The 225337-nt window shown below is 67.7% G+C and carries 206 protein-coding genes and 1 tRNA gene (1 of these 207 cut by a window edge); 101 read left to right on the top strand and 106 right to left on the bottom strand.

Annotated features, from left to right (window positions below; all coding sequences use genetic code 11):
* Both GRI75_RS01900 and GRI75_RS01905 read right to left on the bottom strand, forming a co-directional pair.
* A protein-coding gene (locus tag GRI75_RS01900; protein WP_160745236.1) for a copper resistance protein NlpE crosses the window boundary here: on the bottom strand, positions 1–512 show its 5' portion. It extends 16 nt beyond the left edge of the window; only the first 512 of its 528 coding nucleotides appear in the window; it begins with the start codon at positions 510–512; the stop codon falls past the left edge of the window.
* Between the two features lie 73 nt (positions 513–585).
* Entirely contained in the window at positions 586–2187 is a 1602-nt protein-coding gene (locus GRI75_RS01905; RefSeq protein WP_160745237.1) for a carboxyl transferase domain-containing protein, read from the bottom strand.
* A 129-nt stretch (positions 2188–2316) separates the two neighbouring features.
* Here GRI75_RS01905 and GRI75_RS01910 point away from each other — a divergent pair, with 129 nt between their 5' ends.
* Positions 2317–2958, top strand: a complete 642-nt coding sequence (locus GRI75_RS01910) for a DUF1326 domain-containing protein (protein WP_202389528.1) — start codon at positions 2317–2319, stop codon at positions 2956–2958.
* A complete protein-coding gene (locus GRI75_RS01915; protein WP_160745238.1) occupies positions 2955–3752 on the top strand; it encodes a DUF2182 domain-containing protein in 798 nt (265 codons plus the stop codon). Before GRI75_RS01910 ends, GRI75_RS01915 begins: the two co-directional genes overlap by 4 nt.
* Positions 3753–3878: 126 nt before the next feature.
* On the opposite strand, the gene GRI75_RS01920 is transcribed toward GRI75_RS01915, so the two are convergent.
* From GRI75_RS01920 to GRI75_RS01930, 3 genes are all read right to left on the bottom strand, one after another.
* Complete coding sequence (locus GRI75_RS01920) at positions 3879–4925, bottom strand: alpha/beta hydrolase (RefSeq protein WP_160745239.1); 1047 nt, start codon at positions 4923–4925, stop codon at positions 3879–3881.
* Positions 4926–5008: 83 nt separating this feature from the next.
* Positions 5009–6016 carry an alpha/beta hydrolase gene (locus GRI75_RS01925; protein WP_160745240.1) on the bottom strand — a complete coding sequence of 336 codons (1008 nt, stop codon included), beginning with the start codon at positions 6014–6016 and terminating at the stop codon, positions 5009–5011.
* A 10-nt stretch (positions 6017–6026) separates the two neighbouring features.
* Positions 6027–7187: an isovaleryl-CoA dehydrogenase gene (locus GRI75_RS01930; RefSeq protein ID WP_160745241.1), complete on the bottom strand. Its 1161-nt coding sequence runs from the start codon at positions 7185–7187 to the stop codon at positions 6027–6029.
* A gap of 222 nt (positions 7188–7409) precedes the next feature.
* Here GRI75_RS01930 and GRI75_RS01935 point away from each other — a divergent pair, with 222 nt between their 5' ends.
* Positions 7410–8846, top strand: a complete 1437-nt coding sequence (locus GRI75_RS01935) for a PAS domain-containing protein (RefSeq protein ID WP_160745242.1) — start codon at positions 7410–7412, stop codon at positions 8844–8846.
* A gap of 9 nt (positions 8847–8855) precedes the next feature.
* Here the strand turns inward: GRI75_RS01935 and GRI75_RS01940 are convergent, their stop codons facing one another.
* Together GRI75_RS01940 and lgt are read right to left on the bottom strand one after the other, a co-directional pair.
* Positions 8856–9926: a class I SAM-dependent methyltransferase gene (locus tag GRI75_RS01940; protein ID WP_160745243.1), complete on the bottom strand. Its 1071-nt coding sequence runs from the start codon at positions 9924–9926 to the stop codon at positions 8856–8858.
* Complete coding sequence (gene lgt, locus GRI75_RS01945) at positions 9923–10810, bottom strand: prolipoprotein diacylglyceryl transferase (RefSeq protein ID WP_160745244.1); 888 nt, start codon at positions 10808–10810, stop codon at positions 9923–9925. The genes GRI75_RS01940 and lgt overlap by 4 nt, the downstream gene beginning before the upstream one ends.
* A gap of 107 nt (positions 10811–10917) precedes the next feature.
* Here lgt and GRI75_RS01950 point away from each other — a divergent pair, with 107 nt between their 5' ends.
* A complete protein-coding gene (locus tag GRI75_RS01950) occupies positions 10918–13668 on the top strand; it encodes a [protein-PII] uridylyltransferase (RefSeq protein WP_160745245.1) in 2751 nt (916 codons plus the stop codon).
* Positions 13669–13904: 236 nt separating this feature from the next.
* Complete coding sequence (locus GRI75_RS01955; protein ID WP_160745246.1) at positions 13905–14951, top strand: rod shape-determining protein; 1047 nt, start codon at positions 13905–13907, stop codon at positions 14949–14951.
* Between the two features lie 111 nt (positions 14952–15062).
* Here GRI75_RS01955 and GRI75_RS01960 read toward each other — a convergent pair whose 3' ends face one another.
* Positions 15063–15722 (bottom strand): YggS family pyridoxal phosphate-dependent enzyme, encoded by a 660-nt coding sequence (locus GRI75_RS01960; RefSeq protein ID WP_160745247.1) that lies wholly within the window; start codon positions 15720–15722, stop codon positions 15063–15065.
* On the opposite strand from GRI75_RS01960, the gene GRI75_RS01965 reads away from it, so the two are divergent.
* The 5 genes from GRI75_RS01965 (at position 15706) to GRI75_RS01985 (ending at position 22130) form a co-directional block, all read left to right on the top strand.
* Complete coding sequence (locus GRI75_RS01965; protein ID WP_328597904.1) at positions 15706–16314, top strand: thiamine phosphate synthase; 609 nt, start codon at positions 15706–15708, stop codon at positions 16312–16314. The two genes, GRI75_RS01960 and GRI75_RS01965, sit on opposite strands and share 17 nt — an antisense overlap.
* Positions 16315–16449: 135 nt before the next feature.
* Entirely contained in the window at positions 16450–18780 is a 2331-nt protein-coding gene (locus GRI75_RS01970; protein ID WP_160745248.1) for a DNA translocase FtsK, read from the top strand.
* A 64-nt stretch (positions 18781–18844) separates the two neighbouring features.
* Positions 18845–20449, top strand: a complete 1605-nt coding sequence (locus tag GRI75_RS01975; RefSeq protein WP_160745249.1) for an alpha-amylase family glycosyl hydrolase — start codon at positions 18845–18847, stop codon at positions 20447–20449.
* Positions 20440–21453: a glycosyltransferase family 4 protein gene (locus tag GRI75_RS01980; RefSeq protein WP_160745250.1), complete on the top strand. Its 1014-nt coding sequence runs from the start codon at positions 20440–20442 to the stop codon at positions 21451–21453. Before GRI75_RS01975 ends, GRI75_RS01980 begins: the two co-directional genes overlap by 10 nt.
* Positions 21454–21515: 62 nt before the next feature.
* A complete protein-coding gene (locus GRI75_RS01985) occupies positions 21516–22130 on the top strand; it encodes a hypothetical protein (RefSeq protein ID WP_160745251.1) in 615 nt (204 codons plus the stop codon).
* Between the two features lie 124 nt (positions 22131–22254).
* Here GRI75_RS01985 and GRI75_RS01990 read toward each other — a convergent pair whose 3' ends face one another.
* A complete protein-coding gene (locus GRI75_RS01990; protein ID WP_160745252.1) occupies positions 22255–23301 on the bottom strand; it encodes a substrate-binding domain-containing protein in 1047 nt (348 codons plus the stop codon).
* 75 nt (positions 23302–23376) lie between these two features.
* Positions 23377–24753, bottom strand: coding sequence for an OprO/OprP family phosphate-selective porin (locus tag GRI75_RS01995; protein ID WP_160745253.1), 1377 nt, complete (start codon positions 24751–24753; stop codon positions 23377–23379).
* A 185-nt stretch (positions 24754–24938) separates the two neighbouring features.
* Between GRI75_RS01995 and ald the strand changes: the two genes are divergently transcribed.
* Positions 24939–26054 carry an alanine dehydrogenase gene (gene ald, locus GRI75_RS02000; protein ID WP_160745254.1) on the top strand — a complete coding sequence of 372 codons (1116 nt, stop codon included), beginning with the start codon at positions 24939–24941 and terminating at the stop codon, positions 26052–26054.
* Positions 26055–26138: 84 nt separating this feature from the next.
* Positions 26139–27833: a GGDEF domain-containing protein gene (locus GRI75_RS02005; protein WP_160745255.1), complete on the top strand. Its 1695-nt coding sequence runs from the start codon at positions 26139–26141 to the stop codon at positions 27831–27833.
* Between the two features lie 261 nt (positions 27834–28094).
* Here the strand turns inward: GRI75_RS02005 and GRI75_RS02010 are convergent, their stop codons facing one another.
* Positions 28095–28499 (bottom strand): acyl-CoA thioesterase, encoded by a 405-nt coding sequence (locus GRI75_RS02010; RefSeq protein ID WP_160745256.1) that lies wholly within the window; start codon positions 28497–28499, stop codon positions 28095–28097.
* Between the two features lie 10 nt (positions 28500–28509).
* Positions 28510–30615, bottom strand: a complete 2106-nt coding sequence (locus GRI75_RS02015) for a S9 family peptidase (RefSeq protein WP_160745257.1) — start codon at positions 30613–30615, stop codon at positions 28510–28512.
* Between the two features lie 39 nt (positions 30616–30654).
* Between GRI75_RS02015 and GRI75_RS02020 the strand changes: the two genes are divergently transcribed.
* The 15 genes from GRI75_RS02020 (at position 30655) to GRI75_RS02090 (ending at position 44183) form a co-directional block, all read left to right on the top strand.
* Positions 30655–32466: an aminopeptidase P family protein gene (locus GRI75_RS02020; protein WP_160745258.1), complete on the top strand. Its 1812-nt coding sequence runs from the start codon at positions 30655–30657 to the stop codon at positions 32464–32466.
* 54 nt (positions 32467–32520) lie between these two features.
* The gene (locus tag GRI75_RS02025; RefSeq protein ID WP_160745259.1) at positions 32521–32904 is read left to right on the top strand and encodes a VOC family protein; all 384 of its coding nucleotides are present in this window, start codon (positions 32521–32523) and stop codon (positions 32902–32904) included.
* Entirely contained in the window at positions 32897–33322 is a 426-nt protein-coding gene (locus GRI75_RS02030) for a cupin domain-containing protein (RefSeq protein WP_328597905.1), read from the top strand. Before GRI75_RS02025 ends, GRI75_RS02030 begins: the two co-directional genes overlap by 8 nt.
* 187 nt (positions 33323–33509) lie before the next feature.
* Positions 33510–34040 (top strand): EF-hand domain-containing protein, encoded by a 531-nt coding sequence (locus GRI75_RS02035; RefSeq protein ID WP_328597906.1) that lies wholly within the window; start codon positions 33510–33512, stop codon positions 34038–34040.
* 24 nt (positions 34041–34064) lie between these two features.
* The gene (locus GRI75_RS02040) at positions 34065–34799 is read left to right on the top strand and encodes a response regulator (protein WP_160745262.1); all 735 of its coding nucleotides are present in this window, start codon (positions 34065–34067) and stop codon (positions 34797–34799) included.
* Positions 34799–36175 carry an ATP-binding protein gene (locus GRI75_RS02045; protein ID WP_160745263.1) on the top strand — a complete coding sequence of 459 codons (1377 nt, stop codon included), beginning with the start codon at positions 34799–34801 and terminating at the stop codon, positions 36173–36175. The genes GRI75_RS02040 and GRI75_RS02045 overlap by 1 nt, the downstream gene beginning before the upstream one ends.
* Before the next feature lie 67 nt (positions 36176–36242).
* On the top strand, positions 36243–38042 hold the full coding sequence (gene pabB, locus GRI75_RS02050) for an aminodeoxychorismate synthase component I (protein WP_160745264.1): 1800 nt from the start codon (positions 36243–36245) through the stop codon (positions 38040–38042).
* Positions 38039–39217: a pyridoxal phosphate-dependent aminotransferase gene (locus GRI75_RS02055; RefSeq protein WP_235911110.1), complete on the top strand. Its 1179-nt coding sequence runs from the start codon at positions 38039–38041 to the stop codon at positions 39215–39217. The genes pabB and GRI75_RS02055 overlap by 4 nt, the downstream gene beginning before the upstream one ends.
* Before the next feature lie 119 nt (positions 39218–39336).
* On the top strand, positions 39337–40002 hold the full coding sequence (locus GRI75_RS02060) for an RluA family pseudouridine synthase (RefSeq protein WP_160745265.1): 666 nt from the start codon (positions 39337–39339) through the stop codon (positions 40000–40002).
* Positions 39995–40399: an alternative ribosome rescue aminoacyl-tRNA hydrolase ArfB gene (arfB, locus tag GRI75_RS02065; RefSeq protein ID WP_160745266.1), complete on the top strand. Its 405-nt coding sequence runs from the start codon at positions 39995–39997 to the stop codon at positions 40397–40399. The genes GRI75_RS02060 and arfB overlap by 8 nt, the downstream gene beginning before the upstream one ends.
* Before the next feature lie 219 nt (positions 40400–40618).
* Positions 40619–40786: a 50S ribosomal protein L33 gene (gene rpmG, locus GRI75_RS02070; RefSeq protein ID WP_160745267.1), complete on the top strand. Its 168-nt coding sequence runs from the start codon at positions 40619–40621 to the stop codon at positions 40784–40786.
* Between the two features lie 84 nt (positions 40787–40870).
* A complete protein-coding gene (locus tag GRI75_RS02075; protein WP_160745268.1) occupies positions 40871–41539 on the top strand; it encodes a LolA family protein in 669 nt (222 codons plus the stop codon).
* 274 nt (positions 41540–41813) lie between these two features.
* Positions 41814–42605 (top strand): exodeoxyribonuclease III, encoded by a 792-nt coding sequence (locus tag GRI75_RS02080; RefSeq protein WP_160745269.1) that lies wholly within the window; start codon positions 41814–41816, stop codon positions 42603–42605.
* Positions 42602–43669 (top strand): GTP cyclohydrolase II, encoded by a 1068-nt coding sequence (ribA, locus tag GRI75_RS02085; protein ID WP_235911190.1) that lies wholly within the window; start codon positions 42602–42604, stop codon positions 43667–43669. The genes GRI75_RS02080 and ribA overlap by 4 nt, the downstream gene beginning before the upstream one ends.
* Entirely contained in the window at positions 43662–44183 is a 522-nt protein-coding gene (locus GRI75_RS02090) for a GNAT family N-acetyltransferase (protein WP_160745270.1), read from the top strand. Before ribA ends, GRI75_RS02090 begins: the two co-directional genes overlap by 8 nt.
* Position 44184: 1 nt before the next feature.
* Here GRI75_RS02090 and GRI75_RS02095 read toward each other — a convergent pair whose 3' ends face one another.
* Both GRI75_RS02095 and recQ read right to left on the bottom strand, forming a co-directional pair.
* Positions 44185–45150, bottom strand: coding sequence for a right-handed parallel beta-helix repeat-containing protein (locus tag GRI75_RS02095; RefSeq protein ID WP_160745271.1), 966 nt, complete (start codon positions 45148–45150; stop codon positions 44185–44187).
* Positions 45151–45202: 52 nt separating this feature from the next.
* Positions 45203–46990: a DNA helicase RecQ gene (gene recQ / locus GRI75_RS02100; RefSeq protein WP_160745272.1), complete on the bottom strand. Its 1788-nt coding sequence runs from the start codon at positions 46988–46990 to the stop codon at positions 45203–45205.
* 152 nt (positions 46991–47142) lie between these two features.
* Here recQ and GRI75_RS02105 point away from each other — a divergent pair, with 152 nt between their 5' ends.
* Together GRI75_RS02105 and GRI75_RS02110 are read left to right on the top strand one after the other, a co-directional pair.
* Entirely contained in the window at positions 47143–47448 is a 306-nt protein-coding gene (locus GRI75_RS02105) for a hypothetical protein (protein WP_160745273.1), read from the top strand.
* Between the two features lie 76 nt (positions 47449–47524).
* Positions 47525–47755: a hypothetical protein gene (locus GRI75_RS02110; protein WP_160745274.1), complete on the top strand. Its 231-nt coding sequence runs from the start codon at positions 47525–47527 to the stop codon at positions 47753–47755.
* A gap of 70 nt (positions 47756–47825) precedes the next feature.
* On the opposite strand, the gene GRI75_RS02115 is transcribed toward GRI75_RS02110, so the two are convergent.
* From GRI75_RS02115 to GRI75_RS02135, 5 genes are all read right to left on the bottom strand, one after another.
* The gene (locus tag GRI75_RS02115; RefSeq protein ID WP_202389529.1) at positions 47826–48095 is read right to left on the bottom strand and encodes a hypothetical protein; all 270 of its coding nucleotides are present in this window, start codon (positions 48093–48095) and stop codon (positions 47826–47828) included.
* Between the two features lie 78 nt (positions 48096–48173).
* Positions 48174–48443 (bottom strand): hypothetical protein, encoded by a 270-nt coding sequence (locus GRI75_RS02120; protein ID WP_160745275.1) that lies wholly within the window; start codon positions 48441–48443, stop codon positions 48174–48176.
* Between the two features lie 99 nt (positions 48444–48542).
* On the bottom strand, positions 48543–49352 hold the full coding sequence (locus tag GRI75_RS02125; RefSeq protein ID WP_160745276.1) for an undecaprenyl-diphosphate phosphatase: 810 nt from the start codon (positions 49350–49352) through the stop codon (positions 48543–48545).
* Positions 49353–49415: 63 nt separating this feature from the next.
* On the bottom strand, positions 49416–51533 hold the full coding sequence (locus tag GRI75_RS02130; protein WP_160745277.1) for a M13 family metallopeptidase: 2118 nt from the start codon (positions 51531–51533) through the stop codon (positions 49416–49418).
* Between the two features lie 158 nt (positions 51534–51691).
* A complete protein-coding gene (locus GRI75_RS02135; protein ID WP_160745278.1) occupies positions 51692–53482 on the bottom strand; it encodes an ABC transporter transmembrane domain-containing protein in 1791 nt (596 codons plus the stop codon).
* A 157-nt stretch (positions 53483–53639) separates the two neighbouring features.
* On the opposite strand from GRI75_RS02135, the gene GRI75_RS02140 reads away from it, so the two are divergent.
* Complete coding sequence (locus GRI75_RS02140) at positions 53640–54875, top strand: polyhydroxyalkanoate depolymerase (RefSeq protein WP_160745279.1); 1236 nt, start codon at positions 53640–53642, stop codon at positions 54873–54875.
* Positions 54876–54946: 71 nt separating this feature from the next.
* Here the strand turns inward: GRI75_RS02140 and polA are convergent, their stop codons facing one another.
* Positions 54947–57802, bottom strand: a complete 2856-nt coding sequence (gene polA, locus GRI75_RS02145) for a DNA polymerase I (RefSeq protein WP_160745280.1) — start codon at positions 57800–57802, stop codon at positions 54947–54949.
* Positions 57803–58018: 216 nt separating this feature from the next.
* Between polA and GRI75_RS02150 the strand changes: the two genes are divergently transcribed.
* Positions 58019–58288 (top strand): hypothetical protein, encoded by a 270-nt coding sequence (locus GRI75_RS02150; RefSeq protein ID WP_160745281.1) that lies wholly within the window; start codon positions 58019–58021, stop codon positions 58286–58288.
* Between the two features lie 92 nt (positions 58289–58380).
* On the opposite strand, the gene bla is transcribed toward GRI75_RS02150, so the two are convergent.
* The 6 genes from bla to GRI75_RS02180 form a co-directional block, all read right to left on the bottom strand.
* Positions 58381–59391: a class A beta-lactamase gene (gene bla, locus GRI75_RS02155; RefSeq protein WP_160745282.1), complete on the bottom strand. Its 1011-nt coding sequence runs from the start codon at positions 59389–59391 to the stop codon at positions 58381–58383.
* Positions 59392–59585: 194 nt separating this feature from the next.
* Positions 59586–61562, bottom strand: a complete 1977-nt coding sequence (locus GRI75_RS02160) for a protein-L-isoaspartate(D-aspartate) O-methyltransferase (protein ID WP_160745283.1) — start codon at positions 61560–61562, stop codon at positions 59586–59588.
* 47 nt (positions 61563–61609) lie between these two features.
* The gene (locus tag GRI75_RS02165) at positions 61610–62017 is read right to left on the bottom strand and encodes a baeRF12 domain-containing protein (protein ID WP_160745284.1); all 408 of its coding nucleotides are present in this window, start codon (positions 62015–62017) and stop codon (positions 61610–61612) included.
* A 204-nt stretch (positions 62018–62221) separates the two neighbouring features.
* Positions 62222–63862, bottom strand: a complete 1641-nt coding sequence (groL, locus tag GRI75_RS02170; RefSeq protein ID WP_160745285.1) for a chaperonin GroEL — start codon at positions 63860–63862, stop codon at positions 62222–62224.
* Positions 63863–63917: 55 nt separating this feature from the next.
* On the bottom strand, positions 63918–64205 hold the full coding sequence (gene groES, locus GRI75_RS02175; protein ID WP_160745286.1) for a co-chaperone GroES: 288 nt from the start codon (positions 64203–64205) through the stop codon (positions 63918–63920).
* Between the two features lie 127 nt (positions 64206–64332).
* Positions 64333–65730 carry an MATE family efflux transporter gene (locus tag GRI75_RS02180; protein WP_160745287.1) on the bottom strand — a complete coding sequence of 466 codons (1398 nt, stop codon included), beginning with the start codon at positions 65728–65730 and terminating at the stop codon, positions 64333–64335.
* Positions 65731–65858: 128 nt separating this feature from the next.
* Between GRI75_RS02180 and GRI75_RS02185 the strand changes: the two genes are divergently transcribed.
* Complete coding sequence (locus GRI75_RS02185; protein ID WP_160745288.1) at positions 65859–66401, top strand: acyloxyacyl hydrolase; 543 nt, start codon at positions 65859–65861, stop codon at positions 66399–66401.
* A gap of 66 nt (positions 66402–66467) precedes the next feature.
* Positions 66468–67025, top strand: a complete 558-nt coding sequence (locus GRI75_RS02190; protein ID WP_160745289.1) for a c-type cytochrome — start codon at positions 66468–66470, stop codon at positions 67023–67025.
* 423 nt (positions 67026–67448) lie between these two features.
* Here GRI75_RS02190 and rplL read toward each other — a convergent pair whose 3' ends face one another.
* Together rplL and rplJ are read right to left on the bottom strand one after the other, a co-directional pair.
* Positions 67449–67823 (bottom strand): 50S ribosomal protein L7/L12, encoded by a 375-nt coding sequence (gene rplL, locus GRI75_RS02195; protein ID WP_160745290.1) that lies wholly within the window; start codon positions 67821–67823, stop codon positions 67449–67451.
* Positions 67824–67906: 83 nt separating this feature from the next.
* Complete coding sequence (gene rplJ, locus GRI75_RS02200) at positions 67907–68422, bottom strand: 50S ribosomal protein L10 (protein ID WP_160745517.1); 516 nt, start codon at positions 68420–68422, stop codon at positions 67907–67909.
* A 796-nt stretch (positions 68423–69218) separates the two neighbouring features.
* On the opposite strand from rplJ, the gene rpoB reads away from it, so the two are divergent.
* The 4 genes from rpoB to gltX all read left to right on the top strand — a co-directional run bounded on the left by rpoB (position 69219) and on the right by gltX (position 79918).
* Positions 69219–73427, top strand: coding sequence for a DNA-directed RNA polymerase subunit beta (gene rpoB, locus GRI75_RS02205; protein WP_160745291.1), 4209 nt, complete (start codon positions 69219–69221; stop codon positions 73425–73427).
* 86 nt (positions 73428–73513) lie between these two features.
* On the top strand, positions 73514–77938 hold the full coding sequence (gene rpoC / locus GRI75_RS02210) for a DNA-directed RNA polymerase subunit beta' (protein ID WP_160745292.1): 4425 nt from the start codon (positions 73514–73516) through the stop codon (positions 77936–77938).
* Between the two features lie 219 nt (positions 77939–78157).
* The gene (locus tag GRI75_RS14405) at positions 78158–78520 is read left to right on the top strand and encodes a hypothetical protein (RefSeq protein WP_202389530.1); all 363 of its coding nucleotides are present in this window, start codon (positions 78158–78160) and stop codon (positions 78518–78520) included.
* Between the two features lie 72 nt (positions 78521–78592).
* Entirely contained in the window at positions 78593–79918 is a 1326-nt protein-coding gene (gene gltX / locus GRI75_RS02215; protein ID WP_160745518.1) for a glutamate--tRNA ligase, read from the top strand.
* A gap of 159 nt (positions 79919–80077) precedes the next feature.
* Here the strand turns inward: gltX and GRI75_RS02220 are convergent, their stop codons facing one another.
* A complete protein-coding gene (locus GRI75_RS02220; RefSeq protein ID WP_160745293.1) occupies positions 80078–80878 on the bottom strand; it encodes a zinc-ribbon domain-containing protein in 801 nt (266 codons plus the stop codon).
* A gap of 159 nt (positions 80879–81037) precedes the next feature.
* On the opposite strand from GRI75_RS02220, the gene ftsE reads away from it, so the two are divergent.
* From ftsE to GRI75_RS02240, 4 genes are read left to right on the top strand one after another with little or no spacing between them, the layout of a single operon-like run.
* Positions 81038–81775: a cell division ATP-binding protein FtsE gene (ftsE, locus tag GRI75_RS02225; RefSeq protein ID WP_160745294.1), complete on the top strand. Its 738-nt coding sequence runs from the start codon at positions 81038–81040 to the stop codon at positions 81773–81775.
* On the top strand, positions 81775–82698 hold the full coding sequence (locus GRI75_RS02230) for a cell division protein FtsX (RefSeq protein ID WP_160745295.1): 924 nt from the start codon (positions 81775–81777) through the stop codon (positions 82696–82698). Before ftsE ends, GRI75_RS02230 begins: the two co-directional genes overlap by 1 nt.
* Positions 82695–83219, top strand: coding sequence for a YdcF family protein (locus GRI75_RS02235; RefSeq protein WP_160745296.1), 525 nt, complete (start codon positions 82695–82697; stop codon positions 83217–83219). The genes GRI75_RS02230 and GRI75_RS02235 overlap by 4 nt, the downstream gene beginning before the upstream one ends.
* Entirely contained in the window at positions 83216–83899 is a 684-nt protein-coding gene (locus GRI75_RS02240) for a lysophospholipid acyltransferase family protein (RefSeq protein ID WP_328597907.1), read from the top strand. The genes GRI75_RS02235 and GRI75_RS02240 overlap by 4 nt, the downstream gene beginning before the upstream one ends.
* A 119-nt stretch (positions 83900–84018) precedes the next feature.
* Here GRI75_RS02240 and GRI75_RS02245 read toward each other — a convergent pair whose 3' ends face one another.
* Both GRI75_RS02245 and hisC read right to left on the bottom strand, forming a co-directional pair.
* Positions 84019–84927 carry a prephenate/arogenate dehydrogenase family protein gene (locus GRI75_RS02245; RefSeq protein ID WP_160745297.1) on the bottom strand — a complete coding sequence of 303 codons (909 nt, stop codon included), beginning with the start codon at positions 84925–84927 and terminating at the stop codon, positions 84019–84021.
* Complete coding sequence (hisC, locus tag GRI75_RS02250; RefSeq protein ID WP_235911192.1) at positions 84924–86018, bottom strand: histidinol-phosphate transaminase; 1095 nt, start codon at positions 86016–86018, stop codon at positions 84924–84926. The genes GRI75_RS02245 and hisC overlap by 4 nt, the downstream gene beginning before the upstream one ends.
* A gap of 88 nt (positions 86019–86106) precedes the next feature.
* Here hisC and metX point away from each other — a divergent pair, with 88 nt between their 5' ends.
* A complete protein-coding gene (gene metX / locus GRI75_RS02255; protein ID WP_160745299.1) occupies positions 86107–87210 on the top strand; it encodes a homoserine O-acetyltransferase MetX in 1104 nt (367 codons plus the stop codon).
* Positions 87207–87794: a methionine biosynthesis protein MetW gene (metW, locus tag GRI75_RS02260; protein ID WP_160745300.1), complete on the top strand. Its 588-nt coding sequence runs from the start codon at positions 87207–87209 to the stop codon at positions 87792–87794. Before metX ends, metW begins: the two co-directional genes overlap by 4 nt.
* Positions 87795–87796: 2 nt before the next feature.
* Here the strand turns inward: metW and fdhD are convergent, their stop codons facing one another.
* From fdhD to GRI75_RS02320, 12 genes are all read right to left on the bottom strand, one after another.
* Positions 87797–88573, bottom strand: a complete 777-nt coding sequence (fdhD, locus tag GRI75_RS02265) for a formate dehydrogenase accessory sulfurtransferase FdhD (protein WP_160745301.1) — start codon at positions 88571–88573, stop codon at positions 87797–87799.
* A gap of 510 nt (positions 88574–89083) precedes the next feature.
* On the bottom strand, positions 89084–89365 hold the full coding sequence (locus GRI75_RS02270; RefSeq protein ID WP_235911114.1) for a formate dehydrogenase subunit delta: 282 nt from the start codon (positions 89363–89365) through the stop codon (positions 89084–89086).
* The gene (gene fdhF / locus GRI75_RS02275) at positions 89362–92211 is read right to left on the bottom strand and encodes a formate dehydrogenase subunit alpha (protein WP_160745302.1); all 2850 of its coding nucleotides are present in this window, start codon (positions 92209–92211) and stop codon (positions 89362–89364) included. The genes GRI75_RS02270 and fdhF overlap by 4 nt, the downstream gene beginning before the upstream one ends.
* Positions 92201–92731, bottom strand: a complete 531-nt coding sequence (locus GRI75_RS02280; RefSeq protein ID WP_160745303.1) for a molybdenum cofactor guanylyltransferase — start codon at positions 92729–92731, stop codon at positions 92201–92203. The genes fdhF and GRI75_RS02280 overlap by 11 nt, the downstream gene beginning before the upstream one ends.
* Positions 92732–92843: 112 nt before the next feature.
* Entirely contained in the window at positions 92844–94388 is a 1545-nt protein-coding gene (locus GRI75_RS02285) for an NADH-ubiquinone oxidoreductase-F iron-sulfur binding region domain-containing protein (protein WP_160745521.1), read from the bottom strand.
* Entirely contained in the window at positions 94388–94816 is a 429-nt protein-coding gene (locus tag GRI75_RS02290) for an NAD(P)H-dependent oxidoreductase subunit E (protein ID WP_328597909.1), read from the bottom strand. The genes GRI75_RS02285 and GRI75_RS02290 overlap by 1 nt, the downstream gene beginning before the upstream one ends.
* Positions 94813–95652 (bottom strand): S-formylglutathione hydrolase, encoded by an 840-nt coding sequence (gene fghA / locus GRI75_RS02295; RefSeq protein ID WP_160745304.1) that lies wholly within the window; start codon positions 95650–95652, stop codon positions 94813–94815. The genes GRI75_RS02290 and fghA overlap by 4 nt, the downstream gene beginning before the upstream one ends.
* Positions 95649–96044: a VOC family protein gene (locus tag GRI75_RS02300; RefSeq protein WP_160745305.1), complete on the bottom strand. Its 396-nt coding sequence runs from the start codon at positions 96042–96044 to the stop codon at positions 95649–95651. The genes fghA and GRI75_RS02300 overlap by 4 nt, the downstream gene beginning before the upstream one ends.
* 6 nt (positions 96045–96050) lie before the next feature.
* Positions 96051–96434, bottom strand: a complete 384-nt coding sequence (locus tag GRI75_RS02305) for a VOC family protein (RefSeq protein ID WP_160745306.1) — start codon at positions 96432–96434, stop codon at positions 96051–96053.
* A 392-nt stretch (positions 96435–96826) separates the two neighbouring features.
* Positions 96827–97939, bottom strand: coding sequence for an S-(hydroxymethyl)glutathione dehydrogenase/class III alcohol dehydrogenase (locus tag GRI75_RS02310; RefSeq protein ID WP_160745307.1), 1113 nt, complete (start codon positions 97937–97939; stop codon positions 96827–96829).
* A gap of 71 nt (positions 97940–98010) precedes the next feature.
* Entirely contained in the window at positions 98011–99396 is a 1386-nt protein-coding gene (locus GRI75_RS02315; RefSeq protein ID WP_160745308.1) for an MFS transporter, read from the bottom strand.
* Positions 99397–99424: 28 nt separating this feature from the next.
* Entirely contained in the window at positions 99425–99862 is a 438-nt protein-coding gene (locus GRI75_RS02320) for a MarR family winged helix-turn-helix transcriptional regulator (RefSeq protein ID WP_235911116.1), read from the bottom strand.
* Between the two features lie 103 nt (positions 99863–99965).
* Here GRI75_RS02320 and GRI75_RS02325 point away from each other — a divergent pair, with 103 nt between their 5' ends.
* The 3 genes from GRI75_RS02325 (at position 99966) to GRI75_RS02335 (ending at position 102828) form a co-directional block, all read left to right on the top strand.
* Entirely contained in the window at positions 99966–101435 is a 1470-nt protein-coding gene (locus GRI75_RS02325; protein WP_160745310.1) for a carotenoid oxygenase family protein, read from the top strand.
* Positions 101432–102214: an HAD-IIA family hydrolase gene (locus GRI75_RS02330; RefSeq protein WP_328597910.1), complete on the top strand. Its 783-nt coding sequence runs from the start codon at positions 101432–101434 to the stop codon at positions 102212–102214. Before GRI75_RS02325 ends, GRI75_RS02330 begins: the two co-directional genes overlap by 4 nt.
* A 107-nt stretch (positions 102215–102321) precedes the next feature.
* On the top strand, positions 102322–102828 hold the full coding sequence (locus GRI75_RS02335; RefSeq protein ID WP_160745311.1) for a hypothetical protein: 507 nt from the start codon (positions 102322–102324) through the stop codon (positions 102826–102828).
* Positions 102829–102997: 169 nt separating this feature from the next.
* On the opposite strand, the gene GRI75_RS02340 is transcribed toward GRI75_RS02335, so the two are convergent.
* Together GRI75_RS02340 and GRI75_RS02345 are read right to left on the bottom strand one after the other, a co-directional pair.
* Positions 102998–103648 (bottom strand): cytochrome c, encoded by a 651-nt coding sequence (locus GRI75_RS02340; RefSeq protein ID WP_160745312.1) that lies wholly within the window; start codon positions 103646–103648, stop codon positions 102998–103000.
* Positions 103649–103669: 21 nt separating this feature from the next.
* Positions 103670–105328: a GMC family oxidoreductase gene (locus GRI75_RS02345; protein WP_160745313.1), complete on the bottom strand. Its 1659-nt coding sequence runs from the start codon at positions 105326–105328 to the stop codon at positions 103670–103672.
* A 109-nt stretch (positions 105329–105437) separates the two neighbouring features.
* Between GRI75_RS02345 and GRI75_RS02350 the strand changes: the two genes are divergently transcribed.
* Positions 105438–105899, top strand: a complete 462-nt coding sequence (locus tag GRI75_RS02350; protein ID WP_160745314.1) for a DUF3237 domain-containing protein — start codon at positions 105438–105440, stop codon at positions 105897–105899.
* Between the two features lie 236 nt (positions 105900–106135).
* Here the strand turns inward: GRI75_RS02350 and GRI75_RS02355 are convergent, their stop codons facing one another.
* The 7 genes from GRI75_RS02355 to GRI75_RS02385 form a co-directional block, all read right to left on the bottom strand.
* Complete coding sequence (locus tag GRI75_RS02355) at positions 106136–106600, bottom strand: TVP38/TMEM64 family protein (RefSeq protein WP_160745315.1); 465 nt, start codon at positions 106598–106600, stop codon at positions 106136–106138.
* A 67-nt stretch (positions 106601–106667) separates the two neighbouring features.
* A complete protein-coding gene (mdlC, locus tag GRI75_RS02360; protein WP_160745316.1) occupies positions 106668–108206 on the bottom strand; it encodes a benzoylformate decarboxylase in 1539 nt (512 codons plus the stop codon).
* 132 nt (positions 108207–108338) lie between these two features.
* Positions 108339–109973, bottom strand: a complete 1635-nt coding sequence (locus tag GRI75_RS02365; protein ID WP_160745317.1) for an MFS transporter — start codon at positions 109971–109973, stop codon at positions 108339–108341.
* 172 nt (positions 109974–110145) lie between these two features.
* The gene (locus GRI75_RS02370) at positions 110146–111003 is read right to left on the bottom strand and encodes an SDR family oxidoreductase (protein ID WP_160745318.1); all 858 of its coding nucleotides are present in this window, start codon (positions 111001–111003) and stop codon (positions 110146–110148) included.
* A gap of 16 nt (positions 111004–111019) precedes the next feature.
* Entirely contained in the window at positions 111020–112075 is a 1056-nt protein-coding gene (locus GRI75_RS02375) for an amidohydrolase family protein (RefSeq protein ID WP_160745319.1), read from the bottom strand.
* 152 nt (positions 112076–112227) lie between these two features.
* Positions 112228–113658, bottom strand: coding sequence for an NAD-dependent succinate-semialdehyde dehydrogenase (locus GRI75_RS02380; RefSeq protein WP_160745320.1), 1431 nt, complete (start codon positions 113656–113658; stop codon positions 112228–112230).
* Positions 113659–113973: 315 nt separating this feature from the next.
* A complete protein-coding gene (locus tag GRI75_RS02385) occupies positions 113974–115386 on the bottom strand; it encodes an MFS transporter (RefSeq protein ID WP_328597911.1) in 1413 nt (470 codons plus the stop codon).
* Between the two features lie 138 nt (positions 115387–115524).
* Here GRI75_RS02385 and GRI75_RS02390 point away from each other — a divergent pair, with 138 nt between their 5' ends.
* The 7 genes from GRI75_RS02390 (at position 115525) to GRI75_RS02420 (ending at position 121423) form a co-directional block, all read left to right on the top strand.
* On the top strand, positions 115525–116070 hold the full coding sequence (locus tag GRI75_RS02390; RefSeq protein ID WP_160745321.1) for a nuclear transport factor 2 family protein: 546 nt from the start codon (positions 115525–115527) through the stop codon (positions 116068–116070).
* Positions 116067–116573, top strand: coding sequence for a nuclear transport factor 2 family protein (locus GRI75_RS02395; RefSeq protein ID WP_160745322.1), 507 nt, complete (start codon positions 116067–116069; stop codon positions 116571–116573). Before GRI75_RS02390 ends, GRI75_RS02395 begins: the two co-directional genes overlap by 4 nt.
* A gap of 13 nt (positions 116574–116586) precedes the next feature.
* Complete coding sequence (locus GRI75_RS02400) at positions 116587–117504, top strand: SDR family oxidoreductase (protein ID WP_160745323.1); 918 nt, start codon at positions 116587–116589, stop codon at positions 117502–117504.
* A gap of 37 nt (positions 117505–117541) precedes the next feature.
* The gene (locus GRI75_RS02405; RefSeq protein ID WP_160745324.1) at positions 117542–117910 is read left to right on the top strand and encodes a hypothetical protein; all 369 of its coding nucleotides are present in this window, start codon (positions 117542–117544) and stop codon (positions 117908–117910) included.
* A gap of 83 nt (positions 117911–117993) precedes the next feature.
* Complete coding sequence (locus GRI75_RS02410; RefSeq protein WP_160745525.1) at positions 117994–118665, top strand: glutathione S-transferase family protein; 672 nt, start codon at positions 117994–117996, stop codon at positions 118663–118665.
* 79 nt (positions 118666–118744) lie between these two features.
* The gene (gene msrB, locus GRI75_RS02415) at positions 118745–119146 is read left to right on the top strand and encodes a peptide-methionine (R)-S-oxide reductase MsrB (protein ID WP_160745325.1); all 402 of its coding nucleotides are present in this window, start codon (positions 118745–118747) and stop codon (positions 119144–119146) included.
* A 105-nt stretch (positions 119147–119251) separates the two neighbouring features.
* The gene (locus GRI75_RS02420; RefSeq protein ID WP_160745326.1) at positions 119252–121423 is read left to right on the top strand and encodes a transglycosylase domain-containing protein; all 2172 of its coding nucleotides are present in this window, start codon (positions 119252–119254) and stop codon (positions 121421–121423) included.
* 58 nt (positions 121424–121481) lie between these two features.
* Here the strand turns inward: GRI75_RS02420 and GRI75_RS02425 are convergent, their stop codons facing one another.
* The 3 genes from GRI75_RS02425 to hflK all read right to left on the bottom strand — a co-directional run bounded on the left by GRI75_RS02425 (position 121482) and on the right by hflK (position 125094).
* Positions 121482–122993, bottom strand: coding sequence for a Do family serine endopeptidase (locus tag GRI75_RS02425; protein ID WP_328597917.1), 1512 nt, complete (start codon positions 122991–122993; stop codon positions 121482–121484).
* A 102-nt stretch (positions 122994–123095) separates the two neighbouring features.
* The gene (gene hflC, locus GRI75_RS02430; RefSeq protein WP_160745327.1) at positions 123096–123938 is read right to left on the bottom strand and encodes a protease modulator HflC; all 843 of its coding nucleotides are present in this window, start codon (positions 123936–123938) and stop codon (positions 123096–123098) included.
* A gap of 1 nt (position 123939) precedes the next feature.
* Entirely contained in the window at positions 123940–125094 is a 1155-nt protein-coding gene (gene hflK / locus GRI75_RS02435) for a protease modulator HflK (RefSeq protein WP_235911124.1), read from the bottom strand.
* 90 nt (positions 125095–125184) lie between these two features.
* On the opposite strand from hflK, the gene GRI75_RS02440 reads away from it, so the two are divergent.
* Genes GRI75_RS02440 through hemH form a run of 3 tightly spaced genes read left to right on the top strand, consistent with a single transcriptional unit; the run spans position 125185 to position 129458 of the window.
* Positions 125185–126150 (top strand): Mrp/NBP35 family ATP-binding protein, encoded by a 966-nt coding sequence (locus GRI75_RS02440; protein ID WP_160745328.1) that lies wholly within the window; start codon positions 125185–125187, stop codon positions 126148–126150.
* Between the two features lie 3 nt (positions 126151–126153).
* A complete protein-coding gene (locus GRI75_RS02445) occupies positions 126154–128427 on the top strand; it encodes a xanthine dehydrogenase family protein molybdopterin-binding subunit (RefSeq protein ID WP_160745329.1) in 2274 nt (757 codons plus the stop codon).
* On the top strand, positions 128424–129458 hold the full coding sequence (gene hemH / locus GRI75_RS02450) for a ferrochelatase (RefSeq protein ID WP_160745330.1): 1035 nt from the start codon (positions 128424–128426) through the stop codon (positions 129456–129458). The genes GRI75_RS02445 and hemH overlap by 4 nt, the downstream gene beginning before the upstream one ends.
* 119 nt (positions 129459–129577) lie before the next feature.
* Here the strand turns inward: hemH and GRI75_RS02455 are convergent, their stop codons facing one another.
* Entirely contained in the window at positions 129578–129739 is a 162-nt protein-coding gene (locus GRI75_RS02455) for a DUF1674 domain-containing protein (protein WP_160745331.1), read from the bottom strand.
* Positions 129740–129793: 54 nt separating this feature from the next.
* Between GRI75_RS02455 and GRI75_RS02460 the strand changes: the two genes are divergently transcribed.
* The gene (locus tag GRI75_RS02460; protein WP_160745332.1) at positions 129794–131029 is read left to right on the top strand and encodes an RsmB/NOP family class I SAM-dependent RNA methyltransferase; all 1236 of its coding nucleotides are present in this window, start codon (positions 129794–129796) and stop codon (positions 131027–131029) included.
* A 179-nt stretch (positions 131030–131208) separates the two neighbouring features.
* On the opposite strand, the gene msrA is transcribed toward GRI75_RS02460, so the two are convergent.
* The gene (gene msrA / locus GRI75_RS02465; RefSeq protein WP_160745333.1) at positions 131209–131751 is read right to left on the bottom strand and encodes a peptide-methionine (S)-S-oxide reductase MsrA; all 543 of its coding nucleotides are present in this window, start codon (positions 131749–131751) and stop codon (positions 131209–131211) included.
* A gap of 101 nt (positions 131752–131852) precedes the next feature.
* On the opposite strand from msrA, the gene GRI75_RS02470 reads away from it, so the two are divergent.
* Positions 131853–132698, top strand: a complete 846-nt coding sequence (locus GRI75_RS02470) for a class I SAM-dependent methyltransferase (protein ID WP_160745334.1) — start codon at positions 131853–131855, stop codon at positions 132696–132698.
* A gap of 35 nt (positions 132699–132733) precedes the next feature.
* The gene (aguB, locus tag GRI75_RS02475; RefSeq protein WP_160745335.1) at positions 132734–133585 is read left to right on the top strand and encodes an N-carbamoylputrescine amidase; all 852 of its coding nucleotides are present in this window, start codon (positions 132734–132736) and stop codon (positions 133583–133585) included.
* A gap of 24 nt (positions 133586–133609) precedes the next feature.
* Here the strand turns inward: aguB and GRI75_RS14665 are convergent, their stop codons facing one another.
* Positions 133610–133732 (bottom strand): hypothetical protein, encoded by a 123-nt coding sequence (locus tag GRI75_RS14665; RefSeq protein WP_268891480.1) that lies wholly within the window; start codon positions 133730–133732, stop codon positions 133610–133612.
* A 35-nt stretch (positions 133733–133767) separates the two neighbouring features.
* On the opposite strand from GRI75_RS14665, the gene folK reads away from it, so the two are divergent.
* Positions 133768–134274, top strand: a complete 507-nt coding sequence (gene folK / locus GRI75_RS02480) for a 2-amino-4-hydroxy-6-hydroxymethyldihydropteridine diphosphokinase (RefSeq protein ID WP_160745336.1) — start codon at positions 133768–133770, stop codon at positions 134272–134274.
* An 11-nt stretch (positions 134275–134285) separates the two neighbouring features.
* A tRNA-Lys gene (locus GRI75_RS02485) sits at positions 134286–134361 on the top strand.
* A gap of 14 nt (positions 134362–134375) precedes the next feature.
* On the opposite strand, the gene GRI75_RS02490 is transcribed toward GRI75_RS02485, so the two are convergent.
* Positions 134376–134630, bottom strand: coding sequence for a hypothetical protein (locus GRI75_RS02490; RefSeq protein WP_160745337.1), 255 nt, complete (start codon positions 134628–134630; stop codon positions 134376–134378).
* Between the two features lie 138 nt (positions 134631–134768).
* On the opposite strand from GRI75_RS02490, the gene GRI75_RS02495 reads away from it, so the two are divergent.
* Positions 134769–135359 carry an ANTAR domain-containing response regulator gene (locus GRI75_RS02495; protein ID WP_160745338.1) on the top strand — a complete coding sequence of 197 codons (591 nt, stop codon included), beginning with the start codon at positions 134769–134771 and terminating at the stop codon, positions 135357–135359.
* The gene (locus GRI75_RS02500; RefSeq protein ID WP_160745339.1) at positions 135356–136564 is read left to right on the top strand and encodes an ABC transporter substrate-binding protein; all 1209 of its coding nucleotides are present in this window, start codon (positions 135356–135358) and stop codon (positions 136562–136564) included. Before GRI75_RS02495 ends, GRI75_RS02500 begins: the two co-directional genes overlap by 4 nt.
* Positions 136565–136801: 237 nt before the next feature.
* On the opposite strand, the gene GRI75_RS02505 is transcribed toward GRI75_RS02500, so the two are convergent.
* Positions 136802–138496, bottom strand: coding sequence for a bifunctional protein-serine/threonine kinase/phosphatase (locus tag GRI75_RS02505; RefSeq protein WP_160745340.1), 1695 nt, complete (start codon positions 138494–138496; stop codon positions 136802–136804).
* A gap of 92 nt (positions 138497–138588) precedes the next feature.
* Here GRI75_RS02505 and GRI75_RS02510 point away from each other — a divergent pair, with 92 nt between their 5' ends.
* The 6 genes from GRI75_RS02510 to cobA all read left to right on the top strand — a co-directional run bounded on the left by GRI75_RS02510 (position 138589) and on the right by cobA (position 147732).
* Entirely contained in the window at positions 138589–139797 is a 1209-nt protein-coding gene (locus GRI75_RS02510) for an MFS transporter (RefSeq protein ID WP_160745341.1), read from the top strand.
* A gap of 58 nt (positions 139798–139855) precedes the next feature.
* A complete protein-coding gene (locus GRI75_RS02515) occupies positions 139856–141082 on the top strand; it encodes an alginate export family protein (protein WP_160745342.1) in 1227 nt (408 codons plus the stop codon).
* Positions 141083–141313: 231 nt separating this feature from the next.
* On the top strand, positions 141314–143827 hold the full coding sequence (gene nirB / locus GRI75_RS02520; protein WP_160745343.1) for a nitrite reductase large subunit NirB: 2514 nt from the start codon (positions 141314–141316) through the stop codon (positions 143825–143827).
* Positions 143828–144187 carry a nitrite reductase small subunit NirD gene (gene nirD / locus GRI75_RS02525; protein ID WP_160745344.1) on the top strand — a complete coding sequence of 120 codons (360 nt, stop codon included), beginning with the start codon at positions 143828–143830 and terminating at the stop codon, positions 144185–144187. It begins immediately after the preceding gene.
* A gap of 154 nt (positions 144188–144341) precedes the next feature.
* Positions 144342–146948, top strand: coding sequence for a molybdopterin-dependent oxidoreductase (locus tag GRI75_RS02530; protein WP_160745345.1), 2607 nt, complete (start codon positions 144342–144344; stop codon positions 146946–146948).
* Complete coding sequence (gene cobA / locus GRI75_RS02535) at positions 146938–147732, top strand: uroporphyrinogen-III C-methyltransferase (RefSeq protein WP_160745346.1); 795 nt, start codon at positions 146938–146940, stop codon at positions 147730–147732. The genes GRI75_RS02530 and cobA overlap by 11 nt, the downstream gene beginning before the upstream one ends.
* A gap of 60 nt (positions 147733–147792) precedes the next feature.
* Here cobA and GRI75_RS02540 read toward each other — a convergent pair whose 3' ends face one another.
* The 9 genes from GRI75_RS02540 to GRI75_RS02580 form a co-directional block, all read right to left on the bottom strand.
* Positions 147793–148692, bottom strand: coding sequence for a TauD/TfdA dioxygenase family protein (locus tag GRI75_RS02540; protein WP_160745347.1), 900 nt, complete (start codon positions 148690–148692; stop codon positions 147793–147795).
* A gap of 233 nt (positions 148693–148925) precedes the next feature.
* Positions 148926–149930: a zinc-dependent alcohol dehydrogenase family protein gene (locus GRI75_RS02545; protein WP_160745348.1), complete on the bottom strand. Its 1005-nt coding sequence runs from the start codon at positions 149928–149930 to the stop codon at positions 148926–148928.
* 16 nt (positions 149931–149946) lie between these two features.
* Complete coding sequence (locus GRI75_RS02550) at positions 149947–150354, bottom strand: VOC family protein (protein WP_160745349.1); 408 nt, start codon at positions 150352–150354, stop codon at positions 149947–149949.
* Complete coding sequence (locus GRI75_RS02555; protein WP_160745350.1) at positions 150351–151136, bottom strand: glutathione S-transferase family protein; 786 nt, start codon at positions 151134–151136, stop codon at positions 150351–150353. Before GRI75_RS02555 ends, GRI75_RS02550 begins: the two co-directional genes overlap by 4 nt.
* A 10-nt stretch (positions 151137–151146) precedes the next feature.
* Entirely contained in the window at positions 151147–151893 is a 747-nt protein-coding gene (locus GRI75_RS02560; protein WP_328597912.1) for an SDR family NAD(P)-dependent oxidoreductase, read from the bottom strand.
* On the bottom strand, positions 151893–152351 hold the full coding sequence (locus tag GRI75_RS02565) for a protein tyrosine phosphatase family protein (protein ID WP_160745351.1): 459 nt from the start codon (positions 152349–152351) through the stop codon (positions 151893–151895). Before GRI75_RS02565 ends, GRI75_RS02560 begins: the two co-directional genes overlap by 1 nt.
* Before the next feature lie 91 nt (positions 152352–152442).
* The gene (locus tag GRI75_RS02570; RefSeq protein WP_160745352.1) at positions 152443–153315 is read right to left on the bottom strand and encodes an amidohydrolase family protein; all 873 of its coding nucleotides are present in this window, start codon (positions 153313–153315) and stop codon (positions 152443–152445) included.
* Between the two features lie 242 nt (positions 153316–153557).
* Positions 153558–155072, bottom strand: coding sequence for an aldehyde dehydrogenase family protein (locus tag GRI75_RS02575; protein WP_160745353.1), 1515 nt, complete (start codon positions 155070–155072; stop codon positions 153558–153560).
* 125 nt (positions 155073–155197) lie between these two features.
* Positions 155198–157342 carry a PQQ-dependent dehydrogenase, methanol/ethanol family gene (locus GRI75_RS02580; protein WP_160745354.1) on the bottom strand — a complete coding sequence of 715 codons (2145 nt, stop codon included), beginning with the start codon at positions 157340–157342 and terminating at the stop codon, positions 155198–155200.
* Positions 157343–157650: 308 nt separating this feature from the next.
* Here GRI75_RS02580 and GRI75_RS02585 point away from each other — a divergent pair, with 308 nt between their 5' ends.
* Positions 157651–158760: a 5-methyltetrahydropteroyltriglutamate--homocysteine S-methyltransferase gene (locus GRI75_RS02585; RefSeq protein WP_160745355.1), complete on the top strand. Its 1110-nt coding sequence runs from the start codon at positions 157651–157653 to the stop codon at positions 158758–158760.
* A 236-nt stretch (positions 158761–158996) separates the two neighbouring features.
* Here GRI75_RS02585 and GRI75_RS02590 read toward each other — a convergent pair whose 3' ends face one another.
* From GRI75_RS02590 to GRI75_RS02605, 4 genes are all read right to left on the bottom strand, one after another.
* Positions 158997–161492 carry a TonB-dependent receptor gene (locus tag GRI75_RS02590; protein WP_235911126.1) on the bottom strand — a complete coding sequence of 832 codons (2496 nt, stop codon included), beginning with the start codon at positions 161490–161492 and terminating at the stop codon, positions 158997–158999.
* Between the two features lie 163 nt (positions 161493–161655).
* The gene (locus GRI75_RS02595; RefSeq protein ID WP_160745356.1) at positions 161656–162783 is read right to left on the bottom strand and encodes an amidohydrolase family protein; all 1128 of its coding nucleotides are present in this window, start codon (positions 162781–162783) and stop codon (positions 161656–161658) included.
* A gap of 31 nt (positions 162784–162814) precedes the next feature.
* Complete coding sequence (locus GRI75_RS02600) at positions 162815–163237, bottom strand: nuclear transport factor 2 family protein (RefSeq protein ID WP_160745357.1); 423 nt, start codon at positions 163235–163237, stop codon at positions 162815–162817.
* Between the two features lie 11 nt (positions 163238–163248).
* Entirely contained in the window at positions 163249–163947 is a 699-nt protein-coding gene (locus GRI75_RS02605; RefSeq protein ID WP_160745358.1) for a nuclear transport factor 2 family protein, read from the bottom strand.
* A 73-nt stretch (positions 163948–164020) separates the two neighbouring features.
* Between GRI75_RS02605 and GRI75_RS02610 the strand changes: the two genes are divergently transcribed.
* Positions 164021–164950 (top strand): SDR family NAD(P)-dependent oxidoreductase, encoded by a 930-nt coding sequence (locus tag GRI75_RS02610; RefSeq protein WP_160745359.1) that lies wholly within the window; start codon positions 164021–164023, stop codon positions 164948–164950.
* 56 nt (positions 164951–165006) lie between these two features.
* Positions 165007–165876, top strand: a complete 870-nt coding sequence (locus tag GRI75_RS02615) for a dienelactone hydrolase family protein (protein WP_160745360.1) — start codon at positions 165007–165009, stop codon at positions 165874–165876.
* A gap of 150 nt (positions 165877–166026) precedes the next feature.
* Here GRI75_RS02615 and GRI75_RS02620 read toward each other — a convergent pair whose 3' ends face one another.
* The 8 genes from GRI75_RS02620 to GRI75_RS02655 all read right to left on the bottom strand — a co-directional run bounded on the left by GRI75_RS02620 (position 166027) and on the right by GRI75_RS02655 (position 172554).
* Positions 166027–166833, bottom strand: a complete 807-nt coding sequence (locus GRI75_RS02620) for a CmcJ/NvfI family oxidoreductase (protein ID WP_160745361.1) — start codon at positions 166831–166833, stop codon at positions 166027–166029.
* A 10-nt stretch (positions 166834–166843) separates the two neighbouring features.
* Positions 166844–167830, bottom strand: a complete 987-nt coding sequence (locus GRI75_RS02625) for an aldo/keto reductase (protein WP_160745362.1) — start codon at positions 167828–167830, stop codon at positions 166844–166846.
* Between the two features lie 105 nt (positions 167831–167935).
* Positions 167936–168895 (bottom strand): Gfo/Idh/MocA family oxidoreductase, encoded by a 960-nt coding sequence (locus tag GRI75_RS02630; protein WP_160745363.1) that lies wholly within the window; start codon positions 168893–168895, stop codon positions 167936–167938.
* Positions 168896–169058: 163 nt separating this feature from the next.
* Entirely contained in the window at positions 169059–169949 is an 891-nt protein-coding gene (locus tag GRI75_RS02635; protein WP_160745364.1) for a class III extradiol dioxygenase subunit beta, read from the bottom strand.
* 1 nt (position 169950) lies between these two features.
* Entirely contained in the window at positions 169951–170385 is a 435-nt protein-coding gene (gene ligA / locus GRI75_RS02640) for a protocatechuate 4,5-dioxygenase subunit alpha (RefSeq protein WP_160745365.1), read from the bottom strand.
* Positions 170382–170699 (bottom strand): DUF2218 domain-containing protein, encoded by a 318-nt coding sequence (locus tag GRI75_RS02645; protein ID WP_160745366.1) that lies wholly within the window; start codon positions 170697–170699, stop codon positions 170382–170384. Before GRI75_RS02645 ends, ligA begins: the two co-directional genes overlap by 4 nt.
* Complete coding sequence (locus GRI75_RS02650; protein ID WP_160745367.1) at positions 170696–171721, bottom strand: amidohydrolase family protein; 1026 nt, start codon at positions 171719–171721, stop codon at positions 170696–170698. The genes GRI75_RS02645 and GRI75_RS02650 overlap by 4 nt, the downstream gene beginning before the upstream one ends.
* Positions 171718–172554 carry a DUF1932 domain-containing protein gene (locus GRI75_RS02655; RefSeq protein WP_160745368.1) on the bottom strand — a complete coding sequence of 279 codons (837 nt, stop codon included), beginning with the start codon at positions 172552–172554 and terminating at the stop codon, positions 171718–171720. Before GRI75_RS02655 ends, GRI75_RS02650 begins: the two co-directional genes overlap by 4 nt.
* A 129-nt stretch (positions 172555–172683) precedes the next feature.
* On the opposite strand from GRI75_RS02655, the gene ligK reads away from it, so the two are divergent.
* From ligK to GRI75_RS02685, 6 genes are all read left to right on the top strand, one after another.
* Positions 172684–173358 (top strand): 4-carboxy-4-hydroxy-2-oxoadipate aldolase/oxaloacetate decarboxylase, encoded by a 675-nt coding sequence (gene ligK, locus GRI75_RS02660; RefSeq protein WP_160745369.1) that lies wholly within the window; start codon positions 172684–172686, stop codon positions 173356–173358.
* Positions 173359–173506: 148 nt separating this feature from the next.
* Positions 173507–174562, top strand: a complete 1056-nt coding sequence (locus GRI75_RS02665) for a 4-oxalomesaconate tautomerase (RefSeq protein ID WP_160745370.1) — start codon at positions 173507–173509, stop codon at positions 174560–174562.
* A 174-nt stretch (positions 174563–174736) separates the two neighbouring features.
* Positions 174737–175606: an amidohydrolase family protein gene (locus tag GRI75_RS02670; protein WP_160745371.1), complete on the top strand. Its 870-nt coding sequence runs from the start codon at positions 174737–174739 to the stop codon at positions 175604–175606.
* A 10-nt stretch (positions 175607–175616) separates the two neighbouring features.
* Positions 175617–176123: a hypothetical protein gene (locus tag GRI75_RS02675; protein WP_202389532.1), complete on the top strand. Its 507-nt coding sequence runs from the start codon at positions 175617–175619 to the stop codon at positions 176121–176123.
* Positions 176124–176300: 177 nt separating this feature from the next.
* A complete protein-coding gene (locus GRI75_RS02680) occupies positions 176301–176993 on the top strand; it encodes a MipA/OmpV family protein (protein ID WP_328597918.1) in 693 nt (230 codons plus the stop codon).
* Positions 176994–177238: 245 nt separating this feature from the next.
* Positions 177239–178597: a DEAD/DEAH box helicase gene (locus GRI75_RS02685; RefSeq protein ID WP_160745372.1), complete on the top strand. Its 1359-nt coding sequence runs from the start codon at positions 177239–177241 to the stop codon at positions 178595–178597.
* Positions 178598–178976: 379 nt separating this feature from the next.
* Here GRI75_RS02685 and GRI75_RS02690 read toward each other — a convergent pair whose 3' ends face one another.
* The gene (locus GRI75_RS02690) at positions 178977–179153 is read right to left on the bottom strand and encodes a hypothetical protein (protein WP_160745373.1); all 177 of its coding nucleotides are present in this window, start codon (positions 179151–179153) and stop codon (positions 178977–178979) included.
* A 199-nt stretch (positions 179154–179352) separates the two neighbouring features.
* On the opposite strand from GRI75_RS02690, the gene GRI75_RS02695 reads away from it, so the two are divergent.
* Complete coding sequence (locus GRI75_RS02695) at positions 179353–179637, top strand: hypothetical protein (RefSeq protein WP_160745374.1); 285 nt, start codon at positions 179353–179355, stop codon at positions 179635–179637.
* Between the two features lie 54 nt (positions 179638–179691).
* Here GRI75_RS02695 and GRI75_RS02700 read toward each other — a convergent pair whose 3' ends face one another.
* The 4 genes from GRI75_RS02700 to GRI75_RS02715 form a co-directional block, all read right to left on the bottom strand.
* Positions 179692–180894 (bottom strand): transaldolase family protein, encoded by a 1203-nt coding sequence (locus GRI75_RS02700; RefSeq protein ID WP_160745375.1) that lies wholly within the window; start codon positions 180892–180894, stop codon positions 179692–179694.
* A gap of 93 nt (positions 180895–180987) precedes the next feature.
* A complete protein-coding gene (locus GRI75_RS02705) occupies positions 180988–181266 on the bottom strand; it encodes a hypothetical protein (protein ID WP_160745376.1) in 279 nt (92 codons plus the stop codon).
* A gap of 292 nt (positions 181267–181558) precedes the next feature.
* The gene (locus GRI75_RS02710; protein WP_160745377.1) at positions 181559–182086 is read right to left on the bottom strand and encodes a nuclear transport factor 2 family protein; all 528 of its coding nucleotides are present in this window, start codon (positions 182084–182086) and stop codon (positions 181559–181561) included.
* Positions 182083–182634, bottom strand: a complete 552-nt coding sequence (locus tag GRI75_RS02715; protein ID WP_160745378.1) for a nuclear transport factor 2 family protein — start codon at positions 182632–182634, stop codon at positions 182083–182085. The genes GRI75_RS02710 and GRI75_RS02715 overlap by 4 nt, the downstream gene beginning before the upstream one ends.
* A gap of 171 nt (positions 182635–182805) precedes the next feature.
* Here GRI75_RS02715 and typA point away from each other — a divergent pair, with 171 nt between their 5' ends.
* The gene (gene typA, locus GRI75_RS02720) at positions 182806–184617 is read left to right on the top strand and encodes a translational GTPase TypA (RefSeq protein WP_160745379.1); all 1812 of its coding nucleotides are present in this window, start codon (positions 182806–182808) and stop codon (positions 184615–184617) included.
* Positions 184618–184672: 55 nt separating this feature from the next.
* Here typA and GRI75_RS02725 read toward each other — a convergent pair whose 3' ends face one another.
* Positions 184673–185026 carry a helix-turn-helix domain-containing protein gene (locus GRI75_RS02725; protein ID WP_160745380.1) on the bottom strand — a complete coding sequence of 118 codons (354 nt, stop codon included), beginning with the start codon at positions 185024–185026 and terminating at the stop codon, positions 184673–184675.
* Between the two features lie 344 nt (positions 185027–185370).
* Between GRI75_RS02725 and GRI75_RS02730 the strand changes: the two genes are divergently transcribed.
* Together GRI75_RS02730 and GRI75_RS02735 are read left to right on the top strand one after the other, a co-directional pair.
* On the top strand, positions 185371–186669 hold the full coding sequence (locus tag GRI75_RS02730; protein ID WP_160745381.1) for a sensor histidine kinase: 1299 nt from the start codon (positions 185371–185373) through the stop codon (positions 186667–186669).
* A complete protein-coding gene (locus GRI75_RS02735; RefSeq protein WP_160745382.1) occupies positions 186666–187382 on the top strand; it encodes a response regulator transcription factor in 717 nt (238 codons plus the stop codon). The genes GRI75_RS02730 and GRI75_RS02735 overlap by 4 nt, the downstream gene beginning before the upstream one ends.
* Before the next feature lie 59 nt (positions 187383–187441).
* Here GRI75_RS02735 and GRI75_RS02740 read toward each other — a convergent pair whose 3' ends face one another.
* Positions 187442–188617 (bottom strand): hypothetical protein, encoded by a 1176-nt coding sequence (locus GRI75_RS02740; protein WP_160745383.1) that lies wholly within the window; start codon positions 188615–188617, stop codon positions 187442–187444.
* 122 nt (positions 188618–188739) lie between these two features.
* On the bottom strand, positions 188740–190011 hold the full coding sequence (locus tag GRI75_RS02745; protein ID WP_160745384.1) for a PQQ-dependent sugar dehydrogenase: 1272 nt from the start codon (positions 190009–190011) through the stop codon (positions 188740–188742).
* Positions 190012–190162: 151 nt separating this feature from the next.
* Here GRI75_RS02745 and GRI75_RS02750 point away from each other — a divergent pair, with 151 nt between their 5' ends.
* Positions 190163–191155: an SPFH domain-containing protein gene (locus tag GRI75_RS02750; protein ID WP_160745385.1), complete on the top strand. Its 993-nt coding sequence runs from the start codon at positions 190163–190165 to the stop codon at positions 191153–191155.
* A complete protein-coding gene (locus GRI75_RS02755) occupies positions 191155–191631 on the top strand; it encodes an NfeD family protein (protein WP_160745386.1) in 477 nt (158 codons plus the stop codon). Before GRI75_RS02750 ends, GRI75_RS02755 begins: the two co-directional genes overlap by 1 nt.
* Before the next feature lie 129 nt (positions 191632–191760).
* On the opposite strand, the gene GRI75_RS02760 is transcribed toward GRI75_RS02755, so the two are convergent.
* Complete coding sequence (locus tag GRI75_RS02760) at positions 191761–192708, bottom strand: complex I NDUFA9 subunit family protein (protein ID WP_160745387.1); 948 nt, start codon at positions 192706–192708, stop codon at positions 191761–191763.
* A gap of 342 nt (positions 192709–193050) precedes the next feature.
* Here GRI75_RS02760 and GRI75_RS02765 point away from each other — a divergent pair, with 342 nt between their 5' ends.
* The 3 genes from GRI75_RS02765 (at position 193051) to mmsB (ending at position 196426) form a co-directional block, all read left to right on the top strand.
* Positions 193051–194550, top strand: a complete 1500-nt coding sequence (locus GRI75_RS02765; RefSeq protein ID WP_160745388.1) for a CoA-acylating methylmalonate-semialdehyde dehydrogenase — start codon at positions 193051–193053, stop codon at positions 194548–194550.
* Between the two features lie 118 nt (positions 194551–194668).
* Positions 194669–195454, top strand: coding sequence for an enoyl-CoA hydratase-related protein (locus tag GRI75_RS02770; protein WP_160745389.1), 786 nt, complete (start codon positions 194669–194671; stop codon positions 195452–195454).
* 102 nt (positions 195455–195556) lie between these two features.
* Positions 195557–196426, top strand: a complete 870-nt coding sequence (gene mmsB, locus GRI75_RS02775) for a 3-hydroxyisobutyrate dehydrogenase (protein WP_160745390.1) — start codon at positions 195557–195559, stop codon at positions 196424–196426.
* A 222-nt stretch (positions 196427–196648) separates the two neighbouring features.
* On the opposite strand, the gene GRI75_RS02780 is transcribed toward mmsB, so the two are convergent.
* The 3 genes from GRI75_RS02780 to GRI75_RS02790 are packed head-to-tail and all read right to left on the bottom strand — an operon-like array spanning position 196649 to position 201094.
* Entirely contained in the window at positions 196649–197461 is an 813-nt protein-coding gene (locus GRI75_RS02780; RefSeq protein WP_160745391.1) for a class I mannose-6-phosphate isomerase, read from the bottom strand.
* Positions 197462–197478: 17 nt separating this feature from the next.
* A complete protein-coding gene (locus GRI75_RS02785) occupies positions 197479–198756 on the bottom strand; it encodes a glycoside hydrolase family 130 protein (protein WP_160745392.1) in 1278 nt (425 codons plus the stop codon).
* The gene (locus GRI75_RS02790) at positions 198743–201094 is read right to left on the bottom strand and encodes a glycosyltransferase (RefSeq protein ID WP_160745532.1); all 2352 of its coding nucleotides are present in this window, start codon (positions 201092–201094) and stop codon (positions 198743–198745) included. Before GRI75_RS02790 ends, GRI75_RS02785 begins: the two co-directional genes overlap by 14 nt.
* Before the next feature lie 428 nt (positions 201095–201522).
* On the opposite strand from GRI75_RS02790, the gene ftsH reads away from it, so the two are divergent.
* The gene (ftsH, locus tag GRI75_RS02795) at positions 201523–203472 is read left to right on the top strand and encodes an ATP-dependent zinc metalloprotease FtsH (protein WP_160745393.1); all 1950 of its coding nucleotides are present in this window, start codon (positions 201523–201525) and stop codon (positions 203470–203472) included.
* A gap of 134 nt (positions 203473–203606) precedes the next feature.
* Here the strand turns inward: ftsH and rpoZ are convergent, their stop codons facing one another.
* Positions 203607–203951: a DNA-directed RNA polymerase subunit omega gene (gene rpoZ, locus GRI75_RS02800; protein WP_160745394.1), complete on the bottom strand. Its 345-nt coding sequence runs from the start codon at positions 203949–203951 to the stop codon at positions 203607–203609.
* Positions 203952–204062: 111 nt separating this feature from the next.
* Between rpoZ and GRI75_RS02805 the strand changes: the two genes are divergently transcribed.
* Entirely contained in the window at positions 204063–205247 is a 1185-nt protein-coding gene (locus GRI75_RS02805) for a phospholipase D-like domain-containing protein (RefSeq protein ID WP_160745395.1), read from the top strand.
* Between the two features lie 12 nt (positions 205248–205259).
* On the opposite strand, the gene GRI75_RS02810 is transcribed toward GRI75_RS02805, so the two are convergent.
* Positions 205260–205904: a hypothetical protein gene (locus tag GRI75_RS02810; protein WP_160745396.1), complete on the bottom strand. Its 645-nt coding sequence runs from the start codon at positions 205902–205904 to the stop codon at positions 205260–205262.
* A 94-nt stretch (positions 205905–205998) separates the two neighbouring features.
* Positions 205999–207513 carry a replicative DNA helicase gene (locus GRI75_RS02815; protein ID WP_160745397.1) on the bottom strand — a complete coding sequence of 505 codons (1515 nt, stop codon included), beginning with the start codon at positions 207511–207513 and terminating at the stop codon, positions 205999–206001.
* Positions 207514–207821: 308 nt separating this feature from the next.
* Here GRI75_RS02815 and GRI75_RS02820 point away from each other — a divergent pair, with 308 nt between their 5' ends.
* Both GRI75_RS02820 and GRI75_RS02825 read left to right on the top strand, forming a co-directional pair.
* On the top strand, positions 207822–208304 hold the full coding sequence (locus GRI75_RS02820) for a UPF0262 family protein (RefSeq protein ID WP_160745398.1): 483 nt from the start codon (positions 207822–207824) through the stop codon (positions 208302–208304).
* A gap of 34 nt (positions 208305–208338) precedes the next feature.
* Complete coding sequence (locus GRI75_RS02825) at positions 208339–209037, top strand: glycoside hydrolase family 25 protein (protein WP_160745399.1); 699 nt, start codon at positions 208339–208341, stop codon at positions 209035–209037.
* A gap of 24 nt (positions 209038–209061) precedes the next feature.
* On the opposite strand, the gene GRI75_RS02830 is transcribed toward GRI75_RS02825, so the two are convergent.
* The 6 genes from GRI75_RS02830 to galE all read right to left on the bottom strand — a co-directional run bounded on the left by GRI75_RS02830 (position 209062) and on the right by galE (position 214224).
* Positions 209062–209832: a HesA/MoeB/ThiF family protein gene (locus GRI75_RS02830; protein ID WP_202389533.1), complete on the bottom strand. Its 771-nt coding sequence runs from the start codon at positions 209830–209832 to the stop codon at positions 209062–209064.
* Between the two features lie 136 nt (positions 209833–209968).
* Positions 209969–211432, bottom strand: coding sequence for a chromosomal replication initiator protein DnaA (dnaA, locus tag GRI75_RS02835; protein ID WP_160745400.1), 1464 nt, complete (start codon positions 211430–211432; stop codon positions 209969–209971).
* Positions 211433–211866: 434 nt separating this feature from the next.
* Positions 211867–212127 (bottom strand): 30S ribosomal protein S20, encoded by a 261-nt coding sequence (gene rpsT / locus GRI75_RS02840; RefSeq protein WP_160745401.1) that lies wholly within the window; start codon positions 212125–212127, stop codon positions 211867–211869.
* A gap of 93 nt (positions 212128–212220) precedes the next feature.
* Positions 212221–212886, bottom strand: coding sequence for an HAD family hydrolase (locus GRI75_RS02845; protein ID WP_160745402.1), 666 nt, complete (start codon positions 212884–212886; stop codon positions 212221–212223).
* A 113-nt stretch (positions 212887–212999) separates the two neighbouring features.
* On the bottom strand, positions 213000–213125 hold the full coding sequence (gene ykgO / locus GRI75_RS02850) for a type B 50S ribosomal protein L36 (protein WP_066763420.1): 126 nt from the start codon (positions 213123–213125) through the stop codon (positions 213000–213002).
* A gap of 91 nt (positions 213126–213216) precedes the next feature.
* Positions 213217–214224, bottom strand: a complete 1008-nt coding sequence (galE, locus tag GRI75_RS02855; protein ID WP_160745403.1) for a UDP-glucose 4-epimerase GalE — start codon at positions 214222–214224, stop codon at positions 213217–213219.
* Between the two features lie 111 nt (positions 214225–214335).
* On the opposite strand from galE, the gene GRI75_RS02860 reads away from it, so the two are divergent.
* The 5 genes from GRI75_RS02860 to GRI75_RS02880 all read left to right on the top strand — a co-directional run bounded on the left by GRI75_RS02860 (position 214336) and on the right by GRI75_RS02880 (position 218312).
* On the top strand, positions 214336–214929 hold the full coding sequence (locus GRI75_RS02860; protein ID WP_160745404.1) for a DUF4136 domain-containing protein: 594 nt from the start codon (positions 214336–214338) through the stop codon (positions 214927–214929).
* Positions 214926–216065, top strand: coding sequence for a M14 family metallopeptidase (locus GRI75_RS02865; protein ID WP_160745405.1), 1140 nt, complete (start codon positions 214926–214928; stop codon positions 216063–216065). Before GRI75_RS02860 ends, GRI75_RS02865 begins: the two co-directional genes overlap by 4 nt.
* Entirely contained in the window at positions 216065–217393 is a 1329-nt protein-coding gene (gene chrA, locus GRI75_RS02870; RefSeq protein WP_160745406.1) for a chromate efflux transporter, read from the top strand. Before GRI75_RS02865 ends, chrA begins: the two co-directional genes overlap by 1 nt.
* Before the next feature lie 91 nt (positions 217394–217484).
* Entirely contained in the window at positions 217485–217874 is a 390-nt protein-coding gene (locus GRI75_RS02875) for a PRC-barrel domain-containing protein (RefSeq protein ID WP_160745407.1), read from the top strand.
* A 141-nt stretch (positions 217875–218015) separates the two neighbouring features.
* The gene (locus GRI75_RS02880) at positions 218016–218312 is read left to right on the top strand and encodes a hypothetical protein (protein WP_160745408.1); all 297 of its coding nucleotides are present in this window, start codon (positions 218016–218018) and stop codon (positions 218310–218312) included.
* 45 nt (positions 218313–218357) lie between these two features.
* On the opposite strand, the gene GRI75_RS02885 is transcribed toward GRI75_RS02880, so the two are convergent.
* A complete protein-coding gene (locus tag GRI75_RS02885) occupies positions 218358–219056 on the bottom strand; it encodes an NAD-dependent deacylase (protein WP_160745534.1) in 699 nt (232 codons plus the stop codon).
* 120 nt (positions 219057–219176) lie between these two features.
* On the opposite strand from GRI75_RS02885, the gene dapB reads away from it, so the two are divergent.
* From dapB to GRI75_RS02900, 3 genes are read left to right on the top strand one after another with little or no spacing between them, the layout of a single operon-like run.
* Positions 219177–219905, top strand: a complete 729-nt coding sequence (gene dapB, locus GRI75_RS02890; protein ID WP_160745409.1) for a 4-hydroxy-tetrahydrodipicolinate reductase — start codon at positions 219177–219179, stop codon at positions 219903–219905.
* A complete protein-coding gene (gene nth, locus GRI75_RS02895) occupies positions 219902–220576 on the top strand; it encodes an endonuclease III (protein WP_160745410.1) in 675 nt (224 codons plus the stop codon). The genes dapB and nth overlap by 4 nt, the downstream gene beginning before the upstream one ends.
* A 35-nt stretch (positions 220577–220611) precedes the next feature.
* Positions 220612–221010, top strand: coding sequence for a DUF6491 family protein (locus tag GRI75_RS02900; protein ID WP_202389534.1), 399 nt, complete (start codon positions 220612–220614; stop codon positions 221008–221010).
* Positions 221011–221307: 297 nt separating this feature from the next.
* On the opposite strand, the gene GRI75_RS02905 is transcribed toward GRI75_RS02900, so the two are convergent.
* On the bottom strand, positions 221308–222663 hold the full coding sequence (locus GRI75_RS02905) for a dicarboxylate/amino acid:cation symporter (RefSeq protein ID WP_235911139.1): 1356 nt from the start codon (positions 222661–222663) through the stop codon (positions 221308–221310).
* Positions 222664–222685: 22 nt separating this feature from the next.
* The gene (dapE, locus tag GRI75_RS02910) at positions 222686–223834 is read right to left on the bottom strand and encodes a succinyl-diaminopimelate desuccinylase (RefSeq protein ID WP_160745411.1); all 1149 of its coding nucleotides are present in this window, start codon (positions 223832–223834) and stop codon (positions 222686–222688) included.
* A 51-nt stretch (positions 223835–223885) separates the two neighbouring features.
* On the opposite strand from dapE, the gene GRI75_RS02915 reads away from it, so the two are divergent.
* On the top strand, positions 223886–224347 hold the full coding sequence (locus GRI75_RS02915; protein WP_160745412.1) for a cupin domain-containing protein: 462 nt from the start codon (positions 223886–223888) through the stop codon (positions 224345–224347).
* Between the two features lie 210 nt (positions 224348–224557).
* On the opposite strand, the gene GRI75_RS02920 is transcribed toward GRI75_RS02915, so the two are convergent.
* Positions 224558–225223: a glutathione S-transferase family protein gene (locus GRI75_RS02920; RefSeq protein ID WP_160745413.1), complete on the bottom strand. Its 666-nt coding sequence runs from the start codon at positions 225221–225223 to the stop codon at positions 224558–224560.
* Positions 225224–225337 lie beyond the last annotated feature (114 nt).

A 225337-nucleotide genomic window follows, 5' to 3' on the forward strand; every position in this document is an offset into this window, starting at 1 on the left:
TCGACCGGCTCGGCAGGCGTTGGTGCAGCCGCGGGGGAGGCTGTAGGGGAAGCCGTCGGGGAGGGCGAGACGGAAGCCGTCGGCCGGTCGGGTTCGCGCTTGTACTCGCCTTCGGCGGTGATTTCGCCGAACGGCGTGCTCTCGCTCGGCAACCGGTAGATCGCGCCGTTGCCGACGGAGAACCACGCCGGCCCGCCGTCGAAATCTTCCAGCCGGATGCGGCTGCCGTCCGGCAATTCGCTGTATGCGCCGGTGACGCTCGTACCGTCGGGCCGGATCAGCTCGTAAGTCTTGTCCGCGTTCAGCCGCAGGCGCGTGCGCCCGTCGCGCGAATAGACCCCGGGGTAATCGATCGTGGTCAGGGAATTGGCCGGGATCTCCGGCAGGTCGATCGTCACCGGGACTTCGTCCACGGCCATCGGCTCCGGCTCGACTTCGTCGACGGGCGTCGAATCGGCGCACGCGGCGAGCATGGCGAGTGGAGCGGCGGCGAGGACGATGAGGCTGCGCATGTGATTCTCCCTTGGTTCGTAGACAAACCGCCCGCGGGCGCACTGTTTCCGAGCGCCGGACCGGCTGTTGCGGTCACATCCTGAACACGCCGAAGCGCGGCGCATCCGGTATGGGCGCCTCCAGGCAGGCGGCGAGCGCCAGTCCCAGCACATCGCGGGTCTGCACGGGGTCGATCACTCCGTCGTCCCACAGCCGGGCGGTGGCGTAGTAGGGGCTGCCCTCGGTCTCGTACTTCTCCCGGATCGGAGCCTTGAACGCCTCGGCCTCCTGCTCGGACCAGCTTTCCGCATCGCGGTGAACGGTGGCGAGCACGCTGGCCGCCTGCTCGCCGCCCATCACGCTGATGCGGGCGTTGGGCCAGGTAAACAGGAAGCGCGGGGAATAGGCGCGGCCGCACATGCCGTAGTTGCCGGCGCCGAAGCTGCCGCCGATCACCACGGTGATCTTCGGCACTTGCGCGGTGGCGACGGCGGTGACCAGCTTGGCGCCGTGCTTGGCGATGCCTTCAGCCTCATACTTGCCGCCGACCATGAAGCCGGAGATGTTCTGCAGGAACAGCAGCGGGATGCCGCGCTGGCAGGCGAGCTCGATGAAATGCGCGCCCTTTACCGCGCTTTCGGAGAACAACACGCCGTTGTTGGCCAGGATCGCCACCGGCATGCCCCAGATGTGGGCGAAACCGCACACCAGCGTGCTGCCGTAATGGGCCTTGAACTCGTGGAATTCGCTGCCGTCGACCAGCCGTGCGATCACCTCGTGCACGTCGTACGGCGCCCGCACATCCTCCGGCACGATGGAGTAGAGCTCCTCGGCATCGAACTTCGGCGGGCGCGGCTCTCTCGTTTCGAGCTGCGCTCCGCCGCCCTTACCGAGGTGGCTGACGATGTCGCGCAGTATGCTCAGCGCATGTTCGTCGTTCTCCGCGAGATGGTCGACGACGCCGGACTTGCGGGCATGCAGGTCGCCGCCGCCGAGATCCTCGGCGCTGATCTCCTCCCCGGTCGCGGCTTTCACCAGCGGAGGCCCGGCCAGGAAGATCGTGCCCTGCTCGCGCACGATCACGCTCTCGTCGCTCATCGCGGGCACATAGGCGCCGCCGGCGGTACAACTGCCCATCACGCAGGCGATCTGCGGGATGCCCAGCGCGCTCATGTTCGCCTGGTTGTAGAAGATCCGCCCGAAGTGATCGCGGTCGGGGAAGACTTCCGCCTGGTGCGGCAGGTTGGCCCCGCCGCTGTCCACCAGGTAGAGGCTCGGCAGCCGGCTCTCCTGCGCGATCTCCTGCGCGCGGAGGTGCTTCTTGACCGTCAGCGGGTAGTAAGTGCCGCCCTTCACCGTGGCGTCGTTGGCCACGATCATGCACTGGCGGCCGGACACGCGGCCGATCCCGGCGATCACGCCGGCGCCCGGTACTTCACCGTCGTAGAGCCCGTTCGCCGCGAGTTGCCCGATCTCCAGGAACGGCGAGCCGGGATCGAGCAGCCGCTCGACCCGTTCCCGCGGCAGCAGCTTGCCGCGCGCGCTGTGCCGTTCGCGGCTCTTCTCGGGCCCGCCGAGCGCCGCCTCGGCGACTTTGGCCCGCAGCTCCTGCGCCAGCGCACGGTTGTGCGCCGCCCGCGCTTTGGCTTCGGGACTTCCCAGGTCGAGCTTGGAGGTAAGGACCGGCGCGCTCATGCCGGCACGGGGTAGCAACTGCGCCGGCCAAAGCAAATCGCCAATCCTCGCCGGGTCCTCGGGACTCCCGTGGCCTGGCCGGGTCTGCTATAATGGCGCCTGGGTCGCACCGGGCGAAAGCCAGGGGAGATGACTGTGACTTACTGGAAACTCAAAGGCCGAGAGCTGGCCAATTGCAATTGCGAGTACGGCTGCAACTGCCAGTTCGGCGGCCTGCCAGACAAAGGCGGCTGCCAGGCCGTTTTCGCGATGGACATCGATGAGGGCTTCCACGGCGATACCGACCTCTCGGGCCTGAAGATCGCCGCCGTGTTCCAGTGGCCCGGCCCGATCCACGAGGGCAAAGGCGAAGCCGTCGCCTTCGTCGATGAAAGGGCGAGCGAGGTGCAGCGCAACGCGCTCCTGACCATCATGACCGGCGGCGACACCGATCCGTTCGCTACCGTGTTCGCGGTCTTCGCCTCGACCGTCGAAAAGATGCACGACCCCTTGTTCGTGCCGATCGAGTTCGAAGCGGACGTGGAGGAGCGCCTCGGCCGGCTGCGCATTGCGGGCCATGTCGAGATGGACGGAATGCCGATCAAGAACGCGGTCAACGGCGCGCCGGTGCGGGCGCAGATCTGGCTTCCGGACGGGTTCGAGTACGAGGTGGCCGAGGTGGCCTCAGGCAGGAGCAGGTCGATCGCGCCGATGACAATCGAACACTCCGACAGCTACGCGCAGTTCGCCCACCTCCACCTGGACAGCCACGGGATCGTCCGCGCCCAATGACCCGGCCCCTGGATGCGGTGCTGAACCGCCAGCGCGCCATCACCGCGATCGCCCTGGCGGTGCTCACCGCGCTGGCATGGGCTTGGCTGCTGATGGGAGCAGGGATGGGTATGGAGGCCCGCGCCGACTTGCAGTTATTCCCGCGCGGCGCAGACGGCATGGCGATGGAGATGGGTGCTCCGGCCGGATGGTCCGCCGCGAAGATCTTGCTCGCCTTCTCGATGTGGTGGGTGATGATGGTCGGGATGATGCTGCCCGCCGCCGCGCCGGTGATCCTGCTCTACGCCCGGGTCACGGCAGGGGATGCCGAGGCGCAGCCGGCGACCGGCTCGTTCCTGGCCGGCTACCTAGCGGTGTGGGGCCTGTTCTCGCTCCTGGCGGCGGGTTCGCAGGCGGCGCTCGAAGGAATCGGCGTTCTCGAGCCGATGACGATGGGTTCGAGCGCCAGGTGGTTCTCCGCCGCCGTGCTGATCGCCGCCGGGCTCTACCAGCTCAGCCCGCTGAAGGACGCCTGCCTCTCGCGCTGCCGCAATCCGGCGGTGTTCCTCAGCCGCCACTATCGCACAGGCCGCAGCGGAGCATTCCGCCTTGGACTGCTGCACGGCGCCTACTGCGTCGGCTGCTGCTGGTTGCTGATGGCGCTGCTGTTCGTCGGCGGGGTGATGAACCTCGCTTGGATCGCGCTGCTCACCCTGTTGGTCGCGGCCGAGAAGCTGCTGCCGGGCGGCCGCCGCGTGGCATTCGCGGCGGGCCTGGTGTTCGTCGCCTGGGGAACGGCGGTCGCCCTCGCCTGAGTTCGCTCCACATCCGTTCGTGGTGAGCTTGTCGAACCACGAGATGGGGTGCCCGATCGTCCTTCGACAGGCTCAGGACGAACGGATCAAGGTTAGTTGGAAGCGCCTCGGGGCGAAAGGGGGTGCCTACCTGCCCTGCATGTCCAGGTGCCGGGCGAAGAACGGCAGCACCACGTTTGCGAACCGCTCGCCGATCTTGTTCACGTGATCGCCGTCGTAGATCGCCCATTCGTGGGCGATGCCGAACTTGTCGAGCTCCTGGTGGATCAGCGTGTCGTCGGTGACCAGCCCGTCCTTGTCGCCCACGTCCAACCCGATCCCGTCGAAGCTCTTCAGAGCGCCGACGTGGCTGGCGACCATCGCCAGCGGCGAGTTGTTGGCCCACTTGGCGATCACCAGCGGATCGATCGAATCTTCGTCAGTAAGCGGGAAATCGACGTAGTAGGGCGCCTTGTTCGGGTTCGGCGCCCAGGCCACTGCGGATGCGAGGCCGGCGCGCATGCCGAAGCCGGCCTTGTCCACGTTCTCGATCGGCACAGCGGCCATCGCCTTGGCGGATTCGACCGTCTCGGTCCGCGGGCTCACGCAGCAGGCGCTCTGCGCCCAAATTGAGTCGAACACCTCGGGGTAGGTCATCGCGACCACCCAGGTGCCGTAGCCGCCCATCGAATGGCCGGCGAGGCCGCGCCCTTCGCGCGTGGCGATCGTGCGGTAGTTGCTGTCGATGAACTCGACGAGGTCTTTCGCTATGAAGTTGCGGAAGTCCCCGGTCGTCACCGATGACGAGTACATCGAGCCGCCCATCTTGGTCAGCGTATCCGGTACTACCACGATGAACTCGTTGCCCGCCGCGGCATTGGCGGCGACGGCGGTCGGCACCTGCATGTAGTCGTAGAAGTCGCGCCCGGAAATGGCGAACCCGTGCAGGTAGTAGACCACGGGGAAGCGCCGGCCGGGATCCTTGCCGTAGCTCGGCGGCAGAACGACCAGGGCCTCGCGCGTCGTGGCGTTGCCCTCGAGATTGCCGACGAGCGAGGGCCCGGGCACCTGGACGGCCTGGACCGTAATGTTCTCCGGCACCACCGCGTCGGGCGCAGTGATGTTCTGCGCCGCCGCGGGGGCGGCGGCAAGCGCCAGCGCCGCGGCGGCCGACGCGATCAGCATTTTCAGCATTCCAAGCCTCTCTTCATCCAAACCCGGTTACCGGCTGCCCGAGAGAATAGTTCATGGCAACAACTATTCCGATCGGGTGACGGTTACCGGTCCAGGTGCTTGCCGAAGAACGGGAGCACTTCGGTGCGGATACGCTCGGCAATGCGGTTGCCGTGATCGCCTTCGTAGAGCTCGAAATCGTACTTCACGCCGAACCGGTCGAGCTCTTCGCGGAACAGGCGGTTGCCTTCGAGCAGGAAGTCCTTGTCGCCGATCTCCATCGCGAACGCCTCGAGCGAATTCAGCGCGGGAAGGTACTGCGGCAGCAGGACCAGCGGCGAATTGGCGGCAATTCGGTAGTTCACCAGCGGATCGAGCGTGCCGTCCGCCCGCAGGCCGGTGTCGGCCTTCAGGAAGCCTTCGCCCTTCGGGTCGGGCGACCAGGTCGCCAGCGTCGAGACCGGGGCAAGTTCGCCGAACTCCGCCTTGGCGATGTCCGCTTCGGTCATCGCTTCGATCTGGGCCGCCGTCGCGGCGTCCAGCGGCATCGGATCCAGACAGCAGGCGCTCATCATGTAGATGCTGGAGAACGTCTCCGGGTGCTTCATCGCCAGCCGGATGGTGCCGTATCCGCCCATCGAGTGGCCGGCGAGGCCGCGCGAAGCCCGCTCCGGAATGGTCCGCAGATTGGCGTCGACCCAGGCGACCAGGTCCTTGGCCACGAAGCTCTCGTAGTCGCCGACCGTGGGCGAGCTGGAGTAGAACCCTCCGCGCAGCTTGGAGAAGCCGTCCGGCATGACCATGATCACTTCGTTGCCGGCTTCGGCGGCGGCCTGCACCGCCTCGTGGATGCGGAAGCCCTGCTGCTGCGCCTCCAGCGGCGCCCAGTATCCGTGCAGGAAGTAGACCACCGGATAGCGCTTCTCCGGGTTCTCGTCGTACCCCGGCGGCGTCACCACGTAGACGCCGCGCATGTGGTCGTTGCCTTCCAGGTTGCCCTCGATCGACGGGCTGTGGATGGTCTTCAACTCGATCCGCGCCGTGTCCTGCGCGGCCGCCGGCATCGTCGCCAGCACGGCTGCGGCGACCGCTATTCCTGCACTTTTCAGCATCCCTGTCCCCTCAAACGCCGATTAGCTCCCTACCGATCAGCATTCGCCTGATCTCGTTGGTTCCGGCGCCGATGTCCAGCAGCTTGGCGTCGCGCAGGTAGCGTTCGACCGGCCAGTCGGTGGTGTAGCCCGCGCCGCCGAGCGCCTGGATCGCCTCCCCCGCCACGCGGAAAGCATTCTCGCTCGCCAGCAGGATTGCGCCGGCCGCATCGAAGCGCGTCGTCTGGCCGCGGTCGCAGGCCCTGGCCACGGCGTAAGTGTAGGCGCGCGCCGATTGCAGCGCGACGTACATGTCGGCGACCTTGGCTTGCATCAGCTGAAAGCCGCCGATCGGCCTGCCGAACTGCTCGCGCTCACGGACATAAGGGATCACGGTGTCGAGGCACGCCTGCATGATGCCGAGCTGGACCCCGGCGAGCACCGCGCGCTCGTAATCCAGGCCGCTCATCAGCACTTTCACGCCCTGGCCGACGGCGCCGAGCACGTTTTCCTCCGGCACGTGGCAATCCTCGAACACCAGTTCGCTCGTCGGCGAACCGCGCATGCCCAGCTTGCCGATCTTCTGCGCCGGCCTGAACCCCTCGAAGCCCTTTTCGATCAGGAACGCGGTGATGCCCTTCGATCCTGCCGCAGGATCCGTCTTGCCGTAGACCACCAGTACTTCGGCCTCGTGACCGTTGGTGATCCAGAACTTGCTGCCGTTGAGCACATAGCCGCCTTGCACCGCGTCGGCCTTCAGCTTCATCGAGACGACGTCCGACCCAGCAGCGGGTTCGCTCATGGCCAGCGCGCCGACATGCTCGCCTGAAATCAGCGCCGGCAGGTACTTCGCCTTCTGCTCGGCCGTACCCCAGCGGGCGATCTGGTTGATGCAGAGGTTGGAATGGGCGCCGTAGCTGAGCCCGACCGAGGCGCTCGCGCGGCTGACTTCCTCGATCGCCAGGACATGCTCCAGGTAGCCAAGGCCGAGCCCTCCGTCAGCCTCGCTTACGGTGATGCCGTGCAGGCCCAGTTCGCCCATCTCGGTCCACAGTTCGCGCGGGAAGCGGTCCTGGCGGTCGATCTCCTCCGCCAGGGGAGCGATACGTTCGTCGGCGAAGCGGGCGACGCTTTCGCGGATCATCCCTGCCTCGTCGCCAAGGCCGAAATCGAAGTCGGGTGTCGCGCGCATGGAAGCCTCCCTCTCCGCCCCTGCATAGCAATCGCGCCGCGCGCGGCAAACCGGTTACAGATGAAAGTCTTAAGCCGGCTTCGGGTGAGCGGTTTTTCTTCCCATTGACGCGATGTCTCGTTATTTCCTGAAGGGTTAGGGACGCTTGTGGGAAATCGAAGCATCATTCAACGGCCGTCCGCGCCGTCTGGCCCGCCTGACCACCCGGCGGCCCCCGAGCAATTGGAGATCGTCGCAAGCTATGCGACCGACGAGCTCGAAGGCGACGCCGAACTGGCCGCGATCGCTCGCTTCGCCGCTCATCTGTGCGAAACTCGCGTAGCCGGCATCACCGTGGCCGGACGCCAGAGCGATCGCTTCCTCGTCCACCATGGCTCGACGCTGCGCAAGGTCTCCCGGAACGTCGCCTTCAGCTCCTTCGCGATGGAGGGGCACGAGCTGATGCAGGTGTTCGACGCCGCGGAAGAGCCGCGCTTCGCCAACAACCCGAACGTGCTGGGGCCTCCGCACATCCGCTTCTTCGCCGGCCAGCCCCTGATCTCGCCCGAAGGCGTGGCCTTCGGCGCCCTGTCCGTCATCGACGACAAGCCTCGGCCCGAGGGACTTACAGACCTGCAGCGCGAAGGGCTGGCGGTGCTGGCCGAATCCGTGATGCTGCGCCTGTCGGGGCACCGCAAGCAACTCGCCCTCCAGCGCGAAGCCGAAGGGCGCGAGCAGGAACTGCGCACGCTGATCGATTCGATCCCGGCGATCGCCTGGTCGGCCACCCCCGACGGCGAGTTCGAGTACTTCAACAAGCGCATGATCGATTTCACCGGGGGCGCGGACAACAAGGACGGCGCCGCTTTCCACCCCGACGACGTGCAGAAAATCCGCGACTTGTGGCAGAAGAGCCTGAAGACGGGCCAGGTCTACGAGATCGAACACCGCTTGTGCCGCCACGACGGTGAATACCGCTGGATGATGGCTCGCGCCGTGCCCTTGCGTGACCCGGAGGGCAACATCGTCCGCTGGTTCGGCACGGCGGTGGACATTCACGACATCTATGCCGCCTCCGAAGGCCGCGACCTCCTGGCCAAGGAGCTGTCGCACCGGATCAAGAACATCTTCGCGGTCATTGCCGGGCTGGTCTCGCTGACCGCGCGCAAGCGCCCGGAGCTCAAGGAGTTCGCCGAGGAATTGGGCGCGGTGATCCGTGCCCTGGGCCGGGCGCACGATTTCGTGCGGCCGGTGGACAGCGCCGCGCGGGACAACCTCCACGGCCTGCTGGGCGAGCTGTTCGCGCCGTACGGGGTGGACGAAGGCGCCCGCGTGCAGGTGGAAGGCGCCGACATGGCGATCTCCTCCCGCGCCGCGACGCCGCTGGCGCTGGTGTTCCACGAACTCGCCACGAACTCCGCCAAGTACGGCGCCCTGGCCAAGGCCGACGGCCGTGTGAAGCTGGAGCTGAGCGAGCTTGGAAACCGGCTGCGGATGCGCTGGAGCGAACGGGGCGGGAAGTCACCGGCCAGGAACGCGCAGCTCAAGGAAGGGTTCGGTTCGCGGCTGGTCGACATGAGCATCACCGGCCAGCTCGGCGGTTCGTGGGAACGGCGCTTCGAAGAAGACGGCCTCGTGGTCGAGATAACGGTGCCCAGGTCCGCGATAACCGGGGCCTGACCGGCCGTCCTACCCCGCGAAGCCTGCACCGTCCGGCCAGGACGGCGCGGCGAGCCCCATGACCTGGAACAGCTCCCCCATCTCCGCGGGGTCGATCAGCCGGTCCCGCGCCCGCTGAAGCGCTTCGCGGTGCTGCGGAGCAGCGGCGCTCAGCGTCTCGGTGCGGGCCTCGATGCCGAGCGCACGCAGCCAGTCGCCTTGCCCCACCGTCCCAAGCCAGCGGCAATCCCGCGACTGCGCGATCCGGGCGAGCGTGGCGAAATCGACATGGGCCGTCAGGTCGGCCTCGCCGGGTGCTTCGAACGGATCGACCTTCCGGTGGGCGCGCACGGCCTGGAAGGTCGATCCGGTGCGCTCTTCGGCATGGCCATAGTCGATGAACAGCGCGGCCCCGCCTTGCCGGGCCAGCCGCCCGGCGACTTCGTAGAGCACGCTCGCCGCGGCCGGGGATGTCTCGATCAGCGTGCCTTCGGGCGCATCCCGGCGCGCCTCCGGCACGGCAGCGTCCATCGGCTGCGCGCCCGGGAGGCAGACGAACCGCTCCCCCTCGGTTGTCACCATCACCTCGCGCCAGCCTTCGCGGGTGCGGATCAGCTGCCGCACCGGCAGGGCATCGAGGAACTCGTTGGCCACGAGCAGGATCGGTCCCTGCATCGGCACGCTGGAGAGATCAGCGTGGAACACCGCTTGGGGTACGGCCTGGAGCTGCAGTTGCTTCAGCGTGGTCGAGGTTTCTACCAGGTGCACCCGCGGCTCCAGCCCGGGATGCTTCATCGCCCGCAGAGCGTCGCGAGCCAGCGTCCCGCGGCCGGGCCCGAGTTCCACGTAGTGGATCGGCTCCGGCCGGCCGGCGCGCATCCATATGTCGGCCAGCCAAAGACCGATCAGTTCGCCGAACATCTGGCTGATCTCGGGCGCGGTGATGAAATCGCCGCCCGCGCCCAGCGGGTCGGCCCTGGAATAGTACCGGGCGTTGGACTCGGCCATGTAGTGCGAAAGGCTGATCGGACCGGTGCTCGAGATCAGCCGGCGGAACGTGTCGGCGAGGCTGCCTTCCGGGAAGGTCCGGTCGTCGTTCATGCCGCGGCGGGCTTGGTCCCGCCGGCGAGCGGCGGGCGCCGCAGCGCCCACAGGGCCACGCCGATGCCGGCCAGGATCAGCGGAATCGACAGCCACTGGCCCATGCTGAGCCCGGTGCGCATGGCGAACTCGGCCAGCTGCGCGTCGGGCTCGCGGTAGAACTCGGCGATGAAGCGCGCGGCGCCGATCAGGGCGGTGAACACCGCGACCAGCAGGCCGGGGCGGAACCGCGCCCGCGTCTTCCAGAACAGCGGCAGCATGATCGCGATGACCAGGGCACCCTCCAGCGCCGCTTGGTAGAGTTGGCTGGGGTGACGCGCCAGGCCGAGCGGATCGCCCGGGAAGATCATTGCCCAGGACACGCCTTCTGCGGCCGGGCGGCCCCACAGCTCGCCGTTGATGAAGTTGGCCAGCCGCCCGAGCAGCATGCCAAAGCCGACGTTGACCGCGATATAGTCGCACAGGCGGATGAACGAGAGCTCGGCGCGCCAGGCGACCCAGGCGATCGCCGCGACCACGCCGAGCACGCCGCCGTGGAAGCTCATGCCGCCGTCCCACAGCCGCAGCAGGTCCCAGCTGACGAACTCGCTCTCGGTCCAGCCGAGCCACAGCTCCGGATTGTAGAACGCGGCATAGCCGAGCCGCCCGCCGATGATGACGCCCAGCGTGCAGTAGAAGAACAGGTCGTCGACATGCCGCTGGGCCATCGGGCTGCCGGGCGCCTTGACCATCTTGGACAAGTGCCACCACGCGAGCACGATGCCGAGGAGATAGGCCAGCGAGTAGTAGCGCAGGGTGAAGAAGCCGAGCTCGATCCCCGGCGAAAGGCCCAGATCCTCCCAACGGATCGGCTGGCTGGCAGTCGCGGCGAGAATGTCGAACATGCGTTGAAAATCCCCTGCAAATCCCGCGTGCTTTGGCACAGCCCGGCGGCCGGCGAAAGGGCCGGGCGGATTGCATGGCGGCGGGTTGTCTCTATGTCGGGAAGGCAATGATCAGCATACCCAACCAGCGCGCGGTGATCGACCGCCGCAAGCTCGCCGCGGATATCGCCGCCGCGGTGGCTGACAACGGCGCGCGCAAGGCCCGGCCGCAAGTGGTCGAGCTGCTGCGCACCGCGCTTGAACGCGGCCGGAGCGAGCTGGCCCGTCGGCTGCTGGAGGCGCCCAGCGCCGGCCACGCCTGCGTGAACGGCCAGGCTTTCCTGATCGACCAGCTCATTCGGGTGATGCACGACCACGTGATCGCCGATCTCTATCCGGCCCCGAACCGCTCCTCCGGAGAACGGCTGACGCTGATCGCCGTCGGCGGCTACGGCCGGGGCGAGATGGCGCCGCATTCGGACGTCGACATCGCCTTCATCACCCCGGGCAAGAACACACCGTGGTGCGAGCAGGTGATCGAAGCGCTGCTCTACTACATGTGGGATCTCGGCCTGAAGGTCGGCCACTCCAGCCGATCGCTGGACGAGATGGTCCGCATGGCGAGGCAGGACCTGACGATCCGCACGGCGATCCTGGAGGGCCGCTACCTCTGGGGCGACCAGGCGCTCTACGACCAGACCAGCCGCCGCTTTTGGGGTGAAGTCGTGCCCGGCAGCGAAGCGCGCTTCGTCGCCGAAAAGCTCGTCGAGCGGAACGAGCGGCACAAGCGGATGGGCGACAGCCGCTATGTCGTGGAACCCAACATCAAGGACGGCAAGGGCGGGTTGCGCGACCTGCAGACGCTCTACTGGATCGGCAAGTACATCCACCGCGTGCGCAGCGCCGCCGAGCTGGTCGACGTGGGGCTCCTGACCACGCGCGAGTACCGCACGTTCCGGCGGGCGGAAAACTTCCTGCTGGCGGTCCGCTGTCACCTGCACATGATCACCAAGCGCGCCGAGGACCGGCTGACCTTCGACTTGCAGCGTGAAGTCGCTGCCCGGATGCAGTTCGCCGAGCGCACCGGCAAGAGCGCCGTCGAGCGCTTCATGCAGTACTATTTCCTCCAGGCGCGCCACGTCGGCCACCTGACCGGCGTGTTCCTGGCCCACATCGACGAGGAGATGGCAGGCAAGAAGAAGGCCCGCGGCCTGCTGGCGAGCTTCCGTCCGCGGGCGCGCAGCCTGAAGGGCTACAAAGTGTTCGGCGGCAAGATCGCCGCGCCTTCGGACGACTGGTTCCAGAAGGACCCGGCGCGACTGATCGAGGTGTTCCAGCTGGCCGAGGAGCACCGCTACGAGGTCCACCCCGAGACCATGCGTATGGCCGCGCGCGACGTGAAGGCGATCGACGCGAAAGTACGCGAGGACCCCCGCGCCAATGCGCTGTTCCTGCAGATCCTGACCGGGCGCAACGATCCGGAGACCGTCCTGCGCTGGATGAACGAAGCCGGGGTATTCGGGAGATTCGTGCCCGATTTCGGCAAAGTCGGCGCACAGATGCAGTTCGACATGTACCACCACTACACGGTCGACGAGCACACCATCCGCGCGATCGGGCTGCTCGCCAAGATCGAGCGCGGCGAGCTCAAGGACGATCATCCGCTGTCGAGCGAGATCATCCCGCAGCTCGCCAGCCGCCGGGTGCTCTACATCGCCACGCTGCTGCACGACATCGCTAAAGGGCGCGGCGGAGACCACTCGGTGCTCGGGGCGGAGATCGCGCTGGAGCTGTGCCCGCGCCTGGGGCTGCGGGAGGAAGAGACCGAGCTGGTCAGCTGGCTCGTGCGCTATCACCTGCTGATGAGCGCTACCGCGTTCAAGCGCGACCTTTCCGATCCCAAGACGATCCACGACTTCGTCGGCGAGGTGCAGAGCCTCGAGCGGCTGCGGCAACTGCTGGTGCTGACCGTCGTCGACATCCGCGCCGTCGGCCCCGGCATCTGGAACAGCTGGAAGCGGCAACTGCTGTCGGACCTCTACGAGTTGGCCGAAGAGCAGCTGCGCCTGGGACACAAGCGCCGCGGCCGGGCGGAGCGGATCGCGGCGAAGAAGCAGCGCGTGGCGGAGATGCTCGGGAGCGACGCGCACTTCATCGACGCGCTCGACGACCGGTTCGACGATGCCTACTGGATCGCCGAGCCGGAGGATATCATCGCGCTCAACCTGCCGCACTACGCGAAGGCCAAGCAGCTCGAGGACCAGCTCTCGATCCACGCGCATTACTACCCGGCGCGCGGCGCGACGCTGGTGACGGTGATCGGGGACGACCACCCAGGCCTGTTCTACCGCATCGCCGGCGCGATCCACCTGGCCGGCGGCAACATCATCGACGCGCGGATCCACACCACGCGCGTCGGCAAGGCGGTCGACAACTTCCTCGTGCAGGACCCGCTCGGCAAGCCGTTCAGCGAGGAGACCCAGCTCGCCCGGCTGAAGACCGCGATCGAGGATGCGCTCGCCGGGAAGATCGAGCTGGTGCCGCAACTGGCCAAGCGCCCGCTCCCGCGCGCCCGCGCCGCCAGCTTCGAGGTCCGCCCGCGCGTGGAGTTCGACAACAAGGCTTCGGGCCGCTTCACGGTGATCGAAGTCGGTGCCCGCGACCGCCCGGCGCTGCTCAACCGGCTCGCCCGCGCGCTGTTCGAAAACCAGGTCATGATCAATTCGGCGCACATCACCAACTATGGCGAGCGCGCGGTGGACACGTTCTACGTCACCGACCTGCTCGGCGGCAAGATCGTCAGCCCCGACCGACTCCGCCGGATCGAGACTGCTCTGCTGCGCGCGGCGAGCGACCAGTTCGCTGCCGAAGCGGCTTGACGTCGTCCCGGGCTCGACCCGGGACTGCTGGCCAGGTTACGCGACTCTGCTGGCCTGTACCGAGGGGCCAGCGGTCCCGGATCAGGTCCGGGACGACGAATACCTTCGGCTCGGCGCCAAGGAGCCACCGCGCGTCGATATGTCTCGCCGCCGGCCATACGGTTAATCTAGGCGACAGGAACGCGCACCAATCGCGGCACATGCGCATCCGCGCAGGGGTAGGACGGATCAAATTCATGTCATTTATGGGATTTTTCCCTTTCAGGGCGGCGGATATCGCCATCGATCTCGGCACGGCCAACACGGTCGTGTTTCTCAAGGGTCACGGTATCGTGCTGGCCGAACCGTCGGTCGTCACGCTGGAGACGGTCGCGGGCGTACGCCGCGTGCGCGCGGTGGGTGACGACGCCAAGCTAATGCTCGGCAAGACGCCCGACAACGTCGTCACGGTCCGGCCGCTGCGCCACGGCGTCATCGCGGACCTCGATATCGCCGAGGAGATGATCAAGCACTTCATCGCCAAAGCGAAGGCGAATGCCGGCGTGCGCCTGCGCGGCAGCCCGGAGATCGTGCTGTGCGTGCCCTCCGGCTCGACGGTGGTCGAACGCCGTGCGATCCGCGATGCGGCGTCGAACGCCGGCGCGCGGAAAGTCTGGCTGATCGACGAGCCGATGGCAGCCGCGATCGGCGCCAACTTGCCGGTGACGCGCCCGATCGGATCGATGGTCGTCGACATCGGCGGCGGATCGACCGAAGTGGGCGTGCTTTCGGTCGGCGGGCTGGCGGTGACTTTGTCGCTGCGGGTCGGCGGCGACCAGATGGACGAGGCGATCGGCGCGCATGTGCGGCGCAACCATAACCTGGTGATCGGCGAAGCCACGGCGGAGCGGATCAAGCTGGAGATCGGCGCGGCGACAGTCGAAGAGGGGCAGGAGCCCCGCATGGCGCGGGTCCGCGGCCGCGACGTCGTCCGCGGCGTACCGACCGAGAAGCAGATCAGCCAGGAAGAGATCGTCGACGCGCTGTCGGAGACGGTCGGCAACATCGTCGAAGGCGTGCGCACCGCGCTCGAAGCGACGGCGCCCGAGATCGCCGCCGACATTATCGAGGGCGGCATCGTCATGACTGGCGGCGGGTGCCTGCTTTCGGGGTTGGACACGGTGCTGGCCGAAGCGACCGGCCTGCCGGTGGTCCGCGCCGACGATCCGCTGAACTGCGTGGCCCGCGGCGCCGGCCGCGCGCTCGAGGATCTCGAATACCGCGGTGTCCTGCACGCGGTCTGAAACATCCGTCGTCCCGGGCTTGACCCGGGACCGCTGGCCGCCAAGCTCCAAGCCTGAAGCGTCCCACCGGGCGGGCAGCGGTCCCGGATCAGGTCCGGGACGACGGGGTGGTTACCGCTCCCCGAAGAGCGCAGTGCCCAGGCGCACGTGCGTGGCGCCAAGCATGATCGCGGTCTCGAAATCCCCGCTCATGCCCATGCTGCGCCCCGGGAGCCCGTGGTCGCGGGCGAGCTTGTCCAGCAGGGCGAAGAACGGCGCTGCTTCGATCCCGAGCGGGGGGACGCACATTAAGCCGACGACCGGCACCTGCGCCTCGCGCGCCTGCTGCAGAAGGCCAGGCAGGTCGGGAACGGCGTAGCCGCCTTTCTGCGGCTCCTCGCCGACGTCGACCTGGATGAAGCACGGCACCTGCCGCCCTGCCTTGTCCATTTCCCTGGCCAGCGCCGAGAGCAGGCTCGGCCGGTCGAGCGAGTGGATGCAGTCGAACAGCGCGACCGCTTCGGCCGCCTTGTTCGATTGCAGCCGCCCGACGAGGTGCAGCTCGGCATCGGGCCAGCGCTCGCGCAGGGCCGGCCACTTGGCCCCAGCTTCCTGCACGCGGTTCTCGCCGAACACGCGGCAGCCGGCCTGGAGCAGCGGTTCGATAGCCTCTACGGCATGAGTCTTGCTGACTGCGACGAGCGTCACGTCTTCCAGCTTGCGCCCGGCTATGCCGCAGGCATGGGCGATCCGGTCGTTGATCTCGGCGAAGCGGGTGGCTGCACTGTCCATGCGGCTGCGCTATAGCGCCGGGATGCCGTTGCGCCAGACCTGTCCTGAGCCCGGCCGGGCGGCCATCCCCAGGCTGTGGCTCCTGTCCGATGCGCGCAACGATGCCGGGCTGGAAGACGCGCTGCGCCGCCTGCCATCGGGCTCCGGCTTCGTCTTCCGCCACTATCATTTGACGCTGGACACCCGGCGCGAACGCTTCGATGCCCTGGCGGAACTTTGCCGCGCGCAAGGCCATCTCCTGATCCTGTCGGGCGACGCGGCGACGGCGCAGGCGTGGGGGGCCGACGGTATCTACAGTGCTCCTGGTGCACTTGAGAAACGCGAGGGTCTTCTACGCCTCGCCACCGCCCACGATGCGCACGAGATTGACCTGGCCAATCAGGCCGGAGCGGATGCGGTCTTCCTCTCCCCTGTCTTCCCGACGCGTTCGCATCCCGACAGTCGCTGCCTCGGCAAGGACGAATTCCTCCTGCTCGCCGCGCGGGCGCAGTGCCCCGTCATTGCGCTGGGAGGGATGACGGCGGAGCGCGCGGCGGAACTTGGCTGGGACCGCTGGGGCGCCATCGACGGGCTCACGTCGTCCCGGACTTGATCCGGGACCGCTGGCCGAACAGTGACACCTGGCCGCCAGCGGTCCCGGGTCAGGCCCGGGACGACGGCTTCGCGACGCCTGTTCTTGACGGCGAGTCCCGCGGCAGCGACAATAGCAGCGAAGGGATCGACGCGGATGGCCACACGGGCAGCAAAGGCGCAGCCGGCCGACTGGCGCGCGGCATTTCGCCGCTCGCTGACGCGCGCGCTGCAGATGGGCGGCGCCGTGGCCCTGTTCTGCGCTACCGGTTTCCTGGCGCTGGCGCTGATCTCCTACACCCAGACCGATGCTTCGCCCTCCACGGCGGCGGGCGGACCGGTCGGCAACTGGATGGGCCTGCCCGGAGCCTGGGCGGCGGAACGCGCGCTGTTCCTGTTCGGCATTGTAGCGATCCTGCTGCTCCCCTTGCTTTACGCTTTCGCCCGCAAGCTGTGGTGCGATGCGGACGAGGAGGAGACGCCCCACGGCCACCGCTGGTGGAACGCGGTGATCATGCTGGTGCTGGGAATGGCGCTGCTGTGCACGGTGCTCGGCCTGCTGATCGATCCGCGCAGCGGCAGTCTTCCGGCCAGCTTCGGCGGGATTACCGGCCTGCTCGGCGCGAAGGCGATCAATGCCTTGGCCGGGCGGCTGCCCGAACCGGCGCAGTTCTGGACGCTGCTCGGCTTCGGCCTGGCCTGCCTCGCCGGCGGCGCCGCCCTCGTCGGCCGGGTGTTCGCCTTCGACTGGGCACAGCTGCTGACCCTGCCGGCATCGCTCAGGCGCCTGCCGGCGCGGCCGCGGGAGGAGAACCCGTTCGAACCGCCGCGCAGCTCAGGGGGCGAGAAGCGCGAGCCGCGGCCGCAGCCGGTCGTCGAGCAGAGCGATCGCAAGCCGCCCGAGATCAGCGATCCGATGCAGTCGCCGCCGCCGGCCCGGCCGGCAGGCAAGCCCAAGCAGAAGGACCTGTTCGCCGCGCACGAGCTGCCCAGCCTCGATCTGCTTACCGACGTGCCGGTCGACAAAGGCCCGAAGCTCGACAAGCTGGCGCTCGAACGCAACGCCCGCCTGCTCGAGACCGTGCTCGACGATTTCAACGTGAAGGGCGAGATCACCGCCGTGCGCACCGGCCCGGTGGTGACCATGTACGAGCTGGAGCCCGCGCCGGGCATCAAGGCCAGCCGGGTGATCGGCTTGGCCGAGGACATCGCCCGCAACATGAGCGCGATCAGCGCCCGCGTTTCGTCGATCCCCGGCAAGACGGTGATGGGCATCGAGCTGCCCAATGCCCACCGCCTGACCGTCAGCTTCAAGGAACTCGCCGCCAGCGAGGCGTTCCAGGAGCACAAGGGCAACCTCCCTATCATCCTGGGCAAGGACATCAGCGGGGAGCCGATCGTCGCCGACCTCGCCGCCATGCCGCACCTGCTTGTCGCCGGCACGACCGGCTCGGGCAAGTCGGTCGGGCTCAACACGATCCTGCTGTCGCTGCTCTACCGCTTCACGCCGAGCGAGTGCCGGCTGATCCTGATCGACCCCAAGGTGCTCGAGCTCAAGAGCTACGACGACATCCCCCACCTGCTCAGCCCAGTGGTGACGGAGCCGCACAAGTCGGTCCGCGCGCTCAAGTGGGCCGTCGAGGAGATGGAGCGGCGTTACCGCATGATGAGCGACATCGGCGCGCGCAACATCGGCGGGTTCAACGAACGGGTGAAGGCGGCCATCGCCAAGGGCAAGCCGCTCGGCCGCCGCGTGCAGACCGGCTTCGACCCGGACACGGGCGAGGAGATCTACGAGGAAGAGCAGCTGGACTACCAGGTGCTGCCGCAGATCGTGCTGATCGTGGACGAGCTGGCCGACCTGATGGTCACCATCGGCAAGGAGATCGAGGTGCTGATCCAGCGCCTCAGCCAGAAGTCCCGCGCCGCCGGCATCCACCTGATCATGGCGACGCAGCGCCCCTCGGTCGACGTGATCACTGGCGTGATCAAGGCGAACCTGCCGACCCGCATCAGCTTCAACGTGACGAGCCGGATCGACAGCCGCACGATCCTTGGCGAACAGGGCGCGGAGCAACTGCTTGGCAAGGGCGACATGCTCTACAAGCCGAGCACCGGGGCGCTTGTCCGCGTCCACGGCCCGTTCGTGTCCGACGAAGAGGTCGAGCGCGTCGCCGACCACTGGCGGGCGCAAGGAACGCCCCAGTACGTCGATTCCGTCACCGAGGAGCCCGAGGACGGCGGCATGTCGTTCGAGGACGACTTCACCGCCTCCGACAATCCGGAAGAGCGCAAGTACCGCCAGGCCTGCCAGATCGTCATCGAGAACCAGAAGGCCTCCGGCTCCTGGCTCCAGCGCCAGATGGGCGTCGGCTACAACACGGCGGCGAAGTGGATCGAGCGGATGGAGGAGGACGGGCTCGTCGGCCCCGCCAACCACGTCGGCCGGCGCGAGATCTACCGGGACAAGGACGGCAACCCGCTGTGAGGCATGCGTCGTCCCGAGCTTAGGGGTATGGGAGCCAGCCGCCTCCTCGCGCATTGTTAGGGCGATGGAGGGCTCGGCACAGAAGCAGCACCCCTGGTGGGAACGCGGCGTCGTCTACCAGGTCTACCCGCGCTCGTTCCAGGATAGCGATGGCGACGGCGTGGGCGACCTTGCGGGTATCGAGCGGCGGCTCGACTATCTCGCCGCGCTCGGCGTCGACGCGGTCTGGCTGTCGCCGATCTTTCCCTCGCCGATGGCCGACTACGGCTACGACATCGCAGACTATTGCGGGGTCGAGCCGATGTTCGGCACGCTGGCGGACTTCGACCGCCTGCTGGCGGCGGCGCATGCGCGGGGTCTCAAGCTGCTGCTCGATTTCGTGCCGAACCACACCTCGGACCGGCACCCGTGGTTCCTTGAGAGCCGATCGAGCCGGGACAACCCGAAGCGCGACTGGTACATTTGGCGCGACGCGAAGCCCGACGGCAGTCCGCCGAACAACTGGATCAGCGACTTCGGCGGCCCAGCCTGGACCTGGGACGAGGCGACCGGGCAATATTACCTGCGGGCGTTCCTGCCCACGCAGCCCGATCTCAACTGGCGCAACCCGGACGTCGAGGCGGCGATGCTCGACGTCATGCGCTTCTGGTTCGACCGCGGCGTCGATGGGTTCCGCGTCGACGTGCTGTGGCACATCGTGAAGGCGGAAGGGCTACCGGACAACCCGCCCAACCCGCACTGGCACCCGGGCGTGAACGAGCGCGACCGGGTGCTCCAGGTCTATTCGACCGACCAGCCCGAAGCCCACGCGATCTCCGCCAGGATGCGCGCCCTGGCCGACGAGTACGGCGCGCGGAACGGGGAGGGGCGCGTGCTGATCGGCGAGATCTTCCTGCCCAACGAGCGGCTCGCCCGCTGGCACGGCACGCCCGAGCGGCCGCAAGTACACCTGCCGTTCAATTTCGCGCTGATCGAGAACCCTTGGGATGCCGAGGCGCTCGGGCCGCTGATTGCCGAGTACGAGGCTTCGATCCCCGAATGGGGCTGGCCCAACTGGGTGATCGGCAGCCATGACGCGCCGCGGATCGCCAGGCGGATCGGCGAGGCCCAGGCTCGCGTGGCGATGCTGCTGCTGCTGACCCTGCGCGGCACGCCGACGCTCTACCAGGGCGACGAGCTGGCGATCGGCGAGGTGCCGATCCCGGCCGATCGGGTGCAGGACCCGCGCGAGCTGCGCCAGCCGGGCATCGGCCTCGGCCGCGATCCCTCGCGCACCCCGATGCCGTGGGACGGATCGCCCAACGCCGGCTTCTCCAGTGCCGAGCCGTGGCTGCCGCTCAACCCGGACTGGCCCACGCGCAACGTCGCCGCGCAGGAGCGCGATCCCGGCTCGATGCTCGAGCTCACCCGCGCGCTGCTGCGCTTGCGGCGGGAGGAAGCAGCGTTGGCGGTGGGGGGGTACACCCCTGTGGCCTGCGAGGGATCGCTCCTCGCCTACGAGCGCCGCTGCGGAGACTCGCGCCTGCTGGTGGCGCTCAACCTCGGCCAGGAGCCCGTGCCGCTGCCTGCCGAGACGCGCGGCGGCGAGCGGCTGCTCTCGACCCTATCCGGCGAGGCCGACGTGCTCCGAGCAGACGAAGGATTGATCGTGAGGCTACCGTGCGCGTAGCGATGCTCAGCTCGATCTCGTGGCGGACGCCGCCGCGCGCCTATGGGCCGTGGGAGCTGGTCACCAGCTTGCTCACCGAGGCGCTGGTCGCGCGCGGGGTGGATGTCACGCTGTTCGCCACGTTGGATTCGCAGACCTCCGGCAAGCTCGCCGGCGTCGCGCCGCGCGGCTATTCGGAGGACCCGGGCATGGACGCCAAAGTCTGGGAAGCGCTGCACATCGCGCACCTGTTCGAGCGGGCGGGCGAGTTCGACCTGATCCACAACCAGGCGGATTTCATGCCGCTGGCCTTCACGCGGCTGGTCGAGACGCCGATCGTCACCACGATCCACGGCTTCTCCAGCCCGCGCATCCTGCCGGTGTTCGAACGCTACGACGACCGCGTGCACTACGTCGCGATCAGCGATGCCGACCGCGCACCGTCGCTCAGCTACGCGGCGACGATCCACCACGGGATCGAGGTCGACAAGTTTCCCTTCGATCCAGCTGGCAGCGACGACTTGCTGTTCTTCGGCCGTATCCACCCCGACAAGGGTGCCGGCGAAGCGATCCGCGCCGCCCGCGCCACTGGGCACCGGCTGGTCATGTGCGGGCTGGTGCAGGACGAAGGCTACCACCGGCGGGAGGTCGAGCCGTTCATCGACGGGCGACAGGTCGAATACCGCGGCGTCATCGGCGGTGAGGAGCGGCTGCGCGCGCTCGGCGGGGCCAGGGGCCTGCTGCACCTGATCGGCTTCGATGAGCCGTTCGGCCTTTCGGTGATCGAGGCGATGGCTTGCGGCACGCCTGTCATCGCCTATCGGCGCGGCTCGATGCCGGAGCTGATCGACCACGGGGTGACCGGCTTCCTGGTCGACACATTCGAGGAGGCCGTCGAGGCCATCGGCCGGCTTGGCGAAATCGATCGCGCAGCTTGCCGGCGGGCGGTGGAAGAACGCTTCACCGTCGACCGCATGGCCGACGAGTACCTCGCGCTTTACGAACGGATCCTGCGCGGCGCCTGACATTCGTGTTCCGCCCGCGCGCGGTCTGTGCAAAGTTGCCTTGAAAAATAGGAGGATGCCGCATGGCCAGCAAGTACGAAGCCGAAGTCTACCACTGCATGGATCCCACGCTCGACCTGCACGACAGGACCGAGAACCCGCTGCACCGGGCGATCCTGAAGAACTATTGCCGCCACGTGCACCTGGAAGGGGCGGCGATGTTCGACGAGATCACCGCGCCCGATATGATGGCCGACGATCCGGTCTACCACATCACCTGGGGCGCCAGCCCGTTCCAGGTGACGGGCCGCCAGGGCATCCACCATTTCTACTCCTCGATCGGCGAGATCGTGCTGTGGAACTCCGGCGACAAGATCGCCGTGGCCGACTGGGGCATCGCCGACGAGATGTGGTTCCACCAGATGTCCACCGGCGCGGAGCTGAAAAAGCTCGGCCACCAGGTCGAGAAGGAGGACGGGCTCTATCTCGTCCATTCACGGCAGGCGTTCATCTGGCCATACGACGAGAACGCCCTCCTGAAAGGCGAGCATCTCTACGAGGACAAGTCCACGCTGAAGATCGAGGAGACCGATCCGGCCGAGTACATGACCCCCGAGCGGGTGCGCGAAATCCACCGCGAGTGCCTGGCGGAACTGGAGGAGCGCTGGGGGCCGGAATACTGGGTATGGCGTCGCTGACGCGATACCCTGGCCGCGTTCGAAGGTTTGCCGCGCTCAAGGCTCAGGCTGGCCTGCACGCAGATCACAAAAGAAAGGCGGCGCGGCTCGAAGGGAGAGAGCCGCGCCGCCGTATGAGTAAGGGTTAGAGATCTTCGCCGGTCATCGTCGTGTGGTTGAGCGCGGCGTCGCGGGCGCGGGCCATCACGTCATCGGGCGAAGCGACCAGGCCGACCTTGGCGAGCGGCCCATCGCGGCCCCAGCTTTCGGTCCAGGCGGCGAGGAACTCCTTGAGGCCGGGAATGGCATCGAGGTGCGCCTTCTTCACGTAGATGTAGAGCGGTCGCGCGCCGGGATATTCGAAGTTGGCGATGTTCTCGTAGGTCGGGTCGACGCCGTTCATCGGCAGGCCCTGGACCTTGTCGGCGTTCTCTTCGAGATACGAGTACCCGAACACGCCGACCGCCTGCGGGTTGGTCTCGATCTTCTGGACGATCAGGTTGTCCTGTTCGCCCTGGTCGACATAGACCCCGTCCGAACGCACTTCGGTGCAGACCTGGTCGTAGCGGTCCTCGTCGCTTTCCTTGAGCGCCTTCATCGCGGGATCGCTCTCGCAACCGACCTGGAGGATCAGTTCCTTGAGAGCATCGCGGGTGCCGGAGGTCGAGGGCGGGCCGTAGACCAGGATCGGCGCGTCGGGGAGCGAGGCGTCGACGTCGCGCCAGGTCTTGGCGGTCTGTTCCTTGCCGTAGGGGCGGGCGGCGAGCGCTTCGTAGACGAACTGCGGCGTCAGGTTCATGCGGATGCCGCCCTGGGCGGAAGCGAAGGCGATCCCGTCGAGCCCGACCTGGATCTCGATGACGTCGGTCACGCCGTTCGCCTTGCAGGATTCGAACTCGCTCGCCTTCATCCGCCGCGAAGCATGGGCGATGTCGGGGGTGTTCGCGCCGACGCCGGCGCAGAACAGCTGCATGCCGCCGCCCGTGCCGGTGGATTCGATCAGCGGCGACTTGAAGCCGGAGTTGGCGCGGCTGAACTGCTCCGACACCAGTTTGGCGAACGGATAGACGGTGGAGGAGCCCACGGCGCGGATCGAATCGCGGGTGCCGCCGGCATCGCCGGATTCGCCGCCGCAGGCGGTCAGCGCGAGAGCGGAAAGGGACGCAAGAACAACGGACTTGAAGAGTTTCATCGGGTAACCCCTGTCGAGAGAATTGCCGGCGCGATTATGCGCCAATTGTGACACAGACGTGACAAGCGCGGCAGGTCAGAAGTCGACCTGCGCGCGCGCGCCGAGGACATCGACCGCGTAGTCGCGATCGGTGCCGTTCGCCGGATAGAGCGCGTCATCGTAGTCCATCCGGGCGTAGTTCAGCAGGAAGCGGGTATAGTCGGTCGGCGTCCAGACCAGCGACAGCGCGTAGCCGTTCTGCGTGCCGCCCACGATCCCCGCATCGGTGAGGTCGAGGAAGTCGTAGCGCAGGTTCACCTGGATCGCGCCGATCCCGCCTTCGCCGACCGGATTCGCCGGCTTCACCCGGTCGAACACGCCGCCCTTGTAACCGCGCGTGTCGCCGCCGGTGAGGAAGAAGCCGGCTTCGGCGTAACCGCCGAAGAACGTGGGGTCGTCGCCGATCGGGCGGTCGACGTTCTGCCAGAAGCCTTCGGCGGCGAAGTGGAACGGGCCTTCGATGGCTGCTGCTTCCAGGCCGTAGCCGGTTTCCGTGGTCGCATCGAAGCCGCCGGTGTCGATGAACCGGTGTGAGGTGAAGTGGACAAGCGGCCGCTGGCGGTAGCGAATGCTGTTCGCCGCGTCGTTCAGTTCCGAATAGTGCGCCGAGCCGCCGAAGTGCAGCTGGGTGCTGCCCAGCTTGGGCATGTAGACCGCGCGGCCGTCCACGCTGAAGCTCTTGTTGGGCAGCGAATCGACGTGGTCGGTGAATACGCCGGCCTGGGCGAGGAAATCGCCGGCGCCGTACTGCGCCGAAAGGCCGACGCGGCGTTCGAAGCCGAAAGCGTCGGTGAAAGCCGCTCGCTCGATGAACGAGGTGAAGCGGCTGCTGGTCAGTTCCTCGAGCGACTGGAACGGGTTGTGCTGCCCGGCGCTGACGGTCAGGCCATCGTCCTCGTAAGTCAAGATCGCGTCGACGATCTCGGCGCCTCCGCCGGCAAAATCCATTTCGAACTTGTAGCCGAAGCCGCCGGGGATATCGCCCTCGACACCTAGCCGGGCCCGGCGCACTTCGCTGCCGAAGCCGTCCGGCCGCCCGATGGACTCGGGCGCGTCGATGAAGCCGGCATCGAATTGCAGGCGCCCGCGCGGCTTGAAGCTCCAGCCGCCCTCGCCGGAAATCTCCGGCGCGCCTTTCCAGCTGACCTCCGTCTTCGACTGTTCCGCCTTGGTCGCTTCGGCCACCGTCACCGCGCCCGCGGCAGCGGCTTCGGCGGCCGCCGCCTTGGCCTGGGCTTCGGTCAGCTGCGACTGCAGGCTTTCCATGCGAGCGGCCATCCGCGCCATGTCGGCCCGCATGGCCGCGAGTTCCTGCTGGATCGCCGCGGCATCGGCGTCCTGCGCCTGCGCCGGCATGGCCCAGCCGCAAGCAGCGGCCATCGCGAGAACCGAAATACGAGAAATCGAAGTCATTCCAATGATGTCCTGAAAGTGTGTCAACGCGGTGACCGCATTATGACCGCACTGTTACGGTTCGATGACAGGCAGGGGCATGTACCGTGATCGGTCGAAACGTTCCTCGCCGCCACCGCCATGCGCGGCGCCATTGCGCGCCACAGGTTGCACTTGTAACGACACGGCAACGAGGAGACTCTCCAATGCGTATCGGCTGCCCCAGGGAAATCAAGAATCGTGAATACCGCGTCGGGCTGACGCCGGAAAGCGTCAAGGAGCTGGCCAGGCACGGCCATGACGTGTGGATCGAGGCGGGCGCGGGGCTGGGGATCGGCGCGAGCGACGCCGAATACCGCGCCGCCGGGGCGGAGATCAGGGACGACGCCGGAGCGCTGTTCGCCGAGTGCGAGATGATCGTGAAGGTCAAGGAGCCGCAGCCAGCCGAACTGGCCATGCTGCGCGCAGGCCAGATCCTCTACACCTACCTCCACCTGGCGCCCGATCCCGACCAGACCGCCGCCCTGGTAAGCTCCGGCGCCACTGCCATCGCTTACGAGACCGTCACCGGCCCTGGCGGTGCCTTGCCGCTGCTCAAGCCGATGAGCCAGGTGGCCGGGCGGATGAGCATCCAGGCCGGCGCCACCGCTCTGGAAAAGGCTCATGGCGGGCGCGGGGTGCTGCTCGGCGGCGTGCCGGGAGTCATGCCGGGGGAAGTGATCGTGATCGGCGGCGGCGTGGTCGGCTTCAACGCGGCGCAGATGGCGGTCGGCCTGGGCGCGGACGTGACGATCCTGGACCGCAGCCCGGAACAGCTGGAAAGACTCGGCATCCATTTCGAAAGCCGGGCGAAGACCTGCTTCTCGAACGAGGCCAACCTGATGGAAGCGGTGTGCCGGGCCGACCTGGTGATCGGCGCCGTGCTGGTGCCGGGCGCGGCCGCGCCGAAACTGGTCAGCCGCGAGATGCTGAAGTGCATGAAGCCGGGCGCCGTGCTGGTCGACGTGGCGATCGACCAGGGTGGCTGCTTCGAGACGAGCCGACCGACGACCCACGACGATCCGACTTATGTGATCGACGATATCGTCCACTACTGCGTCGCCAACATGCCCGGCGCGGTCGCCCGCACCAGCACTTATGCGCTCAACAATGTGACCTTGCCGCACGCTCTGCGGATAGCCGATCTCGGCTGGAAGCAGGCGATGCGTACCGATCCGCACCTGGCCCAAGGGCTGAATGTCCATGCCGGGCGGGTGACCTACCCGGCGGTGGCGGAGGAACTGGGCTACGAACCGTTGCCGCTCGACGAGGCCCTGGCCTGACTTTGTCGGCTGCGTTTAACGCGCCCTAAAGCAATCCAGGTTAGCGCTCGTGCGATGACCGCGCGACGCTGCCTATCTTTACCCGTGTGGCTCGTGTTTCTGCTCGTCCTGTTCACTGCCCCGGTGCCCGCCGCGGCGAGCCAGACGGCCGAGGTCTACAGGCCGGTCTGTCATGCGACTTCGGAAGCGCACGTGACCGTCGCCGCGATGGCCGCCGGCGCGTCGCGGTGGAACTGCAGCGGCGCCGGCTGGGACAACGAGCGGCCGGCCGTGTGGCTGCGGTTCGAGGCGTCGCGCTGGCAGGGCGCCGAGGCGCCGACAGCTTTCGTCAGCCACATCACCCGCTTCCGGCGCATCTCCCTATCCGCCGTCGACGCCGACGGGTCCATCCGGACGCGGTCCTACGCTTCCGACCAGGTCCAGCTGCTGCATAGCGGGCCGCACTTCATGGCGCGGCTGCCCGAGCTTCGCGAGACCACGCGCCAGGTTATCGTGCGGCTCGACCAGCCGCACAATGTGGTCGTGCTGACCGAATCGCGGCTCACGCGCAGGCCGAACCTCGCCGGCTGGAACGAAACCGCCGTCGTCACGCTGGCGCTGATCGCCGGGATGCTGGTGCTGCCGCTGCTGTTCGACGTCGGCTTCTACGCCGTGCTGCGGGAGCGCTTCCTGCTGCTGCACGCCGGCATGGTCGGCTCGATGCTGGTGTACCTGATGTTCTCGGGCGGGTTCCTGCTGTACTTCGTGCTTCCGCCGATCGACCTCGTCGCCGTTGCCGGCCCGGTGGCGTTCGCGCTCGGCGCCCTGGCCTCCGCTCACTTCCTGCTGACTTTCCTCGAAGCGGACGTGCTGCCGAAACTGCTGCGGCACCTGCTGCGCTGCGCCGGCTGGTGGAGCGCCGTGGTTCCGGGGACCCTGGCGCTGCAGTTCGACTGGACCCAGCCGTTCGACAACAGCGGCTACTTCTTCACGTTCGCCCCCGTTCTCGTGGTGTTCGTGGCGACCCTGGCGACGGCGCTGGTCCGCGGCAGCCGCGCGGCGCGCCTGATCGCGGTCGCGTGGGTGCCGATCCTGCTGTGCTGCGCCGACCAGATCATGCGCGGGATCGGGCTCTACACGGGGCCGGCATGGCTCGAGCAATCGATGTACATGGCTTTCGCGCTGGAAGTGGTGATGGTCTGGCTGGCGGTGATGCAGCGGTTCATGGCGCTGAAGCAGGAACGCGACCGCGCCCGGCTGGAAGCCCTGGCGCTGGGCGAGCTATCGGAGCGCGACCCGCTGACCGGGCTGCTGAACCGGCGGGTTATCGAACGCCGCTTCCGCACCTTGCACCGAAACGGCTACGAGACCCTCGCGCTGCTCGATCTCGACCGGTTCAAGGAGGTCAACGACCGCTTCGGCCACGCGCTGGGCGACGAGGTGCTGCGCGCCTGCGCCAACGTGCTGCGCGACTTGCCCGATGTGCTGGCGATCCGCATGGGCGGGGAAGAGTTCCTGCTGCTGATGCGCGGCCGCGACTCGCTGGCCCGGGCGGAGCAGATGCGGCAGAGCTTGCCGGGGCGGATCGCGCGCGAGGTCCCCGGGCTGGACCGCGTGGTGACGGCCAGCATGGGGGCGGTGCAGATGCCGCGTTCGATCGCGCCCGAGGCCGGGTTCGCCGAGATGTACGACCGGGCCGACAAGCTGCTCTACGAAGCCAAGGCTGCAGGGCGCAACCGCACGATGACCGAGAAGCTCAGCCTGTTCCGCAGGCCGGTGACCGCGAAAGCCGCGGCTTAGGGTGAATGTGGCGAGATCCTCCCTTGCGGGAGGGGGACCAGCAGGCGCCTCAGCTCGCCTCCGCCAGGTCCGCCCGTGGGGCGAGATGGATCCTGAAACAAGTTCAGGATGACGTGGGCTTCTCAGGATGATGAGGGCCTGCCCTATTCCTCATCGTCACCCTGAACTCGTTTCAGGGTCCATGTGGCAGGCGGCGCAGCCATCTGCTGGCACGCACCGGTGGCCTGCACCCGAACCCTCCCCTTGCAGGGGAGGATCTGATCACCCTTCGGCCAAGAACTGGGCGGCGACTTCGCGGGGGACGCGCATGATGCGGCCGCTCGCGCGGTCGATCATCGCCCAGCTGGTGACGGCGCTGACCAGCAGCTTGCCGTGCATGTCGCGGAAGGTCGTGCGCCGTTCGAAGCGCGCGCCGGTCGGCGCCTTGCCGATTGCCGTGGTCGCTTCGCAAGTTTCACCTTCGGCGATGTTGCCGCGGTAGTCGATCTCGTGCCGGGTGACGAACCAGGCATAGGCGTCGCGGTGTTCCTGCGGAGCGATGCTGTTCCAGTGCGCCGTCGCCACATCCTCCATCCAGCGGACCCATACCGCGTTGTTGACGTGCCCGTAGACATCGATGTGCTCGGGCAGCGCCGTGAACGCCATGGTGTAGGTCGCGCTGCTCATGCTTGTTTGCCTAACGCTTCGCTGCTTGAGGCGAGGGTTCCACGCCCATCTGCCAGAGGATGAAGGCGAACTCCTCGGCGGTTTCGTGCAGCGACTGGAAGCGCCCGGACTTGCCGCCGTGGCCGGCGCCCATGTTGGTCTTCAGCAGCAGCTCGTTGCCGTCCGTTTTGAGCTCGCGCAGCCGGGCGACCCACTTGGCCGGTTCCCAGTAGGTCACCCGCGGATCGTTGAGCCCGGCGGTGACGAGCAGCGGCGGGTAATCCTGCGCGCGGACGTTGTCATAGGGGCTGTAGCTGCGGATCAGCTCGAACGCCGCCCGGTCCTCGATCGGATTGCCCCACTCGGGCCATTCGCCGGGGGTGAGTGGCAGGGTCGGGTCGAGCATCGTGGCCAGCACGTCCACGAACGGCACGTGCGCCACGACCGCGCCCCAGAGTTCGGGATTGGAGTTGATGACCGCGCCCATCAGCTCGCCCCCGGCGGAGCCGCCGGAAATGCTGATCCGCCCGGCTTCGGTGAACCCGCCTGCGATCAGGCCTTTCGCGACGTCCACGAAATCGTTGAAGGTGTTGGTGCGGCTTTCGAGCTTGCCGGCCTTGTACCAGGCCCGGCCGAGATCGTCTCCGCCGCGGACGTGGGCGATGGCATAAGCGAAGCCGCGATCCACCAGGCTGAGCCGCGTGGTCGAGAACCCCGGCGGGATGGCCATGCCGTACGCGCCGTAGCCGTAGAGATGCAGCGGGCCGGGGCTCTTGCGGTCCTTGCGGTACATCAGGCTGACCGGGATAGGGGTGCCGTCGCGCGCCGCGATCTCAAGCCGTTCGGTGACGTAGAGATCGCGGTCGTAGCCGGAGGGGATTTCCTGCACCTTGAGCAGCGTCAGCGTGCGCGTCTTCACGTCGTAATCGTACGTGCTCGAGGGGCTGATCATGCTCTCGTACGACATGCGCAGCACTGTCTGGTCGAATTCCGGGTTGCTGCCGAGCGAGGCGGTGTAGCTCGCCTCCGGGAAGTCGACCGGTTCGATGCGCGCGGGGTCGTCGTAGTAGCGGATCTCGATCCGGTCGAGGCCGCCGAGCCGGCCATCGATGACGTAGAAATCGCGGAACAGCTCGAACCCGGTCAGGTAGAACGCGTCGGAGCCTTCGATCAGGGTCGTCCACTCGTCTGGCCGGTCCAACGGCGCGGTGGCGAGGCGGAAGTTCTCGTGCGTGTCGTTGGCATGGATGTACAGCGTGGGCCGCTCGCCGGGATAGACGTCGACATCGTATTCGACCCCTTTCTCCCGCCGCCGCACGAGCTGGAGCGGAGCCTGCGGCGTCTCGGCCGGGACGATCCAGGCTTCGCTGGTCTCGTGATCGCCGGTCGAGACGATGATCCAGTCCTCGTTCCCCGAGATCGAGGCGGAGACGCGGAAGCCCTCATCGTCCTCGTGATAGAGCTCGATGTCCTGCTCGATCGGCTGGCCGAGCCAGTGGAGCCGGGCGTTGTCGGTCCGCCACTGCTCGTTGGCCAGCGAGTAGAGCAGCCCCGTGTCCCCAGCGACCCAGACGAGCGCCGAGAGGGTGCCGGGGATCTCGTCGGGCAAGTGCTCGCCGCTCGTTAGGTCCTTGATCCTGGCGGTGTATCGTTCCGATCCGTTGTCATCGACCGAGTAGGCGAGCAGCCGGCCGTTCTTGCTGACGGAGATCGCGCCGACCCGGAAGTATTCCTTCCCTTCGGCGAGCGCCGGTTCGTCGAGCATCAGCTGGTCTGCGCTGCCGTCGTCAGGGGCCCCGACCGGCCTGCGCCACCACTTCTTGTACTCGGCGCCTTCCTCGAACTCGATCCAGTAGAGCCAGTCGCCGTCCTTGTACGGCACCGACTTGTCGGCTTCCTTGATGCGCGCCCGCATCTCCTTGAACAGCGCCTCGATCGTGTCCTGGTGCGGCTTCATCCGCGCTTCGAACCAGGCGTTCTCCGCCTCCAGGTGCGCCAGGATCTTCTTGTCCTTCACCACCGGGTACTTGGGATCGCGCAGCCACGCATAATCGTCGGTGACGGTGATCCCATGATGCGTGACGGTGGAGGGCTTCTTCGCCGCCAGCGGCGGCGAAAGGGGTGTGGTATCGGCCATGCGAGGGCACTATGTTGCGCGCGGAAGGACCGCAAGACCATGCTGATGCAGACCCATGAAGCCCGCCTCGACGCATTGAGGAACGAACTGGCCCGGCGGGGGCTCGACGGCTTCGTCGTGCCGATCTCCGACGAGCACATGAGCGAGTATGTCGGCGGCTATGCCCAGCGGCTCGCCTGGCTGACCGGCTTCGGCGGTTCGGCCGGCACCGGGGCGGTGCTGAAGGACAAGGCGGCGATCTTCGTGGACGGGCGCTACACGATCCAGGTGCGCGACCAGGTCGACGGGCGGCTGTTCGAGTACAAGTCCGTGCCCGCCGACAGCATTGCCGCCTGGCTGGCCGAGAATGCCGGCCAGGGCGCCAGGATCGGGTACGATCCGTGGCTGCACACGCACGGCTGGGCACAGGCGGTGGGCCGCGCGCTGGAAACGGCGGGCGCCGAGCTGGTGCCGGTCGAGAGCAATCCCGTGGACTCCGTGTGGGAGGACCAGCCGGTTCCGTCCGCAGCGCCGGCATTCGTGCAGCAGGACGAGCACGCCGGCCGGTCGAGCGCGGACAAGCGCGGCGAAGTGGCCGCCTGGCTGAAGGCCCGCAAGCTCGACGCGGCGGTAATCTCGGCGCTCGATTCGATCGCCTGGCTGCTCAACATCCGCGGGGCGGACGTGGAACGCACGCCGGTGGCGCTGTCCTACGTGGTGGCTCATGCCGACGGGACCGCCGAACTGTTCATTGCGCCCGAGAAAGTCACGCCCGAGCTGACCCGGCACCTCGGCAACGCGGTCACGGTGCGGCCGCGCGGCGAGTTCGAGGCGGCGCTGGCGTCGCTCGCCGGCCGCCGGGTGGCGGTCGATCCGAATTTCGGTGTGGCGGCCATCTTCCAGGCGCTGCAGGCCGCCGGAGCGGAAACGATCGCCGAGCGCGACCCGACGATCCTGCCCAAGGCGACCAAAAACCCGGTCGAGCAGCAGGGCCAGCGCGATGCGCAGGCGCGCGACGGCGCGGCCGTGACCCGCTTCCTGCGCTGGCTGTCGCTGGAGGCGCCCAAAGGAGGCGAGACCGAGCTTTCCGCCGCCGCCAGGCTGCATGAGCTGCGCCAGGAGACGGGGCTGCTGAAGGACTTGTCCTTCGACACGATCTCCGCCGCCGGCCCGCATGCCGCCATCCCGCATTACCGCGTGGACGAGGAGATCAACCTGCCGATCGCGCCGGGCAGCGTGTACTTGGTCGATTCCGGCGGCCAGTACGCCGACGGAACGACCGACATCACCCGCACGGTGTGGATCGGGCCGGGAGAGCCGAGCGCCGAGCAGAAGGACCGCTTCACCCGCGTGCTCAAGGGCCATATCGCGCTCGCGGTGCAGACTTTCCCGCAGGGGACCAGCGGGGCGCAGCTCGACACTCTGGCGCGGCAGTTCCTGTGGCAGGCGGGGGTCGACTACGCCCACGGCACCGGGCACGGCGTCGGCAGCTTCCTGGCCGTGCACGAAGGCCCGCAGCGCATCGCCAAGCCGCGCGGCGGCCAAGCCGGCACCGAGCAGGAGCTGCTGGCCGGAATGATCCTCTCCAACGAGCCGGGCTACTACAAGCCGGGCGCGTTCGGCATCCGGATCGAAAACCTCGTGCTGGTGGAGCCGCGCGAGATCCCGGGCATGGAGGGCGAGTGGCTAGGGTTCGAGACGCTGACGCTGGTGCCGATCGACAAGACGCTCGTCGATCGCGCGCTACTCACCCCGGCGGAAGTGGCATGGTGGAACGCCTACCACGAGCGGGTGCGGGAGGTCCTGGCGCCGCAGCTCGAAGGCGAGGATCGGGCGTGGCTGCAGGAGGCCTGCAAGCCACTTCAGGCTTGACTTTGTTCCCCAAATGTTCTAGAGCTTCCGCGAATCGCTGGGGGGAGATCCGGGATGATCGGTTACGTGACGGTGGGGACGAACGACCTGACGCGGGCGGCGCGCTTCTACGATGCGCTGGCGGACGAGATGGGGGTCGGCCGGATGATGCAAAGCGATACCTACATCGCCTGGGGAGAACCGGGAGGCGGTGCCGGCGTGGCCGCCACCAAGCCGCACGATGGACAGGCGGCGAGTGTCGGCAACGGGACCATGGTTGCGCTCGAGGCGAAGGACGAAGCGCAAGTCGATCGCCTTCATGCAACCGCGCTGGCGAACGGCGGCACGGACGAAGGCGCGCCCGGCCCGCGCGGCGGTGGCTTCTATGCCGCCTACTTCCGCGACCCCGACGGCAACAAGCTCAACGCCTTCTGCATGCCCGGACAGGCCGGTGGCTGAAGGCCGCACTCCCGGCTCCCACTCGCTCGAGGATCATCCGATCCATCTCGGGCTCGGCGCGACGGCGGAGCCGCAGCCGGAGTTCCCCTTCGACGAGCGGGCGATGCAGTGGTTCGTGGACTATGCGCAGCGCCATGCCGCCGACGGCGCGGAGGGCCGGCTGGTCTCGATGTTCCGCTTCACCGAGGACTGGCCGAGCTGGGAGATGCATCCGGCGGGGGCGGAAGTGGTGCTCTGCACGTCCGGCTCGATGACGCTGACCCAGCAGCATCCCGACGGGAGGATCGAGCGGGTCACTCTTTCGCCGGGCGAGTATGCGATCAACCCACCCGGCGTGTGGCACACGGCCGATATCGATGGCGAAGCGAGCGCCGTATTCATTACCGCCGGCATGGGCACCGAGCACCGGCCGCGCTGACCCCCTTGCGAAGTGATGAACGCCGCGCCGGGCGCGCGACAATATGCGACACTTTCGCGCTCGCGCGGCAAAGCCCTGCGACATAGCCACCGTAGAAGGCAGATGTGAGCGGCGGTTCGGCCGGAACCTCCTCCCCCTTCTTCCGGGCGTTCCGTTGCTCTATCCCCCTGAGATACGGAGAAATGCAGTGCGCAAACTGACCCTTTCCCTGATCGCCGGCGCGGCCGCGATCGCCGCAGGCGGTGTCGCCTTTGCCCAAGCCGCTCCGGCGGGCAAAGCGCTCACGCGCGCCGACGTGCAGCAGCACAGCGCACAAGCGTTCGAGCGGATGGACGCGAACCAGGACGGCAAGATCGATCAGGCCGACCGCGATGCGCGCCAGAAGACGCGCTTCGACCGGGTCGACGCGGACGGCAACGGCGCGATCACTTACGCCGAGTTCACCGCCGCCCGAGGCGAGCGCGCCGAACGTGGCCAGCCCGGCGAAGGCGGCGAGCGCATGGGCCGGCGTGGCGGCCATCGCATGGGCATGCGCGGCCACGGCAGCTTCGGCAGGATGATCGAGGCCGACGCGAACGGCGACGGCGCGATCACCCAGGCCGAGTTCCAGGCCGCGGCGGTACAGCGGTTCGACCGGGCCGATGCGGACAAGAACGGCACCGTGACCCGCGAGGAGCGGAAGGCCGCCCGCCCGCAGCGCTCCGCCGACGCGAGCTAACGCGATGCAGGGGGCACATACAGGATGACCGAACCGGGACCCACCCGGCTGCTGCTCGTCGACGACGAGGCGACCTTGCGCGAACCCCTGGCGGAATACCTCACCCGCCAGGGGTTCGTCGTGCGCCAGGCGGAGGATGCCGCCAAGGCGCGTTCGTCGCTGCTGCAGGAAACGCCCGACCTGGTGCTGCTCGACATCATGATGCCGGGCGAAGACGGCCTGTCGCTCTGCCGCCACCTGACCGAGGCCCGCAACCTACCGGTGATCCTGCTGACTGCGAAGGGCGAGGCGATGGACCGCATCGTCGGACTGGAGATCGGCGCCGACGACTACGTTCCCAAGCCGTTCGAGCCGCGCGAGCTGGTCGCGCGAATCCGCTCGGTCCTGCGCCGCGCGGCGAAACCGCCGCCGGCCCCTGACGATGATGCGCTCTACGAATTCGAAGGCTGGCGGCTCGACCCGCTGAAGCGCAAGCTGACCGATGCAACCGGGGCGGTGGTGCCGATCTCCTCGGCCGAGTTCCGCCTGCTCGTCGCCTTCCTGACCCACCCGCGGCGGGTGCTCGACCGCGACCAGCTGCTCGACATGGTGCAGGGGCGCGAGGCGCACCTGTTCGACCGCGCGGTGGACAACCAGGTCAGCCGCCTCCGGCGCAAGATGGAAGAGGACAGCCGCGATCCCAAGCTGATCCAGACCGTCTGGGGCGGCGGCTACCGCCTCGCCGCCGATGTCCGCCGCGTACCGGCGGAGCGCGACTGATGCGGCGCTTCCTGCCGAACAGCCTGCTGGGGCAGATGCTGCTGTCGGTCGCCCTGGCGCTGCTGGTGGCGCAGACGATCTCGGCCGTGCTGCAGTACCGGGTCTACGAGCAGCGGCGCGAGATGATCGCGGCCAACGGCCTCGCCTTCCAGCTGGTGACCGAACCGCGCTTCGACTTTCGCCCGATGAACCGCCGCGGCCGGGACGGGAACTACCGCGGGCGGTGGCAGCGCCTGCGGGTCGAACGCACGAGCGAACACCCGCTGCTGCCGGGCGAGATGCACCAGCCGGAGCGGGAGGAGCTGCTGCGCTCGATCCTGAGCGACCAGGGCGTCGATCCCGCCGAAGTGATCGTGGTGACGCGCCGGATCGCCGACGACGATTACGTCATGAACCAGATGCGCGGGCGGGAACGGATGGATTGGGCGAAGGGCAGGATGCTCGTCGCCGGCCTGTTGCGCCAGGGCGAAACGGAGTGGACCGTCGCCCGCTGGCCGCTTTCCGAGCGGGAGCCGAACCAGCTCGGCGCGCTGATCGGGCAGACGCTGCTGCTCTACGTCATCCTGGTCGGCGGCCTTGCCCTGCTGCTGCGGCGCATCACCCGGCCGCTCGCCGCGCTGACCCGCCGGGTCGAACACTTCGCGACGACGCGCGAGATCGACGGGCAGCTCGAGCCCAGCGGACCGGACGACACGCGCCGCCTGATCGCGGCGCACAATGCCATGGAAGAGCGCATCTCCGCCCTGCTGAACGAGAAGGACGTGATGCTCGGCGCGATCGGGCACGACCTCAAGACCCCGCTCGCCGCCTTGCGGGTGCGCATCGAATCGGTCGAGGACGCGGCCGAGCGCGAGCGGATGGCGGCGAGCATCGACGACATCAGCCGCTCACTCGACGATATTCTTTCGCTGGCGCGCGTCGGCCGTTCGACCGATCCGCTGGAAGTCACCGACCTTGCCGCGCTGGTCGGCGCGGTGGTCGAGGAGTTCGAGGACATGGACGAAGCGGTGACGCTGGCGGACACGGAGCGGGTCGCGCTGCCGATCCGCGCTACCTGGCTGCGCCGCGCTTTGCGCAACCTGATCGGCAATGCCTTGCGCTATGGCGAGCACGCGACGATTTCGCTGCGGCGCGAAGGGGGCGAGGCGGTCGTCCGGGTCGACGACCAAGGCCCCGGCATTCCGGAGACGGAACTCGGCCGGATGCTGGAGCCGTTCACCCGCGGCGAAAGTTCGCGCAACCGCACGACCGGCGGCGCGGGCCTGGGCCTGACCATCGCCAAAGCCATTGCCGAACAGCACGGCGGGCGGCTGGTCCTCGCCAACCGGCCGGAAGGCGGCTTGTCGGTGGAACTGCGCCTGCCGACAACGCGCTGACCCGCTTCGCCTCCCGGCGCACCGTCAAGCGATAGACTTCGCGCAAATAGCGGCTAGAGCGGGGGCGATGGCGGCGGGCAATCCCTTCATCCTTCTCGACGACGCGCGCAGCGAAGGCGCGGTCGATGCGCACCTGTTCGAAAACCCGCGCGCCGTGTTCGTGGCGCGGACGCCGGACGAGGTGGAACGCGTGCTGGCCGAAGCCGACGCGGCGCGGCGCGAAAGCGGCGGCACGCTGGCCGGGTACATCGCGTACGAAGCCGGCTTGGCCATCGAGCCGAAGCTGCGGCCGCTGGCGGCGGAACGGACCGGCGCCGACGGGCCGCTGGTCTGGTTCGGCCTGTTCGACGCGGAGACGATCATCCCCGCGGCCGAGGTGCCGCAGTGGCTGGCAAGCCGGTCTGGCACGGGCCACACCTCGATCGGTCCGCTCGATCCGCAGATCTCGACCGGAGCCTACCTGGAGGCGTTCGGCCGGCTGCAGGAAGCGATCCGCGCGGGCGACATCTATCAGGCCAACCTGACCTTCCGCCTGGCCGGCGCGGCGCGCGGCGATCCGGTCGCGCTCTATGCCGCGATCCGGCCGGCGGCGAATGCCGGTTATGGCGGGTTGGTGTTCGATGGCGAGCACTGGCTGCTGTCGTTCAGCCCGGAGCTGTTCTTCGCGCTCAAGGACCGCGCGGCCAAGGTCAAGCCGATGAAAGGCACGCGCCCGCGCGGACGCACCGGCGAAGAAGACGCGGCCCTCGCCGGCGAGCTGGCGAACTCGGTCAAGGACAAGGCCGAGAACCTGATGATCGTCGACCTGATGCGCAACGACCTCTCCCGCGTGGCCGAGGCAGGCAGCGTGCGGGTCGACAAGCCGTTCGCCATTGAGAGCTATCCCACCGTCCACCAGATGGTCTCGACCGTCCGCGCCAGCTTGCGCGAAGGGATGGGCGCGATCGACATGATCCGCGCCCTGTTCCCCTGCGGATCGATCACCGGCGCGCCGAAGATCCGCGCGATGGAGCTGATCCACCAGGTGGAGCGCGACGCGCGCGGGCCCTATTGCGGAGCCATCGGGCGGATCGGCCCGAACGGCGACGCCGCGTTCAATGTGGCGATCCGCACGATCCGCCTGACCCCGGGCGAGAACGACCGGCACCACGCCGTGCTCGGCGTCGGCGGGGCGATCGTGGCCGACAGCGACGGCATGGGCGAATGGCGCGAGTGCCTGGTCAAGGCCGGGTTCGTGCGCGGCGCGGCCGGTGGGCACGACCTGATCGAGACGATGCGGTTCGATCCCGAGAGCGGCATCGAACTGCTCGAACTCCACCTCGAGCGGATCAAGTCCAGCGCGGCCGAGCTCGGCTTCGCGTTCGACCGGCACGAGACGCGCAACCGCATTCAGGCGCTGTGCTTCGAGCTGGAAGAGGCCGCGCGGCTGCGCCTCGTGCTGGCGCGCAGCGGGGAAATCGCCCTCGAAACCGCGCCTCTGCCGCCGCCGGCGGAGGGCCCGGTCGCCTGCGTGGCGCTGCCGCACCCGCTGGTCTCGGGTGACTGGCGGCTGCGCCACAAGACCACCGACCGCGGCTTCCACCAGGCGGCCCTGGCCGTGGCGCAGGAGCACGGCGCATACGAAGCCCTGCTGGTGCGCGAGAATGGCCTCGTCACCGAAGGGACTTACACCAATCTTTTCCTGGAGCGCGGCGGCAAGCTACTGACTCCGCCGCTGGCCCTCGGGCTGCTCCCGGGCGTGCTGCGCCAGCAGCTGATCGGCCAGGGTCGCGCGGAGGAAGCGGAGCTGACTCTGGAGGATCTCTCCGAGGGCTTCCTGATCGGCAACGCCGTTCGCGGGCTGATCCCGGCAAGGATGCACGCATGAGCCTTCCCCACCTGTCGAATGCGCTCAAGCGGATCGAAGGCTCGCCCACCACGGCGATGACCGACCGGGCGACCGAGCTGCGCGAGCAAGGGCGCGACGTGATCTCGCTATCGGTCGGCGAACCGGACTTTCCTACCCCCGCGCACGTGATCGAGGCGGCCAAGGCGGCGCTGGACGCGGGCGACACGCGGTACACGCCGGTTACCGGCACCGCGCGGCTCAAGCGCGCGGCGGCGCTGCATTTCGAGCGGGACCTCGGCATCGCCACCGATCCCAAGGACGTCATCGTCAGCGCCGGCGGCAAGCAGGCGATCTTCGAAGCTCTCGCCGCGACCCTGAGCGACGGCGACGAAGTGATCGTCCCGTCGCCATGGTGGGTCAGCTACCCGCAGATGGTGCGCTTCTGCGGTGGACGCGTGGTGCCGCTGATCACCCATCCGCATGACGGGTTCCACTTCGACCCCGCCGATGTCGAGGCGCTGATCACCCCGCGAACCCAGTGGCTGCTGCTCAACAGCCCCGGCAACCCGACCGGGGCGGTCTATTCCGAAGCGCTGCTGCGCGGCATCGGCGAGGTCCTGCGGCGCCATCCGCGCGTGCTGGTGATGTCGGACGACATCTATTCCCCGCTGATCTACACCGGCGCGCCGCACGCGACGCTCGCCGCGCTGTGCCCCGATCTGGCGGACCGCATCTGCACCGTATCCGGCGTGTCGAAGAGCCATGCGATGACAGGCTTCCGCATCGGCGTCGCCACCGGGCCCGCCTGGCTGATCGAGGCCATGGGCCGCCTGCAGAGCAACTCTAGCGGCAACCCGGCATCGATCAGCCAGGCGGCCGCGGTCGCGGCGTTCGAAGGCCCGCAGGACTTCCTCGAAGGCTGGCGCGAGCGGTTTCGCGCACGGCGGGACATGGTCGTCGCGGCGATCAACGCTATCCCCGGCCTCTCCACGCCAGTTCCGGAAGGCGCCTTCTACTGCTTCATCGACGCCGCGCCGCTGATGAAGCGCTTCGGAGACGACAAGGCCCTGGCCTTGCACCTGCTCGAACATGGAGTTGCCGTGGTCGCCGCCTCGGCCTTCGGGGGCAAGAACGGCTTCCGCATCAGCTTCGCCGCCGACGAGGCGGTTCTGGAAGAGGCGCTGCGGCGGATCGCGGGCGCTCTCGCTGGATAGCATCCCTCCCCAACTCCCGTTCGCCCTGAGCTTGTCGAAGGGCCGTTCTTCCTTCCTACGCCGCACACGAAAAAGCGGTGCTTCGACAAGCTCAGCACGAACGGAGTATAAGACGTACCATGATGCCGACCATCCTTTACGAAGACGGCGAATCCCTGGTGATCGACAAGCCGGGCGGCTTGCCGATCGAGCGTCCGCGCGCCGGGGGCCGGTCGCTGGAGGATCATCTCGACGATCTCCGCCTCGGCTTTCAGCGCCCGCCGGTGCCGGTTCACCGAATCGATACCGATACTTCCGGCTGCCTGCTGCTGGCGCGCAATCCGAAGGCGCTGAAGCGCTTCGCGCGCGCTTTCGAGGAGCGGGCGGTGGGCAAGCGCTATCTCGGGATACTTGCCGGCGTGCCCGCTAAGAGCGAAGGCACGATCGACCTGGCGTTGACCAAGATCAGCAGCGCCGAGAAGGGCTGGCGGATGATCCTGGCCAAGAAGGGCAAGCCATCGATCACGCACTGGCGCGTGCTGCAGGAAGCGAACGGCCGCGCGCTGGTGGAATTCCGGCCGGAGACCGGGCGCACCCACCAGATCCGCGTCCATTCCGCCAGCGGCATCGGCATTCCGCTGCTCGGCGATCCGGTCTACGGCGACGGCCCAAGGAAGGCTGGGGGCGCCGCCCGCACGATGCTGCATGCAGCGGGTATCGAGATCCAGCGAGAGGGCAAGCCGCCGATCATCGCTGCCGCCCCGCTGCCCGCCGACTTCGCCGCGCTCGGTTTCGCCGATGGATGAATTCGCTGCCCGGGCGCTCGAGCTGACCGAGGAGAGCTTCATCGCCGCCTCGGGCCCGGGCGGGCAGAACGTCAACAAAGTGGCGACCGCGGTGCAGGTGCGGCTCGACGTGTTCGCGCTGCGGCTGCCGCCCGCCGCGTTCCACCGGCTGAAGGCACTCGCCGGCAGCCGCATGACCGCTAAAGGCGAGATCGTGCTGACCGCGCGCAAGTACCGCACCCAGGAGGCCAACCGCGAGGATGCCCGCGCGCGAATCGCCGAACTGGTCGAGCAGGCGCTGGTCGAGCCGAAGCAGCGTGCCAAGAGCCGCCTCAACCGGGTGAAGAAGGAACAGCGCATCAAGTCCAAGAAAGCGCGCGGCACGGTCAAGGTGAACCGCGGCAAGGTGGACTGGTAGGAAACCCGTCATCCCGGCGGACGCCGGGATCGCTGGAGGTTCAGCTCCGTGCAAGTGGCCAACGGTCCCGGATCAAGTCCGGGACGACGGCTCCGCTTGACTTTTCACCCCTCCTGCCGCAATGGCGCGCGCAGATGGGCGGCGCCGAACGCGTCGCCCGATGTTTTTCGGGCCCGGGGAAGTCTCCAGCGCCCTTACCGTTAGTTTGGGAATCAGACCATGGCGAAGCCAGCAACCGTCAAGATCCGGCTCAACTCGACCGCCGGCACCGGCTTCTTCTACGTGACCAAGAAGAACCCGCGGAACGTCACCGAGAAGCTCAGCTTCCGGAAGTACGATCCCGTCGCCAAGAAGCACGTCGAGTTCAAGGAAGCGAAGATCAAGTAAGCCGGAATGGCCGAACCCACCCTTTCAAATTGGGAACGGGGGGGTTCACAGACGGTTCAATGCCCCGACCTTAACCACGGGAGCATGAAGCACTTGATCCGATTTGCCGCAAAACCGCTGCGCGCCGCCATTGCCGGCGCGCTTGCCGTTTCCGCACCCGCCGTTCTGCTTGCCCCTGCCGTGCCCGCCGCGGCGCAAAGCAGCAGCGGCCAGCTCGACCGCGCGGTCGCCGCGCTGCGCGGCATCTCCACCATGAAAGCCGATTTCACCCAGACCGACCGCAACGGCCGGACTGTGCGCGGCAAGCTCACGCTCAAGCGTCCGGGCCGGATTCGCTTCGAGTACGAGAAGGGCGCCAACATGCTCGTCGTGTCCGACGGCAAGGCGCTGACGCTGATCGATTACGAGGTCAACCAGGTCCAGCGGTGGCCGATCAGCAACTCGCCGCTCGGCGCGCTGCTCGATCCCAAGCGCGACGTGAAGCGCTACGGCAAGCTCAACCCCACCGGAAACCCGGACGTGGTCAGCGTCGAAGTGCGCGATCCGAAGAAGCCGGAGTACGGCGTCATAACGCTGGTCTTCGTCAAGGACGCGCGCGCGCCGGGCGGGCTCGAACTGGCAAGCTGGGTGGCGCTCGATTCGCAGAACCAGCGCACGACCGTGCGGCTTTCGAACCACAGCTACGGCGCCTCCGTGCCCGACAGCACGTTCAGGTTCGAGGATCCGCGCCGCGCGTCCCGCCGACCGCGGTAAACGATTCGCCTGCGGGCCGCTCCGTGCATGCGGTGAACGGTGGCGGCCCATTCATGACGCAGAAAGCCACTGCCCCGTAGTTTATCCAGACAAGTCCGGCGGAGGCGGGTTTCCCCCCTGTTGCCCTGCCCTCGATATACGCCGGGCTTGTACAGCGTGACGAACGCTCAAGATGAACCCCCGCGCCAATGCCCCCGGCGCGGGGGTTTTTCGTTGCCGAAAGCCTTGCCCGGGCGCCTTGCCGCACGGCGCTCAGCCTCCTATCCCGCTCGCCATGGTCACGATTGCCAGTTGGAACATCAATTCCGTCCGCCTGCGGATGAGCCAGGTCGCCCGTCTCCTCGTGCAGGAGGCGCCGGACGTGCTGTGCCTGCAGGAGATCAAGTGCCAGGAGCACCAGTTCCCGGCCGAAGCCTTCGCCGAGCTCGGATATGTCCATCAGGTGATCCACGGGCAGAAGGGCTATCACGGCGTCGCCACGGTCAGCCGGATTCCCCTGCGCGAGTGCTCCCGCCACGACTGGCAGGACAACGGCGAGGCCCGCCATGTCGGCGTCGAGCTGCTCGGGCCCGGCGGCGGGATGGTGCTGGAGAACGTCTACATCCCCGCCGGCGGCGACACGCCCGATCGCGAGGCGAATCCCAAGTTCGGCCAGAAGCTCGACTTCATCGAGCGGATGACCCGCTGGGCCGACGCGCTCGACCGGCCGACGCTGATCGTCGGGGACTTCAACATCGCCCCGCTCGACTGCGACGTCTATGACCACAAGGCGCTGCTCAAGGTCGTCAGCCACACGCCGGTGGAGGTCGAAACCCTCGACCGTTTCCGCTACGCGCACGGCTGGGTCGACCTCGGCCGTGAGCATATCCCGGCGCCCGGCCGCTGCTACAGCTGGTGGAGCTACCGCGCCTACTGGCGCAAGAAGGACCAAGGCCGCCGGCTGGACCACATGTGGGCCTCGCCCGAGCTCGCCCCGCACGCCCGCGCGCACCGGGTGATCGAGGAAACGCGCGACTGGGAACAGCCTTCGGACCATGTGCCGCTGGTGACGGAGTTCGCTCTCTGACCGGTCCTTCGCCTTCCCGGCGCGCGGCGCAGGCGATCGACGCGCTGCGCCATGGCTGGCCGCTGAAGATCGGGGACGCCCCGCTGCTGCTGCCGGTCGAAACGGCGCCGGGCCTGGAGGGCGCCTCGCCGCTGGCGCTGATCTCGGCGGCGCGGGCGGCGACCCTCAAGCTGGTCAACCAGCGGGAGGCGGCCGATCCCCATGCCCCGGTGCTGATCCGCGCAGCCGAGCCGCTCGATCTGACCGCGGCGCGTCCGATCGCCGATCCGGCGCTCGATCTCGCCGCGCCGCTGAAGGGCCCGTTCCGCGCCGAACCGCTGAGCTGGGTGGCCGAGGCGGAGGCGGCGATGGAGCTGGCGCTGCTCGCGGGCATCCTGCCGGCCTTCCTGGTCGCGCCGGAGCCGGTACGCGAAGCGGTGACGCTGTCGGTCGACGACACGGCGGCGCTGCGCGATACGCGCGCGCTGCAGATCGCCACGCGCGCCCACCTGCCGCTCGCTGCGCACGACGAGACGGAAATTGTCGCCTTCCGCAGCCCCGACGACTTGCGCGAGCATGTCGCCGTCGTCGTCGGCCAGCAGACCGCCGACCGCACGCCGCTCGTCCGGCTCCATTCGGAGTGCCTGACCGGCGACATCCTCGGCAGCCTGAAGTGCGATTGCGGTCCGCAGCTCGATGCCGCGCTCGCCGCAATGGCGGAGGAAGCGGATCGCGGCGGCTGGGGCGTGCTGCTCTATTTGCGGCAGGAAGGCCGCGGGATCGGCCTAATCAACAAGCTGCGCGCCTATCGCCTGCAGGACCAGGGGTTCGACACGATCGAGGCCAACCAGCGGCTCGGCCTGCCGGAAGAGGCGCGCGACTTTCCGGTCGCCGCGCGGATGCTCGACCTGCTCGGCGTGCGGGGGATACGGCTGCTGACGAACAACCCGGCAAAGGTGGCCGCGTTCGAAGCTGCCGGCGTGACGGTCAGCGAGCGGGTGCGCCACGCGCTGCCGGCGAACCCGCACAACACCCGCTATCTCGCCACCAAGCGCGACCGCGCGGGGCATCTGTTCGATGAGTGAGTGGCTCATTCGGTCGGAGCGTCCGGGCGACGAGCCCGCGATCCACAGCGTGACCAAAGCAGCCTTTGCCGATCACCCGCACAGTCAAGGGACCGAGCCGGCGATCATCGAAGCCCTGCGCGCCGACGGCGATCTGACGTTGTCCCTGGTCGCCGAAGCCGGCTCCACGATCCTCGGTCATGCGGCGTTCTCTCCCGCGCACCTGTCCGGCGATGAGGCGGGCTGGTACACGCTCGGACCCGTGGCGGTCCTTCCGGAGCGGCAAGGACAGGGCATCGGCCGATCGCTGATCGAGGCCGGCCTCACTCAGATGCGGGCAGCCGGCGCGCAGGGTGTCGTCGTCCTCGGGGAGCCCGATCTGTACGGCCGCTTCGGCTTTCGGCGGGGAACGGCGCTGCACATCGATGGACCGCTGGCGAGCTATTTCCAGGTCCTGCCGTTCGGCTCGGCGGTGCCCGCGTCGACGGTCGCGTTTGCCCCGGGCTTCGCTTCGGCGAGCGCCCGAGACCGCTAGCTCAGCGCCGCTCCAGGCGCTCGAGGCCCGGCGCGAGCGCGTTCTCGCCTACGGTCAGGGCATCGCCCGACCAGTCGGCGACGAAAGCGCTGGACCTGTCCACGCCCGGTGCGAAGCGGGCGTCGTTGCCGAGGATCGCGAGCCCGGCGCTGGAGCGCTCCTTGCCTTCGGCCGCTACGGCGATGAAGGCGGAGTGGTTCTCCTTGTCGCGGCCCTGGACGAACCAGTTGTTGCTGATCTGGCCCGCCGCGCCCTCGGGCAGGTCGATCATGTAGTTGGTGCCTTTGCCCCGGGCGTCGTCGAAGCTGGAGCTTGCCACATCCACATGGCGCGCGCGGCTCTTCAGGTAATGTCCGCCACGCCCTTCCTCGAACCGGCTGCGGGTGACGCGCACCTGGGCGTAATCGCCGGTGTAGATCGAATGTGCGCAACCGCCTGCGCCTTCGCAAGTGCCGAGCCGGCTGAAGGTGGAACGGTCGACCACGAGTTGGCCGCCGGGATCGTCGCCGGTCAGGATGCCCTGCTGGCTGTCGCGGAACCAGCTTTGCGCCACCGTCAGCCGGCCCCGTTCGAGCCGAATGCCGGCGCCGTTGTAGTCGGGTACGGCGATGTTCTGGAACACGAGGCCGGAGACCTCCGCAGCGCGCCCACGCAGCACCAGGGCTGCCTTGCCCTCGCAGGCGACGCCGTCGAAGATCGCCTTGCCCGGTTCGGCGGCGAGATAGGCGATCTCGCCCGCGCTCTGCACCCCGCACTGCTTATGCCGCCCGGCGACTATCGCGATCGTGCCTTTGCCCTCGCCGATCATATCGACGGCGGCCTGGAGCCGGTCGAAGCCGCGGCCGGTCTCGACCACGGTAAATGGAGCCGTACGGCCCTGCGCCAGGAGGGTAGCGGAAGGCATCGCTGCCGTGACCAGCGCGGCGGCGATCCCGCCGACCAGGAGCGAAGGAACGCGGTTTTCCATGCCGTCGGTCTAGCCCGAGTCGGTTAACGAGCCGCAAAGGCGGCCCGCGAGGTCAGTAGCGGCGGATCACCGCCAGGAAGGCGTCGCCGTAAGCTTCCAGCTTGCGGGCGCCGACGCCGCCGATCGTGCCCAGCTCCGCCAGGCTGGAGGGGCGGGAGGCGGCCATTTCGCGCAAGGTGGCGTCGTGGAAGATCACGTACGGCGGCAATTGCGCCTCTGCGGCGAGTTGACGGCGCAGTTCGCGCAGCGCCTCGAACAGCGGATCGCCCAGGGGATTGTCACCCCGGTCGCGTGCACGGCGGCCCGCGCGCTCGGGCGTCGGCGGCTGGACGATCTCCACGCTCTTCTCGCCCTTCAGGATCGCCTTGGCGTCGCCGCCGAGCCGCAGGCCGCCGTGCTCGGTCGCCACCAGGCTGCCGCGGGCCTGCAGGGCGCGGGAAAGCGGCTGCAGCAGCCGCGCTTCCTCCGGGCCCACTATGCCGAACACGCTGAGCTTGTCGTGCCCGCGCTGGACCACGCGATCGTCCGGCACGCCGGTCAGCACTTTCTGCAGATGACCGAAACCGAAGCTCTGGCCGGTGCGATAGACCGCGCTAAGGAGCTTGCGCGAAAGCTCGGTGGTGTCGATCACCCCCGGCGCCTGCAGGCAGTTGTCGCAATTGCCGCAGCTCTCCGGCGGTGCCTCGCCGAAGTGGCGCAGCAGCACGGCGCGGCGGCAGCCGGGCGTCTCGACCAGCGTGGAGAGGGCATCGAGCCGCGCGCGCTCCCCGCCGCGGCGCGCCTCGTCCACCTCGCCGAGCCGCTGGCGGGCCTGGGCGAAGTCGCCCGCGCCCCAGAACATCACCGCCTGCGCCGGATCCCCGTCGCGCCCGGCGCGGCCGGTTTCCTGGTAGTAGGCCTCGATCGACTTCGGGATCCCCGCGTGGGCCACGAAGCGGACGTCCGGCTTGTCGATGCCCATGCCGAAAGCGATTGTGGCGACGACCACCATGTCCTCACTGGCGACGAACGCTGCCTGGTTGGCCGCGCGCACCTGGGGGTCCAACCCGGCATGGTAAGGCAGCACCGGCCGGCCCGTGCGCTCCGCCAGCTGCTCGGCGATCCGCTCGACCTTCGCGCGGGTGGGGGCATAGACGATCCCCGGCCCCGGCTGCTCGGTCATCAGCCGCTCGATCTGGCGCACGGCGTTGTCGCGGTGGCGGATGGCGTAGCGAATGTTCGGCCGGTCGAATCCGGCGACGATGAGACCATCGGGGGGGATACCGAGCTGTTCGAGGATATCGGCCCGCGTGCGGGCGTCGGCCGTGGCGGTGAGGGCTAGGCGCGGCACGTCCGGAAAGCTGTCGAGCAGCGGGCGCAGCTTGCGGTAGTCGGGCCGGAAATCGTGGCCCCATTCTGAAACGCAGTGCGCCTCGTCCACGGCGAACAGGCCGATCCGGGTGGTCCGCAGCAGGTCCAGGAACTGCGGCTGGCTGGCGCGCTCCGGCGCTACGTACAGCAGGTCGAGCTGCCCGGCGCGGAATGCGTCCATCGTCTCGCGCCAGTCGGCATCGGCGCTGGTGAGCGTGGCCGCGCTGATCCCGTTAGCCCGCGCCGAGCGAAGCTGATCGTGCATCAGCGCGATCAGCGGAGACACCACCACGCACGTGCCGGCGAGCATCGTGGCCGGCAGCTGATAAGTCAGCGACTTCCCGGCGCCGGTGGGCATGACGGCCAGGGTGGAGCGGCCGCCGAGCACGCGATCGACGACGTCGGCCTGCACCCCGCGAAAATCGTCGAAGCCGAAGACCCGGCGCAGCGCCTCCCGCGCTCGATCCTGTTCCGCCACGGCCGATCCCATGCGGCGTTCTGTGGCAGATCGGGCGCACATACGGAACCGCCTGCCGCGCAATATTTGCGGACTTGCGCCGACCGTGCGCTCGACTAGCTTGCGCCCCGCGCGGGGCCGCTTCGCCGGGCCCGCCCCACGATAGCAAACAAGGGAAACCTGCCATGAAGAAATTTGCGCTCACCGCCTTCGCTTCGGCCGCCATCCTCGGGCTCGCCGCTTGCGGCGATTCGAACGACGCTTCGGAAGACGCGATGGCCGACAACGTCGAAATGCCGGCGGAAGACGCGATGGCCGATGCCGCGCTGCCGGAAGCCGATGCCGGCGCGACGAGCGACGCCGCCGTCGACGCCGCTGCCGAGCCGGCCGACACGACTGCTGCCGATGCCGCAGATGCTGCCGAAGATGCAGCAGCCGATGCCGCCGCGGCGGCCGAAGCGGCCACCGAGGCCGCCGAAGAAGGCATGTAAGATCCGCCAGCCGGGCGGACGGGGCGCAATGGCTCCGTCCGCCTCGGCCTTCCTTACCAAGAAGCGAGCTATCCCGATGACCGGCCGCACAATGCTGGTCGCAGCGCTGCTCCTGGCCGGCTGCGGCGAACAGGACAACGATCCGGGGCCTGGCGGCGTGACCGTCGGCGAGGCCCGCGCGCTCGACGAGGCGGCGGAGATGCTCGAGCAGCAGCGCCTGCCGCAAGATGTGCTCGAGGGCGGCGAGGCTCAGCCGGAAGCAGAGAACCCCTCTCCGGCACCATCGTCCAACCCAGGTCCCGCCTGAGCGTCAGGCAATGAAAAACCGGCCCGGGACTGCTCCCGGACCGGCTCTTCGAACTCAGACGATACGATGCTTACATCGTTTCTTCGGTCGTGGTTTCGGTGGTCGTCTCGGTCGTGGCGCCGGCTTCGGCACCTTCCTCGGCAGTGTCCTCGGCGGTTTCGGCCTGGTCTACCATGGCGTCGGCCTGCTCGTCGGTGATCTGGCCGGCGTCTTCCATGGTGTCGGCCTGTTCCTCGACCACTTCGGTCTGCTCTTCGGCTGCATCCTCTGCACCGCTGTCGCAAGCGGCGAGACCGAGACCGAGCGCAATAGCCGACGACATAGCAATGATCTTCTTCATACTACTTCCCCTTTGTGTTCGGACAGGCGAACTCTCCCGCCGTCCCTCCTTGTAAAACATGCGCCCCGGATAGGTATATCACCGTACCGGGCGTTTGTGCAGCAGGTTGAGTGCCACGACCAGAACGGCCGCTCCGAGCAGCGGCAGAAGCAGCGATCCCAAGCGGTACTCGCCCGCCCAGAGGGCTGCACGGCCCAGCAAGGGCCCGAGCAACAGGCCCGCCAGCAACGCGCCGGCGACACCGCCTGCGATATTCGTCAGAGCGCCCCGCGAGCCCTGGATCTGCAGAATGACCGTCATCACCCAGCCGAGCACGGCCCCGACGACGATCATTAACAATACGCTCATTCCCACGTCCCTGAGAGCCCGATTAGGGCTTACAAAGCAGCAGCGGCTGGTTTGTTCCAGCCTTGCGTCGAGCCGAAGTTGCAGCGGCCCGCGCATGGGTCAGCCCAGAGCGAGCCAGGCGAGCGCCGCGCCGCCGAGAACGATGCGGTACCAAGCGAACGGGGCGAAGCCGTGCCGGCTGACATAAGCCACGAACGCGCGGATCACGAGCAGTGCGGTGAGGAAGGCGGCGCCGAAGCCGAGCGCGATCTCGGTCCACGAAATAGCCGCCTCACCGGCGAGCAGGGTCGGCTCGTCCAGGATCTTGACCGTCGCCGCGCCCAGCATCGTCGGCACCGCCAGGAAGAACGAGAACTCCGCCGCGGTCTTGCGGCCGACGCCCATTGCCAGGGCGCCAAGGATCGTGGCGGCCGAACGGCTCGTGCCGGGGATCATGGCCAGGCACTGCGCGAACCCGATCGCCAGCGCCGTGCGCATCGGAAGTTCGGCCACGCCGACTTCCTCGTCGTGCCTGACCGTCCGCTCCAGGAACAGGATCAGCGCGCCGCCGATCACGAGCGCGCTGGCCACCACCGCGGGGCTGCCGAGCATCACGTCGATCGCGTCTTTCGCGATCAGTCCGATGACCGCCGCGGGAACGAACGCGAGCAGGATATTGCGGACGAACAGGAGCGAGCGCCGCTCACCCCGCAGCAGGCCTGTGCCCATCCCCCAGAACACCGACCAGTAGTTCACCACGACCGCGAGGATCGCGCCGAGCTGGATGACGATGTTGAACTGCCGCCACTGCGCCGGATCGTAGCCGAAGAAAGCCTGGGCCAGGATCAGGTGCCCGGTCGAGGATACTGGCAGGAATTCGGTGAGCCCCTCGAGGATACCGAGGAGGACGGCGGTCAGTGTGGTGTCCATGCCGCGCCGGTCTTGGCGGGCGGGGCGGCGAAGTCAAGTGAACCTGCCGCCCCGCCGCTGCCGTTACCAGATGCGGACGCGCTCTTCCGGCGGCAGGTAGAGATCGTCGCCAGGCGTGACGTTGAAGGCCTTGTACCAGGCATCGTGGTTGCGCACGGCGCCGTTGGTGCGGAACTCCTCCGGGCTGTGCGGATCGGTCAGCAGCCGCTGGCGCCCGGCCGATTCGCGCTGCGCCGAGCGCCAGACTTGCGCCCAGGCGAGGAAGAAGCGCTGGTCGCCGGTCAGCCCGTCGAGCACCGGTGCCTCCTTGCCGTTCAGCGACATGCGGTAGGCGCGGTAGGCCATGCTCAGCCCGCCGACGTCGCCGATGTTCTCGCCGAGCGTGAAGCGGCCGTTCACGCAGGTCTTGCCCTCGTCGTAGGGGCAGTACGTGTCGTACTGGGCGGCCAGCTTGTCGGCCAGGGCTTCGAACTGCTTGCGGTCGGCATCGGCCCACCAGTTCTTCAACGCGCCGGTGTGATCGTACTTCGATCCCTGGTCGTCGAAACCGTGGCCGATCTCGTGCCCGATCACCGCGCCGATGCCGCCGTAGTTGACCGCGGGATCGGCGCTTGCCCCGAAGAACGGCTGCTGCAGGATGCCGGCCGGGAACACGATCTCGTTGAACACCGGGTTATAGTACGCGTTCACCGTCTGCGGCAGCATGTGCCACTCGGTGCGGTCGACCGGCTGCCCGAGCTTCGAGCGGTTGTCCTCCGTCTCCCAGGCGATCGCCCGGACGCGGTTGCCCAGTGCATCGCCGTTCACGATCTCGAGGCCCTCGTAGGTCTCGAACTCGTCCGGATAACCGACCTTCGGAACGAAGGAGTCGAGCTTGGCCATGGCCTGCTTCTTGGTCGCCTCGGTCATCCAGTCGTTCTCTTCGAGACTGGCGGCCAGGGCCTTGCGCAAGTTGGCGACGAGTTCGTCCATCGCCGCCTTGCTCTCGGCCGGGAAATAGCGCTCCGCATAGATCGCGCCGAGCTGCTCCCCGAGTTGGCCTTCGGTCGCGTCGATTGCCCGCTTCCAGCGCGGGCGCTGCTCTTCCTGGCCCTGCAGGAACTTGCCGTAAAAGGCGAAGTTCGCCTCGTCGATCTCGCTCGGCAGGACGGAGGCGTGTTCGCTTAGGAACCGCGCAGCCATGAACGCCTTGACCGTGGCCAGCGGCGTTTCGGTGAGCAGCTTCATCATCGCCGGGGCGCCACCGCCGATCCCCGCCAGGGCCTCCGGCGTAAGGCCGTATTCCTCGACCTCCTGCGCCGTCGGCGGAATCTGCGAGACCAGGAACTCGTCGACCTGGCCGAACTGCGCCGCTTCCAGCAGGCGGGCGGCCGGGAACTGCGGCGCCAGAGCCAGCATCTCCGCCCGGGTCAGCTTGTTGTAAGTGATGTCGCGGTTGCGCAGCGCGGTGCGGTCCCACTCCAGCTCGGCCACTTGGCGCTCGAAGGCATAGACCGCCTCGGCCGTCGCCTCGGGCTCCTGGTAACCGGCCTTGCCGAGCATCGACGCGAGGTATTGCTTGTAGCGCTCCCGGATCTCCAGGTTGCGCTCGCTGTCGACCAGGTAATAGTCGCGATCAGGCAGCCCCATCCCGTCGAACCCGACGCTGACGATGTAGCGATTCGGATCCTTGGAATCGACCGTGACCCCGGCTGCAACGAGCGACGGGATGCCCGGCTCGGCAAACAGGGTGACGAGCCCTTCCAGGTCGGGCGCCTGGAAGATCTTCTGCAGGTAGGGCTGCGCCGGGGCGAGACCCGCCGCGTCGATCGCCGCGGTGTCGAGGAACGACTGGTAGGCATCGACGATCCGCCGCTCCTTCGAGCCCGGGGCAGGGTTCGACGCTACGAGATCGGCAACCAGCGCCTCCACGTCGGCAGTCGACTTCTCACGCAGGATGTTGAACGCGCCGAACCGGGTGTATTCCGCCGGGATCGGGTTCTCGCGCACCCACTTGCCGTTGGCATAAGCGAAGAAGTCGTCACCCGGGTCGACCGCCGGGTCGAGAGCCTTGGGGTCGAAGCCCCAGGTGCCGAAGTCCATCGTCGGCGTGGGCGCACGTTCCGCATCCTGCGCCGCTGCGGGAATGGCGAGTGCGAGCACCGCCGCGGAAGCGGTAAGCTTGAAAATCGTTCGGATCATGAACAGTCCCTGGTTCGCTAGAGCGCCCGCGTGCTGCGGCGCCAGTGAAGACGATGGCTTCTCAGATAGCCGAAACGCCGGCATGCAGTGCGCCGTTCGTCGGTTTCAGTTGATACCTGATCGATTAATGCAAGCTGAGGCGGCGCAGTCAAGCGCGCTCAGGCGGCTTCGACGTCCTGGAACTGCAGGGACGCGAGCCGGGCGTAGAGCCCGCCGGCCGCCTGCAACTGGGCATGGGTGCCTTCCTCGACCACGCGGCCGCCGTCCATCACCACGATGCGGTCGGCCGCGCGCACAGTGGCCAGGCGGTGGGCGATGACCAGCGTCGTGCGGTCCTTCATCAGCCGTTCGAGCGCCTCCTGCACCAGCCGCTCGCTCTCGGCGTCGAGCGCGCTGGTCGCTTCGTCGAGCAGCAGGATCGGCGCATCGCGCAGAAGGGCGCGGGCGATCGCCACCCGCTGGCGCTGCCCGCCCGAAAGCCGCGCGCCGCCTTCGCCCAGGAACGTGTCGAGCCCCTGCGGCAGGGCTTCGAGGAACTCCGCGGCGTTGGCCGCCCGCGCCGCTTCCCAGATCGCCTCCTCGCTCGCGTCCCACTCGCCGTAGCGCAAGTTGTCCCGCGCGCTGGCAGCGAAGAGCGTCCCTTCCTGCGGGACGAGCGCCATTCGCCGGCGGATCTCGGCCGGGTCGGCACTGGTCAGCGGCACGCCGTCGATGCGGATTGTGCCGAGTTGCGGATCGTAGAACCGCTCGGCCAGTTGGAAGATGGTCGACTTGCCGGCGCCCGAAGGGCCGACGATGGCGACCGTCTCGCCCGGCTCCACGGTCAGAGTGAAATCGCTGACAGCCGCAATCTCCGGCCGCGTGGGATAGCGGAACGTGACGTGGTCGAACGACAGGCTGCCGCGCGGCGGCTGCGGCAGTGCCTGCGGCCGGGCCGGCGGGGCGATTTCTGGACGGGTGTGCAGCAGTTCGTTCAGCCGGCTGGCCGCACCGGCGCCGCGCAGCAAGTCGCCGTAGACTTCGGTCAGCGCGCCGAATGCGCCGGCCACGATCACGCCCGTCAGCACGAAAGCGGCGATCGTGCCGCCGGACAGCGTCCCTTCGGCGACCTGGATCGCGCCGCGCCACATCAGCAGGGTGATCGAACCGAAGATGAAGGCGATCACCACCACCGTCATCGAAGCGCGCAGGACGATGCGCTTGCGCGCGGTGGCGAAGGTCCGCTCGACGGCATCGGCGAAGCGCCGCTGCTCGCGCTCTTCCTGGTTGAAGCCCTGGACGATCTTCATCGCCCCGAGCACTTCGGAGACCATCGCTCCCACATCGGCCACGCGGTCCTGGCTCTCGCGGGAGACGTTGCGGACCCGGCGGCCGAACAGCGCCATCAGCGGGATCACGATCACCACCACGCCGACCAGGTAGGCGGTCAGCAGCGGCGCGAGATAGAGGAGATAGCCGGTCCCGCCGACGACCATGATGGCATTGCGCAGCGCAACCGAGATGGTCGTGCCGACGACATGTTCGATCTGCGCCGTATCGGCGGTCATCCGCGAGGAGATTTCCTTCGGGCTGTTCTCCTCGAAGAACCCGGGGGAGAGGTGCAGCAGGTTGCGCTGCACGGCCAGGCGGATGTCGGCGACCACGCGTTCGCCCAGCAGGCTGACGAAATAGTACCGGCTGCCCGTGCCGATCGCCAGGACGACCACGATCAGCAGGAGATAGCGGAACCAGCGGCCGATCTCGGCCGGATCGCTGCCTTGCGTGAAGCCGCGGTCGATGATCAGCTTGAAGCCGGAAGGGATCGCCAGGGTGGCCGCGGCGGTCACCGTGAGAGCGAGCAGCGCCAGCGCCATGAGCCGCGGGTAACGTGCCGCGGCGCGGAAGATCATCGCCAGCGGCCCCAGGTTGTCGGCGGGCGCTACGTCGGCGTGCTGAGGGCTGCGGGCCATGGCGCGCCGACTAGGCCCTGCGCCGCCTACTGGCAATGGTCTGGATCGGTGGAGATTGCGCGGGCGCACGCTTATGCCGCATTGCACAATAGCGCGGTTGCCACCATCTTGACGGTGCCGCCAGACCGAGCCGGCGGCGCTACTTAGGGATAGCGGGTTGCTCTATCACGCCTATGAATTCCAGCGCTCGCTGTGGGCCGGCGCCAGCGACTGGGCCGCGATCGGCGCCAGGGCGCTGACCAATCCGGCCCTGCCGGGCGGGTACTTCGGGCTCGGCCCGATGGTCGCCAGCGCGCTGGAGGTCTTCGCCCACGTCTACGAGCAGCGCGGCAAGCCGGAGTTCGGGATCGACTGGGTTGAGGCCGGCGGCGAACGCCATCCCGTGAGCGAGGACGTGGTGTTCGAGAAGCCCTTCGGCGGCCTGCGGCGCTTCCGCCGCGCCGAGCTGCCGGACGACGCGCCCAGGCTGCTGATCGTCGCACCGATGAGCGGACATTACGCCACGCTGCTGCGTGGGACCGTCCGGCGGATGGTCGAGAACCACGAGGTCTGGATCACCGACTGGGCCGACGCGAAGATGGTGCCGCTATCCGAAGGTCACTTCGATCTCGACGACTACATCGATTATCTGATCGAGTTTCTCCAGTTCATCGGCCCCGGCACGCACGTGCTGGCGGTGTGCCAGCCTTCCGTGCCGGCCTTCGCCGCCGCGGCGATCATGGGCGCGGAGAAGGACCCGTGCCGCCCGGCGACGCTGACGATGATGGGCGGCCCGGTCGACACCCGCGCCAGCCCGACCAGCGTGAACGACGTGGCGATGGATCGGCCGCTGTCCTGGTTCCGCAACAACGTGATTGCCACGGTGCCGATGAATTATCCCGGCGCCGGGCGGAAGGTCTACCCAGGGTTCCTGCAGCTCGCCGGCTTCCTCTCGATGAACCTCGAGAGCCACATGATGAGCCACTACGAGATGTTCAAACACCTGACCCTCGGCGACACCGAAAGCGCCGCGGCGACCAAGGCGTTCTACGACGAGTACCTCTCGGTCTGCGACATGACGGCGGAATTCTACCTCGAGACGATCGAGCAGGTGTTCCAGAAGCACTCGCTGCCGAAGGGCGAGTTCGTTCACCGTGGCAAGCCGATCGACCCCGATGCGATCCGGGACACCGCGCTGCTGGCGATCGAGGGGGAGCGCGACGACATCTCCGGCATCGGTCAGACCCGTGCCGCGCTCGACCTTGCCGAGCACCTGCCGCCCGAGAGGAAGAAGTACCACTTGGCCAAAGGCGTCGGCCATTACGGCATCTTCAACGGCAGCAAATGGCGCACCCGCATCGCCCCTGTGGTCGAGGACTGGATCCGCGCTCACTCCGGCGCCAAACCGCGCTGATGTCCTCCACCCCCAACCCCCTCCTCTGAAGAGGAGGGGGCTTAGGCGCGGCGCCCTGCGGTCGCGCTTCGCTAGTGGGCGGCGTCCCAGCTGTGGCCATGGCCGATCTCGATTCCGAGCGGGACGTCCAGCTCGACCGCGGGCAGGGCGGCGTCGGCCATGACCCGCTCGATCACCGCCGAGGCGGCGGGTACGTCCGCCTGCGGAAGTTCGAACACCAGTTCGTCGTGGACTTGCAGCAGCATCTTCACGTGCCCGAGGCCGGCGGACGAGAGCGCCGGCAGCATGCGCGCCATGGCCCGCTTGATGATGTCGGCGCTGGTGCCCTGGATCGGTGCGTTGATCGCCGCGCGCTCGCTGCCCTGGCGTTCGGCCTGGTTGCGGGAGTTGATCCGCGGGAACCAGGTCTTGCGCCCGAACAGCGTCTCCGAATAGCCGCGCTCGCGCACGGTCTCGAGCGTCGCGTGGATGTAGTTGCGGATGCCGGGAAAGCGATCGAAATAGCGGTCGATCACGGCCTGCGCCTCGTCCGCCTCGATGCCCAGCCGCCCGCCCAGGCCCCAGCGGGAGATGCCGTAAAGGATCGCGAAGTTGATCGTCTTGGCCTGTGCGCGGGTGTCGCGAGTGACTTCGCCGTACATCTCCCGCGCGGTGCGGGCGTGGATGTCCTCGCCGGCGCGGAACGCTTCCTTCAGCGCCGGCACGTCGGCCATGTGCGCGGCGAGGCGCAGCTCGATCTGCGAGTAGTCTGCGGCGAGCAGGACCATGCCCTCCTCGGGCACGAATGCCTCGCGGATTTGTCGGCCGATCGCGGTGCGGATCGGGATGTTCTGCAAGTTCGGATCGGTCGAGCTGAGCCGCCCGGTCTGTGCGCCGACCAGCGAGTAGCTGGTGTGCACGCGGCCCGTCGCCGGGTTGATCGCGGTCTGCAAAGCATCGGTGTAAGTCGACTTGAGCTTGGCCACCTGGCGCCAATCGAGCACCTTCTGCGCCACTTCCGCGCCTTGGGCGGCGAGGCCTTCGAGGATCGCCTGGTCGGTCGAGTACTGGCCGCTCTTGCCTTTGCGCCCGCCTTTGTAGCCCATCTTCTCGAACAGGATCTTGCCGAGTTGCTGTGGGCTGCCGACGGTGAACTGCTCCCCGCAGCAATCCCAGATTTCCTGCTCGATGCGGGCGATCTCGCCGGCGAACTCCTCCGAGAGCCTAGCCAGCCGGGCGCGGTCGACCTTGATGCCGTTGCGCTCCATTGCCGCCACGACCGGGATCAGCGGACGTTCGACGCGCTCGTAGATCCGCGTACCGCCCTCGATGGCCAGGCGCGGCTTGAGGTGCTTGTGGAGGCGCCAGGTCACGTCAGCGTCCTCGGCGGCATATTCCGTCGCCCGCTCCACCGGCACTTCGCCGAAGGGGATCTGCTTCTTGCCGGTGCCGCAGATGTCCTTGAAGGTCAGCGTGGCGTGGCCGAGGTGGCGCTGGCTGAGCTCGTCCATGCCGTGGCCGCCGCCGATGCCGTCGAGCGAACGCCCGGCGTCGAGGGCGAAGCTGATGATCATCGTATCGTCGATCGGAGCCAGAGCGATGCCGTTCCGGGCGAGGATGTTGATGTCGTATTTGATGTTCTGCCCGATCTTGAGCACCGCGTCGCTTTCCAGCAGCGGCTTCAGCAGCGCGAGCGCCTCGTCGCGGTCGACCTGCAGGGGCCGTTCGGCGAACATGTCGCTGCCGCCGTGGCCAAGCGGGATGTAGCAGGCGTCGTTCGGGCCCAGCGCCAGACTGATGCCGGCAAGCTCGGCGCGCATCGCGTCGATCGAACTGGTTTCGGTGTCGATCGCCACGGCGCGCGCGGCGAAGGCGCGTTCGATCCAGTGCCGGAGCCGCTCGCTCGTTTGCACGCATTCGTATGCCGAGCGGTCGATGGCCGGCCATTCGGGAAGCGGCTGGCGGCTTCCTTGCGGCGCGGCAGGGGCGCTCGGGGTGCCCTGCTTCGCCGGGTTGAGGTTCGTCGCGCGCTCGGGGCTGCCGCCGCCGGCGTCGAGCCTACGCAGCAGGCTGGTGAAGCCGTGGGCGGCGAGGAATTCGGCCAGCGGCTCCTTGGGCACCGTGTTGAGCTTGAACTCGTCCAGCGTCATCGGCAGCGGGCAGTCTTCCTTGAGCTGGACCAGCACCCGGCTGAGCTCCGCCATCGCCCGTCCTTCGATCAGCCGTTCGCGCAGCTTGGACGGCTTCATCGCCGGTGCCGCGTCGAGCGCGGCGGTGAGCGAGCCGTGTTCCTGGATCAGCTTGCTGGCGGTCTTGGGGCCGATGCCGAAGATGCCGGGCACGTTGTCCACGCTGTCGCCCATCAGCGCGAGGACATCGCCGACCAGCTCCGGCGGCACGCCGAACTTCTCGATCACCTCGGGGATGTCGATGCGCTGGTTCTTCATTGTGTCCAGCATGTCGATGCAGCCCCCCTCGACCCCGTCGTGCGGCTCCCCGCATTTGCCGACGAGCTGCATCAGGTCCTTGTCGGAGGAGACGATCGTCACGTCCCACCCGCGCCGGGTGGCTTCGCGGGCATAGGAAGCGATCAGGTCGTCGGCCTCCAGGCCTTCTTCCTCGATGCAGGGCAAGGAGAAGGCGCGCGTGGCTTCCCGGATCAGCGGGAACTGCGGGATCAGGTCTTCCGGCGGCTCCGGCCGGTTGGCCTTGTACTGGTCGTAGAGATCGTTGCGGAAGCTGTGGCTGCCCTTGTCCAGGATCACCGCCAGGTGCGTCGGCCCATCGGCCTTGTGCAGGTCCTCCGCGAGCTTCCACAGCATCGTGGTGTAGCCGTAGACCGCGCCGACCGGGGTGCCCTGGGGGTTGGTCAGCGGCGGCAGCCGGTGGTAGGCGCGAAAGATGTAGGCCGATCCATCGACCAGGTAGAGATGCTGCTTGTCCGACATGACAGGGCTGGTAGCAGCGCCGGCCGATCAGGTCAGCCGCTTTCGCCCTGAACCGGGCATCACGCTGCCCCAATTGTGGCAAGCGTTGCCACAATTCGCTTGCACTGCCACAAAGCCGCCACTATTTACCAGCTCGGAACTAGCCCCCGGGCCGGTTTCGCGCGCCGGGGGAGCCCTGCAGGCGCGCTCACTTACTCGCTGTTAAGGATACCAAACATGCGCAAGATCATCCTCGTTGCTGCCGCCGTTGCCGGCCTTTCGCTCGCCGCTTGCTCGGAGAACACCGAAGACGCCGCTGGCGAGACCGCTGATTCGGCGATGGCCGACGCCGAGACCAACATGGACGCCGCTGGCGAAGTTGTTGACGAGACCGCTACCGACGCCGCTGTCGCGACCGACGAAGCTGCTGCCGACGTTGACGCTGCTGGCACCGAAGTCGAAGCCGACGTGCAGGCCGAGACCACGACCGAAGCTGCTGCTGACTAATCTCGGTTTCAAACCGAACAAGGAAGGGCGTGGCCGCATCGGCCGCGCCCTTTTTTGTTGCCTGGTTTCCGCGCCGGTTTGGGCGGCGAAGGTCAGTAGTTGGCGTTAGCCCAGACCTGCCCGGACTGCGCCGGCTGGGCAACATAGCCATCGTAGATCGCGCGGGCGATGCTGGCGATCTTGGCTTCGCGCCGTGCCTTCGACCCTTGCCCGGTGACGTAGATCGCCACGGCGATCGTGCGGCCGTCAGGCGCGGTGAGGATGCCCACGTCGCTGGACGTATTGTTGAGCGAACCGGTCTTGTGCGCCACGGTCACCCGCTCCGGCATCAGCGCCGGGATGCGGCGTGTCCCGGTGCGGCAGCGTTCCATCGCGCCGATCAGGACCTGACGGCTGGAGGCGCTGAGCCACCGGCCTTGGTAAAGGCCGCTGAGCAGCTTGACCATGTCACGGGGAGTCGCGCTGTCGCGGATGTCGACGTAAGTGGCGGGATCGTACTCCCCGTCGTCGCGCACAAGGGTGGCGATGTCGCGGGTGAGGTTGAAGTTGGCGATCCCGGCACGGCGCGCCCAGTCGTTCACGGCGGCCGGGCCGCCCACGGCGGCGAGCATCGCGTCGGTCGCCGGATTGGAACTGCGGGTGATCATCAGGTCGATCAGCTGGCGGGCCGACATGTGTTGCCCGGGGACCACCGGGGCCGTCGCGGTCGAGAACGGCCGCGAGCTGACCGGGACCATCAGCGGCCATTCGCGGGTCAGCGTCCAGCGCCCTTTGTCGACGCCTTCCAGATAAGTCGCGGCTATGGCGATCTTGCTGGTGCTGGCCATCGGGAAGCGCTGATCGCCGAGAACGGCGATCTCCCGCCCGGTCGAAAGGTCTATCGCCGCCACGCCGATGCGCCCGGCCGAACCGTCGGCCAGCTGGGCAATCTGGCGTTCGAACATGCTCGAATATTCGGGCGTGAAATCGCGCGGCGTGCGGCTTTCGGTGCCGATGACCTGGTCGAAACTGGCTTCGAGAGTGTCGTTGGCCTGCGCCGGAGCGACTGCGGCAAACGCCAGGGCGATGGGAGCGAGAACTCTTGCGATCCGTAAGATGGTCATGTGCTGAGGCTACCCCGTCCAGTCCTTCGGAATGGTTAACCCGGGAAACCTGAACCGAACAAGAATCCGCGCGACGAAGCGAGCGTTACGGACAGGCAGACCGAGTCGGCACGCCGCAGTTTACCTGTTCGAAAGGCCGTTTGGCGAGGATTGCCTGCTTGCGCAGAGCGCGAGGAATGGCGTGGCGGCGGCGCTCAGATGCCGAACGGGAAGGTGTCGGGCACGCCTTCGTGCGGTTCGTGCGCGGTGAGCGGGCGCAACGCGGTGGTCTCGTCGAACCAGACGAAAGCTTCGAATTGCTCGGACAGGATCGCTTCGCTGTAATGGCTCCAGCGCTCGGTTTCGGGGCGATAGATCACGCCGATGAAGCGTTCGAGCCGCGGTTCGGCCAGGCGCCGGCGCAGCCCCTCGTGCAGCCCGGGCGTCAGGTCCAGCAGGAAGCGTTCGACGCCGCTGTCATGGCAGGCCCGCTCGTAGGAATCGCTGCGCGAGGGCAGCACGCGCTTGGTCTCGTGGTCGCCGTCCCAGTCGGTCGCAGCGGTGACGGTGCCGGTATGGGTGCCGAACCCGATCAGCGCCGCCTGGTCTCCCCACCGCTCGCGGACGAGCTGGCCGATGTTGTGCTCCCCGCGAACGCGGCCCATCTCGGTCGCGCTCGCGTCGCCGATGTGGCTGTTGTGGGCCCAGACCAGCGCCTTCGAATCCGGTCCGCGGTGTTCGAGCAAGTGGTCGAGGGTGTCGGCCATGTGGCTGTCGCGCAAGTTCCAGCTCTCCGCGCCGCCATAGTACATGATCCGGTAGTAGCGTTCGGCCGAGGCGACCAGCCGCGCATTCATCGCTGCGCCGAACATGCCGCCGTCGCCTTCGAGCGCCCGCTCGAGCAGGTCGCGGCACTCGGCGATGACTTGCTGCTCGCACTCCGCATAGCCCCGCGAGAGGGCGGCGCGGCCGTAGGTGGAGGGTTCGGCCTGCCACGGCGTGAGGCAGCCGTAGCGCTCGCGGGCGACCGCGGCGGCTTGCGGGTCGTGCTCGTCGAGATAGGCCAGGACGGCTTCGATCGAGCTGGACATGTTGTAGATGTCGAGGCCGTAGAACCCGGCCATGTCCTTCGGATCGCGGCCGCGGTTGAGCGCGTGCAGGTCGTGCATCAGCCGGGCGATGACAGGATTGCGCCACATCCAGGTGGGGAAGCGCTCGAACGGCCGCGGGGCGCCTTCGCGCGGATGCTGGTGGCGGATGTGCCGGTCGAGCACCGCGGCGTCGGGCCAGTCGGCTTCGGCGGCGACGATGGTGAAGCCATGCCGTTCGACGAAGCGCTTGGTGATCGCCGCGCGGGCGGCATAGAACTCGTGGGTGCCGTGACTGGCTTCGCCCAGCAGCACCACCCGGCGGTCGGCGAAGCGGTCGAAGGCGGCGGCGAAGTCTTCGGAGATTAGGTCGGGCAGAGGCTCGGCTGCCTCGGCAATGCACTCGGGCAGGCTCAGCTCGCGCGCCGGCTGGTGGTTGGTGGCCGCCCGGCTGCCGTTCTCGTACCTGCCGAAGGCGCCGATCAGCGGCACGAAGCGCACGCCGCCGAGATCGTGCTCGGACCAATCGTTCTCGCCGGTGCGGGTGATGCAGAGCAGCGTCTGCACGTCCTCTCCGCCTACGGGTACGACCAGCCGGCCGCCGACGGCGAGTTGCCGCTTCAGCGGTTCCGGCACTTTGTCGCCGCCGGCCGCGACGAGAATGGCGTCGAACGGCGCTTCGTCCGGCATGCCCTTCGTGCCGTCGCCGGCGATGATCGAGACGTTGTCGTAGCCGAGGCGGTCGATCCGTTCCGCCGCTGCTTTAGCGAGGGGCTCGTGCCGCTCGATCGAGAAGACCTCGCCGGCGATCCGCGACATGACCGCTGCCGCGTAGCCGGAGCCTGCGCCGACCTCCAGCACCCGGCCGCCGGGCGCGACGTCGGCCGCGTCGATCATCAGCGCGACGATGTAGGGCTGGGAGATCGTCTGCCCCTCGCCGATCGGCAGGGGCCCGTCCTCGTAGGCGAACTCGCGCATCTCCTCCGGCACGAAGTCCTCGCGCGGGACTTCACCCATGGCCGCGAGGATGTCCGGATTGGTGATGCCGCGCGAGCGCAGATGGCGTTCCACCATCCGCGTTCGCTGTTCCTGGTGCGACGACATGGCGTGCCTCCTCTTGGGCCGGCGAGACCGGCGCAAGGCATCGCCGGTCAGGAGTCGGCGATGACTCGCTCGATCGACTCCAGCGGCTGGTTGATCAGGTCCTTGGCAATTTCGCCGATGATCCGGCTTTGGGTCTGCTGGTGGCAGTGTTGCCGGATTTGCCCCAGCGTCTTCGGGTCGGCGGCGATCAGCACCGGCTCCAGATCCCCGTTGAGCGCCTTGCTGTTGAGCCACTCGGCAATGGCCGCCCCGTGCGCCAGCTCGTCGAGCTGGGTGCTGCCAGCGCGTTGCCCGGCGGGATCCTGGTGCCGCACGCCGGCGCTGAAGTTGGTCAGCAGGAGGTCGAGTTCCTCGACCCGCTGGAGCTTGGGTTCGAACGCCTGCCCGACGTTGCGCATGAGGACGAAGCGCTCCCCGTTGGCGAGCGCGACAAGGGCGCCTGGCGAAACTTTCATCGTGGGATGTCTCCTCTCGTAGGCCTTCGCCAGCCTAACGGGCGAGAAGCGGACTGGTGCCGAGAAGGAAGCCGAAGAGACGCTTGGCGGGGGCGAATTGTCTGCGCGCTAGCGGATTGCGGATACAAGAAAGGCCGGGGGATCGCTCCCCCGGCCTTCCGTGTTGCGTTTGCAGCCGAGCCCTTCGACGGGCTCAGGACAGGCTTAGAAGCCCATGCCGCCGCCCATGCCGCCCATGTCGGGCATGGCCGGAGCCGACTTGTCTTCCGGAACTTCGCTGATCGCCGCTTCGGTGGTGATCAGGAGACCGGCGACCGAGGCCGCGTCCTGCAGTGCGGTGCGAACGACCTTGGTCGGGTCGATCACGCCAGCCTGGACGAGGTTCTCGTAGGTGTCGGTCTGAGCGTTGAAGCCCTGCGTCTGGTCGCCTTCGCGCAGCAGGTTGCCGGCGATGACCGCACCGTCGTGACCGGCGTTCTCGGCGATCTGACGGATCGGCGCCTGGATCGCCCGGCGGACGATGTCGATGCCGCGGGTCTGGTCGTCGTTGTCGCCCTTGAGGCCTTCGAGAGCCTTCGTGGCGTAGAGCAGCGCGGTACCGCCGCCCGGGACGATGCCTTCTTCGACAGCGGCGCGGGTCGCGTGGAGAGCGTCGTCGACGCGGTCCTTGCGCTCCTTCACCTCGACCTCGGAAGCGCCGCCGACCTTGATCACGGCAACGCCGCCGGCCAGCTTGGCCAGCCGTTCCTGCAGCTTTTCCTTGTCGTAGTCGCTGGTCGTGGTTTCGATCTGGGCACGGATCTGCTCGACCCGGGCCTTGATGTCGCCCGCATCGCCGGCGCCGTCGACGATCGTGGTGTTGTCCTTGTCGATGGTGACGCGCTTGGCTTCACCGAGCATGCCGACAGTGACGTTCTCGAGCTTGATGCCGAGGTCCTCGGAGATCATCTCGCCCTTGGTGAGGATCGAGATGTCCTGCAGCATCGCCTTGCGGCGATCGCCGAAGCCGGGGGCCTTGACGGCAGCGACCTTGAGGCCGCCGCGCAGCTTGTTGACCACCAGGGTAGCCAGGGCTTCGCCTTCGATATCTTCCGCGATGATCAGCAGCGGACGGCCGCTCTGAACAACCGCTTCGAGAATCGGCAGCATCGCCTGGAGATTCGAGAGCTTCTTCTCGTGGATCAGGATGTAGGGGTTATCCAGTTCCACGACCATCTTCTCGGGGTTGGTCACGAAGTAGGGCGAGAGGTAGCCGCGGTCGAACTGCATGCCTTCGACGACGTCGAGCTCGAATTCGAGGCCCTTCGCTTCTTCGACGGTGATCACGCCTTCCTTGCCGACCTTCTCCATCGCTTCGGCGATCTTCTCGCCGACTTCGCGGTCGCCGTTGGCGGAGATGATGCCGACCTGGGCGATCTCGTTGGAGCCGGAGACGTCCTTCGAGCGGCCGACGAGGTCAGCGACGACCTTGCCGACGGCCAGATCGATGCCGCGCTTGAGGTCCATCGGGTTGATGCCGGCAGCGACCGACTTCATGCCTTCGCGGACGATCGCCTGGGCGAGCACGGTGGCGGTGGTGGTGCCGTCACCGGCGAGGTCGTTGGTCTTCGAGGCCACTTCGCGCAGCATCTGTGCGCCCATGTTCTCGAACTTGTCCTTCAGCTCGATTTCCTTGGCGACGGTGACGCCGTCCTTGGTGATGCGCGGTGCGCCGAAGCTCTTGTCGATCACGACGTTGCGGCCCTTCGGGCCCAGCGTGACCTTCACGGCGTTGGCGAGCGTGTCCACGCCCTTGAGGATGCGTTCGCGTGCGTCACGCGAAAACTTCACGTCCTTTGCAGCCATTTTCGTTTCTCCTGGATGTTCGTTCGGGTTGGAAGAGCGTTAGGTCAGTCGGCGATCAGCCGATGATCCCCATGATGTCGCTTTCCTTCATGATCAGCAGGTCTTCGCCATCGAGCTTGACCTCGGTGCCGGACCACTTGCCGAACAGCACGCGGTCGCCGGCCTTGACGTCGAGCGGGGTGACCTTGCCGTCGTCGGCCTTGGCGCCGGAGCCGACGGCGACGATCTCGCCTTCGCTGGGCTTTTCCTTGGCGCTGTCGGGGATGATGATGCCGCCAGCCGTCTTTTCTTCGGCCTCGATACGGCGGACAAGCACGCGATCGTGCAGCGGACGAAATGCCATATGTATGACCTCCCTCTGTGTGAGTGGTGAATCCTGGTTGGCACTCTCGGGTGGAGAGTGCCAACGGCGCGGGATATGGTTCCGGCGGATCGGGCCGTCAAGCACCGTTCAGGAAGAAAGTTCGCACTCAGGCCGGCAGGAGGCCGAGCGCGGCGCGCCGGGTCCAGCGCTGCAGGAGCAGCCCGGCCACCACCACCAGCCCGACCGCAAGGCCGATCCAGACGCCTGTTCCGGCAAGCGGCGTCAGGAACCCGAGCACGACGGCGCTGCCGAACCCGGGGAGCCAATAGCCGAATAGCGCCATGATCATCGGAACGCGAGTGTCTTGCAGCCCGCGCAGTACGCCGGCTGCGACCGCCTGAACGCCGTCGAACAGCTGGAACGCCGCGGCCACGACCATGTACTGCACGGCGAAGGCGACCATCGCGGCGTTCCGCGGTGCGTCCGGGTCGACATAGATGCGGATGATCGTGCGCGGCGCGAACAGCAGGGCGGCGGCGGTCAGCAGCATGAACCCTCCGCCCAGGACCATCGCCGTCCAGCCGGCGCGGGCGATCGCCGCGGGGTCGCGCGCGCCGTAGAAGTAGCCGACCCGGATCGTCGCCGCCTGGGCCACGCCGAACGGCACCTGGAAGGCCAGTGCGGCGATCTGCAGTGCGATGGTGTGCCCGGCGAGCTCGCTCGGCCCGATCCGGCCCATCAGGAAAGCGGCGGCGCTGAACATCCCGCCCTCGGCGAGGATCGTCAGCGAAACGGGGGTGCCGATGCGGAGCAGCTCCTTGAGGCGGCGCCACTCGGGGCGCCACCAGTTGCCGAACACGCGGTAACGCCGCAGCCGCCGGTCGGACTGGATCACCACGACGTAGGCCAGGAGGATGAACAGCGACGTCAGGACGCTGGCCAGCGCCGAGCCTTCGAGACCCAGCGCAGGCGCGCCCAGGTTGCCGAAGACGAAAGCGTAGTTGAACAGCGCGCTGACGCCGATCGCCACCACCGTGATCGCCGTTGCGAAGATCGGCCGGCCAAGCGCCGAGACGAAGTTGCGCAGCACGTTGGACAGCAGCATCGGCACCATCGCCCACATAACGACAGCCAGGAAATCGCCGGCCAGCGCTGCGATTGCGGGATCCTGACCGGTCAGGAGCATGAGCCCTTCTCCCGTCAGGCATATGCCCATTGCCAGGATTCCGAGCCCGACCGCCAGCCACAGGCCCATCCGCACGGAGCGCCGCACCTCGCGGACAGCATGGCGTTTGCGGCCGAGTTCGGCGGCGATCAGCGCCGCCACCATCCCGGACATTCCGGAAAGGGACCAGAGCAGCAGCCCGAAGAGCGCGATCGCCAGGCTCGATGCGGCGAGCGGTTCGTCGCCGAGCCGGGCGACGAAGATTACGTCGATCGCGTGGACCAGCATCTGCGCGAGGTTGGCGAGCGCCAGCGGCCAGGCGAGCGCCAGGGTGGCGATGATCTCGCCGCGCCAGCCTTCGCCGCGGTGCGGGGGCTCGAGAATCGGGTCGCTCGTCATGGCAAAGCCGGTCCGGATAGTCGCGCGAGGGGGGCGGGGGAAGTTGCTGCGGCGCGCCGGTGCGCTTTCGCTTCAGCTTGCGGCAAGCTTGCCACTATCAAGGGGAGTCATTACCCGGGAGTTGCTCCATGCCGCGTTCGCTACTGCTTGCCGCCGTCCTGGCGCCCGCGCTCGCCTGCAGCCCCGCCGCGGCGCAGGAGGTCTTTGCCGGGGCTTATGTCCACGGCGTGGATACGCCTTTCACTCTGAGGACGGAGGAGGGTGGCGCCGACATCCAGGCGGGCTTCCGTTTCGCTCCGCAGGAAAGCCTGGCCTTCATCGGCAAGCCCGCGCCTTACCTGATCGCCTCGGTCAACACCGGCGGCGATACCAGCTTCGCCGGCGGCGGGCTGGGCTGGAAGCTCGGAGCGGGACATGTCTATGTGCGCCCGGGGCTCGGCGTGGTGGTCCATGACGGGCCGACGGAACGCTTCAGTTCGCGCGACGGCAAGCGGACCGATCTCGGCAGCAGGATCCTGTTCGCGCCGGAAGTCGCCATCGGCACACGGCTTTCCGATCGCCTTTCGCTGGAGGCGAGCTGGGTCCACGTCAGCCACGCCCGGCTGTTCAACTGGGGGCAGAACCCCGGGGTCGACATGATGGGCGTGCGGCTGAACCTGGCGCTCGATTGATCGCCTCTTGCGCATCGCGCCGGGGGCGATAGGAACGCGCCGACCAATTTCGAAGGAAGCCCCTCAATGATCTCGCGTTTCGCCCTTGCTGCTTCGCTTGTTCTTGTGCTTGCCGCCTGCGGCTCGCCGGCCGAGGAAGCCGACGAACCGGCAAGCTCCGTGACCGAGCCCGGCCCCGCCGCGACCGCCGCCCTCGAGGAGACCGTGCCGGAAGTCGGCGAGACCGAATCGCCCGGCGCAGAGCCGAGCGAAACGCCTAGCCCGACGCCGACCCCCACGCCCACCGCGACCGCGTCCGCGGCGCCGGCTGCTGCGGCCAAGGTTGCCGCCGCGTCCTCGCCCCCGGCATCGTTCGCGCAGTGTGCCGTGTGCCACAAGACCAAGCCGGGCGAGACCGGCATCGGCCCGACCCTGGCGAACGTGTTCGGCGCCAAGGCCGGCCACGTGAACGGCTTCAAGTACAGCGAAGCGATGCTCGAGTCCGGCCTGACCTGGAACCAGAGCAATCTCGACCGCTTCCTCGCGGACCCCAAGGCCGTGGTCCCCGGCACCACGATGACCTTCGGCGGCGTCAAGGATGCCGCCAAGCGCGCCGAGATCATCGCCTACCTCAAGACGCTGTAAGGTCTGCCCGAAAGCCCCCTCCTGTTGTCCCTTCGGGACAGCTTCGCTTCCAGAGGAGGGGGTTGGGGGTGGTGGAAGCGCAGTGCCATCGTCGCCTGTTTGAAGATTCACGCGGAGACGCGGAGCCGCGTGTTTTTGCGCTCGCAGAGGCGCAGAGGCGCAGAGGCGCAGAGAAGAGTTTCTCACGCAAAGGCGCGAAGGCGCAAAGAGCCCAGCGACGAAGCCGCACTCGGATTCGACTCTTTGTTCTCAGTATGAAAGCGCCCTCCGGGCGCGCGCCCTTCTTCGCGCCTTTGCGCCTTTGCGTGACAAAACCCTCTGCGCCTCCGCGCCTCTGCGAGCGCATCGGTTGGACCCTACATACGAAAAGGGCGGCGCCTTGCGGCGCCGCCCTTCGCTTGATCTGCCGAAGCAGAGCGAGGCTTACTTGAGCTCGACGGTGCCGCCGGCTTCCTCGATCTTCTTCTTGATCTCTTCGGCTTCCGCCTTGTTCACGCCTTCCTTGACGGCCTTCGGCGCGCCTTCGACGAGAGCCTTGGCTTCAGTGAGGCCCAGACCGGTGATGGCGCGGACTTCCTTGATGACCTGGATCTTCTTGCCACCGTCGCCGGTGAGGATGACGTCGAATTCGGTCTGCTCTTCAGCAGCTTCGGCGGCGCCACCGGCAGCCGGGGCGGCCACGGCAACTGCAGCAGCGGCGCTAACGCCCCACTCTTCTTCCAGCGCCTTGGCGAGCTCGGCGGCTTCCATGACGGTCAGCTTCGACAGTTCTTCAACAAGCTTGGCAATATCAGCCATGACTTACACTCCGTTCAATATGATGGACCGGGCCCTTCGGCAGGCTCAGGACGCCCGGTAAATTCGCGTTTGGAAAAAACCGCTTATGCCGCTTCTTTGGTGCTGTAGGCACCGAAGACGCGGGCAAGCTTGCTCGCAGGTTCGCTGATGACCCGAACGACCTTCGTCGCCGGAGCATTGAGCAGACCCACGATCGTGCCGCGCAGCTCGTCGAGCGAAGGCATCGAGGCGAGCGCCTTGACCCCTTCGGCGTTGAGCACCTGGCCGCCCATGGAACCACCGACGATTTCTAGTCGGTCGTTCGTCTTGGCGAAGTCCACCGCCGCCTTCGCCGCCGCGACCGGATCGGTCGAGTAGGCAATTGCGGTCGGGCCGGTGAGGTATTCCTCGAGCCCGACGTAGTCGGTGTCCTTCAGGGCGAGCTTGGCGAGGCGGTTCTTCGCGACCTTATAGGACGCGCCGGCATCGCGCATCTTCGAGCGCAAGTCGGTGGACTGGGCCACCGTCAAGCCGAGGTTGCGGGTGACGACCACCACGCCGGCCTCGTTGAAGACTGCGTTGAGCTGGGCGACCGAATCGGTTTTTTGCGAACGATCCATGCCGTACTCCTTCACTATGGCCGCGCGGCAAGCGCCGAACGGCCGGCTACGTTCGCCCATGCCGTTCACCGACACGGGCAAGTCCGCTGATGGGGAAGGAGTGCGCCGGAGCGCGGTAAGGCAGGCGCAGGGCGCCGCCGGAATTCTCGTTTCCCCGCCTAGGCTGCGAATTAAGGGGCCGAGATGACTCGGGATCCCAGCAGCTGTCTCGGACGGATGACGGCCGAAACCGTCGGGGTGGGCCTCTAGCCGCCTCGGCCGCGGAGTCAAGCCGGGAACCGTCCTGCGCGCCGACCGCTGACCATGCTGGCGCAACATGAACAAAGGAGAACTGCAATGGGCCGGAACATCACGATCGGACTGGGTACGCTGATCATCATCCTGATTCTGGTGGCCCTGCTGTTCTGATCCAGCCGCCGCACGGCCGCGCGACTCGCGCGGCCGGTACTCCAGTTGCGGCATCCCGCCCCAGCGTGTATAAAGACGGCAACGAACGATATTCCCGCGCGCCAGGGCGACGCCCGCGTGCGGCGGTTCGTTCGCCTGCGCTTGACCTTCGGGAAGCGCCCTCCTATATCGGCCGTCCACCGGACAGCTTCGAGCAAGGTGCGCCTGACGCGGGGGCGCGCCTAGGATGGAAGCCCGGTTCTCCGTGAGACGATAATGGCTGCAGTCCGGCACCCCGATCGAGGTGTGCCTTTCGCTGTGGCCTTTCGGCGTCTCATGTCCCGCCCGAACGAAATTCTTCCGCCGGTGCTCACGGGTGCCGGCCTCATTGAACGAGGCGAACCTCTCCATGGCGACCAAACCTTCCGAGGCCATCGGCAAATCCGCGGGCGCGAACACGCCCAGCAAGATCGGCGGCAGCAAGAAGAAGCGTATCCGCAAGATCTTCGGCGACATCCACGAAGTGGTGCAGATGCCGAACCTGATCGAAGTGCAGCGGGAGAGCTATGAGCAGTTCCTGCGCTCGGATCCGTCGATCGGCTATGTTTCCGGCCTCGAGAAGACCCTGCGTTCGGTGTTCCCGATCCGCGATTTCGCCGGCACCGCCGAGCTCGATTTCGTTCACTACGAGCTGGAAGATCCGAAGTACGACACCGTCGAGTGCCGCCAGCGCGGCATCACTTACGCGGCGCCGATGAAGGTGACGCTGCGCCTGATCGTGTTCGAAGTCGACCAGGAAACCGAAACCCGCTCCGTCCTCGATATCAAGGAGCAGGACGTGTACATGGGCGACATGCCGCTCATGACCGGCAACGGCACGTTCGTGATCAACGGCACCGAGCGCGTGATCGTCAGCCAGATGCACCGTTCGCCGGGTGTGCTGTTCGACCACGACCGCGGCAAGACCCACTCTTCGGGCAAGTTCCTGTTCGCCGCCCGCGTGATCCCGTACCGCGGTTCCTGGCTGGACTTCGAGTTCGACGCCAAGGACATCGTGAACGTGCGTATCGACCGCAAGCGCAAGCTGCCGGTCACCTCGCTGCTCTATGCCCTGGGCCTCGACGACGAGCAGATCCTCGACCACTTCTATGACAAGGTCACCTGGAAGCGTTCGTCCGGCAAGTCCGGCGACGGCTGGCAGATTCCGTTCGTTCCCGACCAGTGGCGCGGCGCCAAGCCGGCTTTCCCGCTGATCGACGCCAAGACCGGTGAGGAAGTGTTCCCCGCCGGCCAGAAGGTTTCCCCGCGCGCGGCCACCAAGGCGCTGAAGGACGGGCTCGAGACCCTGCTGATCCCGACCGAGGAAATCTTCGGCCGCTATTCGGCGCGCGACCTCGTCGACGACGCCACGGGCCGCATCTACATCGAGGCGGGCGAGGAAGTCTCGGTCGAGAACCTCGAGAAGATCGACGCCGCCGGCATCGACCAGCTCGAGCTGCTCGACATCGACCACGTCAACACCGGTCCGTGGATCCGCAACACGCTGCAGGTCGACAAGGCCGAAAACCGCGAGGAAGGCCTCGAGGCGATCTACAAGGTCATGCGTCCGGGCGAACCGCCGACCAAGGAAACCGCCGAAGCGCTGTTCGAAGGCCTGTTCTTCGATAGCGAGCGCTACGACCTTTCCGCCGTGGGCCGCGTGAAGCTCAACATGCGTCTCGGCCTCGACGCCGAAGACACCGTGACCACGCTGCGCAAGGAAGACATCCTGGCCGTGGTCAAGGAGCTGGTCGACCTGAAGGACGGCAAGGGCGAGGTCGACGACATCGACAACCTCGGCAACCGCCGCGTCCGCTCGGTCGGCGAGCTGCTCGAGAACCAGTACCGCGTCGGCCTGCTCCGCATGGAGCGCGCCGTGAAGGAACGGATGAGCTCGGTCGACGTGTCGACCGTGATGCCGAACGACCTGATCAACGCGAAGCCGGCGGTTGCCGCGGTGCGCGAGTTCTTCGGTTCCTCGCAGCTCAGCCAGTTCATGGACCAGACCAACCCGCTGTCCGAAGTGACCCACAAGCGCCGCGTTTCGGCGCTCGGGCCGGGTGGTCTCACCCGTGAGCGCGCCGGCTTCGAAGTCCGCGACGTTCACCCGACCCACTACGGCCGCATCTGCCCGATCGAAACGCCGGAAGGCCCGAACATCGGCCTGATCAACTCGCTTTCGACTTTCGCCCGCGTCAACAAGTACGGCTTCATCGAAACGCCGTACCGTACGGTGAAGGACGGCAAGGTCTCCGGCGAGGTGAGCTATCTGTCCGCTATGGAAGAGCAGCGGCACACGGTGGCGCAGGCTTCGGCCGACACCGACGCCGACGGCAAGTTCGTCGAGGAGCTGGTCTCGGCCCGCCAGAACGGCGAGTTCGTGATGACCCCGGCCGACCAGGTCACCCTGATGGACGTCAGCCCCAAGCAGCTCGTTTCGGTTGCCGCGTCGCTGATCCCGTTCCTGGAAAACGACGACGCCAACCGCGCGCTGATGGGCTCGAACATGCAGCGCCAGGCCGTGCCGCTGGTGAAGGCCGAAGCGCCGTTCGTCGGCACCGGCATGGAAGAGACCGTGGCCCGCGACAGCGGCGCGGCGATCTCCGCCATGCGTTCCGGCGTGGTCGACCAGGTCGACGCCGCCCGTATCGTGATCCGCGCCTCCGGCGAAGTCGATGCCGGCAACCCGGGCGTGGACATCTACACGCTGCAGAAGTTCCAGCGCTCCAACCAGAACACCTGCATCAACCAGCGCCCGCTGGTGAAAGTGGGCGACGTGGTGGAAGCCGGCGACATCATCGCCGACGGTCCCTCGACCGACCTGGGTGAACTGGCGCTCGGCCGCAACAGCCTCGTCGCGTTCATGCCGTGGAACGGCTACAACTACGAGGACTCGATCCTGATCTCCGAGCGGATCGTGAAGGACGACGTCTTCACCTCGATCCACATCGAAGAGTTCGAGGTCATGGCCCGCGACACCAAGCTCGGGCCGGAAGACATCACCCGCGACATTCCCAACGTCGGCGAGGAAGCCCTGCGCAACCTCGACGAAGCGGGCATCGTCTACATCGGCGCCGAAGTGCACCCGGGCGACATCCTGGCCGGCAAGATCACGCCGAAGGGCGAAAGCCCGATGACGCCGGAGGAAAAGCTCCTCCGCGCCATCTTCGGCGAGAAAGCCAGCGACGTGCGCGACACCTCGCTCCGCCTGCCGCCGGGCGTTTCCGGCACGGTGGTCGAAGTGCGCGTGTTCAACCGCCACGGCATCGAGATCGACGACCGTACCCGCGCCATCCAGAACGAGGAAATCGAACGCCTCAAGAAGGATGCCGAGGACGAGCGGGCGATTCTCAACCGTGCGACCTACAACCGGCTGCGCGAAATGCTGGTCGGCCAGACCGCTTCGGCAGCGCCGAAGGGCGCCAAGAAGGGTGAGCAGATCACCGAGGAAACGCTCGACGGCGTGGACCGCTACGAGTGGTTCAAGTTCGCCGTCGCCGACGACAACATGCAGGCCCAGCTCGAAGCCGTGAAGGGCCAGTACGACGAAGCCGTGAAGGCGATCGAAGAGAAGTTCGAGGACCGCAAGGAGAAGCTCGAGCGCGGCGACGAGCTGGCCCCGGGCGTGCTCAAGATGGTCAAGGTGTTCGTGGCGGTGAAGCGCAAGCTGCAGCCGGGCGACAAGATGGCCGGCCGCCACGGCAACAAGGGTGTCATTTCGCGCATCCTGCCGATGGAGGACATGCCGTTCATGGAAGACGGCACGCCGGTCGACGTCGTGCTCAACCCGCTGGGCGTGCCTTCGCGCATGAACGTCGGGCAGATCTTCGAAACCCACCTCGGCCTTGCCGCGCGTGGCCTCGGCCAGCAGATCCAGGCGAGCCTGGAGGAATGGCGCTCCGCCAATCCCGACCCGGAGACGGCGAGCCCGCCGACCGCGGTGGTCGAACGGCTGAAGGACATCTACGGCGAACAGTACCACGCGGACCTGGAATCGCGCACGACGGCCGAAGTGGTCGAGCTTGCCGGCAACCTGTTCAACGGCGTGCCGATGGGCACCCCGGTGTTCGACGGGGCCAAGGAATCCGACGTGACCGACATGCTGGTCAAGGCGGGCTACGACCCCTCGGGCCAGGTGACCCTGTTCGACGGCCGCACCGGCGATGCCTTCGACCGTAAGGTGACCGTGGGTTACATCTACATGCTGAAGCTCCACCACCTGGTCGACGACAAGATCCACGCCCGTTCGATCGGTCCGTACTCGCTCGTCACCCAGCAGCCGCTGGGCGGCAAGGCGCAGTTCGGTGGCCAGCGCTTCGGTGAAATGGAGGTCTGGGCGCTCCAGGCTTACGGCGCCGCCTACACGCTGCAGGAAATGCTCACCGTGAAGTCGGACGACGTGGTCGGCCGGACCAAGGTCTACGAGGCGATCGTCAAGGGCGACGATACGTTCGAGGCAGGCATTCCGGAGAGCTTCAACGTGCTCGTGAAGGAAATGCGCAGCCTCGGCCTGAACGTCGAGCTCAAGTCGCTGATCGACGAGGAAGACGCGGACCAGTGGCCGGAGGCGGCGGAATAAGGGAGCGCGGGCGGCGGCCGGGGGAACCCCTCGGCGCCGCCCCCTCCTCCCGCCCACGAGATTTCACCCGTCATGGGATTTGAAAAATGAACGAACTGACCAAATTCACCAACCAGCTGGCCAAGCCGGAAACCTTCGACCAGATCCAGATCGGGATCGCGAGCCCGGAGCGTATTCGCAGCTGGTCCTTCGGCGAGATCAAGAAGCCGGAAACCATCAATTACCGCACGTTCAAGCCCGAGCGTGACGGCCTGTTCTGCGCGCGCATCTTCGGCCCCGTGAAGGACTACGAGTGCCTGTGCGGCAAGTACAAGCGCATGAAGTACAAGGGCGTCGTCTGCGAGAAGTGCGGCGTCGAAGTGACCGTGACCAAGGTCCGCCGTGAGCGCATGGGCCACATCGAGCTGGCCGCGCCGGTCGCGCACATCTGGTTCCTGAAGTCGCTGCCCTCGCGCATCGGCCTGCTGCTCGACATGCAGCTCAAGCAGCTCGAGCGCGTGCTCTACTTCGAGAGCTACATCGTCACCGAGCCCGGCCTGACGCCGCTCGAGAAGTTCCAGCTCCTCACCGAGGACGAGCTGCTCGACGCGCAGGACGAGTACGGCGAAGACGCCTTCACCGCCGGCATCGGCGCCGAGGCGGTCAAGCTCATGCTGATGGAACTCGACCTCCAGCAGGAGCGCGACGACCTGATGGAAGAGCTCGCGACCACCAAGTCCGCGCTCAAGCCCAAGAAGATCATCAAGCGCCTGAAGGTCGTCGAGAGCTTCATCGATTCGGGCAACCGCCCCGAGTGGATGATCCTCGACGTCGTGCCCGTCATCCCGCCGGAACTGCGCCCGCTGGTGCCGCTCGACGGCGGCCGGTTCGCGACCTCGGACCTGAACGACCTCTACCGCCGCGTGATCAACCGGAACAACCGCCTCAAGCGGCTGATGGAGCTGCGCGCGCCGGACATCATCGTCCGCAACGAAAAGCGCATGCTGCAGGAAGCCGTCGACGCGCTGTTCGACAACGGCCGCCGTGGCCGGGTCATCACCGGTGCCAACAAGCGTCCGCTGAAGTCGCTCAGCGACATGCTCAAGGGCAAGCAGGGCCGCTTCCGCCAGAACCTGCTCGGCAAGCGCGTCGACTATTCGGGCCGTTCGGTCATCGTGACCGGCCCGGAACTCAAGCTGCACCAGTGCGGCCTGCCGAAGAAGATGGCGCTCGAGCTGTTCAAGCCGTTCATCTACGCCCGTCTCGACGCCAAGGGTCTCTCGATGACCCTCAAGCAGGCGAAGAAGTGGGTCGAGAAGGAGCGCAAGGAAGTCTGGGACATCCTGGATGAAGTCATCCGCGAGCACCCCGTCCTGCTGAACCGCGCGCCGACGCTGCACCGTCTCGGCATCCAGGCGTTCGAGCCCGTGCTGATCGAAGGCAAGGCGATCCAGCTTCACCCGCTGGTCTGCTCGGCCTTCAATGCCGACTTCGACGGCGACCAGATGGCCGTGCACGTTCCGCTGAGCCTCGAGGCCCAGCTCGAAGCGCGCGTGCTGATGATGTCGACCAACAACATCCTCAGCCCCGCCAACGGCAAGCCGATCATCGTGCCTTCGCAGGACATGGTCCTGGGCCTGTACTACCTGTCGATGGACCGCGAAGGTGAACCCGGCGAGGGCATGATCCTGGCCGACATCGCCGAAGTGCACCAGGCGCTCCACGTCGGCGCCGTCACTCTGCACACCAAGATCGTCAGCCGCGTTCCGCAGACCGACGAGAAGGGCCGCGAGTACATGCAGCGGGTCGAGACGACCCCGGGCCGCATGCTGATCGGCGAGTGCCTGCCGAAGAGCCACAAGGTGCCCTTCGAGGTGATCAACCGCCTGCTGACCAAGAAGGACATCGGCGACGTCATCGACGAGGTCTATCGTCACACCGGCCAGAAGGACACGGTGCTGTTCGCGGACGCGATCATGGCGCTGGGCTTCCGTCACGCCTGCCGCGCCGGCATCTCGTTCGGCAAGGACGACATGATCATCCCGGATTCCAAGATCGGCCTGGTCGAGGAAACCAAGGCGCTGGTTGCCGACTACGAGCAGCAGTACCAGGACGGCTTCATCACCCAGCAGGAAAAGTACAACAAGGTGATCGACGCCTGGAGCCGTTGCGGCGACCAGGTGGCGAACGCCATGATGGACGAGATCCGGGCGACGCCGAAGGACGAGAACGGCCGCGAGGCGCAGATCAACTCGATCTACATGATGAGCCACTCCGGTGCGCGTGGTTCGCCAGCGCAGATGAAGCAGCTCGCCGGCATGCGCGGCCTGATGGCCAAACCTTCGGGCGAGATCATCGAGACGCCGATCATCTCGAACTTCAAGGAAGGGCTGACCGTCCTCGAGTACTTCAACTCGACTCACGGCGCGCGTAAGGGCCTGGCCGACACGGCGCTCAAGACGGCGAACTCGGGTTACCTGACCCGCCGTCTGGTCGACGTGTCGCAGGACTGCGTGATCGTCGAAGAGGACTGCAAGACCGAGAACGCGCTGGAGATGCGCGCCATCATCCAGGGCGGCTCGATCATCGCCAGCCTGGGCGAGCGCATCCTCGGCCGCACGACCGCCGAAGACCTGGTCAACGTCAAGACCGGCGAAGTCATCGTCAAGTCGGGCACGCTGCTCGACGAGCCGATGGTCAAGGCGATCGAGGAAGCCGAAGTGCAGTCGGCCAAGATCCGCAGCCCGCTGGTCTGCGAAGCGGACCAGGGCGTCTGCGGCAAGTGCTACGGCCGCGATCTCGCCCGTGGTACGCCGGTCAACATCGGCGAGGCGGTGGGTGTCATCGCCGCGCAGTCGATCGGCGAGCCGGGCACCCAGCTGACGATGCGGACGTTCCACATCGGCGGCGCGGCGCAGGTCAACGAGACCAGCCACCTCGAATCGATCTCGGACGGCAAGGTCGTGTATCGCGACATGCCGACCATCACCGACAAGCGCGGCCGCAGGCTGTCGCTTGCCCGCAGCGGCGAGATGGTGGTGATCGACAACGAAGGCCGTGAGCGCGCGATCCACCGCGTGCCTTACGGTACCGTGCTGATGTTCGACGATGGCGCCAAGGTGAAGGAAGGCGATCGCCTGGCGGAGTGGGATCCGTTCACCCTGCCGATCATCACCGAGCAGTCCGGCATCGTCCGCTACCAGGACCTGGCCGACGGCAAGACGATGGAAGAGCGCGTCGACGATGCCACAGGCATCGCCCAGCGCGTCGTCACCGAGTACCGCGCCACCGGCCGTTCCAAGAAGGAGGATCTGCGTCCGCGGCTCACCCTGCTTGGCGAGGAAGGCGGCAAGAAGGGCGAGGAAACCGAGGCTGCACGTTACATGCTTGCCCCGGGTACCGCGCTTTCGGTCGAGGACGGGCAGCAGGTCGAAGCCGGCGACATCCTGGCACGTGCTTCGCGAGAAGCTGCCAAGACGCGCGACATCACCGGCGGTCTGCCGCGGGTGGCCGAGCTGTTCGAGGCACGCATGCCGAAGGACGTCGCGGTCATCGCCAAGATCAGCGGCCGGATCGAGTTCGTCCGCGACTACAAGGCCAAGCGCAAGATCGCGATCGTTCCGGAAGAGGGCGATCCGGTCGAGTACCTGGTCCCCAAGACCAAGGTGATCGACGTCCAGGAAGGCGACTTCGTCAAGAAGGGCGACACGCTGATCTCGGGCAGCCCGAACCCGCACGACATCCTGGAAGTGCTCGGGGTGGAGGCTCTGGCCGAATACCTCGTCGCGGAAATCCAGGAAGTCTACCGGCTCCAGGGCGTGAAGATCAACGACAAGCACATCGAGGTGATCGTTCGCCAGATGCTGCAGAAGGTCGAGATCACCGACGGCGGCGACACCACGCTGCTGCCGGGCGAGCAGGTCGATCTGGAGGAGATGAAGGAAATCAACTCCAAGCTGGCCAAGAACAAGAAGCCGGCCGAAGGCACCCCGGTGCTGCTCGGCATCACCAAGGCCAGCCTGCAGACCCGTTCGTTCATCTCGGCGGCCTCCTTCCAGGAGACCACCCGTGTGCTCACCCAGGCCGCGGTCGAAGGGAAGAAGGACACGCTGATCGGCCTCAAGGAGAACGTGATCGTCGGCCGTCTCATCCCCGCCGGTACCGGCGCGGGCATGAACCGCCTGCGCATCGCCGCCACCAGCCGCGACGCCGCCCTGCGCGCGTCGTGGAAGAAGGCCCAGGAAGCGATCATCGCCGCGAACACGGCCGCCGAGGAGCACGAGGCGGAACTGCAGCGCGATGCCGCGGATGACATCGGTGACGATCCGCTCGCAGCGGTGCAGGGTGAAACCCACGGCACCGACGCGGACGCCGGCGAGTACTTGCAGACGAGCGACGAGACGCTCGAAAGCGCCCCGGTCGAAAGCGGGCTGGCCGAGGACGAGCCGGCTGCTGCTGAGGAAGCCGAAGCCGACGCCGATCTGGCTGGCGACGAGCCGACCGAAGGCGAAGACGCTCCCGAAGAGGAGTGATCCTTCGCCTCCGGGCAAGAACAAGGAAGACCCCGCCGGAGCGATCCGGCGGGGTTTTTCGTTTCCGCCAGCCGCCACAGGGTGCATGATCCCCGGATGAGACTCGGCTTCGTACCTCTCGCCGCTTGTGTGTTGCTGGCAGCCTGCGACTCTGCTGAGAACCCCGCCGCCGATCCTTCTCCAACCGTGGCCCGTGAGCCCGCCGGGGCGCCACCGCCCGTGCCCGCGCCTGCTCCGCCCGCCGAAGTCGCTCCCGCCCCTTCGCTGGAGCCCGCGGGCGAATACCGCATCGCGGGGGTCGATGGCGGCGATATCGACCTGCCGCACGGCATCACCGCCTCCATCGGCGCTGACCGGATCGAGGTGGTCTCCCAGTGCGTGGAGATGGCCTGGTCCTACCGCCTGGAAGGCAGGGCGCTGCAGACCACGCGCTTGCCGGTCGTGACTTGCGACCGCGGCCGCTATCCGCAGGAGGAAGCCATCGAAGCCGCCTTCACCGCCGCGCGCGAAGTGGAGCGGACCGAAAGCAACGGGCTCCGCTTCTCCGGCGGCGGGCGGTCGGTGATTCTGTTCTCGCAGTAGCGCCCGCGCTGCCGCCGATTGCGCCCGGCGGTAGTGGCTGGCGGAGTGGCTGCCCTGCGCTATAGCGCGGTGATGACGATCACGCGCTTCGCCCCTTCGCCCACAGGCCTGCTGCATGTCGGCAACATCCGCACCGCGCTGCACAACTGGCTGCTCGCCCGCAAGGCCGGCGGGCGCTTCCTGCTGCGGATCGACGATACCGATGCCGAGCGGAGCGAGGAACGCTTCGTCGAGGCGATCCGCGACGATCTTGCCTGGCTGGGGCTGGAACCGGACGCGGCGGAGCGCCAGTCGGAGCGGCTCGTGCACTACGAGGCCGCATTCGATCGGCTAAAAGCGTCCGGGCGGGTCTATCCGGCCTACGAGACGGCGCAGGAGCTGGAGCTCAAGCGCAAGATCCGGCTCGGGCGCGGGTTGCCGCCGATCTACGATCGCGGTGCGCTGGAACTATCCGACGCGGATCGCGCCGCGAAGGAAGCGGAGGGCATCGCGCCGCACTGGCGCTTCAAGCTCGACCACGCCGAGCCGATCGAATGGATCGACGGCATCCGCGGGCCGCAACATTTCGAGGCGGCGCAGCTCAGCGACCCGGTGGTCCGCCGGGCCGACGGATCGTGGCTGTACATGCTGCCGAGCGCGATCGACGACATCGAGATGGGCGTCACCGACGTGCTGCGCGGCGAGGACCACGTTTCGAACACCGCGGTGCAGATCCAGATGTTCACCGCGCTCGGCGCGCAGCCGCCGCGCTTTGCGCACGAGGCGCTGCTGGTCGGCGCCGAGGGGAAGCTCTCCAAGCGGCTCGGCTCGCTCGGCTGCGACGCCTTCCGCGAGCGCGGCATCGAGCCGGAGGCGATCGTCGCGCTGCTCGCGCGGCTCGGCACTTCGCTGCCGGTCGAACCGATCGCCGATCGCGCGGTGCTCATCGAGACGTTCGACCTGGCGGCATTCGGGCGGGCGCCGGCGCGGTTCGACGAGGCGGAGCTCGAGCGGCTCAATGCCGCGATCGTGCACCAGCTCGACTATGCCGAGGTTGCGGACCGGCTGCCCACGGGAATGGGCGAGGAAGCCTGGCTGGCGATCCGCCCGAACCTCGCGCATGTCGGCGAGGCGGCGGATTGGTGGCAGGTGGTCACCGGCCCGGTCGAAGTCCCGGAGCTCACCGAAGAGGATCGGGCTTATGTGGCCGAGGCGGCCGAGGCGCTGACCTGGGGCGAGGACCCTTGGCATTCCCTCACCGGCGCGCTGAAGGCGGCCACGGGCCGCAAAGGCAAGGCGCTGTTCCAGCCGCTGCGCCTGGCCCTTACCGGAAGGCCCTCGGGTCCCGAGATGGCCGCGCTGCTGCCGCTGATCGGGGAGCAGGAGGCCAGGGCGCGGTTGGTAAGGGCGGCGGGCTAGGCTCGGCTTGCGCTGCCGAGGGGTGGTGCCAGTCGTGGTTCGACAGGCTCACCACGAACGGTGAGGTGTCGAAGCTAATTTAGATATAGATCCGTTCGTCCTGAGCTTGTCGAAGGACGAGATGGCGGGACGCTAGCCGTCAAAGCCGTCCGCGATCGCCTAGCTGGGTTTCCAGCCGATTTCGGCGACGCGGGCGGCGCGGGGGACGTCGGTTACGGCCTGGTTGACGGTGATGCTTTCGCCGGGCGCGAGGCTGCGCTGGGGCGGGTAGACTTCCCAGCTGTAGACGATCCGGTCGCGCTCGTCGCGCAGGACGATCAGGATCGGCGGCACGTCGCGGGCCACGCTGCCGGTGTTGGTGATCGTGCCGCTGGCGCCGAAGTACTCGGTGCCGTCGGGCAGTTGCCGGCGCTCCTGCTGGTCGGGCGGGAACTCCAGGTGCAGGTCCTCCTGCGCGGCGGCGAAAGTCGGGCGGCTCACCGGCACCCAGTCCGGCAGGCCCCAGTAGCTGACGGCGAAGATCAGCGCGCCGACGGTGAGGGCGAAGACCACGCCGGCATAAGTCCACAGCTTGAGCGGATTGCGGCGCGGGCGGAATGGCGGCTGGTGGTCGAAATGCGACGCGTCGCCGTTCTCGTAATCGGCTCGCGGCGCGACCGGGGGCAGCGGCGGGTCTTCCAGCGGCGGCGGGGCCGGCTGCGCCGGCTCGGCGACCGCCACTTCGGCTTCGGGTTCTCGCCGGGGAGCGGGGCTCGGCGCCGCCGGCCGTGGCTCCGCGGGGCGCGGCGCGGGGCTGGGCGCCGGGGGAGGAGGCGGCGCCGCTGCAGCGGCGGCCAGTTCGGGTCCTTCCTGGAACCAGCTGTGCCGGCACTTGGCGCAGCGCACCGTGCGCCCTTCCGCGCCGACCGCGCTGTCGGGAACGACATATCGCGTGGCGCATGCGGGGCAGGTGATGATCATCGCCCGCGAAGCTTACCCCTCCGGCGCCCCCGGCAACAAGGCGTGCAGCCGTGAACAGCCGCCCAGCGCGGCTTTTTTCCACATCGATCAGCGGCTATAGCCCCGCCGGATGTCCATTGTTCCCACCATAGCGGTCGATTGCCTGCCCGGATCCCGACGATGAGCGGGACGGAGGGGGGTATCGTTCAGTTCGACAACGTCGGCCTGCGCTATGGAACCGACCGGGAGGTGCTGAGCGATATCTCGTTCACGCTGCACCCGGGGAGCTTCTATTTCCTCACCGGCGCGAGCGGCGCGGGCAAGACTTCGCTGCTGCGGTTGCTCTACCTGGCGCAGCGGCCCTCCCGCGGGATGATCCGCATGTTCGGCACCGACGTGATCACGCTGCCGCGCCGCGCCTTGCCCGAATACCGCCGCCGGCTGGGCACGGTGTTCCAGGACTTCAGGCTGGTTTCCCACCTTTCGGCGTTCGACAACGTCGCGCTGCCCTTGCGGGTGTCCGGTGTGCCGGAGAGCGGGATCCGCAAAGCCGTTGCCGACATGCTCGAATGGGTCGGGCTGGCGCACCGCGCCGACGCCCGGCCGCCGACCCTCTCGGGCGGGGAGCAGCAGCGCGTCGCGATCGCCCGCGCCGTCATCGCCCGGCCGGAAGTGCTGGTGGCGGACGAGCCGACGGGCAACGTCGATCCGGACATGGCGCTGAAGCTGCTGCGGCTGTTCCAGGCGCTGAATCGGCTGGGCACCACGGTGGTGGTGGCGACGCACGATGTGCACTTGCTGAAGAAAGTGCCGGACTCGCTGATCATGCGGCTCGACAAGGGGCGGCTGTCCGACCCTACCGGTGCGCTGCGCTATCCGCCGCGGCCCGCGGCCCGCTCGGCGGAGGAGCGCGCGTGATGGCGTCGCTCTCGCCCATCCGCCGCAAGCAGACGCGTTTCGGGGGCGGGCGCGGCGGCCTGCTGCAGCAGGCGCGGCTCACCGGGCCGATGCCGTGGGTCATCGCCATCATGGTGGCCCTGACCGTGATGGCGGCGGCGGCGGGGCTCGCGCTGGACAACCTGGCGGACAACGCCCGGGCGGAGATCTCCGGCGGGCTGACGGTGCAGGTGGTCGAGGGCGGACCGGCGGAGCGGGAGCGCCAGGCCGAAGTGGCGGTAGCGCTGCTGACCAACAGGGAGGACATCGCCGAAGTCCGCCGCGTGCCGGATGCGGAGCTGGCGGCCCTGATCGATCCCTGGCTCGGCGAGGCAGCCGGCGCCGGCGACGAGGCGATCCCGATCCCCGCGCTGATCGACGTCCGCTTTCGCGGCCCGGTGACGGACCGCCGCCTGGTCGAGCTGCGCGACGCCTTGCTCGCTTCGGTGCCCTCCGCGCGGATCGATGCGCAGGCCGGCTGGCTGGCCCCGGTGTTCCAGGCGATCGCCTCTCTGCAGTGGCTGGCCGTGGGGCTGGTGGTGCTGCTGGCGGCGACGAGCGCGGCGGCGGTGTGGCTGGCGGCGCGCAGTGCGCTGGGCTCCAACCGCGACACGATCGAGATCGTACACCTGCTCGGCGGTACGGACCGGCAGATCGCGCGCCTGTTCGAGCGTTCGATTGCCGTCGACGCGGTCATCGGCGGAGCGGTCGGCCTGCTCCTCGGCGCCGGGGCCGTGATCCTGCTCGGGCGCCAGTTCGCGGCGCTCGGTTCGGGAATGGTGGCCGGGGGCGGGCTCGACCTGGCCGATTGGCTCGCGGTCGGCGCGATCCCGCTGGCGGCGGTGGCGATCGCGATGCTGACGGCGCGGCTGACGGTGCTGGGCGCGCTCAGGAGGATGCTGTGATCGGCCGGGCCCTTGCCGCGCTGATGATCGCCTGGCTGCTGGGGTTCACCTGGTTTGCTGCTGCGCTGCCGCAGCCCGCGCCGGCGAGCGAGAAGACGCAAGTCATCGTCGTGCCGACCGGCGGCGTCGGGCGGATCAGCCGCGGCCTGGAGATGCTGCGCGCCGGCGCGGCCGAGAGGCTGCTGGTCAGCGGGGTGGACCACTCGGTCAAGCCGAGGGAGTTCGCGGCCGAGTACGAGGTAACGCCCGGCGAGATGGACTGCTGCGTGATCCTGGGCTTCACGGCGCTCGACACCCGGGGCAACGCTCGGGAGACGGCGGACTGGATCATCCAGGGCAAGTACCGCTCCCTCCGGCTGGTCACCAGCGACTGGCACATGCGGCGCAGCGCGGGCGAACTGCAGCAGGTCCTGCCGCAAGGGGTGCGGGTGGTGGAAGACGGGGTGCCGACCGAACCTTCGCTGGGCACGCTGTTCCTGGAGTACCACAAGCTGCTGGCCAGCTGGCTGGGCCGCCTGTGACCGTCCTGCGCAACCTGCTGTTCTACGCCGCGTTCTACCTGGGATCGGTGTACTTCGTGCTGGCATCGCTGGTGGCGATGGCGACCGTTTCGGAAGAGCGCTTCCGCAAGGTGCCGAACGCCTGGTCGCACTTCCACCGCTGGTGCGTGAACCGCATCCTCGGCATCGACGTGCGCGTCGAAGGGGTGCGGCCTGAAGGGCAGGCGTTCTTCGCGATCAAGCACGAGAGCTTCTTCGAGGCGATCGATCTGGCGACGATGCTCGACGAGCCGGTGCCATACGCCAAGGAGGAGCTGTTCCGCATTCCCGGCTGGGGGCGCGTGGCGCGGGCCTATGGCGGGATCGCGGTGGCGCGCGACGCCGGGGCCAAGGGCCTGCGTTCGATGCTGGCGGAATCGCGCAAGCATATCGACAGCGGGCGGCAGCTGGCGATCTTCCCCGAAGGCAAGCGCGTGCCCCACGGCACGCGGCCGCCGCTGCGGGCCGGTTTCGCCGGGCTCTACAAGCTGCTGCGCCTGCCGGTCGTGCCGGTGGCAGTCGATAGTGGGCCGGTCTACCAGCGGTGGTGGAAGCCGCGCGGCACGATCACCATCCGCTTCGGCGAGCCGATCCCGCCCGGACTGCCGCGCGAGGAGCTCGAGGCGCGGGTGCATGCGGCGATCAACGAGTTGAACAGCTAGGGCCCGCTGATCCTCCCCAAGGGGAAGGAACGGAACTAACCTATTCGGCACATTTTGCTTGACATCGTGACGTTCTTCGGTTAGGAATAACGAAGATCGCGATGCTGCGCTTCCGGGAATTACCCGTGGTCGGCGCGGCCGAAGTCGGGGCGGGCGTCGTCCTGGCCGAGTTCGATGATCGAGCGGCGGATGGCCCGGGTGCGGGTGAAGAGTTCGAACATCGATTCCCCGTCTCCGGCCCTGATCGCTTCCCGCATGTGCGCCAGGTCGGTGAGGAAGCGGTCGAGCATCTCGAGCACGGCCTCGCGGTTGTTGAGGAACACGTCGCGCCACATCGTCGGGTCGGAGGCGGCGATGCGGGTGAAGTCGCGGAAGCCGCCGGCGGAATACTTGATCACCTCCCCCCGCGTCACTTCCTCGAGGTCCGAGGCAGTGCCGACGATGGTGTAGGCAATGAGGTGGGGGATGTGGCTGGTGACGGCGAGGACGCGGTCGTGGTGCTCGGCGTCCATGACTTCGACCGTGGCGCCGAGAGCGCGCCAGAACTTCGCAAGGCCGCCCACCAACGCAGGATCGGCGTCCTCGGGAGGGGTAAGGATGCACCAGCGGTGATGGAACAGCGCGGCAAAGCCGGCGTCGGGGCCGCTGTGCTCGGTCCCGGCGACCGGGTGGGCGGGGATCACGGCGCGGCCCGGCAGGGCTTCGGCGAGGGCGCGGGTGATCGACTGCTTGGAGGAGCCGACGTCGCTGACCAGCGCGCCGTCTCGCAAGCTGCCGGCGAGGGCGCGGGCCGCTTCGCCCATGGCGCCGACGGGCACGCAGAGGATCACGAGATCGGCATCGGCGGCGGCTTCGGCGGCGCTATCGCAGACGGTGCCGACCAGGCCGCGCTCGGCGGCGCGGCGGCGGACCGCCGGATCGGAGTCGTAGCCGGTGGTGAGGACGCCCGGCAGGTGTTGGGCGACCGCGAGGCCGATCGATCCGCCGAGGAGGCCGAGGCCGATGATTGCGACTTTGTCGAAGCTCATGCCGAGCCCTCGGCCATCCGGGCCAGGCTATCGGCGATCACGTCCATATGCTCGGCCGTGCCGATGGTGATGCGCAGGCCCTGCGGCAGGCCCTGGCCGGGGAGGTGGCGTACCGCGAAGCCGCGTTCGGCCAGGCCCCGGAGCGCCGTTTCGGCGCTGAGCGCGCCTTCGAACAGCACGAGGACGAAGTTGGCCTGGCTGGGCAGCGGGCGCAGGCCGTGGTTGCCGAGCGCTTCGAGCGCGGCGACGAAGCGGGCGCGAACCTCGCGGTTGTGCTCGCGCGAGGCGGTGACGAAAGCCTGGTCCTCGAGCGCGGCCGCGGCGGTGGATTGCCCGGTGGCGGTGACGTTGAAGGGGCCCCTGATGCGGTTCAGCGCGTCGACCAGGTGCGGTGTGCCGGTGCCCCAGCCGATCCGCTCGCCGGCGAGGCCGTAGATCTTGGAAAACGTGCGGGTGACGAGGACGTTCTCGTGCGCGGCGGCGAGGGCCAGCCCGCCATCGTCGTCGGCCGGATCGACGTATTCGGCATAGGCCTGGTCGATCACCAGCAGCACGTCCCCCGGCAGTCCGGCGTGGAGCCGCGCGAGTTCGGCTGCGGGCAGGAAGCTGCCGGTCGGGTTGTTGGGATTGGCGATGAAGACCACCCGGGTGCGCTCGTTGACGCAGGCGAGCAGCGCATCGACGTCGGCGCCGTAGTCGGCGTCCCGCGCCTCGACCGGTTGCGCGCCGCAGCGCCGGGCCGCGATGTCATAGACGGCGAAGCTGTAGCGCGGGAACAGCACTTCGTCGCCCGGCCCGGCAAACGCCTGGGCGGCGAGGTTGAGCAGCTCATCCGAGCCGGTGCCGCAGACGACCCGCGCGGGGTCGATACCGTGCACGCGGCCGATCGCGGCGCGCAGCTCCGCGCTGTCGGGGTCGGGGTAAAGCGACGGCGCCTTGGCGGCCGCGCGCGCGGCCAAAGCCAGGGGGCTGGTGCCGAGCGGGTTCTCGTTGGCCGAGAGCTTGAGCAGCTCGCGGCCGTCGTCGGCGCGCGACTTGCCGGGTACGTAGGCATGGATTGCCGCTATCCACGGCTTCATCCGGGGGCTCATCTGCGATCTGCTGTCGTCCACGGCGCGCCGCATAGCGGCAACACGCGGCAATTGACAGCATTTGCGCTTGGCCCCAATCCGCGAGGGCATGGCACCCTCCACCGATCCCGCTGTGAAAAGCCTCAGGCTCGAGAGTCCGCTCCCGCTCGACAGCGGGCAGGCGCTGGACGGCGTGCGTGTGGCCTACGAAACGTACGGGGAACTCGCCGCCGACAAGAGCAACGCCATCCTCGTGTTCCACGCGCTGACCGGCGACCAGCACCTGGCCAGCCCGCATCCGATCACCGGCAAGCCCGGCTGGTGGGACCGGATGGTCGGGCCGGGCAAGCCGATCGACACCAGCCGCTTCCACGTGATCTGCGCCAACGTGATCGGCAGCTGCATGGGATCGACCGGTCCGGCCAGCGAAGGCCCGGACGGGCGGGCCTGGGCGATGCGCTTCCCGGTGATCACGATCCGCGACATGGTGCGGGCGCAAGTGGCGCTGATCGACGCATTGGGGATCGAGCTGCTGCACGCGGTGGTCGGCGGGTCGATGGGCGGGATGCAGGCGCTGAGCTTCGCGGCCAACTTCCCCACGCGGGCCGCGCGGGTGCTGGCGATCGCCACTACGGCGCGCCATTCGGCGCAGAACATCGCCTTCCATGAAGTCGGCCGCCAGGCGATCATGGCCGACCCGAACTGGGAAGGCGGCGACTACTACGGGCGCGGCAAAGGGCCGGAGAAGGGCCTGGCCGTGGCCCGCATGGCGGCGCACATCACCTACCTTTCGGAGGCCGGGCTGACCGGCAAGTTCGGCCGCCGCCTGCAGGACCGGGAGGCCAAGAGCTTCGGCTTCGACGCCGATTTCCAGGTCGAAAGCTACCTCCGCCACCAGGGGATCGCCTTCACCGACCGGTTCGACGCCAACAGCTATCTCTATATCACCCGGGCGATGGACTACTTCGACCTGGCGGAGGAGCACGGCGGGCGGCTGGCGGATGCTTTCGCCGGCACCCCGGCGCGGTTCTGCCTCGTCAGCTTCGACACCGACTGGCTCTACCCCACGTCCGAATCGCGGCACGTGGTCCATGCCCTCAACGCGGTGGCGGCGCCGGTCAGCTTCGTGGAGCTTTCCGCGCCGCACGGCCACGACAGCTTCCTGCTCGACGTGCCCGCGCTCGACCGGGTGGTGAAAGGGTTCCTCGAATGAGCCTGCGCGCAGACCTCGCAGCGATCGCGGCCAACGTGGCGCCGGGCAGCCGGGTGCTCGACGTCGGCTGCGGCGAGGGCGAGCTGATGGAAGTGCTCCAGCGCCAGAGGGGCTGCGACGCGCGGGGGATGGAGATCGACCCCGAGGCGGTCGAGCGCTGCGTCGCGCGCGGGCTGTCGGTGGTCCAGGGTGACGCCGACCGCGACCTGGCCGATTATCCCGACGATGCGTTCGACTGTGCGATCCTGTCGCAGACGCTGCAGACCGCCGCCCGGCCGGACTTGCTGCTCGACGAGCTGCTGCGGGTCGGCCGCCGGGCTTTCGTCAGCTTCCCGAACTTCGCCTACTGGCGGATGCGCGCCGCGCTGCTGTTCAGGGGCCGCATGCCGGTAACCCGGCACCTGCCGGTGAGCTGGTACGAGACGCAGAACATCCACCACGTGACCGTAGACGACTTCCGCGAGCTGCTGCGGGCAAAAGGCGTGACGGTGGAGAAGACCTGGTTCTTCACCCGCGGGCGCGAGATCGGCGGCGCGGCGGCGAATTGGCGCGCCGAGCACGCGGTGTTCCAGTTGAGCCGGTAGGCTCAGGCTGAGCCGTCGTTAACGAGCAGCACGCTGTCGTCGCGGGCGAGGCTCCACATGGTGAGCCCGGCCTCTTTCGCGCGGTCGACCGCCATGCTGGTCGGCAGGGACACCGTGACCAGGCGCGTGGCGCCGGCGCGGACTGCCTTTTCGACGATTTCGTAGGAGCAGCGGGCGGTCGAGAGGATGAAGCCGGCGGCCGGGTCCTCTCCGGCGGCGGCGAGGGCGCCGACGAGCTTGTCGAGCGCGTTGTGGCGGCCGACGTCCTCGCGCGCCGTGCGGATCGCGCCGGCTTCGTCGCAAAAGGCGGCAGCGTGGGCGGCGCCGGTGCGGCGGGTGAGGGGCTGGTGATCGCGCAATGCGCCGAGCGCGGTAAAGATCGCCTGCGGATCGAGCGAGGTGTGGGCGGGCACCGGGGGGAGCGGACGGGCGACGGCTTCAAGGTTCTCGATCCCGCACAGCCCGCAGGAACTTTCCGCCACGCGCGAGCGCACCCGATCGGTGAGTTTCTCGATCCCGAGCCCGGCGAGCGCCGAGCGGACGATCCAGCCTTTGTCGGTTTCGGCGGCGGCGATGTCGGTGATGTCGGCGGGGATCTGCGCCAGCCCCTCAGTGAGCGCAAAGCCGCGGGCGAAATCCTCGAGATCCGCCGGCGTGGCCATCATCACCGCGTAGGACAGGCCGTTGAACTCCAGCGCGACCGGCGCTTCCGGCACCCATTCGCGAGTGAGCGGGCGGCGGGTTCCGTCGGCGCGTACTTCAGAGATATCATTGCCCATTAGTCCACTTTCCGTTCGCCCTGAGCTTGTCGAAGGGCGGTTCTTCACTTCAGGCGCAGCGCTAAAAGAAAAAGCGGTCCTTCGACAAGCTCAGGACGAACGGGGAGGCAAAGCCCCCTCCTCTTCAGAGGAGGGGGTTGGGGGTGGTGGAGGCGCGCGAAACGTTCGAATGGTCACGCGGAGACGCGGAGTCTTTTGGCGCTCGCAGAGGCGCAGAGGCGCGGAGACTACAAAGGCGAAAAAACCCGCGGCGAAGCCGCCATCAACGATCTTTGAAGCACAGCGCCCTCCGGGCGCACTCCTTCTTCGCGCCTCCGCACCTTCGCGCCTTTGAGTGATGAAAAACTCTCCGCGCCTCCGCGTCTCCGCGTGATCTAAAAGCTCTGCGCTTCTGCGAGCGCATAAAAGCGGCGTAGCGCGATCCTTAGCACCACCCCGCTGCGACTAGGTTCGCCTGCGGCTCACCAAGTCTCGCTGCCCCTCCTCTGAAGAGGAGGGGCGAACTTGGGTTTAGCCCGCATCCGAGTGGCCGACTTCGTCGACGCTGTTGAACTCGGTGGCGCGGGTCTGGGAGGCTGGGTGGCTGCCGGTCTGCAGGTACTCGATCGCGTCGCGTGCGATCGGGGAGAGGTGCGAGTGGTCGTCGGCGAAGATTGCCGCCTTCATCCGCGGGTCCCAGAACTGGTAGATGTGGTCGGCAGTTGCCAGCACGGCTTTCTCGTGGCCCATGGCCGCGAAATTGCGTGCGATGTCGCCGGCCATGCGCCGCAGCGTTTCGACGGTGGAGCTCATTCGGCGGGCTCCATCGCCGTGTCGATGCGGCGCGAACGTTCGGCGAGGTCAGCGTAGTCTTCCTGCCACTCGCTCGGGCCGTTGCTCGGCATGACCTGGACGGCGGTGACCTTGTACTCGGGACAGTTGGTCGCCCAGTCGGAGAAGTCGGTGGTGACGACGTTGGCCTGGGTCGAGGGGTGGTGGAACGTGGTGTAGACCACGCCCGGCGCCACCCGGTCGGTGACCAGGACCCGCAGCGTCGTTTCGCCGGTGCGGCTGGCGAGCTTGGCCCAGTCGCCGGTCTTGAAGCCGCGGTTCTCGGCGTCGGTCGGGTGCATTTCCAGCACGTCCTCATCATGCCAGACGACGTTGTCGGTGCGCCGCGTCTGCGCGCCGACGTTGTACTGGCTGAGGATGCGGCCGGTGGTCAGCAGCAGCGGATAGCGCGGGCCGGTCTTCTCGTCGGTGGGCACGTATTCGGTGACCACGAACTTGCCCTTGCCGCTGGCGAAGCCTTCGACGTGCATGACCGGGGAGCCTTGCGGGAACTTCTCGTTCACCGGCCACTGGACCGAGCCGATCTCGTTCAACCGCTCCCACGAAAGGCCGGCGAAGCTCGGCGTCAGGCGGGCGATCTCTTCGATGATCTGGCTGGGGTGGGTGTAGTTCCAGTTCGCGCCGACGGCGTTGGCGAGCATCTGGGTGACCTGCCAGTCCTCGTAACCGTTAGCCGGCTCCATCACCTTGCGGACCGGCTGGATGCGGCGCTCGGCATTGGTGAAGGTGCCGTTCTTCTCCAGGAAGGTCGAGCCCGGCAGGAACACGTGCGCGTAGTTCGCGGTCTCGTTGAGGAACAGGTCATGCACGATGACCAGCTCCATCGCCTCGAGCCCGGCGGCAACGTGCCTGGTGTTCGGGTCGGACTGGAGAATGTCCTCGCCCTGGATGTAGATCGCCCGGAAGCTGCCGTCGACGGCCGCGTCGAGCATGTTCGGAATGCGCAGGCCTGGCTCGGTGTCGAGCGTGACGCCCCAGTCCTTCTCGAACACGGAGCGGGTTTCCGCGTCGTGGATGTGGCGATAGCCGGGCAGTTCGTGCGGGAAGCTGCCCATGTCGCAGGCGCCCTGCACGTTGTTCTGGCCGCGCAGCGGGTTCACGCCCACGCCGGGGCGGCCGATGTTGCCGGTGGCCATCGCCAGGTTGGCGATCGTCATCACCGTGGAGCTGCCCTGGCTGTGCTCGGTGACGCCGAGGCCGTAGTAGATGGCGCCGTTGCCGCCGGTGGCGTAAAGACGCGCGGCCTCGCGGACCGTCTGCGCAGGCACGCAGGTGACGGCCTCGAGGAACTCCGGGCTGTTGCGCTCGAGCGAGACGAACCGGGCCCAGTCGTCGAACTCGTCCCAGTCGCAGCGTTCGCGGATGAACTTCTCGTCGTAGAGCTTCTCGGTGACGATGACGTGCGCGAGGCTGGTCATCACCGCGACGTTCGTGCCCGGCTGGAGCGGCAGGTGGTGGGCCGCTTCGATGTGCGGCGATCGGACCAGGTCGATCCGGCGCGGATCGATCACGATCAGCTTGGCGCCCTGGCGCAGGCGGCGCTTCATGCGGCTGGCGAACACGGGGTGCGCGTCGGTCGGGTTGGCGCCGATCACCATGATCACGTCGGCGTCCATCACGGAATCGAAGTCCTGCGTGCCGGCGCTGGTGCCGAAGGTGGTTTTCAGGCCGTAACCGGTCGGCGAGTGGCAGACGCGGGCACAGGTATCGACGTTGTTCGCGCCGAACACGCTGCGCACGAGCTTCTGGACGAGGTAGGTTTCCTCGTTGGTGCAGCGGCTGGAGGTGATGCCGCCCAGCGCGCGGGCGCCGTGGCGGGCCTTGATGTCGTTGATCTTGCCGGCGGTGTAGCCGAGCGCTTCTTCCCAGCTGACTTCGCGCCAGGGCTGGTCGATCGAATCGCGGATCATCGGCCTGGTGATGCGGTCCTTGTGGTTGGCATAGCCATAGGCGAAGCGGCCCTTGACGCAGCTGTGGCCACGGTTGGCCTTGCCGTCCTTCCACGGCACCATGCGGACGAGCTGCTCGCCGCGCATCTCGGCGCGGAAGGTGCAGCCGACGCCGCAATAGGCGCAAGTGGTGACCACGGCCTTCTCCGGCCGGCCGATCGCCTTGACGCTCTTTTCCTGCAGCGTGGCGGTGGGGCAGGCCTGGACGCAGGCGCCGCAGCTCACGCACTCGCTGGCGAGGAAGTTGTCCTCATCCTGCCCGGCCGAGACCATGGAGGCAAAGCCGCGGCCGTCGATCGTCAGCGCGAAAGTGCCCTGCACTTCGTCGCACGCGCGAACGCAGCGGCTGCAGACGATGCACTTGCTCGGATCGAAATCGAAGTAAGGGTTCGAATGGTCGGTCGGCAGGGCGAGGTGGTTGTCGCCCTCATAGCCGTAGCGCACGTCGCGCAGGCCGACGTTGGCGGCCTGTTCCTGCAGCTCGCAGTCGTTGTTGGCGGAGCAGGTCAGGCAGTCGAGCGGGTGGTCGGAGATGTAGAGCTCCATGACGCCGCGGCGCAGCTTCTCGAGCCGCGGGGTCTGGGTCTTGACGACCATGCCCGGCATGACCGGGGTGGTGCACGATGCGGGCGTGCCGCGCGCGCCTTCGATCTCGACCAGGCACAGGCGGCAGGAGCCAAAGGCCTTCATGTTGTCGGTGGCGCAGAGCTTGGGGATGTCGCCGCCGGTCTCGGCCGCGGCGCGCATCACGCTCGTGCCGGCCGGCACGGTCACTTCGCGCCCGTCGATCGTCAGCGTCACCTGTTCGGCGGACTGGGACTCGGGAGTCCCGAAATCCTTCTGGCGTTCAAATCCCATCACGTCGCTCCATCGCGGCCAGATCGGCCGGGGTATTGATATTAACAGATTTCGTGGGCGTTTTCACCGCCCGCGCACCGAGCGCCTCGGCGAAGGCCAGCATCGAGTGCCGGCCGGTTCCTTCGAGAATACGCTCGATCGTGTCCGTTGCTCCCACCGGCCAGTGGCCGACGACCGGCTGGTCTTCGAGGTAGGCCGGAGCCGGGGAGAGTAGGTCGAGCAGGTTGTCCGGCAGGTTAACCGAATCCACGCCGCAAGTGAGCACGGTCTCGTAACCTTCGTCCTGCGCCAGGTGCAGGCCGGCGGCGATGCCGGCGAGCGGCCCCATGCCGGCGTGCGGCCAGTCGGGAATGCAGCGCCCGGGCCCGCGCTCGCGCCCGGCGATGACGACGAGTTCGCAATGCCCGGTGAGCAGGTCGAAGGCCCGCGCGAGCAGGGTGTGCCCACCCAGCTCGGCGAGCGCCTTGTCGCTGCCGAAGCGGGTCGACTGACCGCCTGCGAGGACTATGCCGAGGATCATGCGCGCGTCGTCCCGGACTCGATCCGGGACTGCTGGCCGCTGGGTGCGAGCCTCGTTTGGCGGACCAGGAGGGCAGCGATCCCGGCTTTCGCCGGGATGACGGGGAACTGGATCACTCTGCTGCCTCCGCTTCGCGATCGGCGCGGCCGGTGAAGTCTTCCGGCCAGTTCTTCAGTGCGCTCATCACCGGGAACGGCGTGAAGCCGCCAAGGGCGCAGAGGCTGCCGAACTTCATCGTTTCGCACAAGTCGGTCAGCAGGCCGATTTCCTGTTCCTGGCTGCGGCCGTGCTTGGGCGCGTTGTGCATGACCGCCGTGCGCTCGATGTGGTCGGCCGTGCGGCCGCCGGTGCGGATGCGGTCGATGAGCTCGACGCCGCGCACCGCGCCGATGCGGCATGGGGTGCACTTGCCGCAGCTTTCCGCCGCGCAGAACTCCATCGCGAAGCGGGCCATCGCGCCCATGTCGGCGCTGTCGTCGAACACGGTGATGCCGCCATGGCCGATCAGGGCGTCGGCTTCGGTGTATTCCTCGTAATCGAAGCGGATGTCGAACTGGTCGGGGTGGAGATAGGCGCCCAGCGGGCCGCCGACCTGCACGGCCTTGACCGGGCGGCCGCTCTCGGTGCCGCCGCCGATGTCGTAGATCAGCTCCTTCAGCGTGATGCCGAAGCCGGTTTCGAACAGGCCGCCGTGCTTGAGGTTCCCGGCGAGCTGAATCGGCATCGTGCCTTTGGATCGGCCCATGCCCAGCGTGCCGTAGTGCCCTGCCCCCCCTTCGACGAGGATGTGCGGCACGGCGGCAAGGGTGAGCACGTTGTTGACCACCGTCGGCTTGCCGAACAGCCCTTCGAGCGCGGGCAGCGGCGGCTTGGCGCGGACTTCGCCGCGCTTGCCTTCGAGGCTGTTGAGCAGCGAGGTTTCCTCACCGCAGACATAGGCGCCCGCGCCGACGCGCACTTCGACCTGGAACGGCGCGACGATGCCGGCGCTCAGTTCCACTGCGCGTTCCAGCTTGCGGATCGCGTCGGGGTATTCGCTGCGCAGGTAGACGTAGCCGCGGTCTGCGCCGACAGCCTCGCCGGCGATCGCCATGCCTTCGATCAGCATGAAGGGATCGCCTTCGATCAGCATGCGGTCGGCGAACGTGCCGCTGTCGCCTTCGTCGGCGTTGCAGACGATGTACTTCTGCGGGCCGGAGGCCTTGGCCACGGTCTGCCACTTGATGCCTGCCGGGAAGCCCGCGCCGCCGCGGCCGCGCAGGCCGGATGCGGTGACTTCCTCGAGGATCTGGGCGCTGCCGATCTGGCGCGCGCGGCGGAGGCCTGCCCAGCCGCCGGTCGCCTCGTAGTCCTGCAGGTTCAGCGGACGGGTCTTGCCGGCGCGGGCGAACGTCAGGCGCTGCTGGCGGGCGATGAAGGGGTGCTGCTCGATCGCGCCAATGGCGATCTCCGCTGCGCCGCCTTCGAGGATGTCGTCGACGTCTTCCAGCGTCGCCGGGCCCCAACCTTTCCCATCAATCTCGACCAGCGGCTCGAGCCAGTGCATGCCCCAACTGCTGGTGCGGTGCACTTCGTGGCCCTTGCGCTCGAAAGCGCGGGCCAGCTCGTCGGCGCCCATGGCGCGGGCGAGGGCATCGTCGGATATTTTAATGATCATCACGCGTTCTCGATAACTTGGGCGAGGGCCGGGCCGTCAAGGCGAGCGTGGAGCCGGTCGCCGACGCGGGCCGCGGGGCCGGCGCTGCACAGGCCCAGGCAGTAGACGGTCGTCAGCTTGACCCGCTCGCCGGCAGCGGCAGTGGCGGCATCCATGATCTGCTCGACGCCGCGGGCCTTGCAGGCCTCGGCACGGCAGATCTGCACGACGGGGCGCAGGTCGGGCTTGTCGAGGAAGTCGTGGTAGAAGCTGACCACCCCGTGCACGTCGGCGCGGGAGAGGTTGAGGCCGTTGGCGATTAGGGCTTCGCTATCGGCGTCGACGCAGCCGAACTCCTCCTGCACGGCGTGCAGGATCGGCAGCAACGGCCCTTCCCGGTGACGGTGTTCGGCGATGATCTCGCCGATCTTTTCCAACTTGCTGCTCACTTTTTCAGTCTTTCGGCATGCCAGGCAATGTGGTCGTCGATGAAGCTGGAAACGAAGAAGTAGGAGTGGTCGTACCCCTCCTGCATCCGGATCGTCGCGGGCATGTTCGCCGCGGCGCAGGCTGCTTCCAGCAAGTGCGTCTTCAATTGTTCGTCGAGGAAGTTGTCGGCGCGGCCCTGGTCGACCAGCAGGTCGGGCAGGCGCGCGCCGTCCTCGATCAGCGCGCAGGCATCGTACTCCCGCCAGGCCGAGCGGTCATCCCCGATGTAGCCGGTCAGGGCCTTTTCGCCCCACGGGCAGTTCAGCGGGCTGACGATCGGCGCGAAGGCGCTGGTCGAGCGGAAGCGGCCCGGGTTGCGCAGGGATATCGTCAGCGCGCCGTGGCCGCCCATCGAGTGGCCGGAGATGCCCTGGCGGTCCATGTCGACCGGGAAGGCCTCGGCGATCAGCGCGGGCAGTTCCTGCTCGATATAGCTGCGCATGCGGAAGTGCTGGGCCCAGGGATCCTGCGTGGCGTCGACGTAGAAGCCGGCGCCCTTGCCGAAGTCGTAAGCCTCGTCGTCCGGTACGTCCTCCCCGCGCGGGCTGGTGTCCGGGCCGACGAGGATGATGCCGTGCTCGGCGCAGGCGCGCTTGTACTCGCACTTTTCCATCGCGTTGGCGTGGGTGCAGGTAAGGCCGGAAAGCCACCACAGCACCGGCAGCTTCGCGCCCGGCGCGTGATCGGGCACATAGACCTGGAAGGTCATCGGCGTGCCGGTGACGGAGGACTCATGGGTGTAGACACCCTGGGTCCCGCCGAAGCACCTGGACTTGCTGACTGTTTCCGCTGTCATCCGACTTCCTGTTCCGCGTCTACGTTCGTGGTGAAGGCACACAGCTTGTTGCCTACAGGATCGCGCAGGTAGGCACCGTAGAGCTTCGCATCGGGCATGTCGCGCCGGCCCGGCGCACCTTCATCGCTACCGCCGTTGGCGAGCCCCGCCTGGTGCCATGCGTCCACAGCCGCCGGCTCCGGTGCGGCCAGGCCGATCGTGCCGCCGTTGGCGTGGGTCGCAGGCCCGCCGTCTGCCGGACGGCCGACGGAGAAGAACCCGCTTCCGTACGATCCATAATACGCCCGCTCACCCATCCGGTTGCCCGGGATGCCGAGCGCGGCGAACGTCGCGTCATAGAACGCGATGGATTTTTCCGGCTCGTTGCACCCGATAACGATGTGGGTGAACACCGCGGCTTATGCCTTGGGGCCGACGTTCGGCGTGAAGACGCAGATCTTGTTGCCGTCCGGATCGCGCAGGTACGCGCCGTACATGTTGCCGGGGGAGGTCTCGCGGAAGCCGGGCTGGCCTTCGCAAGTGCCGCCGGCGGCGAGGCCGGCTTCGTGCCAGGCATCGACCGTGGCATAGTCCGCTGCCTTGAGGCCGAGGGTGTGGCCGTTCGACACGGTCGCTTCTTCGCCGTTGGCCGGCTTGGCCACGATCAGCGAGCCCTGCTCGGTCGGATAGACGGTACCGTGCGGCAGCGGGTGGCCGGCATGGCCGAGCTTGCCCATCGTGGCATCGTAGAACGCGCGGCTCTTCTCGATGTCGTTGGTGCCGAGGAATACGTGGTTGAACATGGGAATCTCCTCTCATGGTCCGGCTGCGGGCCGGAGCTTGTCTCATCGCATAGCTGAAAACTTCGGACTTGTGAAAGCCTGAAACGCAATGGCTACACCAATCCTCCCCGGGACGGGGAGGGGGACCGCCCGCGTAGCGGGTGGTGGAGGGGGCTCTTGGCCCGGACGAACGGCTGAGCCAGGCCTCGCCCCCTCCGTCAGCGCTTCGCGCTGCCACCTCCCCCTCCGGGGGAGGATTTGGCAACTCCCTCAGATCCTCCCCTTCGAGGGGAGGTGGCAGCCCGCAGGGCTGACGGAGGGGTGTAATCGCTAGCGTGGACACCCCTCCACCACCGCCTTCGGCGGCGGTCCCCCTCCCCGTCCCGGGGAGGATCTTCATTGCATCGAACCCCTTAGAAGACCACCACGCTGCGGATGCTCTCGCCGGAGTGCATGAGATCGAAGCCTTTGTTGATCTCCTCGAGCGTGAGCACGTGGGTGATCATCGGGTCGATCTCGATCTTGCCGTTCATGTACCAGTCGACGATCTTCGGCACGTCGGTGCGGCCCTTGGCACCGCCGAACGCCGTGCCGCGCCAGTTGCGCCCCGTCACGAGCTGGAACGGACGGGTGGCGATCTCCTTGCCGGCTTCGGCCACGCCGATCACGATCGAGGTGCCCCAGCCGCGGTGGCAGCATTCCAGCGCGGTGCGCATGACTTCGGTGTTGCCGGTGCAGTCGAAGGTGTAGTCCGCGCCGCCGTCGGTCATCTCGACCACTTTGGCGACGATCTCGTCGCGGCTCATGCCCTTTGTGTTGAGGAAGTCGGTCATGCCGAACTTGCGGCCCCATTCCTCGCGGTCGGAATTGATGTCGATGCCGATGATCTTGCCGGCGCCGGCCAGCCGCGCGCCCTGGATCACGTTGAGGCCGATCCCGCCGAGGCCGAACACGACCACGTTGTCGCCGACCTGGACTTTGGCGGTGTTGACCACCGCGCCAACGCCCGTGGTCACGCCGCAGCCGATGTAGCAGCTCGTCTGGAACGGTGCGTCCTCGCGGATCTTCGCCACCGCGATTTCCGGCAGCACGGTGAAGTTCGAGAAGGTCGAGCAGCCCATGTAGTGGAAGACCTGCTGGCCTTTGTACGAGAAGCGGCTGGTGCCGTCAGGCATCAGACCCTTGCCCTGGGTCGCGCGGATCGCGGTGCACAGGTTGGTCTTGCCCGAAAGGCACGACTTACACTGGCGGCATTCCGGCGTGTAGAGCGGGATCACGTGATCGCCCGGCACGACCGAGGTGACGCCCGGGCCGACTTCGCGCACGATCCCGGCGCCCTCGTGGCCGAGGACCGAGGGGAAGATGCCTTCGGAATCCAGCCCGTCGAGCGTGTAGGCGTCGGTGTGGCAGATGCCGGTGGCCATGATCTCGACCAGCACTTCGCCGGCCTTCGGCCCTTCGAGATCGAGCTCGACGATCTCAAGCGGCTTCTTGGCTTCGAACGCTACGGCTGCACGGGTCTTCATCTCTGGTCCTCTTTGAAATGCTTGCGGCGAGCAGGTGGGCCGATGACCCGCCCGCTCGCCGCTTTTAGTGGCTAGGCCGCGATGCGGTCCGCGGCGCCCGCGGGCAGCGGGTTCTGTTCGGCCTCTTCGTAGTCCGGATCGCGCATCGGCAGCATGAAGAGCAAGCCGGCGCCGACGATCGCACCGACCGCCATGATCGCGGACACGGCGAACAGTTCCTCGTTGCCGAGCCAGACGAACAGGAAGCCGGCGATGATCGGCGAGCCCGCCGCACCGGCGCGGCCGACGCCGAGCACGAAGCCGGTGCCGGTGGCGCGGGCATAGGCCGGGAAGCCCCGGGCGAAGGCGGCGTAGTAGCCGACGATGGCTGCGTTGAGGAAGAACATCGTCAGGAACGTGGCCGCGCGCCAGCCCCACAGCGTGTCGCTGCCGATGCCGAACGCGGCGACCGCCAGCGAGCCGAGCACGGCCACGGCGATGGTCGGCCCCTTGATGTCCCACTTCTTGAGCAGGAACCCGAATAGCGCGCCGCCGATGGCGCCGCCGATGTTGGCCCAGGTCAGGGTGCTCGCCGCTTCCGGCTGGCTGAAGCCGCTGTCGGAGACGATCTGCACGGCGAACTTGAGGATGTAGTAGAACGTGATGGTGTGGAACAGGTAGCCGAACGCCAGCAGCAGGGTGACCGGGCGCAGGCGCGGGTTCGACAGGATGTCGGTGACCTTCGGCTTGCGCGCCGTCGGCGAGATTTCCGGCAGCTTGTCAATCGGCGGCTGGCGCAGCGCGCGCAGCGAGCGATTGATCTTCTCGACCGCACCGTTCGGGCGCCGGGCGGCGTAGAAGGCCGGCGTCTCCGGCACGAGCAGCATGACCAGCGGGATCATCACCGCGGTGACGATGGCGCCGAACAGGAATACGGCGCGCCAGTCGTAGTCGACCAGGAGCCAGCTCTGCGCGGCGAAGCCGCCGATCACGCCGCCGACCGGATAGCCGATCACGTAGAGCGACATGGCGAGGCCGCGATCGGCCTTGCTGGAGCTTTCCGCGGTGACCGCGTTGGTGGCGGCGAGCATGCCGCCGATGCCGAGGCCGGTGATGAAGCGCCAGACGGTCAGGGTCCACACGTCGTTGGCGGCGTGGGCCATGTACATGCCGCCGGCCATGACCACGAGGCAGAAGAGCATCGCCGGCTTGCGGCCCAGCTTGTCCGCCATGCCGCCGAGGATGACCGATCCGAAGCCCATGCCGACCAGCTCGGCCGAGAGGACGATGCCCAGCTCGGACCGGGGAATGCCCCACTCTTCCGAGATGCCGGGCGCGGCGAAGGCGCTCGACAGCACGTCGAACCCGTCGAGCGCGTTCAGCAGAACCATGATCGCGACGACCAGCCACTGCCGCCAGCTCATCCGGTTTTCGTCGATCACCTTGATGGGGTTGGTGCCCACTATCGGTCCGGCCATGTCTTAGCGTCCTCTCTTTTCCGCGGCCTCATTCGTGGATTCGCGAAAGCATTTCCACCAATTTCTCGATTTCGGCGGGGGTGAAGCGGCCTTTCAGCCAGGCTTCGTGCTGGGAGATGCAGGTCTTCGCCTTGTCCAGCGCCATCCGGCCGTCGTCGGTAAGATAAAGCGCCTGCTTGCGCCCGTCGATTTCCGAGCGCTCGCGGCGAATGTACTCGCGGGCCTGCAGGCGGTTGACGATGGTCATCGTCGTCGCCCGGTCCATCTGCAAGTGCTGGCCGACGTCGATCTGGGCGATGCCGGGACGGTCGTCCACCAGCCACAGGACCGAAACCTGCTTCTGCGTCAGCCCAAGGTCGGAGAATGTCTCGGTGAAGTGGCGGTAGACCGCGACATGCGCCAGCCGGATGTGGAAGCCCACGATGTCGGTCAGGGCGCCGATCTTCTCGTCGCTCGCGTGGTTCAAAGCTGCCGCTGGCACAACCCGTATCCCCATCCCCGCAGGTCGTTCCCTGCTTGCGTAATCGTTAGTGGAGCATACAATCCCGCGCAAGGAGAGGACGCGACGAATGGCCCAGTTTCCCAATACCCCCAGCTTCACCGGATTCAACACGCCCAGCAGGATCGAGGCGGACATCGCCGACCTGCAGCACACGGGGGAAATCCCCAAGGAGCTGAACGGCGCGTTCTACCGCGTGCAGCCCGACCCGCAGTTCCCGCCGCGGCTGGCCGACGACATCTCGTTCAACGGAGACGGGATGATCAGCCGCTTCCATTTCCACGACGGGCAGTGCGACTTCCGCCAGCGCTGGGCGCGGACCGACAAATGGAAGCTGGAGAACGCGGCAGGCAAGGCGCTGTTCGGCGCCTATCGCAACCCGCTGACCGACGATCCGAGCGTGCAGGGGCAGATCCGCGGGACGGCCAACACCAATGCCTTCCTGTTCGGCGGCAAGCTGTGGGCGCTGAAGGAAGACTCCCCGGCGCTTGTGATGGACCCGGCGAGCATGGAGACCGCCGGTTACGAGAAGTTCGGCGGCAAGATGACCGGCCAGACTTTCACCGCGCACCCGAAGGTCGATCCGAACACCGGCAACATGATCGCCATCGGCTATGCCGCCAGCGGCCTGTGCTCCGACGACGTGACCTATTACGAGATCAGCCCGGAGGGCGAGCTCATCCGCGAGAAGTGGTTCAAGGTTCCCTACTACTGCATGATGCACGACTTCGGGATCACCGAAGACTACCTGATCCTGCACATCGTGCCTTCGATCGGAAGCTGGGAACGGCTGGAGCAAGGCAAGCCGCACTTCGGCTTCGATACCTCGCAGCCGGTCTACCTAGGCGTGATCCCGCGGCGCGACGACCTGAAGCAGGAGGATATCCGCTGGTTCAAGCGCGACAACTGCTTCGCCAGCCACGTGCTCAATGCCTGGCAGGAAGGGACCAAGATCCACTTCCTCACGCCGGAAGCCAAGAACAACATGTTCCCGTTCTTCCCGGATGTGAACGATGCCCCGTTCAACCCGATGGAAGCGGCCAGCTACCTGACCGACTGGACGGTGGACCTCGCCTCCAACGGCGAGGAGTTCGACAGCGTCACGCGCCTGACGGACACCGTCGCCGAATTCCCCCGGATCGACGACCGCTTCGCCGGCCGTAAGACCCGCTACGGCTGGATGCTGGAGATGGACATGCGCCGCCCGAACGAGATGAAGGGCGGCAGCGCCGGCGGCATGCTGATGAACTGCCTGTTCCTCAAGGATCTCGAGACCGGGGCAGAGCAGCACTGGTGGGCCGGGCCGACCAGCACCCTGCAGGAACCCTGCTTCATCCCGCGCAGCAAGACCGCGCCGGAAGGTGACGGCTGGATCGTCCAGGTCTGCAACCGCCTGGCGGAGCACCGCAGCGACGTCCTGTTGTTCGATGCGCTGGAGATCGAGAAGGGCCCGATCGCGACGATCCAGGTGCCGATCCGTCTGCGCTTCGGCCTGCACGGCAACTTCGCGCCGGCCGAGGAGATCGGGCTGGCGGCGTGACGCGCGAACGCCAGCCGCCGGAGTGCTGGCTCACCGACATGGACGGTGTGCTGGTGCGGGAAGGAACCGCCATTCCCGGTGCGGCCGAGTTCATCGCCCGGCTGATCGAGAAGGATCGGCGGTTCCTGGTCCTGACCAACAACTCGATCTACACTCCGCGCGATCTCGCCGCGCGGCTAGCGCTCGCCGGGCTGCACGTGCCGGAGCAGTCGATCTGGACTAGCGCGCTCGCCACTGCGGCGTTCCTCGACAGCCAGCAGCCGGCGGGCACGGCGTTCGTGATCGGCGAGGCGGGGCTCACCACGGCGCTGCACGACGTCGGCTACACGCTGACCGACGTCGATCCCGACTACGTCGTGATCGGGGAGCTGCGCAGCTATTCGTTCGAGGCGATCACCAAGGCGATCCGGCTGGTTCAGTCCGGCGCGCGGTTCATCGCCACCAATCCTGACGTCACCTCGCCCTCGGCGGAAGGGCCGCTGCCGGCCACCGGCGCGGTCGCCGCGATGATCACCGCTGCCACGGGCGCGCTGCCTTACTCGGTCGGCAAGCCCAACCCGATGATGTTCCGTAGCGCGATGAACCGGATCGAAGCCCACGCCCAGTCGACGGTGATGATCGGCGACCGGATGGATACCGACGTGGTCGCCGGGATCGAGGCGGGGCTGGAGACGATCCTGGTCCTCACCGGCTCGACCGCCGCGGAGGAGGTCGCCCGGTTCCCCTACCTCCCCAACCGGGTGCTCGGATCCATCGCAGAGGTCGTCGAGCTGGTCTGAGCCACCGCCTGCCGCGATCCCTGCCCGGCTGGTCCCAAGGCGGGGTTCCGCTATCCGGGCGAACTGCGTAGCTGGCCCGGGCGCAGGGGTGGGCAGGAGACTGGACGGTGAACTTGCACCCCGCCGCTGGCGACAGCGCATCGATTTTTCGCCTCTCTCGGCTGGAGGACGGCGCCAGCGAGGCGCTTCGGCAGCGCGACTTGCAATATCTCCGCGCGAGCGGGCTGGCGCAGACGCGGCTTCAGCTCGCCGTGCTGACCGGCGATCGCCGCCGGGCGCTCGAGCAAATCGACCGCCTCGTCGCGATCGACAAGCAACTGGAGCGGCTGGCGCTCGGGCAACCTGTTGCCGGGGCCGCCGATGTCGAGGCGGACCTGACCGACCAGCGCCTGGCGATCGCCACCGAGAAGCTGGCGCTCACGTCGGGCATCGCGATGCCGCGGCTGGAGCCGGCGTTCGCCTCCGGGCCGGCCCTGTCGGCCGTACCGGAGGAAGACGAAGATATCGTCGAGCACGAAGCTCTGAAGAACCGCCTGTTCCACATCCTGCTGTGGGGGTTAGGCTTCATCCTCCTGTGCCTCGGCGTCACCGCCGCCGTGCTCGTGCAGTTCTAGCAACACCCGGCAAGCCCCAAAAATCCTCCCCCTCTGGGGGAGGTGGCAGCGCGTAGCGCTGACGGTGGGGGTCTGGCCTGGCTCGACCGATCGTCCAGGCCAGGCCCCCTCCACCACCCGCTTCGCGGGCGGTCCCCCTCCCCCAGAGGGGGAGGATTGGGGAGGGTTCTTACTTCTTCGCCTGCACGATGTAGGTGGCGAGTGCGGCGATTTCGGCGTCGGTCATCTGGCCGGCGAAGCCGGGCATCGCGCCGCGTCCGTTGGTGACGATGTCGATCACGTAGGTCCGCGTCAGGGCGGCGTTGCCGTCGAGCGCGGGGCCGATCTGGCCGCCGCCGCCGGCGTCCTCAAGCGTGTGGCATGCGCCGCAGGAGTACGCGTTGAACAGCCCGCGTCCTTCCTCCCTGTCGGCCGCGCTGAGGCTGGCCTGCTGGGGTGCGGGCGCGGCAGCGGACGGGCGAGCAGCCGCAGCCGGCGCGCGCGCAACTGCGGGAGCCGCCGCAACCGGCTCCGCGTCGGGGATGATCGACGGAGGAGAGCCTTGCGCCGGAGCATGGGCGGCCGCGATCGAGGGGCCGGTCGCCGGCGGCGGGGGAACCGGTGCGGGGCGCTGCGGGCCGCTCGTCATGGCGCCGGTGGAGATGCCCGTCTGCATGGCGGCGCTGGCTGTGCCCATGCGGGGGGCGGCTTGTTGCGTGCTCTCGGCAGCGACGGCGGCTTCGGCGGCGCCGCCCGCTGCGGGCTCGCCGGTCGCGGTGCAGCCCGAGAGGGCAATCGCCAGCGAAGCCGCGGCGAGCGCGGTGCGTGTGTACGGGGTCAAGTCAGCTCTCCTGGGTTCGGGTCAGGCCGCGATGGCTTGCCTGGCGTCGGCCAGGACCATGTCGGCGCCCTTCTCGGCAATCATGATGGTCGGCGCGTTGGTGTTGCCGGAGCTGATCTTGGGCATGACCGATGCGTCGATCACGCGCAGGCCCTCGACCCCGCGCACGCGCATCTGCGGGTCGAGCGGATAGCGCTCGTCGCCCATCGCGACGGTCCCCACCGCGTGGTACAGCGTGCCGCCGGCGACCTTGGCATAACCGAGCATCTCCTCGTCGGTCTTCCCGAAGGGATCGCCCGGCGCCTTGAGGTATGGCTGAAGCGCGGGCTGCTGCCAGATCTTGCGGATCAGCTTGAGCTGGTCGACGACGCTCTGCCGGTCCAGCGGATCGCTCAGGTAGTTGGGCACGATCTTCGGCGCGACCATCGCGTCGGCGGACTTCGCGTGGATCGATCCGCGCGATTCCGGGCGCAGCTGGCAGGGGTTGGAGGCGAGGCCCGGTTCCTTGTCGAGCCGCAAGCCCTGGTGCTGGTTGAGGTATTCGAGATCCATCGAGGCGGCCATGACGTGGATCTGCACGTCGGGAAACTGCAGCTCGTCGCGGGTCTTCACGAAGGCGCAACCGTGAGCCACCGCGTAGGACAGCAGGCCCTTGCGGGCGATGCCGTACTTGGCGATCTCCCCCAACAGCCGCACGCCGCGACTGAGCTGGTTGATCGAATGATGCGGCTCCTTGAGGTAGGTCTGGCAGCCGATCATGTAGTGGTCCTGCATGTTCTCGCCGACCATCGGCGCCTCGTGCACGACCTCGATGCCGAGCTCCTTCAGCAGGACGCTCTGGCCGATGCCGGAGATCTCCAGCAGCTTGGGGCTCTCGACCGCGCCGGCGGCCAGGATCACTTCGCGCGCGGCCATCACGCGGCGGGTTTGCCCGTGCTGGGTGAACTCCACGCCGACGGCCTTCTTGCCTTCGAACAGGATGCGGGTGGTCATCGCCCGCGTCTCGACCAGCAGGTTGGGGCGCTTCATCGCCGGGTGGAGATAGGCGACGGCGGCCGAGTGGCGGCGGCCGTTCTTTGCGGTGAGCTGGAAGAAGCTGACCCCTTCCTGGTTGCCGTCGTTGAGATCGGGCTTGTACGGAATGCCCGCCTCAACACAGGCTTCGACAATCGCGGCGGAGACCGGGTGCTCTTCGGGGAAGTCGCAGACGTTCAGCGGGCCGCCGGCGCCGTGGAAGTCGTCCTCGCCGCGTTCCTGGTGCTGGCTCTTGCGGAAGTACGGCAGGACCTCGTCCCAGCTCCACCCGCGCGCGCCCATCTGCGCCCAGCCGTCATAGTCGGCGGACTGCCCGCGGACGTAGAGCATTCCGTTGATCGAGGACGAACCGCCGAGCACCTTCCCCTTCGGCCACTTGTGCTTGCGGCCGCCGGAGCCCTCGTCGACTTCCGTCTCGTAGAGCCAGTTGACCTTGGGATCGTTCAGCGTCTTGCCGAAGCCGATCGGGGTGTGGATCATCACGTTGGAGACGAACTGGCCCGGCTCCTTGAGCGGCCGGTCGTCGCCGCCTGCTTCCAGCAGCACGACTTTGTGCTCGCCGCTTTCGCTCAGCCGCGCGGCCAGCACGCAGCCCGCGCTGCCCGCGCCCACGATGACATAGTCCGCAAATAAATCCGCCGCCAACTTTCTACTCCTCTCACCGGTGCCTCGCGCAACTTTGGCGCGATTCGCTTGCCCGGCACGCTAGAGTCCTTACCCTGTCGGGTCACTGAAAACATGGCGGGAGAGCAGCGTGATCAAGCCCGAGCTTGAGTTTGTCTATGAGGCCGGCGGGGAACTGGACGCGCCGCGGGAGATCGGCAAAGTGGTCGACGGCACGCGCCGGATCATCCCGATCAGGGATGGCGGCTATGTGAAGGGGCCGCTGATTTCCGGTAAGCTGATGGGCAATTCGGCCGACTGGCAGCTCACTCGCGCCGACGGCGTGACGGTGGCGGACGCGATGTATGCGATCGAAACGGACGACGGCACGCTGATCCAGATCCGCAACAAGGGCCTGCGCCACGGCCCGCCCGAAGTGATGGACCGCCTCCGCCGCGGCGAGGACGTCGATCCGGGCGAATACTACTTCCGCACCGTGCCGGAATTCATCGCGCCCGAGGGGCCATACGATTGGCTCAACAAGTCGATCTTCGTCTGCGCCGGGGCGCGCTACGCGAGCAGCATCAAGCTGTGGGTCTGGCGGGTGACGTGAATCCGATCCGCTCCTGCGAAGAGGTGGCGTAGGCTGTGCCTGCCGGCAGGCGCCTGTGCCGGCGGTTACATGGACCCTGAAACGAGTTCAGGGTGACGAGTGTGAGTTCAGGGTGACGATGAGGGGAGGGCAGCCCGAAAAGCCTCGTCATCCTGAACTTGTTTCAGGATCCATCTCGCCTCAGGATGAAGTGCTGGCGGAGGCGCATGTCCGTCCCTCCTCGCACTCTCGGGCTCTCAGAACGCCGAGCCAGCAGCCGAAGTCAGCGCGATCACCGGCAGGAAGCCGATCAGGGTGGCGGCCACGAACGGCGCGGTGCGCAGTGGCGAGAGGGCGCAGCCGGCGGTGACCACGAAATGCGGCGCGCCGACGAGGCGCAGGCCGAGGACGTAGAGGAAGCCGCCTTTCTCGAGGTGCGTCTCAAACTTCGCGATGCGGCTGCCGAACCTGTTCTTCACCCGGTGTTGCATCAGGTGCCGGGTGACGAGGAACAGCGCTTGGCTGCCGAGCAAGGCGCCCGCGCTGACCACCAGCACTCCCTGCCATCCGCCAAGCAGCGCGCCGGACGACATCGACAGCGGCACGATCATCCCGGGCACGCAGAAGGCGATGAGCGTGGCCGTCAGCCCGAACAGCGCCAGCGCGAGCAGGAGCTCGCTTTGCAGGAGTGCGTTCAGGGGGGAGAGGAATTCAAGGACCATCGGGGACAACGTGTGACTGCACAGAGGCTAAGCGCAGTCGGCCCCGCGAGGTTCCCCGCCGCGCGGCTCAGGCGATGCGCAAGTCCAGCAGCGTCGGCCCTTCGGCGGCGAAGCTCCATCGCAGTGCTTCGTCGAGGGCTTCGACTGTGTCGGCTAGGCGGGCCTCGACGCCGTGGCCTTCGGCCAGCTTGACGAAGTCGAGCCCGGTGAGGTCGCAGCCCGGCACGAAGTTCATTCCGAACTCGCCGGAGAAGCCTGTAAGCGCGGCATAGGCGGCGTTGTTGAGGATGACGAAGCTGACGTTGGCGTTCTCCGCCCGGGCCGCGAACAGGCCCTGGATCGTGTACATCGCCGCGCCGTCACCCAGGATGGCGATGACTTTGTCGTTCTGCGCCAGCGCTACGCCGATCGCGCCGGGAAGCGAGTAGCCGAGCCCGCCGCTGGCGCAGGAATAGAACCCGCCTTCACGGATGATCGGCAGCGTGTCGTGCTCCGGCCCGCGGGCTGTGGGCGCTTCCTCGACGACGATCGCCTGCTCCGGGCGCAGCGCGGCGATACGCTTGAGCACGTAAGCGGCGGTCATCGCCGGCTCCGGGTCCTTGAGCATGTGGCGGGTGCCGGCGAACGTCCGCTCGCGAACGCGGGTGGCAAGTTCGGCCAGCCCGTGCGCCACGTCGCCCAGCACCCCGGTTCCGCCCGGCATGGCGGCGAGCTGTTGCGGGTCCTCGCTCAGTGCCATCAGCCGGGCATGCGCCGGCCAGTGCGGGCCGCTGCCTTCGACGTGATAGGTGAACACCGGCGCCCCGGCGACGAGGATCGCGTCGTGCGGGGCGAGGAGCCCGCGGATCTGATCGCGCCATGCAGGCAGGAAACCGGCGAACTGCGGGTGATCCTCGGGGAACGTCTCGCGGGCGTTGTAGGGTGCGGTCCACACGCTGGCGCCGCAGCGTTCGGCCAGGGCGATGGCGGCATCCCAGCCGCCGCTGTTGGCGCAGCCGGTGCCGATCACCAGCGCCGGGTTCTCCGCCGCGTCGAGCATGGCCGCGATCTTCGCCAGACCGTCGGGGTGCGGCGGCGTGCGCAGGGAGAAGTCCGGCAGCGCGGGCATCTCGCACTCCCGGTCCCAGTCGTCGACCGGGATCGAGACGTAGCACGGCCCCATCGGCGGCGTCAGCGCGGTCATGAACGCGCGGATCAGCGCCAGCGGCACGTCCTCCGCCCGCGCCGGCTCGACCGAGTACTTGACGTAAGGGCGCGGGAATTCGCTGGCCCGTTCGTTGTAGAGGAACGGGTCGTACGGCAGAATGCTGCGCGCCTGCTGCCCGGCCGTCACCACGATCGGGGCGTTGTTGCGGAAGGCGGTGAACAGGTTGCCGAGCGCGTGGCCGGTGCCGGCGGCGCTGTGCAGGTTGACCAGCGCCGGCTTGCCCGAGGCGCGGGCATACCCGTCGGCCATGCCGACCACCACCGCCTCGTTCAGCCCCATCACGTAAGGGAACGGCATCGCCTTGAGCATCGGCAGTTCGGTGCTGCCGGGATTGCCGAACAGCATGTCGACGCCGAAGTGCTGGAAGACTGCGAAGGCGGCTTCACGAACGGTGGGCATAAGGCGAGGTCTCACATGGTCTGAATGCGCAGCCGCATGGGACTGCTTCGGGCCCGGCGGGCAATCACGGCACCCATTGCGCAAGGCGTGCCGTGTAGGAAAGTCATTTCTGCCCTTGCGTGGCGAGCCGCGTCAGATCGGCTCGCCGGCGGCCCGGGCACGCTCCTCCACCGAAGCTTCGTCGCGGTTCACCCGCCACAGGACCACCGCGATGCACACCAGCAGCAGCGGCACGACCACGTTGATGGAGATGATCGCAGCACCGAGATCGCCGCCGTTGCGGTCCGACACGATGCCCACGAAGTAGGGCCCCATGCCCAGGCCGAGCAAGGTCATGATGATCGTGTAGGTGGCGAACGTGATCCCCCGCATCCGCGGCAGCACCAGCTCCAGCAGCTGCGCGTAAAGCGGCGGCAGCCAGAGCGTCAGGATCAGGCTGTAGGCGATGAAGCGCAGGTAGAAGCTGCCCGGGCTCTCCGCGCTGTAGGTCCAGATGCCGAACAGCGGCGAGATGCCGAGCGCGAAGAGGATCAGCCAGACCCGGCCGCGCGCACCCAGCTTGGTGGTTAGCCAGTCGGTCAGCGGGCCGGCGACCATCGGCCCGACGATGCCGAGCGCGGCCGCGAGGAGGCCGAACTGAAGGCCGGTCTCGGCCATCGAGAGGCCGTACTCGCGCACCAGGAAGGAAGGGGTGAAGCCCATCACGCCGTAGTTGATCGCGGTCTGCAGGCCGCCGACCACCATCAGCAGCAGCAGCGAGGGCGAGAGCACGACCTTGTAGGTCGGCAGGTCGGTCAGCTTGAAGGACTGGAACAGGTTGAACACCACGAACAGTCCGAAGCCGACCACGAACCACTGCAGCACGTGCGGATCGAGCGTCCCGCCGAGCACCTCCAGCGGGGGGCGGGGGGAGAAGGCCTGGGTCAGCGCGATCATGCCCCAGCAGAACGCCAGGATCAGGCCGAGCGCGACGAGATTGGCCGTCCACTGGCGCGCCCCGGCCTTGCGGTGCCACAGCATGAACCAGTTCGTGCCCGGCGTGACCGCGCCGAGAACCGCCGCGCTGGCGCGGAACGGATGCTCCTCCACCTGGGCCGCGGCGACTTTGTCGAACGCGCCCCGGCGCGGTTCGCGCATGCGGTAGATCAGCCAGGCGAGCGGGAAGCCGGGCGTCGCGGCGACGAGGAAGGCGAACTGCCAGCCGGAGAAGCCCAGCGGCGCGCCGCCGGCGGCATAGCGGGTGTCCCACCACTGCGCCACGACGCCGCCCAGCGTCATCGACAGGCCGAGGCCAAGCGCCACAGCAATGCCCATCGCGGCCATTGCCGTGCCGCGCCGTTCGCGCGGGAATTCGTCGAAGATGATCGAGTTCGCCGCCGGCTGCGTCGCCCCTTCGCCGATGCCGACGCCGAGCCGGGCGATCGCCAGCAGGGTGAAACCGGATGCGAAGGCGGAAAGGCCGGCGAAGAACGACCACGCCGCCAGGCAGATGCCGAGCAGCTTGGTCCGCACCCAGCCATCGACCAGGCGCCCCAATGGCAGCGAGAACAGGGCGTAGAACAGGGCGAAGACCGTGCCGTAAAGCAGGCCGATCTCGGCATCGCCGATCCCCAGGTCGGCGGAGATGCTGGGCGCCAGGATCGACAGGATCTGCCGGTCGAGCAGGCTCAGCGCCTGCGCGCAGGAGACCAGGAACAGCGCGTACCACCCCGCGCGGCTGACCGTGGTCCGCGGTATGGTCGGTTCGTCTGCGGCTGCCGTTGCCATGCTCAATCTCTCCCTCTCGAAATCCTCCCCGTCCGGCTTGCCGGATGGGGAGGGGGACCGCGACACCGGAGGTGTCGTGGTGGAGGGGTCCGGTGCGCCATACCCCTCCGACCGTCGCCTTCGGCGCCGGCCACCTCCCCATCCTTGCCGTGCAAGGACGGGGAGGATTTGGTTACGCGTTCAACGCCTTGGCGATCGTCTCGCCGATCGGCGTGGTCTTCCGTCCGGTCAGGCGACTCAGCGTCCGTCCGCGTTCATCGAGCGCGCCGAGAGCGACGCTGGCGTTTGAGTTGGCGACGATCCGCGCGACGTATTCCGGCAGGCCGATCGCCTCGAGCGACTTGGCGTATTCCTCCTCGCTCATGTCCTGGTACGTCACCTCGCGGCCCGCCTGGCGCGAGACTTCGGCGGCGAACTCTTCCATCGACCAGCTCTCGTCGCCGGCCAGCTCGTAGATCTCGCCGCCCTTGCCGTTCACCAGCACTTCGGCCGCGCCGGCCGCGTAGTCGGCGCGGGCGGCGGAGGACACGCGGCCCTGCCCGGCGGCGCCGGTGATCACCCCGGCTTCGACTTGCGCCTTCAGGCTGCCGACGTAGTTCTCGTTGTACCAGCCGTTGCGAACCAGGTCGTAGGCCAGGCCGCTCTCGGCCAGTGTCTCCTCGGTGGCGCGATGCTCCCCGCCCAGCTTGATCGGAGTGACGTCGGCCTTGAGGATCGAGGTGTAGGCCATGTAGCCCACGCCGGCCTTCTTCGCCGCATCGACCACGTTCTTGTGCTGGCGCGGCCGCTCGCCAAGCGTGTTGCCGGAGATCAGCAGCAGGCGGTCGACGCCCGCAAGGGCGCTCTCAAGGCTCGCGGGATCGTCATAGTCGCCCTGGCGCACTGCAATGCCCTTGTCCGCGTAGTCGGACAGCTTGGCCGGGTCGCGAACGATCGCCACGACGTCGTTGGCCTCCACCTTCTGCAGCAGCTCCTCCAGCACGAACTTGCCGAGCTGCCCCGAGGCGCCGGTAACCGCGTAAGTCGTCATAGTCCCTGTCCCTCGATTACAGCTTGAACCAGCGCTCGGCATTGGTCTGGAAGAACTTCTTCTTCTGCTCCGGCGTGATGTCGAGCTCGTCCATCGTCCGCACTTCGTCGGGCAGGTACTGGTAGGGATAGTCCATCGCGTACATCACGCGGTCCTCGCCCATGACCTCGATCATGGTCTTGATCGCCGGGCCGAACGGCAGGCCGCTGTTGGTGGCGAGCACGTTGGTGCGGAAGTAGTGGAACAGGTCGTGCTGCAGCGGCTTCAGCCGCTCGTAGCGCTGGCTGCGGATGCCGGCCTTGTGCATGTAGTCGAGCCGGTAGAGCATGTACGGAAGCCCTTCGCAGCCGTGGCCGAGCATGAGCTGCAGGTTCGGATAGCGGTCGAACACACCGGTCGTGAGCAGGCGCATCGCGTGGTAGCTCGTCTCGACCGCGAAGCCGAACACCGCGCCGTCCAGCCCCGCACCGGCCATATCGCCGATCATGCTGTCGGGCAGGCCCTGCGGGTGGATGTAGAGCGGCAGGTCGAGATCGGCGCAGGCGCGCAGGATCGGGTCGAACTGCTCCTCGTCGAGATAGTGGCCGTGGGTATGGCTGTTGATCTGCACGCCGTGGAAGCCGAGCTCCTCCTTCGCGCGGCGCAGCTCCTGCGCCGACCATTCGGGATCGATCGGGGCGACGGCGGCCATGCCGTAGAACCGGTCCGGGTGCGCCTCGCAGCGCTCCTTGAGGAAGTCGTTGGCATTGCGGGCGATGCGCTTGGCTTCCTCGGCATCGAACATCGACTGGGTGCCGGGGCTGGTCAGCGCCAGCACGGCCTTGTCGATCCCGGCATCGTCCATCGCCTGGAGACGAAGCTCGCCGACGTCGAGCAGACGCTCGCGGATGAAGTTCGTGCGCTCCGTCTGGGCCGTGCCGTAGAAGCCCCACAGGCTGACGGTGCCCTTGTCGGCACGGCCTTCCTTGACCAGGCGCAGGATCGCGTCGAGCTGCTCCTGGGTGGCGAAGGCTTCTTCGGTGGCGATGCGCAGGTAGCCGCGGTCACCGCCGGTTTTCAGTTCGTGTGTCATCTCTCAATTCTCCCCGGCACGGGGAGGGGGACCGCCGCCGCAGGCGGTGGTGGAGGGGGCCCTCCGCCAGCGCTGCGCTTGGGGGCGGGCCCCCTCCACCATGCCACTTCGTGTCATGGTCCCCCTCCCCGTTCCGGGGAGGAGCTTGGAAATCACCCTTCGTGCACCGCCTTCGTCACCATGCAGGCGAGCACGCCTTCGGGCCCGTCCTCGCTGCCGTGGCCGGACCACTTGACCCCGCCGAACGGGGCGTCGGCGCCGCCGATCATGTGGCTGTTGATGCCGACCATCCCGGTCTCGATCGCGTCGGCCAGGCGGCGCTGGCGCTTCACGTCGCTGGTCCAGGCATAGCCGGCCAGGCCGTAAGGCACGCGGTTGGCCTCGGCGATCATCTCGTCCTCGCCGCGATAGGGGTTGATCAGGGCGACCGGGCCGAACGGTTCTTCGCTCATGATGTCGGCGTCCAGCGGGATCTCGCTGAGCACCGTCGGCTCGAAGAAGAAGCCCTGGTTGCCGATCCGGTTGCCGCCGGTGTGGAGCTTGGCGCCCTTGTCGCGCGCGTTGCCGATCAGGCGCTCCATCGCTTCGGGTCGGCGGGCGTTGGCCATCGGGCCCATCTGGATGCCGTCGTGCAGGCCATCGCCGACCTTCACCGTCTTCGCCCGTTCGGCGAAGCCGTCGCGGAACTTCTCGAATACGTTTTCCTGGACGATGAAGCGGGTCGGACTGACGCAGACCTGGCCGCAGTTGCGGTATTTGCCGGCCACCGCGACATCGAGCACCTGGTCCACGTCGGCGTCGTCGAACACCAGCACGGGGCCGTGGCCGCCCAGCTCCATCGTGGTGCGCAGCATGTTGTCGGCGGCCAGCTTCATCAGGTGCTTGCCGACCGTCGTGCTGCCGGTGAAGCTGAGCTTGCGGATCACCGGGCTTGCCAGCAGGTGGCGGCTGACCTCGTCGGGGACCCCGAACACGGCTTGCGCGACCTGCTTCGGCAGGCCGGCGTCGAGCAGGCACTGCAGCACGCCCAGGGCGCTCGCCGGGGTCTCCTCGGCGGACTTGAGGATCACGGAACAGCCCGCGGCGATCGGCGCGGCGAGCTTGCGCCCGGGATTGCCGAGCGGGAAGTTCCACGGGGCGAATGCGGCCACCGGGCCGACCGGCTCGTGCCGAACGGTGGAGCGCGTGCCCACCGGGCGGACCAGCTCACGGCCGTAGAGGCGGAAGACCTCGCCGGCGTAGAAGTTGAACAGGCCGACGTTCATCATCACTTCGATGCGGCTTTCGGCCAGCGGCTTGCCTTCCTCCATCGTGGCGATGCGGGCGAGATCCTCCTGCCGCTCCAGCATCAGCCGCGCCGCGCCTTGCAGCACCGCCGCGCGCTCCTGCGGGGTGGACTTGCGCCAGATGCGGAAACCCTCCGCCGCCACTTCCAGAGCGCGGTCGAGATCGGCCGTCTCGGCCAGCGGCAGGGAGCCGATCGGCTCCCCTGTAACCGGATTGATCACATCGAAGGTCCGCCGGCCGCCGCCGGAGACTCTCTCGCCGTCGATGATCATGTGAAGGGAGGGATATTGGGTCATTCGTCTCTCACTCTCAGCCGAGGTTACGCACCAAACCCGGGATCCGTTTGCCCTGGGCTCGTCGGGGGCCGTTCTTCATTCGGGGTACTGCGCTACAAGAAAGGGCCGGGCTGCGACATGCTCGGCCCGAACGGCACATACAGCGCCAGCAGGTATCAGCCCGTTACCGCGGCCTTGCGGCGCTCGTCCATCCGGTCGAGCTTGAAACCAAGCGCGGCGAGCTTGTCCTGCGGCATCGAGATTCTCCCAATTAGTATGTCTTGCTGACGATTTGGTAGAAATGTCCCGGCAGTGTCAACGGCGGATCGACACCGGTCAGCGTCCGAGCGCCTCCAGCCGTTCGACTTCCTCGCGGTAGGGCTTGATCGCGCGCCACATGAAGAAAGTCGCCGCGGGCATGAATACCGCGGCCACGATCAGCAGGGCCTGCCAGATCAGTTCCGGATCGCCCACGATATAACTGCTGACCGCGCCGATGACCCAGCTGCCCATCGCGCCGAAGAAAGTGAACATGAACAGGTACAGCGCAGTGACTTGCCCGCGCATCTCGTTGGGCGCGATGCGCTGGATTGCCGCGTTCTGGGCCGGGGCGCCGGCAAGGCCGAACAGGCTGGTCAGCGCCATGAAGGCCAGCGCCAGCTCCCCGCTCGGCATCAGCGGCGCGGCGATCGCGCAAACGGTGGCGCAAGTGAAGATGATCGCCGTCGCGCGGATGTTGGCGTCCTTGTACTTTTTCGCCAGGCGGGAGACGAACAGGCCGCCCAGGGTGATGCCGAGCAGGTTGGCGGCCAGCAGCAGCGGGCCCAGCAAGTTGCCGATCTCCGCCTCGTCCCAGCCGTACGTGCGGCTGATGAAGGGCACGCGCCAGGCCGGCAGGCCCTGGCTCTCGATCGCCGACAGCGCCAGCGCCGCGAACAGCGGGTAGAACGTCGCGCCGCGCATGTTGATCGCGCGCATCGCGTCGAAGCCGGTGAAGGCCAGCAGCTTCCTGCCGAAGGAGGCGGTCGGCGGCACGAGCGGCTTCATGTCCGGCGGATTGCGGCGCGGCGGTTCCTTGACGAACAGGAACAGCACCGCGGCCAGCAGACCCGGCAGGCCGATGATGATCAGGATCCACTGCCAGTTGAAGATCGTCAGGCCCAGGAACTCGCTCGTCTCGGGCCAGGTGGCGGTCCAGGCGATCAGTTGCCCGCCGCCCCAGGTGCCGACCGCGCTGCCGAGGATGAAGCCGAGCTGCAGCAGCGCGAAGACCAGCGGGATCCGCAGCGGCCGGAAGTAATCGGCCAGCAGCGAATAGGAACCCGGCCCGTTGGCCGATCCGCCGGCCCCGACGAACAGCCGCGTGCCCACGAGTTGGCCGAAGTTCTGCGCCAGGCCGCCCAGGGCGGTGATCGTTCCGAGCACGGCGATGCCGGCCGAGAGGACGTACTTGCGCGGGAAGATGTCGACCAGGCGCGCCAGTGGGATGCCGACGAACACGAACGCCACCACGCTGGCCGGGCCGAGCACGAACCCGAGCGCGGAATCCGACAGGCCAAAGCTGGTCTTCATCCTTTCGGCCAGCATCGCGAAAACGGTGTGGTCGAAGAACGTCAGGAAAGTAGCGAAGACGATGCAGAACAGCGCGTAGAAGCCCGCCCGTTCCGAAGGCCAGGGAAGATCGGCCGTGCCGGACTGCCGATGTTCCGCCTCGGTTGCGGTATCATGACCCGTCGGTGCGATGGCCACAGTGTCCCTCCAGCGGCTACGAGCTAGGGCCCCCGTCCGCTTTGTCCCTTGCGCGGGTTTGTAAGTGGCGAATAGACAAAGGCGAAGCGAAATTTTGTCGCGAAATGTGGCGCTTTTGCCACCAGGAGAGAGATGAACATGGCCACGAATCCCGCCGGCACGGCGCCTGCCGCCCAGCCGGTATACTCGGACAGCTACGCACAGGACCGGGCGCAGATCGAGGACCTGATGGCGCGCTACCTGTTCGCGATCGATTACTTCGACTGGGATTCCTATGTCGCCACGTTCGCTCCGGATGCGGAGCTGGAATTCGCCAGGGGCACCTCCAAGGGCCGCGACGCGATCCGCACTGCGGTGGAAGGCTTCAGCAAGCGGATCGGCGAATTCTACCACACGGAAGACGGCAAGCCCGCCATGCTGCGGCACGTGATCCTGCAATCGGCGATCCGCGTGGATGGAGACCGGGCCTGGGCCCGCTCGCTGTGGGTGGAGATGGCGAACGACGGACCCGGCGATACCCTGAAGATGGGCACGTTCGGCACGTACGAGGACGAGCTGGTCAAGCTCGACGGGCAATGGCTCTTCGCCAAGCGGCGGATCCTCAACGACTTCCTGCCAGGCCGCCATTCGGGGCCGGAAAACCCCGTGCGGGTCATGGACTCGCTGGCGGCGGCAGCGCGGTGAGCGAAAGCGCGCGCAGCTACGCCCGGGACCGCGCCGAAATCCTGGATCTCATGGCGCGCTACCTTCTCGCGATGGATTACCACGACTGCGATGCCTACGCCGAATGCTTCACCGAAGACGGCGTGCTCGATTACGCGATGGGCCGGCTGGAAGGGCGGGAGGCGATCCGCGCCGAAGCACGGGTGTTCAAGGACAAAGTCGGCGAGATCTTCAAGGACTGGCAGGGCGACCCCGCCAAGCTCCGCCACACCATCGGCCAGCAAGCGATTCGGGTCGAAGGGGACCGGGCGTGGAACACCGGGTTCTGGTGGGAAATGACCAACGGCGGCCCCGAAGGCGCGCTGGCGACCCCATCGTTCGGCACGTACCAGGACGAGCTGGCGCGGGTCGGCGGGCGCTGGCTGTTCACCCTGCGCAAGATCTACAACGAGTTCCTGCCCGGCCGCGAGTCAGGATCGGTCAATCCGGTGCGCGCGATGGATGCGGCTGCGGACCGGAGCTGAAGAGAGGAACGCAATGATCGATTTCGCGGGCCGCACGGCTTTCGTCACCGGCGGCGCCAATGGCGTGGGCTTGGGCATCGTCCGCAACCTACTGGAGGCGGGAGCCAAAGTAGCGATCGCCGACATTCGCGCCGAATCCATCGACAAAGCGCTTGAACGTCTCGACAACCGCGAGGTCATGGGCGTGCAGCTCGATGTCACATCGCGGGACGGGTTCAAGGCGGCGGCGGACCGGGTCGAGGCCGAGTTCGGGCCCGTCAGCCTGCTGTTCAACAACGCCGGGATCAACCTCTTCCAGACCATCGAGGACAGCTCCTACGACGATTGGGACTGGGTACTCGGGGTGAATTTGTTCGGCGTTATCAACGGCGTGCAGACTTTCGCGCCGCGCCTGAAGGCGCGGGCGCTGTCGGGCGAAGTGCAGGGCGGGCGCATCTGCAACACCGCCAGCATGGCCAGTTTCATCGCCGGTGGCGCGCCGGGGATCTACAACACCGCCAAGTTCGCCGTGCGCGGGCTGTCGTACTCACTGCGCCATTCGATGTATCAATACGGCGTCGGCGTATCGGTCGTGCATCCGGGCCTGGTGAAGAGCCACATCTACGCCAGCGACGAGGTTCGGCCGGACGCGCTCAAGGGCGCGATGAAGCCGGTCGATCCCGCAGCGGTCGAGCGTCTCTCGGGCATCCACGAGTTTGGCATGGAGCCGGACGTCATCGGCGCGCGGATCCTCGAAGGCGTGCGGGAAAACCGCGCCAACATCTTCACCCATCCGGACCACGAGGACGAACTGCGCGAACTGTTCGACGAGACCCTGGCCGATTACCGCGACTACCCGCAGGATCCCGGCTACGAGCAGCGCATCGCGTTCGAGAAGATGCGGCGCGACGGCTTTGCGGAAACGCGCCGCAAGGCGAGCGAGATCGAATGACGGCTGCGGTTCAGCTTCCCGGCGCTAAGGCGGCGGGATGAACATCCGCCTTCCGCTCCTCGCCGCGCTCGGGGCGCTCACGCCGCTCTCCGCCGCCGCGCAGGATGCGCCGCCGCCCGCGCTCACGCTCGAACAGCGGACCATGATCCACTGTTCCGCGGCTTTCGCCCTGGTTGCCAACCGCCAGCAGGGCGGCGAGCAGGAGGCGCTGGCGTTTCCCGCCGTCGGGGAGCGCGGGCGCGAGTACTTCGTCCGCGCGATGGCTTCGCTGATGGACTCGGCCGGGCTCGACCGCGCCGCGGTCGCAGCGCTGCTCGATGCCGAGGCGCGCAACCTCGCCGACAGCAAGGCGCTCTATAAGGCCATGCCGGGCTGCCTGCTCGCGCTGGACGCATCGGGCCTTTGATGCAGCTGAAAATCGCGCGTTAAGCCCTTCATCCACAAGGCGGCGCTGGACGCATCGCGCGCCTTGCGGCAATGCGGGAAGCCATGTGGCAACTGCATTGTTTCCCCCTGTGCCCGTTCAGCCGCAAGGTCCGTCTCGCTCTCGCCGAGAAGGGAATCCAGTTCGAGCTGCAGCGTGAAAATCCCTGGGAAGGGACCGACGCGTTCTATGCGCTCAATCCCGCCGGCCGCACGCCCGTGTTGCGGGAGCCGGACAAGCGGATCACCCTGATCGACAGCCAAGCGATCTGCGAATACCTGGAGGAAACGGTCGACAAGTCGCCGCTGATCCTCGGCACGGCGGCCGGGCGGGCGGAGATCCGCCGGCTGGTGGCGCTGTTCGACGAGCAGTTCTTCGACGAAGTCACTCATCCAATGCTCAACGAGCGGATGAAGAAGCGGCTCGTGCTGCGAAGCCCGCCGGATTCCAAGACGCTGCGCGAGGCGATGCGCCTGGCGCACGAGCACCTCGACTATATCGACTGGCTGATCGACAACCGCCGCTGGCTGGCGGGCGCGCAGATGAGCCTGGCGGATTTCGCCGCCGCGGCGCAGATCTCGGTGGCCGACTATCTCGGCGGGATCGACTGGTCGGGCCACGAAGAGGCGCACGCCTGGTATCGCGTGATGAAAAGCCGCCCGAGCTTCCGCCCGCTGCTGAACGAGAAGATGGAAGGGATCCCCGTTCCTGCCGGGTACGCCGATCCGAACAGTTGATCGAGGCTCGCAGGGGCGCGGACGCGTGAAGGTTGCCCATGCGCCTGCACATCCCATATTCGAGCGAAGGAGAGCTCTCATGCCCGATAAGATCGAACTCACCGATGCCGAATGGCGCGAACGGCTGACGCCGGAACAGTACGCGATCCTGCGGCAGAAGGGCACCGAACGGGCCTTCACCGGGGAGTACGAGAAGAACAAGGCGCCGGGCGAGTACGTCTGCGCCGGGTGCGGACAGCCGCTGTTCGAAAGCGACGACAAGTACGATTCCGGCTCCGGCTGGCCGAGCTTCACCCGCCCGGCCGAGGATGGTGCGGTCGAGGAGCACCGCGACATGTCGCACGGAATGGTGCGGACCGAAGTGGTCTGCGCGCGCTGCGAAGGGCACCTGGGCCACGTTTTCCCGGACGGACCCGGGCCGGAAGGGCTGCGCTATTGCGTCAACAGCGCGGCGCTTGCGTTCAAGCCGCAGGATGATTGAAACGAAAACCCGGCAGGGCGTTAACGCAGCGTTCCGGTTGCTCTATGCACGGCGGCGCTGACTAACGGGCGACGGGACGCGCCCATTCACGACTGACGGGATCAGATGGCGACTAAGCGGGGCACGGGCTCCAACAACCGGAACAGCCAGAAGCGGCGGCAAACCAAGCCGGCGGGCCCGACGGGCTTTCGCCTGTGGCTGCGGCGACTGCTGGTATGGGGCAGCGGCCTGGCGGTGCTCGGGGCGTTCGCGCTGGCTTGCGCGGTGTTCTTCGCCGCGCGCTCGATGCCCGGCTATTCGGCGCTGATGAGCAGCCAGCAGGGCCAGATGATCATCGTCCGCGCCCGCGACGGCAGCGAGATCGTCAGCCTCGGGCCGAGCTACGGCGAATGGCTTTACTCGGATGATATCCCGCAAGTGATGAAGGACGCGATGATCTCGGTTGAGGATCGCCGCTACTACTCCCACTTCGGGATCGACGCGATCGGCCTGGCGCGCGCCATCTATGTCTGGGCGACCGGCGACGAGCGGCTCGGTGCAACCTCCACGATCACCCAGCAGCTCGCCCGCAACATCTTCTTGAACTCCAACCGGACCGTCGACCGCAAGCTGCGCGAGGCGGTGCTGGCGCTGGCGCTGGAGGCGAAGTTCTCCAAGGAGCAGATCCTCGAGCTCTACCTCAACAAAGTCTACTTCGGCGGCGGGGCCTACGGCATCGATTCCGCCAGCCGCAAGTTCTTCAGCCATCCGGCGACCGAGCTGTCGACGGCCGAGGCGGCGATCATCGCCGGGCTGGTCAAGGCGCCGAGCCACTATTCGCCCACGGCCGACGTCGATGCGGCAGTCTCCCGCGCCAACGTCGTGATCGAGCAGATGCGCAAATACGGCGCGCTCGATCCGGGGGAGGCAGCCGCGGTCGACGTGTCGGCGGTCAAGCTCAAGCCGGAGGAAGGGCAGAACTCGATCCGCTACTTCACCGACTGGGCGCTTCCCCAGCTCGACGTGCTGCTGCCCTACGACAGCTCCGAACCGATCGAAGTCTGGACCACGATCGACCTGAGCATGCAGCGCGCCGCCACTGCGGCGGTCACAGCCAATGCCCCCGCCGGCACGCAAGGCGCGCTGGTCAGCATGGACCGCGACGGAGGGATCCTCGCCCTGGTCGGTGGGACCGACTATGTGAAATCGAACTACAACCGCGCGACCGAGGCCGTCCGCCAGCCCGGCTCGGCGTGGAAGCTGTTCGTGTACCTGGCCGCACTCGAAGCCGGCTATACGCCCGACGACCGCGTGGTCGACGTGCCGGTGACGATCGATGGGTGGAGCCCGCGCAACTCGAACGGCCGGAACGTCGGCGAAATCGACGTCCGCACGGCCTTCGCCTATTCGATCAACACCGTCGCCGCTCAGCTCGGCAACGAAGTGGGCTTCGGCACGGTCGCTTCGATGGCGCGGCGCTTCGGCATCACGACGCCGATTTCGACATATCCTTCCATGGTGCTGGGCAGTTCCGAAACCCGGCTGCTCGACATGACCCGGGCTTTCGCGGCGGTCTCGGCCGGGGGGCGCTCGATCGAGCCTTATGGCATTCTTAAGGTGGCGACGACCTCCGGGGAAGTGCTCTACGAGCACGAGGCGGCGCGCAGCACGCAGCTCGTGCCGGACTATGTCGCCGCGGGGATGACCGACCTGCTGCAGACGGCGGTCAACACCGGCACCGGCCGGGCGGCGCAGATCGGCCGGCCGGTCGCCGGCAAAACGGGCACCACCAGCTCCAACAAGGACGGCTGGTTCCTCGGCTTCTCCAGCGGCATCACCACCGGCGTGTGGATGGGGCGTGACGACGCCAGGGCCGTGCCCGGCCTGCAGGGCGGCACCGCGCCCGCGCGGGCCTTCGCCGCCTATATGCGGCATGCGGTGAAGGATCGGCCGGTGGAGCAGTTCGACACCGATCTGCAGTTGCCGGAGTGGCAGCTGGAGCCCGACGACGAGGTCCTGTTCGGCGATCCGGAAGAGTATTACTTCATGGACGAAGAGGGCAACCTGGTCCCGCCGCCGGGACCGGACGAGCGCCGTGGCATGCCGTTCCCGCCGGACGAGGGCGTGCTGCCGCAGCGTCGGCCGGAACCGGGCGACCTGCCGGCGGCGGCCGGACCGCCGGCCGCGAGCGACGATTTCCTCGAACGCGCTACAGGTGGGGCGGTATCGCCCGAGCCGGGCGCGCGCCGTCGGGGAGCTCCGGGTGCTGCTCCGCCGCAAGGTGGCTTTCAACCGTAAGCGTAGTCGGGAAGAAGAGGGGCGGCCCGTACGGGACCGCCCCTTCGAATTGGTATCCTCAGCGCAGCCGGACCGCGATGGACAAAGGCGGTCCGCCGCGGGCCTGAACCCGCAGCAGAACCGCCGGCCGGCCGGCAGCCTTGGCGGTGCGGATGACGTTCTCCAGCTCTTGCGGCGAGCTGATCGCGGCGCCGTTGGCGGAGAGGATCACAGTACCCCGCTGCAGGCCCTTCTGGGCCGCGTCGGCATTGGGATCGACGTCGGTCACCACCACGCCGCGAGTGCTTTCGCCCAGGCCTAGCTGGCGCGCGATCTGCGGCGTCAGCGGAATGGCGCGAACGCCCAGCGACTGTTCGAGCATGCCCGATCCGGTGTTGCCTTGCGGCATCGGCTGGTCCTGCTCGGCGTTGGGATCGAAGAACTGCTGCTGCAGTTGATCCTCGCTCGGCCGCCGCCCGACGGTGGCGTTCAGAGTGACGCGCTGGCCGTCGCGCAGGACCAGGAGCGGGACGCGCGTTCCGGGCGCGATGTTGGCCACGATGAAGGACAGCGTCTGGTCGCGGGTGACGTCCTTGCCGTCGACCTGCAGCACGACGTCGCCTGCCCGGAGGCCGGCCTTGTCGGCCGCTTCGCCCGGCTCGACCGCCTGGACGAACTCGCCGCGGTTTTCCGGGATGCCCAGCGCCGCCGCAAGGTCCTCGGTCATCTGCTGGATGCGCACGCCCAGATAGCCGCGCTGGATCTCCTCGCCTGCGATCAGTTTCTTGACGATCGGCTCGGCGATCTCGGCGGGGATGGCGAAGCCGATGCCCACGCTGCCGCCGGTCGGCGAGAAGATCGCGTTGTTGATGCCGATCACGTTCCCTTCCATGTCGAACAGCGGGCCGCCCGAGTTGCCCCGGTTGATGCTCGCGTCGGTCTGGATGTAGCGGTCGTACGCCCCGCCCATGCCGGTGCTGCGCACCACTGCCGAGACGATGCCGGCGGTGACGGTGCCGCCCAGGCCGAACGGGTTGCCGATGGCGATCACCCAGTCGCCCACGCGGGCTTCCGCGGAATCGCCGAAGTGGACGAAGGGGAAGGCTTCGCGGCGCGAGATCTTCAGCACCGCAAGGTCGGAAGCGGCGTCGGTGCCGACGAGTTCGGCAGGATATTCGGTGCCGTCGGGCGTCGTGACGGTGATTTCCTCGACTCTCCCGCGACCGTCGGCGGTGACGACGTGGTTGTTGGTCACCACGTATCCGTCGGCCGAGATGATGAAGCCCGAACCAAGCGACTGCGCTTCGCGCGTCGCCGGCTGCCCGCCGCCGAACAGGTCGGCGAACGGGGTGCCCGCGAAGGGATTGGTGTTCACCTGGATTCGCTGGCGGGTGGAGATGTTGACGACCGCCGGCTGCAGCTGCGCAGTCAGTTCGGCGAAGCTGCCGGGGGCGCCGGGACGCGGCGCCACGCGGGCGATTTCGCTGTCGTCGTTCTGTGCGACCTGGGCGCCCGCGGGATTGCCGGTGACGAGCGACACGGTGGCTCCGCCCAGCAACAGGGCCGAGGTGATAGCGTAAGAGTAGCGCACTGGCTTCACGTCCTCTTTATCCTCTCTTGTGGGGTGCCTGGGCGCCCCTGGGGAAACTTCCCGCGATTCAGCTTCTGCCGGCTGAACCCGAGTTTAATGCCGTCAGCGCCCGCGGAACTGGCGCAAGTACTCGTTGTCCGGCGACAGGATGATCGAGCTTTCGGCATCGCCGTTCTCGAACGTCCGCCGGTAGCTCTCCATCGCCCGGTAGAAGTCGTAGAATTCCGGGTCCTTGCCATAAGCCGTGGCATAGATGCGGGCGGCTTCGGCATCCGCCTCTGCGCGGATGACCTGCGCATCGCGCTGGCCGCCGGCGCGAATGGCCGCCGCTTCCTGCTCGCGGTCGGTCTGCATGCGGCGGTAGGCGGCCTCGAGCGGAGTGCCGTCGGGCAGGTCGGCGCGCTTGATGCGAACGTCGATGACCTGGGCGCCGTACTGGCGCGCCTGCTGGTCGAGCGCGTCGCGGATGTTGGACATCGCCGTGCCGCGCTCGGCGGTCAGCAGGCTGGCGAAGCTGCGCCGGCCGAGTTCCTGCCGCAGCACCGAGTTGAGGATCGGCGTAAGCTGGCTGCGCAGGTTGTCCTCCGTGCCGGCGTTGCGCACCATTGCGACCGGATCGATGATCCGGAAGCGGGCATAGGCATCGACCTGCAGCCGCTGCTGGTCGTTGGAGAGCACCTGCTGGCGCTCCATGTCGAGGTCTAGAACACGCCGGTCGACATGCTGCACCCGCTCGAAGAACGGGATGCGCAGGGCCAGCCCGGCGCCCGTCTCGCCATAAGGCACGTTCGGCCGGAACTGGTTGATCACCCGCACCGGCTCACCCGTGCGCACGACCACGCCCTGCTGCGTTTCCGGCACGACGACCATGCTCGACAGCAGGGCCACGAGCAGCGCGGCGGCGACGATGAGCGGCAGCTTGTGCCGTTCCCACACGTTGTTCATGTTATTGGCCCCCCACAGGCGGCTGCGCAGGCTGCTGCGCACGGCGGCGCACTTCGGGGAGCGGCAAGTACGGCGTCACGTTGCCCGTCTCCACGACGGTCTTGTCGGTCTTGCTCAACACGCTTTCCATGGTCTCGTAGTAGAGCCGCCGGCGGGTCACTTCCGGCGCCAAAGCGTACTCGGCGTAGATCTTGTCGAACGAGGCGGCATCGCCCTGCGCGCGGGCGAGGATCTGCTGGCGGTAGGCCTCTGCCCGGTTCAGCTCGGCATCGGCATCCTGCTGCGCGGCCGAAACGTCCTTGAACGCTTCCACCACGCGCGAAGGCGGGTCGGTCCGGTCGATCTCGACGCCCTGCACGGCGATGCCGGCCCGGTAGGTGTCGAGGATCTGCTGCATGCGGGTGCGCACGCGTTCCTCGATCGCGGCGCGGCCGGCGCCGGAGAGGACCTGGTCGAGCTCGTGCTCGGCCACGGACGAGCGCATCGCCGCCTCAGCGACTTCGCGAATCGTCTCGTCGGGCTCGGCGAGTTGGAAGCGGTACTGCTTCAGGTCCTTGATGTTCCAGCGGACGAGGTAGCTGAGATCGACCAGGTTCTGGTCGCCGGTGAGGATCAGCTTCTCCTCGGTGCCGCCGGGGATGTTCTCCGAACGGATCGAGGTCACGTCGGTCACGGCGACCTGCTCGATCGGCCAGGGCAGCGAGTAATTCAGGCCCGGGGTCATCGTGCGGGAGTACTTCCCGAGCACGGTGACGATGCCCTGTTCCTTGGGCCCGACCTGGTGGATCATCGAGAAGCCCAGCCAGACCACCGCAATGGCGCCGATCGCCAGCGGGAACCAGCTCTTGCCGCCGGGGCGCTGCGGGAAACGGAAATTCGGCCCACCGGGCCCGCCGCCGCGGCGCGGGCCTTCCGGACCGCGCTGGCGGAAGATGTCTTCGATCTTGGCGGAACGCCGCGGCGGCTCGTCGCCGCCACTGCCGCCGCCGCCGCCGGGCAGCCAGGGATTGCGCGGACCTTTCGGCGGATCCTCGGAAGAAGGACCGTCGCCGCCGCCGCTCTCACCGCCGCCATCAGGTGAAGGCTTGCCCCAGGGGCTGCGCTTGCCGGCCATTGCCAGCGTAATCTTCTGCTTGAACCCGCCCAGTCTTTCCATGCCACCCTTATAAGTACGGAGCCGGGGAAAAACAGGGGCTGGCCCAAGTTTTCGCTGCACGTGGGCGGCAGGTGCGCTAGCGGGGGCCCCATGAACGAGCAGGCGATCAGGGAAGCACTGCCCACCCAGGCGGTCGGGCGGGTAAAATCGGTAACGCTGAAGGACAAGGCGGCGACGCTGGTGGTCGACGCCACCGGGCTTTCGCGACGCGACGCGGAAGCACTCGAAGCGGCGATCCGCGAGCGGGTGGAGCGGGTCGAAGGCGTGGAGACGGCGCGGGTGGCGCTGATGGCCGACAAGGTCACGCGGCGCATCATCGCGGTCGGGTCGGGCAAGGGCGGCGTCGGCAAATCGACGCTGACCGCCAACCTGGCGGTGGCGCTGGCGCGGATGGGCCGCAAGGTCGGGGTGGTCGATGCCGATATCTACGGCCCTTCGCAGCCGATGCTGCTTAACGCCTCGAGCATGAAGCCGCAGGCACGCGAGAAGACGCTGATCCCGGTGGAGAGCGAGTTCGGCGTCAAGCTGCTCAGCATGGGCCAGCTGATCGAGCCGGGAAAGGCGATCGCCTGGCGCGGGCCGATGGTCGGCAGTGCGCTGGGGCAGATGATCGAAGCGGACTGGGGCGATACCGAGATCCTGCTGGCCGACCTCCCGCCCGGCACCGGCGACGTGCAGCTGACGATGCTGCAGAAGTTCCGCCCCGCGGGCGCGGTGATCGTCACCACCCCGCAGGACCTGGCGCTGATCGACGCCACCCGCGCGATCGACCTGTTCCGCCAGGCGCAAGTGCCGATCGTCGGACTGGTCGAGAACATGGCCGGCTACGTGTGCCCCCACTGCGGGGAGATCTCCGACCCGTTCGGTTCCGGCGGGGCCGAAGCGGCGGCGCGGGCGCTGGGCGAGGATTTCCTCGGCCGCATACCGCTGGCGATGGCCATCCGGATCGACAGCGACATTGGGCAGCCGCCGGCGGCCAATAACCAGCCGCACGGACAGGCGTTCACCACGGTGGCCGAAGGGCTTTCCGCCTGGCTGGACCGCGAGGGCGGCTGACGCATGCGCTTCTCCCGCCGGGGGCTGCTTGTCGGCGGCGCGGCCGGGGGCGGGCTGCTGGTCGCATGGGCGCTATTCCCGCGCAGATACCGGCCGCCGCTGCCGGTGGGGCAGGGGGAGGCGGCGTTCGGCGCCTGGCTGACGATCGGCGAGGATGGGGTCGTCGCCGTCGCCGTGCCGCAGCTCGAGATGGGGCAGGGCGTCACCACACTCCTGCCACAGATCGTCGCGACGGAACTGGGCGCGGACTGGCGCCAGGTCGCTGCCGTCCCCGCGCCGGTGAGCGGCGCTTATGCCAATTACCCGCTGGCCGCCCGCTGGTCGCCGCTCTGGCGTCCACCCATCCCCGCGCTCGCGGACGAGCCGGACGACCTCCTGCTGCGCCGATGGGCCGAGGACGAAGCGTTCACCGCGACCGCCGAAGGCACGACGCTCGCCGCTTACGAGCTGCCCTGCCGCGAGGCTGCCGCGGCTGCCCGGGCGATGCTGTGCATGGCCGCGGCGGAGCGCTGGGGCGTGGAGTGGGAGGCGTGCGAGACCAGCGAGGGTTTCGTCAGGCACGACGGCAAGGCCCTGAGCTTCGGTGCGTTGGCGCGCGAGGCGGCCGAGCACGATCCGCCCGATCCGCCGCCACTGCGCCCCCAGCCGCCGGCCGAGAAGGCGGCGGACTTCCCGGCCGAGGACGCCCTGCAGACGGCGTTCCCGCGGCTTGACCTGCCCTCCAAGGTGGATGGCAGCTACCTGTTCGCCGGCGACGTTCGCCTGCCGAACATGGCCTACGCAGCGATCCGCCACGGCCCGATCGACCGGGCGGAGCTGTCGAGCTTCGATGCGCCCGCGGCTGCCGGGCAGCAGGGCCTGATCGCAGTGGTCAAGGGCAAGCGTTGGCTCGCCGCTGTGGCGGAGAACTGGTGGGCGGCCGAGCAGGCGGTCACTGCGATGGCCCCGCGCTTCCGCCTGGCCAATCCGCTGAGCAGCGCGCGCATCGCCGAGGCACTCGACGACGGTGTCCGCCGCGGCGAGCCGCAGCGGGTTGCGGAGCGGGGAGAGGGCGATTCCGCCATGGCGAAGCCGGATCTGGCGCTGCGCTACGATGTCGCCCCGGCGGTGCACGGAACGATCGAAACCGCAAGTTGCACCGCGCGGCTGGAGAACGGCCGACTGGAACTGTGGCTCGCCAGCCAGGCGCCGGAGGCGGCGCGGCGCGCGGCGGCGAAGGCGCTCGGGCTCTCGCTCTCCGACGTGGTGCTCTATCCCATGCCGGCCGGCGGCAGCTTCGACCGGCGGCTGGAGCACGAGCACGCGATCGAGGCCGCGCTGATCGCCCGCGAGGCGGGGAGGCCGGTGCAACTGGTCTGGTCACGCTGGCAGGAGCAACTGATGGTGCGCCCGCGCCCGCCGGTCGCCGCCGTGCTGTCCGCGCGCCTGGGGGAGGGCGGTTATATCGACACCTTCCGCGCCCGGCTCGCCATGCCGCCTTCGACCCTGGAGTTCGGGCGGCGGCTGTTCGACAACGACACCACCTGGGCTGCGATCGACGGTGCGGAAGGCGAGGCCGACCCGATGGCGCTCGAAGGGCTGATGCCGCCTTATGCCATTCCCAACGTGGCGGTCGATCACGTGCCGGTGCGGATCGGCCTGCTGACCGGCCGGATGCGCGGCAATGCTCACGGCTATACCGCCTTCATGGTCGAAAGCTTCATCGACGAGGTGGCGCATCGCAACGGCCAGGAGCCGCTCGCCTTCCGCATGGCGATGCTCGGGCAGGACGTGCGCCTGGCCCAATGCCTGCAGCGCGCCGCCCGGCTCGGCGCCTGGGGCGGGGGCGGCGACGCCAGCGGGCAGGGCATCGCCTGCCACAGGATGGGAGACGCCGAGACGGGCGGGCGGATCGCTCTCGTCGCCACCGCCGCCACGGGCGAAGGTGGGGTGCGGGTGAGCAGGCTTGCCGCCGCGGTCGATATCGGCCGGGTGGTCAACCGCGATATCGCCCTGCAGCAGATCGAGGGCGGACTGATCTTCGGACTCGGCCTGGCCCTGGGTTCCGCCGCCGAATACGAACGCGGCCTGCCGCTGAGCGGGCGGCTCGGCGCGCTGGGGCTGCCGTCGCTGGAGGACTCGCCCGAGATCGTGATCGACCTGATCGACAGCGATGCCGAAGCCTTCGATCCCGGCGAGATCGGCGTTCCGCCGGTCGCCCCGGCCGTGGCCAATGCGCTGTTTTCCGCAACCGGGCTTCGCCTGCGCCGCCTGCCGCTGCTATCGGACGGATTATGACCTGGCAGAAACAGGATCCGCCCGCCGGCCACCCGGCGGTGAACAGCGGTGGCATCGGCGTGCTGCTGGTCAACCTGGGGACGCCCGATGCGCCCGATGCCATGTCGGTGCGGCGCTATCTAGCCGAGTTCCTGTCGGACCGGCGCGTGGTCGAGATCCCGGCGATCGCCTGGCAGCCCATCCTGCGCGGCATCGTCCTCACCACCCGGCCGAAGAAGAGCGCCCACGCCTACCGGCAAGTCTGGACCGACGCCGGATCGCCGCTCGCGGCGATCACCGCGGAGCAGGCGGTCAAGCTGCAGGAGCGGCTCGGCAGCGGGATCAAGGTCGCCCATGCGATGCGCTATGGCCGGCCGGAGATCGCCGCCGAGCTGCAGACGCTGATGGACGCGGGCTGCGAACGCATCCTGCTCGCGCCGCTCTACCCGCAGTATTGCGCGGCGACGACCGCCACGGTGGTCGACAAGGCGGCCGACGCGCTGCGGGCGATGCGCTGGCAGCCGACTTTGCGCACCCTGCCTCCCTACCACGACGACCCGGCCTACATCGCAGCCCTCGCGGAGGACCTCGGCGCGCAGCTCGATGCGCTCGAGTTCGATCCGCAAGTCCTGCTGCTGAGCTTCCACGGCATGCCGGAGCGGACCCTGCGCCTCGGCGATCCGTACCATTGCCACTGCCGCAAGACCGCGCGCTTGCTCGAAGCTGCGATGGCGCGCCCGGGCTTGCGCTTCGTGACGACGTTCCAGAGCCGCTTCGGCCGGGCCAAGTGGCTCGAACCGGCGACGGATGTGGTGCTGGCTCAGGAAGCGAGCGCGGGCACCCGCCGCCTGGCGATCGCCGCACCAGGGTTCTCCGCCGATTGCCTCGAGACGCTGGAAGAGCTGGCGATCCGCGGGCGCGAGCAGTTCCTCGAAGCGGGCGGGGAGAAGTTCGCCACCTTGTCCTGCCTCAACGCCGGCAAGGCGGGGATGGACATGCTCGAAGCGCTGGTCCGGCGCGAGCTGGCCGGGTGGACCACTCCGTCACCCTGAACGCGTTTCAGGGCCCATCTCTCCGCCCGCGCCGCCGCAGCGGCCGAAGCATGGATGCTGAACCAAGTTCAGCATGACGGGTAGAGAGGGATTCAGCCGATCCTGCCAGAGGCGCCGCCTTAGAAGTCGATCGCGATGCCGTTCTTGACCCAGTCGCCGTAGCGGGTCGGGCTCAGCTCCTCGTCCGCGTCGCCGCCGGCCTGCGGCTCGGGCGGGGGAGCGTCGCTCCAGTGCGCGGGTTTCCGGAACTCTTTCGGCCGCTGGGTTGCGCGATTGCTCATGGCGGCAAGATGGGACGGCTGGCGCCGCAATGCAATCGCGGATAGGGCGTGCTCATGCCCCCCGTTCCCCCCGGAGTACCCGCGCGCCGCGCCGCGCTCAAACTGCTCGACGCCGTGCTGCGCCGCGGCGAGACGCTCGATGGCGCCGAAGTTTCGGCCTTGAAGGGTGTCCCGGCACCCGCCGACCGGGCACTCACCCGCGCCATCGCCGGCGAAGTGCTGCGCTGGCTGGCCGATCTCGATGCGCTGATCGACAGCGCGACCAAGCAGGTCCTGCCCGAAGATGCCAAGCCGCGCATGGTGCTGCGGATGATGCTGGCGCAGTGGCTGCGGCTCGACACTCCGCCGCATGCGGTGATTGCCACCTGCCTGCCGCTGCTCGCCGGCGGACCGAAGCGCCTGTCCCACGGCGTGTTCTCGACCCTGCAGCGCAAGGGTGCCAAGCTGCCGGCGGTGCCGACGCTGCCCCCGGAAGTCGCTGCGCGCTGGGGCGAGCGGGCCGAGGCCATCGCCGCCGCCATCGCTGTCCCTCCGCCGCTCGACCTCACCTTGCGCGATCCCGCCACGACCGACGAGTGGGCAGCAAAGCTCGATGCCCAGAGCCTCGCTCCAGGCCATCTGCGCCTGCAGCGTGGCACGTCGGTCTCGGAGCTGCCGGGCTACGCGGAAGGCGCCTGGTGGGTGCAGGACTTCGCCGCAGCGCTCCCGGTGCGGCTGCTCGGCGCCGGAGAGGGCCGGCGCGCGCTCGACATGTGCGCCGCCCCCGGCGGCAAGGCGCTGCAACTGGCGGCCGCCGGCTGGCAAGTCACCGCGCTCGACAAGAGCGACAAGCGGCTCGACCGGCTGCGCGAGAACCTCGCTCGCACCGGCCTCTCCGCCAAGATCTGGATCGCGGACGCGCTCGACTGGACGCCCGCGGAGCAGTTCGACGCCATCCTGCTCGACGCGCCCTGCACAGCCACGGGCACCGCCCGTCGCCACCCTGAAGTGATCCACCGCATCGGCCCGCGCCAGATCGCCGAGATGGCCGAGATCCAGGCGCGCCTGCTCGAACGGGCGCAAGGCTGGCTCAAGCCCGGCGGCCGACTGGTCTACGCCGTGTGCTCGCTCGAGCGCGAAGAGGGCGAGGATCAGGCGGCGCGCGTGGCGCTTACGCCCGATCCGATCGCCGCCGGGGAACTGCCCGCCGGCCTGTCACCCACGCCCGAAGGCTGGCTCCGCACCGATCCCGGCATGCTGGCGGAGCACGGCGGGCTGGATGGCTTCTTCATCGCGCGCTTTCGTGCGTGACGTCATCCCGGCGAAAGCCGGGATCGCTGGCCGCCCGACGGACCTGGCACCCGATGCCTAGACCACACCCCCGTTCGCCCTGAGCCTGTCGAAGGGCGCTCTCGCCAGCGCGCGCTCCGACGAACGGAAAGCCGTCCTTCGACAAGCTCAGGACGAACGGGGTTCTTTTCGGGTTTCGCTCAGCTTGCGCTCTTCACCTTGGCCTGGAAGCTCTTCCGCAGCTTGGCCAGCTTGGGCGGGATCACCGCCAGGCAATAGGGGTTCCGCTGGCCTTCGCCGTCCCAGTATTCCTGGTGATAGTCCTCGGCCGGGTACCAGATCGCCGGGCCTTCGATCGTAGTGACGGCTGTGCCGTCGTGCTCCGCGTTCCAGCGCTGGATCGCCGCTTCGGCCTCCGCCCGCTGCGCCTCGTCGAGCGGGAAGATCGCGCTGCGGTACTGGGTGCCGACGTCGCCCCCCTGGCGGTTGAGTTGGCTGGGGTCGTGCGTGCCCATGAACACGTCGAGGATCTCGGCGTAAGTGATGACCTGCGGATCGTAAGTCACTCTGATCGCCTCGGCATGGCCCGTCTCGCCCGAGCAGACCTGCTTGTAGGTCGGTTCCGGCACGGTGCCGCCGATATAGCCGCTCTCGACCTGGCTCACGCCGATCACGTCGCGGAACACCGCTTCGGTGCACCAGAAGCAGCCCCCGGCAAGGATGGCGGTTTCGCTGTCGCTCATGGAAATGTCTCCTTCGCCGGGGGAGATAGGAAGCTGTCTCTCGCTTGTCATCGCCGGGCGTCAGGTTACCATGCCGGGTAAAGTCAAAAGGGAGAGGTTCCATGCCCCGTTCGATCCTAGCCGCCGCCGTCCTGGCCCTTGCCGTTCCCGCCGGCTTCGCCGCACCCGCTGCCGCTCAGGACGCGGCGGCGCAAACAGCGCTGGCGCAAGTCCTCGCCCACTCGCGCCGCGCCGAAGACCGCGCCCGCGACCAGCACCGCCACCCGGCCGAGACCCTCGCCTTCTTCAGGGTCGAGCCGGGGATGACAGTGGTCGACTACATGCCCGCCGGCGGCTGGTACTCGCGCGTGCTGATCCCCTACCTCGGCAGCCAGGGCACCTACATCGGCCTCAACCCGAAGCTCGACGACAGCCTGACCGGCTACTGGGACATGTACCGCGGCACGGCGGAGAAGCTGCCGGCGCAGGCGAAGGAGTGGACCGGCGGCGAGGGCGCGCGGGTTATCGGCGCTAACACCGACAGCGTGCCGGAGGAGCTCCACGGCACGGCCGACCGCTTCCTGATCTTCCGCGAGATCCACAACATGCGCCGCTTCGGCTGGCTGCACGACTCGCTTGTCACCGCGCGCAAGCTGCTGAAGGCCGACGGCCTGCTCGGCGTCGTCCAGCACCGCGCCAAGGCCGACGCTCCGGCCGAATACGTGCTCGGCGACAATGGGTACCAGCGGGAACAGGACGTGATCGCCCTGATGCAGGCTTACGGCTTTGAACTCGTCGAGCGCAGCGAGATCAACGCCAACCCGAAGGACCCGGCAAACTGGGAGACCGGCGTCTGGACCCTGCCGCCGTCCTACCGTGGCGCGGGCGAGAATGCCGCGCGCCGCGCCGAGCTCGACGCGATCGGGGAAAGCGACCGCATGACTCTGCTGTTCCGCAAGCGCGCGTGATGGACTTCGCGCGCCCGCGACCCTAACTGGCGCGCATGGACACGATCGCCGTCGCCGCACTGCAGCTCCAGCTCAATCTCGAGCAGGAGCAGGACAACATCGCCGCCGTCTCCGCGCTGGTGGAGGAAGCCGCCGGGAAGGGCGCGCACATCGTGCTGCCGCCGGAGCTGTTCTCCGGCGGGTACTTCTGCCGCGAGGAGCACGACCGGTTCTGGGCGCTCGCCCGCCCGACCGCCGAGCACCCGTCGGTCCTCGCGATGCAGGAGCTGGCGAAAGCGCTCAAGGTGGCGATCCCGACCAGCTTTTTCGAGAAGGACGGGCAGCACTACTACAACACGATGGCGATGATCTCCGAAGCGGGCGAGATCCTCGGCATCTATCGTAAGAGCCACATCCCCGACGGGCCGGGGTACGAGGAGAAGTTCTATTTCCGCCCCGGCAACACCGGGTTCAAGGTTTGGGACGTTTGCGGCGTGCGCATCGGCGTCGGCATCTGCTGGGACCAGTGGTACCCGGAAAGCGCCCGCGTCATGGCGCTGATGGGCGCCGAGCTGCTGTTCTATCCAACCGCGATCGGCTCCGAGCCGACGGACGCGGATTTCGATACCAGCCGCATGTGGCGCCGCGCGATGGTCGGCCACGCGGTCAGCAACTGCATGCCGGTGATCGCCGCCAACCGCATCGGCTGCGAGGCCGGGCAGACGTTCTACGGCCACAGCTTCATCACCAACGAATGGGGCGACCGCCTGGCGGAGTTCGAGCGCGAGGAAACCGGCGCGCTGGTCGCCGAGCTCGACCTGGCCGAAGCGCGCAAGCACCGCGCCAGCATGGGCTTCTTCCGCGACCGCCGCCCGCAGCTCTACGGCCGGATTTGCGAGGATATCTGATCCATCCACATTGGGAGCCCACTTTCAGCCGTTCGTGGTGAGCTTGTCGAACCACGCGAGCGCGGCGCTCCCGTCCTTCGACAAGCTCAGGACGAACGGAAGATGGATCACGGAAAAGGCGTGGCCGGCCCTTCCGGCCAGGAGCATTTGTACACGCGCAACGCGCGGCTAAGCGGAGTCCAATGCCCACCGCCAACGCACACCGGTACCTGATCGCCCTCGGCTCGAACGTCCGCCACCCAAGGCACGGGCGGCCGCAGGACGTGCTCTCCGCCGCGCTGGAGCGGCTAGGGGGGGAGGGCCTGAAGATCGCCGCCTCCGCACCCGCCATTGCCAGCGATCCGATCGGCCCCTCGATCCGCCGCTACGCCAACTCCGCGGTGATCGTCGAAACCCCGCTCGATCCGTCCGCGCTCCTCGCGTTGCTCAAGCGCATCGAGCGCGAATTCGGCCGCCGCCCGGGCGGACAGCGCTGGCGGGCCCGCGTGCTCGACCTCGACATCGTGCTGTGGAGCGGGGGTCCTTACGTCGACCGGACTCTCACCATCCCGCATAGGCTGTTCCGCGAACGCGACTTCGTACTCCGTCCGGCAAGCGCGATCGCACCGCAGTGGCGCGACCCCGTCAGCGGCCTGACGCTCCGCCAGCTCCATGCGCGCTTGACCCGCCGCGGACCGCTCCCTAGGTGACCCGCGTGGTCGGGCCCTTAGCTCAGTCGGTAGAGCAACTGACTTTTAATCAGTAGGTCGCTGGTTCGAACCCAGCAGGGCTCACCACTCCTTTGCCGGGACTAGATGTCCTCCCGGTCGCCGTCGTCCACCAGGCCTTCGATGGATTCATCGTCGTCTTCGGCATCGATGTAGTCGAGCGGGTTGAGGCCGAGCTCGGCCGCCACTTCGAGCTGGGTCGCGGCCACGACCACTTCCCCGTCTTCCAGCTCGATGACGGTGGTGCCTTCCTCCTCGCCCAGGGTGAGCCGGACCACTTCCTCCGAATCGATGTCGATGTCGTCGCCGTCGGGCGTGTCGAAATTCACTCGAACCATCTCGCGCTCCTCATCTGGACCCCGAACGAACCCCGATCTCCTGCGGTCGTTCCACGCAGGCGAGATTTCCGCGCTTGCTCTGCAGAGGAGCGGGGAAACGGCTTGCGCTCCGGTAATGCTGCAGTGCAGTGGAGCGGCATGCGAATAGCCGTCATCGACGAAAGCGCCAGCCGCGCCTCGATCATCGAGGAAGGCCTTTCTGAGATGCCGGAGAGCGAGATCTTCGTGCTGACGCAGCGCCACGGCCTGCTCGCCCAGCTCGACGCGATCGGGCCGGACATCGTGCTTATCGACCTCGGCAATCCCTCGCGCGACGTGCTGGAGGAATACTTCGCCGTCAGCCGGGCACTATCCCGCCCGATCGCCATGTTCGTGGACGAATCGGATGACGACGCGATCGCCGCTTCGATCGACGCCGGCGTCTCCGCCTATGTCGTGGACGGGCTGGCGGCGAACCGCATCCGGCCGCTGCTGGACCTCGCCATCAAGCGCTTCAACGCGTTCGCCAGGCTGCAGGCGGACCTCGCCGAGGCCAAGGGCAAGCTGGCCGAGCGCGAGGCGGTCGACAGGGCCAAGCGCATTCTTATGCAGAGCAAGGGCGTCACCGAGCCGGAGGCCTATGGCGAGCTCCGCCGCAAGGCGATGAGCACCAACCGGCGCATCGCCGAAATCGCAGAGGCGGTCGTAACCGCCCACGAGCTGCTAGGCCCGACGGGAGAGGCGAAATGACCGAAGAGCTGACGATCGGCTTCCTGCCGCTTGTCGATGCCTGCCTGCCGATCCTGGCGCACGAGCACGGGTTCGCCGAGGAGGAGGGACTCGCCCTGCGGTTCCAGCGCGACGTGAGCTGGGCGAGCGTGCTCGACCGCCTGCTCTACGGCCACACCGATGCGGCGCATCTGATCGCGCCGCTGGCGATCGCCACGACGCTCGGGCGCGGGCGGCCCGCCCAGCCGCTGGCGACGCCGTTCGTGCTCGGGCTCAACGGCAATGCCGTGACGTTCTCGACCGAGCTGGCGGGCAAAGTCGCGGAGCCCGGGCGCTTGGCCGACCCGGTCGCGCTGGGCGGCGCGCTGGCGGAGGAGGCGCAGGCGCGCAAGAGGGTCGGGCGCCCGCTGCGTTTCGGCGTGGTGCACCGCTATTCGAGCCACAACTACATGCTCCGCTACTGGCTGGCGGCCTCCGGCATCCGGCCGGACGAGGACGTCGAGATCGTCACCGTGGCCCCGCCGTTCGTGGCCGACGCGATGGCGGCCGGCGAGATCGACGGCGCCTGTGTCGGCGAGCCCTGGAACAGCACCGCCGTCTCGCGCGGGGTCGGCGTGATCGTGCTCGCCACCGCGCAGATCTGGCGCCGCGGGGTCGAGAAAGTGCTCGCGTTCCGCGCGCCGGTGCTCGAGGCGCGGCGCGAAGCGGCAGAGAAGCTGATCCGCGCGATGCGCAAGGCCGGCGAGCACTTCATCGATCCGGGGAACTGGGACACCAACGCCGCGATTCTCGCCCGTCCCGAGTACATCGGCGCCGATCCGGCGCTGATCCTGGCGGCCATTTCCGACCGCTTGATCCTGACCGGCGATTCGGCGCCGGTCCACTATCCGGACTTCATGTTCCAGCACCGGGAGGCCGCGAACTTCCCCTGGGTGAGCCAGGCGGAGTGGCTATATACCCAGCTCGTCCGCTGGGACCGCCTGCCCTTTTTACCCGCCGACGCCGAAGCGGCGGCGCGGGTGTTCCGCCCCGACGTCTACCGCAGCGCCCTTGCCGGCACGGGCGACCTGCTGCCCGGAGCCAGCTCCAAAGTCGAAGGCAGCCTGGCGCAGCTCACGGCGGTGACCGCCCAGCAAGGCGCGATGGTCCTGTCCGCCAACACTTTCTTCGACGGGCGCAGCTTCGACCCCGACGACCTGCAGGGCTACATCGCCTCCTTCGCATAAGCGGAATCTTTGCTGCACTGCAAAAAACGTCTTTACGGCAATGTGACGAATCGGTTACTCAGGCGGCGAACGGAGGCCGCTTCCAGCGTCGGGAAGCAGCGGCGCCTCCATCGACTTTGAGACATTGCGTGGCAACGAAGCCGCCCGAACTGGCCCCCTCGCGGGACCTGTTTCGAGGCGGCTTTTTCGCGTTTGCCACCCAGCAAGGGGCGTTTCGCGGCAGTGGACCGGTACGGATCAGCGAGTGGCGAAGGAAACGATCAGCGCGATCGCCAGCACCGTGCTGACGATCTGCCAGAAGCGTTCCGGGTCGCGCTCGATCAGCGGCCGGCCGCGCAGCTTGGCGACTTTCAGCATCGGCCCGCCACCCTCGAGCGCTCGGAGCAGCTCCACGACATCCCCGAAGCGCGCCTCCCGGTCCGGCTGGATCGCGGTGAGCACGGCGTCATCGAGCCAGCTCGGGATTTCCGGGCGGTGGCGCGAAGGCAGCGGCGGGCGGCCGAAGCGGGGGCGCTGGAACGCCTCCTGCTCGCCGTAAGGCCACTTGCCGGTGAGCCAACGGTAGAGCGTAACCCCGAGCGCGAACTGGTCGGTCAGGGCGTCCCCGGCGTGGCCTTCGAACTGCTCGGGCGCCATGTAGCCAGACGTGCCGGGGATCTCGTCACCGTGGAAATCCTCGACCCGCGGCAGGCGCGCGACGCCGAGGTCGATCAGCTTGAGACCGCCGCCCGCCGTGAGCATAACGTTCTCCGGCTTGATGTCGCGGTGGATCACCTCGAGCCGGTGCAGCGCGGCGACGCCGCGGGTCAGCGCGACGGCGGCCTCCAGCGCCGCCTCGAGCGAGGGCAGCCCGCGTTCGAGCCGCGCGGCCATCGTCTCGCCCTCCAGCAGCGGCTGGACGCAGTAGAGCGCGGTCTGCCGCTCCGGACGGACCGGGTGGGCGGCGAGCACGTATGGGCTGGAGACCCGCTGGGCCAGCAGCAGCTCGCGGGCGAAAGCGAGCCGCACGGCGCGGGCGGACAGCGCATTGGGGCGCGGGAACTTGAGCACGACTTTGCTGCCGTCCTCGCTGTCCACGGCGGTCATCAGGATGGCGTAGCGGCCCTCGCTCAGCACGCGTTCGACGCGGAAGCCGTCGATGCTCGCGCCGAGCGGCGGCGGGGCGGCGATCGGCAGGCCCGCCAGGCCGGCCAGGATGCCATCGTGGTCGGGCTCCGGCAGGCGAACGACGTCGATCACCAGCGCGGTCGCATTGTCCCTTCCGCCGGCCTTGTGCGCCGCTTCGACCAGTTCTTCGGCAGTGGCTTCGGCGGAAGCCTGCCGCTCCAGCAGCGCGGCGATCCGGCCGGCCGAGAGCGGGCCGTGGACCCCGTCCGTTGTCAGCACCAGCCGGTCGTGCTCGGCGAGCTCGACGGTCGTGTGGTCGAGCCGCAGTTCGCCTTCCATGCCCAGCGCACGGATCAGAACGTGGCGCAAGTCCGGCTCGGGCCGGACATGGTCGGTCGTCAGGCAGGTCAGCCGTCCGCCGGAGAAGCGCCAGGCGCGGCTGTCGCCGACATGGACCAGGTGCGCGCGGCGGCCGCGCAGCGCCATTGCGGTCAGCGTCGTCGCGCTGTTGGCCATCGTTTCGCCGCGCCCTTGCGCGTGCAGCCAGCGGTTGAAGGCGGCGAGCGGCATGTGCATCGCCCGCGCCGGTCCGAGCGTGTCGGGCACTTCGTAGAACCCCTCGACAAGCGCGCGAACCGCCAGCTCCGCCGCCGCACGCCCGGCGCGGCCGCCGCTGACGCCATCCGCCACGGCAGCAATCACGCCGTGGCGCGCCCGCTCCAGCGCCGTGCCGAGATGCACGCCGCCGAAATCCTGGTTGTCCTCACGCGGTCCTGTGGCCGTCGCGAAGCCGGCCGCAAGCACGAGTTCGCCCGTCTGACGCATTCGACCCAAATCCTTCCTCACACGTGCGCAACGCCCGTACGCGCGAGGATCGCCCCGCTCCAAATTCCGTCAAGCCCTCGAAGGATCTCCGCATGAACAAGAGCTTCTGGAAATCGGGCCACAACCCGACCCTGCTTGCCGCATTCCTCTATTTCGACGTGTCGTTCATGGTCTGGGTCATGCTCGGGCCGTTGGCGCCGATCATCTCGCAGGAGCTGGGCCTCGACCCGGCGCAGAAAGGCCTGATGGTCGCGGTGCCGACGCTCGCCGGGGCGCTGCTGCGGCTGGTCAACGGCGTGCTGGTCGACAGCATCGGCCCGAAGACGACCGGCGCGCTCAACCAGCTCATCGTCATCGCCGGGCTGCTGTTCGGCTGGTGGTTCGGGATCGACAGCTTCGCCGGCACGCTCGCTCTCGGCGTGATCCTCGGCTTCGCGGGCGCCAGCTTCGCGGTGGCCCTGCCGCTGGCCAGCCGCTGGTACCCGCCCGAGCACCAGGGCAAGGCCATGGGCCTCGCCGGAATGGGCAACTCGGGCACCGTGCTCGCCGCGCTGTTCGCGCCGCTGCTCGCCAAGCTGTTCGGCTGGAACGCCGTGCTCGGCCTGGCGGTCATCCCGCTCACGGTGATCTTCGCTTTCTACCTCGTCGCGGCGAAGGACAGCCCCGACCAGCCGGCGCGCAAGTCTTTCGGCGCTTATGCCGAAGTGCTCAAGGACAAGGACGCCTGGTGGTTCATGCTGTTCTACGGCGTGACCTTCGGCGGGTTCGTCGGCCTGTCGAGCTCGCTGTCGATCTGGTTCTCGGACAGCTTCGCCCTCAACCCGGTCACCGCCGGCTACTGCACCGCCGCCTGCGTCTTCATGGGCTCGCTGGTCCGCCCGATCGGCGGCGCGCTGGCCGACCGGTTCGGCGGCATCCGCACCCTCACCGCCGTCTACATCCTCGCCGCGATCACCCTGGCCACCATCAGCACGGGGCCGGCCACCCTGCCGATCGCACTGGCGCTGTTCATCTTCGTGATGGGCATCCTGGGCGTCGGCAACGGCGCGGTGTTCCAGCTCGTGCCGCAGCGCTTCCGCAAGGAAATCGGCGTGATGACCGGGCTGGTCGGCTTCGCCGGCGGCGTGGGCGGGTTCTATCTCGCCTCCTCGCTCGGTCTGGCGGAGAAGTACACCGGCAGCTCTTCGGCCGGGTTCCTGATCTTCGCCGCTCTCGCCCTCGTCGCGCTCGCCGGGCTCACGGCGGTGAAGGGCCGGTGGCGGACCACATGGGGCGCGGCGCTGCACGGCGCGCGCATCTGAGGTAGCGGGAGAGGATGTCCGAAAGGCGCGCAATCCAAACAGACGCGCCGGAGGACATATGAGGAAAGCAGCAACCGCCGCCCTGTGCGGGCTCGCCATACCGGCCCTGTTCGCCGGACAAGCCAGGGCCCAGGATCTCGGCGCACCCGTGGAACTGGCCGATGGGGTGAGCCTTGACCCGATCTTCGCCGCGCGCCTGCGCTACGAGACGGTCGACCAGGACGGCATGGCCGAAAGCGCCGAGGCCCTGACCCTGCGCATGAGGCTGGGCGCGGAGCTGAAGCTGGCGGGCGGTTTCGCGCTGCTCGCCGAGGGCGAAGGCACGCTGGCGCTGGCGGACCGCTACAACGACACGCTGCCCCGCAACGGCCTGGAGCCGTTCCCGGTCGTCGCCGATCCGGAAAGCCTCGAGCTCAACCGCCTGCAGGTATCGTGGGCCAGGAACGGCAGCGGGGTCACTCTGGGCCGCCAGCGCATCGTGCTCGACGACGCCCGCTTCGTCGGCAACGTCGGCTGGCGGCAAAACGAGCAGACTTTCGATGCCGTGCGCGGCCAGACAAAGCTGGGTCCGCTGGCGCTCGACGCGACCTATGCGATTTCGCAGCGCACGGTCTTCGGTTCGGACAGCCCGAACGGCCATTTCGACGGCGACATCGTGCTGCTGAACGGCGGCCTCGACCTTCGGGTTTTCGACGTGAAGGCCTTCGCGTACCTGATCGACTACGACACGCGGATCGCCTTCTCGAGCCAGACTTACGGCGTCCTCGCGACAGGGGAGATCGCGCTGCCGGCGGTCGGCAAGCTCAGCGGCCAGGCCAGCTACGCGCGCCAGACCGACTACGGATCCAACCCGGTCAGCTACGGCGCGGACTTTTGGAGCGCCCAACTCGGCATCGGCCTGCTCGGCTTCACGCTCACCGCCGGCCACGAGGAACTCGGCAGCGACGGTGGGACCACCGCGTTCCAGACCCCGCTCGCCACACTCCACGCCTTCAACGGGTGGGCCGACATGTTCCTGACCACCCCGCCGCAAGGCCTGCGCGACACATACGTGGGCATCGCCCGCTCCATCGCCGTGCCGTTCCTGCCCGGATTGAAGGCCGACCTCACCTGGCACGAGTTCGACAGCGATTTCGGCGCGCTCCATTACGGCAGCGAGTGGAACGCCTCGCTCGGCTTCAAGATCGGGCCGCTGGCCTTGCTGGCGAAGTACGCGAACTACGACGCGGACCAATTCGCGCGAGATACCAGCAAGTTCTGGCTGCAGGCCGAAGCCAGCTTCTAACGCCGAAACGCCCCACCAATCTATGCTGCACTGCAAAAAGGCCTTGCCGCCAGGGCCGCGAATCAGATAGACAAGCTTCAACGCAGCATTCGCCCCGCCCACCGATGGACGGAACAGAGCGAACCCGCGAACAGCAACACAGCGTGGCAACGACGCCGCCAGTCTCTCCCCTCCCGGGGTACGGCTTGGCGGCTTTTTTGCGTGCGCGACTGGCCCGGAGGGACAGACGAAGTGAACGCACAGACGAGTTTCGACAAGGCGCAGCCCTTGCGCGAAAGACTGCCCGAAAAACTGGTGGTCATCGGCAATGGCATGGCCGGTTGCCGCGCGGTGGAGGAGATCCTGGCGCGCGATCCCGGCCGCTTTGCGGTCACGATCTTCGGCGCCGAGCCGCGGGTGAACTACAACCGGATCATGCTTTCTCCGGTGCTCGCCGGCGAGAAGACTTTCGACGAGATCGTCATCAACACCGCCGAGTGGTACGCCGAGAACGGTGTCGAGCTGATCGCCGGCGATCCGGTCGACCACATCGACCGTGAACGCAAGACGGTCGTCAGCCGCTCCGGCCGCGTAGAGCCTTACGACAGGCTGCTGATCGCCACCGGCTCCGATCCGTTCATCATCCCCGTCCCCGGCCGCGACCTGCCGGGCGTGGTCACGTTCCGCGACCTGGACGATGTCGACAAGATGCTCGCCGCGGCGGAACAGGGCGGCGACGCCGTGGTGATCGGCGGCGGCCTGCTGGGGCTCGAAGCGGCGCACGGCCTTTCGCTGCGCGGGATGAAAGTGACGGTCATCCACCTGATGCCGACGCTGATGGAACGCCAGCTCGACGAAGCCGCAGGCTGGCTGCTGAAGCAGGAACTCGAACGGCGCGGCCAGACGATCCTGACCGGTGCCGATACCGCGGAGATCGTCGCCAAGGACGGGCACGTCGGCGGCGTGCGGCTGAAGGACGGGCGCCAGATTCCCGCCGACATTGTCGTGATGGCGGTCGGCATCCGCCCGGCGACGATGCTGGCCAAGACCGGCGGCATCGAGTGCGAGCGCGGCATCCTGGTCGACGACCACATGGTCACGTCCGACCCGGACGTGCTGGCGGTAGGCGAATGCGTCCAGCATCGCGGCCAGTGCTACGGCCTCGTCGCGCCACTGTGGGAGATGTGCCGCGCGCTGGCCGATCACCTGACCGAACAGAAGCTCGACGGTTCTGGCGGCTATCAGGGTTCGGTAACCGCCACCAAGCTCAAGGTTTCCGGCATCGACGTGTTCTCGGCCGGCGATTTCTCCGGCGGGGATGACGGCGAGGACATCGTCATGCGCGACGCGGCACGCGGCGTGTACAAGCGCCTGGTCCTTCGCAACAACCGCATCATCGGCGCGGTGCTCTATGGCGATACCGCCGACGGCAACTGGTACTTCGACCTCCTGAAGAAAGAGGAAGACGTTTCCGACATCCGCGAAGGGCTGATCTTCGGTCAGGCTTTCGCTCTCGGCGCGGGGGCCCTCGCGGACCCTAATGCCGCCGTTGCCGCCCTCTCGGACGACGCAGAAATCTGCGGCTGCAACGGCGTAACCAAGGGCAAGGTCGTCCAGTGCATCCTCGGCGGCGCGGCCAGCCTCGACGCGGTCCGCTCCGGCTGCAAAGCCTCGGCCAGCTGCGGCTCGTGCACCGGGCTGGTCGAAAGCCTGCTGGCGCTGACGCTCGGCGACGAGGTCCAGGCCGGAGCGAAAACCATGTGCAAGTGCACCAGCTTCGGCCACGACGACGTCCGCCGCCTGATCCTGGAGAAGGAGCTGCGGGCGATCCCGCAGGTCATGCAGGAACTGCACTGGACCACGCCCGATGGCTGCGCCTCGTGCCGTCCGGCGCTCAACTACTACCTGCTGTGCGCCTGGCCCGGCGAGTACGAGGACGATCAGAAGAGCCGCTTCGTCAACGAACGGCTCCACGCCAACATCCAGAAGGACGGCACCTATTCGGTGGTCCCGCGCATGTGGGGCGGCCTCACCAACCCGCGCGAGCTGCGCGCGATCGCCGACGTGGTCGAGAAGTACGACGCGCCGATGGTCAAGGTCACCGGCGGCCAGCGGCTCGACATCTTCGGGATCAGGAAGGAGGATCTGCCCGCCGTCTGGGCCGACCTCAACGCCGCCGGGATGGTCTCCGGCCACGCTTACGGCAAGTCGCTGCGGACGGTGAAGACATGCGTCGGCAGCGAATGGTGCCGATTCGGCACGCAGGATTCCACCGGCCTCGGCGTTACCATCGAACGGATGACCTGGGGCAGCTGGATGCCGCACAAGTTCAAGATCGCGGTCAGCGGCTGCCCGCGGAACTGCGCCGAAGCGACGATCAAGGACTTCGGCATCGTCTGCGTGGACTCCGGTTACGAACTGCACGTCGGCGGCAACGGCGGGATCAAGGTCCGCGCGACCGACTTCCTCTGCAAAGTCGCCACCGAGGAAGAGGCGCTGGAACACTGCGCGGCGTTCATCCAGCTCTACCGCGAACAGGCTCATTACCTGGAACGCACCGCGCCGTGGATCGAACGCGTCGGCCTGGACCACGTCAAGCGCGCAATGTTCGACGATCCCGAGGCGGTGAAGCGGCTCGCGGCGCGGTTCCGCTACTCGCAGACTTTCATGCAGGACGATCCCTGGGCGAAGCGCGCGGCCGGCGACCGCAGCGATCTTCACAGCCACCTTGCGACAGTCGTTCCGGCCCCAACGGAGTACGCATAAATGCAGGCTAAATGGCTCGACATCGGCCCGGTCACCCAGATCGAACCGGGCATGGCCGCCACCCTGCCGGTGATCGGCGGCGACGAGATCGCCGTGTTCCACACGATGCGCGGCGAGTTCTACGCGCTCGTCAACAAGTGCCCGCATAAGCAGGGCCCGCTGAGCCAGGGCATCGTCCACGGCGACAGCGTCACCTGCCCGCTGCACAACTGGAAAATCTCGCTGCGCAGCGGCGAAGCCCTGGGCGACGACGAAGGCTGCGTTCCCACGATCCCGGTGAAGGTTGACGCCGGGCGGATCTACCTGCTGCGCGAGGCTGTGGTGCCGGCGAAAGCCGCCCTGCAGGCGGAGGCGGCGTGAAGGCAGCGTCCCAAATCCTCCCCGGGACGGGGAGGGGGACCGCGCGGAGCGTGGTGGAGGGGGCCCGCGGCCAATCGCGACCTTGCGCCGAACGGAGAACCCCCTCCGTCAGCGGCTGCGCCGCTGCCACCTCCCCGTCCCGGGGAGGATTTGAGTGAAAACCATCCGCACCACCTGTGCCTACTGCGGCGTCGGCTGCGGGATCGCGGCCACCGTCACCGGCGAGCGCCAGGTCACCATCGCCGGCGACCCGGAGCACCCGGCGAACCGCGGCAGGCTGTGCTCCAAAGGCACGCACCTCGGCGAAACGGTCGGGCTCCAGGGGCGCCTGCTGCACCCGGAGATCGCTGGAAAGCGCGCAAGCTGGGACAAGGCCATCCGCCAGGTCGCCCGCAAGTTCGCCGACACGATCGCCCGCTACGGGCCGGACAGCGTGGCGTTCTACGTCTCCGGCCAGTTGCTGACCGAGGACTACTACGTCGCGAACAAGCTGATGAAGGGCTTCATCGGCAGCGCCAACATCGACACCAATTCGCGCCTGTGCATGTCCAGCGCCGTCGCCGGGCATACCCGCGCCTTCGGTGAGGACGTGGTCCCGGCGAGCTACGAGGATCTCGACCAGGCGGACCTGATCGTCCTGGTCGGCTCCAACACCGCATGGTGCCACCCGGTCGTCTACCAGCGGATCATGGCCGCCCGGGCCGAGCGCGGGGCGAAGCTGGTGGTCATCGACCCCCGCCGGACCGAGACTTGCGACGAAGCCGACATCCACCTCCAGCTCCGCCCCGGCAGCGACGTGGCGCTGATGAAGGGCCTGCTGGCCCATTGCCGCGACGCGGGCGTTCTCGACGCCGCGTTTCTCGATGCGAGCGTCGCCGCGCCGGAAGGCTTCTGGGAGGCGCTCGGCGAAGGCAACGACCTCTGGTCGACCGCCGCCGCCTGCGACCTTCCGCCGGCGGACCTGCGGGCGTTCTACGAGCTGTTCGCGCGCCATCCGCGCACCGTCACCATGTTCAGCCAGGGCATCAACCAGTCGGTCCGCGGCACGGACCAGGTGAACGCGATCATCAACGTCCACCTCGCTACGGGCCGCATCGGCAAGCCCGGCGCGGCGCCGTTCTCGATCACCGGGCAGCCCAATGCGATGGGCGGGCGCGAAGTCGGCGGGCTCGCCTCGACCCTCGCCGCGCACATGGATTTCGCGCCGGAGAACGTGGACACGGTGCGCCGCTTCTGGGCTGCACCCCGGATCGCCGACAAGCCCGGGCTGAAGGCAGTCGACCTGTTCCGACAGGTCCGCGAAGGGCGGGTAAAGGCCCTGTGGGTCATGGCGACCAACCCTGCCGTCTCGCTGCCCGATGCCGGACTCGTGCGCGAGGCGCTGGCCGCCTGCCCGTTCGTCGTCGTGTCGGACTGCATCGCCGACACCGACACCTCGCGCTTCGCCCATGTGAAGCTGCCCGCGGCCGGCTGGGGCGAGAAGGACGGCACCGTCACCAACAGCGAGCGCACGATCAGCCGCCAGCGCGCGCTGTTCCCGCTCGCCGGTGAGGCCAAGCCGGACTGGTGGATCATGACCCAAGTGGCCCGCGAGATGGGCTGGGCCGACGCCTTCGGCTACGAGAGCGGCGCCGACATCTATCGCGAGCACGCCCGGCTCTCGACCTACCAGAACGGCGGCAAGCGCCTGTTCGACATCGGCGAGCACGGCGCGATCACCAACTGCGATTACGACGCGATGGAGCCGTTCCGCTGGGGCGGCACGCCGTTCGCCGACGGCCGCTTCCCGGCACCGGGCGGCAAGGCGCGGCTGGTGGCCGTGGAGCAGCGGCCGCTGGACGATGTGCTGCCGAAATGGCCGCTGACGCTCAACACCGGGCGCTACCGCGACCAGTGGCACACGATGACCCGCACCGGTCTTTCGCCCAGGCTGTCGCAGCACCGCCGCGAGCCGCTGGCCGAGATCCATCCGAAGGACGCCGAGGCGCATGGCATAGCCGACGGCGACCTGGTCCGCGTCTCGACTCCGCAAGGCGAGAGCGTCTTCCGCGCCGCGCTCACCGAAAGCCAGCGCCGCGGCGAGATCTTCACCCCGATCCACTGGACCGACCGCCAGTCGAGCGGCGGGCGCACCGGGCTCCTGCCGCAGCCGCTGGTCGATCCCCATTCAGGGCAACCCGGCTTCAAGGCGACGCCTGCCCGGATGGAGAAGCTGGCCGTGGAGTGGCGCGGCTTCCTGATCGCCCGCTCGGTGCCGGACAGCATTCCAACCGCCTACTTCACCAAGGTCCGCGTCGGCGAAGGCTGGCTGGTCGAACTCGCCGGCACCGGCGATCCCGCCACCCTGGCCAAGGCGCTGCTCCCGAAGGGCGAGCGGGTCGAGATCATCGACGGCGGCCTCGGCGGGCTGCGCGTGGCGGTGCTCGCCGAAGGGCGCATGAGCGCCGCGCTCTACGTCACCCGCACCGGGCGCCTGCCGGATCGCGAGTGGCTGATCGCCCAGCTCGCGGCGGCCGATGCGGCCTCGTCGGTCGAGCTGCTGGCCGGCCGTTCCGCCACGCCGCAGCCCGATCGCGGGCCGATCGTCTGCGCCTGCTTCGATGTCGGCATGAACACGATCGTCGAGGCGATCGCCAGCCAGCGGCTGGTGAGCGTCGAAGCGGTCGGCGCGGCGCTTTCGGCGGGGACCAACTGTGGCTCCTGCAAGCCGGCGATCCGGCGCCTGATCGGCGAGACGAAGGAGGCAGCCCATGTCCGATGAATTCGCACCCGGCACCGTATGGCTCGTCGGCGCTGGTCCCGGCGATCCCGAGCTGCTGACCCGCAAGGCCGAGCGGCTGATCGGGGAGGCCAGCGTGGTGTTCCACGACGCGCTCGTCGGCCCCGGCGTGCTCGACCTCGTGCCGCCCGGCGTGCGGCGGGTCTCAGTCGGCAAGCGCTCCGGCCGCCATTCGAAGGACCAGCGCACGATCGACGAGCTGATCGTCGAAGCCGCGCTTGCCGGAGAACGTGTCGTCCGACTCAAGGGCGGCGACCCGGCGATCTTCGGCCGCGCGACCGAGGAGCTGACCGCCTGCCATGCCGCCGGCGTTCCGGTGCGGATCTGCCCCGGCGTGACCGCCGCCAGCGCCGCCGCCGCCGACCTGGGCCTCTCGCTGACCCTGCGCGGCCTCGCCCGCCGTCTGACGTTCGTCACTGCGCACACAGTCAAAGGCGAAGTCGTCGGGCTCGACTGGCAGGCGCTGGCCGATCCAGAGGCGACCCTGGCCGTCTACATGGGCAAAGCCGCCGCGCCGCAGATTGCCGCAGGCCTGGTCGCCGCAGGCCTGCCGGCGGACACGCCGGTCGCGCTGATCGAGAACGCCAGCCTGCCTGGGCGCAGACACCTGCGCACCACGCTCGGCCTCCTGCCGCTGGCGGCGAGAAGCGCGCTGGGCGACGGCCCCGCCGTGATCCTGATCGGCCGCGCCTTGCAGGATCTGCCCTATCCGAAGCCGTCCAGCCCTGCTTTGGCGCACCGGGCATGTTCGCGGTCAGGCTTCTGATCGGGATTCGTCCTGCCGGATCGAGATCGTCGACCAGGCGCCGCCTGCGGCCTCCGGCGACTAGGCCGGCATCGTGCCCGCAGTGGTCGTGCGGTACATCTCGCGGCGATAGCCGTCGTAGTCGTTCGGCCCCAGGTGCATCGTCGTGCGGTTGTCCCACAGGGCGACCATGCCCGGTTCCCAGCGCAGCCGGCAAGTGAAGGCGTGCTGGGTGGTGTGCGCCACCAGGAAGTCGATCAGCGGCTTGGCCTCGTGCGTGGTCATGCCCTCGATGCCGGCGGCATAAGTGTCGCAGATGTAGAGCGATTCCTCGCCGGTCTCGGGATGCGTGCGGACCAGCGGATGATAGCTGCCGCGCTTGCCCTGCTCGAACTGCTCCTCGTCGGCGAAGCTGATCGCCTTGCCCATCAGCTTTTCCTGGGTCGCATAGTTGTTCGCGGCGCTCATCCACACCCGCAGGGGGCGCAGCATGTCCTGGTAGGTCTTGCTGAGGTGGCGGAACGCCAGCGCACAGTTGGTCCAGCTCGTGTCGCCGCCATAAGGCGGGCCCTCGACTTGCCGCAGGGTGGTGATCGCCGGCGGTTCGGGCAGGAACGGGCTGTCGGTGTGCCAGCCGCCGCCGAACAGGCTTGCGGCTTTCGTGTCCGCTTCCTTGATGATCGGGTGCACGTCACGGTGTCCGGGCACGCCCTGGGTGTAGGCGTCGACCGCGAACGGGCCCAGCCGCGCTCCGAACGCCTCGTGCTCCGCATGGGTCAGGTGCTGGCCCTTCAGAAACAGCATCTTGTGGTGGTAGAGCGCGCGCTTGAAGTCTTCGAACCCCGCGTCGGAAAGCTCCGGCAGGCGCACGCCGACCACTTCCGCACCCATCGCCGAAGTCAGCGGGCGCGTTTCGAAGTGCGCGCTTTCGAACGGATGGTTGTCGAACTCCCCGCAAGGCGTGACGCGAACTTCCCACATCTGGTGTGCTCCTCTCGTCTGCGGTGATGCCGGGACTTGGATGGAAAGGGAAGGGGGGCCCGCCCTCATCCAACTTCGGCTAGGCAACAAGTTGCCAAGCCTCCGTATCCTTCTCCCACAAGTGGGAGAAGAAGTTGGAGAGGCGCTGCGCCGTTCCTTCTCCCACTGGTGGGAGAAGGATAGCGTAGGTTGCCAGCTTGCTGGCTACCGAAGCTTGGATGAGGGCTCCTTTACTAAAGCTCTATCACAGTCTTCGAAAAGCTCTCCGGCCCCCAGGCGTGAGCGTAAGCCTCTTTCGCCTGCTCGAACTTGAAGCGCGCGCCGATCAGAGGCTCGATGCCATTCACGTCGATGGCGGCGTTGAGCCGCCGGGCCATCGCTGCCGAGCCGACGAAGATGCCGCGCATGGTCCCGGCGCTCATCATCAGCGCGCGCGGGTTGGGTCCGCCTTCCGGCGCCAGTACGCCGATCATGGCGACTTCCCCGTGGGTCCGCAGCGCCGTCATCGACTGTTCGGCCGTCCCGGCCCCGCCGACTTCGACCACTTTGTCCACCCCGCCGAGGTGCTGCGCGATCCACGCGCCCCATTCCGGGTGCGTCTTGTAGTTGACCGTGTGCTTGGCGCCGAGCCCGCGGATCCGCTCCAGCTTCTCGTCGGAGGACGACGTGGCGATCACCTCGCACCCGCTCGCCCGGGCGATCTGCAGCGCCAGCATGGAGACGCCGCCCGAGCCGAGCACCAGCACGCGCATGCCGGGCAGCAGCGGGCGCGGCCCTTCGTGCAGCGCGTTCCAGGCGGTGACGCCGGCGCAGGGCAGGCAGGCCGCCTGCCCATGGTCGAGGCTCTCCGCCATCGGCACCACGCCGCTTTCCGGCAGCACGACCAGCTCCGCCAAAGTGCCCGGCGCCATTCCGTCGCCGAGGGCCGGACCCATGCGGTGCGGGCCATCCTCCCAGGTCGTGAAAAACGCGCTCTGCACCCGGTCGCCTTCCTTGAAGCGGGTCACCCCAGGGCCGACGGCCGCGACCACGCCGGCGCCGTCCGACAGCGGCACCGCCGGCTGCTTCAGCGCGCCGCCGAAGTACTTCCCCGCCGCCACGGCGAAGTCGCGGTAGTTGATCGACCAGGCGAGCATCTGGATCAGCACTTCGCCGGGCCCGGGTGTGGGGTCGGGCAGTTCCTCCAGATAGAGCTTGTCGAAGCCGTCGGAGCCGGCGGGAAGCATCCATGCGCGCATTGTCTTGTCTCCAGGATCAGGTAAGGTCGATGTCGGGGTTCCAGGCCACTTCCCAGAGGTGGCCGTCAGGATCGGCGAAGTACGCGGTGTAGCCGCCCCAGAAGGCATCGCCTGGCTGCTTCAGGGGCTGGGCTCCGGCGGCGATCGCTTCGGCGAAGACCGCATCGACGGCTTCCTTGCTCGGCACGTTGTGCGCCAGGGAGATGCCGCAGAACCCGCTTCCTTCGGGCGAAATGCCGGCGTCGGCGGCGAGTTCCTCGCGCGGCCAGATGGCCAGCAGCATGTTGCCCTCCAGCCGGAAGAACACGACGCCCGCTTCGGGATCGTGGTTCTCGGTCGGCAGGCCTAGGCCGTCACGATAAAACCGCAGGCTGCGGTCGAGGTCCGCGACGCCGAGCGTGATCAGGCTGACCTTGGCCTTCACGAGTGTTCGCGGCCGTCGCCGCCCCAGGTCCGCAGGCCCGGCTGGGTCCTGTCCTCGCTGGCGAGCGCCGCCTGCACCGCCGGCCGGTCCGAAACGCTCTCCCGCCAGCGCACGAGGTTCGGATAGTTGGCGTTCACCTCGAACTGCGGGAACATGCGGTCGACCATCATCCCGCAGTGGGAATAGAAGTTGATGTCGGCCAGCGTGTACTGGTCGCCCGCGAGATAGGCCGTCTCGCCGAGCTGCTTCTCCACCTTCTCCAGCGCGTATCCGATCTTCTCGAGCGCGTGGTCGAGGTCCTTCTGCTCGAAGCCGGAGCGGGCCTGGGTCCACTTCTTGCGCTGGTCGGGCAGAGGGACGTGGCTCATCAGCTCCTCGAACTTGCCGTCCTCGATGCTGCCGGCGACGACCCGCACCAGCCGGTGCCAGCCGTGCATGGAGACGTAGTTCATCACCTGCTCGTCGACGAACTTGTTCCAGTAGCGCATCCGCGCCGCGCCGACAGGGCTACGCGGCCGCAGCGGCCCGGAAGCCGGCTGGGCGTCGGGAAAGGCGTCCTCCAGGTACTCGTTGATTACCGTGGTGTGGGTCACGATCGTGCCGTCGTGATCGAGCACCGGCACTTGCCCCTCGGGATTGATCGCCAGGAACCAGTCCTGGTGCTGTTCGAACTTGTGCAGGTCGACGTAGACGCTCTCGTAAGCGAGGCCCTTCTCCTTGAGCGGGATCATCGACTTGAGCGAGTTCGCCATCGGCTCGGCGTGATAGTACTTCAGGGGCATCGCGCTTCTCCTAAACTTCAAGCGACTCCAGCACTCCGCCGTCGACGGCCCAGTCCTGGCCGGTCACGTGGCTGGCGGCGTCCGACAGCAGAAACGCAGCGACTTCGGCGAGCTCTTCCGGCCCGCCCATCCGCCGCTGGGGAATGCGCTGCTCGATCTTGCCCTGCTGCTCCGCGGGAATGCGTTCGAGCGCCTCGGTGCGGATGAAGCCGGGAATGATGCAGTTGGCGCGAACATTGTGCGGCGCCATCTCCACCGCGATCGCCCGCGTAAGCCCGAGCACCCCGTGCTTGCTGGCGACATAGGCCGGGTTCATCGCCATGCCGCGCTTGCTGGCCATGCTGCCGGTGACGAGGATCGTGCCATTCCTCGCCGCGATCATCGAAGGCAGCACTTTCTGGATCGCCCAGAACACGGATGTGAGGTTCACGCGGACGGTTTCCTCGAACACCGCGGGATCGAACGCCACCGCCGGGGTGAACCCGCCGGTCAGCCCGGCATTGGCGAACAGCCCATGGATCGGTCCGTTCTGCTCCACCGCGGCGTCGAGCGCCTTGTCCAGCTGGTCCTTGTCGCCGACGTCCGCTGCGGCCCACGCGGTCCTGCCGCCGATCGCCTGCTTGGCTTCCTCCAGCTTGTCCGCGCGGCGCGCGATCAGCGTCAGCGTGGCCCCGCGCTTCGCCAGCAGCTGTGCGGTGACGAGCCCGATCCCGCTCGAAGCCCCGGTCACGGCGATATGCTGCCCGCTGAAATCCACTATGCCTCTCCTCTCACGAACGCCGCCCATTTCGGCGCGTCCGGGTGGTCGTTCTCGTCCGGCGACCAGATCGTCTCGAGCCGCCGCCGTGCTTCGGCCTCGTCCATTCCCCGCTCCCGGTTCCAGCGGTAGAAGAACGCGGAGACGCGCCAATTCATCACGCAGTGCACGTGGACCGGCTGGTCCTCGGCTGCCAGCGTTTCGGCGAACAGGCGGTAATGCGCCTCCTCCGGCGCGTCGAACGGCACGGGAATGTGCGTGTAGCGCAGCCCTGCCTCGGCCATCGCCGCGTCCGGGTCGGGCAGCGCTTCCGGATGGCCCGGCATCGCCAGGTTGATCACGTGGCGGACGCCGATCGCCGCCAGCCGTGCCGGGTCGCCTTCCTGCAGCCGACCCGATGTGGTGACGCGGTCGGACAGGCGCAGGAAGTTGCGAATGTCGTCCGGATCGTTCTCCATCGTCCACCCCTCCCGTTCGTGGTGAGCCTGTCGAACCACAAACGTCGCGCCAGGTCTGCCCTTCGACACGCTCAGGGCGACCGGATATTGGTTAACTCAGCCCCAACACCCGCGCGGCGTTGTCCTTCATGATCCCCGGCATCACCTCGTCGCGGAAGCCCACTTCCTTCGCCGCGGCGATCCACTTGTCCGGGTGGATCAGCGGGAAGTCGCTGCCGAACAGCATCTTATGCTTGAGCTGGGTGTTGGCGTACTGGATCACCTGCTTGGGGAAGTACTTGGGGCTCCAGCCGGAAAGGTCGATGAATACGTTGTCCTTGTGCAGCGCCATCGACAGGCTCTGGTCGACCCAGGGCCAGCTCGGGTGGGCCAGGATGATCTTCATGTCGGGGAAGTCGACCGCGACATCGTCGATCAGCATCGGCTCGCCATACTTCAGGCGCATGCCACCGCCGCCGCGCATGCCGGTGCCCATGCCCGAATGGCCGGTGTGGAAGATCACCGGCAGCTTGTACTCGTTGATGACCTCGTAGATCGGGTAGGCCATCCGGTCGGCCGGGTGCGCGTTCTGCGCGATGCCGTGGAACTTGAAGCCTTTCACCCCGAAGTTCTCCACCAGGTCGCGCGCCTCGCGGGCGCCGTATTTGCCCTTGTGCGGATCGATGCTGGCGAACGCCATGCAGATGTCGTCGTTCTTCGCCGCCTGCTCCGCCACTTCGTAGTTCGACACGCGCTTGGCGCCCATCGCGCTTTCGGCGTCGACGGTGAACAGGCACAGCGCGATGTTCGTCTCGCGGTAGAGCTCGATGATCTCGGGCATCTTCGGCCGCTCGCGCGGGGCGCGGAAATAGGCGCTGGCGGCATCGAAGAACTTGCCCATCACCGGGTCTTCCGGGTCGTGGCAGGAAACCTCCGCATGCACGTGGACGTCGATGGCGCGGATCTTGGCGAGGTCGATGGGCAAGAGGTGTCCCCAGACAGAAAATACTATCGTGTCGTATCCGACACACTTTTTCCACTCGTCACCCTGAACTTGGTTCAGGGTCCATTTGGCCGCACGCGCGGCCCTGTCGGTTCGCGCGCCAAGCTCGCCTGTGGTGCCCGATCGGCGGGACCGGAGCTAACCGCACGATGGACCCTGAAACGAGTTCAGGGTGACGAAGGTTGGAGGAAAGGGGGCGGCGATCTACCGCCCCGCAGTTCCCATTACAGCTTGATCAGCACCGACTTGGTTTCGAGGTAGGCCTCGAGCCCGAGGCGGCCCTGTTCGTGGCCGATGCCGCTTTCCTTGTAGCCGCCGAAGGGCAGCGCCGGGTCGATCATCGCGTGGCAGTTGCCCCACACGGTGCCCGCCTTCAGCTTGCTGGCGATCTTGTGCAGCGCGCTGACGTCCTTGGTCCACACGCCGGCGGCGAGGCCGTACTGCGTGTCATTGGCGTCCCGCACCACTTCGTCGAGGTCTTCGAAGCGCTGCGCCACCACGACGGGGCCGAAGATCTCCTCGCGAACGACGCTCATCTGCGGGTTCACGTCGGTAAGGATCGTCGGGTTGACGTAGTAGCCGCCGTCGCTGGCCGGGGCGTCGCCGCCCATCAGCACGCTGGCGCCGTCGCGCTTGCCGGCGTCGATATAGCCGAGCACCCGCTCATGCTGTTCCTTGGAGACCAGCGGGCCCATGTGGCCTTCGGGATCGAGCGAGGCGCGCGGAGCCCAGAAGTCGGCCGTGGCGGCCATGCCTTCCACGACCTGGTCGAACACGCTCTTGTGCGCGTAGAGACGGCTGCCGGCGACGCAGACCTGGCCCGAGTTGAAGAAGATCGCGCCCGCCACGCCCGGAGCGGTGCTGGCGACATCGACGTCGGGCATCACCACCACCGGGCTCTTGCCGCCCAGTTCAAGCGTGACGTGCTTGAGCGTTTCGGTGGCGTTGCGGTTGATCAGCTTGCCGATCTCGGTCGAACCGGTGAAGGCCACCTTGTCGACGTCGGGGTGCTTGACCATGCGGTCGCCCGCGGTGTGGCCATAGCCGGTGACGATGTTGACCACGCCGGCCGGCACGCCGGCTTCGTGGATGAGGTCGGCCAGGCGCAGCGCGGTGAGGCTGGTCTGCTCGGCCGGCTTCAGTACCGTGGTGCAGCCGGCGGCGATGGCCGGAGCGATCTTGAGGCAGGCCATCAGCAGCGGGAAGTTCCACGGCACGATCTGCGCGCAGACGCCGACCGGCTCCTTCAGCGTGTAGGCGAACATCATCCCACCCGGCATCGAGTAGGGCGCCTGCGTCTCGCCGCCGATCTTGCCGGCCCAGCCGGCCATGTAGCGGAAGTGCGCGGCGGCGCCGGGCACGTCGACCACGCCGGCCATGCCCTTGGGCTTGCCCACGTCGATCGCTTCGAGCTCGGCCAGCTCGTCGGCATGCGCGTCGATCAGGTCGGCGATCTTGTGCATGATCTTCTCGCGCGCGATCGGCGGCAGTTCGCGCCAGCGGCCGTCGTCGAACGCGGTGCGCGCGGCCGCGACCGCGCGGTCGATGTCCTTGTCGGTCGCTTCGACGACTTGCGCGATAACCTTGCCCGAGGAGGGATCCTCCACGTCGATGGTCGCGCCGCCCGAGCTGTCGACCCATTCGCCGTTGATGTAGAGCTGCGGCGCGCGTGCCAGCGCCGCCTTCACGGCGGGCGAATATTCGCGCTGCGTGCGGTTGATGGTGGTGACTTCGTTCATGGTGTGAGGCTCCTTTCCCGAGCGAATCCCTTGGTTGACTTAATCTTTAGCAGACGCGCGGCGGCTGGCGCCAGCGCATGCGACCGTAACGTCCGTTACAATCCCCTGGACGCAGTGTCTAATCCTCATGAGCGGCCCTGCCGTTCGAGCGCCTTGTCCTCGTTCGCCCGCTTGATCACGTACTGGCGGACGGCTTCGATCTGCTCGCGCGTCAGCGACGGGGCGAAGCTGACCATGCCATTATCCTTGAGCGCGCCATCGTGGACGATGGCCATCCAGGTGTCGCGGTTCTCCAGGGCCGGGCTGCGCCGGAGATCCGGCAGCACGGTCGAACCGACCGCCGCATCGTTGTGGCACTGGCTGCAATAGCGGCCGAAGCTGTAGCTGCCCGATGCGACTTGCGCCTCGGTTCCGCGAAACGGCGGCGGGTCGAGCGGCCTGTCCTGCGCCGGGGGCGGCGGCGGGAGCTTGGCCGATCCGCCGAGCTTGAACACCAGCAGGCGCGAGACGTTCGGGAGCGGCCGCTCCTGTCCTGATAGGATGCCGCTGGGGGAAAGCGGCCACACGCCGCCATATCCCGCCAGCAGCGCGACGTACTGTTCCCCGTTCACTGTGTAGGTGACCGGAGGAGCGATGATCCCGGTCTGGGCGTGGAACGACCACAGCTCGCGGCCGTCGTTCGCGGCATAAGCGATGAAGTTCCCTTGGGCATTGCCCTGGAACACCAATCCGCCACCGGTGGAGAGCAGGCCGCCGTTCCACGGCCCCGAATGCGGCACGCGCCAGCGTTCGCTCTGCGTTACCGGGTCCCAGGCGATCAGCGCGCCCTTGGTTGCTTCCCTGGCGGCCTGGCGGACCGCGGGATCCGCCGGCATGGCTGCTGCAGCGAGATCCAGTCCGGTGTTCATCCCGCGCTTGCGGTCCGGCTTCCAGCCGGCTTCGGGGAAGTAGGGGAAGGCGGCCTCGATCGCCGGAATATAGACCAGCCCTTCGTTCGGGTTGAACGCCATCGGGTGCCAGGAGTGACCTCCGGCCGCGCCGGGCGTGCCGATGAACGGCTGGCCGGTCTTGTCGAAGCGCGCTTCGGGCAGCACGATCGGCCGTCCGGTCGCCATGTCGATCCCGCTGGTCCAGTTCTGCGGCACGTAGTTGTCTGCGCTGATCAGCTCGCCCGTCGCGCGGTCGAGCACATAGAAGAACCCGTTTTTGGGCGCCTGCATCAGCACCTGCCGGGTGCGGCCGCCGATCTCCAGGTCCGCCAGCATGATGTGTTGGGTGGCGGTGAAGTCCCAGGTCTCGGCCGGCGTGGTCTGGTAGTGCCAGACGTACTCCCCGGTGTCCGGCCGGATCGCCACGATCGAGGAAAGGTAGAGGTTGTCCCCGCCGCCGGGCGAGCGGTACGCCTGGTTCCACGGCGTGCCGTTGCCGACGCCGATGTACAGCAGGTCGAGCGCCGGGTCGTAGGCCATGGCGTCCCACACCGTGCCGCCGCCGCCGAGCTCCCACCATTCGCCGGTCCAGGTCGCCCGCGCCTTCGCGAGGTATTCCGGTTCGCTGCCGGTTTCGTCTGGCGCGCCGGGCACGGTGTAGAACCGCCAGAGCTGCTCGCCGTTCGTGGCGTCGTAGGCGGAGACATAGCCGCGCACGCCGAACTCCGCGCCGCTGTTGCCGATGATGACTTTGCCGTCGATCACCCGCGGGGCCCCGGTGATCGTATAAGGCTGGTCCCGGTCCACCGTCACCTTCGACCAGACTTCCTTGCCCGTATCGCGGTCGAGCGCGACCAGCCGGCCGTCCAGCGTGCCCATGAAAAGCCGGTCGCCCCAGGCCGCCATTCCGCGGTTGACCACGTCGCAGCAGGCTTTCGGCGCGACTTCGCCCGGCACTTCGGGATCGTAGGCCCACTTCGGCGCACCGGTGGCGGCGTCGTATGCCTTCACCTTGCTCCAGGCGGTGGTGATGTAGATCGTCCCGTCGATCACCAGCGGCGTGCCTTCCTGCCCGCGTGCTGTGTCGAGGTCGGCGAACCAGGCGAGGCCGAGATCGCCGACATTCTCTTCATTGATCTGGTCGAGCGGGCTGTAGCGCTGCTCCGAATAGTCGCGGCCGTAAGTGATCCAATTGGCCGTGTCGGCGGCGGCATTGGCCAGCCGGGCGGCATCGATCCCGCCTTCAGCTGCTGTGTCGACCCCGCCTTCGGGTGCGTTGTCCTTGCACCCGGCCAGCGCCAGGGCAGCACACGCCGCAACGAACCATCTCGAACGCGCCATATCCCCTCCCAAGGGCGGGCCGAAGCCCCGACGATTGTGCCGGCATTTTTGTATGCCTTGCTTACGGTTACCCCGCGGGTGCGGTCAAGCGGCTCCGCGGCACCCGTCGTCCCGGGCCTGACCCGGGACCGCTGGCCGCCAGGTCCGTCGTTGATTGCCGGCGGTCCCGGATCAAGTCCGGGACGACGATCGCAGATTGTCGGTTGCCGCCGCAGGGCGAAGCGGCTTATGAAACCGCCGTCAGTCGAGCGCGAGCCCGCGTTATGACCCTGGCTTGAGATCAGCTCTTAGCCACGACAGGAATCCACATGACAACCAAGCTGCCTTTGCGGGCCGACCATGTCGGTTCGTTTCTCCGTCCCCGGTCGGTAATCGAAGCGCGCGCGCACCGCGCCGCCAACAACATCTCTTACGAAGACCTGCGCGCGATCGAGGACAAGGCGATCGCCGAACTGGTGAAGTGGCAGGAGGACCTCGGCCTCGAGGCGATCACCGACGGCGAGTTCCGCCGCTACTTCTTCCATACCGACTTCCTGCTCCAGCTCTCCGGCGTCGAGGAGCACGGCGGCATCGCCAAGGCGTTCAAGAACGACACCGGGACTGACGTTCACTTCGCTCCGCCGAAGATGGTCGTCTCCGGCAAGATCGAGCATGTGAAGCCGATCCAGCGCGCCGACTACGAGTTCCTGGCGAAGCACGTCACCCGAACCCCGAAAGTGGCCATCCCCAGCCCGACGATGCTGCACTTCCGCGCCGGCCGGGCGGGCATCCCCGAAGACGTCTATCCGACGATGGAGGAGTTCTACGCCGACGTGGCGCAGGCCTACCGTGAAGAAGTGGCGGACCTCGCCGCCGCCGGCTGCCGCTACATCCAGATGGACGACACCAACCTCGCCTATCTGTGCGACGACAGCCACCGTGCCGATGCGGCCGCGCGCGGAGTCGATCCTAATGATACACCGCGTCAGTACGCAAAGTTGATAAACGAAAGCTTCGCCACCGCCCCCGCCGACATGATCAAGGCGATCCACTTGTGCCGCGGCAACTTCCGTTCGAGCTGGGCGGCCGAAGGCGGCTACGAACCGGTCGCCGAGATCATGTTCAACGAGCTCGATATCGACGCGTTCTTCCTCGAATACGACGATCCCCGCTCCGGGGACTTCGCCCCGCTGCGCTTCCTGCCGAAAGGCAAGACGGTCGTGCTCGGCCTCGTCACCACCAAGCTCGGCGACCTCGAAAGCAAGGACGACATCAAGCGCCGCATCGACGAGGCGGCAAAGTTCGCGCCGCTGGAACAGCTCGCCCTCAGCCCGCAATGCGGCTTCGCCAGCACCGTCCACGGCAACGACATCACCACCGAACAGCAGGCAGCCAAGATCCGCCTGGTGGTCGAAGTGGCGGACGAAGTCTGGGGCTAAGCGAAGGGCAGGGCGTACCTGAAAGCCCCCTCCTCTTCAGAGGAGGAGCTTGGGGGTGGTGGAGGCGTCGTACGAACCTCGCCACCACCCTGCTGCGACTAGGCTCGCCTGCGGCTCGCCAAGTCTCGCTACCCCTCCTCTGAAGAGGAGGGGCGACAGGGTCTCACAAGAATCCCCAAACAAAAAAGGCGGCCCCTCGCGGGGCCGCCCTTCCTGTTCCCGTCCCGGGAAACCGATCAGAAAGTCTTCTTCAGGGTGACCGCCCATTCGCGCGGCCGGCCCGGCAGGCCGGTGACGAAGCCGGCGCCGGCGCGGGTGAGGTCGAACAGCGTCAGGAAGTAGTACTTGTCGAACAGGTTGGTGACTTCGAGGCCGATCTGGAGATCGTCTTCCTCGTTGCGCCAGGTCAACCGGCCGTTCGCCACCGTGTAACCCTCGATCAGGTTGGTCGGGCCGTTGACCGGGTTGGTGTAGACCTCGCTCTGGTAAGCCACGTCGACGCGCGGCGTGAGCGAGCCGGCGGAGCCGAGCAGCATCTCGTACTGCGCGCCCACGGACCACTTCCATTCCGGCGTGTAGGTGGAGACCATGCCCGCCTGGATGCCGCTGGCCGGATCGAGCGAGTCCTCGACGTAGTCGAAGTCGGTGTAGCTGGCCGATCCGTCGATCAGGAACCCGGCGGCGGGACGCAGCGAGGCTTCGACCTCGATGCCCTTCACGTGCGCGTCACCGGCATTGGCCGGCAGCGCACAGGGACGGGAAAAGGCGGCGCCGGCCTGGGGGCAGACGCTCAGCGCAAGCTGGATGTCCTTATAGTTGCTGTAGAACCCCGCCACGTTGATCCGCGCGAGGCGGTCGAACAAGTCGCTCTTGAAGCCGACTTCGTAGGACTCCAGCGTCTCCGGGCCGAACGGCAGGACCTGCTGGGCGAAGAACGGACGCGGGTTGATCCCGCCGCCCTTGAAGCCGGTCGACCATTGGGCGTAGACCGAAACGTCCGGAGTGACTTCGTACATGGCGTTGAGGCGGTAATCGACCCGGCTGTTGTCGTAGTTGCCGGTCTGCCCGTTCAGCGCCCCGAGCTGCGGGTGGAGAGCACCTTCGGGCGTCAGGCGCGTGTAGGTGTAGTCCTTGTGCTCGTCGGTGTAGCGCACGCCGGCGGTCAGGGTCAGCGGCTCGATCGGACGCCATGCGACGTGCGCGAAAGCGGCCTTGGTGTCGGCGTTCACGGGATCGTCGCCGATGAACGGCAGCAGCCCGGCATAGCGTAAGTTCTGCGAAGTCGCGTAGACCGAGCGCTGGTCCATGAAGAAGCCGCCGAGCGTGTATTCAAGCGCATCGTCGAGCAGCGTTCCGTTGAGGCGCAGCTCCTGGCTGAACGACCAGAAGGTCAGGTCGCCGCTGCCGAGGCTGTGGGCCAGCGGAGACAGGTCGTCGTCGTTGCTGAACTGCGAGCGGTACTCGCGGTAGGCGCTGATCGAGACGAGCTGCAGCGCATCGGTCAGTTCCCAGTCGACCTGGCCGGAGAGGCCCCAGCCTTCGAAGTCCACCCGCCCGTCGACGGTCGCGAGCGGCTGCCCGTTGTCGGCCAGAGAGTTGTACGTGGCGAAGTTGCAGTACGGTCCGCAGACGAAGCGGCTATCGTAGGGAATATCGGCCGCGAACGGATTGATGTCGAACACACGGGCCGCCGGGTTCGGCGGGTAGGGATAGTTGGGGCTGGCGATCGCGCCGGCGGCATTGCGCCGCAGCAGCAGCACGGAGCCGCCGGTGGTGCGGTTGTCGTCGGTGTAGTCGGCGATGATGTTGACGTCGATGCGGTCGTCGGGCTGCCAGCGCAGCTGCCCGCGCACGGCCTGGTAATTGACCTCGCCCTCGCGCGCGGTGACGCAGTCGGAGTTGGCGGGGAGGATGCGCGGTACGCCGCCGGCGGGGTTCAACGGGCTGCTTCCGGCCGGGTACACGCAGCCGAAGTCCATCCGCTTGATGTAGCCGTCCTGCGACTTGGAGACGCCGGAGATGCGCGTCGAGAGCGTGTCCGTCAGCCCGAAATCGGCGCTGGCGCGAAGGTCCAGCCGGTCGCGGCTACCGTAAGCGGCGCTGACATAGCCGGTGTTGGAGCCGGTGGGCCGCTTAGAATAGAGCTTCACCGCGCCGCCGATCGAGTTGCGGCCGGCGAGCGTACCCTGCGGACCGCGCAGCACTTCGACCCGCTCGAGATCGAGCAGGTCGAACAGCGAGCCGGTGAGCGTCGCGTAATAGACGTCATCGATATAGAGGCCGACACCCGGCTCCAGCGCCGGGTTGAAGTCGTACTGGCCGATGCCGCGGATGCTGGCCGTCATCGATGGGCCGTAGGCGGTGCCTTGCGGCTTCAGCGTCACGGAAGGCGCCTGCGCCGCCACTTCGGCGACATTGGTCTGGCTGCGCGCCTCGAGCATCTCGGACGAGACGGCGGTGATGGCGAGCGGCGTGTCCTGCAGGTTCTGTTCGCGGAACTGCGCGGTGACGACGATTTCCTCGACGCCGCCGGCGTTCGGCGAATTGCCCGGGCCGGGCGAGTTCTGCTCGGCTGCTGCGTCCTGCGCCTGTTCCTGCGCGGCGCCGGTCGAGCTCTGGCCCTCCGGAGCGACCTGGGCGGCGGCGGGGATCGCGGCGAGAGCAGCGGCAAGGGCGCCGAAACTGGCCATGCCTGCGGTAGCGATGCGGTGGGCGTGGCGAAGCTTCGCCATGATCTCTCTCCTGTGCGTGTCATGAACCCGGGCTGCTGCGGGCCCGGCGCGTTCGTAAGTACTGCATACGGTTTCGCGGCAACAAGACCGCACCGGCGAAGGCATGAAAAAACCCGACCGGTGGTGCAGAATGGCTACAGCTCGCCTGATCGGGCGATAGGCGTCAGGGCAGTCGGAACACCGCCCGCGCGTTGTCTTCCATCAGCATCTTCTTGTGTTCGGGGGACAGTTCCATCCGGTCGTATGCGGCGACTTCGTCGGAGCTTTGCTGATAGGGATAGTCCATCGCATAGAGCACGCGCTCCGGCCCGAGCACGTCCATGCAGAACTTGATCGCCGGCTCCCACGCCACGCCGCTGGTGGTGATCCAGATGTTGTTCTTGAAATAGTGGCTCACGGGGTGCTTCAGCTTCACAGGGTCCTGTCCCCCGCGCAGCCCTTGGCGGCCGTCGGCGTTCCCCTGCATCCAGTCGAACCGGTAGAGCTGCAGCGGCATGCATTCGCCCATATGTCCGATGACCAGGCGCAGCTTCGGGAAGCGGTCGAACGCGCCCGAGAAGATCAGCCCCATCGTGTGCAGCCAGACGTCATGCGGGAAGCCGCCCAGAGCGCCGTAAAACCCACGCGTCTCGTAGTGCGGGGCGTTGAACGGCGCGGTCGGGTGGATGTAGAGCGCCGCGTCCATCGCCTCCAGCGCTTCGAGGATCGGGAAGTACTCGCGCTCGTCGATATAGTGGCCCTGGAAGTGCGAGTTGAGCACCGCGCCGTTGAGGCCGAGCGTTCCCACCGCGCGCTCGATCTCCTTCACCGATCCGGCGACGTCGCGCGGGTCGAAGGCGGCGAGGGCGGAGAAGCGGTCGGGGTGATTGCGGCAGGCTTCGGCGGCGATGTCGTTCGCCTCGCGCGCCAGCGGCGTGCCCTCCCCGGGGCGGACGACCTGCACGCCCGGGGCGGTGAGCAGCAGGAGCTGCCGGTCGATGCCGTACTCGTCCATATGGGCGAGCCGCAGGTCGCCCACGTCCTGCAGCATCTGCTGCAAGCTGGGCATGCGCGAGAACATGCCCGCCATCTTCAGCGAATCGTCGCGCGGCGCCTCGCCGCTTTCGAGGTACTCGACCTGGGCCTTGACCAGCGCCGGGAATGTCCACGCTTCTTCGGTGGCGATGCGCTTGTATGGCGCGCTGCGGTCGATCTCCCCCGCCGGCGGGGCAAGCCCGATGCGGGTGCGGAGGCTGTAGTCTTCCTTGCAGTGGCCCTTCAGGCCGAACTCGCTGCCGTCTTCGAGCTTCATGCGTCTCTCCCCAAAGACCGGTGGTAGCCGGTCAGAACATTCCGCTGTCGTTCTTCGCTTGCGCCGGGTCGGGCAGCGGCTGGATCACGTCCCAATGCTCCACCAGATAGCCGCCCTCGATCCTGAAGATGTCGACCACCGCCGCGCCGCGATCGTCGGGCGCCCGCCTGAAGTGGTAGTGTACGGCGACCATCCCGTCCTCGCCGTGGATCACCCGCTTCACGCCGTGGCTCATCCGCGGGTTGCGGGCCATGTGCTCGTCCAGAACGGCGATCGTCCCGTCGCGGCCGTTCGGCGCGTTGGGATCGTGCTGGATGTAGTCCGGGTGGACCCAGGCGCGGAACGCATCGCTCAGCCGGTTCTGGTTGTAGAACACCTCGATGAACCGCTCCGCCACTTCCCGGACGGGGAGGCTCTCTCGGCTCGACGTGTCGAGCGGGTCGAAATCCGTCATGCCGCGGAGCCTCAGGCGCTCTCCTGTCCCGCGACGATGGCGCCGAACTTCGGGTGCGCGAAGTGCATCGGCACGTCGTGGCGGTGGGGCCAGGTCTTGCGGTACTCTTCGGCGGGCAGCAGGCGGTCGGGGCCGACCGGATCTTCCGGATAGAGCTTCTCGGCCGGCTGCAGGTGGCTGGTGGTGTGGGCCCAGCCCTTCTCGTAGTCGCCCTGCCACTGCATCTTGTAGTCGAGCCGCTGGATCTTCCAGACGCCGTTCTCGCGCACGTAATCGTTCTCGTAGATGCCGGCTTCCATGAACTGCTGCGGCATGAAGTCGGGCTTGTGCTCCAGGAAATCGTCGTGCCAGCCGCCGAACAGCATGCCGCGGAAGCGGCCCTTGGCGGTCTGCCGGTCGGGCGCGACGGTGATGATGTCCTGCATCTGGAAGTGGTCGAGCAGCAGCCCGTCCACGGGGCCCGGGCGGCCGCCGGTGAAGCGGTGCTGGATCCAGTCGCCGTAGAGCCGCTTTACGCCGGCCTTGCCGACGTACTCGCCGGACAGGAACACCACCACACCGTCTTCGGCGAACAGGTCGGCGACTTCGTCAGGCAAGTTGAAATCGATGTAGTAGCCGTAGGCCCAGTGAAGCCGGCGGATCGCGTTGGTATCTTCCAGCTCGCCTACGCGATGCTCGAGTTGTTCCAGCCGCGCTTCCAGGTCACTCATTCTCGACTCTCCCGTCATTCTTTGTATGCAACACTAACGATCGATAACGAATTGGCGAGAGGAAATTCGGGACATGAGCAACGTGGATCGGCCCTGGGAAGGGCGTGTGGCTTTCGTCACCGGGGCGGTGACCGGCATCGGACTGGGCGTGGCGCAGGCTTTCGCAGACGCCGGCATGAAGCTGGCGCTGAGCTACCGCAACGAGGACGATCGCGCCGCGACCGCTGCCTGGTTCGACAGCAAGGGCTACGAACAGCCGCTGTTCCTGAAGCTCGACGTGACCGACCGCCGGCGCTTCGCCGAAGTGGCGGACGAGGTCGTGCGGCACTTCGGCGAGGTCCACGTGCTGGTGAACAACGCCGGCGTCAGCGTGTTCGGCCCGACCGACGAGGCGAGCTATGACGATTACGACTGGATCATGGGTGTCAACTTCGGCGGCGTGGTCAACGGCCTCGTCAGCTTCCTGCCGAAGATCAAGGCCAGCACCGGCCGCCGCCATGTGACTAACGTCGCCAGCATGGCCGCCTTCCTCCCGGGGCCGCAGGCGGGCATCTACACCGCCAGCAAGTTCGCCGTGCGCGGGCTGACCGAGAGCTTGCGCTACAACCTCGCGCCGCATGGCATCGGCTGCTCGCTGTGCTGCCCGGCGCTGACCCGGACCAACGCCTGGACCAGTGCCCTGAAGCGGCCCGAAGGCTTCGGCGAAAGCGGCTTCTCCCCGGTGGAGAAATCGGAGCTCGAACAGTTCGGCACCGCGTTCGAGGAAGGCATGGACCCCTACGAGGTCGGCACCAAGATCCTGAACGGCATGACCGGGCAGAAAGGCCTGATCCTCACTCATCCGGAACATGGCCCCGACTTCGAGGAGATGCACGAGAAGCTCATGGCCGCCCTCCCGGTCGAGGAAGCCCCGCCCGGCCGCCTGAAGATCGAACAGCTTCGCCGCGATGCCATGAGTGCTGCGGAGCGCGGCCTCAAGATCCAGCTCGGCGATCTGACTTAGCTGGACCTTCTCTGACGGGCTGTTATCCTTCGCCGAGACATAATGAGGAGGCTAGGATGTGCGAACTGGACCAGTTTAACTCCGCCGGCGGCGGTTTGAACCGCAGGCAATTTACCGCAGTCGGCGCCCTGGCGGCGTTCGCGGCGGCTTGTGCGCCGATGGAGAGCGCCACTGCCCAAGGCAGCCTCACCGAGAACATGGTCAGCTTCGCTGCACCCGGCGGCACGATGGACGCCTTCTTCGTCCACCCGGGGGAGGGCAAGCATCCTGCGGTGATCGTCTGGCCGGATATCGCCGGGCTGCGCGACTCGTTCAAGGTCATGGCCCGCCGGCTGGCATCCGCCGGCTATTCGGTCCTGGTGGTGAATCCTTACTACCGCGACTTGCCCGCTCCGCAGTTCCAGGACTTCGAGGATTTCCGCGCCAATGGCGGCTTCCAGAAGGTCGGCCCGTGGCGGGAGAAGATGAATGCCGACGGGGTGACGGAAACCGCCCGCGCGGTAGTCGGCTGGCTCGACCAGCAGCCCGCGGTCGACACGACCAAGGGCATCGGCAACCAGGGCTACTGCATGGGCGGTCCCTACACCATCTGGACTGCCGCCGCTGTGCCCTCGCGGGTTAAGGCTGGCGCCAGCTTCCACGGCGGCGGCCTGACCGGCGAGGATCCGAAGGCGCCGGTCCACCTGTTCGACGATGTAGCGGATGATGCCCGCTTCCTGATCGCCATCGCCCAGAACGACGACGCGCGGAGTCCGGCCGACAAGGACACCCTGCGCGCAGCGGCAGCCGCGGCCGGCGTTCCGGTGGAGATCGAAGTCTATGCCGGCGATCACGGATGGACCGTGCCGGATTCGCCGGTCTACAGCGAAGCGGCCGCCGAGCGCGCCTGGGGCCGCTTGCTGGCGTTGTACTCGGCGGCGCTTTGAGGCTCTGAGTTGCCGAAACGGGGAGCGACGGCTCGAGTGCCGCCCGGTCCGGCCTGGCGGCCAGCGGTCCCGGATCAAGTCCGGGACGACGCCTTCGCGACTACTGCGTCATCCCGGCGAACGCCGGGATCGCTGGCCGCCTGGTAGAAATTACCCGTACCAGTAAGCCGTGCAGCGCATCTCGATGCTGACGCGCGGCGGCGCGTCCTCGCCGGCGATGGGATTGTCGAACGCGACATGCGGCATCAGCTGCGCGCGAGCGGGATCGCTTTCGCTCGACTTGAATATGATCGCCTCGTCCGGCCGCATGTCCGGGAAGTAGCACCAGCGGTGGACGGGATCGTGCGCCACGACGTAGCTGGCGAAGCGCCACTCGGGCGCGCCGCCGGGCGGGTCGAAGATGGCTTCGGCCTCGATCAGCTCCGGTCCCTTGATGCTCCGCCAGTCGCACAGCGCCAGCGGCACGTCCTGCGGCGGGCCGGAGACCGCGCGCCAGACGTTGTACTGCGCGCTGCGCATCGGGGTGCGGCCCTCCGGCGCGGCCTGGGCGCGGGCCGCTTCCGCCGCTTCGCGGGACATGTCGACGTGGGCGAAGCGCGCCGGGTGCGAATTGTCGGTGCTGCCGGTTTTTCCAGAGCGTTCCGAGTAGCGCAGGATCCCGCCACCGGTGACGACGACTTCGTCCGCCCCGGTGTGGCGCTTCATCAGCTCGACGATCTCGGCAGGGTGCCGGGCGGAGACATCCTCGCGGTCGGTCCAGTCGGCGATTGCCGAGGCGTGTTCCACCAGCAGGAAGCCTTCTTCGTCGAGCGAGGTTGCCCGGCCGCGGACGTCCACGATGTCCATCTCCACCGGCGCCAGCGGGACGTAGTCCTTCTCGTGCGCGTTGGCGTAGTAGTAGGGGCGCCGGCCTTCGTTCTTCACATAGGCGATCGGCGCGCGGACGTCCTTGCTCATGGCCGCTCCTTCAGGCGAATTCCTCGGTATCGATCGTCGGCCTGATCGCATCGTGATAGCGGTGGCCGGCCACGGTGTCGTGGTTGATCAGCCTGCCCGCCTCGTCGAGAACCGCCTGGCTCACGTCGATCTCGGCCGCGTGGTAGTTGTCCGTCAGGTGCTGCGGGTTGGTCGTGCCGGGGATCACATGTACGTTCTCCCCGCGCGAGAGCACCCACTTGAGCGCCAGTTGCGCAGGGGTGACGCCGGCCTGTTTGGCAAGAGCCGCGAACCGTTCGATCAGCGTCAGGTTCTTCGGCCAGTTCTCCGCGTTGAAGCGCGGCATCTTGGTGCGCAGGTCCTGCTCCTCGAGGGTCGAGGGATCCTTGAGCTCGCCGCACAGCGCGCCGCGGCCCACGGGGCTGAAGGCCACGAAGGGGATGCCCAGTTCCTTGCAGGTGTCGAGCACGGCCAGTTCCACGTTGCGGGTCCACAGCGAGTACTCGGTCTGGACGGCGCCGACCGGATGGACGGCGTGGGCTTCACGGATGTGCGGGCTGGACCACTCGGACACGCCGTAGGTGCCGATCTTGCCCGCTTCGATCGCCCGGGTGAACTCGCCGACGGAATCCGCAATCGGGACCTTCGGATCGAAACGGTGCATGTAGTAGAGATCTATGTAGTCGGTCTCGAGCGTTCGCAGGCTGGTTTCGATAGCCGTGCGGATGGTCTCGGGAGAACAATCGACCCCGCGCTTCGGCCCTTCGACAACGATTCCGCACTTGGAGGCGAGGAAGAACGCGTTCCGCCGCCCTTTCAGCGCTTCCGCGATCAGCGCCTCGTTCTTGCCGGCGCCGTAGATGCGCGCGGTGTCGAGGTGGTCGTAGCCGAGGTCGAGTGCCTGGTTGACCAGGGCGACGCAGTCCTCATGGGCCGGCGGCGTTCCGTATGCCCACGAGACGTTCATGCAGCCGAGGCCGACGGGGTGGAGTTCTTTGCCGGCGATCATGCGTGCCATCGTCGAAACTGTCCTTGTTTGCTGGTTGGCCGCGGGCCCGTCCGCGGAAGAGTCGCTCTTCCCCCGGTCGAGCCCGCGCCCCGTGCTCTCCTTAGGAGCCGGTCCTCAGGACCAGCCGTCCTGCGCTTCCAGGCTGGCGGCGAGTTCGCCGATCACGCGGTAGCAGTCGATCACCGAAGCGACCGAGCTGTTCGGCTCGCGCCCTTCGCGGATCGCGGCCACGAACTCGCGGTCCTGCAGCTCGATGCCGTTGTTGGAGACCGCCACGCCGGTCAGGTCGATCGGCTCTTCCTTGCCGGTGACGAGATCGTCGTAGCGAGCGAGGTAGGTGGCGGTGTCGCCGATGTAGCGGAAGAACGTGCCGAGCGGCCCGTCGTTGTTGAACGACAGGGCCAGCGTCAGGATCTGCCCGGCTTCGGTCTTCATCTGGATCGACATGTCCATCGCGATGCCGAGTTCGGAGTGCCGCGGGCCCTGCAGGGCATTGGCGCGGATCACCTTGCTGCCGGTCATGTACTGGAAAATGTCGATCGTATGCGCCGAATGGTGCCACAGCAGGTGGTCGGTCCAGCTGCGCGCTTCGCCCTTGGCGTTCATGTTCTTGCGGCGGAAGAAGAACGTTTCGACGTCCATCGCCTGGATGTTGAACTCGCCGGCGTCGATCCGCTGCTTCACGTACTGGTGGCTCGGGTTGAAGCGGCGGGTGTGGCCGACCATGCACACGAGGCCGGTTTCCTGCTGCTTCTTGAGCACGGCCTGAGCATCGTCCCAGCTGTCCGACAGCGGGATCTCAACCTGGACGTGCTTGCCCGCGTCCATGCAGGCGATCGCCTGTTCGGCGTGCATCTGCGTGGGGGTGCAGAGGATCACCGCATCAACGTCGTCACGTTCCAGCGCTTCGTTCAGATCGGTACCGGAATGGCCCGCGCCGTACTTCGCGGCCACTTCGGCAGCCTGTTCGGCGCGGCGCGAGATGATGGAGGTGATTTCGACACCATCGATGTTCTTGAGGCCGTCGAGGTGCTTTTCGCCAAAGGCGCCGGCGCCGGCGAGTGCGATGCGCATAGTCAGTCCTTTCTTCATGCGGGCGGCGCAGCAAGTGAGAGCGCAGCACCCCAATTCCGTTCGCCCTGAGCTTGTCGAAGGGTCGTTCTTCTTTTCGAGCTTTGCGCCGAAGGAAAAGCGGTCCTTCGACAAGCTCAGGACGAACGGAGTTTTCGTTGTTGCTCTAAGCGTCCACTTGTTCGCGGATCGAGGGCGGCTGCGCACCCACGCCTTCGGGCTGCAGGATCAGCGCGCCGAGCGCGGTGTTCGATGCCGGGATGTGGTAGAAGCGGTAGAGCTCCTCCACCTTGTCCCCCAGCGCGCCGCGCATGATCAGCCACATGACCAGCTCGATGCCTTCCGAACCCGCTTCGCGCAGGTACTGGATGTGCGGCATCTGGCTGAGCGTTTCGGGATCGTTGATCAGCTTGTCGATGAAGTTCAGGTCGAACTCCTTGTTGATCAGGCCGGCGCGCGGTCCCTGGAGCTGGTGGCTCATGCCGCCGGTGCCCCAGACCTGGACGTTGATGTCCTCCGGGAAGCTCTCGATCGCCGCCTTGATGCTGTCGCCGAGATTGAAGCAGCGGCGGCCCGAGGGCGGCGGATAGGTCACGACGTTGACCGGGAACGGGATGACCTTGCACGGCCACTCGGCGGGCTCGCCGAAGACCATGCTGAGCGGCACGGTGCAGCCGTGATCGACATCCATGTGGTTCATGATGGTCATGTCGAAATCGTCGAGGATCAGGCTCTGGGCGATGTGCCAGGCCAGGTCCGGGTGGCCGATGACGTCCGGCACGGGGCGCGGGCCCCAGCCTTCGTCGGCCGGCTTGAAGCTTTCAGCGCAGCCGATCGCGAACGTCGGGATGATGTTCATGTCGAACGCCGATGCGTGGTCATTGTAGACCAGGATCACGACGTCGGGCATGTTCCCGGGCTGCTGGATCCATTCCTTGATCGGCTGGTAGCCCTTGAAGACGGGCCCCCAGTAATCGTTGTCGTGCGTGCCGGTCTGGATCGCGGCGCCGAGCGCGGGGATGTGGCTCGAAGTGATGCCGGCGGTAACGCGGGCCATGTCAGTAACCTCCTTTGATCGAGCGCTGCCCCTGGGGCGAACGGCCGCCCTTGAGCATCATCTCGGCATAATCTTCCTGGGTCATCCCGGTCATCGATCCGGCGGCGAACTGGAAGCTCTTCTTGTCCGTCGAGAAAAGCTTCGACAGGAAATAGATGTTCCCGCCGTGGTCGATCATGCGGTTGTAATCGCGGTCGAGCACGGCCTGCTTGGCTTCCTCGCTGATCGGCCATTCGTCGAGGTAGGCTTTCTCGTCGGCCAGGAAGCGCTCGCGGTTCTCGGCCTTCATCAGGCTCATCGCGAATTGGTTCAGGTGATAGCCCTGGCGTGCTCGCTGCGCGGTGAACACGCGGGTGCCGGGGATGTCGTCGAACTCCGCGAGATACTCGTGGATGTTGATCCGCTCTTTCTTCTTGCCCTTGTCGTCGTCGCTCATTGCTCGTTCCATTCGTATTTCAGCGGTGCTTCGCGAAACGCGAAGCGGTCGATATGCCGTTCGATCACGCCGCGCATGTGCACGTTCCGTGTCCGCTCGCCGGTCACCAGGGTGATGGCGATGCCGTCGGGGCGGGCGGTCATGACCGCGTTCTCGGTTTCGGAAAACGGGAAGGCGCCGACGCGGCTTTCCTGGTCGTAGCTGGTGGCCATTTTGTGGCTCCAGTGGCTGACCAGCTGCTGGATGTACCGCTCCGGCTTCTCGCAATGCGCGAAGCCGTGTGCCGTGGCCGGGGTGGCGCCTTCTTCGCTCACAGCCCTCGTTCCTTCAGGGCCTTGTCCAGCCGCGGATAGACGCGGCGGGCGTTGCCTTCGAAGATCATGTGCTTCTCGTGATCCGAGATGTCGAGCGCGTCGATGTAGCGCTTGGTGTCGTCAAAATAATGACCGGTGGTCGGGTCGATCCCGCGCACCGCGCCGACCATCTCGCTGCCGAACAGAATGTTCTTGTTGTCGATCACGTCGGCCAGCAGGTTGATGCCCGGCTGGTGGTAGACGCAGGTGTCGAAGAACACGTTGTTCATCAGGTGCTGGTCGAGCGAAGGCTGCTTCAGCATGTCGGCCAGACCGCGGTAGCGGCCCCAGTGGAACGGCACCGCGCCGCCGCCGTGCGGGATGATCATCCGCAGGCTTGGGAAGCGGGAGAACAGGTCGCCCTGCAGAAGCTGCATGAAGGCCACGGTGTCGGCGGCGAGGTAGTAACCGCCGGTCGCGTGCATCGCCGGGTTGCAGCTGCCCGAGACGTGGATCATGCCGGGCACGTCCAGTTCGCACATGACTTCGTAGAGCGGGAACCAGTACTCGTCGGTCAGCGGCGGATGGGTGAAGTGCCCGCCGCCCGGATCGGGGTTGAGGTTGCAGCCGATGAAGCCGAGCTCCTCGACGCAGCGGCGCAGCTCCTTGATGCTGGCGCTAAGGTCCGCCTTCGGGCTCTGCGGCAGCATGCAGACGCCGATGAAGGTCTCGGGGAACAGCTTGGTGACGCGGTAGATCAGGTTGTTGCAGTGGAACGCCCATTCCGCGCTGACTTCCTCGTCGCCGATGTGGTGCGACATCGCCGACGCGCGGGGGGAGAAGATCGTCAGGTCCGCGCCGCGTTCCTTGATCAGCTTGAGCTGGTTGGTCTCGATCGTCTCGCGGATCTCGTCATCGGAGATCTCGGGATAGGGCGGAGGCGCCTTGCCTTCCTTGAAGGCCGCCTTCTGGTCCTCGCGCCACTGGTCGTGCGCCTTCGGCAGCACGGTGTAATGGCCATGGCAATCGATGATCAGGCTCATGCGCCCACTTTCCTCTCGTTCCGGTTCTTCGTTGCGGCTGCGCGCTGGAGCTGCACCGTGCCGCGGGTCATCACGGGTTCGACTCCGAGCGCCTGCAGCGTCTTGGCCGATTCTTCCATTTCCGCCGCGCGGCGCAACCCATGAGTGGCCATCCGCTCGCGGTTGTAGGCGACACGTTCGGCCCAGCCGCAAGCTTTCTCGCTGGCGTCGAGCGAGGCCATGACCTCGTCGAACACGCCGGCGGCGTCTGCGGCGGCGGCGCATTCGCTGCTAAGCGCTTCGAGGCCTTTGACCATAACGGAGCGGATCATCTTGATCGCGCTGGCGCGGCCGATTTCTTTACCAACTTCGCGCGTGTGAGCGAAGCCGAGTGCAGTAAGCATTGCCTGGGCGGGGGCGGCGTGGGGGCCGGCCAGGAGCAGCGGCACGGCAAGCGCGGCCGGCTGGACCGGTGCCATGACCGCCACGTCGACGTAGCGGCCGCCGACTGCCTCGACGGCGGCGGCCGCTTCGCGCTTGGTGCCGGGCGCGACCGAGTTCATGTCGCACCAGACCGTGCCTTCGTGCAGCAGGGGGGCGTATTCGCGCGCCGCGGCAAGCGCGGCATCGGCGGTTACGAGGCTGAGCACGATCTCGGCATCGGCGAGGGCTTCCGCCGCGCTCGAAGCCGCTTCCACGCCGCAGGCGGCCATAGCCGCGCGACGCGCCGGCAGGATGTCCCAGCTGCGCGAGCGGCCGTTCCAGGCTCCCGCACGGGCAAAGGTTTCCCCGGCCTCGCCGAAGCCGATCAGCGCCACCCGGAAGGGCGGGAAAGGTGGATTCGCGTCTGACATCCTCTTGGCGTGCCGCTTACAGAATGTATGTATTGCTTACAAGTTTGCGAGAGGCCCTTTGCATGCCCTTGACGCGAGGGCCGGCAGCGGTCCACCGGGCTCTCGCAACAGGCAAGGAGAGTCGAGCAAATGGCAGGCGTCGTCGTCCAGAACATCGAACGCGCGGACAAGGATGTGGTCGAAGCGCTCGGCCGCTGCGGCGTCGCCACGGTGCACGAGTCGCAGGAGCGGACCGGGCTGCTCGCCAGCTACATGCGCCCGATCTACCGCGGCGCCCGCATCGGAGCGAGCGCGGTGACGATCAGCGTGCCCCCGGGCGACAACTACATGGTTCATGCGGCGATTGAGCAGTGCCGCGACGGCGACGTACTGGTGATCGCCCCGACCAGCCCCTGTGAGGACGGCTATTTCGGCGATCTCCTGGCTACGAGCGCCCAGGCGCGCGGCTGCCGCGGGCTGATCATCGACGCCGGCGTGCGCGACGTGCGCGACCTGGAGGAGATGAACTTTCCGGTCTGGTCCAAGCGCATCTTCGCGCAGGGAACGATCAAGGCCTCGCTCGGCAGCGTGAACATCGATGTGGTCTGCGCCGGCGCCTACATCCGCCCGGGGGACGTGATCGTGGCCGACGACGACGGCGTCTGCGTCGTCCGGCGCGAAGATGCCGCGATGGTGCTGGAAAAGGCCCAGGCGCGTGAAGCCAACGAAGGCGAGAAGCGCCAGAAGCTCGCCGACGGCGTGCTCGGCCTCGACATGTACGGCTTCCGCCAGAAACTGACCGACATGGGGCTGAAGTGGATTTGAGCGTGACCCAATCCTTCCCGGGACGGGGAGGGGGACCGCTGCCGAAGGCAGTGGTGGAGGGGGCCCGCGGCCAGGCGCAGCGCGTGGGGAGGGCCCCCTCCACCATGCCGCTCCGCGTCATGGTCCCCCTCCCCGTGCCGGGGAGGATATGATGGATTCAGCACCGGTCATGTGGATGCGCGGGGGGACCTCCAAGGGGGGATACTTCCTCGCTTCGGACCTGCCGGCGGACACCGCGACGCGCGACGCGTTCCTGCTGCGCGTCATGGGCAGCCCGGACCCGCGGCAGATCGACGGCATGGGCGGGGCCGACCCGCTGACCAGCAAAGTCGCCGTGGTGAAGAAGTCGGAGCGGGAAGGGATCGATGTCGATTACCTGTTCCTGCAGGTTTTCGTCGACCAGGCGATCGTCACCGACGCACAGAACTGCGGCAACATCCTGGCCGGCGTGGGCCCGTTCGCGATCGAGCGGGGGCTGGTGGAGGCGAGCGGCGAAGAGACGAGCGTCGCGATCTTCATGGAGAACACCGGGCAGGTCGCCGTCGCCAGCGTGCAAACGCGCGGCGGAGTCCCGACTTACGAAGGCGACGCGCGGATCGACGGTGTGCCGGGCACGCACGCGCCGATCCCGCTCGAGTTCCGCGACACCGCCGGTTCCTCCTGCGGGGCGCTGCTGCCGACCGGCAATGCGGTCGACGTGATCGAGGGCGTGCGCTGCACGCTGATCGACAACGGCATGCCGTGCATCGTCATGAAGGCAGAGGATGTCGGCGCCACCGGCTACGAGCCGCGCGACGAGCTCGACGCCGCCGAGGCGCTGAAGGCCCGGATCGAGGCGATCCGCCTCGCCGCCGGCCCGCTGATGAACCTGGGCGACGTGAAGGACAAATCGGTCCCCAAGATGATGCTCGTCGCTCCGCCGAAGAACGGCGGCGCGGTGACCGTGCGCAGCTTCATCCCGCACCGCGCCCATGCCTCGATCGGCGTGCTCGGCGCGGTCAGCGTGGCGACGGCCTGCCTGGTCGAGGGTTCGCCTGCCGCCGAGGTGGCGGCGATCCCCGAAGGCAGCCGCAAGCTGCTTTCGGTGGAGCACCCGACCGGGGAAATGAGCTGCGTGCTCGAAGTGAACGAAAGCGGCGACGTGGTCAGCGCGGCCCTGCTGCGCACCGCCCGCAAGCTGATGGATGGGGTGGTGTTCGTTTGACGTCGTCCCGGGCCTGACCCGGGACCGCGGGCTGCCAGGTCCGACCAGGATTGCAGCGATCCCGGATCAAGTCCGGGATGACGAGGAAAGAGAATGACCCGGGACCGCGGGCCGCCAGGTCCGACCAGGATTGCAGCGATCCCGAATCAAGTCCGGGATGACGAGGAAAGAAGAATGTCCGAACGTATCGTCAGTTGGCACCAAAACCCCAGCAAGCCGCGCTACACGCCGCCGCCGGGCGCGGTGGACGCGCATTGCCATGTGTTCGGGCCGATGGCCGAATTCCCGTTCAGCCCGAAGGCCAAGTACCTGCCGGAAGACGCCGGCCCCGAGATGCTGTTCGCGCTGCGCGATCACCTGGGTTTCGCGAAGAACGTGATCGTGCAGGCGAGCTGCCACGGCACCGACAACAGCGCCACACTGAACGCCATCGCCCGGTCGAACGGCAAGGCGCGCGGCGTCGCGGTGGTCGATCCGGCGATCTCGGAAGAGGAGCTGGCGAAGCTGCACGAAGGCGGCATGCGCGGCATCCGCTTCAACTTCCTCAAGCGCCTGGTGGACGATGCGCCGAAGGACAAGTTCCTCGAAGTCGCGCGGCGCCTGCCGAAGGGCTGGCACGTGGTGATCTATTTCGAGGCCGACATCCTGGAAGAACTGCGCCCGTTCATGGACGCGATCCCCGTGCCGCTGGTGATCGACCACATGGGCCGCCCGGACGTGATGCAGGGTCCGGACGGCGCCGACATGCGCGCTTTCCGCGCCCTGCTCGACAGCCGGCCGGACATTCACTTCAAGCCGACCTGCCCCGACCGGCTCGACGTCACGGGCGATCCGTGGAACGCCTTCGCCGAAGCCGTCGCGCCGCTGGTCGCGGATTACTCCGACCGCTGCATCTGGGGCACCGACTGGCCGCACCCGAACATGCAGGACAACGTGCCGGACGACGGCCACCTGGTCGACATGATCCCGCGCATCGCGCCGACCGAGGACCTCCAGCGCAAGCTGCTGATCGACAACCCGAACGCGCTCTACTGGGCCGACTGAAGGCAAGGCGGTGGCTGACGAGATCCTCGTCAACGACCGCATGCAGCAAGGCTATCGTTACGTCCGCAGCGCACCGATGGGGCAGGGCTTCGCCGCCGGGTTCGAACCCGAGCTGACCCCGGCGGAAATGCTCGAGCTGGGCGTGTTCTGCGGCAAGTACCTGACCGACTGCCGGGCCGAGTTTCCGGCCGAATGGTTCGCGCAGGCCAAGCTGGCTTCCGGTGCGGCCGACTGCTCGCTCAATTACTACGGTGTGAGGGCGAGCTCGCCGCTCCGCGAGTGGCGGGCGAAAGGCTGGATCCATCCCGACGACCCGCGCGGCTGGTTCCAGTGGTACTGCCGCTACTACTCCGGCCGCCGCCTGCCGGGCGAGGACGAGCGGCAGATCGGCCGCTGGCGCGCCTTCCGCCGCCACGCCGCGCAAGTCCGCCGCTACTGCGAACCGGGCGACCCGTTCTGCCGCCCGAAGCAGCGCCAGGCCCTGCTGCAATGGGCCTACGACAGCCGCGTGCTCTGAGGCCGGCGGAACCGCCGTCTCGTCCATGGGTAGTTACCGCGAGCCCGCCGGGAAAGCTGGGCTGCATCAGGGAGTTTCGTTCTGCCCACATCCTTCATCCGCTGTTCCGTTCCGTTAGCCGCACTCGCTGCGCTGGCCTGCTCCCTTCCGGCGGCCGCGCAAGAGCAGCGCACGCGCATCGCGCTCGGCCCGCAGTTCTATCCCAGCTATCCGGGATCCGACGACTTCGATATCGGCCCGCTGATCGATTACGAGCGCAAGCCGGTGGGCGAGCAGTTCGAGTTCGAGGCGCCCGACGAGAGCTTCGACCTGGCCCTGATCGACCGCAGCGGCTTTTCGTTCGGGCCGGCGCTCAACTGGGAGGGCGCCCGATCGGCCAAGGATGTCGGCACCGCGCTGCCGAAGGTCAAGTTCAGCATCGAGCCGGGGGCGTTCGTCTCCTACCAGGTCAGCGAGGGCTTCCGCCTGCGGGCCGAACTGCGCAAGGCCGTGACCGGGCACAAGGGCATGATCGGCATGGCCGGGGCCGACTTCGTCATGCGCGATCGCGATAACTGGCTGTTTTCCGCCGGTCCGCGCGTCACCTGGAGCGACGACAAGTACCAGGACGCCTGGTTCGGCGTGGCGCCGGAGGATTCCGCGCCCAGCGGCCTGGCTGCTTACGATCCCGGCGGCGGGGTCCAGGCTTACGGGGCGACCGCTTCCTTCCTCAAGGCGCTGTCCCCCCGCTGGGGCGTGCAGACTTATGCCAAGTACGACCGGCTGGTGGGCGATGCGGCGGACTCGCCGATCGTGCGCCAACATGGCTCGCGCGACCAGTTCTCGGGCGGCCTGGCCCTGGCTTACACCTTCGGCAGCGTGGGCCAGTAACGGGCCGCGCCGGCGAATTGGTTTGACTTTCGGCCGCTTCGTCTCCATCTGCCCCCCATCGAAGCGCACAGCAGCGTGAACTGGCGGATGTAATCCGCCCCGGCTGCGTTTCGGTCTTGGGGTCTGTCGAACACTTCGACGGGTGCCTCTTCCCAGAGCTTCCCTTTTCACGCGGGTCGTTCAGAACCCGCCGCAGCGCGCCGTTCTGTGCGCGCGCTGCCGCATATATTGCGAGCTTTCACTATATGACTTTCGAAACACTCGGGCTTTCGCAGCCCGTTCTCCAGGCACTCGCGCTCAAGGGATACGATTCCCCCACGCCGATCCAGGAACAGTCCATTCCGACCGTGCTCACCGGGCGCGACCTGCTGGGCATCGCCCAGACCGGCACCGGCAAGACCGCGGCGTTCATGCTGCCGTCGATCGATCGCCTGATCGCTTCCGACCAGCGCCCGCGGCCGCGTTCGTGCCGCATGCTGGTGCTGGCGCCGACCCGCGAGCTGGCCGGCCAGATCGCCGAAAGCGCGGGCGACTATGCCCGCTTCGCGCACCTCAAGGTGGTCAGCGTGTTCGGCGGCACTTCGGTCAACCGTAACCGCCAGGAACTGGCGCGCGGCGTCGACATCCTCGTCGCCACGCCCGGCCGCCTGGTCGACCTGGCTGACCAGAAGGCGCTCGATCTCGGTTCGGTCGAGATCCTCGTCCTCGACGAGGCCGACCAGATGCTCGACCTCGGCTTCATCCACGCGCTGCGCCAGATCGTGAAGATGCTCCCGGCCAAGCGCCAGACGCTGTTCTTCTCGGCCACGATGCCGAAGGCGATCCGCCAGCTGGCCGACCAGTACCTGACCAACCCGGCGCAGGTCTCGGTCGCACCGGCCTCGACGACGGCGGAACGGGTCGAGCAGCAGGTCGCGTTCTGCAACGCCGGCGAAAAGCAGGCGCTGCTGACGATCATGCTGCGCGACGGTTTCGCCTCCAAGGCGATGGACCGCGTGCTTGTCTTCGCCCGCACCAAGCACGGTGCGGACAAAGTCGTGAAGAAGCTCGTCGCCTCGGGCATCAAGGCTAATGCGATCCACGGCAACAAGAGCCAGCCGCAGCGCGAGCGGGCTCTCAACGAGTTCCGTGACGGCAAAGTGCGCGTGCTGATCGCCACCGACATCGCCGCGCGCGGGATCGACGTCTCCGGCGTCAGCCACGTGATCAACTACGAGCTGCCGAACGTGGCGGAGCAGTATGTCCACCGCATCGGCCGCACCGCGCGTGCCGGCGCGGCGGGGATCGCGATTTCGTTCTGCGCGCCGGACGAGAAGGCTTACCTGCGCGACATCTGGAAGCTGACCAAGGCGTCGCTCGAAGAGATCGCGCTCCCGGAAGGGCTCGCCGCGGAGGCCGTCAAGGTCAACGCCAAGGGCCCCGAGCCGACCCGTGCGGAACGCGAAGAGCGTGCCTACGACCAGCAGCGCCGCCGGTTCCCGCGCAAGCAGACCACTGCCCGCGTGACCCCGCGCGGCGATGGCGCGAACCGTTCGGCGGGCGGCGGAAAGCCGGGTGGCGGCGGCAACCGCGGCCGGGTGAACCGCGCGCGCACGGCGGTCTGAGCCGCGATTGACTGGCGAAAGTCCTCCCCCTGAAAAGCGGGAGGATTTTTCGTTTTGGGCACGCAAAGGCGCTAAGAGGGCCTTGGTGCGCTGTGGCCTTGTGGGCTCACACGAAGGCACGAAGACACGAAGGTGTTGTGCCGGGGCTTTGCGCTTTTGCGGCTTTGCGTGAGATCCAATCTTCCCCCTGGTGGGCAAGGCGCGTTGTCGCCCGCTCCGCGCGTGTGGCGGGATGGATCCTGAAACAAGTTCAGGATGACGGAAATAAACTGAGGATGGCGGGTTTTGGGGTTTCCTCCACCCCCCATGTCACCCTGAACTTGTTTCAGGGTCCATTCGGCAGCACGCTCGGGCGTCTGCTGCACAGGTGCCTGGGCGCCTACTTCTCCGGCGGGCGGCCCAGGGCGCGGCGGCGCCATCGTCTCCAGGTGTAGCCGCAGCCGCACACGGCGCAGCCTATGCCGAAGGCCACTCCGCCGACGATCAGCGCAGCGAAGCCGACGGCGCTGGTGATGCCGAGCAGGAATTGCCAGAAGAATTCGATGACCGATCGCACTGCGCGCTTTGCCTCCTCTCCGTAGCCATAGCGCGCGAAGGCGCGATACTTTCCCGGGGTTGGCGCAATTGTCCGCTGCGTGCCGCAGGCCATACCAGTTGTGCGGCCGATGTGGAACTCCAGCGCCGCTCGGGCGCTCCCGTCATACGGCTGGAGAGGCGCGAGGCGTCGCTGCCGGAACGAACAGGAGCGAGACCAGATGAAGACGTTCGTAACAGCGGCGCTGCTGCCCGCGGTGCTGGCCCTTGGCGCGTGCGGCGGAGACAACACGGCAGAAGAAGCGGCGGATGCCACGGACACCAGTTACGATACGGGTGCGGTAGACGAGTCCGGCGCGACGATGGTCTCCCCGACGGACACGACCGGTGCGGCCGGCGCGGGCGCGGACACCGGCGCCGCTGCGGGCGGCAGGGCCGGCGAACCGGCGGCCGAGGTGGTCGGGGGCGAGACCGGCTCTACCGACGAGACCGGCACTACCGAATAAACGAAAACGGGGCGCGTTGCCGCGCCCCCGCCTTGTCTCGCAAATCCGAGGCGTTCAGCCTTCGAGCGTCATCCGCACGAAATCGACCGTCTGCCGGGTGGCTGCGGCGAATTCGGTGGCGGTCGCCTGGAACGCGCCGAAGTGCGCGAACTCGTCCGGCCACATGCCGTCGAACTCGTAAGCCTGGCGGAAGCTCGGCAGCTTCATCAGCTTCTCGATGCTGGCCTTGTTCGGCTCGCGCTCGATCGCCTTCGGGTCGAACGCGCCGAGCTCCTCGTCGGAGGCCATCAGCTGGGCGATGTAGCTTGGCGGGCAGGTGTAGACCATGTCGCTGCCGGCGAAGTCCTGGATGTGGCGGCTGACCAGCTGGCCGGTCCGCTCGTCCTTCTCCACCCGCATCGAGCACTGCAGCATCTTGGACGGGTGGTTGTTGTCCTTCCCCCACCAGTATGCGCGCTTGAGCACGGCTTCCTCGCCGTCGCGGATTTCCGGCATGGAGAGGTCGATGCCGCGGGCCTTGGCCTCCGTCGCCCAGTCGCTGAGCTGGCCGAGCCGGCTCGACATGTGGGTGATGACCGAGCGCCAGTTGGACAGGTCCACGCCGGCGGCCTTGGCGCGCTGGAGGCCGGCGGTGACCGCGGCCATGCAGCGCATGTACTGCGGCACGGTGAAGCTGGTGGTGTTGTTGGTGCTGATGCCGCGCGCGGTCAACTCCTCGAGGACCTCGTAGCCTTCCTTGGAGCCTGGCAGCTTGACCATGACGTTCGTGCCCTGGGCGGCGATCGTCAGGCCCATGGCCAGCATCTTCTCGCCGTCGCGGACGAAGCGCGGATCGACCTGGCCCGAAAGGAAGCCGTACTTGCCGCCGGACTTGTCGTAGACCGGGCGGATCGCGTCGGCGCCACGCTTCACGAGGTCGAGGTACATCGCCCAGTAGACGCCTTCGACGTCCAGCCCGGGGTTCGCCTGTGCGACCTTGCGGATCTCGGCGGCCCAGAGCTCGGGTGCCAGCTTGATCGCCTGCAGCGACAGCGGCGGGTTGGTGGTGACGCCGCGGAAGCCCATCGTGCCCTGCGACCTGATGGTCTCGTCGTCGTAGAGGCGGGTGAGCTGCTGCTCCCAATCGGCGCGCTTGCCCTCCGGCGCCTTGGCGAGCGTTTCTTCCTTCCAGCTCGGGAAGATCAGCGGAGAGCTGTCCCACCAGATTTCGGAGTCGGGATTGGTAGCGGCAAGGCGCTCGAGGATGTTGTCGGTCATGGGCGCCCCATGCCTCTTCGCAGGGGGCGAGGTCCAGCCCAATTTGTCGCGAGGCGGGCAAAGCAGAACTTGGCCCGCCCCGGACGCTCGCTGTTACTGCGGCGTGGAGTCCATCTCGTCGGCCATGTCCTCGAGCTGATCCTTGGTTTCCTCGCCTTCCTGGCGCATCGCGTCGGCGCGGCCTTCGGCGGCTTCTTCCTGCGGCCCGCCGGCGGCCATCGACTCTTCCAGATCGGCGTCGGCTTCATAGGCTTCGTCGAGCGCCGTGGCCTGCTGCTCGACTTCGTTCTCCGCCTTGCTGTCGCAAGCGGAAAGCGCGAGCCCGAGAGCGGCCATGCCCGTGAGGGCGGAAGTTCTGGCAAGTACGTGCATGCAAATAGTCCCCTTCTTCGGCCGCACCTGCGGCCATCGCTGTGTTCAACTCGCGAGAGCGGGCTGTGGTTTCCGGTGGCGCTGATGGGGCGCCGGAGTGCCCTGCTGCGTGCTTGCTTATTTGCGCACGCAGAGGCGCAGAGGCGCGGAGGAAGTTGCACTGCTTTTCCCGCGTTCCGCGAAGCGGCTTTGAACTCCGCTTCGCGGATTGAGTTCCGCCGAAGCGGCGGGGGACTCTCCGCGCCTCCGCGCCTCTGCGCGCGCCTAAACGAGGCGAGCGCCGCGGCCCCTATCAGCCCCCCGGCCCAGCGGGGTGCTGATAGGCGACGTTGCGGCTCTTGATCAGCCACTTGCCATCCACCCGCACGACGTCGTCCAGGCCGCGGCCAACCGAGGCGACGTTCGGCGGGGGGGTCAGGCCGTTTCCGAACACGGTCATGTGGTAGTAGTACACGCGGGCGTGGTCGGGCGTGACGAACTCGACGTTCATGTTCGACATGACGTGGTGCATGTTGCCGATCGTGGCGCCGCCGGCGCGGCGCTCGTCCTGGCTCTTCTTGAGATCGACGACCATCTGCCGCAGCGTCGCGCGGCCTTTGGTGCCGAGGAACGCGCCGTCTTCGGTGAAGGTGGCGGCATAAGCATCGGGGTTCCAGCCGTCGATCGCCTCGACATAGTCCCACATGAGCTGCTCGATCGCCGCCCGGTCCGCGGCTTCCCGCAGGACTTGCGCGGCGACGCCGCTGTCCTGTGCAAGGGCCGGACCGGGCGATGCGAGGAGCAGCAGCGCGCCGAACGCGGCCGCGCCGGCGCGGATCACCCGCGTTCTCCGGCGGGCGGGGTCTGGACCGGGGGCAGCGTGGCGGGATCCCAATGCTCGTCGGCCTTGCCGTCGACGAAGCGCCAGGTGTCGAACCAGGTCGTGGTGTAAGTCTCGCCTTCGATCCCTGGCACCGGCAGTTCGCGTTGCATCAGCACGGTGACGAAATCGCCTTCCGCCTGCACCGCGACGACCGGGGTCGTCAGCCTGTCGCACGTCGGCGTCGGCTGGCGCTTGGCGATGTTGACGAAGTAGTTGATCACGCCTTCGAGGCCGGATGCCGCCAGCGGGTTGTGCTGGATGTAGCGGTCGGTCAGCCACTCGCCGGCGCGACTCCACTGGTTGCACTGGAGCAGCTCGCGCATGATGTGCAGCGCCGCCTGCTTGTTGCGGTGGAGCTGCGGGTCGGCGCTCGTGAAGAGCGATTCTGGGTCCGGATGGGCGACGACGGGGTCGCTCAGCGGGCGCATCTGCGCGGCCGCCGGCAGCGGCGCGGCCAGGGCCAGCATCGTGGCGGCTGCGGTGACCAGAGCAAGCGTTCGTTTCATCGGTGAAGTCCCCTCGGTTGTTATCTTGGGCGCATCTCGCGGAGGCGCTTTCGCCCGAATGATGCACGGTTCGCTGACTTTGTCCATCGGGGCCGAGGCGGAAAACCTTGTGCATCGCAGCGTAATCGCTATGTGCGCGGCGGAAACTCCAATCCCGAAAGCATTAGTCCTATGTCCCTTCGCAACGTGGCGATCATCGCCCACGTCGATCACGGCAAGACCACTCTTGTCGACCAGCTCTTCCGCCAATCCGGCACCTTCCGCGAGAATCAGCGCGTCGAGGAGCGGGCGATGGACTCCAACGACCTCGAGAAGGAACGCGGGATCACCATCCTCGCCAAGTGCACTTCGGTCGAGTGGAACGACACGCGCATCAACATCGTCGACACCCCGGGGCACGCCGACTTCGGTGCCGAGGTGGAGCGGATCCTGTCGATGGTCGACGGGGTCATCCTGCTGGTCGACGCGGCCGAAGGCCCGATGCCGCAGACCAAGTTCGTCACCGGCAAGGCGCTGGGCCTCGGCCTCAAGCCGATCGTCGTCGTCAATAAGATCGACCGTTCCGACGCGCGCCCGTCCGAAGTGCTCGACGAAGTGTTCGACCTGTTCGTCAACCTCGACGCCAATGACGAGCAGCTCGATTTCCCGGTGCTCTACGCCTCCGGCCGCGCGGGCTTCGCCAGCGAGGACCCGGAGGCGCGCGAGGGTGACCTGACGCCGATGTTCAAGGCGATCGTCTCGCACGTCCCGGCGCCCGATCTCGACCCGGACGGCTCTTTCGCGATGCTGGCGACGCTGCTCGACCGCGACTCCTTCCTCGGCCGTATCCTGACGGGCCGGATCGAGAGCGGCCGCCTGGAAGTCGGCATGCCGATCAAGGCGCTGGACGTGACCGGCAAGCTGGTCGAAGCGGGCCGCGCCACCAAGGTCTTCGCGTTCAACGGCCTCGAGCGCGTTCCCGTGCTCCACGCCCAGGCGGGTGACATCGTCGCCATCGCCGGGCTGACCGACGCGACCGTTTCCAACACCCTGTGCGATCCTTCGGTGACCGTGCCGATTGCCGCGCAGGAGATCGATCCGCCGACCCTGGCCATGAGTTTCGCCGTCAACGACAGCCCCTATGCCGGGCGCGAAGGCGACAAAGTGCAGAGCCGGGTCATCCGCGAGCGCCTGGAGCGCGAGGCGGAAAGCAACGTCTCCATCCGCGTCACCGAGAGCGCCGGCAAGGATGCCTTCGAAGTGGCCGGGCGCGGCGAGCTGCAGCTCGGCGTGCTGATCGAGAACATGCGCCGCGAAGGCTTCGAGCTGTCGATCAGCCGTCCGCGCGTCCTGTTCCGCGACGGCCCTGAGGGCCGCGAGGAGCCTTACGAGACGGTCGTGGTCGACGTGGACGATGAGTTCTCCGGCACCGTGGTCGAGAAGATCGCCCAGCGTAAGGGCGAGATGACCGACATGCGCCCGAGCGGCGGCGGCAAGACCCGCATCACCTTCTCCGCGCCCAGCCGCGGCCTGATCGGGTATCACGGCGAGTTCCTCTCCGACACGCGCGGCACGGGCATCATGAACCGGCTGTTCGAGAAGTACGGCCCCTACAAGGGCCCGATCAGCGGCCGCCAGAACGGCGTGCTGATCAGCATGGAGCAGGGCGAGGCCGTGCCTTACGCGCTCAACGCGCTGGAGGATCGCGGCATCCTGTTCATCTCGCCCGGCGAGAAGCTCTACCAGGGCATGATCATCGGCGAGAACGCCAAGCCGCAGGACCTCGAGGTCAACCCGCTCAAGTCCAAGCAGCTGACCAACTTCCGCTCGACCGGCAAGGACGACGCCGTCCGCCTGACCCCGCCGCGCAAGATGACCCTGGAGCAGGCGATCGCCTACATCCAGGACGACGAGCTGGTGGAAGTCACCCCCAAGAGCATCCGCCTGCGCAAGCGCCACCTCGATCCGCACGAGCGCAAGAAGGCCTCGCGCACGCCGGGGTGACGCCGGCCCCATTGTAACGATCGCGGGGCGAGCGGCGGCCGGGTTAGCCCGGCCGTCACACCTGGATGGTGATCGAGACTTTGTCGGCGGTCGTGCCGGCCGCCGCTGCGATCCGGGCCTTGCAGTCCTTGATGACGTCGCCCAGCGACATGGGCGGCGCAGCATCGTCCCGCCCGGTCAGGAGCATTTGTTCGGAGACGTCCAGCGCCAGGGCGAGCGCTTCGAGCATTTCCGGCCGCGGGCGGGCCTTGTCGGATTCCCATTTCCACACCGTCGGCTTGGCGGCGTCGACCAGCCGCGCCATGCCGATGAGGCTGATCCTCCGCTCCTTACGCAGGCGGCGGAGCCTCGTGCCGAAAGTTTCCCCTCGGGGCGCTCCGGCCGCCTGTGCCGGGTCGTCTTCCCGCATGATGAGGATCCTCTCGGCATCGTCGCGCGGTGGGGCCGGGGCCTGCAGGAGAAGGCAGTTCACGCCATCACCCTGAACGTCCGGGAGCGCGGCGGTGGAGTTGCGCGGAAGGGGACCGCGGCGGCAGGGTGACGAGCGCGGCGCGGCCGGCGGCCGGTACCTGTTCCGAATTGGCACTCGCGTTCCATGGCGATTGCTTCCCCCCAAGCAAGACCGGTCATGACACAGCGCCGCTTCGCAAACCTGAATCCAACGTCAGGCTTCGCGAAATGCAACCGACTATCATCGGTCTCTTGGCGCGGATGGAATCTGGCCGCAGCGGCGCTACCGGGGGGAAGCAGCTTATGGTGAAGAGCGCACAGTCGCCCCCAGTCCGATTCCGCACCGAACTGGCTCCTCCGCACGTGTCGTGGCTTGCGATCGTGCTGGTCTATGCTCTCGCCGCGGCGGTGCTGTTCCTGCTGTTCCGCTTCCTGATCGGCTTCAACCAGTTCGGGCAGGTCCACGACCAGGCCGTGCTGGCCGGCCAGAACCGGTCCGCAGCCCAGCGCCTGATCGAAGATCTCGCTGATCCGCCTTCCGGCCTTCCGGTGGAGCGCGCGCTCGCGCGGTTCGCGGAGGACTTCGTGGCGCAGGATGGTGGGCGGCAAGACCCGACCGGCACGGGCGCGGCGGTGGAGCCGGTGCTGGCCGAACTGCAGGAAGGCGGCGCCTCCCGCGCCCGCGTGCGCGAACGGGCGCAGCGCCTGCTTTCCACGTGGGAATCGCGCGCGCAGGCGGCGGAACGGCGCGCTGCGGAGCTCCGGCTCGGTGTCGCGCTGAAGGCCACCCTAATGGGGTTCGTCGTGGCGGCAACCGCGATCGGCGGGGCGCTGCTGTTCCTGCGCCGGTCGCGGCAGCTTTACGGGCTGCTGGCCCGCCGGACGGCGGAGCTGGAGGAAGTCGACGCTTCCCGGCGCTTGTTCTTCGCCAATGCCAGCCACGAGTTGCGCACCCCGGTAACGGCGATGATGGGCGAGGCCGAAGTGGCGCTGACGGGCGACCATCGGGACGACGGCACGATGGAGCAGGCCTTGCGGCACATCGTCGCACAGGCGCGGTTCCTGGGACACCGGATCGACGAGATGATCGGGCTTGCGCAGACTTCCGACGGGAAGCTGCAGCTCGACGCCGTGCCGCTGGATTATCGCGACGTCGTGGCGGAGGCGGTCGCCGACGCACGATCGTTCGCGCGGTCGGTGGAAGTCGACATGGACGTCACGGTGCCCGACCAGCCGGTCACCGTGCGCGGGGACGCCCTGTGGCTGAAGCGGGCGCTGCTGGCGGTGATCGAGAACGCGCTGAAGTTCTCGCCCATGCAGGGCAAAGTCACCGTCGAGCTGTCGCAAAAGGATGAGTTCGCCCGGGTCCGCATCACCGACCAGGGGCCAGGCGTGGTGCCCGACGAACTGCCGCTGATCTTCGAGGCATATTACCAGACCGACACCGGGAAGGATCGCGGCGGAAGCGGCCTCGGCCTGTCGATGACCCGCTGGGTGGCCGAGGAGCACGGCGGCAGGGCGTTCGCCCGCAACGTCGGCCACCCCTCGCGCCCGGAAGGCTGCACGGTGACCATCGACATCGCGCTGGAGCGTTCGGCGTGAACATCCTGCTGGTCGAGGACGATGTCGGGATCGGGCGCTTTGTCAGCCAGGGGCTGCGCGTGCGCGGCTGGCAAGTGCGGTGGGAGCGAGTCGGCAAGGACGTGCGCGCGCTGGCCGGCTCGGGCCGCTTCAACACGATCATCCTCGACCTGCTGCTGCCCGACAGCGATGGTCTTCACCTGTGCCGGGACATTCGCCAGGCGGAGCTGGGCATTCCGATCCTGATGCTGACTGCCCGGTCCGGCCTGGACGACCGGCTGGACGGGTTCGCCGCGGGGGCCGACGACTACCTGGCCAAGCCGTTCGCGTTCGAGGAGCTTCTGGCCCGCCTGCGCGCGCTCCTGAAGCGGGACCGATTGCGCAAGCCCGACCCGGTCAACCTCGGCGCGCTGCGGATCGATCCCGCCGCCGCCTGCGCCACCTGGGAGGGGCGGCCGATCCCCGTCAGCCGCCGCGCCTTCGCGCTGCTGCTGATACTGGCCCGCGCGGGCGGGGAAGCGGTCGGGAGAGACAAGCTGATCGACGAGATTTGGGGCGGGGACGCCATCGTCACCGACAACGCGCTGGATGTCTGCGCCAGCGCGCTCCGCCGGGCCCTGGCGGGTGTGACGGACCGCCTCGCGTTGGAAGCCCTCCGGGGCCGCGGTTATGCGCTGCGGCTTCTTCCCCGAGACCCGGAGGCGCCGTCCTCCGCCAGGGACCAACGCCGATAGCGTAGGGTGCGGCGGGCCGGCGGGTCGAGATCCCCGCCGGCCCGCTTACACGTTCGGCCTTACTGCTGCGGCGCGGCCGGGGGCGGGCCGGCTGCCGGGTCGAAGTCGAACTGACCGGCGAAGCGGGTGCGCGAATCCTCCTCGGTGGTTTCCGGCGGGGTCTCGCCCTTGGCGATCGCTTCGCGGTGGGCGCGCGAGGCGTTGATGTAGTCGCGAATGGCGTAGTTGCCTTCGTGGCAGGCGTATTCGAAGAACTTGTAGTCGTCGTCGCGCGACCATTCGATGCGGGTGGTCCACGGCTGGGTGTAGACTTCCGGATCGCTGTAGGTCAGCTCGTGCACGATCGTGTTCGGGCCGGTCATCGTCAGCCGTTCGACGGTCTTCGCCTGGGTGCTCATCGGGATCGTGTTGAACGGCGGCACGTGCTGCGTGGCCATGTTCAGCGGCGATGAGGAGCGGGCCAGCCGGTCATGCGTCACGCTGTCGCCGGACTTGATGTTGGTCGTCTCGATGACGAAGGTCTTGCCTTCCCAGCGGCCGCGGCTGTTGCCCATCCAGGCTTCGACCGCACCAGGCCACTGCGGCGAATCGCCGATCGGGATGACGCGGGTGCCGAGCATTTCGAGTTCGATCACCATGTAGCCGGGCGACTGCCAAACGCGGATGCCGTTGTTGTAGCGGAACGGGTACATCGATGCGGGGAAGCCGCGGCTGACGCAGCGGTCCCAGCTGTCGAAGTCGGTCACCCAGTCGTAGTGCTGGCCGGGCACCCAGCCGGACCGACCGGCCTTGTACAGCGCTTCACCTTGCGGGGTCAGCGGCGGCAGCTGGCCGTCGGAGGGGCTAACCAGCATCGAGGTGCGCTTGGCCATGGAGGAGGTGCGGACCCAGTCGGCCAGGCCGACGGTGCCGGAGGTGCCGATCCCGCGCTCGCTCGCCGCGGCGAAGCTGCCGTCGGACTTCTCGGCATTCTCGAGACGGATCTTGTGCTCGTCGTCGTTGATCCACACGCGCTCGCCATAGGGCAGGGGGCGCTGGAACAGGATGCGGGTGGCGGGGAGGTTCTCGATCGGCCAAGTGCCGGTGAAGTCCCAGTCGCCCCACGCGGTCTGCTTCGGGGTGAAGTCGGTCGGCACCGGCGGCAGCTCGGTCAGGTCGGCCGGGCGCTCCTGCGCGGGGGCGCTGGTCGCGCCGGCAAGCAGCGCCGCCGCGGCGGCAATGGCGAAAGCGCTCATGGAAATACGCGATGCGAGACCGTTGTGCCTCATTCGGGGCTCCCTTCCCTGTGTTCTGACATTGTTGACTATATCCTTTTTTGCGAACAGGCCAGTGGGTCCGTGCCGCCGATGCGCGGTCCTTAGCCGCCGCGGGTGACTTTAAGGATCGCGCCTTCAGTCTCGTCGGTGAGGATGTAGACTTCGCCCGCCGGCCCGACGCGCACGTCGCGCAGCCGCTGCTTGAGATCGCCGAGCAGTTCCTCGGTCGCGCCGGGCTTGCCGGCTTGGTCGAACTCGATCCGCAGGAGGCCCTTGGTGAAGCTCGGCAGCAGCAGGTCGCCGCGCCATTCGGGGAACGCCGCGCCGTCGTAGAACGCGATGTTCCCGGGGTTGAGCGAGGGCGGCCCGAAGGCGAGCACGGGATCGGTCATCCCCGCCACGCCCTTCACGGCTTTGGCCGGATCATTGTTGTAGTGCTGGCCCTGGGTCACGTCGATCCAGCCGTAGTTGTGGCCTTTCTCGATCCGGTTCAGCTCGTCGCCGCCGCGCGGACCGAACTCGGTGGACCACAGCTCGCCTGTCTGCGGGTGCGCGACGAGACCGAGCGGATTGCGGTGGCCGCTGGTCCAGATCTCCGGCTTCCAACCTTCCTTGCCGACGAATGGGTTGTCGGCCGGGACGCTGCCGTCCGGGTTGATGCGCAGGATCTTGCCGAAATGGTTGGAGGGGTCCTGGACCATTTCGCCGTAGTTGCGGTCGCCGCTGGCGATGTAGAGCTTGCCGTCGGGGCCGAACAGGATGCGGCCGCCCCAGCTGCCGGTCGCCGGGCCCTGGCCGCAGCAGCGCTTGGGCCAGGGCTGCGCACCGTACCATGCGTCGGCGACGAAGATGTCCTCCACGTCGGCCAGCGCCATCCCGCCGTCCCAGGTGGCCCGGGCGACCGCCAGGGTGGTGTGGTCGTGGTTGTCCTCGGCCGGCTTGACGTAGCTGAAGTAGATGCGGCGGTTGGCGGCGAAATCGGGATCGAGCACGACGTCATACAAGCCGCCGATGCCGCTCGGGTTGATTGGCGGGAGGCCGGCGATGGCGATCGGGTCGAGCTTACCGTCGCGGATCGCCCGCAGGCGCCCGGGCCGCTCGGTCACCAGCATCGTGCCGTCGGGCAGCTGCGCCAGGGACCAGGGACGGTCGAGCCGGCGCGCGAGCACTTCGACATGGATCTTGCCGGCCTGGGTCTCGTAATCCCAGGGGCCCGAGCCCAGCGGAGTGGAGCGAGGGAAGGGAGCCGCAGCGGCTGGAGCCGGCGCTGCCGCCGGCGCAGCAGGAGCATCCTGTGCCGCCGCACCGTAGGCCGCTCCGGCAAGTGCCAATGCCGCGAGCACGCCGAAGCGCCGCATCGATCCTAGATGCATGACAAAATCCCCTCCAACCGGACCGAGTCAATCTCAGCCTTTGATAGCCCCCTAACGATCAGAACGCGTCCGCACAATCGCCTCCGCTTTCCCTTGCCCGATCCCGTGCGCTCGCTACCATGCCCGGCTGGATCTTTTGGGGAGGTTCGCTATGGGCCCGTTTCTGATCGCCTTGCTGGCGCTGCTGGTCATCTTCCTGCTGATGGGCGTGCGCGTCGTGCGGCAGGGTTACGTCTACACGATCGAGCGGCTGGGCAAGTTCACCCTCGCGGCGGAGCCGGGCCTGCACCTGATCATCCCGTTCATCGACCGCGTCGGCCAGAAGGTGAACGTAATGGAGCAGGTGCTCGACATCCCGGGGCAGGAGATCATCACCCGCGACAACGCCATGGTCGGGGTCGACGCGGTGGTGTTCTTCCAGGTGCTCGACGCGGGCAAGGCGGCCTATGAGGTGCACAACCTCTATGCCGCGATCATGGCGATCACGACCACCAACCTGCGCACGGTGATGGGCTCGATGGACCTCGACGAGACCCTGTCCAAACGGGACGAAATCAACGCGCGGCTGCTCGGCGTGGTCGATCATGCGACCAGCCCGTGGGGCGTGAAGATCACCCGGGTGGAGATCAAGGACATCCGCCCGCCGCTGGATATCTCCGAGGCCATGGCCCGGCAGATGAAGGCCGAGCGGCTCAAGCGCGCCGAGATCTTGGAGGCGGAGGGCGAGCGCGCCAGCCGCATCCTGCGTGCCGAGGGCGAGAAGCAGTCGGCCATCCTGTCCGCAGAGGGCAAGAAGGAAGCCGCCTTCCGCGATGCCGAGGCGCGCGAGCGCGCTGCGGAGGCCGAGGCCCGGGCGACCGAGGTGGTCTCCAATGCCATCGCCCAGTCGGGCAACCAGGCGATCAACTACTTCATCGCCCAGGAATACACCAAGGCGATCGGCAAGTTCGCCACAAGCCCAAATGCCAAGACGATCCTGTTCCCGATCGAGGCGACCCAGCTGATCGGCACGCTCGGCGGCATCGGCGAACTCGCCCGCGAGATGCTCGGCGACGGCAGCAAGGGCGACGTGACCACGGATAGCGGCACGCCGCTGCCGCGGTCGGCTCCGCGGGCGACGGTTCCCCCGACGGACCGCCGTTGATGGACTGGTTCGGCGATCTCGACGCGCACTGGGTCTGGCTGACGCTTGGCCTGGTGCTCGCCGGGCTCGAGATGCTCGTGCCGGGCGTCTACCTGATCTGGCTTGCGATCGCGGCGATCATCACCGGCGTGCTCACCGGCCTGTTCGACCTGACGCTGCCTATGCAGGTGATCGACTTCGTCTTCCTCGCGCTGATCCTGGCGTTCTCCGCCAAGCGATTCCTGCGCGACAAGCCGATCGAGAGTTCCGATCCGCTGATGAATCGCCGCGGCGCGCGGATGGTCGGACAAACCGCCCTGGTCGTCCAGGCCATCGAACACGGCAGTGGCCGCGTGCATTTCGGGGACAGCGAATGGATCGCGCGCGGACCGGACGTAGCGGCCGGCGAACGCGTGCGCATCGTCGGCAGCGATGGGGCCAGTCTGCTGGTCGAACCGCTCACCTTGCTGAGCGACGAGGGCACACAGCCGGGCTGAGGCGAGCGGTCTCGTTCGGCCTTGATCGAACCACTCCAGTTCGTGGTGAGCTTGTCGAACCACGCTGGCGCCGCGCTGGCGTCCTTCGACAGGCTCAGGACGAACGGATCAAGGTAGAGACAAAGGACCTCAAGCCGGGGAGCGCTTGTCGCCGAAGCGGCCGTGCTTGCGGTAGCGGCTCATCCAGCGGCCCAGGAACAGGTCGAGCGGCTTGGGTGCCACTCCCAGTTCCTTGAGGCCCGGATGCTCGCCGGAAGGCACGCTGCCGGCCTTCAGCATCGTCCACTGGTCCGCGTTCATCGGCGAGAGCGGCAGCTTGGCGAAGACCGCCGAAAGGGCATCGGGCATCGGCACGAGATGGCGCTCCCGCCCCTGGGCGGCGGCGATGCGCCGGTGCAGGTCGAGCATGGCGATCGGTTCGGGTCCGGCGATTTCGTAGGTCTTGCCGCCGTGCTGGCCCGGATCGGCCAGCGCGTTCACCAGCGCCTCGGCCGCGTCGTCGACCCACACCGGCTGCAGCTTCGCTTCGGGCCCGAACACCGGCAGGACCGGCAGACCGGCGATCAGGCCGGCAAACAGGTTTACGAACTTGTCCTCCTCGCCGAACATGACCGAAGGGCGCAGCACGGTCGCGGTGGGGAAGGCCTGGCGGACCAGTTCTTCGCCGCGCGCCTTGGTCGAAGCATAGCTGCTGGCGGATTCGGGATCGGCCCCGATCGCGGAGACATAGACGAAGCTCTGCATCCCGTTGGCCGCCGCGGCTTCGGCCGCATGGCCCGCGCCTTCCGCATGCAGCGCCTCGAGGTCGCCGGAGAAGCTGCCGACGAGGTAGACCGCGGCGTCCGCCCCCTGCATCACCGCTTCGAGGCTGCGCCGCTTCCGGACGTCGCAGCGGGCGAACTGGATCTGCCCGAGATTGGCGAGCGGCCGCAGGCGGTGCGCTTTCTCCGGGTGGCGGCTGGCGATGCGCAGGCGCGCCCCGCGCGCGAGCAGTTCTTCCACCACATGGCTGCCGACGAAGCCGCTGCCGCCGATCAGCACCACGAGTTTGTTTTCGAGCGGTCCGTAAGTCGCCATGTCCCTGCCAATTCAGCCTGCGCGGAGGATGGCCCGCGCCGTTAAAGATAGGCCTCGCCATGCCGTATGGCGCCCGCCATCGCAAGCATGGGTGCGGCTTTCGGATCGGGAGGCGTTGCACGGTGCCTCCACCACCCCCAACCCCCTCCTCTGAAGAGGAGGGGGCTTTGCCGACCGCACCTTGTTCCCCCTCCGCTTCAGAGGAGGGGGTGAGGGGGTGGTGCTGGCTTGGCGCAAGCTAATATTCGAACAACATAGCGCAACAAATGCATCCTGTGCTTGCCAATGCTCCCGGACCGTTGCAGGTTCGCTTGCGCGGTTTCACCTGTAAGGAGACGACCCATGCGCCAGATCGACCACTTCATCGCCGGGGGCGCCGGGAGAGAGGCGGACGGGCGCACCGGAGAGGTCTTCGACCCCAACAGCGGTGTGGTCCAGGCACGGGTGCCGCTGGGCGGCAAGGCGGAGCTCGACCGGGCGGTGGCGGCGGCGAAGGCGGCGCAGCCCGCCTGGGCGGTGACCAACCCCCAGCGGCGCGCCCGGGTCATGTTCAAGTTCAAGGAACTCGTCGAGGCGAACATGGACGAGCTCGCCCGCCTGCTTTCCAGCGAGCATGGCAAAGTCATTGCGGACGCAAAGGGCGACCTCCAGCGCGGGCTCGACGTGATCGAGTTCGCCTGCGGCATCCCGCACGCGATGAAGGGCGAGTACACCGAAGGCGCCGGGCCGGGGATCGACGTCTATTCGATGCGCGTGCCGCTCGGCATCGGCGCGGGCATCACCCCGTTCAACTTCCCGGCGATGATCCCGATGTGGATGTTCGGCGTGTCCGTCGCCGTCGGCAATGCGTTCATTCTCAAGCCGAGCGAGCGCGATCCCAGCGTGCCGGTGCGCCTGGCCGAGCTGTTCCGCGAGGCCGGCGGGCCGGAGGGCATCCTCCAGGTCGTCCACGGCGACAAGGAGATGGTCGACGCGATCCTCGACCACCCGGATATCGCCGCCGTCAGCTTCGTCGGCTCTTCCGACATCGCTCAATACGTCTATTCCCGGGGCGTCGCTGCCGGCAAGCGCGTGCAGGCGATGGGCGGGGCCAAGAACCACGGCATCGTGATGCCCGATGCCGACATGGACCAGGTGGTGAACGATCTCGCCGGAGCCGCCTTCGGCTCGGCCGGCGAACGCTGCATGGCGCTCCCGGTGGTGGTGCCGGTGGGCGAGGACACGGCCGAGCGGCTGCGCGAGAAGCTGATCCCGGCGATCCAGGCCCTGCGCGTCGGCATCTCGACGGACGAGGAAGCGCATTACGGCCCGGTCGTCACCGCCGCGCACAAGAAGAAGGTCGAGGACTGGATCGCCACGGCGGAAGCCGAAGGCGGCGAACTGGTGATCGACGGGCGCGGCTTCCGCCTGCAGGGGCACGAGGACGGGTTCTTCGTCGGCCCGACGCTGATCGACCATGTCACGCCGGACATGGAAAGCTATCGTAACGAGATCTTCGGCCCGGTGCTGCAGATCGTCCGGGCGAAGGACTTCGAGGAAGCGGTCATGCTCCCCTCGAAGCACCAGTACGGCAACGGCGTCGCCATCTTCACGCGCAACGGCCACGCCGCGCGCGAGTTCGCCGCGCGGGTCGAGGTCGGCATGGTCGGGATCAACGTGCCGATCCCGGTGCCGGTCGCCTACCATAGCTTCGGCGGCTGGAAGCGCTCGGCCTTCGGCGACCACAACCAGCACGGCATGGACGGCGTGCGCTTCTGGACCAAGACCAAGACGGTGACCCAGCGCTGGCCCGATGGTTCGGTCACGGGCGAGAATGCTTTCGTGATCCCGACGATGGGGTAGGCGTCGTCCCGGGCCTGACCCGGGACCGCTGGCCTCCAGGTCGGACCCGGCATACAGCGGTCCCGGATCCCCTGCTTCCACAGGGGCAGGCAAGTCCGGGACGACGAAGGAGAGATCCATGGCCGAATACCACACCATCCTCGTCGAGCAGCGCGGCGCCGTCACGCTGGTTACGCTCAACCGCCCGCAGGCGCTGAACGCGCTCAACACCCAAGTGCTGGACGAACTGATCGCCGCCTTCGCCGCGTTCGAAGCCGACCCGGGTCAGCGCTGCGCGGTGGTCACCGGCAGCGGGGAGAAGGCTTTCGCCGCCGGGGCGGACATCAAGGAGATGGCCGACAAGCCGATGGCCGATTTCTACCTCGAGGATTTTTTCTCCAGGTGGACCAGCGACTTCACGCGGAAGATCCGCAAGCCGTGGATCGCGGCGGTGAACGGCTTCGCGCTCGGCGGCGGGTGCGAGCTGGCGATGATGGCCGACTTCATCCTCGCGGCGGATACTGCCAAGTTCGGCCAGCCGGAGATCAAGCTCGGCGTCGCGCCCGGGATGGGCGGCAGCCAGCGGCTGACTCATGCGATCGGCAAGTCCAAGGCGATGGAAATGGTCCTCACCGGCCGGATGATGGGCGCGGAGGAAGCCGAGCGGGCCGGTCTCGTGGCGCGGGTCGTGCCGGCGGCGGACCTGCTGGAGGACGCGCTGAAGACCGCCGCGCAGATCGCAGCCATGCCGCCGCTCGCGGCGATGGTGAACAAGGAACTGGTCAACGCCGCGTTCGAGCTCGGGCTCGACCAGGGCATCCTCCACGAACGGCGCCTGTTCCAGATCCTCGCCGGCACCGAGGACAAAGCGGAGGGGATGCGCGCCTTCGTCGAGAAGCGCGAAGGCCAGTGGAAGGGCAGATAACCGCGTCGTCCCGGACTCGATCCGGGACCGCTGGCCCCTTGGTCGGACCAGGAGGCCAGCGATCCCGGGTCGAGCCCGGGATGACGGAATTGGAGCGCTGAAATGAGAATAGCATTCATCGGCCTGGGCAACATGGGCGGCGGGATGGCCGCGAACCTCGCCGATGCGGGCCACGAGGTGCGGGCGTTCGATCTCTCGGCTGAGGCTCTACAGCGGGCCGCCGAAAGCGGCTGCGAGACGTTCGGCTCGATCGAGGAAGCGGTCGAGGGCGCCGAGGCGGTGGTTTCGATGCTGCCGAACGGCGCGATCGTGAAGGAGGTCTACACCGCGCACGTGATCGGCCGCGCGCGGCTCGATGCGATCCTGATCGACTGCTCGACCATCGATGTCGCCACCGCGCGGGAGGTGGAGCAGATCGCCGCCGATGCCGGGTACGCGATGGTCGATGCCCCTGTCTCCGGCGGCATCGCCGCGGCAGCGGCGGGCACGCTGACTTTCATGGTTGGCGGCGGGGAGGAGGCGTTCCGGCGCGCCGAGGCCGTGCTCCAGCCGATGGGCAAGGCGGTGATCCACGCCGGGGGCCCAGGGGCCGGGCAGGCGGCCAAGATCTGCAACAACATGATGCTCGGCATCCACATGATCGGCACCTGCGAGGGCTTCGCGATGGCCCAGCGCCTCGGACTCGATCCGCAGGTGTTCTACGACATCGCCTCTGTCAGCTCCGGACAGTCGTGGTCGGTGACGAGCTACTGCCCCGTCCCCGGCGTTGGCCCGCAGACACCGGCGGACAACGATTACCAGGGCGGCTTCGCCACCGCGCTGATGCTGAAGGATCTGAGGCTGGCGATGGAAGCGGCGGACACCGCCGGGACCGAGCCGAAGATGGGCCGCCATGCCAAGCAGCTTTACGAAGCGTTCGAGGCGGCGGGGAACGGCGCACTCGACTTCTCAGCGATCATCAAGACGATCTGACTTCCGTTCGTCCTGAGCTTGTCGAAGGACGAGAGGCTGCGCGCTCGTGGTTCGACAGGCTCACCACGAACGGATCTAAGTTCGTAGATCCTCCCCCGGAGGGGGAGGGGGACCGCCGCCGAAGGCGGTGGTGGAGGGGTGTGGCCGTCTCGGAGAGGGTAACACCCCTCCGTCAGCCCTGCGGGCTGCCACCTCCCCTTGCAGGGGAGGATCTGAGCGGGCTCAACCCTTCGGTCGAACCGGCTGGGCGATCAGGCAGGTGCCGTTGGGGTCGAATACCACGTCGTCGAGCGAGTGGGCCAACGCGCATTGGCCGGGTTCGACCGGTTCGCCTTCGACGGTGGCGGTGCCTTCGCGGGGGATGACGAGCAAGCAGCCGTGGTAGCGGGCGACGGTCGTGCGGTCGGGCACGCCGTCGACGCGGTCGAGGCAGAAGTACGGCCCGTTCACCAGCGGAACGTCGCCCGTCTCGGGCAGGACCAGGTGCCGCGCCATGTCGTAAGGCTCGCCTTTGGCCACGGCCATGCCTTCGTCGAGATGCAGTTCGCGCGGGCGGCCGTAGTCGTAGAGGCGGTAGGTGATGTCGGAGTTCTGCTGCACTTCGATGATGCTGACCCCGCCGCCGATCGCGTGGACGGTGTTGGCGGGGATGTAGAAGAAGTCGCCGGGCTTGACCTCATGCCAGGTCAGCATGTTCTCGATGCTGCCGTCCTGCGCGGCCCGGCGCATGGTCTCTTCGTGCAGCGGCTGGTCGAAGCCGATGCCGAGCACCGCGCCCGGCTCCGCGTCGATCACCAGCCAGCATTCCTCCTTGCCCTGGCGGCCGAGGCCTTTCGCCTCGGTTTGAGCATCGGAAGGGTGCACCTGGACCGAGAGCTTCTCCGAGGTGAAGATGTACTTCACCAGCAGTTGCGGCAGGTCCTGCGGCGGCTCGAACCAGATCTCGCCGATCCGCCTGCCGCCGCTTGCGCTGAACGGGGCGGGCAAGGTGTCCCTACCCCAGGGCTTTTCGACTGTACGGGTTTCCAGCAGCATGTCTGGCCAACGCGTCCTTAGCGCATCAGTTGCACGAGATCGGCAATCTTCACCGTCGCGAAGCCGACCGCGCTATCGGATATACCATAAGGGACCAGCAGGCGCTCGCCCACTTTCAACACGCCGCAGGTGTAGACGACGTTGGGCACATAGCCCGAACGGTCGGCATCGATCGCCGTGAGGATCGGTTCCCTGGTGCGGCCGATAACTTTGGAGGGATCGTCACGATCCAGCAGCACGCAGCCGAGGGCATACTTGCGCATCGCGCCGACGCCGTGGGTGATGACCAGCCAGCCGTCGTCACACAGCACGGGGCTGCCGCAGTTGCCGATCTGGATGAACTCCCACGGGTACTTCGGCTCCAGCAGGAGCTCGCCCTCCGAGTCCCAGCGGTCGATGCGGTCGGACTTCAGCAGGAACAGGTTCTTGCCGTCTTGCCGGCCGAGCATCGCGTACCTGCCGCCGACTTTCTCCGGAAACAGCGCCATGCCCTTGTTACGCCCGGCGCGGCCTTCGATCGGTTCGAGCAGGAAGCGCTTGAAGTCCACCGTACGCAGCAGTTCGGAGCGGATCGAGCTGCCGGAGTAGGCGGTGTAAGTGCCGATCCATTCGAAATCGCCGCCGCCGTGGTCGAAGCGGACGAGGCGCAAGTCCTCGAGCCCGCCGCGCTGCTGCTCGGTGATCGGGAAGATCACGGTGTTCGACAGGCTCGATTCCGGATTGCGGTGGACGATCACGCCCGCGTCGCTGTCGGTCAGCGAGGTGTCGTCGAGCTCCACCGAAGTGGCGAAGCTGCTCTGCGGCCAGAGCGAGAACTCGCCGTCGTCCTGGGCGATGCCCTCGCGGAAAGCGACCGAGCTGATGTGCCCTTCGCCGACTGCGCGCAGGCTCAGGATGAAGCGGCAGGCGCCTTCGCCGAGGCCGCTCTGGTCCGGGTGCGGCACGATCGACGGGTTCATCAGCGCCGCCGCGGCATAAGTGTATTCGTGGCAGAAGTAGGCCCCGATCAGCTTCCGGCGCGTGTCCGAATAGGCTGTGGGGTCGAGTTCGAGCTTCTCGGCCACTTCGGCGAAGCGGTCCTCGAACATCAACTCGGTCTGCCAGTGACGCTCGGCGAAATCGAGGTGGACGCGCCGATAGGTCTCGACCACCTCGTCTTCGCTCAGCGCGCAGATGTCTTCGACCAGCTTCTGCGCCCGTCCGCCGCGCGCGTTCTTGGCCTGCCAGCCCAGGTGGAACGGGCGCAGGACTACGCGCGAGGGATCGGCGTGAAGCCTCGTGTCAAGAATGTGCAAAGGGCTCGGCGACCCGTTGCGTTTCGCCGACAACTCTCTCTCCAGTCGAATCGCGCTGCTGCTCACGCAGCAGGCCTATCAGCGAATAGTAGGAGAGTTGAAAGGCCAGGATCGATTCCGCTCCACAATTTTCGTTGACCCCGCGCGGGGTGACGCCGTCGCGGCAGCGACCGCTGGCGAGGTCCGCCAGCACCACGCCGCGGTCGTTCGCGCCGAAGAACCAGCGCCACGCGGCCTGCGCGTGTTGTTGCCACTTCGGATCGCGGTCGGCGCGGTAAGCAGTCGCGGCGGCTTCGATGGCCGCCTGGGCTTCCAGCGGCTGCTGGTCGAACGGCAGGCGCGTGTGATCGTGACCGAACGTATCCGAACCGACCGGGCGGAAATGCCCGGCAGCCGCAATCTGCTGGCGTGCGATCCACGACAGGCTGTCGAGCCCCGCGTCGGTGAAGCGGGCTTCGCCGAGCGCCAGGCCAGCCTCTATCAGCGCCTGCGACAGCCGCGGGTTGTCGTAACCGAGCACCGCTTCGAACCAGGCCCAGTCGGGCCGGCGCTCCGCATCGAGCAGGCGGTGGAGGAAGTCCGCGCCGCCGGCCAGGAGCGTCCGCGATCCGGCATGGTCCGGCTCCTTGCGCAGCATGGCAGCGGCGCCGAGCATGGCGAACGCGATGGCGCGCGGGGAATTGAGGTCGGCGCAGTGCGGCAGCGCTGTTTCGAACCAGCGCCGAGCCCAGTAGATCATCGACTGATCGTGCGAGTGTTCGACGGTATGGCCCAGCGCCCACAGGGTGCGGCCGTTGGAGTCCTCAGAACCGAGATCCTCGCACCAGCTGCGGTCGAAGCGCATGAAGTTGCGGAAGCCGCCGGCCTCGGGGTTCCAGGCGTGCTGCACGAAGGAGGCGTAAGTCTGGCTCCACCGCTGGCGCTGGAGCGGCTCGATGCCTTCGGCCACGTTCATCAGCATCAGCGCGCGGACGTTGTCGTCGAGGCAATAGCCGTGCAAGCGGTCGGGCACGATGCCGATGGAATGCTGCAGCATGCCGGTCGAGTCGCTCATCGCCAGGACGCCGGCAATGCCGGGAGTGGCGGTGACCGGGGCCGGGCGCGGGCTGCGGGCGATGGCGCTTTCGACCAGTGCCGCGGCCCCGTCGGCGAAGCGCGGCCAGATCGTCTCGCGGCCTTTGGCATAGGCGCGGCGCTGCAAGGCGTGCAGCCGGTCGCGGTCGTCCAGCAGGCGGTTGGCGGCCGCCGCGATGGCGCTGGCGGACTGCGGTTCGACCAGTTCGCCGACCCCGTCCGCGAGCAGCTCGCGGGCGTGGAGGTAGGGTGTCGAGATCACCGCCTTGCCCAGGGCCACGGCATAGCTCAGCGTGCCCGAGGTCGACTGCTGCATGCCCGGATAGGGCGTGACGTAGATGTCGCAGGCTTCGAGCTGGTCGAGCAGTTCGTCCGTCTCCAGGAAGCGGTTGTCCCACTGCACGTGTTCGGCGACGCCGAGCTCGTCGGCGAGCGCCATCAGCCGCTCGCGGTAGGCTTCGCCTTCCTGCGCAACGAGGTTGGGATGGGTCGCGCCGACGATGCGGTAGAGCAGCTCCGGGTGGCGCTCGACGATCGCCGGCAGGGCCTCGATCGCGTTCTCCAGGCCTTTGCCCGGGCCGAGCAGGCCGAACGTCATCATCACCGTGCGGCCGGCCAGGCCGAAGCGCCGCTTGAATTCCTCCTGGCGTCCGAACGGGCGATCGGGCGCGCCGTGCGGCACGACCTGCAGGATCTCGAGCGGTGCGCCATAGCGCTCCACCAGCACGTCGCGTGCGTGATAGCTCATCACCATGATCCGGCTGGCGCGCTGGACCAGGCGTTCCAGGATATGCCGCTGCGTCGGCGAGGGCTCGAGCAGGACAGTGTGAGGGGTGAGGATCAGCGGGGCGGCGACGCGGTCGATGAAGTCGAGCACCATCTCGCCCTCGGGCCCGCCGAAGATGCCGTATTCATGCTGCAACCATACGGCGTCGACGCCGCTTTCGTTGATCGCGCGGGCTGCCCGTGCGTAGGATTCGGGATCGTCGCAAGTGATGGTGGACGCGATGTTCGCGTAGCCGAGCGGCTGGCGCGGATCGTCGAGAGCATAGACGTCGACGGCGATCTCCGGGTGGTGCTCGGCCAGCTTCTCGAAAATGTCGGTGGTGAAAGTGGCGATGCCGCACTTGCGCGGCGCGAAGTTGCCGACCAGCGCAACCCGCCGGTCCGGCGCTATGTGTGTCGGCGCCAGGGTGAAGATCGGACGGACCGATCCCCTGTTCCCAGGTGGTGCCTTCGTTTCAAGGGTGTGCGATTCCAGCATCATCGTCGTTCCCAGACAACGGTTTACACGATCGGAGCCGCAAGAGTTCCGGCACCTGACCGTGTTGTGCACTGCAGCATTAGCTATGTTGCATCGCACGAAAAATTCAAGTTCACGCCGGTAACGCCGGCGGCAGGGCGCGCGGCCAGCCGTGGCCGCCTGTCACAAATGCCGGAGTAAGACTTTGGTTTCCGGCCACTTCGCCGAGTTCGACAAATCGCCGCGCCGTTGCGGCGGTCCGTTGCTCCGATTCGACGCAGTGCAACGTGCCGAGTCGCGCGGGAGTTTTCCACAAACCTTGTTGGTGTCCTGACACGCCCGCGCTGCAGCGTGGCGCGGCGGCTATGAGCAGAGGTGAATTCGCCCGGCGTCAACTTGCCATTCACCGCGTGGAACCTACATTGACCGGGAAAGGTAGGACTCCCCTGATGAGCGACAATCGCGAGCCGGAAAACAAACCCAACCCGTGGGTGAAGAGCCTGCTGGTCTGGGGCGGTATCTTCCTTGCCCTGCTGCTGGTGGTTTCGATGTTCGGCGGGCCGCGCGAAGCGGCCGGCACCCAGATCGGCTATTCCGATTTCCGCGACCGCGTGGCTGAAGGCACGGTCGAGGAAGTGCAGATCGCGCCCGACCGGATCACCGGTACGCTCAAGAACGGGCAGGCCTTCTCCACCGTCCCGGTCGCGAACGACGCCGGCCTGACTGCGCTGCTCGAAGAGGGCGGCGTGCGCTATTCGGGCGCGCAGGAGGAGGAGATGAGCGTGCTCGCCTACATCCTCATCCAGTCCTTGCCGTTCCTGCTGATCCTCGGCGTCGCCTTCTTCGCGCTGCGCCAGGTGCAGAAGGGCGGCGGTTCGGGTGCAATGGGCTTCGGCAAGTCCAAGGCTAAAATGCTGACCGAGAAGCAGGGCCGCGTGACGTTCGACGATGTCGCCGGCATCGACGAAGCGCGAGAGGAGCTGGAGGAGATCGTCGAGTTCCTCAAGGATCCGCAGCGCTTTTCCAAGCTCGGCGGCCAGATCCCCAAGGGCGCGCTGCTGGTCGGCTCGCCCGGTACCGGCAAGACCTTGCTTGCTCGCGCGATCGCCGGCGAGGCGGGCGTGCCGTTCTTCACCATCTCCGGTTCCGACTTCGTCGAGATGTTCGTCGGCGTCGGCGCCAGCCGCGTGCGCGACATGTTCGAGCAGGCCAAGAAGAACGCGCCGTGCATCGTGTTCATCGACGAGATCGACGCCGTCGGCCGCCACCGCGGCCACGGCCTCGGCAACTCGAACGACGAGCGCGAGCAGACGCTCAACCAGTTGCTCGTCGAGATGGACGGCTTCGAAGCCAACGAAGGCATCATCATCATCGCGGCGACCAACCGGCCCGACGTGCTCGATCCGGCGCTGCTGCGCCCGGGCCGCTTCGACCGCCAGGTCGTGGTGCCGATCCCCGACATCGAAGGCCGCGAGAAGATCCTCGCCGTGCACATGAAGAAGGTGCCGCTGGCGCCCGACGTCAATCCCCGCACGATCGCGCGCGGCACGCCGGGCTTCTCCGGCGCCGACCTCGCCAACTTGGTCAACGAAGCCGCCCTGCTTGCGGCCCGCCGCAACAAGCGCCTGGTGGCGATGCAGGAGTTCGAGGACGCCAAGGACAAGGTCATGATGGGCACCGAACGCCGCAGCATGGTCATGACCGAGGACGAAAAGAAGATGACTGCCTACCACGAGGCGGGCCATGCGCTGGTCTCGGTCAACGAGCCGGCGTCCGACCCGATCCACAAGGCGACGATCATCCCGCGCGGCCGTGCGCTGGGCATGGTCATGCGCCTGCCGGAGCGGGACAACTACTCCTACCACCGCGACAAAATGCACGCCAACCTGGCGGTCAGCATGGGCGGCCGCGTGGCCGAGGAGATCATCTTCGGGTACGACAAGGTCTCCAGCGGCGCGTCGTCGGACATCAAGTACGCCACCGACCTGGCCCGCAACATGGTCACCAAGTGGGGCATGTCGGACAAGCTCGGCCCGCTGCAGTACGAAGAGCAGCAGGAAGGCTATCTCGGCATGAGTGGCAGCCACCGTACTTTCATGTCCGACGAGACCAACAAGCTGATCGACGCCGAGATCAAGACTCTGGTCGAGAACGCCCACAACCGGGCCAGGGACGTGCTCAAGACCCAGGAGGACAAGCTCCACCTGCTGGCGCAGGCGCTGCTCGAGTACGAGACGCTGACCGGCGAGGAGATCAGCCAGCTGCTCGAGAACGGCAAGATCGACCGCCCGGACGAGCCCAAGGGCCCGGCGATCGCCCGCCCGGTGCGCGGATCGTCGATCCCCAAGGCCGGCAAGCGCTTCACCGGCGAAAGCGGACCGGCGCCGCAGGGGGCGTAGCTCTCACTACCTCAACCGAAAAGGCCGCTTCGCCAGTCAGCGAAGCGGCCTTTTTCTTTGCCGGGCAATCCAGCGCCACAACGAAAAAGGGCCGCGTTGCCGCGGCCCTTCCTGGTGATCTCTGGGTGGAGGGCTTAGCCCTCGTAGTCGCCGCCGACCGAGGTCGAACGGACCGGAGCCGCAGCCGAAAGGCGCATGGCTTCGGCCGACTGGCTGAGCGAGCCGATCTCGTCGGCCTCTTCCTCGTCATCCGGCAGGACGCGCTGGAGCGACTGGACGACGCTCTCGTGCAGCTGCTTCGGCTTGACCGTTTCCTCGGCGATCTCGCGCAGGGCGACGACCGGGTTCTTGTCACGGTCACGGTCGATCGTCAGCTCTGCCCCGCCGGAGATCTCGCGCGCACGCTGGGCGGCGAGCAGGACCAGGTCGAATCGGTTGGGGATCTTGTCGACGCAATCTTCGACGGTAACGCGCGCCATAGGGCACTCCGGAAACTAGAATGAACGCATTGTGCGGAAAGGCGGCTACCTAGGGACGGAGAGCCGATAAGTCAAGGTTTCGCACCCGCGCCGCCGTGCTAAGGGAGGAGGATGGAGAGGCCCGCGACCAGCGCAGAAGCGCCCCAGCCCTATCGCGACCCGGAGCCGTTCTCCATCGAGGCCCAAGGACAGGCGCTGACGTTCTACCCCGGCGGCAAGGACCGGCTGGCCACGCTGCTGCAGCTGATCGAAGGCGCCGAACGCTCGCTGAAGCTGGCGTTCTACATCTTCGCGCCCGACGCAAGCGGGCAGCGGGTGCGCACCGCATTGACCGCCGCCGCCCGCCGCGGGGTTGCCGTATCGCTGATCGTCGACAGCTTCGGTTCCGCCACCGACGACGGGTTCTTCGCCGAGTTCGAGGCGGCGGGCGGGTGCTACTGCTGCTTCAGCCCGAAGTGGAACTTGCGCTACCTGATCCGCAACCACCAGAAGATCGTCGTGGCCGACGAGCGCGTGGCGATGCTCGGCGGGTTCAACATCGAAGACGGCTATTTCGCTCCATCGGAAGGCGACGGTTGGCACGACCTGGCGCTGACCGTCGAAGGCTCGCTGGTGGAGCGGGTGTCGCAGTGGTTCGAACAGCTCGAAGCCTGGGCCCGCGATCCCAAGGCCAAGTTCCGGACGATCCGCCGCCGGGTGCGAGACTGGGATGCGGGGCCGGGGCCGGTGCAACTGCTGATCGGCGGCCCGACGAAGGGCCTCTCCAGCTGGGCGCGTGAAGTCAGCCGCGACCTGATCCAGGGCGAGCGGCTCGACATGGTCATGGCCTACTTCTCGCCCGCGGTGCGCCTGCGGCGGCGCATCGCGCGGATCGCCGGCAAAGGGCAGACGCGTCTGATCATGGCCGCCAAGTCCGACAACGCCGCCACCATCGGCGCCGCGCGGGCGCTTTACGGCAAGCTCCTCCAGGCCGGGGCGCGGATCTGGGAGTTCCAGCCCTGCAAGCTGCACACCAAGCTGATCGTGCTCGACGACACGGTCTACCTCGGCAGCGCCAACTTCGACATGCGCAGCCTCTATCTCAACCTCGAGATCGTCGTGAGCATAGAGGACAAGGCGCTCGCCGAGCGGATGCGGGAATTCGTCACCGGCCATCTCCCCGCCTCGCTGGAGGTGACCCCGGAGCTCTACCGCCAATGGGCCACCCCCTGGAACCGCCTGCGCTGGCAGGTGAGCTGGTTCCTGGTCTCAGTGGTGGACTACACCGTCAGCCGCAAGCTCAACCTGGGGCTGTGACGGACGCCGGGGTCAGTCGATATCCAGGCTCAGCAGCGTGAAGCGGGCGGGTCCGGTGGCGTAGACGCCGTGGCTGCGCAGTCCGGCTGAGCCGAACGCCAGACCGATCCGCGCGGTGTTCTGGAGCGCGCCGGCAAAACCTGCGGGTACCGCCCGGCTGGGCTGGCCGTACACGTTGGTCCAGGCGTCGTCGAAGCGGACGGTCACCGTGTGCTCGCCCGGGCTCAGCGGGACCACCGCGCGTGCCGGCGAGTACCAGCGGTACGATGCATAGCGGCCTTTCGCGCTCCAGTTGTCGCCCGCCTGCTGGAAGTAGAGCGAGACCGTTGCCGGCTGCTTGGGCGACTCCACCGCGACGAAGCGCGTGCCCCGGGCCGCATCGATCCGGTAGCGCAAGGTGATCTGCCGTGCTCCGGCGAGGGGGCCGACCGCCGTCGTGAGCGCGTCCACCTCTCCGGCGCCGGCGGTCGGGAAGTCCATCACCAGCGATCCCCCCGGGCCGGGGCGGGGATGTGCGGGCATTCCGACCGAATAGTTCCGCCCACGCACATTGGGGCCGATCTCCCATGCTCCGGCACCGGGCATCGCGTTGAGCGAGATCGGGACGGCCGCCGCGGCGGTCGCGAGCAGGGCGAGGAGGGTGATCTTCAGTTTCATGCAGAGGTGATCGCTCAACGGCCGTGTCGCAGCCCTGAACCCGCGCGCAAGGCTGCAGAAAGCTTCTTCGCCGCCCCGACCCACGGCTCCGGCCTCAGTCGTAATCGTCCGCGTAGTCGCCGTCGGCGAGGTCGGAGAACTTGGTGATCTTGGGTTCGAAGCGCAGGCGGACTTTGCCGGTGGCGCCGTGGCGTTGCTTGGCGACGATCAGCTCGGCCAGGCCGTAGACGCGCTCCATCTCGGCGGCCCAGGCGGCGTGCTGCTCGTGGGTCTTCATGTCGTCGTTCTCGACCGGGCGCTTGGGCTCGCGGGAGGCGACGTAGTAGTCTTCGCGGAACACGAACCAGACCATGTCGGCGTCCTGCTCGATCGAGCCGGATTCGCGCAGGTCCGACAGCATCGGGCGCTTGTCCTCGCGCTGTTCGACGGCGCGGCTGAGCTGGGAGAGGGCGATCACCGGCAGCTCGAGTTCCTTGGCCAGGGTCTTGAGGCCGCGGCTGATTTCGGAGATCTCGTTGACGCGGTTGTCCTGCGCGCGCCCGCTGCCTTGCAGGAGCTGGAGGTAGTCGACCACGATCAGGCCGATGTCGTTGCGCCGCTTGAGGCGGCGGGCGCGGGTGCGCAGGGCGCCGATCGTCAGCGCCGGGGTGTCGTCGATGAACAGCGGCAGCTCGGCCAGGCGCTGGCTGGCGAAGCTGAGCTGCTGGAAGTCCTCGCGGCTGATCTTGCCCATGCGCAGCGCTTCGGAGGAGATGCCGGCCTGCTCCGCCAGGATACGCGTGGCGAGCTGGTCGGCCGACATTTCCAGGCTGAAGAAAGCGACGCCGGCGCCGATCGACTTCTCGATCCCGTCCTGCCGGTCGCGCAGCAGGCGGTCGGCGCAGTTGAAGGCGATGTTGGTGGCCAGCGAGGTTTTGCCCATGCCGGGGCGCCCGGCGAGGATGATGAGGTCCGAGTTGTGCAGGCCGCCGACTTTCTCGTTCACCGAGGTCAGGCCGGTGGTCTTGCCGGAGACGTGGCCGCCGGAGTTGATCGCCGTTTCGATCATCTCCAGCGCCTTGCTGGTGGCGCCGCGGAAGCTTTCCGCCTCGCTGCTGCCGGTCGCGCCTTCGGCCACGCGGAACAGTGCGGCTTCCGCCAGCTCGATCTGCCGCATCGGCTCGACCTCTTCCGAGGTGTCGAGCGCCCCTTCGACAAGCTCGCGGCCGACGCTGACGAGCTCGCGCAGCAGGGCGAGGTCGTAGATCTGCTGCGCCAGCTCGCGCGGGGCGAGCAGGCCTTGCCCGTCCGCCGTAAGCCGCGCGAGATAGGCCGTGCCGCCCATCTCCTTGAGGGCCTCGTCGGCCTCGAAATAGGGCTTCAGGGTCACCGGGGTGACGACCATCTGCTTGTCGAGCAGGACCAGGATCCGCTCGTAGATGCGCGAGTGGAGCGGTTCGAAGAAGTGCTCGGGCCGCAGCGGAACGACCAGTTCTTCGAGCACGCGGTTGTCGATCAGCACCGCGCCGATGAACGCCGCTTCGGCCTCCAGGTTGGCCGGCAGGGAGCGGCCCGCGGGGGCTTCGGCGGCACGGGATTCGGGGCGGAGGAGGGTCGCTTGCTCGGGCATCGGCGCGTGATGCGCCTGTCCCCTGCCAGCATCAAGGCTTGCGCGGCGTTAGTTTTCTTGGGGTGGCTGTGGATAGCGGGCACAAGCGCTGTGAGGCCTGAGGGTTGCACGCGGAGACGCGGGGGCGCGGAGTCTTTATGCGCTCGCAGAGGCGCGGAGGCGCAGAGGGATTTTGTCACGCTTTGCGTAAATCCAAAAATCTCTGCGCCTCTGCGCCTCCGCGAGCGCATCGAAGTTCGCGGCTCCGCGTGAACCCCCAACATATCCGCGCCTTGCAGTCGCCATGCTGCTCTGCAACACGCGGGACCATGGCCGACAACCGCATCGCCGAAATCGCGCTCGACGAATCGACCGTGCTCAAGCGCGCGGACGAGGTCGAGCGGGAGCGGGAGGCGGCTTTGCGGGACCTTGCGGAGGGCAGCAGCTTCGTGCCCTTGCGTGCCGCCGCGGCGGGGCATTGCGGGCCGTGGTCGCTGCACCTCTCGGTGCCGGAAGGGCGGCTGGCCCTGCGGCTGCGCGACGGGAAGGGCGCCGATGCCGGAACCATCGGCCTCGGGCTCACCCGATTCCGTCGGGTCGTGCGGGAATACTTCGCGATCTGCGATTCCTACTACAAGGCGTTGCGCAAGGCTTCGGCCCAGGAGCTGGAAACACTCGACATGGCCCGCCGCGCGATCCACGACCGGGCGACGCGGCAATTGCTCGAGGCGCTGGAGGGAAAAGTCGAAACCGACTTCGCCACGGCGCGGCGGCTCTTTACGCTGATCTGCGTGCTCCATATCAGGGGCTGACGGGCGAAAGGCGCCAGGGGGCAACACACAGGTCATGGGCAGGAAAAGGGCATTCCCCTGGCGGCGGCGATTCGCCGCGCTGCTGTTGCTTGCCCTGCTGCTCGGCGGCGGGTGGGCGTGGTGGCAGGGCCAGCACTGGCGGCCGCCGGTCGAGGACTTTCCCGCGCAGGGCGTGCTGCTCGGTGCCGGCGACGGGCTGGCCAACTTCCGCGCCTTCGCGGCGATCGGCGCGCGGTTCGTCTATTTGGAGGCGAGCGACGGCGCTGCCGCGCGCGATCCGGCGTTCGCGCGCAACTTGCGCGCGGTGCGCGATTCGGGGCTGAGCTACGGCGCGGTGCACCGCTACGATCCGTGCGTTCCGGCGGATCGCCAGGCGGCGAACTTCATTACCACGGTGCCGCGGGACGGCGGCCTGCTGCCTCCGGCGATCGCGCTCGACAAGCTGGCCGAGGATTGCCCGGACCGGGTCAGCGAAGCGGCGGTCGAAAGCGAGCTGACCACCTTCCTCAACCAGATCGAAGGCCATGCCGGCCAGCCGGCGCTGCTCAAGCTCTCGCCCGCCTTCGAGGAACGCTACGGCATTGCGGCCCGGCTCGAGCGCAACCTGTGGCTGGAGCGGGACTGGCTCGAACCCGACTACGCCGGCAGGCCGTGGACGCTGTGGACGGCCAACTCCGCTTACCGCAACGAGGCGAGCGAGGGGCCGGTGCGCTGGGTCGTGCTGCAGCCGTAAGCGGGCTGCGGGCCGGTCCTCCGTCTAAGTCCGGCCACAGCCCTTGCAGCTCGGGTCCTTGGCGATAGTCATCGTGCGCATAGCGGGGGCGAGGCCGTCGAGCACGTGGAGCCGGCCCCACTGCGGACCGCCCAGGCCCCCGCTGGGGGCGAGGAGGACGCGGATGGCTTGTAGGGCGGCGAAAGTGCCGGCCCAGCCAGACATCGCGCCGAGCATCCCGTCCTCGGCACAAGTGTCGCAGTCGTCGGCATCGAAGGCGTCGCCGACGAAGCAGCGGTAGCAGGCCTCCCCCGGCAAGTGCCCGGCGAACGCACCGACCTGGCCCTGAAAGCGCCCGACCGCCGCGCTGACCAGCGGGATGCCGGCGGCGACGCAAGCGTCAGAGACGGCAAGGCGGGTGGCGAAGTTGTCGCATCCGTCGAGCACGAGGTCGGCCCCGGCGAGCAGACCGTCGGCGTTCTCCGCCGTCAGGCGGCACGGGTGCAGGTGGACCTGAATCTCGGGATCGAACTCGTGGACCCATACGGACGCGAGTTGCGCTTTTGGATGGTATACCTCGGCCGCCTTGTAGATCGTCTGGCGCTGGAGGTTGCTGGGTTCGACCCGGTCGTCCTCGATCAGGCTCAGCGTGCCTATGCCCGCGGCGGCAAGGTACTGCAGCGCGGGGCTGCCGATACCGCCTACCCCGATCAGCGCAACGTGCGCCCGGTGCAACAGGGCCTGTCCGGCCCCGCCGATTTCCGGGAGCACGATATGGCGGGCGAAACGTTCGAGGCGGTCTGGGGGCAAGGCCATGGACGCCCTGTTGGCAGGCTGTTGGTAAGCTGTCGACAGGCCTCTGCACGCGGCACCCACCCCGCTGCGACTAGCCAGCAAGCTGGCAAGTCTCGCTCCCCTCCCGCTTGCGGGAGAGGCCGGGGGTGGGCCCGAGCTAGCTCTCCAGCTGGCGCAGGAGGCTGCGCACGTCGCCGTCCATGTCGGCGTCGCGCTTGCGCAAGTCCTCGATCAGCCGGACCGCGTGGATCACGGTCGAGTGATCGCGGCCGCCGAACTTGCGGCCGATCTCGGGGTAGCTGCGCGGGGTCAGGACTTTGGCGAGGTACATCGCCACCTGCCGCGGGCGGACTACGGCGCGGGCGCGGCGCTTGCTCGACATTTCCGAACGGTCGACGCGGTAGAACTGGCACACGGTGCGCTGGATCTCGTCGATGGTGATCCGCCGGCGGTTGGCCGAGAGGATGTCGGTCAGCTGCTCCTCGGCGAGCTGGAGCGAGACTTCCTGGCCGGTGAGCTGGGCGTAGGCGATCAGCTTGTTGAGGCCGCCGACGAGTTCGCGGACGTTGCGGTTGATCGTGCGGGCGAGGAACTCGATCACGTCGCCCGGAACCGAGAGCGGCGCAAAGCGGGTAAGCTTGGATTCGAGGATCGAGCGGCGCAGCTCGATATCGGCAGGCTGGATGTCGGCCACCAGGCCCATCGACAGGCGGCTGAGCAGGCGCGGCTCGACCCCGTCGAGCGCTTGCGGGGCGCGGTCGGCGGCGAACACCAGCCGCTTGCCTTCGGCCAGCAGCGCATCGATCGTGTAGAGCAGCTCTTCCTGCGCGCTGGCCTTGCCGATGATGAACTGAATGTCGTCCACCAGCAGCAGGTCGAAGCCGCGCAGGCGGGTCTTAAACTCCATCATCTCGTTCGAGCGCAACGCCTGGACGAACTCGATCATGAAGCGCTCGGCCGAGCAGTAGAAGATCCGGGCCCGCGGGTGCGCCTGGAGATAGGAATGGCCGATGGCGTGCAGCAGGTGCGTCTTGCCCTGGCCGGTCGCGGCCTTGAGGTAGAGCGGCGAGAACTGCGGCGTCTCCGTCTTGGCCATGCGCTCCGCCGCGTTGAAGGCGAGCACGTTGGTCGTGCCGGTGACGAACGCGGCGAAAGTCAGCGACGGGTCGAGCCCGACCGAACTGGTGAAGCCGTGCTCACCGATCGAGCCCATGGCCAGGCCGGGGCTGTCGTTGGCGGCGCGGTGGCCGAAGCCGTCCTGCCCGCGCAGATCGATGTCGGACAGCTTGCGGCGGCCCGGGTGGACCTGGATGCGCACGTGGCGCACTTCGCCGCGAGCGATCTTCCACGCCAGCGAGAGCCGGTCGTGGAAGCGGTCCTGCACCCAGTTTGCGGAGAATTCGGTCGGCAGGAACAGATCGAGCGTGCCGGTTTCCTTGCAGAAGCTGCCGAGCTGGATCGGCTTGATCCACTGCGTGTAGAGCTGGTGACCGAGGTCCTTGCGCAGTCCCTGGCTTATGTCCGCCCAATCGGCGGCCAGGTCCATTGCCTCCTGTTCCTCGATTTGTCTCACCTGCTGAATCTCCCCTTTTGCCGCCGGCACGCCGGCATGCTCACGCATTCGAATCATCGAACCGCCCCGTCTCAGCACGACCCAAGTTACGCCCCCGACGACCTGACGCCGGCAAGGCGCCGCCCCCACCGGAATCGCCCGAAAGTCGGGTCCGGAGTCTGGCAAATCGTCATCTCAAAGTGAGAGCCGAGGCATGTTCGCCGCGGCCCGTAGGCAATCAATAAGTAGCCCGCGCGTCTAAGAGCAAGGCCGGGGATGTAAAAAATGTGAAATATACCGCCTTGACTCGCTGCAACCCCGCAGGGTTGCGTTCATGTGCCTGATTTCATTGGATAAACAGGTCCAACGGCACGCGAATCGCGGTAAAACCTACAGTCTTTTCGCGGCGCTCGGCGCGCCCTTCGCAGATGCAAAAAGGGCCGGCGATTTTCGCGCCGGCCCCGTTCCGATTTCGTTCTCCGATGATGGTTCGGAGAAGCGAATCACATCGTCGCGACTCGCTTGCTTAGACGACTCATCTTGCGCGAGGCGGTGTTCTTATGGAGTACGCCACGTGCGACGCCGCGGGCGAGTTCGGGCTGGGCGGCACGCAGCGCTTCGGCCGCGACCTTCGGGTCGCCGCCGGCGATCGCCAGCTCGACACGCTTCAGGAAGCTGCGGATACGGCTGACGCGAGCGCCGTTGATCTCGGCCCGGCGGTCATTGCGACGGATGCGCTTCTTTGCTTGCGGCGTATTGGCCATGTCATTCCTCTGTCGGGCCGCATTGGCGCGCGGCCGGTAGTCCGTGTCTGTGAATCTGCGAAACTGGCGGAGTCCCGCCGGAAAGCGGCGCCCTTAGCGGGGGCAGGCCGAATCGTCAACGTCTTGTGGCGCCCGGCTGTCATCGGCGGCGAGCAGGCCGCGCCGGACGAGCTCCGCTTCCAGCCCTTCCGCGCCTTCGAACAAATGCGCGTGCCAGCCCCGCTCGCGCGCGGCGGCCACGTTGGCGGCGTTGTCGTCGATGAAGAACAGATCCTGCGGCGCGCGGCCGAAGCGGCGCTCGCAGATCTCGTAGATCCGCGGATCGGGCTTGGCCACGCACTCCTCGCCGGACACGACGATGTCGGCGAACAGCTCGAAGATCGGTTCGGTCGGGCGGAAGCCGGCGAAGAACTCCGCGCCGAAGTTGGTCAGCGCGTAAAGCGGCAATCCGGCATCGGCCACGCGCCGGACGAGAGCGTGCGTGCCCAGGATCGGCCGGTCGACGGTTTCGTTGAAGCGCGTGCGGTAGGCCTCGACGAGGTGCGCGTGGTCGGGGAACCGGGCGCTGAGCTCGGGGACCATCTCGTCCAGGGGGCGCCCGGCGTCGGTCTGGTAGTGCCATTCCTCGGTTAGGACATGGGCGAGGAACCAGTCGAGCTGCTCGGGCTTGTCGATCAGCTTTTCGAACAGGTAGCGCAAGTTCCAGTCGAACAGCACGCGGCCGATGTCGAACACGACGGCGCTCGGTGATTCGCTCATGCCCTGCCCTTCGGATCCGGCCGCCGTAAACGGCACCGGCCCGCGTCCCCGTATGGGAAGCGAGCCGGAAACGAGCCTTGGGGCGGCCATGGCAGCCCCGGCGAACGCCTGGATTAGCCCTGGCGCGCCTTGAAGCGGCGGTTGGTCTTATTGATCACGTAAGTCCGGCCGCGGCGGCGGATCACGCGGTTGTCGCGGTGACGGTTCTTCAGCGACTTGAGGCTGTTGCGGATCTTCATGGTCGGTGTTTCCAAAAAATGCGGCACCGGAAATGGCTTCCGATGCCCCGAAATCTCAAGGGCGCGCCGTTACGGACGCAGGCATGGCGAGTCAAGTGCGGGAGCGGATTTCGCCGAGCTTGCGCTCCCACTGCAGCGCGTGGCCGACGATCGTTTCCAGGTCGTCGTGCCGCGGCACCCACGGCAGCGTCGCCTTTATACGCGCGTTGTCGGAGACGAGCGAATCCGGATCGCCCGCGCGGCGCCCTTCGATGCGCCGCTCGATCGTCAGGTTGGTCACCCGATCGACGGCATCGAGCACCTCGAGCACGGAGAAGCCGCGGCCATAGCCGCAGTTCATCGTCAGCGATCGCTCTGGCTCGGCGATCAGCGCCTCCAGCGCCAGCACGTGGGCCGCGGCGAGGTCGGAAACGTGGATATAGTCGCGCACCCCGGTACCGTCCGGCGTGCCGTAATCCGTGCCGTAGACGGCGACATGGCCGCGCTTGCCCAGCGCCGCCTCAACCGCGACCTTGATCAGGTGGGTGGCGCCTGCCGTCGACTGCCCGCTGCGCCCCTGCGGATCGGCGCCGGCGACGTTGAAGTAGCGCAGCGCGCAGTAGTTCAGCGGATGGGCGAAGGCGGTGTCGGCCAGCATCCGCTCGGTCATCAGCTTCGACCAGCCGTAAGGGTTGATCGGGCTCTGCGGCGTGTCCTCCGAAACAGGGGAGACCTCCGGGATGCCGTAAGTCGCCGCCGTCGAGCTGAAGATGAAATGCGGCGCCCCGGCGGCCACGGCCGCCGCGATCAGCGCGCGGCTCTTCACCGTGTTGTTGTGGTAGTACTTCAGCGGGTTCTCGACCGATTCCGGCACCACGATCGAACCGGCGAAGTGCATGATCGCGCGGGTGCCCTGCTCGGCGAAGATCCGCGCCAGCAGTTCGCCGTCCTCGATGTCGCCCTGGTAGAAGGGCACATCGTCGGGCACCGCGAAGCGAAAGCCGGTGGTGAGGTTGTCGATCACCGCCACCGGCCAGCCAGCGTCGAGCAGGGCGAGCACGGCGTGGCTGCCGATATAACCGGCGCCGCCGGTGACGAGCACGGGAACTTTGTCTGTCATCGCGGGGGGAATTAGCACGGGAGCCGGGCGGCGCGAGCGTTAATTGCCGGGCCATGCGCCGCGGCGTACCCTGGCGGAGCAACTTCCTGCTATTTCGGACGTTATCCCGCCATGACCCGCACCGCTCTTGCCACAATCGCCGCTGCCATGCTGCTGACAGGCTGCACGCAGACTTATGTCTCGCCCGTTTCGGTGACCCGCTTCGTCGGCGCGCAGCCGGCGCGGCTCGGCCAGGGCACGATCGTGGTCCGCGCGGCGCCGGGCGAGCCGGGCGACAGCCTGGAGTTCAGCGCCTACACGCGGGCCGTGGCCGCCGAGCTGGCGCAGCTCGGGTACCAGGTCGTATCCGGCGGAACCGCGACCCAAGTCGCCGAAGTTCGCGCCTCGCGGGTGATCGACGAGCCGGTGAACCGCCGCGGCCCAGTCAACGTCGGCGTCGGCGGATCGACCGGCTCCTACGGCTCGGGCATCGGCGTGGGCGTCGGGCTGGACCTGTCGGGCCCGCCGCCGCAGGTCGCCAGCACCCAGATGGGCGTGATCATCCGCGACAACGGCACGGGCCAGTCGCTCTGGGAAGGACGCGCGCAGTTCTCGGCCAGCGCCAACAGCGACTATGCCGACCGCGCGGCCGCCGCCGCCAAGATGGCCGACGCGCTGTTCTCGGGCTTCCCCGGCCAGTCCGGAGAGACTATCGAAGTGGAATGAGCGACATCCACGTGAACGCCGCGTTCGACAGCGGCAACATCGAAGTCCTTTCCGTGGAGGGCGCCACCGCCCGCCTCAGCATTCCCAAGGACAACCACTCCGAATTCTATCAGTGGTTCCACTTCCGCGTATCAGGCGCGGCAGGCCGCGAACTGACGCTGAAGATCGTCGACCTCAACGGCTCCGCCTATCCCGGCGGCTGGACCGACTACGACGCCTGCGTCTCCGAAGACCGCGAATACTGGGGCCGGGCGCCGTCCACGTTCGACAAGGACGAGGACGGCGGCACGCTGACCATCCGCTACACTCCGGCAGGCGATCTGGCCTGGTTCGCCTATTTCGCGCCTTATTCGATGGAGCGGCACCACGATCTCATCGCTGAAGCCGCCGCCTGCGAAGGGGTGGGCTACCGCTGCCTCGGCACGACGCTCGACGGCCAGCCGCTCGACTGCCTGGAGATGGGGCAGGGGGAGACTCAGGTCTGGCTCTATGCCCGCCAGCACCCCGGCGAAACCATGGCCGAATGGTGGATGGAAGGCGCGCTCGAGTGCCTGACCGACCCGGCCGATCCCGTGGCCCGCGTGCTGCGGTCCAAATGCCGCCTGCACATCGTGCCGAACTGCAACCCCGACGGCTCGCGCCGCGGGCATTTGCGCACCAACGCGGTGGGCACCAACCTCAACCGTGAATGGGCCGCGCCCAGCGCGGAGAAGTCGCCCGAAGTGCTGGCCATTCGCAACGCGATGGACAAGACCGGAGTCCACTTCGCCATGGACGTGCACGGCGACGAGGCGATCGCCGCGAACTTCATTGCCGGGTTCGAGGGCATTCCCTCCTGGACCGAGGAACTCGGCGCCAAGTACGCCCGCTATCGCTCGATCCTCGAACGCCGCTCGCCCGATTTCCAGACGGCCCTGGGGTATCCCGTCGCCGCGCCGGCCAAGGCCAACCTGTCGATGAGCACCAACCAGCTCGCGGAGCGCTTCGGCGCCTGCTCGATGACGCTGGAGATGCCGTTCAAGGATAACGCCGACCTGCCCGATCCTGCCCAGGGCTGGAGCCCCGAGCGGTGCAAGCTGCTGGCTCGCGACTGCCTGGCCAGCCTGGCCGAGTGGCTGGAGGACGATCGAGGCTGATGGGCTCGTCCGCGACGGAAGGCCCGCTCCATCGTCCCACGTTTTCCGAACTGACCCGCGTATCCGCGCGGATCGGCTGCCTCTCCTTCGGCGGACCGGCCGGCCAGATCGCGCTGATGCACCGCGAGCTGGTCGACGAACGGCGCTGGGTCGCAGAAGAGGAATACCTCCAGGCGCTCAACCTCTGCCATCTCCTGCCGGGCCCGGAGGCCCAGCAGCTGGCGACGTGGATCGGCTGGAAGCTGCACGGCTGGAAGGGCGGCATCGTCGCCGGCGGGCTGTTCGTGGTCCCGGGCGCGCTGGTCATGCTGGCGCTGTCGATGCTCTACGCCTTGGCGGCCGACCTCCAGTGGTTCGCGGCGCTGTTCCTGGGGATCAAGGCAGCGGTCCTGGCGATCATCGCCCAGGCCCTGCTGAGAATCGCCGGCCGGGCGCTCAAGACGCCGCTGCAGCGGGTCCTCGCCGTCGCGGCCTTCGCCGCCCTGTTCCTGTTCGACGCGCCGTTCCCACTGGTCGTGCTGGCGGCGCTTGCCTTGGGAGCGCTCGTCGGCGCCCAAAAGCCCGAGTGGCTGGCGCTCAAGCCTGCCCAACCGTTGGCAGGCGCAGGCCCCAGCCCCTGGCCCGCGAGCCTGAAGGCCGCGCTGATCTGGGCCGCGATCTGGGCCGCTCCGATGATCGCCGTGCTGGTGTTCCTCGGCCCCGAGCATGTCCTGTGGGACATCGGCGTGTTCTTCTCGCAGCTCGCCGTGGTGACCTTCGGCGGCGCCTATGCCGTGCTCGCCTACATGGCGCAGGAAGCGGTCAGCGGCTTCGGCTGGCTCGCACCGGGGGAGATGGTCGACGGCCTCGGCCTGGCGGAAACGACGCCCGGGCCGCTGATCATGGTCACCCAGTTCGTCGGCTATCTCGCCGCCTTCCGCGCGCCCGATCCGTTCGGGCCGCTGCTCGCCGGGGTGCTCGGCGCGGCGCTGACCACTTGGGTCACGTTTGCGCCGTGCTTCCTGTGGATCTTCGCCTTCGCCCCGTGGATGGAGCGGCTGCAGCGCTCGCCGGCGCTCAAGGGCGGGCTCGCGGCGGTCACGGCCGCCGTAGTCGGGGTCATCGCCAACCTGGCGCTGTGGTTCGCCTTGCACGTGCTGTTCGCGCGACTCTCCGCCGTGCAGGCTGGGCCGCTGCGGCTTGAGGTGCCGGTCTGGGCCAGTTTCGACTGGCGCGCGGCGGCGATCGCCGGCGTCGCGGCGCTGCTCGTGTTCGCCCTCAAGTGGAGCATCGTCCGCACCTTGATCGTCAGCGCCGCTTTGGGACTTTTATTGGGCGCGACAAGCTGACCGGAATGGAACCCGGGCCGCTAAAATCCGTTGATTGAATGGCCCCGACCTTCGTCTCTGCTCCAGCCCGTCGGGGCCGGAAGGAGGCGACATGACTGACCTTCAAGCGAACATCGCCGAGGCCCATCCGAAGCTCATCCTGGCAAGCCGAGTGCTCCGCACGCCGGTCTATACGATCGACGCCGACCGGCTCGGCCACGTCGACGACATCTCCATCGACCGCGTCAGCGGCCAATGCATCTACGGGATCATGTCGTTCGGCGGTGTCTTCGGGATCGGCGAGAAGTACCATCCCCTGCCGTGGGACGTCCTGCAATACGACCCGGAAGTCGGCGGGTTCGAGCTGATGATGACCCGCGAGGAACTGCAGCACGCCCCGCATTACACCCGGGCCGAGATGGAAAAGCTCGGCGGCGCCCGGCACCACGCGCGTGACGCCGAAGTCTCGGACTTCTACGCGACCTACGGCGTATTGCGGTAGCCCGCCTCCGCGGCGGCGAAGCGGCAATCGGCCGCAGCAACGGGCCTTTCCCGGGTCGCACCGCGTTAACCTCGAAAAATCTCCGCCGGGCCGGAACGCTACGGTGCTGCGAAGCTTCTCCCTGCTCAAGCAGAGGGACTTATGAACCAGCAGACCGATCTCACGTACGACAGGACCTTCGAACTGGATGCCCTGCGGCCCACGAGCAGGACCGACAATCCCGCTCCGAAGTCCGCACCTGCCTGTGAGCTGATGTTCTTCTGCGGCGCTCCTTTCGCCCACGTGGTTCGGTACGAGGATCACATCCGCACCAAGCGCAAGGACCACGAATCCCGCGTGCTCCTGCGCAACCAGCCGCCGCGGCGCTGGCGCGGGTTCGAGGACATGCTCATCCCGCCGCTGGCCGACGGCTACGTCCGCGAGACCAACGCCGGCTGAGGCGCCGCGCCTCTGCGCGCGCAGTGGCGGCTTGCCGGGCCGCGATCACTTTAGCAGCTCCTCCACCCAGGCCGGCACCAGCCCGCTCGCCGGGCCGAGCCGCGTCTCGTCGAACCAGGCGGAGCCCTGGCTGCGCTCCAGGTTGAGCTCCAGCGTGCGCGCGCCGGTGCGCTTGGCCTCTTGGACGAAGCCCGCCGCCGGATAGACCGCTCCGCTCGTGCCGATCGAGACGAACAGGTCGGCGCGGGCGAGGGCGGCGAAGATCTCGTCCATGCGGTAGGGTATCTCGCCGAACCAGACGATGTCGGGACGCAGCGCCGCCTCGCCGCAGGAAGGGCAGGGCGGATTGTCGCTTAGGGTGCCTTCCCACCTGTGCCGGGCGTCGCAAGCCGTGCACCAGGCCGACAGCCCCTCGCCATGCATATGCAGCACGCGCGCGGCGCCGGCGCGCTCGTGCAGGTCGTCTATGTTCTGGGTGACGATCAGCAGCTCGCCCGGCCATTCGCGGTCGAGCCGCGCCAGCGCCGCATGGGCCGGGTTCGGCTGCGCCGCGAGGATGTTCGCCCGCCGCTCGTCGTAGAAGCGCTGGACCAGCTCCGGATCGCGGCGGAAGGCCTGCGGCGTGGCGACGTCCTCGACCCGGTGGTCCTCCCACAGGCCGTCTTCGGCGCGGAAGGTGCGAAGGCCGCTTTCGGCGCTGATGCCGGCGCCGGTGAGGATGACGATGTTGCGGACTTGCTCCATGGCTTCCCTTGTCGTCACCCTGAACTTGTTTCAGGGTCCATTCCGCGTCATGCAATGGCGGCTCTGTGGGGCACCATGGATGCCGAAACAAGTTCGGCATGACGAGCTTGGGGAACGGGATTGGCACGTATCGGAATCATCGGCAGCGAAGGGCGCATGGGCCATGCGCTGTCCCGCGCGATCGCAGCGGCCGGGCATGAGTGCTCCGGCGGGATCGACCGCGGCGGCGATCCCGCGCAACTGGCCGACGCCAGCGATGTGCTCGTGGACTTCTCCGCTCCGGCTGCACTGGAGGCCAATCTCCACGCGGCGATCGGCGCCGGCATCCCGATCCTGATCGGCACGACCGGGCTGGAAGATCGGCACCACGTGTTCATCGACAACGCCGCGCGCGACATCGCCGTGCTGCAGACCGGCAACACCTCGCTCGGTGTGACACTCCTCGCCCACCTCGTGCGCGAGGCTGCCGCTCGGCTCGGGCCGGAGTGGGACATCGAAGTGCTCGAGATGCACCACCGGATGAAAGTCGACGCGCCGAGCGGCACGGCGTTCCTGCTCGGCGAAGCGGCGGCCGAGGGGCGGGGCATAGCGCTGGCGGACAATTCCGAGCGGGGCCGCGACGGGCAGACCGGCCGCCGGGCCGAAGGCGCGATCGGCTTCGCCTCCTTGCGCGGCGGAACCGTCGTCGGCGAGCACAGCGTGATCGTGGCCGGGGAGCAGGAACGCATCGTCCTCTCCCACTGTGCCGAGGACCGGATGATCTTCGCCCACGGCGCGGTGCGCGGCGCGGCCTGGCTGACCGGGCAGCCCGGCGGGCGCTACACGATGCCGGAGGTGCTCGGCCTTTGAAGCGCGACGCGGTTTTCGAGTTCTTCCGCCGTCTCGCCGAAGACAATCCGGAGCCGGAAACGGAGCTCGAATACGGCAACGTCTATCAGCTCCTCGTCGCCGTGGTTCTCTCCGCGCAGTCGACCGACGTCGGGGTCAACAAGGCCACCCGGCGGCTGTTCGCGGAAGTCCGCACGCCCGAGCAGATGGTCGCGCTGGGCGAGGAAGGGCTGAAGGACCACATCAAGACCATCGGCCTGTTCAATGCCAAGGCGAAGAACGTCATCGCCCTGTCGGAGAAGCTGATCGCGGAGCACGGCGGCGAGGTCCCGGCCGACCGCGACCTGCTGACCACCCTGCCGGGCGTCGGCCGCAAGACCGCCAACGTGGTGATGAACTGCGCATTCGGCGAGGAAACGTTCGCCGTCGACACCCATGTGTTCCGCGTCGGGAACCGCACAGGCCTGGCGAAGGGCAAGACGCCCGACCAGGTCGAGGCGAAGCTGGAGAAAGTCGTCCCGCAGCCGTTCCGCCGCCACGCCCACCACTGGCTGATCCTGCACGGCCGCTACACCTGCAAGGCGCGGCTGCCGGAATGCTGGCGCTGCCCGGTGATCGACTTGTGCGGCTACCGGAACAAGGTGCTCGAGAAGCCCGTTGGCAAAGGGAAGCGGGCGAGTGCTCCGTCTTGAAGGTGACGCAGCGCGTTCGCCGAAGGAGAGCAAGCATGATCAAGCGACCCGTCACAGCACTGTCCCTCGTCGCCGCCGCAGCCGCGCTCGCCGCGTGCACGGCCCAGGCCGACAGGGCGGAGCAAAGCCGGGCCCCCGCCGCCCTAGCGGTGGGCGAGCCCGTCAGCTGCATCGAGACCAGCCTGATATCCGACACCCGCGTGCACGACGACCGCACGATCGACTTCGAGATGCGCGGCGGCAGGCTCTACCGCAACACGCTGCCGTACAGATGCAGCGGCCTCGGCTTCCAGGAGCGCTTCGGCTACAAGACGACCATCGGCCGGCTGTGCAGCACCGACACGATCACCGTGCTGCAGTCCGGCGGCATCAACGGCCCGACCTGCGGGCTGGGTCAGTTCGTGCCGATCCAGCTGAGCGCCGCGCCCGGGTAACCGAGGGCGGGCCTGATCGGCCTCACTCAAATGCTTCGCACCAAAATCCTCCCCGGGACGGGGAGGGGGGCCGCCCGCGCAGCGGGTGGTGGAGGGGGCTTGTGGCCTGGACGAACAGTTGCTCCGAGCCGCGCCCCCTCCGTCAGCGCTTCGCGCTGCCACCTCCCCCAGAGGGGGAGGATTTTGGCACACTCTGAATCCTCCCCGGGACGGGGAGGGGGACCGCCCGCGCAGCGGGTGGTGGAGGGGGCTTATGGCCTGGACGAACAGTTGCTCCACGCCGCGGCCCCCCCTCCGTCAGCCCTGCGGGCTGCCACCTCCCCGTCCCGGGGAGGAATTAGGGTCGCTTCCCCCCGGTTCCTCGCTCGTCGCGCTGATCACTTGCGCGGCGACGAGATCGCCGACCACGTTCAGCGTCGTGCGGCACATGTCCAGGAAGCGGTCAACGCCGAGGATCAGCCCTATCCCGGCGGGATTGACCCCGACCCCGGCCAGGATCAGCGCGATGACCGGCAGCGAACCGGCGGGCACGCCGGCGGTGCCGATGCCCGCCAGGATGCACACCAGCATCACGAAGATCTGGTCGCCGATCGTCAGCGGCACGCCGAAGAATTGCGCCAGGAACAGCACGGTCACGCCTTCGAACATGGCGGTGCCGTTCTGGTTGGCGGTGGCGCCGATGGTCAGCACGAAGCGCGAGATCTTCGGCGGCAGCTTCAGCTCCGTCTCGGCCACCCGCAGCGCGGTGGGCAGGGTGGCGTTGGAGCTGGCGGTGGAGAACGCCATCACGCTCGCCTCGCGCGTCTCGCGGAAGAACGCGATCGGGCTTTTCCTGGCGATGAACTTCAGCAGCAGCGGGAAGACGCCGAACATCTGGATCGCCAGCGCCAGCAGCACGACCCCGACGAACGCGGCCAGCTTGAACAGCAGGTCCCAGCCGAATTGCGCGGCAAGGTTGAACATGAAGCAGAAGATCGCGATCGGGGCGAGCTGGATGACGAAGCCGATCAGCTTCATCGCCACTTCGAACAGGCCCTCGATGGCGTCCTTCAAGGCTTCGGTGCGCCGCGTCTGAACGGCAAGCAGGCCGATGCCGAACACCAGGGCGAAGAACATCACCGCCAGGATGTCGTTCTCGCTCATCGCCGTGATGACGTTCGACGGCACCAGCCCGATCACCGCGTCCACGCCCGTGGCGGCCTCTCCCGAACGCTCGACGATCCCGCGAGCGCCCTCGGCGCCCTGGGCCAGCAGCTCGTTCGCCGCCGCCCGGTCCACGCCGGCGCCCGGCTGCAGCAGGTTCACCAGGGTGATCGACAGGCCCACGGCGATTCCGGAGACCACCACGGTGTAGACCAGCGTGCGGATGCCGATCTTCTTGAGCGCGCGGACTTCGCCCATCTCGGCAATGCCGACCACCAGCGCGCTGAACAGCAGCGGGATCACCAGCATGAACAGCAGCCGCAGGAAGATCTGCCCGATCGGGTTGGTGACGTACGTCACGACCGTCTCCACCCAGGCCGCGTCGCGCGCGAACGTGTAGGCGAGCAAGCCGGCGGTGAGGCCGAGCACGAAGCCCATCAGGATGCGCCACTGCAGCTTGCCGTGGCCGATCGGCGCCGCCTTGGCGGCCATTTCTGCGGCGTCGCTCATCCGGTCTTCTCTCCCCTGACGGTTATCCTGCAAGTGCGGCCATGGCGATGCGGCGGTAAATGCGCGCCAAGGCGTGAAGGTCCTCCACCGCGACCGCTTCGTCGCGCTTGTGCATCGTCGCGTTGACCAGGCCGAACTCGATCACCGGGCACAGGTCCTTCAGGAACCGCGCGTCCGAGGTGCCGCCGCCGGTCGAGGCTTCGGGGTCCATCCCGGTCTCCGCCTTCACGGCATCGGCGATGATCCGCGAAAACGCGCCGGGCGGGGTCAGGAACGGTTCGCCGGAGATGACCGGGCGGGCGGTGCCGCCGTGGCTTTGCGCGATCTCGGTCACTCTGCGGCTGAGCTCGGCGCCGCTATGCAGGTCGTTGAAGCGGATCGAGATCCGCGCCCGGGCTGTGTTGGGGATGACGTTGGTGGCGGAATTGCCGACATGCAGGTCGGTGATCTCGAGGTTCGAGGGCTGGAACCAGTCCGTCCCTTCGTCGAGCACGAGCGCATCTAGTTCCGCGAGCATCGCCACCAGGCGCGGGATCGGGTTGTCGGCCAGGTGCGGGTAGGCGACGTGCCCCTCGCGCCCTTGCGCCTCGAGCCAGATGTTGACCGATCCGCGCCGGCCGATCTTCATCGTGTCGCCCAGGCGGTTGACGCTGGTCGGCTCGCCGACGAGGCACAAGTCCGGCAGCTCGCCGCGCTCGCGGATCAGGTCGATCAGCGCGCGGGTGCCGAACAGCGCCTCGCCTTCCTCGTCGCCGGTGATGATGAAGCTGAGCGTGCCCGCTTCCCGTGGCACGTCGGCCGCCGCCGCCGCCATCGCCGCTACGGCTCCCTTCATGTCGACAGCGCCGCGGCCGTAGAGCAGCTCGCCGCCCGGCATCTGCCGCCGCTCGGGTGTAAAAGCGCCGCTGGTCCAGCCCTCGCCGGCGGGCACGACATCGACATGGCCGGCGAATGCGAAGTGCTTCGAACCCGCGGGCCCATGCCGGATGGCAAAGCAGTTCTCGACCGCGCCGCCTGCCGAGCCTTCCCCGGCCACGAACCGGTGCACCGCGAAACCGAGCGGCGCCAGCATCGCCTCCAGCGCGTCGAACACAGGCCCGCGCGCAGGGGTCACGCTCTCGCAGGCAATCAGCGCCTCGGCGAGCGCGGCGGCGTCTCTGGCCTTGTCCATCAGCGGGGGTTAGACGAGCACGCCGCAGCTTTCCAGTCGGAGCGCACCGCCATGCCCAAGCTCGATCTCGATGCGATCCCGCAAACCGACCGCACCGGCTATCCCGATCCCTACGACCGCGACGTCGCCGGCCGCTGGTACCGGCGCCTGGCCCCGGCGGCCGGGCTGACCGAGATGGGCGCCAGCCACGTCGTCCTGCAGCCCGGCGCCTGGTCCTCGCAGCGCCACTGGCACTCGGCCGAAGACGAACTGCTGGTGATGATCGCCGGCGAGGCGGTGCTGGTCGAGGACGACGGCGAGACCGTGCTGCGCGCCGGCGACGTGGCCGCCTGGCCTAAGGGGGTGCGCAACGGCCACCACCTGCAGAACCGCAGCGCCGAGGATTGCGTGTTCATCGCCATCAGCGCGGGCGACAGTGCCGACGACCGCGGCGAATATCCCGACATCGACCTCATGTTCGCCGGCCGGGACTACTTCCACAAGGACGGCACGCCCTACCCGGCGAAGGGCTGATCGGCCCCCGATCCCGTTCGTCCTGAGCTTGTCGAAGGACGCTAGCGCGGCGCTCGCGGTTCGACAGGCTCACCACGAACGGGAGGGGTGGTGCAGTGAGATGAGGCTACGCACCGACGTGGCGGAGCCCCGATCCCGTTCGTCCTGAGCTCGTCGAAGGACGCTAGCGCGGCATCCGTAGTTCGACAGGCTCACCACGAAAGGGAGAGGTCAAGCTTCGACCATCTCGAACTGCTCGATGGTCCATTCCTCGTTCTCGGCTTCGCGGATCCAGTGCTGCATCCAATCGTGCTCCCACACGGCCTGCATGTAGGCCTGGGCGAAGCCGGGCACGCCGATGCCGTAAGTCACGAAACGGCTGACCACCGGCGCGTAGAAGATGTCGGCGGCACAGAAAGTACCGAACAGGAACGGGCCGCCGGCGCCGAACCGCGCGCGCGCCTCGGCCCACAGGCCCAAAATGCGCACGATGTCGGAGCGGGCCTCGTCAGTCAGCTGGATGCCCTCGATTCGCCGGCGAATGTTCATCGGACACTGGCGGCGCAGGCCGAGGTAGGAGCTGTGCATTTCGGCGACCATCGCCCGGGCCATCCCGCGCGCGGCATCGTCCTTCGGCCAGAACCGCTCACGCCCGACTTTGTCGGCGAGGTATTCCAGGATCGCCAGGCTGTCCCACACCACCACATCGTCGTCCCAGAGCACGGGGACTTTGCCGGCGGACGGCTGAAAATCGCCTTCCTGCCGCTTCATCGCCTGCCAGTCGTCGCCGTCGATATGCACGGTCAGTTCCTCAAAGGAGAGACCCGACTGCTTCGCGGCGAGCCAGCCGCGCAGCGACCAGCTGGAATAGTTCTTGTTGCCGATGATCAGCTTCATGCCTGGCGCCCTGTTACCTGTGGGGCCGCACTAGGGCATTCGCGCCGGGGCTGTCGAGGCTCAACCCCGGCGCTTGGCATCGGTGCGCCGAATGGTATCGTGCCGCCAAGCGCA

This window comes from Croceibacterium soli, from assembly GCF_009828065.1.
In the GTDB taxonomy this organism is placed as follows: domain Bacteria; phylum Pseudomonadota; class Alphaproteobacteria; order Sphingomonadales; family Sphingomonadaceae; genus Croceibacterium_B; species Croceibacterium_B soli.

What these genes read in the sequence shown, in the direction of transcription:
- GRI75_RS01905 (WP_160745237.1), bottom strand. Translation starts at nt 2,187, where the DNA reads ATGAGCGCGCCGGTCCTTACCTCCAAGCTCGACCTGGGAAGTCCCGAA.
- GRI75_RS01910 (WP_202389528.1), top strand. Translation starts at nt 2,317, where the DNA reads ATGACTGTGACTTACTGGAAACTCAAAGGCCGAGAGCTGGCCAATTGC.
- GRI75_RS01915 (WP_160745238.1), top strand. Translation starts at nt 2,955, where the DNA reads ATGACCCGGCCCCTGGATGCGGTGCTGAACCGCCAGCGCGCCATCACC.
- GRI75_RS01920 (WP_160745239.1), bottom strand. Translation starts at nt 4,925, where the DNA reads ATGCTGAAAATGCTGATCGCGTCGGCCGCCGCGGCGCTGGCGCTTGCC.
- GRI75_RS01925 (WP_160745240.1), bottom strand. Translation starts at nt 6,016, where the DNA reads ATGCTGAAAAGTGCAGGAATAGCGGTCGCCGCAGCCGTGCTGGCGACG.
- GRI75_RS01930 (WP_160745241.1), bottom strand. Translation starts at nt 7,187, where the DNA reads ATGCGCGCGACACCCGACTTCGATTTCGGCCTTGGCGACGAGGCAGGG.
- GRI75_RS01940 (WP_160745243.1), bottom strand. Translation starts at nt 9,926, where the DNA reads ATGAACGACGACCGGACCTTCCCGGAAGGCAGCCTCGCCGACACGTTC.
- lgt (WP_160745244.1), bottom strand. Translation starts at nt 10,810, where the DNA reads ATGTTCGACATTCTCGCCGCGACTGCCAGCCAGCCGATCCGTTGGGAG.
- GRI75_RS01950 (WP_160745245.1), top strand. Translation starts at nt 10,918, where the DNA reads ATGATCAGCATACCCAACCAGCGCGCGGTGATCGACCGCCGCAAGCTC.
- GRI75_RS01955 (WP_160745246.1), top strand. Translation starts at nt 13,905, where the DNA reads ATGTCATTTATGGGATTTTTCCCTTTCAGGGCGGCGGATATCGCCATC.
- GRI75_RS01960 (WP_160745247.1), bottom strand. Translation starts at nt 15,722, where the DNA reads ATGGACAGTGCAGCCACCCGCTTCGCCGAGATCAACGACCGGATCGCC.
- GRI75_RS01970 (WP_160745248.1), top strand. Translation starts at nt 16,450, where the DNA reads ATGGCCACACGGGCAGCAAAGGCGCAGCCGGCCGACTGGCGCGCGGCA.
- GRI75_RS01975 (WP_160745249.1), top strand. Translation starts at nt 18,845, where the DNA reads ATGGAGGGCTCGGCACAGAAGCAGCACCCCTGGTGGGAACGCGGCGTC.
- GRI75_RS01985 (WP_160745251.1), top strand. Translation starts at nt 21,516, where the DNA reads ATGGCCAGCAAGTACGAAGCCGAAGTCTACCACTGCATGGATCCCACG.
- GRI75_RS01990 (WP_160745252.1), bottom strand. Translation starts at nt 23,301, where the DNA reads ATGAAACTCTTCAAGTCCGTTGTTCTTGCGTCCCTTTCCGCTCTCGCG.
- GRI75_RS01995 (WP_160745253.1), bottom strand. Translation starts at nt 24,753, where the DNA reads ATGACTTCGATTTCTCGTATTTCGGTTCTCGCGATGGCCGCTGCTTGC.
- ald (WP_160745254.1), top strand. Translation starts at nt 24,939, where the DNA reads ATGCGTATCGGCTGCCCCAGGGAAATCAAGAATCGTGAATACCGCGTC.
- GRI75_RS02010 (WP_160745256.1), bottom strand. Translation starts at nt 28,499, where the DNA reads ATGAGCAGCGCGACCTACACCATGGCGTTCACGGCGCTGCCCGAGCAC.
- GRI75_RS02015 (WP_160745257.1), bottom strand. Translation starts at nt 30,615, where the DNA reads ATGGCCGATACCACACCCCTTTCGCCGCCGCTGGCGGCGAAGAAGCCC.
- GRI75_RS02020 (WP_160745258.1), top strand. Translation starts at nt 30,655, where the DNA reads ATGCTGATGCAGACCCATGAAGCCCGCCTCGACGCATTGAGGAACGAA.
- GRI75_RS02025 (WP_160745259.1), top strand. Translation starts at nt 32,521, where the DNA reads ATGATCGGTTACGTGACGGTGGGGACGAACGACCTGACGCGGGCGGCG.
- GRI75_RS02040 (WP_160745262.1), top strand. Translation starts at nt 34,065, where the DNA reads ATGACCGAACCGGGACCCACCCGGCTGCTGCTCGTCGACGACGAGGCG.
- GRI75_RS02045 (WP_160745263.1), top strand. Translation starts at nt 34,799, where the DNA reads ATGCGGCGCTTCCTGCCGAACAGCCTGCTGGGGCAGATGCTGCTGTCG.
- pabB (WP_160745264.1), top strand. Translation starts at nt 36,243, where the DNA reads ATGGCGGCGGGCAATCCCTTCATCCTTCTCGACGACGCGCGCAGCGAA.
- GRI75_RS02055 (WP_235911110.1), top strand. Translation starts at nt 38,039, where the DNA reads ATGAGCCTTCCCCACCTGTCGAATGCGCTCAAGCGGATCGAAGGCTCG.
- GRI75_RS02060 (WP_160745265.1), top strand. Translation starts at nt 39,337, where the DNA reads ATGATGCCGACCATCCTTTACGAAGACGGCGAATCCCTGGTGATCGAC.
- arfB (WP_160745266.1), top strand. Translation starts at nt 39,995, where the DNA reads ATGGATGAATTCGCTGCCCGGGCGCTCGAGCTGACCGAGGAGAGCTTC.
- rpmG (WP_160745267.1), top strand. Translation starts at nt 40,619, where the DNA reads ATGGCGAAGCCAGCAACCGTCAAGATCCGGCTCAACTCGACCGCCGGC.
- GRI75_RS02075 (WP_160745268.1), top strand. Translation starts at nt 40,871, where the DNA reads ATGAAGCACTTGATCCGATTTGCCGCAAAACCGCTGCGCGCCGCCATT.
- GRI75_RS02080 (WP_160745269.1), top strand. Translation starts at nt 41,814, where the DNA reads ATGGTCACGATTGCCAGTTGGAACATCAATTCCGTCCGCCTGCGGATG.
- GRI75_RS02090 (WP_160745270.1), top strand. Translation starts at nt 43,662, where the DNA reads ATGAGTGAGTGGCTCATTCGGTCGGAGCGTCCGGGCGACGAGCCCGCG.
- GRI75_RS02095 (WP_160745271.1), bottom strand. Translation starts at nt 45,150, where the DNA reads ATGGAAAACCGCGTTCCTTCGCTCCTGGTCGGCGGGATCGCCGCCGCG.
- recQ (WP_160745272.1), bottom strand. Translation starts at nt 46,990, where the DNA reads ATGGGATCGGCCGTGGCGGAACAGGATCGAGCGCGGGAGGCGCTGCGC.
- GRI75_RS02105 (WP_160745273.1), top strand. Translation starts at nt 47,143, where the DNA reads ATGAAGAAATTTGCGCTCACCGCCTTCGCTTCGGCCGCCATCCTCGGG.
- GRI75_RS02110 (WP_160745274.1), top strand. Translation starts at nt 47,525, where the DNA reads ATGACCGGCCGCACAATGCTGGTCGCAGCGCTGCTCCTGGCCGGCTGC.
- GRI75_RS02115 (WP_202389529.1), bottom strand. Translation starts at nt 48,095, where the DNA reads ATGAAGAAGATCATTGCTATGTCGTCGGCTATTGCGCTCGGTCTCGGT.
- GRI75_RS02120 (WP_160745275.1), bottom strand. Translation starts at nt 48,443, where the DNA reads ATGAGCGTATTGTTAATGATCGTCGTCGGGGCCGTGCTCGGCTGGGTG.
- GRI75_RS02125 (WP_160745276.1), bottom strand. Translation starts at nt 49,352, where the DNA reads ATGGACACCACACTGACCGCCGTCCTCCTCGGTATCCTCGAGGGGCTC.
- GRI75_RS02130 (WP_160745277.1), bottom strand. Translation starts at nt 51,533, where the DNA reads ATGATCCGAACGATTTTCAAGCTTACCGCTTCCGCGGCGGTGCTCGCA.
- GRI75_RS02135 (WP_160745278.1), bottom strand. Translation starts at nt 53,482, where the DNA reads ATGGCCCGCAGCCCTCAGCACGCCGACGTAGCGCCCGCCGACAACCTG.
- polA (WP_160745280.1), bottom strand. Translation starts at nt 57,802, where the DNA reads ATGTCGGACAAGCAGCATCTCTACCTGGTCGATGGATCGGCCTACATC.
- GRI75_RS02150 (WP_160745281.1), top strand. Translation starts at nt 58,019, where the DNA reads ATGCGCAAGATCATCCTCGTTGCTGCCGCCGTTGCCGGCCTTTCGCTC.
- bla (WP_160745282.1), bottom strand. Translation starts at nt 59,391, where the DNA reads ATGACCATCTTACGGATCGCAAGAGTTCTCGCTCCCATCGCCCTGGCG.
- GRI75_RS02160 (WP_160745283.1), bottom strand. Translation starts at nt 61,562, where the DNA reads ATGTCGTCGCACCAGGAACAGCGAACGCGGATGGTGGAACGCCATCTG.
- GRI75_RS02165 (WP_160745284.1), bottom strand. Translation starts at nt 62,017, where the DNA reads ATGAAAGTTTCGCCAGGCGCCCTTGTCGCGCTCGCCAACGGGGAGCGC.
- groL (WP_160745285.1), bottom strand. Translation starts at nt 63,862, where the DNA reads ATGGCTGCAAAGGACGTGAAGTTTTCGCGTGACGCACGCGAACGCATC.
- groES (WP_160745286.1), bottom strand. Translation starts at nt 64,205, where the DNA reads ATGGCATTTCGTCCGCTGCACGATCGCGTGCTTGTCCGCCGTATCGAG.
- GRI75_RS02180 (WP_160745287.1), bottom strand. Translation starts at nt 65,730, where the DNA reads ATGACGAGCGACCCGATTCTCGAGCCCCCGCACCGCGGCGAAGGCTGG.
- GRI75_RS02185 (WP_160745288.1), top strand. Translation starts at nt 65,859, where the DNA reads ATGCCGCGTTCGCTACTGCTTGCCGCCGTCCTGGCGCCCGCGCTCGCC.
- GRI75_RS02190 (WP_160745289.1), top strand. Translation starts at nt 66,468, where the DNA reads ATGATCTCGCGTTTCGCCCTTGCTGCTTCGCTTGTTCTTGTGCTTGCC.
- rplL (WP_160745290.1), bottom strand. Translation starts at nt 67,823, where the DNA reads ATGGCTGATATTGCCAAGCTTGTTGAAGAACTGTCGAAGCTGACCGTC.
- rplJ (WP_160745517.1), bottom strand. Translation starts at nt 68,422, where the DNA reads ATGGATCGTTCGCAAAAAACCGATTCGGTCGCCCAGCTCAACGCAGTC.
- rpoB (WP_160745291.1), top strand. Translation starts at nt 69,219, where the DNA reads ATGGCGACCAAACCTTCCGAGGCCATCGGCAAATCCGCGGGCGCGAAC.
- rpoC (WP_160745292.1), top strand. Translation starts at nt 73,514, where the DNA reads ATGAACGAACTGACCAAATTCACCAACCAGCTGGCCAAGCCGGAAACC.
- gltX (WP_160745518.1), top strand. Translation starts at nt 78,593, where the DNA reads ATGACGATCACGCGCTTCGCCCCTTCGCCCACAGGCCTGCTGCATGTC.
- GRI75_RS02220 (WP_160745293.1), bottom strand. Translation starts at nt 80,878, where the DNA reads ATGATCATCACCTGCCCCGCATGCGCCACGCGATATGTCGTTCCCGAC.
- ftsE (WP_160745294.1), top strand. Translation starts at nt 81,038, where the DNA reads ATGAGCGGGACGGAGGGGGGTATCGTTCAGTTCGACAACGTCGGCCTG.
- GRI75_RS02230 (WP_160745295.1), top strand. Translation starts at nt 81,775, where the DNA reads ATGGCGTCGCTCTCGCCCATCCGCCGCAAGCAGACGCGTTTCGGGGGC.
- GRI75_RS02245 (WP_160745297.1), bottom strand. Translation starts at nt 84,927, where the DNA reads ATGAGCTTCGACAAAGTCGCAATCATCGGCCTCGGCCTCCTCGGCGGA.
- hisC (WP_235911192.1), bottom strand. Translation starts at nt 86,018, where the DNA reads ATGAGCCCCCGGATGAAGCCGTGGATAGCGGCAATCCATGCCTACGTA.
- metX (WP_160745299.1), top strand. Translation starts at nt 86,107, where the DNA reads ATGGCACCCTCCACCGATCCCGCTGTGAAAAGCCTCAGGCTCGAGAGT.
- metW (WP_160745300.1), top strand. Translation starts at nt 87,207, where the DNA reads ATGAGCCTGCGCGCAGACCTCGCAGCGATCGCGGCCAACGTGGCGCCG.
- fdhD (WP_160745301.1), bottom strand. Translation starts at nt 88,573, where the DNA reads ATGGGCAATGATATCTCTGAAGTACGCGCCGACGGAACCCGCCGCCCG.
- GRI75_RS02270 (WP_235911114.1), bottom strand. Translation starts at nt 89,365, where the DNA reads ATGAGCTCCACCGTCGAAACGCTGCGGCGCATGGCCGGCGACATCGCA.
- fdhF (WP_160745302.1), bottom strand. Translation starts at nt 92,211, where the DNA reads ATGGGATTTGAACGCCAGAAGGATTTCGGGACTCCCGAGTCCCAGTCC.
- GRI75_RS02280 (WP_160745303.1), bottom strand. Translation starts at nt 92,731, where the DNA reads ATGATCCTCGGCATAGTCCTCGCAGGCGGTCAGTCGACCCGCTTCGGC.
- GRI75_RS02285 (WP_160745521.1), bottom strand. Translation starts at nt 94,388, where the DNA reads ATGATCATTAAAATATCCGACGATGCCCTCGCCCGCGCCATGGGCGCC.
- fghA (WP_160745304.1), bottom strand. Translation starts at nt 95,652, where the DNA reads ATGACAGCGGAAACAGTCAGCAAGTCCAGGTGCTTCGGCGGGACCCAG.
- GRI75_RS02305 (WP_160745306.1), bottom strand. Translation starts at nt 96,434, where the DNA reads ATGTTCAACCACGTATTCCTCGGCACCAACGACATCGAGAAGAGCCGC.
- GRI75_RS02310 (WP_160745307.1), bottom strand. Translation starts at nt 97,939, where the DNA reads ATGAAGACCCGTGCAGCCGTAGCGTTCGAAGCCAAGAAGCCGCTTGAG.
- GRI75_RS02315 (WP_160745308.1), bottom strand. Translation starts at nt 99,396, where the DNA reads ATGGCCGGACCGATAGTGGGCACCAACCCCATCAAGGTGATCGACGAA.
- GRI75_RS02325 (WP_160745310.1), top strand. Translation starts at nt 99,966, where the DNA reads ATGGCCCAGTTTCCCAATACCCCCAGCTTCACCGGATTCAACACGCCC.
- GRI75_RS02355 (WP_160745315.1), bottom strand. Translation starts at nt 106,600, where the DNA reads ATGGTCCTTGAATTCCTCTCCCCCCTGAACGCACTCCTGCAAAGCGAG.
- mdlC (WP_160745316.1), bottom strand. Translation starts at nt 108,206, where the DNA reads ATGCCCACCGTTCGTGAAGCCGCCTTCGCAGTCTTCCAGCACTTCGGC.
- GRI75_RS02365 (WP_160745317.1), bottom strand. Translation starts at nt 109,973, where the DNA reads ATGGCAACGGCAGCCGCAGACGAACCGACCATACCGCGGACCACGGTC.
- GRI75_RS02370 (WP_160745318.1), bottom strand. Translation starts at nt 111,003, where the DNA reads ATGACGACTTACGCGGTTACCGGCGCCTCGGGGCAGCTCGGCAAGTTC.
- GRI75_RS02375 (WP_160745319.1), bottom strand. Translation starts at nt 112,075, where the DNA reads ATGACACACGAACTGAAAACCGGCGGTGACCGCGGCTACCTGCGCATC.
- GRI75_RS02380 (WP_160745320.1), bottom strand. Translation starts at nt 113,658, where the DNA reads ATGACCCAATATCCCTCCCTTCACATGATCATCGACGGCGAGAGAGTC.
- GRI75_RS02390 (WP_160745321.1), top strand. Translation starts at nt 115,525, where the DNA reads ATGGCCACGAATCCCGCCGGCACGGCGCCTGCCGCCCAGCCGGTATAC.
- GRI75_RS02400 (WP_160745323.1), top strand. Translation starts at nt 116,587, where the DNA reads ATGATCGATTTCGCGGGCCGCACGGCTTTCGTCACCGGCGGCGCCAAT.
- GRI75_RS02405 (WP_160745324.1), top strand. Translation starts at nt 117,542, where the DNA reads ATGAACATCCGCCTTCCGCTCCTCGCCGCGCTCGGGGCGCTCACGCCG.
- GRI75_RS02410 (WP_160745525.1), top strand. Translation starts at nt 117,994, where the DNA reads ATGTGGCAACTGCATTGTTTCCCCCTGTGCCCGTTCAGCCGCAAGGTC.
- msrB (WP_160745325.1), top strand. Translation starts at nt 118,745, where the DNA reads ATGCCCGATAAGATCGAACTCACCGATGCCGAATGGCGCGAACGGCTG.
- GRI75_RS02420 (WP_160745326.1), top strand. Translation starts at nt 119,252, where the DNA reads ATGGCGACTAAGCGGGGCACGGGCTCCAACAACCGGAACAGCCAGAAG.
- hflC (WP_160745327.1), bottom strand. Translation starts at nt 123,938, where the DNA reads ATGAACAACGTGTGGGAACGGCACAAGCTGCCGCTCATCGTCGCCGCC.
- hflK (WP_235911124.1), bottom strand. Translation starts at nt 125,094, where the DNA reads ATGGAAAGACTGGGCGGGTTCAAGCAGAAGATTACGCTGGCAATGGCC.
- GRI75_RS02440 (WP_160745328.1), top strand. Translation starts at nt 125,185, where the DNA reads ATGAACGAGCAGGCGATCAGGGAAGCACTGCCCACCCAGGCGGTCGGG.
- GRI75_RS02445 (WP_160745329.1), top strand. Translation starts at nt 126,154, where the DNA reads ATGCGCTTCTCCCGCCGGGGGCTGCTTGTCGGCGGCGCGGCCGGGGGC.
- hemH (WP_160745330.1), top strand. Translation starts at nt 128,424, where the DNA reads ATGACCTGGCAGAAACAGGATCCGCCCGCCGGCCACCCGGCGGTGAAC.
- GRI75_RS02455 (WP_160745331.1), bottom strand. Translation starts at nt 129,739, where the DNA reads ATGAGCAATCGCGCAACCCAGCGGCCGAAAGAGTTCCGGAAACCCGCG.
- GRI75_RS02460 (WP_160745332.1), top strand. Translation starts at nt 129,794, where the DNA reads ATGCCCCCCGTTCCCCCCGGAGTACCCGCGCGCCGCGCCGCGCTCAAA.
- msrA (WP_160745333.1), bottom strand. Translation starts at nt 131,751, where the DNA reads ATGAGCGACAGCGAAACCGCCATCCTTGCCGGGGGCTGCTTCTGGTGC.
- GRI75_RS02470 (WP_160745334.1), top strand. Translation starts at nt 131,853, where the DNA reads ATGCCCCGTTCGATCCTAGCCGCCGCCGTCCTGGCCCTTGCCGTTCCC.
- aguB (WP_160745335.1), top strand. Translation starts at nt 132,734, where the DNA reads ATGGACACGATCGCCGTCGCCGCACTGCAGCTCCAGCTCAATCTCGAG.
- GRI75_RS14665 (WP_268891480.1), bottom strand. Translation starts at nt 133,732, where the DNA reads ATGCTCCTGGCCGGAAGGGCCGGCCACGCCTTTTCCGTGATCCATCTT.
- folK (WP_160745336.1), top strand. Translation starts at nt 133,768, where the DNA reads ATGCCCACCGCCAACGCACACCGGTACCTGATCGCCCTCGGCTCGAAC.
- GRI75_RS02490 (WP_160745337.1), bottom strand. Translation starts at nt 134,630, where the DNA reads ATGGTTCGAGTGAATTTCGACACGCCCGACGGCGACGACATCGACATC.
- GRI75_RS02495 (WP_160745338.1), top strand. Translation starts at nt 134,769, where the DNA reads ATGCGAATAGCCGTCATCGACGAAAGCGCCAGCCGCGCCTCGATCATC.
- GRI75_RS02500 (WP_160745339.1), top strand. Translation starts at nt 135,356, where the DNA reads ATGACCGAAGAGCTGACGATCGGCTTCCTGCCGCTTGTCGATGCCTGC.
- GRI75_RS02505 (WP_160745340.1), bottom strand. Translation starts at nt 138,496, where the DNA reads ATGCGTCAGACGGGCGAACTCGTGCTTGCGGCCGGCTTCGCGACGGCC.
- GRI75_RS02510 (WP_160745341.1), top strand. Translation starts at nt 138,589, where the DNA reads ATGAACAAGAGCTTCTGGAAATCGGGCCACAACCCGACCCTGCTTGCC.
- GRI75_RS02515 (WP_160745342.1), top strand. Translation starts at nt 139,856, where the DNA reads ATGAGGAAAGCAGCAACCGCCGCCCTGTGCGGGCTCGCCATACCGGCC.
- nirD (WP_160745344.1), top strand. Translation starts at nt 143,828, where the DNA reads ATGCAGGCTAAATGGCTCGACATCGGCCCGGTCACCCAGATCGAACCG.
- cobA (WP_160745346.1), top strand. Translation starts at nt 146,938, where the DNA reads ATGTCCGATGAATTCGCACCCGGCACCGTATGGCTCGTCGGCGCTGGT.
- GRI75_RS02540 (WP_160745347.1), bottom strand. Translation starts at nt 148,692, where the DNA reads ATGTGGGAAGTTCGCGTCACGCCTTGCGGGGAGTTCGACAACCATCCG.
- GRI75_RS02545 (WP_160745348.1), bottom strand. Translation starts at nt 149,930, where the DNA reads ATGCGCGCATGGATGCTTCCCGCCGGCTCCGACGGCTTCGACAAGCTC.
- GRI75_RS02555 (WP_160745350.1), bottom strand. Translation starts at nt 151,136, where the DNA reads ATGCCCCTGAAGTACTATCACGCCGAGCCGATGGCGAACTCGCTCAAG.
- GRI75_RS02565 (WP_160745351.1), bottom strand. Translation starts at nt 152,351, where the DNA reads ATGGAGAACGATCCGGACGACATTCGCAACTTCCTGCGCCTGTCCGAC.
- GRI75_RS02575 (WP_160745353.1), bottom strand. Translation starts at nt 155,072, where the DNA reads ATGAACGAAGTCACCACCATCAACCGCACGCAGCGCGAATATTCGCCC.
- GRI75_RS02580 (WP_160745354.1), bottom strand. Translation starts at nt 157,342, where the DNA reads ATGGCGCGTTCGAGATGGTTCGTTGCGGCGTGTGCTGCCCTGGCGCTG.
- GRI75_RS02585 (WP_160745355.1), top strand. Translation starts at nt 157,651, where the DNA reads ATGACAACCAAGCTGCCTTTGCGGGCCGACCATGTCGGTTCGTTTCTC.
- GRI75_RS02590 (WP_235911126.1), bottom strand. Translation starts at nt 161,492, where the DNA reads ATGGCGAAGCTTCGCCACGCCCACCGCATCGCTACCGCAGGCATGGCC.
- GRI75_RS02595 (WP_160745356.1), bottom strand. Translation starts at nt 162,783, where the DNA reads ATGAAGCTCGAAGACGGCAGCGAGTTCGGCCTGAAGGGCCACTGCAAG.
- GRI75_RS02600 (WP_160745357.1), bottom strand. Translation starts at nt 163,237, where the DNA reads ATGACGGATTTCGACCCGCTCGACACGTCGAGCCGAGAGAGCCTCCCC.
- GRI75_RS02605 (WP_160745358.1), bottom strand. Translation starts at nt 163,947, where the DNA reads ATGAGTGACCTGGAAGCGCGGCTGGAACAACTCGAGCATCGCGTAGGC.
- GRI75_RS02610 (WP_160745359.1), top strand. Translation starts at nt 164,021, where the DNA reads ATGAGCAACGTGGATCGGCCCTGGGAAGGGCGTGTGGCTTTCGTCACC.
- GRI75_RS02615 (WP_160745360.1), top strand. Translation starts at nt 165,007, where the DNA reads ATGTGCGAACTGGACCAGTTTAACTCCGCCGGCGGCGGTTTGAACCGC.
- GRI75_RS02620 (WP_160745361.1), bottom strand. Translation starts at nt 166,833, where the DNA reads ATGAGCAAGGACGTCCGCGCGCCGATCGCCTATGTGAAGAACGAAGGC.
- GRI75_RS02625 (WP_160745362.1), bottom strand. Translation starts at nt 167,830, where the DNA reads ATGGCACGCATGATCGCCGGCAAAGAACTCCACCCCGTCGGCCTCGGC.
- GRI75_RS02630 (WP_160745363.1), bottom strand. Translation starts at nt 168,895, where the DNA reads ATGCGCATCGCACTCGCCGGCGCCGGCGCCTTTGGCGAAAAGCACCTC.
- GRI75_RS02635 (WP_160745364.1), bottom strand. Translation starts at nt 169,949, where the DNA reads ATGGCCCGCGTTACCGCCGGCATCACTTCGAGCCACATCCCCGCGCTC.
- ligA (WP_160745365.1), bottom strand. Translation starts at nt 170,385, where the DNA reads ATGAGCGACGACGACAAGGGCAAGAAGAAAGAGCGGATCAACATCCAC.
- GRI75_RS02650 (WP_160745367.1), bottom strand. Translation starts at nt 171,721, where the DNA reads ATGAGCCTGATCATCGATTGCCATGGCCATTACACCGTGCTGCCGAAG.
- GRI75_RS02655 (WP_160745368.1), bottom strand. Translation starts at nt 172,554, where the DNA reads ATGTCAGACGCGAATCCACCTTTCCCGCCCTTCCGGGTGGCGCTGATC.
- ligK (WP_160745369.1), top strand. Translation starts at nt 172,684, where the DNA reads ATGGCAGGCGTCGTCGTCCAGAACATCGAACGCGCGGACAAGGATGTG.
- GRI75_RS02665 (WP_160745370.1), top strand. Translation starts at nt 173,507, where the DNA reads ATGATGGATTCAGCACCGGTCATGTGGATGCGCGGGGGGACCTCCAAG.
- GRI75_RS02670 (WP_160745371.1), top strand. Translation starts at nt 174,737, where the DNA reads ATGTCCGAACGTATCGTCAGTTGGCACCAAAACCCCAGCAAGCCGCGC.
- GRI75_RS02685 (WP_160745372.1), top strand. Translation starts at nt 177,239, where the DNA reads ATGACTTTCGAAACACTCGGGCTTTCGCAGCCCGTTCTCCAGGCACTC.
- GRI75_RS02695 (WP_160745374.1), top strand. Translation starts at nt 179,353, where the DNA reads ATGAAGACGTTCGTAACAGCGGCGCTGCTGCCCGCGGTGCTGGCCCTT.
- GRI75_RS02700 (WP_160745375.1), bottom strand. Translation starts at nt 180,894, where the DNA reads ATGACCGACAACATCCTCGAGCGCCTTGCCGCTACCAATCCCGACTCC.
- GRI75_RS02705 (WP_160745376.1), bottom strand. Translation starts at nt 181,266, where the DNA reads ATGCACGTACTTGCCAGAACTTCCGCCCTCACGGGCATGGCCGCTCTC.
- GRI75_RS02715 (WP_160745378.1), bottom strand. Translation starts at nt 182,634, where the DNA reads ATGAAACGAACGCTTGCTCTGGTCACCGCAGCCGCCACGATGCTGGCC.
- typA (WP_160745379.1), top strand. Translation starts at nt 182,806, where the DNA reads ATGTCCCTTCGCAACGTGGCGATCATCGCCCACGTCGATCACGGCAAG.
- GRI75_RS02725 (WP_160745380.1), bottom strand. Translation starts at nt 185,026, where the DNA reads ATGCGGGAAGACGACCCGGCACAGGCGGCCGGAGCGCCCCGAGGGGAA.
- GRI75_RS02730 (WP_160745381.1), top strand. Translation starts at nt 185,371, where the DNA reads ATGGTGAAGAGCGCACAGTCGCCCCCAGTCCGATTCCGCACCGAACTG.
- GRI75_RS02740 (WP_160745383.1), bottom strand. Translation starts at nt 188,617, where the DNA reads ATGAGCGCTTTCGCCATTGCCGCCGCGGCGGCGCTGCTTGCCGGCGCG.
- GRI75_RS02745 (WP_160745384.1), bottom strand. Translation starts at nt 190,011, where the DNA reads ATGCATCTAGGATCGATGCGGCGCTTCGGCGTGCTCGCGGCATTGGCA.
- GRI75_RS02750 (WP_160745385.1), top strand. Translation starts at nt 190,163, where the DNA reads ATGGGCCCGTTTCTGATCGCCTTGCTGGCGCTGCTGGTCATCTTCCTG.
- GRI75_RS02755 (WP_160745386.1), top strand. Translation starts at nt 191,155, where the DNA reads ATGGACTGGTTCGGCGATCTCGACGCGCACTGGGTCTGGCTGACGCTT.
- GRI75_RS02760 (WP_160745387.1), bottom strand. Translation starts at nt 192,708, where the DNA reads ATGGCGACTTACGGACCGCTCGAAAACAAACTCGTGGTGCTGATCGGC.
- GRI75_RS02765 (WP_160745388.1), top strand. Translation starts at nt 193,051, where the DNA reads ATGCGCCAGATCGACCACTTCATCGCCGGGGGCGCCGGGAGAGAGGCG.
- GRI75_RS02770 (WP_160745389.1), top strand. Translation starts at nt 194,669, where the DNA reads ATGGCCGAATACCACACCATCCTCGTCGAGCAGCGCGGCGCCGTCACG.
- mmsB (WP_160745390.1), top strand. Translation starts at nt 195,557, where the DNA reads ATGAGAATAGCATTCATCGGCCTGGGCAACATGGGCGGCGGGATGGCC.
- GRI75_RS02780 (WP_160745391.1), bottom strand. Translation starts at nt 197,461, where the DNA reads ATGCTGCTGGAAACCCGTACAGTCGAAAAGCCCTGGGGTAGGGACACC.
- GRI75_RS02790 (WP_160745532.1), bottom strand. Translation starts at nt 201,094, where the DNA reads ATGCTGGAATCGCACACCCTTGAAACGAAGGCACCACCTGGGAACAGG.
- ftsH (WP_160745393.1), top strand. Translation starts at nt 201,523, where the DNA reads ATGAGCGACAATCGCGAGCCGGAAAACAAACCCAACCCGTGGGTGAAG.
- rpoZ (WP_160745394.1), bottom strand. Translation starts at nt 203,951, where the DNA reads ATGGCGCGCGTTACCGTCGAAGATTGCGTCGACAAGATCCCCAACCGA.
- GRI75_RS02805 (WP_160745395.1), top strand. Translation starts at nt 204,063, where the DNA reads ATGGAGAGGCCCGCGACCAGCGCAGAAGCGCCCCAGCCCTATCGCGAC.
- GRI75_RS02810 (WP_160745396.1), bottom strand. Translation starts at nt 205,904, where the DNA reads ATGAAACTGAAGATCACCCTCCTCGCCCTGCTCGCGACCGCCGCGGCG.
- GRI75_RS02815 (WP_160745397.1), bottom strand. Translation starts at nt 207,513, where the DNA reads ATGCCCGAGCAAGCGACCCTCCTCCGCCCCGAATCCCGTGCCGCCGAA.
- GRI75_RS02820 (WP_160745398.1), top strand. Translation starts at nt 207,822, where the DNA reads ATGGCCGACAACCGCATCGCCGAAATCGCGCTCGACGAATCGACCGTG.
- GRI75_RS02825 (WP_160745399.1), top strand. Translation starts at nt 208,339, where the DNA reads ATGGGCAGGAAAAGGGCATTCCCCTGGCGGCGGCGATTCGCCGCGCTG.
- GRI75_RS02830 (WP_202389533.1), bottom strand. Translation starts at nt 209,832, where the DNA reads ATGGCCTTGCCCCCAGACCGCCTCGAACGTTTCGCCCGCCATATCGTG.
- dnaA (WP_160745400.1), bottom strand. Translation starts at nt 211,432, where the DNA reads ATGCGTGAGCATGCCGGCGTGCCGGCGGCAAAAGGGGAGATTCAGCAG.
- rpsT (WP_160745401.1), bottom strand. Translation starts at nt 212,127, where the DNA reads ATGGCCAATACGCCGCAAGCAAAGAAGCGCATCCGTCGCAATGACCGC.
- GRI75_RS02845 (WP_160745402.1), bottom strand. Translation starts at nt 212,886, where the DNA reads ATGAGCGAATCACCGAGCGCCGTCGTGTTCGACATCGGCCGCGTGCTG.
- ykgO (WP_066763420.1), bottom strand. Translation starts at nt 213,125, where the DNA reads ATGAAGATCCGCAACAGCCTCAAGTCGCTGAAGAACCGTCACCGCGAC.
- galE (WP_160745403.1), bottom strand. Translation starts at nt 214,224, where the DNA reads ATGACAGACAAAGTTCCCGTGCTCGTCACCGGCGGCGCCGGTTATATC.
- GRI75_RS02860 (WP_160745404.1), top strand. Translation starts at nt 214,336, where the DNA reads ATGACCCGCACCGCTCTTGCCACAATCGCCGCTGCCATGCTGCTGACA.
- GRI75_RS02865 (WP_160745405.1), top strand. Translation starts at nt 214,926, where the DNA reads ATGAGCGACATCCACGTGAACGCCGCGTTCGACAGCGGCAACATCGAA.
- chrA (WP_160745406.1), top strand. Translation starts at nt 216,065, where the DNA reads ATGGGCTCGTCCGCGACGGAAGGCCCGCTCCATCGTCCCACGTTTTCC.
- GRI75_RS02875 (WP_160745407.1), top strand. Translation starts at nt 217,485, where the DNA reads ATGACTGACCTTCAAGCGAACATCGCCGAGGCCCATCCGAAGCTCATC.
- GRI75_RS02880 (WP_160745408.1), top strand. Translation starts at nt 218,016, where the DNA reads ATGAACCAGCAGACCGATCTCACGTACGACAGGACCTTCGAACTGGAT.
- GRI75_RS02885 (WP_160745534.1), bottom strand. Translation starts at nt 219,056, where the DNA reads ATGGAGCAAGTCCGCAACATCGTCATCCTCACCGGCGCCGGCATCAGC.
- GRI75_RS02900 (WP_202389534.1), top strand. Translation starts at nt 220,612, where the DNA reads ATGATCAAGCGACCCGTCACAGCACTGTCCCTCGTCGCCGCCGCAGCC.
- GRI75_RS02905 (WP_235911139.1), bottom strand. Translation starts at nt 222,663, where the DNA reads ATGAGCGACGCCGCAGAAATGGCCGCCAAGGCGGCGCCGATCGGCCAC.
- dapE (WP_160745411.1), bottom strand. Translation starts at nt 223,834, where the DNA reads ATGGACAAGGCCAGAGACGCCGCCGCGCTCGCCGAGGCGCTGATTGCC.
- GRI75_RS02915 (WP_160745412.1), top strand. Translation starts at nt 223,886, where the DNA reads ATGCCCAAGCTCGATCTCGATGCGATCCCGCAAACCGACCGCACCGGC.
- GRI75_RS02920 (WP_160745413.1), bottom strand. Translation starts at nt 225,223, where the DNA reads ATGAAGCTGATCATCGGCAACAAGAACTATTCCAGCTGGTCGCTGCGC.